At 33.1% G+C, this 230,686-nt stretch carries 200 protein-coding genes, 2 tRNA genes, 1 other RNA gene and 1 pseudogene (1 of these 204 cut by a window edge); 83 read left to right on the top strand and 121 right to left on the bottom strand.

Annotated features, from left to right (window positions below):
• Positions 1 to 125, top strand: the 3' end of a protein-coding gene (locus LG651_RS12965; RefSeq protein ID WP_226696542.1) for a DUF1456 family protein. 157 nt of this gene lie to the left of the window's left edge; only the last 125 of its 282 coding nucleotides appear in the window; the start codon falls outside the window, past its left edge; it ends in the stop codon at positions 123 to 125.
• 39 nt (positions 126 to 164) lie between these two features.
• Here LG651_RS12965 and sucC read toward each other — a convergent pair whose 3' ends face one another.
• On the bottom strand, positions 165 to 1,355 hold the full coding sequence (gene sucC / locus LG651_RS12960; protein WP_044633335.1) for an ADP-forming succinate--CoA ligase subunit beta: 1,191 nt from the start codon (positions 1,353 to 1,355) through the stop codon (positions 165 to 167).
• A 187-nt stretch (positions 1,356 to 1,542) separates the two neighbouring features.
• Between sucC and lysA the strand changes: the two genes are divergently transcribed.
• The 4 genes from lysA to LG651_RS12940 all read left to right on the top strand — a co-directional run bounded on the left by lysA (position 1,543) and on the right by LG651_RS12940 (position 6,673).
• Positions 1,543 to 2,778 carry a diaminopimelate decarboxylase gene (gene lysA / locus LG651_RS12955; protein WP_226696541.1) on the top strand — a complete coding sequence of 412 codons (1,236 nt, stop codon included), beginning with the start codon at positions 1,543 to 1,545 and terminating at the stop codon, positions 2,776 to 2,778.
• Positions 2,779 to 2,920: 142 nt separating this feature from the next.
• Positions 2,921 to 3,853: a sterol desaturase family protein gene (locus tag LG651_RS12950; protein WP_226696540.1), complete on the top strand. Its 933-nt coding sequence runs from the start codon at positions 2,921 to 2,923 to the stop codon at positions 3,851 to 3,853.
• Between the two features lie 540 nt (positions 3,854 to 4,393).
• Entirely contained in the window at positions 4,394 to 5,341 is a 948-nt protein-coding gene (locus LG651_RS12945; protein ID WP_226696539.1) for a nuclear transport factor 2 family protein, read from the top strand.
• 150 nt (positions 5,342 to 5,491) lie between these two features.
• Positions 5,492 to 6,673: a DUF1624 domain-containing protein gene (locus tag LG651_RS12940; RefSeq protein ID WP_226696538.1), complete on the top strand. Its 1,182-nt coding sequence runs from the start codon at positions 5,492 to 5,494 to the stop codon at positions 6,671 to 6,673.
• Between the two features lie 230 nt (positions 6,674 to 6,903).
• On the opposite strand, the gene LG651_RS12935 is transcribed toward LG651_RS12940, so the two are convergent.
• The 11 genes from LG651_RS12935 to LG651_RS12885 form a co-directional block, all read right to left on the bottom strand.
• A complete protein-coding gene (locus LG651_RS12935; protein WP_226696537.1) occupies positions 6,904 to 7,224 on the bottom strand; it encodes an RNA polymerase sigma factor in 321 nt (106 codons plus the stop codon).
• Positions 7,225 to 7,365: 141 nt separating this feature from the next.
• Positions 7,366 to 7,950: a hypothetical protein gene (locus LG651_RS12930; RefSeq protein ID WP_226696536.1), complete on the bottom strand. Its 585-nt coding sequence runs from the start codon at positions 7,948 to 7,950 to the stop codon at positions 7,366 to 7,368.
• A complete protein-coding gene (locus LG651_RS12925) occupies positions 7,934 to 9,340 on the bottom strand; it encodes a M20/M25/M40 family metallo-hydrolase (protein ID WP_226696535.1) in 1,407 nt (468 codons plus the stop codon). Before LG651_RS12925 ends, LG651_RS12930 begins: the two co-directional genes overlap by 17 nt.
• Positions 9,341 to 9,593: 253 nt before the next feature.
• The gene (locus tag LG651_RS12920) at positions 9,594 to 10,451 is read right to left on the bottom strand and encodes a PPK2 family polyphosphate kinase (RefSeq protein WP_226696534.1); all 858 of its coding nucleotides are present in this window, start codon (positions 10,449 to 10,451) and stop codon (positions 9,594 to 9,596) included.
• Between the two features lie 18 nt (positions 10,452 to 10,469).
• A complete protein-coding gene (locus LG651_RS12915) occupies positions 10,470 to 11,633 on the bottom strand; it encodes a sigma-54-dependent transcriptional regulator (protein ID WP_226696533.1) in 1,164 nt (387 codons plus the stop codon).
• Between the two features lies 1 nt (position 11,634).
• Complete coding sequence (locus LG651_RS12910) at positions 11,635 to 12,468, bottom strand: DUF6268 family outer membrane beta-barrel protein (protein ID WP_226696532.1); 834 nt, start codon at positions 12,466 to 12,468, stop codon at positions 11,635 to 11,637.
• Positions 12,469 to 12,529: 61 nt separating this feature from the next.
• Positions 12,530 to 13,435: a mechanosensitive ion channel family protein gene (locus LG651_RS12905; protein ID WP_226696531.1), complete on the bottom strand. Its 906-nt coding sequence runs from the start codon at positions 13,433 to 13,435 to the stop codon at positions 12,530 to 12,532.
• A 1-nt stretch (position 13,436) separates the two neighbouring features.
• Positions 13,437 to 14,741, bottom strand: coding sequence for an ABC transporter permease (locus tag LG651_RS12900; RefSeq protein WP_226696530.1), 1,305 nt, complete (start codon positions 14,739 to 14,741; stop codon positions 13,437 to 13,439).
• A gap of 3 nt (positions 14,742 to 14,744) precedes the next feature.
• Positions 14,745 to 15,674, bottom strand: a complete 930-nt coding sequence (locus LG651_RS12895; protein ID WP_226696529.1) for an ABC transporter ATP-binding protein — start codon at positions 15,672 to 15,674, stop codon at positions 14,745 to 14,747.
• Positions 15,675 to 15,968: 294 nt separating this feature from the next.
• Entirely contained in the window at positions 15,969 to 17,084 is a 1,116-nt protein-coding gene (gene dnaJ / locus LG651_RS12890; RefSeq protein ID WP_226696528.1) for a molecular chaperone DnaJ, read from the bottom strand.
• Positions 17,085 to 17,093: 9 nt separating this feature from the next.
• Positions 17,094 to 17,645: a nucleotide exchange factor GrpE gene (locus LG651_RS12885; RefSeq protein WP_226696527.1), complete on the bottom strand. Its 552-nt coding sequence runs from the start codon at positions 17,643 to 17,645 to the stop codon at positions 17,094 to 17,096.
• A 163-nt stretch (positions 17,646 to 17,808) separates the two neighbouring features.
• Between LG651_RS12885 and LG651_RS12880 the strand changes: the two genes are divergently transcribed.
• A complete protein-coding gene (locus LG651_RS12880; RefSeq protein WP_226696526.1) occupies positions 17,809 to 18,462 on the top strand; it encodes a YceI family protein in 654 nt (217 codons plus the stop codon).
• 123 nt (positions 18,463 to 18,585) lie between these two features.
• Here the strand turns inward: LG651_RS12880 and LG651_RS12875 are convergent, their stop codons facing one another.
• The 10 genes from LG651_RS12875 to LG651_RS12830 all read right to left on the bottom strand — a co-directional run bounded on the left by LG651_RS12875 (position 18,586) and on the right by LG651_RS12830 (position 34,085).
• A complete protein-coding gene (locus tag LG651_RS12875) occupies positions 18,586 to 20,028 on the bottom strand; it encodes an SLC13 family permease (protein WP_226696525.1) in 1,443 nt (480 codons plus the stop codon).
• A gap of 150 nt (positions 20,029 to 20,178) precedes the next feature.
• Entirely contained in the window at positions 20,179 to 22,236 is a 2,058-nt protein-coding gene (locus LG651_RS12870) for an amidohydrolase family protein (RefSeq protein WP_226696524.1), read from the bottom strand.
• Positions 22,237 to 22,265: 29 nt separating this feature from the next.
• Positions 22,266 to 23,387 carry an FG-GAP repeat domain-containing protein gene (locus LG651_RS12865; protein ID WP_226696523.1) on the bottom strand — a complete coding sequence of 374 codons (1,122 nt, stop codon included), beginning with the start codon at positions 23,385 to 23,387 and terminating at the stop codon, positions 22,266 to 22,268.
• A 16-nt stretch (positions 23,388 to 23,403) separates the two neighbouring features.
• Positions 23,404 to 25,407 (bottom strand): amidohydrolase family protein, encoded by a 2,004-nt coding sequence (locus LG651_RS12860; protein WP_226696522.1) that lies wholly within the window; start codon positions 25,405 to 25,407, stop codon positions 23,404 to 23,406.
• 28 nt (positions 25,408 to 25,435) lie between these two features.
• Positions 25,436 to 26,578, bottom strand: coding sequence for a dipeptidase (locus tag LG651_RS12855; RefSeq protein WP_226696521.1), 1,143 nt, complete (start codon positions 26,576 to 26,578; stop codon positions 25,436 to 25,438).
• Positions 26,579 to 26,714: 136 nt separating this feature from the next.
• Complete coding sequence (locus LG651_RS12850) at positions 26,715 to 28,118, bottom strand: RagB/SusD family nutrient uptake outer membrane protein (RefSeq protein WP_226696520.1); 1,404 nt, start codon at positions 28,116 to 28,118, stop codon at positions 26,715 to 26,717.
• A gap of 16 nt (positions 28,119 to 28,134) precedes the next feature.
• On the bottom strand, positions 28,135 to 31,476 hold the full coding sequence (locus LG651_RS12845) for a TonB-dependent receptor (RefSeq protein ID WP_226696519.1): 3,342 nt from the start codon (positions 31,474 to 31,476) through the stop codon (positions 28,135 to 28,137).
• A gap of 117 nt (positions 31,477 to 31,593) precedes the next feature.
• Positions 31,594 to 32,664, bottom strand: coding sequence for a FecR family protein (locus tag LG651_RS12840; protein ID WP_226696518.1), 1,071 nt, complete (start codon positions 32,662 to 32,664; stop codon positions 31,594 to 31,596).
• A 107-nt stretch (positions 32,665 to 32,771) separates the two neighbouring features.
• Complete coding sequence (locus tag LG651_RS12835; protein ID WP_226696517.1) at positions 32,772 to 33,443, bottom strand: RNA polymerase sigma factor; 672 nt, start codon at positions 33,441 to 33,443, stop codon at positions 32,772 to 32,774.
• A gap of 568 nt (positions 33,444 to 34,011) precedes the next feature.
• Positions 34,012 to 34,085: transfer RNA gene (locus LG651_RS12830), tRNA-Arg, on the bottom strand.
• A gap of 255 nt (positions 34,086 to 34,340) precedes the next feature.
• Between LG651_RS12830 and LG651_RS12825 the strand changes: the two genes are divergently transcribed.
• The 13 genes from LG651_RS12825 to LG651_RS12765 all read left to right on the top strand — a co-directional run bounded on the left by LG651_RS12825 (position 34,341) and on the right by LG651_RS12765 (position 48,331).
• On the top strand, positions 34,341 to 35,903 hold the full coding sequence (locus tag LG651_RS12825) for a hypothetical protein (protein ID WP_226696516.1): 1,563 nt from the start codon (positions 34,341 to 34,343) through the stop codon (positions 35,901 to 35,903).
• A gap of 88 nt (positions 35,904 to 35,991) precedes the next feature.
• The gene (locus LG651_RS12820; RefSeq protein ID WP_226696515.1) at positions 35,992 to 37,059 is read left to right on the top strand and encodes a sensor histidine kinase; all 1,068 of its coding nucleotides are present in this window, start codon (positions 35,992 to 35,994) and stop codon (positions 37,057 to 37,059) included.
• Positions 37,056 to 37,742: a LytR/AlgR family response regulator transcription factor gene (locus tag LG651_RS12815; RefSeq protein WP_226696514.1), complete on the top strand. Its 687-nt coding sequence runs from the start codon at positions 37,056 to 37,058 to the stop codon at positions 37,740 to 37,742. The genes LG651_RS12820 and LG651_RS12815 overlap by 4 nt, the downstream gene beginning before the upstream one ends.
• A gap of 75 nt (positions 37,743 to 37,817) precedes the next feature.
• Positions 37,818 to 39,128 (top strand): DUF3500 domain-containing protein, encoded by a 1,311-nt coding sequence (locus tag LG651_RS12810; protein ID WP_226696513.1) that lies wholly within the window; start codon positions 37,818 to 37,820, stop codon positions 39,126 to 39,128.
• Positions 39,129 to 39,745: 617 nt separating this feature from the next.
• Complete coding sequence (locus LG651_RS12805) at positions 39,746 to 40,576, top strand: class I SAM-dependent methyltransferase (RefSeq protein WP_226696512.1); 831 nt, start codon at positions 39,746 to 39,748, stop codon at positions 40,574 to 40,576.
• Positions 40,573 to 40,770 (top strand): hypothetical protein, encoded by a 198-nt coding sequence (locus LG651_RS12800; protein WP_226696511.1) that lies wholly within the window; start codon positions 40,573 to 40,575, stop codon positions 40,768 to 40,770. Before LG651_RS12805 ends, LG651_RS12800 begins: the two co-directional genes overlap by 4 nt.
• A gap of 167 nt (positions 40,771 to 40,937) precedes the next feature.
• Positions 40,938 to 41,180 carry a type II toxin-antitoxin system ParD family antitoxin gene (locus LG651_RS12795; protein ID WP_226696510.1) on the top strand — a complete coding sequence of 81 codons (243 nt, stop codon included), beginning with the start codon at positions 40,938 to 40,940 and terminating at the stop codon, positions 41,178 to 41,180.
• Entirely contained in the window at positions 41,177 to 41,479 is a 303-nt protein-coding gene (locus LG651_RS12790) for a type II toxin-antitoxin system RelE/ParE family toxin (RefSeq protein ID WP_226696509.1), read from the top strand. Before LG651_RS12795 ends, LG651_RS12790 begins: the two co-directional genes overlap by 4 nt.
• A gap of 429 nt (positions 41,480 to 41,908) precedes the next feature.
• The gene (locus LG651_RS12785; RefSeq protein WP_226696508.1) at positions 41,909 to 43,297 is read left to right on the top strand and encodes a T9SS type A sorting domain-containing protein; all 1,389 of its coding nucleotides are present in this window, start codon (positions 41,909 to 41,911) and stop codon (positions 43,295 to 43,297) included.
• Between the two features lie 221 nt (positions 43,298 to 43,518).
• Complete coding sequence (locus LG651_RS12780) at positions 43,519 to 44,103, top strand: hypothetical protein (protein WP_226696507.1); 585 nt, start codon at positions 43,519 to 43,521, stop codon at positions 44,101 to 44,103.
• A gap of 390 nt (positions 44,104 to 44,493) precedes the next feature.
• Positions 44,494 to 45,513 carry an acyltransferase gene (locus LG651_RS12775; RefSeq protein WP_226696506.1) on the top strand — a complete coding sequence of 340 codons (1,020 nt, stop codon included), beginning with the start codon at positions 44,494 to 44,496 and terminating at the stop codon, positions 45,511 to 45,513.
• Between the two features lie 366 nt (positions 45,514 to 45,879).
• Positions 45,880 to 46,869 (top strand): hypothetical protein, encoded by a 990-nt coding sequence (locus LG651_RS12770; protein WP_226696505.1) that lies wholly within the window; start codon positions 45,880 to 45,882, stop codon positions 46,867 to 46,869.
• A gap of 382 nt (positions 46,870 to 47,251) precedes the next feature.
• Positions 47,252 to 48,331, top strand: a complete 1,080-nt coding sequence (locus tag LG651_RS12765) for an acyltransferase (RefSeq protein ID WP_226696504.1) — start codon at positions 47,252 to 47,254, stop codon at positions 48,329 to 48,331.
• Positions 48,332 to 48,438: 107 nt separating this feature from the next.
• On the opposite strand, the gene LG651_RS12760 is transcribed toward LG651_RS12765, so the two are convergent.
• Positions 48,439 to 49,593 carry a THUMP domain-containing class I SAM-dependent RNA methyltransferase gene (locus LG651_RS12760; RefSeq protein WP_226696503.1) on the bottom strand — a complete coding sequence of 385 codons (1,155 nt, stop codon included), beginning with the start codon at positions 49,591 to 49,593 and terminating at the stop codon, positions 48,439 to 48,441.
• A 194-nt stretch (positions 49,594 to 49,787) separates the two neighbouring features.
• Between LG651_RS12760 and LG651_RS12755 the strand changes: the two genes are divergently transcribed.
• Genes LG651_RS12755 through LG651_RS12745 form a run of 3 tightly spaced genes read left to right on the top strand, consistent with a single transcriptional unit; the run spans position 49,788 to position 51,676 of the window.
• Positions 49,788 to 50,519, top strand: a complete 732-nt coding sequence (locus LG651_RS12755; protein ID WP_226696502.1) for a class I SAM-dependent methyltransferase — start codon at positions 49,788 to 49,790, stop codon at positions 50,517 to 50,519.
• An 11-nt stretch (positions 50,520 to 50,530) separates the two neighbouring features.
• The gene (locus LG651_RS12750; protein ID WP_226696501.1) at positions 50,531 to 51,205 is read left to right on the top strand and encodes a ZIP family metal transporter; all 675 of its coding nucleotides are present in this window, start codon (positions 50,531 to 50,533) and stop codon (positions 51,203 to 51,205) included.
• Positions 51,206 to 51,247: 42 nt separating this feature from the next.
• Positions 51,248 to 51,676 (top strand): DUF4268 domain-containing protein, encoded by a 429-nt coding sequence (locus LG651_RS12745; RefSeq protein WP_226539841.1) that lies wholly within the window; start codon positions 51,248 to 51,250, stop codon positions 51,674 to 51,676.
• Here LG651_RS12745 and LG651_RS12740 read toward each other — a convergent pair whose 3' ends face one another.
• Positions 51,677 to 52,057: a Fur family transcriptional regulator gene (locus tag LG651_RS12740; RefSeq protein ID WP_226696500.1), complete on the bottom strand. Its 381-nt coding sequence runs from the start codon at positions 52,055 to 52,057 to the stop codon at positions 51,677 to 51,679. It abuts the gene before it with no gap.
• Between the two features lie 81 nt (positions 52,058 to 52,138).
• On the opposite strand from LG651_RS12740, the gene LG651_RS12735 reads away from it, so the two are divergent.
• The 8 genes from LG651_RS12735 to LG651_RS12700 are packed head-to-tail and all read left to right on the top strand — an operon-like array spanning position 52,139 to position 58,326.
• The gene (locus tag LG651_RS12735; RefSeq protein WP_226696499.1) at positions 52,139 to 52,549 is read left to right on the top strand and encodes a MerC domain-containing protein; all 411 of its coding nucleotides are present in this window, start codon (positions 52,139 to 52,141) and stop codon (positions 52,547 to 52,549) included.
• Positions 52,542 to 53,204 carry a GTP cyclohydrolase I FolE gene (folE, locus tag LG651_RS12730; protein ID WP_226696498.1) on the top strand — a complete coding sequence of 221 codons (663 nt, stop codon included), beginning with the start codon at positions 52,542 to 52,544 and terminating at the stop codon, positions 53,202 to 53,204. The genes LG651_RS12735 and folE overlap by 8 nt, the downstream gene beginning before the upstream one ends.
• Positions 53,205 to 53,224: 20 nt before the next feature.
• Positions 53,225 to 54,442 carry a GTP-binding protein gene (locus LG651_RS12725; RefSeq protein WP_226696497.1) on the top strand — a complete coding sequence of 406 codons (1,218 nt, stop codon included), beginning with the start codon at positions 53,225 to 53,227 and terminating at the stop codon, positions 54,440 to 54,442.
• A 22-nt stretch (positions 54,443 to 54,464) separates the two neighbouring features.
• Positions 54,465 to 54,998: a molybdopterin adenylyltransferase gene (mog, locus tag LG651_RS12720; protein ID WP_226696496.1), complete on the top strand. Its 534-nt coding sequence runs from the start codon at positions 54,465 to 54,467 to the stop codon at positions 54,996 to 54,998.
• Between the two features lie 3 nt (positions 54,999 to 55,001).
• Positions 55,002 to 55,907 (top strand): GTP-binding protein, encoded by a 906-nt coding sequence (locus LG651_RS12715; RefSeq protein ID WP_226696495.1) that lies wholly within the window; start codon positions 55,002 to 55,004, stop codon positions 55,905 to 55,907.
• A gap of 37 nt (positions 55,908 to 55,944) precedes the next feature.
• On the top strand, positions 55,945 to 56,574 hold the full coding sequence (locus LG651_RS12710; RefSeq protein WP_226696494.1) for an ATP-binding cassette domain-containing protein: 630 nt from the start codon (positions 55,945 to 55,947) through the stop codon (positions 56,572 to 56,574).
• Entirely contained in the window at positions 56,571 to 57,899 is a 1,329-nt protein-coding gene (locus tag LG651_RS12705; protein ID WP_226696493.1) for an ABC transporter permease, read from the top strand. Before LG651_RS12710 ends, LG651_RS12705 begins: the two co-directional genes overlap by 4 nt.
• Positions 57,889 to 58,326: a hypothetical protein gene (locus LG651_RS12700; protein ID WP_226696492.1), complete on the top strand. Its 438-nt coding sequence runs from the start codon at positions 57,889 to 57,891 to the stop codon at positions 58,324 to 58,326. The genes LG651_RS12705 and LG651_RS12700 overlap by 11 nt, the downstream gene beginning before the upstream one ends.
• Before the next feature lie 3 nt (positions 58,327 to 58,329).
• Here the strand turns inward: LG651_RS12700 and LG651_RS12695 are convergent, their stop codons facing one another.
• From LG651_RS12695 to LG651_RS12685, 3 genes are read right to left on the bottom strand one after another with little or no spacing between them, the layout of a single operon-like run.
• The gene (locus LG651_RS12695) at positions 58,330 to 58,824 is read right to left on the bottom strand and encodes a GNAT family N-acetyltransferase (protein WP_226696491.1); all 495 of its coding nucleotides are present in this window, start codon (positions 58,822 to 58,824) and stop codon (positions 58,330 to 58,332) included.
• Between the two features lies 1 nt (position 58,825).
• A complete protein-coding gene (gene trhA / locus LG651_RS12690; RefSeq protein ID WP_226696638.1) occupies positions 58,826 to 59,452 on the bottom strand; it encodes a PAQR family membrane homeostasis protein TrhA in 627 nt (208 codons plus the stop codon).
• Positions 59,452 to 60,135 (bottom strand): DUF4294 domain-containing protein, encoded by a 684-nt coding sequence (locus LG651_RS12685; protein ID WP_226696490.1) that lies wholly within the window; start codon positions 60,133 to 60,135, stop codon positions 59,452 to 59,454. The genes trhA and LG651_RS12685 overlap by 1 nt, the downstream gene beginning before the upstream one ends.
• 102 nt (positions 60,136 to 60,237) lie before the next feature.
• Between LG651_RS12685 and LG651_RS12680 the strand changes: the two genes are divergently transcribed.
• From LG651_RS12680 to LG651_RS12650, 7 genes are all read left to right on the top strand, one after another.
• Complete coding sequence (locus LG651_RS12680; protein ID WP_226696489.1) at positions 60,238 to 61,326, top strand: M42 family metallopeptidase; 1,089 nt, start codon at positions 60,238 to 60,240, stop codon at positions 61,324 to 61,326.
• A 114-nt stretch (positions 61,327 to 61,440) separates the two neighbouring features.
• Complete coding sequence (locus LG651_RS12675) at positions 61,441 to 61,998, top strand: NUDIX hydrolase (RefSeq protein ID WP_226696488.1); 558 nt, start codon at positions 61,441 to 61,443, stop codon at positions 61,996 to 61,998.
• Position 61,999: 1 nt separating this feature from the next.
• Positions 62,000 to 62,674, top strand: a complete 675-nt coding sequence (locus LG651_RS12670; RefSeq protein ID WP_226696487.1) for a PrsW family intramembrane metalloprotease — start codon at positions 62,000 to 62,002, stop codon at positions 62,672 to 62,674.
• Positions 62,675 to 62,749: 75 nt separating this feature from the next.
• Entirely contained in the window at positions 62,750 to 63,955 is a 1,206-nt protein-coding gene (locus tag LG651_RS12665) for a multidrug effflux MFS transporter (protein WP_226696486.1), read from the top strand.
• Between the two features lie 54 nt (positions 63,956 to 64,009).
• Positions 64,010 to 64,624, top strand: a complete 615-nt coding sequence (locus LG651_RS12660) for a fumarylacetoacetate hydrolase family protein (RefSeq protein WP_226696485.1) — start codon at positions 64,010 to 64,012, stop codon at positions 64,622 to 64,624.
• Between the two features lie 25 nt (positions 64,625 to 64,649).
• Positions 64,650 to 66,554 (top strand): DUF294 nucleotidyltransferase-like domain-containing protein, encoded by a 1,905-nt coding sequence (locus LG651_RS12655; protein WP_226696484.1) that lies wholly within the window; start codon positions 64,650 to 64,652, stop codon positions 66,552 to 66,554.
• A gap of 9 nt (positions 66,555 to 66,563) precedes the next feature.
• A complete protein-coding gene (locus LG651_RS12650) occupies positions 66,564 to 67,223 on the top strand; it encodes a 3'-5' exonuclease (RefSeq protein ID WP_226696483.1) in 660 nt (219 codons plus the stop codon).
• Here the strand turns inward: LG651_RS12650 and acs are convergent, their stop codons facing one another.
• The 3 genes from acs to LG651_RS12635 form a co-directional block, all read right to left on the bottom strand.
• The gene (gene acs / locus LG651_RS12645) at positions 67,224 to 69,131 is read right to left on the bottom strand and encodes an acetate--CoA ligase (protein WP_226696482.1); all 1,908 of its coding nucleotides are present in this window, start codon (positions 69,129 to 69,131) and stop codon (positions 67,224 to 67,226) included. It abuts the gene before it with no gap.
• A 38-nt stretch (positions 69,132 to 69,169) separates the two neighbouring features.
• Positions 69,170 to 69,526, bottom strand: a complete 357-nt coding sequence (locus LG651_RS12640) for a DUF779 domain-containing protein (RefSeq protein WP_226696481.1) — start codon at positions 69,524 to 69,526, stop codon at positions 69,170 to 69,172.
• A 178-nt stretch (positions 69,527 to 69,704) separates the two neighbouring features.
• The gene (locus tag LG651_RS12635; protein ID WP_226696480.1) at positions 69,705 to 71,201 is read right to left on the bottom strand and encodes an aldehyde dehydrogenase family protein; all 1,497 of its coding nucleotides are present in this window, start codon (positions 71,199 to 71,201) and stop codon (positions 69,705 to 69,707) included.
• A 214-nt stretch (positions 71,202 to 71,415) separates the two neighbouring features.
• On the opposite strand from LG651_RS12635, the gene LG651_RS12630 reads away from it, so the two are divergent.
• Positions 71,416 to 72,333: an AraC family transcriptional regulator gene (locus LG651_RS12630; protein WP_226696479.1), complete on the top strand. Its 918-nt coding sequence runs from the start codon at positions 71,416 to 71,418 to the stop codon at positions 72,331 to 72,333.
• Positions 72,334 to 72,371: 38 nt separating this feature from the next.
• Here LG651_RS12630 and LG651_RS12625 read toward each other — a convergent pair whose 3' ends face one another.
• From LG651_RS12625 to LG651_RS12615, 3 genes are read right to left on the bottom strand one after another with little or no spacing between them, the layout of a single operon-like run.
• Positions 72,372 to 74,093 carry a sodium:solute symporter family protein gene (locus tag LG651_RS12625; protein ID WP_394371671.1) on the bottom strand — a complete coding sequence of 574 codons (1,722 nt, stop codon included), beginning with the start codon at positions 74,091 to 74,093 and terminating at the stop codon, positions 72,372 to 72,374.
• Positions 74,086 to 74,340 carry a DUF4212 domain-containing protein gene (locus LG651_RS12620; RefSeq protein WP_226696478.1) on the bottom strand — a complete coding sequence of 85 codons (255 nt, stop codon included), beginning with the start codon at positions 74,338 to 74,340 and terminating at the stop codon, positions 74,086 to 74,088. The genes LG651_RS12625 and LG651_RS12620 overlap by 8 nt, the downstream gene beginning before the upstream one ends.
• Positions 74,297 to 75,715 (bottom strand): alanine/glycine:cation symporter family protein, encoded by a 1,419-nt coding sequence (locus tag LG651_RS12615; RefSeq protein WP_226696477.1) that lies wholly within the window; start codon positions 75,713 to 75,715, stop codon positions 74,297 to 74,299. Before LG651_RS12615 ends, LG651_RS12620 begins: the two co-directional genes overlap by 44 nt.
• Before the next feature lie 97 nt (positions 75,716 to 75,812).
• Between LG651_RS12615 and LG651_RS12610 the strand changes: the two genes are divergently transcribed.
• A complete protein-coding gene (locus tag LG651_RS12610; protein WP_226696476.1) occupies positions 75,813 to 76,901 on the top strand; it encodes a heparan-alpha-glucosaminide N-acetyltransferase domain-containing protein in 1,089 nt (362 codons plus the stop codon).
• Positions 76,902 to 77,173: 272 nt separating this feature from the next.
• Here LG651_RS12610 and LG651_RS12605 read toward each other — a convergent pair whose 3' ends face one another.
• A complete protein-coding gene (locus tag LG651_RS12605; protein WP_226696475.1) occupies positions 77,174 to 77,671 on the bottom strand; it encodes a CAP domain-containing protein in 498 nt (165 codons plus the stop codon).
• Positions 77,672 to 77,841: 170 nt separating this feature from the next.
• Positions 77,842 to 78,489, bottom strand: coding sequence for a pyridoxamine 5'-phosphate oxidase (pdxH, locus tag LG651_RS12600; protein WP_226696474.1), 648 nt, complete (start codon positions 78,487 to 78,489; stop codon positions 77,842 to 77,844).
• A gap of 89 nt (positions 78,490 to 78,578) precedes the next feature.
• Here pdxH and LG651_RS12595 point away from each other — a divergent pair, with 89 nt between their 5' ends.
• Positions 78,579 to 78,992 (top strand): hypothetical protein, encoded by a 414-nt coding sequence (locus LG651_RS12595; protein WP_226696473.1) that lies wholly within the window; start codon positions 78,579 to 78,581, stop codon positions 78,990 to 78,992.
• A 6-nt stretch (positions 78,993 to 78,998) separates the two neighbouring features.
• Here LG651_RS12595 and LG651_RS12590 read toward each other — a convergent pair whose 3' ends face one another.
• The 5 genes from LG651_RS12590 to pyrR all read right to left on the bottom strand — a co-directional run bounded on the left by LG651_RS12590 (position 78,999) and on the right by pyrR (position 82,335).
• Positions 78,999 to 79,904, bottom strand: coding sequence for a ribonuclease Z (locus tag LG651_RS12590; RefSeq protein ID WP_226696472.1), 906 nt, complete (start codon positions 79,902 to 79,904; stop codon positions 78,999 to 79,001).
• Positions 79,905 to 79,906: 2 nt separating this feature from the next.
• On the bottom strand, positions 79,907 to 80,377 hold the full coding sequence (locus LG651_RS12585) for a DUF3291 domain-containing protein (RefSeq protein ID WP_226696471.1): 471 nt from the start codon (positions 80,375 to 80,377) through the stop codon (positions 79,907 to 79,909).
• Positions 80,378 to 80,379: 2 nt separating this feature from the next.
• Positions 80,380 to 80,712, bottom strand: a complete 333-nt coding sequence (locus LG651_RS12580; protein WP_226696470.1) for a ribonuclease Z — start codon at positions 80,710 to 80,712, stop codon at positions 80,380 to 80,382.
• A gap of 4 nt (positions 80,713 to 80,716) precedes the next feature.
• Positions 80,717 to 81,646 (bottom strand): aspartate carbamoyltransferase catalytic subunit, encoded by a 930-nt coding sequence (locus LG651_RS12575; RefSeq protein ID WP_226696469.1) that lies wholly within the window; start codon positions 81,644 to 81,646, stop codon positions 80,717 to 80,719.
• A 149-nt stretch (positions 81,647 to 81,795) separates the two neighbouring features.
• Positions 81,796 to 82,335 carry a bifunctional pyr operon transcriptional regulator/uracil phosphoribosyltransferase PyrR gene (pyrR, locus tag LG651_RS12570; protein ID WP_226696468.1) on the bottom strand — a complete coding sequence of 180 codons (540 nt, stop codon included), beginning with the start codon at positions 82,333 to 82,335 and terminating at the stop codon, positions 81,796 to 81,798.
• Between the two features lie 344 nt (positions 82,336 to 82,679).
• On the opposite strand from pyrR, the gene LG651_RS12565 reads away from it, so the two are divergent.
• A complete protein-coding gene (locus tag LG651_RS12565; RefSeq protein ID WP_226696467.1) occupies positions 82,680 to 85,478 on the top strand; it encodes a PAS domain S-box protein in 2,799 nt (932 codons plus the stop codon).
• A gap of 1 nt (position 85,479) precedes the next feature.
• On the top strand, positions 85,480 to 85,860 hold the full coding sequence (locus LG651_RS12560) for a response regulator (protein ID WP_226696466.1): 381 nt from the start codon (positions 85,480 to 85,482) through the stop codon (positions 85,858 to 85,860).
• Between the two features lie 89 nt (positions 85,861 to 85,949).
• Here LG651_RS12560 and LG651_RS12555 read toward each other — a convergent pair whose 3' ends face one another.
• Both LG651_RS12555 and rpsA read right to left on the bottom strand, forming a co-directional pair.
• Complete coding sequence (locus LG651_RS12555; RefSeq protein WP_226696465.1) at positions 85,950 to 86,876, bottom strand: hypothetical protein; 927 nt, start codon at positions 86,874 to 86,876, stop codon at positions 85,950 to 85,952.
• 115 nt (positions 86,877 to 86,991) lie between these two features.
• Positions 86,992 to 88,824 (bottom strand): 30S ribosomal protein S1, encoded by a 1,833-nt coding sequence (gene rpsA, locus LG651_RS12550; protein ID WP_226696464.1) that lies wholly within the window; start codon positions 88,822 to 88,824, stop codon positions 86,992 to 86,994.
• 329 nt (positions 88,825 to 89,153) lie between these two features.
• Here rpsA and LG651_RS12545 point away from each other — a divergent pair, with 329 nt between their 5' ends.
• Positions 89,154 to 89,534: a LysM peptidoglycan-binding domain-containing protein gene (locus LG651_RS12545; protein WP_226696463.1), complete on the top strand. Its 381-nt coding sequence runs from the start codon at positions 89,154 to 89,156 to the stop codon at positions 89,532 to 89,534.
• 65 nt (positions 89,535 to 89,599) lie between these two features.
• Here LG651_RS12545 and cmk read toward each other — a convergent pair whose 3' ends face one another.
• From cmk to LG651_RS12520, 5 genes are all read right to left on the bottom strand, one after another.
• Positions 89,600 to 90,289: a (d)CMP kinase gene (gene cmk / locus LG651_RS12540; RefSeq protein ID WP_226696462.1), complete on the bottom strand. Its 690-nt coding sequence runs from the start codon at positions 90,287 to 90,289 to the stop codon at positions 89,600 to 89,602.
• A 37-nt stretch (positions 90,290 to 90,326) separates the two neighbouring features.
• Positions 90,327 to 91,346, bottom strand: coding sequence for a type IX secretion system protein PorQ (gene porQ, locus LG651_RS12535; RefSeq protein WP_226696461.1), 1,020 nt, complete (start codon positions 91,344 to 91,346; stop codon positions 90,327 to 90,329).
• A 75-nt stretch (positions 91,347 to 91,421) separates the two neighbouring features.
• Positions 91,422 to 91,976 (bottom strand): LysM peptidoglycan-binding domain-containing protein, encoded by a 555-nt coding sequence (locus LG651_RS12530; RefSeq protein WP_226696460.1) that lies wholly within the window; start codon positions 91,974 to 91,976, stop codon positions 91,422 to 91,424.
• Positions 91,960 to 94,410 (bottom strand): endopeptidase La, encoded by a 2,451-nt coding sequence (lon, locus tag LG651_RS12525; protein ID WP_226696459.1) that lies wholly within the window; start codon positions 94,408 to 94,410, stop codon positions 91,960 to 91,962. The genes LG651_RS12530 and lon overlap by 17 nt, the downstream gene beginning before the upstream one ends.
• A 174-nt stretch (positions 94,411 to 94,584) precedes the next feature.
• The gene (locus LG651_RS12520) at positions 94,585 to 95,235 is read right to left on the bottom strand and encodes a rhomboid family intramembrane serine protease (protein ID WP_226696458.1); all 651 of its coding nucleotides are present in this window, start codon (positions 95,233 to 95,235) and stop codon (positions 94,585 to 94,587) included.
• A 100-nt stretch (positions 95,236 to 95,335) separates the two neighbouring features.
• On the opposite strand from LG651_RS12520, the gene LG651_RS12515 reads away from it, so the two are divergent.
• Entirely contained in the window at positions 95,336 to 96,220 is an 885-nt protein-coding gene (locus LG651_RS12515; RefSeq protein WP_226696457.1) for a lysophospholipid acyltransferase family protein, read from the top strand.
• 147 nt (positions 96,221 to 96,367) lie between these two features.
• Here the strand turns inward: LG651_RS12515 and glmM are convergent, their stop codons facing one another.
• Positions 96,368 to 97,756, bottom strand: coding sequence for a phosphoglucosamine mutase (gene glmM / locus LG651_RS12510; RefSeq protein ID WP_226696456.1), 1,389 nt, complete (start codon positions 97,754 to 97,756; stop codon positions 96,368 to 96,370).
• 77 nt (positions 97,757 to 97,833) lie between these two features.
• Between glmM and LG651_RS12505 the strand changes: the two genes are divergently transcribed.
• Genes LG651_RS12505 through LG651_RS12495 form a run of 3 tightly spaced genes read left to right on the top strand, consistent with a single transcriptional unit; the run spans position 97,834 to position 100,902 of the window.
• Positions 97,834 to 98,433 (top strand): acyl carrier protein phosphodiesterase, encoded by a 600-nt coding sequence (locus LG651_RS12505; protein ID WP_226696455.1) that lies wholly within the window; start codon positions 97,834 to 97,836, stop codon positions 98,431 to 98,433.
• Positions 98,430 to 100,121 carry a gamma-glutamyltransferase gene (ggt, locus tag LG651_RS12500; protein WP_226696454.1) on the top strand — a complete coding sequence of 564 codons (1,692 nt, stop codon included), beginning with the start codon at positions 98,430 to 98,432 and terminating at the stop codon, positions 100,119 to 100,121. Before LG651_RS12505 ends, ggt begins: the two co-directional genes overlap by 4 nt.
• A gap of 58 nt (positions 100,122 to 100,179) precedes the next feature.
• Entirely contained in the window at positions 100,180 to 100,902 is a 723-nt protein-coding gene (locus LG651_RS12495) for a hypothetical protein (RefSeq protein ID WP_226696453.1), read from the top strand.
• A gap of 3 nt (positions 100,903 to 100,905) precedes the next feature.
• Here LG651_RS12495 and LG651_RS12490 read toward each other — a convergent pair whose 3' ends face one another.
• On the bottom strand, positions 100,906 to 101,430 hold the full coding sequence (locus tag LG651_RS12490) for a hypothetical protein (protein WP_226696452.1): 525 nt from the start codon (positions 101,428 to 101,430) through the stop codon (positions 100,906 to 100,908).
• 97 nt (positions 101,431 to 101,527) lie between these two features.
• On the opposite strand from LG651_RS12490, the gene uvrA reads away from it, so the two are divergent.
• The 9 genes from uvrA (at position 101,528) to LG651_RS12445 (ending at position 112,983) form a co-directional block, all read left to right on the top strand.
• Positions 101,528 to 104,362: an excinuclease ABC subunit UvrA gene (gene uvrA / locus LG651_RS12485; RefSeq protein WP_226696451.1), complete on the top strand. Its 2,835-nt coding sequence runs from the start codon at positions 101,528 to 101,530 to the stop codon at positions 104,360 to 104,362.
• Positions 104,363 to 104,389: 27 nt separating this feature from the next.
• A complete protein-coding gene (locus LG651_RS12480; protein WP_226696450.1) occupies positions 104,390 to 105,079 on the top strand; it encodes an LOG family protein in 690 nt (229 codons plus the stop codon).
• Between the two features lie 167 nt (positions 105,080 to 105,246).
• Positions 105,247 to 107,997, top strand: coding sequence for a gluzincin family metallopeptidase (locus LG651_RS12475; RefSeq protein WP_226696449.1), 2,751 nt, complete (start codon positions 105,247 to 105,249; stop codon positions 107,995 to 107,997).
• A 165-nt stretch (positions 107,998 to 108,162) separates the two neighbouring features.
• Positions 108,163 to 110,574 carry an alpha-ketoacid dehydrogenase subunit alpha/beta gene (locus LG651_RS12470; RefSeq protein ID WP_226696448.1) on the top strand — a complete coding sequence of 804 codons (2,412 nt, stop codon included), beginning with the start codon at positions 108,163 to 108,165 and terminating at the stop codon, positions 110,572 to 110,574.
• A gap of 69 nt (positions 110,575 to 110,643) precedes the next feature.
• On the top strand, positions 110,644 to 110,907 hold the full coding sequence (locus LG651_RS12465) for a DUF202 domain-containing protein (protein WP_226696447.1): 264 nt from the start codon (positions 110,644 to 110,646) through the stop codon (positions 110,905 to 110,907).
• A 3-nt stretch (positions 110,908 to 110,910) separates the two neighbouring features.
• On the top strand, positions 110,911 to 111,384 hold the full coding sequence (locus tag LG651_RS12460) for a hypothetical protein (protein ID WP_226696446.1): 474 nt from the start codon (positions 110,911 to 110,913) through the stop codon (positions 111,382 to 111,384).
• An 89-nt stretch (positions 111,385 to 111,473) separates the two neighbouring features.
• On the top strand, positions 111,474 to 111,902 hold the full coding sequence (locus LG651_RS12455; protein WP_226696445.1) for a MarR family winged helix-turn-helix transcriptional regulator: 429 nt from the start codon (positions 111,474 to 111,476) through the stop codon (positions 111,900 to 111,902).
• Positions 111,899 to 112,324 carry an organic hydroperoxide resistance protein gene (locus LG651_RS12450; RefSeq protein ID WP_226696444.1) on the top strand — a complete coding sequence of 142 codons (426 nt, stop codon included), beginning with the start codon at positions 111,899 to 111,901 and terminating at the stop codon, positions 112,322 to 112,324. The genes LG651_RS12455 and LG651_RS12450 overlap by 4 nt, the downstream gene beginning before the upstream one ends.
• 26 nt (positions 112,325 to 112,350) lie before the next feature.
• Positions 112,351 to 112,983 (top strand): nitroreductase family protein, encoded by a 633-nt coding sequence (locus tag LG651_RS12445; RefSeq protein ID WP_226696443.1) that lies wholly within the window; start codon positions 112,351 to 112,353, stop codon positions 112,981 to 112,983.
• Positions 112,984 to 113,056: 73 nt separating this feature from the next.
• On the opposite strand, the gene LG651_RS12440 is transcribed toward LG651_RS12445, so the two are convergent.
• A complete protein-coding gene (locus LG651_RS12440) occupies positions 113,057 to 113,296 on the bottom strand; it encodes a hypothetical protein (protein WP_226696442.1) in 240 nt (79 codons plus the stop codon).
• 281 nt (positions 113,297 to 113,577) lie between these two features.
• Here LG651_RS12440 and pheT point away from each other — a divergent pair, with 281 nt between their 5' ends.
• The 3 genes from pheT (at position 113,578) to LG651_RS12425 (ending at position 117,185) form a co-directional block, all read left to right on the top strand.
• Positions 113,578 to 116,004 (top strand): phenylalanine--tRNA ligase subunit beta, encoded by a 2,427-nt coding sequence (pheT, locus tag LG651_RS12435; protein WP_226696441.1) that lies wholly within the window; start codon positions 113,578 to 113,580, stop codon positions 116,002 to 116,004.
• Positions 116,005 to 116,010: 6 nt separating this feature from the next.
• Positions 116,011 to 116,859, top strand: a complete 849-nt coding sequence (locus LG651_RS12430) for a phosphatase PAP2 family protein (RefSeq protein ID WP_226696440.1) — start codon at positions 116,011 to 116,013, stop codon at positions 116,857 to 116,859.
• 89 nt (positions 116,860 to 116,948) lie between these two features.
• Entirely contained in the window at positions 116,949 to 117,185 is a 237-nt protein-coding gene (locus LG651_RS12425) for a putative signal transducing protein (protein ID WP_226696439.1), read from the top strand.
• On the opposite strand, the gene LG651_RS12420 is transcribed toward LG651_RS12425, so the two are convergent.
• Positions 117,182 to 118,804, bottom strand: coding sequence for an ABC-F family ATP-binding cassette domain-containing protein (locus LG651_RS12420; RefSeq protein ID WP_226696636.1), 1,623 nt, complete (start codon positions 118,802 to 118,804; stop codon positions 117,182 to 117,184). The two genes, LG651_RS12425 and LG651_RS12420, sit on opposite strands and share 4 nt — an antisense overlap.
• Before the next feature lie 203 nt (positions 118,805 to 119,007).
• Between LG651_RS12420 and LG651_RS12415 the strand changes: the two genes are divergently transcribed.
• Entirely contained in the window at positions 119,008 to 120,423 is a 1,416-nt protein-coding gene (locus LG651_RS12415; protein WP_226696438.1) for a hypothetical protein, read from the top strand.
• A 4-nt stretch (positions 120,424 to 120,427) separates the two neighbouring features.
• Here the strand turns inward: LG651_RS12415 and LG651_RS12410 are convergent, their stop codons facing one another.
• Together LG651_RS12410 and ffs are read right to left on the bottom strand one after the other, a co-directional pair.
• Entirely contained in the window at positions 120,428 to 121,228 is an 801-nt protein-coding gene (locus LG651_RS12410) for an SDR family oxidoreductase (protein WP_226696437.1), read from the bottom strand.
• A 56-nt stretch (positions 121,229 to 121,284) separates the two neighbouring features.
• An RNA gene (ffs, locus tag LG651_RS12405) (signal recognition particle sRNA small type) lies at positions 121,285 to 121,383 on the bottom strand.
• An 87-nt stretch (positions 121,384 to 121,470) separates the two neighbouring features.
• On the opposite strand from ffs, the gene LG651_RS12400 reads away from it, so the two are divergent.
• Together LG651_RS12400 and LG651_RS12395 are read left to right on the top strand one after the other, a co-directional pair.
• Entirely contained in the window at positions 121,471 to 122,502 is a 1,032-nt protein-coding gene (locus tag LG651_RS12400; protein WP_226696436.1) for a glutaminyl-peptide cyclotransferase, read from the top strand.
• Between the two features lie 70 nt (positions 122,503 to 122,572).
• Positions 122,573 to 122,998: a hypothetical protein gene (locus LG651_RS12395; RefSeq protein ID WP_226696435.1), complete on the top strand. Its 426-nt coding sequence runs from the start codon at positions 122,573 to 122,575 to the stop codon at positions 122,996 to 122,998.
• On the opposite strand, the gene LG651_RS12390 is transcribed toward LG651_RS12395, so the two are convergent.
• Genes LG651_RS12390 through LG651_RS12380 form a run of 3 tightly spaced genes read right to left on the bottom strand, consistent with a single transcriptional unit; the run spans position 122,988 to position 126,970 of the window.
• The gene (locus tag LG651_RS12390; protein ID WP_226696434.1) at positions 122,988 to 124,487 is read right to left on the bottom strand and encodes an aminotransferase class V-fold PLP-dependent enzyme; all 1,500 of its coding nucleotides are present in this window, start codon (positions 124,485 to 124,487) and stop codon (positions 122,988 to 122,990) included. The genes LG651_RS12395 and LG651_RS12390 overlap by 11 nt on opposite strands.
• 41 nt (positions 124,488 to 124,528) lie before the next feature.
• Positions 124,529 to 126,508 carry a protein-disulfide reductase DsbD family protein gene (locus tag LG651_RS12385; protein WP_226696433.1) on the bottom strand — a complete coding sequence of 660 codons (1,980 nt, stop codon included), beginning with the start codon at positions 126,506 to 126,508 and terminating at the stop codon, positions 124,529 to 124,531.
• Between the two features lie 12 nt (positions 126,509 to 126,520).
• Positions 126,521 to 126,970, bottom strand: a complete 450-nt coding sequence (locus LG651_RS12380) for a protein-disulfide reductase DsbD domain-containing protein (RefSeq protein ID WP_226696432.1) — start codon at positions 126,968 to 126,970, stop codon at positions 126,521 to 126,523.
• 320 nt (positions 126,971 to 127,290) lie between these two features.
• Here LG651_RS12380 and LG651_RS12375 point away from each other — a divergent pair, with 320 nt between their 5' ends.
• The 3 genes from LG651_RS12375 to LG651_RS12365 all read left to right on the top strand — a co-directional run bounded on the left by LG651_RS12375 (position 127,291) and on the right by LG651_RS12365 (position 129,837).
• Positions 127,291 to 127,869, top strand: coding sequence for a YceI family protein (locus LG651_RS12375; protein ID WP_226696431.1), 579 nt, complete (start codon positions 127,291 to 127,293; stop codon positions 127,867 to 127,869).
• A 25-nt stretch (positions 127,870 to 127,894) separates the two neighbouring features.
• Positions 127,895 to 129,160: an OprO/OprP family phosphate-selective porin gene (locus LG651_RS12370; RefSeq protein ID WP_226696430.1), complete on the top strand. Its 1,266-nt coding sequence runs from the start codon at positions 127,895 to 127,897 to the stop codon at positions 129,158 to 129,160.
• Positions 129,161 to 129,255: 95 nt separating this feature from the next.
• Positions 129,256 to 129,837: a YceI family protein gene (locus tag LG651_RS12365; RefSeq protein WP_226696429.1), complete on the top strand. Its 582-nt coding sequence runs from the start codon at positions 129,256 to 129,258 to the stop codon at positions 129,835 to 129,837.
• Here the strand turns inward: LG651_RS12365 and LG651_RS12360 are convergent, their stop codons facing one another.
• The 34 genes from LG651_RS12360 to mnmE form a co-directional block, all read right to left on the bottom strand.
• Complete coding sequence (locus tag LG651_RS12360; RefSeq protein WP_226696428.1) at positions 129,838 to 130,815, bottom strand: PorP/SprF family type IX secretion system membrane protein; 978 nt, start codon at positions 130,813 to 130,815, stop codon at positions 129,838 to 129,840.
• Between the two features lie 6 nt (positions 130,816 to 130,821).
• Entirely contained in the window at positions 130,822 to 144,702 is a 13,881-nt protein-coding gene (locus tag LG651_RS12355) for a T9SS type B sorting domain-containing protein (protein ID WP_226696427.1), read from the bottom strand.
• Between the two features lie 250 nt (positions 144,703 to 144,952).
• Entirely contained in the window at positions 144,953 to 147,508 is a 2,556-nt protein-coding gene (locus LG651_RS12350) for a PorP/SprF family type IX secretion system membrane protein (RefSeq protein WP_226696426.1), read from the bottom strand.
• Positions 147,509 to 147,521: 13 nt separating this feature from the next.
• Positions 147,522 to 148,955, bottom strand: coding sequence for a T9SS type B sorting domain-containing protein (locus LG651_RS12345; protein WP_226696425.1), 1,434 nt, complete (start codon positions 148,953 to 148,955; stop codon positions 147,522 to 147,524).
• A gap of 139 nt (positions 148,956 to 149,094) precedes the next feature.
• Complete coding sequence (locus LG651_RS12340; RefSeq protein WP_226696424.1) at positions 149,095 to 150,417, bottom strand: hypothetical protein; 1,323 nt, start codon at positions 150,415 to 150,417, stop codon at positions 149,095 to 149,097.
• A gap of 305 nt (positions 150,418 to 150,722) precedes the next feature.
• Entirely contained in the window at positions 150,723 to 151,169 is a 447-nt protein-coding gene (locus LG651_RS12335; protein WP_226696423.1) for a hypothetical protein, read from the bottom strand.
• A gap of 135 nt (positions 151,170 to 151,304) precedes the next feature.
• Positions 151,305 to 151,661, bottom strand: a complete 357-nt coding sequence (locus tag LG651_RS12330) for a hypothetical protein (protein ID WP_226696422.1) — start codon at positions 151,659 to 151,661, stop codon at positions 151,305 to 151,307.
• Positions 151,662 to 151,845: 184 nt separating this feature from the next.
• The gene (locus tag LG651_RS12325) at positions 151,846 to 152,487 is read right to left on the bottom strand and encodes a DUF6266 family protein (protein ID WP_226696421.1); all 642 of its coding nucleotides are present in this window, start codon (positions 152,485 to 152,487) and stop codon (positions 151,846 to 151,848) included.
• Between the two features lie 125 nt (positions 152,488 to 152,612).
• On the bottom strand, positions 152,613 to 153,125 hold the full coding sequence (locus LG651_RS12320) for a DUF6943 family protein (RefSeq protein ID WP_226696420.1): 513 nt from the start codon (positions 153,123 to 153,125) through the stop codon (positions 152,613 to 152,615).
• Positions 153,126 to 153,300: 175 nt separating this feature from the next.
• Complete coding sequence (locus LG651_RS12315) at positions 153,301 to 153,468, bottom strand: hypothetical protein (protein WP_226696419.1); 168 nt, start codon at positions 153,466 to 153,468, stop codon at positions 153,301 to 153,303.
• An 823-nt stretch (positions 153,469 to 154,291) separates the two neighbouring features.
• A complete protein-coding gene (locus LG651_RS12310) occupies positions 154,292 to 154,786 on the bottom strand; it encodes a heavy-metal-associated domain-containing protein (protein WP_215924619.1) in 495 nt (164 codons plus the stop codon).
• A 32-nt stretch (positions 154,787 to 154,818) separates the two neighbouring features.
• The gene (locus tag LG651_RS12305) at positions 154,819 to 156,597 is read right to left on the bottom strand and encodes an efflux RND transporter periplasmic adaptor subunit (RefSeq protein ID WP_226696418.1); all 1,779 of its coding nucleotides are present in this window, start codon (positions 156,595 to 156,597) and stop codon (positions 154,819 to 154,821) included.
• A complete protein-coding gene (locus LG651_RS12300; RefSeq protein ID WP_226696417.1) occupies positions 156,587 to 157,069 on the bottom strand; it encodes a DUF305 domain-containing protein in 483 nt (160 codons plus the stop codon). The genes LG651_RS12305 and LG651_RS12300 overlap by 11 nt, the downstream gene beginning before the upstream one ends.
• Positions 157,070 to 157,081: 12 nt before the next feature.
• Complete coding sequence (locus LG651_RS12295; protein ID WP_226696416.1) at positions 157,082 to 157,813, bottom strand: heavy-metal-associated domain-containing protein; 732 nt, start codon at positions 157,811 to 157,813, stop codon at positions 157,082 to 157,084.
• Between the two features lie 2 nt (positions 157,814 to 157,815).
• Positions 157,816 to 159,051 (bottom strand): TolC family protein, encoded by a 1,236-nt coding sequence (locus tag LG651_RS12290; RefSeq protein WP_226696415.1) that lies wholly within the window; start codon positions 159,049 to 159,051, stop codon positions 157,816 to 157,818.
• Positions 159,048 to 162,755 carry an efflux RND transporter permease subunit gene (locus LG651_RS12285; protein ID WP_226696414.1) on the bottom strand — a complete coding sequence of 1,236 codons (3,708 nt, stop codon included), beginning with the start codon at positions 162,753 to 162,755 and terminating at the stop codon, positions 159,048 to 159,050. The genes LG651_RS12290 and LG651_RS12285 overlap by 4 nt, the downstream gene beginning before the upstream one ends.
• Before the next feature lie 109 nt (positions 162,756 to 162,864).
• Positions 162,865 to 163,278: an HYC_CC_PP family protein gene (locus tag LG651_RS12280; protein WP_226696413.1), complete on the bottom strand. Its 414-nt coding sequence runs from the start codon at positions 163,276 to 163,278 to the stop codon at positions 162,865 to 162,867.
• A 72-nt stretch (positions 163,279 to 163,350) separates the two neighbouring features.
• On the bottom strand, positions 163,351 to 165,300 hold the full coding sequence (locus LG651_RS12275; protein ID WP_226696412.1) for a heavy metal translocating P-type ATPase: 1,950 nt from the start codon (positions 165,298 to 165,300) through the stop codon (positions 163,351 to 163,353).
• Positions 165,297 to 165,659: a DUF3703 domain-containing protein gene (locus tag LG651_RS12270; RefSeq protein WP_013622781.1), complete on the bottom strand. Its 363-nt coding sequence runs from the start codon at positions 165,657 to 165,659 to the stop codon at positions 165,297 to 165,299. Before LG651_RS12270 ends, LG651_RS12275 begins: the two co-directional genes overlap by 4 nt.
• 56 nt (positions 165,660 to 165,715) lie before the next feature.
• The gene (locus LG651_RS12265) at positions 165,716 to 166,129 is read right to left on the bottom strand and encodes a Fur family transcriptional regulator (RefSeq protein ID WP_054851361.1); all 414 of its coding nucleotides are present in this window, start codon (positions 166,127 to 166,129) and stop codon (positions 165,716 to 165,718) included.
• A 2-nt stretch (positions 166,130 to 166,131) separates the two neighbouring features.
• The gene (locus LG651_RS12260) at positions 166,132 to 167,337 is read right to left on the bottom strand and encodes an efflux RND transporter periplasmic adaptor subunit (RefSeq protein ID WP_013622779.1); all 1,206 of its coding nucleotides are present in this window, start codon (positions 167,335 to 167,337) and stop codon (positions 166,132 to 166,134) included.
• Between the two features lie 4 nt (positions 167,338 to 167,341).
• The gene (locus tag LG651_RS12255; RefSeq protein WP_226696411.1) at positions 167,342 to 171,676 is read right to left on the bottom strand and encodes a CusA/CzcA family heavy metal efflux RND transporter; all 4,335 of its coding nucleotides are present in this window, start codon (positions 171,674 to 171,676) and stop codon (positions 167,342 to 167,344) included.
• A gap of 123 nt (positions 171,677 to 171,799) precedes the next feature.
• Positions 171,800 to 172,132, bottom strand: coding sequence for a hypothetical protein (locus LG651_RS12250; RefSeq protein WP_226696410.1), 333 nt, complete (start codon positions 172,130 to 172,132; stop codon positions 171,800 to 171,802).
• Positions 172,133 to 172,258: 126 nt separating this feature from the next.
• Entirely contained in the window at positions 172,259 to 174,370 is a 2,112-nt protein-coding gene (locus LG651_RS12245) for a Piwi domain-containing protein (RefSeq protein WP_226696409.1), read from the bottom strand.
• A 21-nt stretch (positions 174,371 to 174,391) separates the two neighbouring features.
• Positions 174,392 to 175,645 (bottom strand): ApeA N-terminal domain 1-containing protein, encoded by a 1,254-nt coding sequence (locus tag LG651_RS12240; RefSeq protein ID WP_013622775.1) that lies wholly within the window; start codon positions 175,643 to 175,645, stop codon positions 174,392 to 174,394.
• A gap of 15 nt (positions 175,646 to 175,660) precedes the next feature.
• Positions 175,661 to 175,957, bottom strand: coding sequence for a helix-turn-helix domain-containing protein (locus tag LG651_RS12235; RefSeq protein ID WP_038507003.1), 297 nt, complete (start codon positions 175,955 to 175,957; stop codon positions 175,661 to 175,663).
• Positions 175,958 to 176,112: 155 nt separating this feature from the next.
• Positions 176,113 to 177,864, bottom strand: a complete 1,752-nt coding sequence (locus LG651_RS12230; protein WP_226696408.1) for a DUF3987 domain-containing protein — start codon at positions 177,862 to 177,864, stop codon at positions 176,113 to 176,115.
• On the bottom strand, positions 177,861 to 178,769 hold the full coding sequence (locus tag LG651_RS12225) for a BT4734/BF3469 family protein (protein ID WP_226696407.1): 909 nt from the start codon (positions 178,767 to 178,769) through the stop codon (positions 177,861 to 177,863). The genes LG651_RS12230 and LG651_RS12225 overlap by 4 nt, the downstream gene beginning before the upstream one ends.
• Positions 178,756 to 179,052: a helix-turn-helix domain-containing protein gene (locus tag LG651_RS12220; protein WP_013622771.1), complete on the bottom strand. Its 297-nt coding sequence runs from the start codon at positions 179,050 to 179,052 to the stop codon at positions 178,756 to 178,758. The genes LG651_RS12225 and LG651_RS12220 overlap by 14 nt, the downstream gene beginning before the upstream one ends.
• Entirely contained in the window at positions 179,049 to 179,351 is a 303-nt protein-coding gene (locus tag LG651_RS12215; protein ID WP_013622770.1) for a helix-turn-helix domain-containing protein, read from the bottom strand. The genes LG651_RS12220 and LG651_RS12215 overlap by 4 nt, the downstream gene beginning before the upstream one ends.
• A gap of 156 nt (positions 179,352 to 179,507) precedes the next feature.
• A complete protein-coding gene (locus LG651_RS12210; protein ID WP_226696406.1) occupies positions 179,508 to 180,455 on the bottom strand; it encodes a DUF6617 family protein in 948 nt (315 codons plus the stop codon).
• A complete protein-coding gene (locus LG651_RS12205) occupies positions 180,455 to 181,549 on the bottom strand; it encodes a site-specific integrase (protein WP_013622768.1) in 1,095 nt (364 codons plus the stop codon). The genes LG651_RS12210 and LG651_RS12205 overlap by 1 nt, the downstream gene beginning before the upstream one ends.
• Positions 181,550 to 181,556: 7 nt before the next feature.
• Positions 181,557 to 182,009, bottom strand: coding sequence for a helix-turn-helix domain-containing protein (locus LG651_RS12200; protein WP_226696405.1), 453 nt, complete (start codon positions 182,007 to 182,009; stop codon positions 181,557 to 181,559).
• A 130-nt stretch (positions 182,010 to 182,139) separates the two neighbouring features.
• A complete protein-coding gene (gene mnmE, locus LG651_RS12195) occupies positions 182,140 to 183,555 on the bottom strand; it encodes a tRNA uridine-5-carboxymethylaminomethyl(34) synthesis GTPase MnmE (RefSeq protein ID WP_226696404.1) in 1,416 nt (471 codons plus the stop codon).
• 149 nt (positions 183,556 to 183,704) lie between these two features.
• On the opposite strand from mnmE, the gene LG651_RS12190 reads away from it, so the two are divergent.
• On the top strand, positions 183,705 to 184,127 hold the full coding sequence (locus LG651_RS12190) for a hypothetical protein (RefSeq protein WP_226696403.1): 423 nt from the start codon (positions 183,705 to 183,707) through the stop codon (positions 184,125 to 184,127).
• Here the strand turns inward: LG651_RS12190 and LG651_RS12185 are convergent.
• From LG651_RS12185 to LG651_RS12130, 12 genes are all read right to left on the bottom strand, one after another.
• Positions 184,120 to 184,950, bottom strand: coding sequence for a CvfB family protein (locus LG651_RS12185; protein WP_226696402.1), 831 nt, complete (start codon positions 184,948 to 184,950; stop codon positions 184,120 to 184,122). The two genes, LG651_RS12190 and LG651_RS12185, sit on opposite strands and share 8 nt — an antisense overlap.
• 89 nt (positions 184,951 to 185,039) lie before the next feature.
• A complete protein-coding gene (locus tag LG651_RS12180) occupies positions 185,040 to 185,378 on the bottom strand; it encodes a DUF2853 family protein (protein WP_044633494.1) in 339 nt (112 codons plus the stop codon).
• 99 nt (positions 185,379 to 185,477) lie between these two features.
• The gene (menD, locus tag LG651_RS12175; RefSeq protein ID WP_226696401.1) at positions 185,478 to 187,238 is read right to left on the bottom strand and encodes a 2-succinyl-5-enolpyruvyl-6-hydroxy-3-cyclohexene-1-carboxylate synthase; all 1,761 of its coding nucleotides are present in this window, start codon (positions 187,236 to 187,238) and stop codon (positions 185,478 to 185,480) included.
• A gap of 77 nt (positions 187,239 to 187,315) precedes the next feature.
• A complete protein-coding gene (locus LG651_RS12170; RefSeq protein WP_226696400.1) occupies positions 187,316 to 188,059 on the bottom strand; it encodes a hypothetical protein in 744 nt (247 codons plus the stop codon).
• Between the two features lie 13 nt (positions 188,060 to 188,072).
• Positions 188,073 to 188,807, bottom strand: a complete 735-nt coding sequence (locus LG651_RS12165; protein WP_226696399.1) for a LytR/AlgR family response regulator transcription factor — start codon at positions 188,805 to 188,807, stop codon at positions 188,073 to 188,075.
• A gap of 2 nt (positions 188,808 to 188,809) precedes the next feature.
• Positions 188,810 to 189,835, bottom strand: a complete 1,026-nt coding sequence (locus LG651_RS12160) for a sensor histidine kinase (RefSeq protein WP_226696398.1) — start codon at positions 189,833 to 189,835, stop codon at positions 188,810 to 188,812.
• Positions 189,836 to 189,839: 4 nt separating this feature from the next.
• Complete coding sequence (locus tag LG651_RS12155) at positions 189,840 to 191,060, bottom strand: ABC transporter permease (RefSeq protein ID WP_226696397.1); 1,221 nt, start codon at positions 191,058 to 191,060, stop codon at positions 189,840 to 189,842.
• Positions 191,061 to 191,062: 2 nt separating this feature from the next.
• On the bottom strand, positions 191,063 to 191,806 hold the full coding sequence (locus tag LG651_RS12150) for an ABC transporter ATP-binding protein (protein WP_226696396.1): 744 nt from the start codon (positions 191,804 to 191,806) through the stop codon (positions 191,063 to 191,065).
• A 5-nt stretch (positions 191,807 to 191,811) separates the two neighbouring features.
• Positions 191,812 to 193,029: an efflux RND transporter periplasmic adaptor subunit gene (locus LG651_RS12145; protein WP_226696395.1), complete on the bottom strand. Its 1,218-nt coding sequence runs from the start codon at positions 193,027 to 193,029 to the stop codon at positions 191,812 to 191,814.
• A gap of 10 nt (positions 193,030 to 193,039) precedes the next feature.
• Positions 193,040 to 194,362 carry a TolC family protein gene (locus LG651_RS12140; protein ID WP_226696394.1) on the bottom strand — a complete coding sequence of 441 codons (1,323 nt, stop codon included), beginning with the start codon at positions 194,360 to 194,362 and terminating at the stop codon, positions 193,040 to 193,042.
• Between the two features lie 118 nt (positions 194,363 to 194,480).
• A complete protein-coding gene (locus LG651_RS12135) occupies positions 194,481 to 195,599 on the bottom strand; it encodes a chorismate-binding protein (RefSeq protein ID WP_226696393.1) in 1,119 nt (372 codons plus the stop codon).
• 2 nt (positions 195,600 to 195,601) lie between these two features.
• Positions 195,602 to 196,024, bottom strand: coding sequence for a PaaI family thioesterase (locus tag LG651_RS12130; protein ID WP_226544540.1), 423 nt, complete (start codon positions 196,022 to 196,024; stop codon positions 195,602 to 195,604).
• A 77-nt stretch (positions 196,025 to 196,101) separates the two neighbouring features.
• On the opposite strand from LG651_RS12130, the gene LG651_RS12125 reads away from it, so the two are divergent.
• Both LG651_RS12125 and LG651_RS12120 read left to right on the top strand, forming a co-directional pair.
• Complete coding sequence (locus tag LG651_RS12125; RefSeq protein ID WP_226696392.1) at positions 196,102 to 196,683, top strand: GNAT family N-acetyltransferase; 582 nt, start codon at positions 196,102 to 196,104, stop codon at positions 196,681 to 196,683.
• A gap of 131 nt (positions 196,684 to 196,814) precedes the next feature.
• Positions 196,815 to 197,168 (top strand): hypothetical protein, encoded by a 354-nt coding sequence (locus LG651_RS12120; protein ID WP_226696391.1) that lies wholly within the window; start codon positions 196,815 to 196,817, stop codon positions 197,166 to 197,168.
• Here the strand turns inward: LG651_RS12120 and LG651_RS12115 are convergent.
• The 6 genes from LG651_RS12115 to dnaK form a co-directional block, all read right to left on the bottom strand.
• Positions 197,157 to 198,104 (bottom strand): NAD(P)H-dependent flavin oxidoreductase, encoded by a 948-nt coding sequence (locus tag LG651_RS12115; protein WP_226696390.1) that lies wholly within the window; start codon positions 198,102 to 198,104, stop codon positions 197,157 to 197,159. The genes LG651_RS12120 and LG651_RS12115 overlap by 12 nt on opposite strands.
• A gap of 243 nt (positions 198,105 to 198,347) precedes the next feature.
• Positions 198,348 to 198,854 carry a hypothetical protein gene (locus LG651_RS12110; RefSeq protein WP_226696389.1) on the bottom strand — a complete coding sequence of 169 codons (507 nt, stop codon included), beginning with the start codon at positions 198,852 to 198,854 and terminating at the stop codon, positions 198,348 to 198,350.
• Between the two features lie 55 nt (positions 198,855 to 198,909).
• Positions 198,910 to 200,133 carry a class I SAM-dependent rRNA methyltransferase gene (locus LG651_RS12105; protein WP_226696388.1) on the bottom strand — a complete coding sequence of 408 codons (1,224 nt, stop codon included), beginning with the start codon at positions 200,131 to 200,133 and terminating at the stop codon, positions 198,910 to 198,912.
• Between the two features lie 74 nt (positions 200,134 to 200,207).
• Positions 200,208 to 201,128 carry an alpha/beta fold hydrolase family protein gene (locus tag LG651_RS12100; RefSeq protein ID WP_226696387.1) on the bottom strand — a complete coding sequence of 307 codons (921 nt, stop codon included), beginning with the start codon at positions 201,126 to 201,128 and terminating at the stop codon, positions 200,208 to 200,210.
• A 9-nt stretch (positions 201,129 to 201,137) separates the two neighbouring features.
• Positions 201,138 to 201,659 (bottom strand): lipocalin family protein, encoded by a 522-nt coding sequence (locus tag LG651_RS12095; RefSeq protein ID WP_226696386.1) that lies wholly within the window; start codon positions 201,657 to 201,659, stop codon positions 201,138 to 201,140.
• Positions 201,660 to 201,944: 285 nt separating this feature from the next.
• Positions 201,945 to 203,855 (bottom strand): molecular chaperone DnaK, encoded by a 1,911-nt coding sequence (dnaK, locus tag LG651_RS12090; RefSeq protein WP_226696385.1) that lies wholly within the window; start codon positions 203,853 to 203,855, stop codon positions 201,945 to 201,947.
• Positions 203,856 to 204,162: 307 nt separating this feature from the next.
• Between dnaK and LG651_RS12085 the strand changes: the two genes are divergently transcribed.
• The 3 genes from LG651_RS12085 to LG651_RS12075 all read left to right on the top strand — a co-directional run bounded on the left by LG651_RS12085 (position 204,163) and on the right by LG651_RS12075 (position 207,263).
• On the top strand, positions 204,163 to 205,584 hold the full coding sequence (locus tag LG651_RS12085) for an L-serine ammonia-lyase (protein WP_226696384.1): 1,422 nt from the start codon (positions 204,163 to 204,165) through the stop codon (positions 205,582 to 205,584).
• Positions 205,585 to 205,673: 89 nt separating this feature from the next.
• Entirely contained in the window at positions 205,674 to 206,492 is an 819-nt protein-coding gene (gene panB / locus LG651_RS12080) for a 3-methyl-2-oxobutanoate hydroxymethyltransferase (RefSeq protein WP_226696383.1), read from the top strand.
• Between the two features lie 75 nt (positions 206,493 to 206,567).
• Complete coding sequence (locus LG651_RS12075) at positions 206,568 to 207,263, top strand: RluA family pseudouridine synthase (protein WP_226696635.1); 696 nt, start codon at positions 206,568 to 206,570, stop codon at positions 207,261 to 207,263.
• A gap of 329 nt (positions 207,264 to 207,592) precedes the next feature.
• Here the strand turns inward: LG651_RS12075 and LG651_RS12070 are convergent, their stop codons facing one another.
• The 6 genes from LG651_RS12070 to LG651_RS12045 form a co-directional block, all read right to left on the bottom strand.
• The gene (locus tag LG651_RS12070; protein ID WP_226696382.1) at positions 207,593 to 207,907 is read right to left on the bottom strand and encodes a GIY-YIG nuclease family protein; all 315 of its coding nucleotides are present in this window, start codon (positions 207,905 to 207,907) and stop codon (positions 207,593 to 207,595) included.
• Between the two features lie 197 nt (positions 207,908 to 208,104).
• The gene (locus tag LG651_RS12065) at positions 208,105 to 208,905 is read right to left on the bottom strand and encodes a sensor histidine kinase (protein WP_226696381.1); all 801 of its coding nucleotides are present in this window, start codon (positions 208,903 to 208,905) and stop codon (positions 208,105 to 208,107) included.
• Positions 208,906 to 209,126: 221 nt separating this feature from the next.
• Positions 209,127 to 209,834 (bottom strand): hypothetical protein, encoded by a 708-nt coding sequence (locus LG651_RS12060; protein ID WP_226696380.1) that lies wholly within the window; start codon positions 209,832 to 209,834, stop codon positions 209,127 to 209,129.
• Between the two features lie 199 nt (positions 209,835 to 210,033).
• Positions 210,034 to 210,552, bottom strand: coding sequence for a hypothetical protein (locus LG651_RS12055; RefSeq protein ID WP_226696379.1), 519 nt, complete (start codon positions 210,550 to 210,552; stop codon positions 210,034 to 210,036).
• Between the two features lie 68 nt (positions 210,553 to 210,620).
• Entirely contained in the window at positions 210,621 to 211,247 is a 627-nt protein-coding gene (locus LG651_RS12050) for a CPBP family intramembrane glutamic endopeptidase (protein ID WP_226696378.1), read from the bottom strand.
• A 127-nt stretch (positions 211,248 to 211,374) separates the two neighbouring features.
• Positions 211,375 to 211,833, bottom strand: coding sequence for an Lrp/AsnC family transcriptional regulator (locus tag LG651_RS12045; protein ID WP_226696377.1), 459 nt, complete (start codon positions 211,831 to 211,833; stop codon positions 211,375 to 211,377).
• Between the two features lie 285 nt (positions 211,834 to 212,118).
• Here LG651_RS12045 and LG651_RS12040 point away from each other — a divergent pair, with 285 nt between their 5' ends.
• Complete coding sequence (locus LG651_RS12040) at positions 212,119 to 213,327, top strand: aminotransferase class I/II-fold pyridoxal phosphate-dependent enzyme (RefSeq protein WP_226696376.1); 1,209 nt, start codon at positions 212,119 to 212,121, stop codon at positions 213,325 to 213,327.
• On the opposite strand, the gene LG651_RS12035 is transcribed toward LG651_RS12040, so the two are convergent.
• Positions 213,311 to 213,634, bottom strand: coding sequence for a hypothetical protein (locus LG651_RS12035; RefSeq protein WP_226696375.1), 324 nt, complete (start codon positions 213,632 to 213,634; stop codon positions 213,311 to 213,313). The two genes, LG651_RS12040 and LG651_RS12035, sit on opposite strands and share 17 nt — an antisense overlap.
• A 179-nt stretch (positions 213,635 to 213,813) precedes the next feature.
• Between LG651_RS12035 and nhaC the strand changes: the two genes are divergently transcribed.
• The 4 genes from nhaC to LG651_RS12015 all read left to right on the top strand — a co-directional run bounded on the left by nhaC (position 213,814) and on the right by LG651_RS12015 (position 216,686).
• A complete protein-coding gene (nhaC, locus tag LG651_RS12030) occupies positions 213,814 to 215,286 on the top strand; it encodes a Na+/H+ antiporter NhaC (protein ID WP_226696374.1) in 1,473 nt (490 codons plus the stop codon).
• 194 nt (positions 215,287 to 215,480) lie between these two features.
• Positions 215,481 to 216,119: a peroxiredoxin gene (locus tag LG651_RS12025; protein ID WP_226696373.1), complete on the top strand. Its 639-nt coding sequence runs from the start codon at positions 215,481 to 215,483 to the stop codon at positions 216,117 to 216,119.
• Positions 216,120 to 216,133: 14 nt separating this feature from the next.
• A complete protein-coding gene (locus tag LG651_RS12020) occupies positions 216,134 to 216,448 on the top strand; it encodes a thioredoxin family protein (protein ID WP_044633523.1) in 315 nt (104 codons plus the stop codon).
• Positions 216,429 to 216,686 (top strand): DUF6952 family protein, encoded by a 258-nt coding sequence (locus tag LG651_RS12015; RefSeq protein ID WP_226696372.1) that lies wholly within the window; start codon positions 216,429 to 216,431, stop codon positions 216,684 to 216,686. Before LG651_RS12020 ends, LG651_RS12015 begins: the two co-directional genes overlap by 20 nt.
• 302 nt (positions 216,687 to 216,988) lie before the next feature.
• Here the strand turns inward: LG651_RS12015 and LG651_RS12010 are convergent, their stop codons facing one another.
• A complete protein-coding gene (locus LG651_RS12010) occupies positions 216,989 to 217,465 on the bottom strand; it encodes an ankyrin repeat domain-containing protein (RefSeq protein ID WP_226696371.1) in 477 nt (158 codons plus the stop codon).
• Between the two features lie 120 nt (positions 217,466 to 217,585).
• Positions 217,586 to 219,754, bottom strand: coding sequence for a catalase/peroxidase HPI (gene katG / locus LG651_RS12005; protein ID WP_226696370.1), 2,169 nt, complete (start codon positions 219,752 to 219,754; stop codon positions 217,586 to 217,588).
• A 276-nt stretch (positions 219,755 to 220,030) separates the two neighbouring features.
• Between katG and tpx the strand changes: the two genes are divergently transcribed.
• The 6 genes from tpx (at position 220,031) to ribB (ending at position 227,266) form a co-directional block, all read left to right on the top strand.
• Complete coding sequence (gene tpx / locus LG651_RS12000) at positions 220,031 to 220,531, top strand: thiol peroxidase (RefSeq protein WP_226696369.1); 501 nt, start codon at positions 220,031 to 220,033, stop codon at positions 220,529 to 220,531.
• An 8-nt stretch (positions 220,532 to 220,539) separates the two neighbouring features.
• Positions 220,540 to 220,908, top strand: a complete 369-nt coding sequence (locus LG651_RS11995; protein ID WP_226696368.1) for a diacylglycerol kinase family protein — start codon at positions 220,540 to 220,542, stop codon at positions 220,906 to 220,908.
• Positions 220,909 to 221,041: 133 nt separating this feature from the next.
• Positions 221,042 to 223,450, top strand: a complete 2,409-nt coding sequence (locus tag LG651_RS11990) for a DNA translocase FtsK (RefSeq protein ID WP_226696367.1) — start codon at positions 221,042 to 221,044, stop codon at positions 223,448 to 223,450.
• A 13-nt stretch (positions 223,451 to 223,463) separates the two neighbouring features.
• On the top strand, positions 223,464 to 224,099 hold the full coding sequence (locus tag LG651_RS11985; protein WP_226696366.1) for a LolA family protein: 636 nt from the start codon (positions 223,464 to 223,466) through the stop codon (positions 224,097 to 224,099).
• 7 nt (positions 224,100 to 224,106) lie between these two features.
• Entirely contained in the window at positions 224,107 to 226,089 is a 1,983-nt protein-coding gene (locus tag LG651_RS11980; protein ID WP_317197718.1) for an LptF/LptG family permease, read from the top strand.
• Between the two features lie 31 nt (positions 226,090 to 226,120).
• A complete protein-coding gene (gene ribB / locus LG651_RS11975) occupies positions 226,121 to 227,266 on the top strand; it encodes a 3,4-dihydroxy-2-butanone-4-phosphate synthase (protein ID WP_226696365.1) in 1,146 nt (381 codons plus the stop codon).
• 15 nt (positions 227,267 to 227,281) lie between these two features.
• Here ribB and LG651_RS11970 read toward each other — a convergent pair whose 3' ends face one another.
• Both LG651_RS11970 and LG651_RS11965 read right to left on the bottom strand, forming a co-directional pair.
• A complete protein-coding gene (locus LG651_RS11970) occupies positions 227,282 to 228,475 on the bottom strand; it encodes a DegT/DnrJ/EryC1/StrS family aminotransferase (protein WP_226696364.1) in 1,194 nt (397 codons plus the stop codon).
• A gap of 114 nt (positions 228,476 to 228,589) precedes the next feature.
• Complete coding sequence (locus LG651_RS11965; protein ID WP_226696363.1) at positions 228,590 to 229,219, bottom strand: NAD(P)H-dependent oxidoreductase; 630 nt, start codon at positions 229,217 to 229,219, stop codon at positions 228,590 to 228,592.
• Positions 229,220 to 229,401: 182 nt separating this feature from the next.
• Here LG651_RS11965 and LG651_RS11960 point away from each other — a divergent pair.
• Positions 229,402 to 229,486: transfer RNA gene (locus tag LG651_RS11960), tRNA-Ser, on the top strand.
• Positions 229,487 to 229,704: 218 nt separating this feature from the next.
• Here the strand turns inward: LG651_RS11960 and LG651_RS11955 are convergent.
• Entirely contained in the window at positions 229,705 to 230,553 is an 849-nt protein-coding gene (locus LG651_RS11955; protein ID WP_226696362.1) for a hypothetical protein, read from the bottom strand.
• A gap of 6 nt (positions 230,554 to 230,559) precedes the next feature.
• Positions 230,560 to 230,686 (bottom strand): annotated as a pseudogene (locus LG651_RS11950) (bifunctional 4-hydroxy-2-oxoglutarate aldolase/2-dehydro-3-deoxy-phosphogluconate aldolase); the annotation flags it as partial.

The following is a 230,686-nucleotide window of genomic DNA, read 5'->3' as shown; positions in this document are numbered from 1 at the left end:
GCGATCAAATATTACGAAATTTTTTAAACGGTTTGGTTATACATTTAAGAGGCCCAATGCCTAAAAAAGGTGATAAACCGAAACCACAATCTCAAAATAAACCACAAAAAAAGAGCAACAATTAAGTTGCTCTTTTATTTTATTATATAACTAAGAAGTACGTTTTACGATAAAACTTCTTGTACTTTATCTGCAGCTTCTTGGAATTCTGTAGCACTTAGTACCGCTAATCCAGAATTGTCAATTAATTCTTTTGCGATATCTGCATTTGTACCTTGTAAACGTACAATAATTGGCACTTCAATATTCCCCATGTTTTTGTAAGCATCAATAACACCTTGTGCCACACGATCGCAACGTACAATACCTCCAAAAATGTTAATTAAAATAGCTTTTACCGCAGGATCTTTTAATATAATTTTAAAAGCAGCTTCAACACGAGCAGCATCAGCAGTACCACCAACATCTAAAAAGTTTGCTGGCTCTCCACCTGCTTGCTTAATTAAATCCATGGTTCCCATTGCTAAACCAGCTCCGTTTACCATACAACCAACATTTCCATCTAAATCTACGTAGTTTAATCCTACTTCTTTAGCTTCAACTTCAATTGGGTTTTCTTCACGTAAATCTCTTAATGCTTCATAATCTTTATGACGATATAAAGCGTTATCATCTATAGTTACTTTAGCATCAACAGCTAAAATTTTATCATCACTAGTTTTTAAAACTGGGTTAATTTCGAATAAAGAAGAATCAGACTTTACGTAAGCTGTGTATAAAGACATCACGAATTTAGTCATTTCTTTAAATGCTAAACCAGATAAACCTAAGTTAAAGGCTACGCGTCTTGCTTGAAATGGTAACAAACCAACAGCAGGATCTACTTCTTCAGTAAAAATTAAATGTGGTGTTTCTTCGGCAACAGTTTCAATATCCATACCGCCTTCTGTAGAATACATAATCATGTTACGTCCTGTACCACGATTTAATAACACAGACATGTAAAATTCGTCTGGTTCGCTATCCCCTGGATAATATACATCTTCGGCAACTAATACTTGGTGCACACGCTTACCTTCGGCAGAAGTTTGAGGTGTAACTAAGTCCATTCCTATAATTTGTCCAGCAACTGTTTTAACTTCCTCTAAATTTTTAGCAAGTTTTACACCGCCACCTTTACCACGACCACCAGCATGTACTTGTGCTTTAATTACGTGCCAACCTGTTCCGGTTTCTTCTGTTAATTTTTTTGCAGCTTCTACTGCTTCGTCTGCGTTTTGGGCTACAATACCGCGTTGTACTCTCACGCCAAAACCTGCTAGTATATCTTTTCCTTGATACTCGTGTAAATTCATAATGACATTATATAGTTAAAGTATAGCAAATGTAAATAATAGGCTTTACTTACCCAATTTTAATGTTTAAAAATATTCTATAATTTTAATTTGTTAAATAATTAACTTTTTGTTTAATTTTAAAAATTTTCGATGTTTTTTATTTTTAATACCACTTAAAGGAATATATTTGCGCAAAATTAAAGTTATGACCAATACTCAATTACTAAAAGCTGTTGAAGAATTTGGCAGTCCTGTATATGTTTACGACGCCGAAAAAATTGAATTTCAATACAAAAGACTTACCAATGCCTTTAAAAGTGTAAAACACTTAAAAATAAGTTATGCGGTAAAGGCTTTATCAAACATATCCATTTTAAAGCTTTTAAATAGTTTAGGTTCTGGTATAGATACCGTTTCTATTCAAGAAGTACAATTGGGATTAGCTGCTGGTTTTAAACCAGAACAAATTATTTTTACACCAAATGGCGTTTCGTTAAGCGAAATTGAAGAAGCAGCAAAACTTGGAGTTAAAATTAATATAGATAACCTTGCTATTTTAGAGCAATTTGGTACTAAATACCCGAAAACACCGGTTTGTATTCGTATAAACCCTCATGTTATGGCTGGTGGAAACAGTAAAATTTCTGTAGGTCATATCGATTCTAAATTTGGTATTTCAATACACCAAATACCTCATATTTTACGTATTGTAGAAAATACTAAAATGACCATTAACGGTATACATATGCATACGGGAAGTGACATTTTAGATATTGAAGTATTTTTATACGCTAGTGAAATTTTATTTGAAACCGCAAAACAATTTAAAAATCTAGATTTCATAGATTTTGGTTCAGGATTTAAAGTACCTTATAAAGTAGGCGACATTGAAACTAATATTGAAGAGTTAGGTAAAAAACTATCAAAAAGATTTAACGATTTCTGTAAAGAATATGGTAAAGATTTAACTTTAGCCTTCGAACCTGGTAAATTTTTAGTTAGCGAAGCAGGTCACTTTTTAGTAAAAGCAAACGCTGTGAAACAGACTACATCTACCGTTTTTGCACAGGTAGATTCTGGTTTAAATCATTTAATACGCCCTATGTTTTACGGATCGCATCATGATATAAATAATATCTCGAACCCAGAAGGCAGAGAGCGTTTTTATACCGTAGTAGGCTATATTTGTGAAACCGATACCTTTGGTAGCAACCGCAGAATAAACGAAATTAACGAAGGTGATATTTTATGTTTTAAAAACGCAGGTGCTTATTGTTTTTCTATGGCGAGTAACTATAACTCTAGGTTTAGACCAGCCGAGGTACTTTGGTATAACAACCAATTACATTTAATTAGAGAGCGTGAAACTTTTGAAGATTTAACAAGAAATCAAGTAGAAGTAAATTTTACACCAAAAGCAGAAAAAACATTAGCTAAATAAGCTAGCCAACATATAATCTATTTATTAAAGACAGCTTTTATACGTCCTAACGTTAAAAGCGGTCTTTTTTATTTAAAATAAATCTAAATTTAGTCTGTTTAATAATAAAATCATCCTATTTTTGAGCTAAACACAATTTTTAATGGATTTTACAAACCCGCTGGTTTACGGCGTTCCTTGTTTTCTTGGTCTTATTCTTCTAGAGTTATCCTACAGCAAGCACCACAAAGAAAAAAAAGATTTATATAACTATAAAGATTTAGCTGCAAGCCTAAGCATGGGTATTGGCTCTGCAATTATTGCTCCACTAACCAAAACTATTGCAGCTATAGTCCTGTTTAATTTTGTTTACAACGTTTTTAACCCTGAAATTAATGGCGTTCGTACCAATATTATGGGTTACGAATCGTTTGGGTACGCTTGGTATGTATGGTTGCTTTGTCAACTCGCCGACGATTTTAGCTATTATTGGTTTCATCGTCAAAATCATAATGTTCGGGTACTTTGGGCCGCACATATTGTACACCATTCCTCCGATAATTTTAATTTAGGAACTGCCGTAAGAAACGGTTGGTTTACTGTGCTTTACAAACCGTTCTTCTATATGTGGATGCCCGCAGTTGGCTTTCCGCCAGAAATGATTATTGTGTGCTTGGGTATTGAATCTTTATGGCAATTTCAATTACATTCTGTATTTATTCCAAAACTAGGTTTTTTAGAAAAAATATTTAACACCCATACCATGCACCAAGTCCACCACGCCCAAAACTTTGAGTACATGGACAAAAACCACGGCGGATTTTTAAATATTTTCGATAAAATATTTGGCACCTGGAAAGAACTCGACGAAAATATCGATATAAAATATGGCGTTACACATCCGCCAAACTCCTACAACCCACTAGTAATTTTAACCCACGAGTATAAAGATATCTGGAACGACATGAAAAAGTCTAAAAACTGGTATCACAAATTTATGTACGCTTTTGCAGCACCCGGATGGAGTCACGATGGTAGTACACTTACCATAAAGCAACAGCGCAAGTTATTAGCGCAGCAAAAAAAAATAAATTAACACACCTTTTATTTACCTTTTAATAGAGCCTATTATATTAAATTGCCTTACATATTTTAAGTTTAAACGACTTTAATTTGCTAATAATCAATATGTTTAGTATTTTTAAAAAATTCCCTGAGTCTTTTTAATAATAGCTATAATTATAAAAAGACATTTATGATTCACTTAGAGTTTTTCTGTAATACCAAATTAGATTTTACAAGAGCTTCTCATTTTTCCTTTGGTTTACCTTAGTAAATTTTGGCAAAACGGAAAAATTAGAAAGTAAAACCAAATAGATTATTTAGAAAAATCCGATTCAAAAAATATCTTCTTTAAAAGTAACTCCTCCCTGTAACTTTTAATAACAATTTACGCAAAGTTAACAGCATGTAAAAAACATGCTTAAAACAATAATATACGAGCTACTGCCCTATTTAAATTTTATAGGTTTCACGTAATAATATACCTAAACCTGCATGATACAAATTTATTTGAGTTATCATTTCAAAAAGAAAAACCAACTTTAAACTATTATTAACCATAAATTCTATTACGATGAAAAAACTATCATTATTATTTGTATTCGCAATACTTAGTATTCAGCTTTCGGTTGCCCAAAAAAAATCAAACGGAACGGTTTATATTGATCATCCAGCTATAAAAATAGTTGAAGAAATGACTGAAGCTTTCGTTAAAGGAGACACAGCAAAAGTAGCAAGCTATTTGGCTGACGATTTTAAATCGTACAATGGATTAGACACCTCAACAAATCCTGAAGGACAAAATAAAGAATCGTTTTTAAAATCGGTTTTATTTTGGCATAATTCACTAGATTACTTTACAGTTACTCGAACAGAAGGCGCCTATCCTGATGCCATTGAATACAAAAAAAATAACGACAAAGATGTTGTTTGGGTGCAAACTTGGGAGGACATACGTGGCATTCACAAAAAAACAGGTGTAAAAATTGATATGTTCTCTCATAGATTACTTGTTGTTAATAAGGACAATAAAATACAAACAGAAATAGCATATTTTAACGAAAGTGTTTTCGACGAAATTGGGGATAGTTTTGTAAACCGCACCAACGGTACTATTTACAACCACCATGATAACATTAACACGGTAAGAAAAATGGTTTATGCCTTTGAAAAACAAGACTTCGATAAATCCTTATCATATTTTACAGATGATGCTAGATTTTACGATATAAATGCGCCATACGATAAATGGTTTACAAAAGCCGAAACCAAAACCAATTGGGAAAATTTTTTAAAGAAATTTACAATAGTTGGGATTGATATAGTAGGTTATCCCGATTATTTAGAATACGAAATGGGAGAAGGTCGTGATGTTTTATCGTGGTGGAAATTTAACCTTATTAGAAAATCCGACGATAAAAAAATTGAGCTTTTAATGCATTTAAATAATCGATTTGATGCTGATGGTAAAATAACGTCCATGAGCGAATATTACAGCAGTGCTTTACTTTATGCAAAATAAATATTTAATAAAAAACTAAAGGCTGTATAAAAACAAACCTATCTAACCCGAAAACCTAACTTTTATACAGCCTTGTGTTTACAATCGATTAAATAGAACATTTTTTATTACATTTAATCTCAAATTATTACAAACTAACTAATTTATAACATGAGTTTAGCAAAACACACCCGCATAGAATCAATAGATATTTTAAGAGGGGTAGTTATGGTAATTATGGCTTTAGACCATGTTAGAGATTATTTTCATTATGGTTCGTTTTTTTCTAATCCAACAGATTTAGAAACTACAACACCTTTTTTATTCTTTACACGATTTATTACACATTACTGTGCCCCTGTTTTTATTTTTTTAGCTGGAACTTCGGCTTATTTATATGGGGCTAAAAAAACAAAACCTCAGTTATTTAAGTTTTTAATAACGCGTGGGTTTTGGTTAATTATACTTGCTGTTATAGTTAATAATTTTCTTTGGAAATTCGATGTAACTTATAGCTTTATTATACTGCAAGTTATTTGGGCTATTGGTTTGTGCATGATTTTGCTCTCATTCGCCATTTATTTACCTATAAAATACATTTTGGTTATTGGATGCATTTTAGTTGTGGGACATAATGCCTTAGACGGCATAACCATGCAAGGTCATAGCTTTAAAGCTATTTTATGGTACATTTTACATCAGCAGCAATTTCTTAAAATAGGCGATACGTTTTTTGCATTCGCGTATCCCATTATTCCGTGGTTGGGCGTTATTTGCTTGGGGTATTGTTTTGGGCAGTTATATAAAAAAGATTTTAACATAAGCACTAGAAAAAAGTACTTACTAATACTTGGTACTGCTTCAATAATTGCGTTTTTTATAATTCGCGGACTCAATGTTTATGGCGATTTGGCGCCTTGGGAAGTGCAAGATACTACTGCAAAAACCATCATGTCGTTTTTTAAAGTGACTAAATACCCGCCATCTTTATGTTATTTGTTAATTACGCTAGGACCTGCGCTTTTATTTTTGTACGCTATAGAATCGGTTAAAAATAAAATAACCGACTTCTTTTTAGTTTTTGGTCGTGTACCCTTGTTTTACTACTTTTTGCATGTGCTATTAATTCACGTTTTAGCTATTGTTGGTATGCTTATTTTTGGCGGAAACTGGCAGAACATGATATTAACCGCTGATATATTTATGAACGCCAAACTTGCCAATTACGGGTATTCACTTTTTGTGGTGTATTGCGTTTGGGTTGGTGTTATTGCCCTACTCTATTTTCCGAGTAAAACATACATGCTTTATAAAGCGAAAAACAAAGATAAATGGTGGCTAAGCTATTTGTAGAAATCACGCCTTTCCTGAAGTAAAATCAATAATTGATGCTTTAGGTTTTATATTAATAAATTCACTTTCATACAAACACATCAATTTGTGATTTGAATCGATTCATTAAGTTACTAATCAATTAGTTTACAACTAAAAAAGTTCGGTTACTAGCATAACCGAACTTTATATTTCTAACTAACGCCCTAAAGCATACTTTGCTCCTATGGCACAATTTTTAAAAAATTGACTTAGTTTATCGTTTCTTGCTCAACAGTATTGCTCGCGCTTGTATTGGCATGCTTCTGGATAGTTTGCTTATTTCTAAAAGCATCAATAATTTTATTTTTTGCTATGGTGTATAGGTACGATTTTGCCTTTTCTACAGGCACTTTACTACAGTTTTTCCATAGTGTTATGTAGGCCTCTTGCACAGCATCTTCTGCAAGTTGTTTATCATGATAATTAAACACTAAAAAATTAAATATGGCTTTTGAGTGTTTATTAAAAGTAGTATTAAAAGTAAATTCTTCACAAATGGATTGACTTGTGAATGATTTGGTTGAATTCATTTATTTTTTATTAAAGCAAATATGAGTTTGATTTAAACACTTTTATGTTACAAAAAATACAGTGTTTAATATGAAACGGATGTAAACTAAAAAACCCTCTAAAAAAACTTTTTTATTTACAATTTGTAATGAATTGCTTTTCTAATCGTTTACTTTTCCTTGAAAAACACTCACTTTAGAGCTAAATGGATTTCCTGAAGCACGGCGCAACGTAACTAATTGTCCGCAATGCCACATGGCATCAGCAATTGGGCCATTAATTATATTCCAAAACGGAAACCTATCATTATCGTAAACCGAAAGATCTTCAGAAGCTCTTAAAATATCTGAAGCCATTTTTATATTCAGAAGCGCTTGACTTCGCATAGCTTGGTAAGTTTTTAGCTTACTAATATCAACCAATTCATCAGAAGTAATATTTTTTAAAATAAAAACAGAAAGCGATAAAATATGCTCAATGGTTTCTAAACTTGTTCGTCCTGTTTCTGAAGCTTTGTAATTTAAATCTTCGGAGCGTAAACCTTCGCTTGCCCAATAAAACCTAAATCCTAAACCGTCTACTATTCGTGAAGCTACTGAGCCAGCAGTGTATTGTTCGGCTGCTTCTGGTATTTGGTAATAAGGTAATTGTGTATTGCTTTGTGCCAAAATATGTAATGTAAAAAATAAAAAAGCAACTGTAAGGAGTTGCTTTTTTATTAAAATTCGTTTATTTCTTAATTTCACTGGTTTTAGTTATTGGGTTTACCCCGTATTTGTCGAATAAATATACCAATGCTGTCATGGTGGCAGCACCAAGTTCTAATTCGCGTTTGTTAATCGCATCGAAAGTATCGTTACTTGCATGATGATGATCGAAGTATCGTTGGGAATCTGGACGCAAACCACACAATACATTACTTTCGGTTTTTAAAGGACCAACGTCGGCACCACTTCCACCCTTTTCAAAAAAGTGAATTAAGTATGGCTTAAACAAAGCTTGCCAACTTAATACTTGCTCGAATGCCGCATCTGTACAATCGAAACTAAACCCTCGAGGTGTAAAACCTCCAGCATCGCTTTCTAATGCAAAAATGTGATTTTCTCCTTTTTGTTTAGCCACTTCTGCATATTTTTTGCCACCACGTAATCCGTTTTCTTCATTCATAAATAACACGACACGAATGCTGCGTTTTGGTTTTATTCCAGATTCTTTTAATAAACGCAACACATCCATGGATTGTACAACGCCTGCACCATCGTCGTGGGAGCCATCGCCTAAATCCCAAGAATCTAAATGCCCGCCAACAATCATGTATTCGTTAGGGAATTCACTTCCTGTAATTTCACCAATAACATTATAAGACTGCACATCGGCCAACTGTTTACAACTTTGTTTAAAGTAAAATTTAATATCCTTATTTAGTTTAAGCATTGCGCTTAATAATTCGGCATCGTTAGTACTTATAGCTGCAGAAGGTATTCGTTTCTCTACTGGTAAATCGCCGTAAGTCATGCTACCAGTGTGTGGTAAATCGTCTAGCCTTAAATTCATAGAACGTACAATTACACCAATAGCTCCATATTTTGAAGCTTCTAGCGCTCCTTTGTAACGTTGATTAACACAACCGCCATACGCTTGAAAGGTTTGTATAAGTTCGGCTTCCATTGGGCGGTTGTAAAATACAATTTTGCCTTCTACGTTTTCCTTTCCTAAAGCTTCTAATTCTTCGAAGTTTTTTACTTCAACTACATGTGCTTTTAAGCCCAAAGCAGGTGTTGCTACCGAGCCACCTAACGCACAAATATTTACATTATTTGTTTTTCCTGGTTCGCTTTCAATAAATGCAAATTCTTTTGCACCTCGAATCCAGCGCGGAACCATTACGGGTTGCAACCAAACTTTGTCTAATCCTAACTTTTCTAGTTCTTCTTTGGTATAAGCTACGGCTTTTTCTGCGCCTAAAGAACCAGATAAGCGACTGCCTATTTGGTTGGAGAGATGGTTTAACCAATCGTAACTTTTACCGTTAGTTAACGATTGTGTGAATATAGTTCGTAATGCGGCCTCGTCTGCGGTTTGCGAAAAACCAATAATCGATGCTAATAATGCTGCTAAAAGAGTGATTTTTTTCATTGTAACATATTAAGACTTTAAAAATAGTATTTCTGTGAAATTTTAAAAACCCCTTTACCTATAAAATTGTGTTAACAGTTTGTTTGTGTAACACGAACTTGCGCTAACGATTGTAGCGGCATCCTTTATGTAAAATTTTAAACCAGAGAAAATTGCTTTAACGCAAAACTTTGTTTTAACTAACTGGTTTTAATTTTTTAAACCTAAGTTTTACATAAAGATATAGCGGAAAGCGTGTTTAAGCGCCCAAAAACTACTCGCTACTAAGTTGTTTTTTGTAAGCTTCGAGGTTTTCTTTTATATCGTCGTCTAGCTCTGGCTCTACAATATCGGTGTATTTCATGAGCTCGTCGTAAATAGTTTTTGCCACTATGTAACGGGCAGAAGGTTTATCGTCTGCAGGCACAACATACCAAGGCGCATGAGGTTTCGAGGTTTTATTTATAGCGTCCTGATAACAATCTTGATAAGCATCCCAAAGTTTGCGCTCTTTTAAATCGCTTGGTGAAAATTTCCAGTTTTTTTCCTGCTTTTCTAGGCGACGAATAAGTCGGTTTTTTTGCTCTCCTTTTGATAAGTTTAAAAAGAATTTGAAAATGATGGTGCCGTTTTGAGCAATATGCTTTTCGAAATTATTTATTTGCTCGAATCGTTTGTTCCAAAAAGCATCGTTAACATCGTTTACCGAATTTACATCGGGCAAATTCTCGCCTAAAATATATTCTGGATGCACGCGTGTTACTAACACATTTTCGTAGTGTGTGCGGTTAAAAATTCCGAATTTACCCCGTGAAGGCAAGGCAATATAATGCCTCCATAGATAATCGTGGTCGCGCTCTAAATCGGTTGGTACTTTAAAACTTTGCACCTCTACGCCACGAACATTAAACTCTTTAAACACTTCGCGAATTAAGCTATCTTTTCCTGCGGTGTCCATGCCTTGTAAACACACTAAAACCGCATATTTGTTGTGGGCATACATGGTATTTTGCCATTCGCCAAGATCTTTACGAACCTTTTTTAGTTTTTTCTTGGCATCTGGAATAACAACTTTTGAAGCAAAATCTTTTAAATTGATGCGTTTAGTAACCTTGTAATTATCGTGTTCCATTTACATAAAAATTTTGTGTTATTTACTGGCAAATGCCTTGACATCTTGCTCACTTACTTCGTCGCCGCCTAAAATAATTAAACGTTCTACGACGTTTCGTAACTCACGAATATTTCCTGTCCAATCGTAATCTTGAAGCAATTTTATAGCTTTATCTGAAAATGATTTTTTTGCAGTTCCTTGCTCTGAAGCTATTTTAGCCGAAAAGTGCTTTACCAATAACGGAATATCGTCTCGCCTATCGTTTAAAGCTGGTACTTTTATTAAAATTACGGCTAAACGATGATATAAATCTTCGCGGAATTTACCATCTTCAATTTCCTTTTTAAGATTTTTATTTGTAGCAGCTACAACGCGCACATTTACTTTAATATCTTTATCGCTACCTACACGTTGAATGCGGCTTTCTTGCAAGGCTCTTAAAACTTTGGCTTGAGCCGAAAGGCTCATATCGCCGATTTCATCTAAAAAAATGGTTCCGCCATTGGCTGCTTCAAACTTACCAGCTCTATCTTTGTTGGCACTTGTAAAAGCGCCTTTAACATGACCGAATAATTCGCTTTCTATAAGTTCTGATGGAATTGCGGCACAATTTACCTCAATCATTGGGCCTTTTGCACGATCGCTTTTTTGGTGTAACCAGTGCGCTACCAACTCTTTACCAGTACCGTTAGGCCCTGTTACTAATACCCGAGCATCGGTTGGCGCCACCTTATCGATCATGTCTTTTATTTTAGAAATTTCAGGACTCTCTCCTATCATTTCGTATTTCTTGCTTACTTTTTTCTTAAGAATTTTGTTTTCTACAACCAATTCCTTTCTATCTAAAGCATTGCGTACTGTATTTAATAAACGGTTTAAATCGGGTGGTTTCGAAATATAATCGAACGCGCCTAAACGCATGGTATTTACTGCTGTATCTAAATCGCCATGACCCGAAATCATAACAAAAGGGATTTCTGGTTTTATTTTTTTGGTAGCTTCGAGCACTTCAACACCATCCATTTTTGGCATTTTTATATCGCAAAGTACCAAATCGAAATCGTCGCTTTTTATTTTATCGATGCCAGCAAGACCGTCTTCGGCTTCTTCTACTTTGTAAGTATCGTTTTCTTCTGAAAGAATTTTTACTAACACGCGGCGAATTGCTGCTTCATCTTCTATTACTAATATTTTTGGCATTTTAAAATTTATATTTAATTCCTGTTCTTAAGTAGAACGCATTTCTATCGTCTAATTTATAAATTTCCTCTCTATTTTCGTTTCTGAGTACGTTATTTAACCTAAAAGAATATCCAGAATACATATATCCCATAATATGTTCTGTAAAAAAGTATTGGTAACCAGCACCACCAACAATTACGGATAATGATATATGATCTACCTCTTGCTCATTAACTATAGTTGGTCTTTGCAAATGTGCTAAGTAGCCATCGAGACCTACAAAGGACAATAATACATTTTTGTTGTTAATATTGTATTTTAAACTAGATTTTGGAACCCCTAAATTATATTCCCAATATTGGTTTATCTCTCTGGTGTAACTAATAAAAGGCAATGGAAATGGTAATCCTGTGGTAGCATTATAGGTTAAACCCAATACTAAGCGGTAAGGGTGTATTAAACTTGTATCGTCCATTCTGTCTGTTACAAAATAAACACCTCCGTTAATAAAAATATCGTCGTTTGTTATACTTCTAGTTAATGTAGAAGCTATTCTTGGATTAATTTTAAATCCAAAACGCCATTTTTCGTTCCATTTAAATGTGTAACCTAAATTAAAATCAATTATATGAATTGTATTTAACCCCGAAGTTTCGAAAGGATAAGTATCTTCTAAATTTAATATTACTCGGTTATACTCTGCCCCAAAAACTAAATAATCGCTTTCTTTTATTTTTATTGGGTAATTAAATAATGCTCGTAACCTTGTATATTGATCTTCAGATTTCGATTTTGGAATAAACGAGTACTCCAACCTAAATAAATCGGTAAGTTGCGCATTAACTTTAAACACAGCAAAGTATATTAAAATTAGAACGCAAATCGATTTATATCGCATAAAGTAAACGGGGAAATTAAGAATTAGCTTTAAAAACATGAACATCTCTTTGAGGAAAAGGAATGCTAATATTATGTTCTCTAAAAAGTTTGTCTATTTCGAACCTAATATCGCTTTTTGTAAAGCCTGCTTTAAAACTATCTTGTACGGTAAACACTAATTTAAAGTTTAATGAGCTATCTGCAAATTCGGTAAACAATACCGATGGCTCTGGTGCACTTAATACATCGGGATGTGTACTTGCCGCTTGTAATAATAACTTTTTTACAAGCTCTAAATCGCTACCATAGGCAACACCTACAGATACAGACTCACGTGTAATGGCACCATTTTGGGTCCAGTTAAACAAACTTTTTTCTAAATATAAGTGATTGGGTATTACCAAAACACGATTATCTATGGTTACAGCTCGAGTTGTTCGCAATTTAATTTCTTCTATTCTTCCAATTTTTCCATCTAATTCAATAACATCTCCAACATGAACACTTTGATCTATTAAAATAAAAATACCCGAGATTATATCTTGAAACAAGGTTTGCAATGCTAACCCCACACCTATTAATAACGCGGCAGATGCTGCAAAAATTGCCGTAACATTAAAACCTATTGAATCTAAAACTACAAGTAAAACAATAATGTAAATTATCCAACGTGAAAAAGAGAATACGGTATTAAACTTAACTTTATCTTCTTTAGGCATTTTACGCGTTATAAGCTTTTTAAACACCCGTAAAAAATAAGTTGTAACAACAAGAACTATAGAAACCAGTAAAACATATTTTACCCTAAGCACGATAGCATGCGCATCTTCGCCAGTACCATAAGTAAAATCTAAAAGTTTAAACTCTAAAAAGTTTACAAATTTTTCCCAGGCACTACTTTCGGTTATGGTGTCTTCTATTTTTTCTAAATCTTGAATCATATTAATACTTAATCCACTTTATAAGCTCTTTATAACTTGGTTTTTTGCCATACATTAAAATACCAACACGATAAATTTTTGCGGCAAACCAAACAGTAAATAAAAACGTTGCCACTAAAATTAATAAGGATATTAATTGCTGCCAAACAGGAACACCAAAAGGTATACGCATAAGCATAACTACCGGTGACGTTAACGGAATATATGAAAAAACTGTTGAAACAGTGCCATGAGGATCTTCAATAACGGTAAATATACCAATGTAAACAGCCAAAATTAAAGGCATTATAATAGGCAACATAAATTGTTGCGTATCGGTTTCATTATCTACAGCTGCACCAATAGCAGCATACAGCGAACTATACAATAAATAACCGCCAACAAAAAACAACACAAAAGCTACTATTAAATTGGTAATTGGTAAATTATAAAAAGCCTCCAATATATTTTGTACTTGTGCATTAATTTCGGGGGTAGCAACGGCTTGTTCTACCATTTGCTGTTGCGGTGTTTGTACCTCAATACCAAAAACAAGCGACACTATTGTTAACAAAATACTACCTAAAATAAGCCAAATTACAAACTGCGTAATACCTGCTAACGATGTTCCGATTATTTTACCAAGTAAAAGTTGAATTGGTTTTACAGATGAAATAATAACTTCTATTATACGACTTGTTTTTTCTTCAATAACACTTCGCATAATCATATTACCATAAATAATAATAAACATAAACAGCAAATACCCAGCTGCACCGCCAAAAATAAGTTTTACAACACTATCTATTTTTGATGTTTTTTCTCCATCGAAACTTTCTTGTGCCATATTTATTTTTATCTGAGCGGCATTTATGGTATCGACATTTACACCTTTTTCTTTAAGATTTTTTGCGGTTAATGCTTTTTCTAATTTTCCTTCGATATCTGAAACTAAACTCAGCGAGGGAGACTCTTCGGAATAAAATTTAATATAATTTGAAGCTTCCTCTAAATTATTGAAACGCTCAATATGCAGTAAACCACTAGAATTTGCTTCTTTTGTTAAGACTTTAGCGTCGTTTAACGACATGCCTGTTAAAATATTATAGCTTGTTTTCTCTGAATTTTTAAACGTATTATTTAATAAACCAGATTCGTCTAGCACTGTAATAACTCTAACTTTGTCGTTATTTATTTGCGATAAATAGGCAACAACACATACTAAAATTATCATTATAACTGGACTTAAAACAGACATGATAATAAACGCTTTATTTCGTACCTTATTTAAGTATTCGCGCTTTATAATAAGAGGTAAATGATTCATATTTTAGTTATTACTCTTTACAGTTTGAATAAAAATTTCGTTTACACTTGGAATTAATTCTACAAAATGAGACACTTCGGCTTTACTAGTTAAATAGTTTAGCAAATCGTTAGGTTTATCGACATGGTTTAACTTAATATTTAACTTTAATTCGTTGTCTAAGGTTTTAAAATAAGCGGTTGATATAGAAAATTTGTCGGCTATTTCTTGTTCTAACTTAGCATTATTATCTGTTCTTAAACCCACTTCGAAAGTATTGCTTTTGTATTGGCGTTTTACTTCGGTAAGTTTACCATCAAGAATTTTATTCGATTTATTAATTAAGGCAATATCGTCGCATAATTCTTCAACAGATTCCATTCTGTGCGTAGAAAAAATTACAGTAGCTCCTTTTTCTCTGAGGTATAAAATTTCATCCTTTATTAAATTGGCATTAATTGGATCGAACCCCGAAAAAGGCTCATCGAAAATTAACAATTTTGGTTCGTGCAACACGGTTACCACAAATTGAACTTTTTGTGCCATTCCTTTCGATAATTCTTGGATTTTCTTGTTCCACCAATCTCCAATTTCTAACCTATCGAACCAATATTTTAGTCGTTGTTTAGCTTCGGTTTTGGTTAAGCCTTTTAGTTGTGCTAAATACAACGCTTGCTCACCCACTTTCATTGATTTATATAAGCCGCGTTCTTCTGGCAAATAGCCAATATCTTTTATATGTTTTTCTTGAAGTGTTTCGCCATCTAAGAATACCGAGCCAGTATCTGGCATTGTAATTTGATTAATAACGCGAATTAAAGTGGTTTTACCAGCGCCATTAGGACCTAACAAACCAAAAATACTACCTTTTGGTACTGCCAACGATACATTATTTAAAGCTGTAAAACTGCCAAAATTTTTTGAAACGTTATTAACTTCTAATAAGTTAGTCATTTAGTTATTTTATTTACTTAAAACGTGTGTAAATATATTAAATGTTAATAGCATAGCTAATTTAAACGCAAAAGATATTAGCCATTTACTATAAAAACAAAACCCACCCTTAATAAATTAAGGATGGGAAAAAAATTGCTATGAAAAAGAAAAATTATCACTAAATTAATTAGTGATAGCCAAATATACCTATTTTTTTATTACGAAACTCAAAATTCAATCATAACTTTTAACATTTATAATAAAAAAAACCGCAATTTTCTTGCGGTTTTTTAAAATTATATAAAAGTTTCATTAAGAAAACATATCCTTTACTTTTTCAAAAAAAGACTTATCTGAACTTTCTGGCTTTGGCTCGAAATGCTCGTCTGCCAACATGCCTTCGAAAAATTCTTTTTGCTTTTTATTAAGCGTTTTTGGTGTCCATACATTTACATGAACTAATAAATCACCTGATCCGTAACCGTTTATACTTGGAATTCCTTTTCCGCGTAAGCGTAAAATTTTACCCGATTGCACACCAGCATCAATTGGTATACGTACTTTACCAGTAACTGTATTTATTTCTTTTGAAGTTCCTAAAACGGCTTCTGGGAAACTAATGTATAAGTCGTAGTGTAAATTATCGCCTTCACGTTGTAATTTATCGTGTGCTTCTTCTTCTATTACAACAATTAAATCTCCCGAAATACCATTTCCAGGTGCTTCATTTCCTTTACCAGCAACTTTAAGCTGCATTCCATCAACCACACCTGCTGGTATTTTAATAGATACCGTTTCTTCTGATACTTTTAAACCTTGAGCATCGGCATCGGCTGGTTTTTTATCGATAGTTTGTCCAGAACCACCACAAACGTTACATGGAGATGCAGTTTGCATTCTACCTAAAATAGTATTTGCAATTCTGGTAACCTGTCCAGTTCCGTTACAAGTAGAACAAGTTTTATAACTTACACCTGGTGCTTGGATTTTACGTTTTACTTTTATTTTTTTCTCAATGCCATTGGCTATTTCTTCTAGTGTAAGCTTTACACGAATGCGCAAATTACTTCCTTTTACACGACGTTGGCCTCCGCCACCGCCAAAGCCAGAAAAACCACCAAAACCGCCGCCGCCGAAAATGTCGCCAAATTGACTGAATATATCATCCATATTCATGCCGCCGCCGCCGCCGCCAAAGCCACCTTCGAAAGCTTGGTGACCAAATTGGTCGTAACGCGCTTTTTTATCGGCATCGCTTAACACTTCGTATGCCTCGGCTGCTTCTTTAAATTTAGCTTCGGCTTCTTTATTGTCTGGATTTTTATCGGGGTGAAATTCGATTGCTTTTTTACGGTAAGCCTTTTTAATTTCGGCTGCCGATGCACCTTTACTAACTCCTAATATTTCGTAATAATCTCTCTTCGCCATGTTTTTGGTTTATTGTCCTATGACCACTTTTGGGAAACGAATTACTTTTTCGCCTAATTTGTAACCCTTTTCAATAACATCTATTATTTTACCTTTTAAATCGTCGGTTGGCGCAGGAATTTGCGTTACAGCCTCATGATTATCGGCATTAAACGTCTCGCCTTTTTCTACAGCAATAGCTTTTAATCCTTTTTGCTCTAGCGTATTTACCATTTTTTGATAAATTAATAACACCCCTTTTCTTAACTCTTCTGCTTCTTTATCTTCTTCAATATGAGTTAAGGCGCGCTCGAAATCATCTAAAATTGGTAACAAGGTTTTCATAACCCCTTCGCTAGCCGTAGAAAATAACTCAATACGTTCTTTTGATGTTCGTTTTTTATAATTTTCGAATTCTGCAAATAAGCGTAAAAACTTATTTTTTTCTTCCTGCAATTCTTCTTGTAGTTTTTCTTCTACTGTTAATTCTTCAATTTGCTGCTCTTGGCTTTCAACAGTTTCAGTTTCAGCAGTATTCACAGCTTCATTTTCTAAATCTTCGTTTATATCTTTTTTGCTCATTGCTAAACTTATTTTTTATACTAAAATAGGTTCGCAAAAGTACTGCCATTATTATTAAAATGCCATAATGTCATCATATTTTTTAACAAAACTTTTATTTTTAAGATTTCTTAATGAAGAATCCGTTTGGTAATTTTACTGGATAACAAAAATAAACCTAAAAATGAAAAAAAATCTATTAAGTATTTTATGTGTTTCAGTTTTAACGCTAAGCCTTTTTTCGTGTAAAGAAAAAGCAAAAGAAGCAACAACGTCTGAGGCAGAAACTGTTGCCGTTGTAGAAGCAGAAGCAACCAAATACACCGTAAATACAGAAGCCTCGAGCATTGCTTGGAAAGGTTTTAAACCTACAGACGAACATTTTGGAACTATTGGATTAAAAAGCGGTTCAATTAGTACAACAGATGGAACAATTACCGCTGGTAGCTTTGTAATTGATATGGGATCGATTGTTGTATTGGATATTCCTGCTGACGAAAAAGGTAATGCCAAATTAGTTAGCCATTTATCGAATGACGATTTTTTTGATGTTGAAAAATTCCCTACTGCTACTTTCGAGATTACTGGTGTAACCGAAAGCGAAGGTAAAACGTTACTTTCTGGTAACTTAACTTTAAAGGAAGCAACTAATAATGTTACTTTCCCTGTTTCGACAACTACTGAGGGTGATACTATTACTTTAGAAAGTGAAACCTTTACAATAGATAGAACTAAGTGGAATGTACGTTACGGATCTAAATCTCTTTTTGATAATTTAGGTGATAAATTTATTAATGATGATATTGAATTAAAAGTAACGTTAAAAGCTACGAAATAATTTAAATCTTCTTTTTAGTAGGAAGAAGTTATTATCTCGATTAGTGCTTGCAGTAACATATTATAGTGCGTTATAACTAACGACATTGTTACCTCAAGTATTAATCGAGATTTTTTTAAGTTCTTAACTTAAATCCCAAACTAACGGAAGTAAAAAGTACACAAAAACCGACAACAAAATAATGGAGACTATATTTAACCAGATGCCTTTTTTAACCATATCTCCAATTTTTAAATACCCAGAACCAAATACAACAGCATTTGGTGGTGTAGCCACCGGTAGCATAAATGCACATGATGCAGAAATTGTGGCTCCAATTATTAAATAATAAGGATGTACGCCTAAAGTTGAAGCTAAAGAAATAAGAACAGGTAGCAACATAGCCGTTGTTGCGATATTTGATGTAATTTCGGTTAAAAAATTAACCATAGTAATAACTATAACCACCAAAATAACAAATGGAAATGCTTGTAAAGCTATTAATTTTTCTCCGAGCCAAATAGCAAGACCGCTTTCTTCGAAACCTAAAGCTAAAGATAATCCTCCACCAAAAAGCAACACAATACCCCAAGGTAATTTTACGGCATCTTCCCAATGCATTATTTTTTCATCTTTTTTACTTGATGGTATTAAAAACAGAAGGATTGCAAAAGACACACTTATTATAGTATCATCGATTGCAGGAACAAGTTTTTGAAGTAAAAATGAACGTGTTATCCAAGCAAAAGCAGTACAAGTAAAAACAATTAACACCATTTTTTCTTCGTACGTTAATTTACCTAAAGCTTTTAATTGTTTGTTTATTTCTTCACTTCCGCCAGGAAATTCTTTTTGTTTAAACTTAAAAGCTATGGCTGTTAAATATTTCCAGCATAAGAAAATTAAAATTGCTGCTATTGGAAACCCAAATATAAACCATTGAGAAAATGTAATTTCTTGGTTAAATGTGGTCTGTACAACACCTGCCAAAACTAAATTGGTTGGCGAACCTACCAAAGTACCAATACCCCCAATTGAAGCACTATAAGCTATAGCTAACATAAGCGCTTTACCAAAAATTTCGTTTTCGTTTTGTATGGTATTAGGATTATCTTTTAACTGACTAACAATGGCCATACCCATTGGCAAAATCATTACAGAAGCTGCGGTATTAGAAATCCACATAGACAGAAATGCTGTGGCTATCATAAACCCTAAAATGATATTTACGACATTAGTACCCACTATTCTTATAATTGAAAGCGCTATACGTTTATGTAAATTCCATTTTTCGATAGCTATAGCCAAAATAAAACCACCTACATAAAGAAAAATATATTTATGGCCATAAGTAGCTGTTGTTTGTGCTAAAGTTAAACCACCCGATAAAGGAAAAAGCACGATAGGTAATAGTGCCGTTACAGATATTGAAACTGCTTCTGTAATCCACCAAACGGCAACCCAAGCCACAGACGCTAAAACAGCATTTGCTTGTTGATTTAAACCTTCTGGATGAAAAAAGAGAAGAATTGAAAAAAAAGATACTGGACCTAAAATTTGCCCAACGAGACGTTTTGAAATCATCATTTTTTTGTTCTTAAGAAAAAATTAATTTTATATATAAACTTTTTACACGGTGACTAATTCATGATATAAAATAAACTAAAGTTTAATGGTTTATATATACTATACAACTATGCAATCTACACTTAAAATTCGCATCTTCTCATTTATAAATTAATCTTTGGGTTTAAAATCTGCTGCTTTCCATAATGGATTACTGTTATAATACTTTCCATCGGAAACAACTGCAGAAACTGTTCTAATATTTGTAATATTCTCTAAAGGGTTTTTATCTAAAATGGCTATATCTGCATCTTTACCAACTTCTAAACTACCGGTTTGCTCTCCAAGTCCCATAGCTGTTGCTGGATTTATTGTTGCAGTTTTTAAAGCTTCAAAAGCTGACATATTACCATACTTTTGGTATGTTTCAATTTCTAAATACAAACTAAAAACAGGTACAACATTATCGGTTCCTGCCACAATAGGAATTCCTGCTTTGTAAAACTTTCCTAAAATTTCCATGGATTTTATGTAGGTTTCTCTACCTTCTTTAGATTTTTGAGCAGATAATCCCGCTCTAAAACGTTTGCCTTCCCATAATTCTGGCGCTATTCTGTACGCATCTGGCTCAATGGTTTCTAAAGCATTTCCTTTTTCAAGACTTCTAGCAACATCTAGAGCTATAGTAGGATCTAGAACGGTTTTATTCTCAAGAAAAAAATCAATAGCATCATTAATGCGCTCGTCTGTTATGCTATTTAAACTTAAGGTTGGATACACTGCTCGTTTTAAATTTTTAGTAACCTTATCGGAATATAAAACCGTTAATATTCTTGAGCGATGACTAAGCATATCCATACCTAAATTTACCGCTTTTTTAGCATGTCGGGCTTGTATTGGCACATGGCCAGTTACCGTCATACCTCTTTTATGAGCTTCGGTTGCCAATACCTCTACAATTTCTGGAGCTACAGAAGTGTATATTTTTATTTGTTTATAACCGTTAGAATGATAAAGCTCTACAACTTCTTTGGCTTCTTCTACAGATCTGGCTCTTATAATTCCATTTCCTTTTACTCCAGGACCATCTGTCATTCCTGCCAATAAAATTTCTGGACCAACAGCCCCGTTAACAGCAATTTCGTCTCTAAATGCAGTTGCAAATTCTAACTCATTACCGTTATCTCTAATGGTTGTAACTCCACCAGCTAAGTAAGCCGGCCCCCATTGGACTTGGTTGGAGTGTGCGTGCATATCGAATAAACCAGGAATAAGTGTTTTACCAGAAACATCGATTACTTTGGCATTTTCAGGAATTTCTACTTCATCCTTTTTACCTATGGTTTTTATCTTTCCGTTTTCAATAATAACGGTCATGTTTTTTTGAGTAACATCGGTAACAGCATCAACTAAATCGGCGCCTACTAACGCTTTTACCGCCGATAAATCACCGTTTACCTCTTTGGTGTATTGTTGTAGTTGCGCAATTTCTTCTTCTACGTTACCATCAATAAATAATTGCTTAGCATCTTCATAACCCTTTCTAATTAATTCTCTAATTTGAGTATTGGCCTTTACTACAGCTATTAATTTATTAGACTCGTCTGTCCAAATAGTACGTCCTCCCCAATTAATACCTGTAACCACATAACGATTTAAAGGAATTTTTTCGCCTTTAATAACAGCGGTATCCTTCTTTTTAAATGTTATTGTAACCTCGTTTCTTGGTAAAGTTGGTACGGTTTTTAAGTTTTTTTCAAGACAATAGTAATACAGCATCATTTCTGCTCCTGCCGAAATATTGCTGTGTAACGGGAAAAAATCATCTAACTTTTCATGTTCTACAGTGTCGAAAAATTTTTCTTTTACTATAATTTTATCGGCTTTAACCTTAACTGTTAAGTTATTAGTAGTATCTTCTGCACGAATGCGTTTATTCTCGTAAGATATAGGAGTTAAATTAGTGGTTAAAAGCAAATTAGTTTGCACACCTGAAATACGACCTCTTTCGTTCTCGCCTTGTAAAGAGCTAAGTGTAATCGTATCTTTGTTTGCTGAAAGCGTGTAACTTTCTTCTCCAATTAAGGATTGCCTTCTATAAACAAGAAAAGTACCTTCGTCTGTATAATTTTCCCATTTTGTACTTGTTTTTGAAGCGCAACCGGCTAAAAATAACAAAACCGAAAGTTTACTTAATTGCTTTATTTTTTTTGAATACCTAATTATCATATTGTTTTATTGAATATTTTGATGTGTCTTTAAGGAAATTTTGGTGTAAATCTGTTGAAGTAATATTGATTTAACTCATCGGAATTACTTTCAATAATATCTAGTTTACCATCGGCATTTAAATCGGAGGTTAAGATATCGTAAGTGCTAAAAGCTTCATTATTTAACTGAACTTTACTCCAAGTTTGTGCATTGTTTTTATTTACAAACACATTATTAGGTGCAGCAACATTACCTATTATTATGTCGATATTTCCATCTAAATCTAAATCGCCTATAGATAATGAATATGATTTATCGTTACTATCATCGAAAACAACGCTGCGCTTATAATTTCCTTTTTTACTACCAAAATAAATAACGTTTGGCTCGCCAATGTTTGCCGTAATTATGTCAAGATAACCGTCCTTATCTAAATCTACAATTGCAACAGATCGGGTAATATCGTTTCCTGTTCCGTAAGGTATTTTTTCACTAAAATTTAATTGTCCATCATTTAAATACACATAGTTTGGTTGGTCGTCGCGGTTGGCAAGAACCAAATCTAAATGTCCGTCGTTATTCATATCGGCTACTTCCACATCTATAGTTGAATCCTTTTTAGACCCAAAACCAATGCTTTTAGTAAATTTTCCGGTTCCGTCGTTTAAGCAAATTTCGTTTTCCTTACCTCTGTTTGTTATTAAAATATCTAAATCGCCATCGCTATCAATATCTGCAACTACAATGTTTCTGGTTGGCGCATAAGTTTCACCAAAGCTTGCTCCTTTTGTAAAATGCCCTGTGCCATCGTTTATAAAAATATAATTAGGTGCCATATCGTTACCTACGGCAATATCTAAATCGCCATCGTTATCAAAATCGGCTAATTCTGTGGAATAACTTGTTTCTTGCTCGTCCCCTAAAATTCGAGACACGGTAAAAACACCTTTTCCATTGTTTATAAAAATACGATTTTGCCCAGGCCAATGTCTGCCATTTGCAACTAAAATATCCATATCGCCATCGGCATCAATATCTCCTATTCCCATAGAAGCGGTGCGCTCTTTGTAGGTTCCTAGAATTAAACGACCGCTATTAAAAAATTGTAATGATTGGGCCTGTAAATTGCTTACTAATACCGAGAAGCATATAAGTGTTAATATTCTCATTTGTTTAATGTCTTTATTATTTAAAATGTTTTATTCCTAAAGATTCGTAAAGTTCTTTGGCGTAGAAAAGGTTACCATCTTTCATTGTTAACTCTACACGGCGTATGTTACTTATATCATCTAAAGGATTACCATCAATTAAAATTAAATCGGCTTTTTTACCAACTTTAATCGATCCGTAATCTTGAGATGTCTCTGTTAATTCTGCCGATTTTATGGTTGCTAATTGTAATACTTCGGAGTTGGAAATGCCTGCTTTGGCATACATTTCTAATTCTCTGTGATATAAAAACCCTGGTAAACCATCGGTACCCGGAACTATTTGTATGCCTTGTTTATAAAAATCGTTTATTACCTCTAACATTTTATCAAGGCTCTTAGCATATCGCTCTATTTTATATCCCGATTTTGGTAAACCTCCACTATAAAAACCACGTTGATTCATAACCGGTAAACGACTAGCGATTGGCTTATATGTTGGACTAATCTCTCCTACTTGAGACACATACATATCTTCGAAAATAGACACGGTCGGGTCGATTACTATATTTTTTTCTTTTAAAAGATTAACAAAATCGATGTATTCTTTTGATTGTAAACTTAAATGAGCACCATGTTCTGCTGGCATAATATGTCGCAATGGCGTTCTCGTATCGATGGTGTCTGATAAAAAGTTTAAAAACACCATATTGATATGCTGAATCTCGTTATAGCCTTGATTTATAGCTTGTGTTGCCGTCATGTAAGCTGGAATATGCCCACTAACGCGCATCCCTAAATCATGAGACTTATCGGCCAATGGTTTTACCCATTCTGGTTTTATTGAGCTATATAATTTTATTTGTTGATAGCCTAAATCTTTATAAACCTGCACTTCTTTTAAACCTTCTTCTAAAGAACTTACAACATTTCGTTGATTTGCATAAGGCCCAGAACCATCAATAATACCCGCAAATGTTACTATTCTTGGGCCAATAATTTCGTTAGTATTAAATTGCTTACTTAGTTTTTTTAGTTGTTTATTATTTGCTAAATCTCTTACCGAGGTAATTCCGCCAGCAATATGTAAAAGCCCTCTAGAATTGGTATTATGGGTATGCATATCGTACATGCCTGGTAATAAAGTTTTACCAGAACCATCAATAACTTGAGCTTCTTTGTTTAACGTTTTGCTTTTACTAAAAGGATAAATGTTTTTGATAACATTATTTTCAACAACTACATCTTGATTATATAGTAAACCTCCAGATTCTGTAAATACATTTACATTTTGAATAACTAAGGTTTGATTTATTTTATGTGTTAATCGAGTAGCTTCCTGTTTTAAATAATCGATTTCTATACTATCCTGAAGCTTTTTCATGTTTAAACGCTCCGATGTAAAATCGTTTCTAATAACATGTAAGTTACCATCTATTTTACCAATCATTTCGTTAGATTGAAGCCAAATATATTTTGGATTCATATCTAAACCTTTAACCGAAATTAATTGTACAGACTCCCCGTTTTTTAACGTTAAATTGTACTTTTTTAAAAGTGAAGCTTCTCCTTCTGGGTAAAGTTTTACTTTATGATTTTTAGATTCTATAAGGTTTTGGGCTAATATTTCGTAAATAGCTGGTGTGCCATCAAAACGAAAATATAATGAAGAAGCATTGTAACTGGCTTCTCCATCTCCTTTTGCGTTGGACCAAGAAACTGTGCTAGGATTTGATGAAAATTTTTCTTCAATATTTACCTTTCTGTAGTTAACTCCAGAAATAGTTTGAGAAGCTATTACACCATTTTGAAGGGTTATCTTTTCAGAGAATTTAGGGCCTCGACCTCTATCTGTGTATTCGTAAAAATATTCAAAACTATCTTCGTCTATACTCCATTTTTCGTAAACGCCAGCAGGCTTTTCTCTAAAAACAACTTCGTAAGACAATTTTGTATCCGTTTGATTTTTGGAATCGGTACGCTTCTTACAAGCTGTAAACAAACATGCAAATACTAAAGCTAATGATAAAATATGCTTCATATAAAATGAAAAAATTATTTGTTTTTACTTAAGGTTTTAAGGTTTCTTTGTAGAAGCGTAACCAATTTAATCCTAATATTTTTTCAATATCACCAGTACTATAACCACGCTTATCTAAAACTTTGGCTACTTGTAAAAATCTATCTGGTTTATCAAGTTCTGGAATCCATGGTGGCCATTGTACTTTGTACGATGGTTTAAATCGGGATAATCGTGGTACAAACCAATTTTCGTAAGTTGAGCCCGTTGCTTGCAAACCTTGAATAGCAAAATCTGAAGATACGCCTACATGGTCTATACCTCCAACATTTATGGCATGTTCTATATGGTCTACATAAGTTTCTAGAGTAGTTTCTACGCCCAATTTAGGCCCGATCATGTATCCTAAAGAAATAATTCCCATCATTCCGCCTTTATCTGCCATTGCTTTAATTTGCCCATCGGTTTTAGCTCTTGGGTGATTTTTATGCAACGCTTCGCACATAGAATGGTTTATTGAAACTGGTGCGCTACTAAATTCAATACCTTCGTAAGTGGTTTGCTCTCCGCAATGCGATAAATCTATAATAATACCACGCTCGTTCATGTGGTTTACAACCTGAATCCCAAAATCTGATAATCCGCAATTGGTTCTTTCTGTGCTGCCATCTCCAATTAAGTTTCTTGAATTATAGGTTAACTGCATCCAGCGTAAACCGGCATCGTAAAGTTTATCTAGGTTTTTTAAAGATTTACCAATCATTGAAGCATTTTGAAAACCAAGCATAACCGCTGTTTTTCCTTCTTTTTTTGCTTTAATATAATCTTCGGCACCTGTACCTAATAAAAGTTTATCGGAATTTTCTTTTATTATGTTTTGCCAATTGTTTAGGTTATTTATGCACTTAGTTAAGTCTCCAGAATCTACTGAGGCATTAAAACCCGTGTAACCAGATTCGGCTAAAGCTTTAAATGAATCTTGGTTCCAGTTTCTGGAGATAATTAAGCCATCGTTAACTATTGCATTTTTATAAAGTTTTTCTATTTTACTTTTTGTTAACTCTGAAACTATAGGTGCTTTTGAGTTTACATCTACAGTTTCTAAAATAGAAGTGAGTGCATTAGCTGCAAGCCCAGGAAAAAGGGTACCAGCAGATAGTATTTTAACTAAATTTCGTCTATTTCTCTCCAAAATTATAGGGTTTTGTAAGTGTTATTTTCTGCAATAAGGTTACAGAAACCTTAGCCTATTAATAAAATAAGCTTCGTTTTATTAAACACACATTAATAGCAAATACACTATTAATGTGTGTTATTTTTAATTTATATTAATTCCAACCTGGGTTTTGAGTGATGTTCGGGTTTACATCAGTTTCATCTTGTGGAATTGGTAAAATATTGGTATTATCTCCATAAGGGATATAACAAATACTTGCAGTACATTGCGTTCTAACAATATCTTGTTTGTAACGCATTAAATCCCAAAGTCTTTGACCTTCAAAAGCTAATTCTAGTCTTCTTTCGAATAAAATTTCATCAATTAAATCTGTACCAGTTGCTGTAACATCTGGTGCTGTTGGTAACCCTCTTTGGCGCACCATATCTAAATCGTCTTGGGCTCCAGTAATATTTGTTCCAATTTGTGCTCTTGCTTCTGCTCTATTTAAATACATTTCGGCTAGACGAATCACTTTAGTATTGTCGTACCCTAAAACATTTGGATACTTATCTACTCTATACGGTGCATAATCGCCTTGTAAAAAAGCATCTTCTTTAAAAACTTGCATTCTAGCATCGTCTGCATCATATAAAGAAACCACATCGTTAGATGGTAAGTAATCACCATAACCATCTTCTACGTACATACCAGCGATACTGTTACCACCTTGGTTATCGGTTTCAGTCATTGATATTTCGAAAATAGATTCAGAACTATTGTCTTGGCTCCATAATGTTAAATAATTTTCGTTAGTTACTAAACTATAACCAGCATTTATTACATCGGTTGCCATGGCTTCAGCATTTTCCCAATCTTCCATGTATAAATACACTCTAGATAATAAAGCTTTTACTGCGGTAGAAGATAATGTGCTAGAATTACCAGTTCTTGATGTATCGCTCATTAAGCTGATTGCCGTAGTCATATCAGAAATTATTTGTTCGTACACTTCGGCAACAGTATTTCTTTCTGGCTCGTAAGTAGGATCGAAAGTTAAAATTAACGGCACACCTAAATGGCTAGCATCATCTGTATATGTGTAGTGTTGTGCAAAAAACTTTACTAAATCAAAATAAACTAAACCTCTTAAAGCATAAGCCTCGCCTAATAAATGATTGTATGTATCTTGAGAAGCATCTGGTACCGTTATATCTGCATTAATAATATTATTTAACGCATTATTTGCAAAATACATACCTGTCCATAACGCATTTGCTTGTGCATCTGAAACACTTTGAATATGTTCTGCGTAATCTACAATACGGTTAGCTTGCTCATTTTGTTTAACATCGTCTGCCATTACATCTGGAATTAAAAACATGTAACGCCCGTAGTAATATGCTCCAGAAATTTCGTCGTAAACCCCTGTAACAGAAGTTTCAACATCCTCTACATTTGTAATAGCATCAGAATCGGAAACTGCGTTTTGAGGAGAAACTTCTAAAAACGATTCTGAACATGATAGTATAACACCTACCATGATTAACAATAATATTTTATTATATTTTTTCATAAGTCTTTTTTTTAATTTACAGTTTAACATCTATTCCTAATGAAACAGTTTTCATAGCCGGAGTTAATCCGTAGTACGAACCATCAATTGCTTGCTCAGGGTCAATATAAAGCCCTTTATGCTTGGTCCATGTTAAAATGTTTGTACCTCTAGCGTACATTCTAATAGAACTAAGATGTACTAAAGACGTTATTTTTTCTGGGAAGTTGTAAGCTAATGTTAAATCTTTTAAACGGATAAAACTACCATCGTAAACCCAACGGGAAACATTTGCTTGGTTACTACCAGATTGCCCTCCCCAAACAAATTGTGGAAATAATGCATCTGTTTTACCTTCAACCCATCTATTTTCATATAAATAGGTAGCTGTACTTCTTGGAGTTAATCGTCCATCTCCTAAAGATCCACGTGCTCTACTATCAAATAAATCATTACCGTAAGAGTACATAAAATTAGCATCTAAGGTAAATCCTTTATAAGATAAAGATGAGTTAAAACCACCGTAAAATTCTGGTGTTCCGCTTTTACCAATTAAATAACGTTCGGCCTCTCCAATATCGTTTGTAATTGTTGTTTCTGTAGCATCTGTATAATATTGTGGTAAACCATTGGTTTGATCTACACCTGCCCAACCATACATGTAGTAAGATTGAAAATCTTGACCTACTTGGCGTCTGTATGCGCCATCGGTATAATCTTCAACTAATTCTGTAATTTCATTTTTAAGGAAAGTAGTGTTAAAACCTAAACTCCACTTGAGATCTTTTTTAGAAATAATATCGGCATTTAAAGTAATTTCAAGTCCTGAATTTTTCATAGAACCGAAATTTTGAGTTAATTCTGTAAAACCAGTTGTTGGAGAAATAGGCACATCTAAAATTAAATCTGATGATTCACGATTAAAATATTCAACTGTACCATTAATTTTATTGAATAATCCAAAATCTACCCCAACGTTAAAGTTTTCTTGTGTTTCCCATGTTAACTCTGGATTACCTAATTGTGAAGGACTACCTCCTGGTGAACCATCGTAATCTTGCCCATAACCATATAAACCTTGCGATGCGAAATTACCAATACCAGCGTTACCCGTAACACCAAAGGAACTTCTTATTTTTAACAAGTTTAAAAAAGACATATTTTCTAAGAATTTTTCTCTAGAAACATTCCAACTTGCTCCAACAGAATAAAATATTCCGTAGCGATTATCCGATCCAAATCTAGAAGATCCATCACGACGCAAACTACCCGATAAGTAATATTTACGATCGTAATTATAATTAGCTCTAGTAAACATAGAGTTAAACGTGTACTCTGAGTCTGAACCACCAACAGCATATTCTGCAGCCGCACTACCTATATTTCTAACAATGTCATTAGGAAAATCTGTACCAGACCCCCAACTTGTTTCTCTGTAAGTTTGTTGTGCTTCGTAACCAGCTAAAACATTAATGCTATGAATATCATTAAAATCGAATGTGTAATCTACAGTTTGCGTACCGACCCAAGTTTTACTTAAAACAGAACCTTCATAAGCATAACCATTTGTGTTATACCCTGTACCGTAACGACGGTTATAATACTGAGACTCACCAATACTAAACACATCAAAATTCCATTGCGAACGTACAATTAAGTTAGTTAAAGGCGTAACTGTAACCGCAAAATTATCGATAACACGTAATGTTTTTGTTTCCCATAAATCGTCTCCACTTAAACTTCCCACGGGATTACTACCAATAGGAAAATAATTCGCCGAAGCATGTAAAGCATTATATTGTCCTTCTTCATCATAAATAGGAATTAGCGGTGATAATTCTAATGTATTTTTAAAAGGGTTGTTCCAAGAACCTCCATCTGGCGCTGTACTCGATTTGATATCAGATACAGTTAAATTATTAGAAATTGACACATAATCATTAACCTTATAATCAATATTTGCACGCGTGCTATATCTTTTAAAACCATAACCAATAATATAACCTTCTTGATCCATGTAACCAGCAGACATGAAATATTTAACATCATCTGTACCCCCTCTAACACTTACATCGTAGCTTTGCGTAACACCCGTACGTGTAATAGCATCTAGCCAATTTGTATCTGTTGGTTCACCTGTTAAAGGATTTATTTGTTGAATGTATCTAGCATCTAATCGTGCTTGTGCTTCTTCAACAGTATCGCCTTGGTTTACATAACCCTCAATAAACAATTCTGTATATTGTGCTGCATTTAAAGGTTTTAAAATATCTTTTGAAGCTTGAGAGTTAAATCCTGTAAGTGTTTTTAACTCTACTACCGCCTTACCAGATTTTCCTTGCTTTGTTGTAATTAAAATAACACCATTTGCTCCACGAGAACCATAAATAGCTGTAGAAGCGGCATCTTTTAAAACACTTATGCTCTCAATATCATTTGGATTTAAAGAACTAATAACGTTAGAACTGGCACCGTCGTTATCGTTTAAAGCTTGACTTCCTGCAGAAATAGGAATACCATCGATTACGTAAAGCGGAGCACTTGATGCATTTATAGAACCAATACCTCTAATTCTAATTTGAGTATTCGCACCTGGCGCACCATCGGATGACGACGCTTGTAAACCTGCTACATTACCGCGTAGTGATTGTTCGAAAGACGATGTAGGTGCTTGCTCTAACTGCTCTGATTTTACAACTGAAACGGCCCCTGTTATTGACTCTTTGGTTTGTCTACCATAACCTACAATTACGATTTCGTTTAACTCGGCCGTGTTTTCTTTCATGGTCACATTAATTTCTTTTTGTGTACCAACAACAATACTCTGTGTTCCCATACCTACATAGGTAAATTCTAAAACACTATCTACACTTGGTACAGAAATATTATATTTCCCATCAAAATCGGATTGTGCACCAATTTGTGTTCCCTTAACAATAATATTTACACCTGGCAATGGCATACCAGACCCATCTGTTATTGTTCCTGTTATTAAAATTTCTTGATCAGCGTTTGAAACTTTAGCTTCTTTTACTTCGGCGACCGTATTTTTTTTAACAACTACTTGCTTACCGTCAATGCTATAAACAAGCCCTGTATTTATAAAGGCTTTATCTAACACACTATTTACAGAAGCATTTTTTAATTTTAAAGACACTTTTTTAGTTGTTTTCACAACATCGTCTTTATAAAAAAAGATATAATCACTACTACTTTGAATTTTAGTAAATAGCTGTTCTATTGATATACTTTGTACGTCTATATCAATTTTCGATTGGCTTGACACGGTATTCGCATAAACCGATGTAAGTCCGATACTAAGAAATAATAAAAATATTCTCATGAGAGCTAGAATATCTAAACTTGATTTTTTTTTCATACTTTTGAGTTGAGTTAATTAATGTTACTACGTATGTAGCAATGTTGAATTTTAAATAGCTGGAAAATGTTGCCGCATTTTCTAGCTTTTTTAATTTTAGAATTTAGTTTTCTTCATTTATTGCTGTTTTTGATTTATGATTATTTTATTCTTATTTAAAGTATATATCATATCTGTACTAGCTGCAATATTCTGCAACACGCTTTCTATATTTTCATTTAAATCTAAATATCCTGAAAATGTTTCGTTTGCCAGGTCATTATTTAAAATATCAACATCTACGTTATAATATCTAGATACACGCTTTGTAATATATTTTAAACTGTTATTTTTAAATATTAAAATACCATCGCGCCAAGAAAAGTAATTATCTACATTTACTTTTTCAGACATTATGCTTTTCGTGCCTTTATTAAAACTAGCTTTTGTTCCAGGTGTAATTTTCATTTTTTCGGTAAAGTCTGTAGCTGCCAAATTTTCTTTGTAACTAATTTTCACACTACCACTTTTTAATACCGTGTTTGTAAATTTTTCGTCTTTATAACTAGTTACGCAAAATACAGTACCAAGCACCTCTACTTCTTGGTTTTCGGAAAGTACTATAAAAGGTTTGCTTTTATTATGTGCTACATCAAAAATGGCTTCACCTTCTAAATAAACCTCGCGACGCTTCCCATTAAATGCCGCTGGATATACTATTTTAGAACCTGAATTTAACCAAACTATACTTCCATCTGAAAGTTTAATTTTTCCGCGACGCCCATAAGGAACTAACAGCGTATTGTATAGAACTTTATTATTTTTTTGAGTGTTTTGCTGTAATTGCTCTGTATCTCCTAAAACAACGGTTTCACCAGATTTTGAATAGTTTATACCTTTGGAGTCGTCTGTAACATTAACACTTTGGCCTTCAGACAATACTAAAACCACCTCGCCAGTATTGTTAACATTTATATTACCAGATTCATTTACAAACTTCGTTATTGAAGCTTCTGGAGTTGTTTTAAACATAAAAAAACAAGTTCCTAACAAAATAACCGAGCACATAACAACACTGTATGCTATTCGATTTCTACGTTTTTGTTTTGGAATCTCATCTACAGACGCCATTATTTTATTTTTAAGCACAACTTTTTCAAGCTCTGTAATTGGTAATATTTTTATTTTAGATGATTCTTTCTCTTTCATTTTTTAATTTAATAACATTAAATATTTGCTTTTAGCTATATTAGTTGGTCACATTTATTTAAAGTAAGCTAGGGGCTTTTTATAGACAAAAAGACTTCATTATTTTGCTAATAATAAAAATTAAGTTTGCGCAATGCTTTTATAGCTCGATATATTGAAGTTCGAGCTGTTTCAACAGAAATACCCATGATTTCTGAAATTTCTTCATAAGATTTATCTTCGTTAAATCTTAAATACAACACTCTTCGTTGTTTATCTGTTAAGGTTTTTAATGCCTTTGCTAAAGAACTATTTCTATGTGCAGTACGCTCTTCGCTTATTATTTTCTTTTCGCAAGAGTCGGTATGATTTTTTGGAGTAGTATCTAGTTTGGTTTGAAATTCACTGGCTTCAAAAGGCTTGTCTTTTACTTTATATTTTTTATTTATTTTTCGCTTTAAAGACTGTAGCAAATAATATTTAACATTACTAGTAAGCGCCAGGTTTTTCCTGTATTTGTATAAATCTAAAAATAAATCATGAATACAATCCATAACATAACCTCTATCTTTAGAATGATACATGCCGTAGTTAAACAAAACATCGATATACAAATCGTAGAGTTCACCAAGAGCCAACTTATCGCCTTTTATAAGTCGTTTCCATATTTTTAAATCTTCGTTAGTAGAAGTTTTCAAGCTATTTAAACTCGTTTCTTTGGTGTTGGAAAAAACATCTTCATTTACATGTAAATTATTTTCCAAAGCCAAAGCCAACGCTAGTTCTCCATATTCTTGCATAAACTTTAAGTTTTGAGTTAGTTTAAAAGCAGTTTTTACCGCCTTTCAATAATATAAGCAAAAAATAGAAGCTATATAGACAAAATTATTAAATTGATAATCAATTTTGTGTTATTCAAAATTATTGATACATTTTTAACACAAACCAAAAATTTTTAATAGTCAAAAATCAATTATTCACAAAAAAGCCAAATACCAACCGTATAATTAGCCCTACAAAAACGATACGAATTTATTATAAATTGAGTTACTTTTTTTGAAGAAATATCATAATTTAAATCTCTTTAGGTTAAGAAAAACTCCATAAACTCAATTAACCAATCACAGTAAATGTCTGATAAAGCAGGAAAAATATTACTTTTTAACTCTGTAAAAGATACATGGCATTAATTAACGCAGAAATAGAAAAGTATATACAAAAAATACATGTTATGTAAAATATATTGCGGCTTCTTTTTGATTCAGTCATAGATAGTAAATTGTTAATTCACCTTTTATAAGAACACAATCATTAATTTATAGACACTTAAAAACAAAAAAGCCCCAACATAAATGTTAAGGCTTTAAGTGATCGCACTAGGATTCGAACCTAGGACCGCCTGCTTAGAAGGCAGGTGCTCTATCCAGCTGAGCTATGCGACCAGATATTTATAATTTAATTTTCCAGTGCGCAAATATAGAATTAACTACAAATCTAACCAAAAAAAATTCTTAATAATTTAATTCTATATATTTTTAACAAATAACACAAACGAAATCAGTATTTTACAAAATAAAAAACCTGTAAAAGCACATAAAAACGGGGAAATTTAACTGGCTTTATTAGAATTTCACACCACAAAACACTAAAATTTAAAGTCGAAAGTTTTACTTTTATCACATAAAACACGAACTGTAATGCGTTATATCTATTTTGCTTTAACCTTATGCTTTTTAATGCTTTGGAGCTCTTGCCGAAAAGATTTTGAGTTTTCTGCAAGCACAGGAACACTTCAATTTTCTAAAGACACGGTGTATTTAGATACCGTTTTCACAAACATTGGGTCGAGCACTTATAACTTAAAAGTTTATAACAAAAGCGATAACGATATTTTAATTCCTTCGGTTAAATTAGCCTTAGGAGATGCTTCAAACTACAGGTTAAGTGTCGATGGCATTGCGGGAAAATCGTTTGAAAATGTAGAACTCCTTGCAAAGGATAGCTTATTTATTTTTATTGAAACAACCATAGATTATAACGATTTTAGCAACTCCGAAATTTCTTTTTTATATACCGACAAAATTGAATTCGACTCTGGCGCAAATCTTCAAGAAGTCGAACTTGTTACATTGGTTCAAGATGCTATTTTTATTTACCCAGATAGAGATAATACCACCAAAGTTATTGAAACATTAACATTAAATATTGGTGGAGAATTAATTGAAACCGAGTTACAAGGACGCGAATTACTACCAGAAGAGCTCACATTTACAAACCAAAAACCCTACGTTATCTATGGGTTTGCTACCGTGCCGGAAAACCAAACCTTAACCATTGAGGCTGGCTCGCGTGTGCATTTTCATGCAGATTCTGGCATTATTGTGTCTAACAATGCATCGTTACAAATTAATGGTGAATTAAGCTCAGATCAAGAAACTCTTGAAAATGAAGTAATTTTTGAAGGCGACCGTTTAGAACCTCTTTTTGCCGATGTACCAGGACAATGGGGAACCATTTGGCTGTTAGATGGCAGTGTTAACAACAGCATTAATTATTTAACCATAAAAAATGCAACTATTGGCGTATTAAGCGACGGCAACCCAAACACCATTAATAACAAACTTAACATTAGCAACTCGCAAATTTACAATTCCAGTGCCTTTGGTATTTTTGGTAGAAACACCTCTATAGCTGCAGAAAATTTGGTTATAAATAATAGCGGACAATCATCGTTTGCTGGAACCATTGGCGGAAAATACAATTTTACACATGCCACATTAGTTAATTATTGGAATAATGGTTTTAGGCAATATCCAGCAGTTTTACTAAATAATTTTATTTTAGATGAAGACAACAATGCTACACTCGCTAATTTAACCGAAGCCAATTTTAATAATTGCATAATTTATGGCAACGATAACACCGAGTTTCAGCTAGAAGAAATTGAGGACGACGCTATCGATTTCAATTTTAAATTCACCAATTGTTTAATCCGTTTTAACGATACTAGCAATAATTTTACTGGGGATAATTATAATTTTGATAATACCGAATTATACGAAAACATTATTTTTAATCGTGAGCCAGATTTTAAAGATACTGCTACCAACCAGTTTATTATTGGCGCAGATTCTCAGGCTATTAATCAAGGCGCTGCCCTATTTGCAAACCAAGTACCTTTCGATATTTTAAATGAAGATAGAACTGCTTCCCCAGATATAGGCGCTTATCAGCATACAACATTTACCGAAGGCGATTAAATTTAATACCTCTACTTATTGTTTTAATACATCATATTTTATAACTTTCTGACTATCAAACTATTTTTTTAAGCAAGCTATTGAATAAATGCAGCATAGCACCATTATGAAAAATGAAAAATTACTAGTTAACATTTTAATAGGATTTGGTTTACTTACTATTCCTGTTTTTACATCGCCAGAAATAGTAAAAGGATGGGCTATGTTTACATTTGCTCCATTTTTAAGAAATTTTATAAGCTATTTTTTACTAACCTTATTTTTCTTTTTTAGCTACTACTTTATTATTCCTAAATTTTATATTCCTAAGCACTGGGTATATTTATTTTTAACCGGATTAATGTGTTATTTTTTGGTTCTGCAAATTCCAAAATTTATAATTCACAACGAATTAATAGCTGGACTACAAAAACCACCGCACCCACCTCGACACATGCAAAACCCCGACTTTCAATACATAAAAAATCACCCTGTTTTAAGGCATTTAGTCTCTAAAGACAGCCATTTAATGCAATTTCTTGGTGTGTTTTTTTTATCTGCGTTTTTAAGAGTTAGCGAACAAGCCAATAAAATAAAAAACGAAAAGCTTAAAGCAGAAATAGCGTATTTAAAAGCGCAAATAAACCCACATTTTTTATTTAATACTTTAAACAGTTTATATGCGTTAGTATTAACAAAGTCCGACGATGCTCCAAGTGCCATTTTAAAACTATCTGAACTAATGCGTTATGCCACAACAGAAAGTGGTAACAATTTTGTAAATTTAGATAAAGACGTACAAATAATAAATGCATTTATAGATTTACAAAGACTTAGATTAACCAATAAAACAAAAATTACGACACACTTTACTGGGGATTTTAAAAACTATAAAGTTTCGCCATTTATTTTAATTTGTTTAGTAGAAAATGCCTTTAAATATGGCTCAGATACCGAAAATAGCTCAGAAATTACGATAAGCCTTACATTAAATAAAAATAATTTAAATTTAGAAGTTAAAAACAATATTGTAAACCCCAACATACCTTTTACTACCAAAAAAGGAATTAGTAACACAAAAAGCCAATTAAACCTTTTTTACCCAAATAAGCACAAACTAGTAATCGCTAAACAAGACCAAACTTATAAAGTAAATTTAGACTTAAACCTAGCATGATAAAAGCTGTTGCCATTGACGATGAACCACTCGCTCTCACAATTATTGAAGAATATTGTAAGGCCATTGACTATATAAAGTTGGTAAAAACATTTACCAACCCTAACAAGGCAAAAAAATATTTAAATAATTTTCCTGTAGATGTTATTTTTCTAGACATAAAAATGCCTAATGTAAATGGCATAAACTTTTACAAAGCTTTAAACCAAAATGTTCATGTTATTTTCACCACAGCCTTTAGCGAGTTTGCTGTTGAAGGTTTTAATGTTAACGCAACAGATTATTTACTAAAACCATTTTCTAAAGACCGATTTATTGAAGCCATTAATCGTGTTAAAAATAATAAAGAGGATGATGAAAATTGCGAGCACAAATACCTTAAAATTAGAGCAGACTACAAACTAAACAGAATAAAGCTATCTGACATACAATATATTGAAGCCATGAACGACTATGTGAAAATTCACCTAGAATCAAACAAGAATATCGTGGCCCGATCTACCATGACCAACGTTTTAAAAAAAATACATTGTAAACATTTTATACGTATTCATAAATCGTACATTATTTCGGCAACCCGAATTAAATCTGTAGAAAAAGATAAAATTACATTAGATTTTATTGAACTTCCCATTGGTAATAAATACAAAAATCAATTGGAAGAATTAAACGACTTATTTTAACCGCAAAATAACCAAGGTTAATCGCAAATTATTTCATTTCACTTTAAGCATTACTATTTTCATAAAAAAATATTTATGCTTTCAAATCTAAGAACAACAAAATCATTTTTATCCATAATATTTCTAGGCTTATTCATAGCTTGCGGAAATAACGACAACAGTACATCAACAGACGATGATGATGACACCTCTGCTGCATGTGAAACAGATGGTGAAGTAGACCAAAGTACAGACACCGAAATTGAAGCTATGCGAGAAGCAATGGTTAATTTTAGAGCTTCCTTATCTTCTACTCTTTTAAATGAAGCTGATAATTGCCTAGACAATGAACGCTTTTACCTGTGGCACAATACACCAAATACCAGTGGCACAAACAGAGATGGTATAATTTACGACGATTTAACCGATGCGCAGCTTACAGCTTTTAAAGAAATACTACAGTTATTTTTAAGTACAGAAGGTTACGAAAAAGTATATGAAATTACAGAATTAGCCGAAGGTTGGCTAGAAGATAGCAGTAATATGGACGCTTGGTCTCCAGGCTACTACTCTATCGATATGTTTGGCGACCCAGAAACTAGCGGTTCTTGGGGATTTCAATTAGATGGCCACCATTGTGCTATAAACTTTTTAGTACATGGCGATAACGTATCTATGGTTCCTGCTTTTATGGGTGGCGAGCCTGCCGAAGAAACCTACAATGGTACAGATTACAACATTTTTGAAAACGAAAAAGCTTTAGCTATTGCACTTTACAACGGCATGACAGATACCGAACTTTCTTCGGCATTAATTAGCACAACCGACAGAGATTTAAGAGTTGGCGCTGCAGATATGTCTGGCGATCCAGACCCATACCGTGGTACATACGATTATTCTGGCTTTACAACAGGCTTAAAATATTCAGATATGTCTACTGATACGCAAGCCAATGTAATTGCCTTAATGAAAGAACATGTTTACAACCTTACCGACACCTTTGCAGATGATTGGTGGACCGATATCTCTGCAAATTTAGACGACACCTATTTTGTTTTTGTTTACGACGAAGCACCATCAACAACCTCACAGTTTTACTACCGTGTTTACAACCCTTATTTATGGGCAGAATTTAACACCGAAGATGTTACTGGTGCCAACGCAAATACTATTGCAGATTATAACCACGTGCATGCCATAACCCGAATACCTAACAACCCAACCACAGATAATGGAGGAGATTACGGCATATTTGCACAACTAATTAATAATGGTGGTCCTAGAACATTGCTAGAGCATTATGCCTTGTCTAATCACCATAACCTGAGTACCATTAAATTTGATTACACAGTTGAAGGCTTATTACCTGAGCGTTATAATCATGGACACTCTCACAGCCATGGTTAAATTCATTTTATTTACAAATTTTAAAAATTTGTTTTAGTTTGAATTGTAAAACGAGTAACGTAAAAGTTACTCGTTTTTTTACTTAATTATTAATGCAAATTAATTACTTTAATAATTAGCTCATTAAAGTTTAGGTTGCGCGCTCACAGAACAAAATTTTATAAAAGTAAATACTATGTAACAAACTACCATTGCTGGTATTTATGCTTGTGAAGATAATGCCAGCCCATTTCGAGCCGTATCTACAGGAACTATTGCGGGTGCTGCTGCAAATAATGCTTTAATTAATGAAGCTTTTTAAAATACCTTACAGGCTTTAAAAATAAGCACATCTAAGTTTTTATTATAAACTCGAACTCTCTAATAATTATTTTGGAATTTCTATATTTGTAATCTGATTTACTTATCAACATAGTATCTGTGTCTTTCTAAAAAAGACAATCTCAATTAAATGAGAAATTAACGCATCAAAATCTTCTATTTTTTTGTTGCGCAGATAATTATATTCGGTTATTTAAACAAATTTCACACTAAAAACAATTGATTACAAATCGATTGCATTATCCACTTACCATGTTTTCAACATATCAATAAGTAATAAAATAGAACGACAAAAAATGAAAAACAAACAATTAATAAGTCGAAATATAGAATTATTTTATACCAAAGTATCAGAAGAAACCAGATTGGATAAAGGCATGGGAGTATTCGAATTTGAAAGAATTAAATCACTAATAGAAAAATATATTCAATCCTCACCGCTAAAAATAATTGATATTGGAGGAGGCACAGGAAAATATTCAGAATGGCTTGCAAAAAAAGGACATCAAGTTCATTTAGTCGAACCCGTTCGCAAACATATAATATTAGCCGAAAAAAGAGCAAATAGGTTAAAAAATAAATTTTCGGTTCAACTAGGGGAATCTCGAAAATTAGAATTTAAAAATAATTTTGCCGACTTAATAATACTTCATGGACCACTTTATCACCTTCAAAATAAAGAAGATAGATATTTAACCATTAAAGAAGCTAAACGGGTACTAAAAAACGACGGAATAATATTAGGATTTGCAATTAATTATACTGCATCAACTTTAGTTGGTCTTTTAAATGGGCTAATTCATAAAAATTCGTTTTTTAAAATGTGCAAAGAAGAATTAACAACAGGAATACACAACCAACCAATCGATTTTCCCTGGCTTTTAGCAGAAGCATATTATCATAAACCCGAGCAATTAAAAAATGAATTTACAACTCAAGGATTAATCCACATGAATACTTATGCCGTTGAAGGAATGGCTTGGTTAGACAAAGATTACTTTAAAAATATGATGAATAGTGAAAAGAAAAAAACATTGTTAGAACTTATTAAAATTACAGAAAACGACAGCTATCTTTTACCTTTTAGCCCACATATGATGATTGCCGTTCAAAAAAAAATTAAATGATGAAAATTAAAGATGTGTATTACAAAGCACTAATTGAAAATAACGGTCGATTAAATGAAATTGACCTTGGAGAAAAGCTTGGACTTAATCAAGAAGAAACACAGCAAATAATTGTGCAACTTCTATCCGAACATAAAATTGAATATTTGGAAAATAGATCTTGCAATTATAAACCAATAAAACGAAAAAAATAGTAAATCGCTAAAAAATAAGTATATATACCTATTTGCATTTTAACACAAAAAATCGAACTTGCTTATCGTCTGATATAAATCATTAAAACAGACGTTAAATCAATAAATTGTGTGCAATTTGGCTACGTTACCAAGATTTGGTAAATTTGAGTAAAATTATAGTCAAAATGGGAAAAAACACATCAATATCACTTGGAAATCATTTTGAAGATTTTATCAGAGAAGAAGTAAATTCTGGCAGATATGGTTCGGTTAGCGAAGTAATTCGTTCTGCATTACGCCTATTAGAGCGTGAAGAAAAAAAAGAAAGAGAACTGATTAAAGCTCTTGAAGTTGGAGAAAATAGTGAATTTGTTGAAAATTTTGACCCAAAACAACATCTGAAAGAATTACATCGCAAACACTTATGAGTCAAAACAAATATCGCATAAGTAAACAAGCGATTAAGGATTTAGATAAAATTTGGATTTATACTCTTAACAAATGGTCTAAAGAACAAGCAGACAGATATTACGATTTAATAATAGCAGAAATTGAATTTATTGCGGACAATTATCTTACAGGAAAATCTGCAGAACAAACTCGAAAAAACTATCGAGTTACGAATATTAAATCTCATCTGATTTTTTACAGAAAAGTTGAAAATGATATTGTAGAAATCGTTAGAATTTTACATCAGAGAATGGATATTAAAAAACGACTGAAATAAAAACTTCCCACACCAAAGTATCTAAAAAATTGCTTTTTTGTGCTTAACCAATGTTAGTTGCTTTGTTTGCTAGCTTCTAATTTTCCTTCGCTAAATCCTCGCACACAAACACGCAACTACTCATAGCCTAGACCGATAACCACAAAAAAACCAGTTTATTAAACTTAGTCTTCTTACTACCTTCGTACATCACATATTTTACCAAAAACGATTCTATTTTCGCGTGGTTTGCTTTATTTTAATAACAAATTACTAAAAAAACAAGCACATATACGAATTTGCATTTTAAAGAGAAAAAGGCGAACTTGGTTATTGTTTGATATATGCCATAAAATTGACTTTAAATTATTAAAGTTGTAACACATTTTGAGAAAACATCGAAAATAACATAAATCCTCTATTATTAAGAAAATTTTGGCCAATACAATTATGATAAAAACATTTTACTTCTTATTCCTAATTTCCTTTTCTCTCTACTCCCAAACCCAAATTGGAGACCCAATTAATATTAATGCAGAGCATATTGAAACATCCTCTGATGGAAATAAAATAGCCATATTAGAGGACATTAATGGCACCGTAAATGTTAAAACCTATATCTATAATAATTCGGAATGGACAACAAACTCTGAGAACGATATTTCTAATTTAGATATGGGTGTAGATAATAGTTCTTTAAGCATGTCCAAGGATGGTAATATTTTAGCTGTAGGTTCATCTAATAGAAATTTCAATAGCCCAGATCCCAATTTAATGAATATTGGTATTGTAAGAGTTTATGAAAACATAAATGATCTGTGGGTTCAAGTAGGGAATGATCTTACAACTGGTAATGAGCTAGACGGTTTTGGTAATAGTAGTAGAGGGAATGGTATAGATTTATCAGAAGATGGTTCTATTATTGCAATCGGAGCTTTAGACTATTATGCGAATGGTGAATTTGGAGATGACTACGGACTTGTTAAAGTATTTTCTAATAATCAAGGAACTTGGGAACAAATGGGAAATGACATAATTGGTGAGCTTGATTCGCATACTGGACAAGCAGTTTCTTTATCCAATGATGGTTTTGTTTTGGCTGTTGGAGCGAGTAAACACCAAAATTTTAAAGGTCAGATAAAAGTCTATAATTTCCAGAATGATAATTGGATTCAAATTGGAAATGCAATTAACGGTGAAGCTGAAGGTGACTTACTAGGAACAACTGTTAGTCTTTCAGGTAACGGCAATAAACTAGCCTTAAGTGTACCAAACTCTGGTAATTACACATTGGGTTATGCAAAAGTATTTGAGAATATTAATGATAATTGGACACAAATAGGTCAGACTGTTGGTGGTGATGGAACATATTATCGGTTTGGTTTAAGATTATCTTATTCTTCAGATGGTTCAATATTAGCATTAAGTTCTGTCGACAATACAACAATTTATCAAGTTACAGGAAATACTATCAATCAATTTAATACTGTTATAAATAGTAATTCCTCGCCAATGAACATATCTTCAGATGGCACCAAGTTGATTGTTCAAAATTCTTCAGAAGTACTTGTTTATGACATCACAGCAATTCCTCTATCAACAGAAGAATTCACAAATCAAAAAGTATCTTTTTACCCAAATCCTGCCGATGATATGGTAAATATTACTTTAGAAAATAATGATATTTTAAAGCAAGCTACTATTTTTAATATTTACGGTAAAAGTATGTTATCTTCTCAAAATAATTTAATAAATACAAGTTTACTACCTTCTGGAATGTACATCGTTGAAATCGACACTTTATTTGGGAAGTCATTTAAAAAACTAATTATTAAATAAGAAACAAATTGAAATAAAAATGTGTGTTCAAACCATACAATATTAATTACTTACCTCGTAACTATTTTTAGCGAAGGCACCATTAGAAAATCACTAAAAAATAAGTATATAAACCTATTTGCTTTTTAACAGAAAAAATGCAACTTGCTTAGAGTTTGATATCATTTAATTCAACATGCGCTATATCAAAAAAGTTGCCACACATTTAACCAAAAACATTTATGAAACAAAAAATTATTTTTTACACAATAACATTACTATGCATTCTTAATGTTAATGCCCAAGTCAGGCAAAGTGATTATAACCTTTTGCAAGCTAAAGAATTTAGTAAAGACATTTCTTTGTTCAAAGCAAAGACCTTTTTAACTCATAATGTTTTAACAACATCTGAAACATCATTACAATTTGAAGCAATTCCTTTAGCAGCGGCAAGTTCAGGAGAGTTAACAACCTTGTTATACAAATGTGAATCACAAAATAAAGAAGGGCTGGTTTTAGGTTTTTATGGAAATTATTGGAATGACGCAGGAGTTATTTTTCAAGGCTATGGCTTCAAAAATTTGCCCAAAGAACAAGCCCATGAATTTTTAACAAAGATTGAAACGGAAATTGAAAAAAACCAAAAATTTCTTAAAAATAATGATGACAACAATAATATCGTATTCGAATATGACGATTTAAAAGTAATGATTTGGACAACTTCTGGTGGCTATTTGATAAGAGTATATTGGAATGACTTTGACTCTACTTGGGAAAAGACCTCTTTTGAAAGATCAAAAAGAAGATTTGAAAGAAAAATTAAATAAAAAAGTGGAGTCGGTACCGACAATAGCTCATTGCGGCTGAATTCTTAATCAGAATTCATTGCAATTTGCTATCTCAATTAAGGCGGAAAATACTTTAGGATATTCCACAACGAGCCATACACAAAACCAATAAGCACAAAAAAACCAACTAATTAAACTAAGCCTTCGTACTACCTTAGTACATCACATATTTTACCAAACACGATTTCTTATTTGGCCTGGTTTATTTTATTTTAATAATAAATCACTAAAAAATAAGTATATATACCTATTTGCTTTTTAATAGAAAAAGGCGACCTTGCTTATCGTCTGATATAAGTCATTAAAACGGACGTTATATCAATAAAGTTAGGCAATATTAGAAAAGACGAATCGAAAGTAGATAAAATTATGAAAGATAGAATAACTTATTATGACTTGCTAAGAGGATTAGCAATAATTGGAGTAGTAGCAATACACTCATCAGGTATAGGATATACTTTTAATGATACAAGTATAGGTTTTAATATTACTGTTTTATGGAGACAGATGATTAATTTTTCTGTACCTATGTTTATTGCCATTTCTGGATTTTTCCTCGCAAATAAAGATGTAGAGTCCAAGGAATCTTACTTGAGATTTATCAAAAAACAAGTCCCAAGAGTATTGATACCATATTTATTATGGAGTGTATTGTATCTTTGGATAGCATATCTGAGAGGAGACTCTCTCTTAAGATTGACTTATCGTCTATTTACATTTACTTCCTCATTCCCATTCTACTTTATAATACTGATAATTGAGTATTATTTACTTTTACCTATATTGCAAAAATTGGCAACAGTAAGGGGACTGGTAATATCTGCCTTGATTAGTGGAATAAGTTGCTATTTAATTTTTTACTTAAGATACTACACGGAAATTAGATTACCAATTTTTGTATATGGTTCAGCACCTAGTTGGTTGATATTTTTTGTACTCGGTATTTACTTAAGAAATAATACTATAAAGATGAATAATAAAGCATTGATTCTTTTAGTTATTGCTGGATTAACCCTTTCTTTAGTAGAAACATATACATTGTATCATAAATTTAATGATATTAGCAATAGTGTTACAGCGGTTAAAATTAGTTCATTTATTTATTCAACTTCCATAATTTTATTTACTTTTAAAAATGCAGATAGAAATCTTAACAAAACAAAACTGTTGACATATATTGGAGAACTGTCTTTTGGAATTTTCCTTTCTCATATGTTCTTTTTGATTGAATTAAAACCTATAATAAATAATTTATTGCCTATTCTAAAAGAGAGCGCAATACTTTACCAATTTTCTTTAATTGGTTTAACATTAAGCTGTTGTTTAGTTTTCGCATTGATTACAAGAAAAATAAATAAAGTGAAAGCTGTAAAATATTTGGGGCAATAACATTACTTAACAATAAATAATACATAATACGGGGTAATTTGGTAAATTTGAGGATTAAAACATTATATAAACTAAGTAGCGGTTTGATAGCGAAGTTCTTTGAAATATCGCACTACGCATATTCGAGCCTATAAGTGAACCAACTACCCAACTAATTAAACATAGCCTTCTTACTCCCCTCATACATCACATATTTTACCAAACGCGATTCTTATTTGGCCTGGTTTGTTTTATTCTAATAACAAATCAATAAAAAATACGGGTATTTACGTATTTATTTTTTAACAGAAAAAGTTGAACTTGCTTATCGTCTGATATAAGTCATTAAAACGGACGTTATATCAATAAAGTTAGGCAACATAAAAAATGACGCGTAAAAAAATAATAGTTCCTTCAAGATTAACTTTTCAGAACTCAATAGATTTTGTGAAAAATTTGCGCGTTTTAGAACCACGTAAAGAAATTAATTTCGACTTCACAAATTTAGTAACAATTGACCCTTTTTCATTACTTCTCGTTTCAAGCGAAATTCAGAGATGTAGGAGTCGACTGAAAGAATCAAAATTCTTGGCAACTAATTTTGAACATTGTTCTTACGCTGCTCATATGGGATTTTTTCAAGCTTTTGGAATGAATTTCGGTAAAAAACCAGGTGAAGCCAAAGGCAGTTCGACTTATATCCCAATTAATATTTACAATACACAAGAAATTAAAAAAGACGCTCGAGATTTAATGATTAATCCCGCTGAATTGTTAGAATCGAAAGCAAAGGAGATTTCTAACATTTTAACACGTAGTGAAAGTGGAGATTTAAATGAAGTTTTGACTTATTGTTTACGTGAGATATTTAGAAATGTAATAGAACATAGTCATTCTGAACAATTTGGATTTTGTGCTCAATATCGACCTTCATTAAATAGAGTTTCCTTTTCTATTATAGACAGAGGAATTGGACTTAAGGAATCTTTAGAAAACAATCCAACTCTAAATTTAAATAATGATGAAGATGCAATTAGAGCAGCTTTAAAACCAGCTACTTCAGGAAAGGTTTATAAAGGTCAGAAAAACAAACCAAAAGGAGAATGGGCTAATTCTGGATATGGTTTATTTATGACAAGTAATATTTGTAAAAGAGGTGGTGGTTTTTTTATTGCTAGCGGAGATTATGGATATTACACATCTGAAAATAAAGAAAGAATATTGGAAACACCTTTTAAAGGAACTGCTTTGAATTTAGCACTTGACACAAATCGAATAAAAAACTTGTACACTATGTTAAGAGAAATAGATAACAATGATATAAAATCGAAAAGCAAACCATCAAAATCCTCAATGGGCTTAATGAATAAAAAATAATACGTTGCCTAACACCGTATATAATTTATTGCTAGTTCTAGCCTACTTACGAAAATCCTCGCGGATTTTCTATCCAGTTTTTATTTGCTAAATTAGATGCTTAAACCACGCAACAAACCATATACAACCACGATAAGCAACACAAACTAATCCTAATTAAACTAAGCCTTCGTACTACCTTCGTACATTACATATTCTACCAAACTCAATTCTATTTTCGCGTGGTTTGTTTTATTTTAATAACAAAAGACTAAAAAATACGGGTATTTACGTATTTACTATTTTTAAAAAAAAGTCTAACTTGCTGAATACCTGACTTAAGTGATAAAAACAGACGTTACATCGATAAAGCTAGGAAACATTAAACAGCATAACTATTAAAATGAAGAAAAAAAGAAAATCAAATATTGAGCTTTTAAGAATAGTATTGATGTTAATGATTATTAGCCACCATATTATTGTTCATGGATTAGGATTAAAAAATATTACTTCGGAAGATTTTATTAATACTAAATTGACATACATAGAAATTTTATTGAATAGTTTTTTTGTAATGGGAGTCAATGGTTTCGTTTTTATTTCTGGATACTTTGGCATAAAGTTCAAAATTAAAAGAATACTATCCATTATAGTTCAAGCTATAAGTTATTCAGTGATTCTTTATTTAGGGTTATGCCTTATTAACAAAGTTGATTTTGATTTTTTTTCGCTCAGTAAGGCGTTTTTCCCTATTTCAAGAAATATTTGGTGGTTCATTACCACTTATATTGGTTTGTATTTTATAGCTCCTTTTCTTAATTCTGGAATGAAAAACTTGAAAAAGACTGAGTTGATATATATATTAGTCGGATTATTCATATTAAACTGTTTTTCAAGTTTTGCTTTCGGAGGTATTTCAAAAAGCGGATATCATTTATTCAATTTTATATTCTTGTATTTAATAGGTAGATTTATTAGACAGACTGAGATAAATATTAAACACCCTAAATTAATATTTTTATCCTGCTCATTCACAATTAGTCTTTTAGGGTTTATTTTTATTGGTATCAATAAAACACCCTTTGTTTGGCGTCTCTTCTATTACAATAATCCAATTCTTATATTATCAGCAATTTCTTTATTTTTTGTGTTTTTTAATTTTAAGATTGGTTACAATAAACAGATTAATATTATTGCTCAATTAGTTCTTGGTGTTTATATGATTCATGATTTTCCAAATGTTCGTAATTTTATCGCTAGCATTGTTAATTTCTTTGAAAAAAATTATAATCTAGCACTATTGCCATTATTACTATTGACTTTAATTTTATCTATATTTATTATTAGTAGTTTGATTGAATACATACGATTCTATCTGTATAATTCATTTTATAACAAAATAAATGATTCGTTGGAAATAGACCAATTAAAATCTAAATTAATAACGTTTGCAAACAATGTACATAAAACATTTGTCGCATAATGTTAATTTTATGCCTTTTCATTTAATATAAATTGTAAAGGTTTGATAAGCCTTAAGCTCGAAATCACCTACTTTGCATATACTCAACGATAAGCACCAAAAACCAACTAATTAAATTTAGCCTTCTTACTACCTTCGTACATTACATATTTTACCAAACGCGATTCTAATTTAGCGTTGTACAGTTGTATTTTTCGCGAAGGGCGTAAACCAACATGTTTTAGAGCATTTAAATTACTGGTAATAAACCAAGCATCGGTGCCTGGGTAACTTTGTTTAAGGGTATCGCCTATGTTTTTGTAAAACAATTCCATATCAATATTTAAACGTTCGCCGTAGGGCGGGTTAAACACCATGTGTAGTTTTTCGTTTCCGCCTTTTTGGGTTTTAAAGAAATCTTCGTGTTTTACGGTAATAAAATCGTCTAATTGGGCATTTTCTGCATTTATTTGTGCTTTTTTAACAGCACTTGGTGCTTTATCGTAACCTATTATTTTATGATGAAAATCGCGTGTTTTTTTAAGCAACGATTCTTCAATTTTTTCAAATAACTCCACATCCCAATCTGGCCAACGCTCAAAAGCAAATTCTTTGCGCATTAGGTTTGGTGGTATGTTACAGGCAATCATAGCAGCTTCAATTAACATGGTGCCCGAGCCACACATGGGGTCCATAAAATCGCATTGCCCATCCCAACCAGACAGCATAATTAATCCTGCTGCCAACACTTCGTTTATAGGCGCAATGTTTGTAGCGGTTTTATAACCACGTTTATGTAGGGAATCGCCAGAGGTATCTAACGAAATATTACAGTGGTTTTTACTAATGTGTACGTTTATTTTAACGTCGGGAAACTTTAAATCTACACTTGGCCGCTCGCCGGTAGTTTCACGAAACTTATCTACAATTGCATCTTTTGTTTTTTGTGCTATAAACAAGGAATGTGAAAACAAATCGGAGTGTATGGTAGCATCTACAGCCAAGGTACCGTTGGATTTTAGGTATTGGCTCCAATCCATGGCGTAAATGTTTTTATATAAATCGGTTTCGTTTTTTACTTTAAATGAATGTATGGGCTTTAAAATTTTTATAGCGGTACGCAACGCTAAGTTTGCCTTGTACATAAAGCCTTTATCGCCTACAAACGAAACCATTCGCACTCCTTTGTTTATGTTTTGCGCGCCTAACTGTATAAGTTCGTTTTCTAATATATCTTCGAAGCCAAAAAGGGTTTTGGCTATCATTTTAAAGTTTTCTTCCATAGTTTATATAAAATACATTGCAAAAATAATGTAATTTTGCCCGAAACATAAAGTTTACTGATAATTAGGTTAAGGATTGCAGTGGCATCCTTTTTATTTGGGTTGGTGTAATGCGATAGCAATTACAACGAACTAAATAAAAAGATATAACGGAAAGCCTGACCGCGCCTAAGCGTGGTAACCTCCAAAAAATTATGACAAAACAAACTACTAAATGGTTTACTTCGTGGTTTAACACCCCGTTTTACCACACGCTTTACAAAGATAGAGATACTACAGAGGCCGAGGTTTTTATGAATAACCTTACCAATTACCTTAATTTACCCGAAAACGGACGAATTTTAGATTTGGCGTGCGGCAAAGGCAGGCACTCTAAATACTTAAACAGTATTGGTTACAATGTTACGGGTGCCGATTTAAGCGAAAATAGTATTGCTTTTGCTAAACAGTTTGAAAATAGTAGCCTACATTTTAAAGTGCATGATATGTGCCAACCTTTTGGCGAAACTTTTGATGCTGTTTTTAACTTGTTTACTAGTTTTGGATATTTTGAAAACGATGAGGACAACCTTAAAACCTTAAAAGCCATTAAAACCAACCTTAACGAAACGGGGTTTGGGGTTATCGATTTTATGAATAGCGATTTTGTTATTGATAATTTAGTACCCGAAGAGGTTAAAACCGTTGATGATATTACATTTTATTTAAAGCGTTTTGTTGATAATGGCTATATTATTAAGGATATTAGTTTTACACACGAAGGCGAAAACTACAATTTTCAAGAGCGTGTGCGTGGGTTTACTTTAAAAGATTTTGAAGCGTTGTTTGAAGCGGCCAATATTTTTTTACTAGATACTTTTGGCGATTATAAATTACATAAGTTTGATGCCAAACAATCGGAACGTTTAATTATGATATTTAAATAATTTTTTATTAAATGATTAAGTTTCTCTTACCTGTTTTTGCTGTTATTTTAGGTATTGTTTTGGCTTTTTTTACTAAAAGCCAAAAGTCTTGGAACAACAAATTACTATTATCGTTTAGTGGTGCTTTTTTACTGGCATTAACTTTATTTGAATTACTTCCAGAAGTTTACCATCACTTAAACACGAAATTTACTGGCCTTTTAATAATGGGCGGTATTTTACTTCAAATTGTTTTAGAGCTTTTCTCTAAAGGTGCAGAGCATGGGCATGTTCATGTAAATAAAAACGACAGTACATTCCCGTGGTTATTATTTATTAGTTTATGTATTCATAGTTTTTTAGAAGGCTTCCCTATACACGACCACAACACGATGGTACTTGGGGTTTTGGTGCATAAAATTCCTATTGCTACTATGCTTACACTGTTTTTAATACAATCGCATTTTAGTAAAACACAGCGTATTTTGTTTTTAGTATTTTTTGGACTAATGACGCCGTTGGGCACTTTAATATCGAACACCGCAAACTTAAATCACGACACGGTAAGCGCTATAAACGCCATTGTTATTGGTATATTTTTACATATTAGTACTACTATATTGTTTGAAAGTGGCGACGGACATAAATTTAATTTATCGAAATTTGTAGCCATTATTTTAGGGGTTACAGTAGCCTATTTTATATAAGTTACCGCTTTCGCGGAAAATACCGAAAAAGAGAATTTTTAAATGTTTAGTAAAGAAGAATCGCGAAAATTACGTCAAGACTTTTGGATTAGCTTTGGAAAATCTTTTCCGAGGAAATGGATTTTGTACGATACAAAACTGAAAGGCTTTAGTTTTAAATTTCATTTTGATACTAAAAAAGCATTAGTAGCGCTTGATGTTGAAGACGATTTGGAATTTAGAATTAAATATTGGGAAAAATTAGTTGCCTTAAAAAGTATTTTACACGACGATTATTTACCTAATGCCATTTACGAAGAAGAATATTTTCTTGAAAACCATAAAGAAATTTCTAGAATTTACGTGCCTTTAGAGGAAAAGGTTTCTATACACAACAAAAACACCTGGCAACAGGTTATGGAGTTTTTTAATGAAAACATGAGCTTATTCGAAGCCTTTTTTGAAGAATATAAAGAGGTTATTGAAGGCTAACTAATTACAACAAGCTTCACATTTTCCTTGAATTAATACTTGAGCGCCTGCTACTTCCCTATTGGGTAGGTTTGGTATTGTAATATCTACATTTAAACAATCTATTTTTCCGCAATCGGTACATTGAAAATGTGGATGCACATCGGTATGCTTGTGTTCGCTACAACCTTTACAGGGCGCATACCATTTTATACCGTTAACTCCTAAAAAGGAATGTAAAACGCCATCGTCTTCTAGCCTATCTAAAACCCGATACACTGTGGTTTTATTTATTTTATCGCTAAACCTTTCAACCAAATCTATTACAGAAATAGCTTTGTTTTCTGCATTAAAAGCGTCTAAAACTAAACTAACCGATTGTGTTTTGCGTACAACTCCCATATCACAAATTTAATATAAGTTAGTTGCAATAACAAACATTATAAGTATATTTGCAACTTAGTTGCATTAATATAAATTTAAATGAACATTTCTATTAAAAAACCCGATACGTTGGGTGCTTTAGCAAGCTCTATTTGCTTAATACATTGCATAGCTACCCCGTTTTTATTTATGGCCCAAACTACTGTTGCCGCTTGTTGCGCTTCAAAGGCAGTACCTACTTGGTGGCACGCCATCGATTTTATTTTTATAGTTATTTCGTTTTTTGCGGTGTATCGTTCTACTCAAACATCAACTAATAACAGTATAAAAATTGGGCTTTGGGTGTCTTGGAGCCTACTTTTTATCTTAATAATAAATGAAAAAATAGAATGGTTAGCAATACCTGAAATGGTTATGTACATAGTTGCTATTTCGTTGGTTATTTTACACGTGTATAATTTGAATTATTGCCAATGCAAAACCGATAAATGCTGTACAAAAAATGAATAAAGATTTAATTGAAAACATTGGAGATAACCATATCTCTACAAACATAGAAACGCCTTTACTACCAAATGCTTTTGATAAAAGTGATGATGAGAAAATTGAAAACATAAAGCATCACTTTGCAAAAATAATGGAAGAATTAGGTTTAGATTTAACTGACGATAGCTTATCTGGAACGCCATACCGCTTTGCAAAAATGTACGTTAAAGAGTTGTTTTATGGCTTAAACCCAAAAAACAAACCTAAACTATCGGTTTTTGAAAACAAATACAAGTATAAAAAAATGCTTGTAGAACAAAACATAACTATCGATTCGTCCTGCGAGCATCACTTTTTACCAATTACTGGGCATGCGCATATTGCTTACATCCCTAAAGATAAAGTTATTGGCTTATCTAAAATTAACAGATTGGTAGATTATTACGCCCACCGTCCGCAAGTACAAGAGCGTTTATCGCTTCAAATTTTAAAAGACCTGCAAGCGGTTTTAAACACCAAAGATGTTATTGTAATGATTTCTGCAAAACACCTGTGCGTATCATCACGAGGCATTAAAGACAAAGATAGTTTTACCACAACTATTGAATATGATGGCGAGTTTAACAACGAACTACAACGAAACGAGTTTTTCGGTATTGTTAATAATTCATCAACATAAATTAAGTAGCTAATTTTAAAATGAAAAAACTACCCGTTACAGTATTAAGCGGTTTTCTTGGGGCAGGAAAAACCACTTTATTAAATCATATTCTACATAACAAACAAGGCTTAAAAGTGGCTGTTATTGTTAACGATATGAGCGAAGTTAACATTGATGCGCAATTTATTGAAAACGAAAACACCCTTTCTAGAACCGAAGAAAAGTTAGTAGAAATGAGCAATGGCTGCATTTGCTGTACACTTCGTGAAGACCTTATGGTAGAAGTTGAAAAATTAGCTTCACAAAATAAGTTCGATTATTTACTTATAGAAAGCACAGGTATTAGCGAACCCATTCCGGTTGCCCAAACGTTTACCTTTGAAAGCGAAGATGGAAACATTGATTTAAGTCGTTTTAGCTACATTGACACTATGGTAACCGTAGTTGATGCTTTTAATTTTTTAAAGGATTTTTCTAGTCCAGATTATTTAGCATCAAGAGAACTTACAAATATTGAAGGCGATAACCGCACCATTGTTAATTTACTTACCGATCAAATTGAATTTGCTAATGTTATTATTTTAAACAAAATAGATCTAGTTGATAACAAAGATTTAGAAGAACTTAAAGCTATAATAACCTCGTTAAATCCTGAAGCAAAAATAATTACATCGACGCAATCTGAAGTAAATTTAAATGAAGTTATAAATACCGGATTATTTAATTATGAAAAAGCTGAAGCTTCGGCAGGTTGGATAAAAGAATTAGAAAACGAACACACTCCTGAAACCGAAGAATATGGTATTGGTTCGTTTGTATTTAGAAGTAAAAAACCATTTCATCCGGAGCGCTTTTTAACCTATTTAAACACAGATTTCCCGCAAAATGTTATTCGTAGCAAAGGGTTATTTTGGCTAGCATCTCGACCTAATCAAGCTCTAATATGGAGTTCGGCAGGTGGTTCTTGTAAAGCCGATAATGCGGGCGTTTGGTGGGCTTCTATGTCTTTATCAGAACGTGCCAATTACGCTGCTTTTGTAGAAAATCAACTGGTGATAGAATCTAATTGGGATGCTAATTTTGGAGATCGAAAAATAGAACTCGTTTTTATTGGGCAGTATCTCGACAAAGAAAACATGATAGCTCAACTCAATAAATGTTTACTAACCGATAACGAAGTAAACCTTTGGAAAAACAACCTATTTCCTAATACAGATTCTTGGCCAATTGAAAATTTCGCGCCAACAAATGCTTAACTTTGCGTATTAAACAGCAACTATGCAATCTATTAAAATAGGAATAATAACCGTCAGCGATAGAGCCAGTAATGGTGTTTATGAAGATTTAAGCGGAAAAGCCATTATTAATACGCTAAACGATTATTTAACTTCAAACTGGCAAGACGTTTATAAAATTATTCCTGATGAACAAGATGTTATTGAGCAAACCATTATTGACATGGTTGATAACGAAAATTGTTGTTTAGTGGTAACCACAGGTGGCACAGGACCCGCAAAACGCGACGTTACCCCAGAAGCTACCGAAGCTGTTTGCGACCGTATGATGCCCGGTTTTGGTGAATTGATGCGCGCCGAATCTTTAAAATATGTGCCAACGGCCATTTTATCTAGGCAAACTGCCGGACTTAGAGGCAGCAGTTTAATTATAAATTTACCCGGTAAACCAAAATCTATTCGCGAATGTTTAGATGCTGTTTTTCCCGCTGTGCCTTATTGCATCGACCTTATGCAAGGGCCTTATTTAGAGTGTAACGAAAACGTTATTAAACCATTTAGACCTAAAAACAAATAAACCATGGAAGCTGTAATTACCATAGTTGGATTTTTAGGAGCTGGTAAAACCACACTTTTAAAGTATTTAATTGAAAATTTTCAAGCTAAAAACTGGCAACCTTTTGTAATTTTAAACGATTACGAAAACGCCAATATGGATGTACAACAGTTTAGAGAACAGCTTAACTTAAACACTATAAAACCTTTAAGCGGCAGCTGTATTTGTTGCAGTGGCATTGTAGAGCTGCGCGATACTGTAAACCGAATTCCCGAACGAAAAAATGGGGTTACATTAATTGAAGCTAACGGCACATCAGATGCGTGTTCGCTTATGGAATTTTTAGGCGTTGGGCTAAACGAACGCTTTTTACCACCCATTCAACTCTCTGTGGTCGATGTGAAAAACTGGCAAAAACGAGGCGAACATAACGAATTAGAAGCAAATCAAATTCAAGTGTCTTCCCTCCTAGTTTTAACACATTTAGATCAGGTTGATGCACACCGAAAAAACACCGTTATTCAAGATTTAAAACAACTAAATCCATCAGCACAAATTATAGATTTTAATGCCTTAGATGTGTTGTTATTGCCCAAATTATTACCATCTAAAAACAATGCCGAAAAACTCGATCATTTAAAAGCGCATTGGGCATCTTGTTCTGTAGATTTACCTAACTTGCCTTCGGAGCAAATTATAAAAAACATATGCGACCACTTGCCAAAAAGTATTTTACGTGTTAAAGGTTGTACAAAGCTTGCTAATAACAATAACTACACTTATTTTGAGCGCAAACCCGATGGTTCTGTTAATATTAGGCCGTTTAAAGGTGTTCCTATTACAGGTGCAAAATTACTAACTATTGGTCCTGGTAGTAAACCAGAAGTTTTAAATGAGGCGATTGTGTCGCAATTAAATGGAATAAAATAATACCTTATTTAGTTTTAAAGATTTTTTTGAATTAACAATGATACAAACCCAAAATCTTACGTTTAAATATAAAAACCAGAAAACCGCTATTGGCTTTCCTGATATTCATTTAAAAGAAAACGAACATCTTTTAATACTAGGAAAATCTGGTATTGGTAAAACCACGCTTTTGCATCTTTTAGCCGGTTTATTAAAACCAGAAACTGGAAATGTTACTATAAACAACACCAATATTAACACATTATCGAGCAGTAAACTCGATAAATTTAGAGGCGAAAATGTTGGTTTAGTATTTCAGCAAAAACACGCCATACAATCTTTAAGTGTTATAGAGAATTTACAAGCACGCTTATTCTTCAGCAATAAAAAAGAAAATCAAAACAAACTAAACGACCTTTTAGAGCAACTTAATTTAACGGCTTGTAAAAACAACAAAATAAACCAGATAAGCGAAGGCCAGCTTCAGCGTTTAGGCATTGCGCTTTCTGTGGTACACAATCCGCAAGTTATTTTAGCCGATGAGCCCACATCGAGTTTAGATGATGAAAACTGTGAGGCTGTAATTAACTTGTTAAAACAGCAAGCCGAAAAAAACAAGGCGCATTTAATTGTAATTACACACGACCAGCGCATAAAGTCCTTTTTTGAAAATACCATGACGCTATGAACATCTGGAAAATTAGCATAAAAAACCTAAAGTCGAAATCGTTCTACACGGTTTTAAGTATTATTATTTTAGCACTAAGCATTACACTACTACTTGGTATTCAGCAAATAAAATCTTCATTTGAATACCAAATGGAAAACAATTTAGGTGATATAGATTTGGTAATTGGCGCAAAAGGAAGTCCGTTGCAACTCGTTTTGGCGTCCATTCTTCATTTAGATAATCCTACGGGAAATATAAAGTACACTGAAGCTAAAAAATTAGCAAAAAACCGATTAATTAAAACGGCAGTTCCTATTTCTTACGGCGATAATTACAAAGGGTATCGCATTGTTGGTACGACCGATGAATTCTATAATTTTTATAACGCCGAATTAGAAAAAGGGCAATTTACAAAAGAAGCTTTTCAAGTTGTTATTGGCGCAACTTTAGCCAAAAACCTAAATTTAAAACTAGGCGATAATTTTAAAAGTTCGCACGGTTTGGTGGATAATACTATTGATGTACATGACGATAAGTTAATTGTTGTTGGTATTTTAAAACCCACGCAAAAAGTAATAGATTGTTTAATTGTAACAAATTTAGAAACGGTTTGGGATGTTCATGATCATGATGACGAAGAACATACAGACTCGCATGAATCGGAACATAACGACTCTGAAGCTCATGAAGCACATGAACATGACAATGAGCATCATGAACACGATGGGCACGATGAGCACGATCATGAAACTACGGATGAAGCTCACCACGACCACGAAAATCATTATGACGAAGACAAAGAAATCACCTCATTGTTAGTACAATTTAGAAGCCCAGTAGCACTTTTAAATTTCCCCAGAAAAGTAAACGAAAGCAGTAATTTACAAGCGGCGATTCCTAAATATGAGTTAGATAGATTATACGAATTTACAAGCATTGGGTTTAAAACCATTACTTGGATAGCCTATTTAATACTTATTATATCTGGCATTACCATTTTTGTAAATCTTTATAAAATGGTAAAAGAACGCGCTTTCGATTTAGCCATTTTAAGAACTTACGGCGCAAGTAACTTGCAATTAATTAAAATGATTGCTTACGAAGGTTTTACCGTTGCAATAATTGCATTTTTAGCAGGTTTCTTATTTGTAAAGGTTGGTTTAACCTTAGTTTTAAAAACGGCCAGATTAGGTTTTAAACAAAATATTATTAAAACTTTAACCTTTGAAGATGGCATGCAAGTTGCAATATTAGTTTTTATAATGGTAACTTTGTCCATTGCTTTGGCGATTTACCCAATTTTAAAAATGAATATTTCAACTATTTTAAGCAATGAAAAATAAAATATTAATAGCCTTATTTTTAATAACATCTGCGACTTCCTTTGGGCAAAAACTAATTACTTGGGAAGATTTATCGGAAGTAAAATTTGTAGAGAAGTTTTTCCCAATTTACGATGATGTGTTTTTAGTTCCAGAATTTTCTGAATCTATAAAGGCTTTAGAAGGAAAACGTATTACAATTACAGGCTACTTTTTACATATTTCCCCAAAGGATAAATTATACATGCTATCCAAAGGCCCAATGTCATCTTGTTTTTTCTGCGGTGTTGGCGGTCCGGAAACAGCTATAGAAATGCAATTTGAAGACCGACAAAATTTAAAAACCGACGATATTGTCTCTGTAACTGGTAAATTAACATTAAACGCAGACGATGTAGAACACTTTAATTATATTTTAAGCGAATGTGAAGTTAAACTTCTCGATTAAAAATTAAGCAAGCCTTTTTAACATTTCGTAATCGTCCATTACAAAACCGCTGCCTATATCTATTAGTAATTTTTTTGTAGTTATAAATCCTATGCTTTTATAAGCTTTTATTGATTGGGAATTATACTTATTAACTGTAAGTCTAATTTTTAAAAGCCCCATTTTTAGTGCTTCTGCTTCAACAAAAGCGATAGCTTGCTTACCAAAACCTTTTCCGCGAAAGCGTTTTAAAACATATAGTTTGCTTAAAAAAAGTGAGTTTTGTTCTGGTTTTATCGCCAAATATCCCAAGGCTTCATTAGCCGACTTTATTATAAAATAAATATAACCAGATTCTATCTGCATTTGTATAGCTTCAGCAGATTGGTACTTCTTCAACATATATGCCACCTGATCCTCGCCTATTATTGGTGTATAATGTACTTGCCAAATGGTTTTTGCTAAAACTTCAATCGTTTCAAAATCAATTATGCTTTCAGCTTTAAAAAATTTAATCATTTTAAAGAATATAAAAATAAGTCATAATAAAATGAAATACAGCACCTGCCAAAACAAACACATGCCAAATTACATGATTAAATGGTATTTTCTCGATGGCATAAAACACAATACCGCCTGTGTAAGCAACACCTCCGGCAAATAAAAACCAAATGCCTTTATCGCCAATTTGTTGAGATAATACAGTAAAATCGCAAACCACAAGCCACCCCATTACCAAATACAACAGCGTTGAAAACACTTCGAACTTCCCTGTAAAAAACAGTTTTAAAATAACACCAAAGGCAGCTATAGCCCAAACCAAATAAAATAATAACCAACCTTTACTTTCGGATAATGCAATTAGGCAAACCGGTGTGTAAGTTCCAGCTATTAAAAAGTAAATACTTATGTGATCTAGAATTCTAAAATAATGTTTACGCTTTTCACTTACAATAGCGTGATAACAGGTGGAAGCTGTAAAAAGAATGACTATAGAAACCCCATAAACCACAACACTAAACAAAGTCCAAAATGGTTTATTTATATCGCGTTGTATTAATAAAACCAGAGCAATTAAACCAAAAACAGCCCCCATAGCATGAGAAATAGCGTTTAGTTTTTCTTCAAAAGGCGATTGAATGCGCATTATTTTTCCTGAGGTTCTTTGGCGTTTAGCCATTTATCGGTGAGATCATAAAAATCGAAATCTAAAGCCGATTTTTGGGGTTCCAAACGACCACTTTGAAAGTTACGTTGTAAAATATCTTCAATTAAATAATCTTCTTTTTCATTTAATGGGTCGAACTCCTTTTTTAAAGAAATATCGAACATACTCGCCGTTGTGTTATACCAAAAGGCACGCCAACCGCTTCGTAAATCTTTTACTAAATCGAAGGCCGTAATGCCGGTTTGCCTATGAATGAGTTTCACTAAAATTTGGCCTTCGGTACGCGAAAATTTCTTGAGTTCTTCAGAAAACTCATTTTCAATATATTTTTGAATGTATTTTGTGTATTTTTTTTTCTGACTTGTTTTTTTTATTGTCGCTAAACGCGCACTCATTGAATCTAATCGTTCTGCAGCTAGCTTAGCATAGGGATAAACTTTTATTGTTTTTCGGCGTAAAATCAAATATCGAATACGTTCTTCTCTGCTATCAAATCGTAACTTATGCAAAAGCATGACCTCATCTAAATTTATAGATGTTTGCGGTACCGAGTCGCCTTTAATAATCAGGTATTTTTCCGAAGTAGAATCTGGCTTAAATTCATGCATTTGAGCAAAGCCTAAAAACGGAAATATTAATATTATGTACTTTAAACGGTTCATCTGTAAAATACTGAGCATTCTCTATGCCAAAATTACTAATTTACATACTGCAAAACATTTTTTTTCTATTTATATTATTATTTTAGTGCAAAACTTTTATATATGTCACAAAACAGTATTCTAAATACAAAATCGATAGAATTCCTTGAAAAATACTTAAATAATGCTGCCCCAACTGGTTACGAATGGGAAGGGCAAAAATTATGGATGGATTACCTAAAACCTTATGTAGATGAATTTATTACAGACACTTACGGAACTGCTGTTGGTGTAATAAATCCAGATGCTAAATATAAAGTAGTTATTGAAGGACACGCCGATGAAATTTCATGGTATGTAAATTATATTTCTGATAACGGACTTATTTATGTTATTAGAAATGGCGGAAGCGACCACCAAATTGCACCAAGTAAAGTGGTTAACATCCACACGAAAAACGGTATTGTAAAAGGTGTTTTTGGATGGCCAGCAATACATACCAGAAACCGTGCTAAAGAGGAAGCACCAAAACTAGACAATATTTTTATAGATTGTGGTTGTAAAAACAAAGAAGAAGTTGAAAAACTTGGTGTACATGTCGGGTGTGTAATTACCTATCCAGATGAATTTCACATTTTAAACGATAACAAATTTGTTTGTAGAGCTATTGATAATCGTATGGGTGGTTTTATGATTGCTGAGGTTGCTCGTTTACTTAAAGAAAATAAAAAAGAATTGCCTTTTGGGTTATACATTACCAATTCGGTGCAAGAAGAAATTGGTTTACGTGGTGCAGAAATGATTACACAAACCATTAAACCAAATGTGGCCATTGTTACCGATGTTACTCACGATACCACAACGCCAATGATTGAAATGAAAAAAGAAGGCCATTTAGAACTTGGACTAGGCCCTGTTGTGGCTTATGCGCCTGCGGTACAACAAAAACTGCGCGATTTAATTATTGATACTGCTGAAGCTAAGAAAATTCCATTTCAACGTTCGGCCTTATCTAGAGCTACAGGAACCGACACTGATGCCTTTGCTTACAGTAACGGTGGCGTAGCTTCTGCATTAATATCTTTACCTCTACGCTACATGCACACCACTGTTGAAATGGTGCACCGCGAAGATGTAGAAAATGTAATTAAACTTATTTACGAATCGTTATTAAAAATTAACGACGGCGATACGTTTAGTTATTTTGAATAATATTAATTCCCGCGAAAGCGGGAATCTTTTTTTAGTTAAACCGGTCGTTTAAATTCAATAAAAAAAATCTCAACACTAGAATATTTTAAAATCGCATTGTGCAATACCAAAACTATGGACGAATTAATAGACATTGTAGATAAAAACGGTATACCTACTGGAGAAACAGCATTAAAGTCTGTAATACACGCCGAAGGTTTATTACACAATACAGCACACTTATGGTTATACACTAAAACTGGCGACATTTTATTATCGCAACGCTCTGCAAAAAAGCTTATTTGCCCGTTACTTTGGGACGTTTCTGTAGCAGGACATATCGATGCTGGAGAAACCGCAGAAGAAGCTTGTTTAAGAGAAACGTGTGAAGAAATTGGTTTAAAACTTAATGAAACTGATTTAGAAAAAATAGGCGCTTTCAAGTGTTTTCAATCCTACGATTATGGTGTACATGATAACGAATTTCATAATACATTTATAGCCGAGTTAAAAGTTCCAATAACAAAATTAACACCTCAAGAAGATGAAGTTGAAGCTTTAAAATTAGTATCGCTACCCCATTTTGAAAATATAATTAACAGCCTTGATGTTGAAAACAATAACCATTTAGTAGCGAGCAATAAGGATTATTACCTTATTATTTTAAATAAAATAAAAGCTAAACTTAGTTAAAATGGCTTTATTACTTTTAGCTATAGCGCCAATTTTTATCATAATAATTTACATTTACACGCGCGATTTATACGAAAAAGAGCCTAAAAAACTTTTAGCAATTAGTTTTCTTCTTGGTGCCATTGTAAGCATAATTATTACAAGTATACTTTACTATTTTCTCAATATTTATTTACCTTTAACTAACGGATTAAGTATAACGCAACAATTTATTCAAGCCTTTTTTGTTGTTGGTTTAACCGAAGAGTTTAGTAAATATATTATTGTGCGCTACTACGCCCAAAAGAAAGCAGATTTTAACGAACCTTTCGATGGCATTGTTTACGCTGTAATGGTATCTATGGGTTTCGCCGCGACCGAAAATATTTTTTATGTTCTCGAAGGCGGTTTTCAAACAGCTATTTTAAGAGCTTTTACAGCGGTGCCAGCTCACGCGACATTCGGCATTTTAATGGGATATTTTATGGGTAAAGCCAAATTCTCTAAAAATAGAATCGTATTAAACCTGTCTGGTCTGTTATTGGCTGTTATTTTTCATGGCGCCTACGATTTCTTCCTATTTATAGATTTTATTCCTGGTATATGGGTTGGTGCTTTTATTTCACTTTTTATAGGTATTGTGTTATCTAGAAAAGCTATAAAAAAACACCAAAACAATTCTACCTTTAAACCTTAAAAAATTAAATAATAACATTTTGTTAATTAATTATAAAAAGCCTTTACTGCTCATTAATTAGCTTAATTTTGCACTATGCAAAAACCTCAAAAATTTAAATTTGAATTTGTTGCACTCATGGCATCGCTTATGTCGATTGTTGCACTTTCAATAGATGCCTTATTACCTGCAATACCCGAAATAGGAAAAACACTTAACTCGTTAGACCCAAGCAAAAATCAATTACTAATAACCATGATTTTTTTAGGTATTGGTTGCGGACAATTAGTTCTCGGACCTTTATCGGATAGTTTTGGGCGCAAACCTATTGTTTATGTTGGTTTTTTCATTTTTATTATTGCCAGCATTTTTTGCTTAACCACAGAAAGTTTTACCGTTATGATTTTTGGTAGAACTTTACAAGGTTTTGGTTTAGCGTCCGCACGAACCATTAGTATTTCAATGGTTCGCGACCAATTTGAAGGCGACTACATGGCAAAAATTATATCTATAATAGTTATGTTTTTTTTGCTCGTGCCCGTAATTGCGCCAACTTTAGGTCAGTTTTTATTTCATATGTTTAATTGGGAAGCTATTTTCTATTTTAATTTAGTTTTTGGATTTTTAATTATGCTCTGGTTTTGGTTTAGGCAACCTGAAACATTAACCAAAACTAACCGCATTAAATTTTCGCCTAACTTATACGTAAACGGCACTAAAAAGTTTTTTAAAAGTAGCGATGCCGTTGCTTACACCTTTATTTCGGGTTTTATTACGGGGTCGTTTATGGTGTATTTAAGTACTTCACAACAGATATTTCAAGAACAATATAAACTGGCCGAAATGTTTCCTTATATTTTTGCTAGTTTAGCTATTTCTATAGGTTTAGCCACATTTTTAAACAGTCGCTTAGTAGAACGTTTTGGCATGTTTAACATCGCTTATAAAGCCTGTATTGCTTATGCTACAGTTTCCTTATTGTTTGTTATTTTATTTTGGAGTGGTAAAAACCCAAGTATCTATATTTTAGTGCCATTTTTTGCCATGCAATTTTTTGCTGTAGGTTTTCTTTTTGGAAATTTACGTGCATTAGCTATGCAACCTCTTGGTCATATTGCTGGTATCGGTGCTGCAATAAACGGATTTCTATCTACTGTTTTGGCTGTTCCCATTGCAAATTTTATTGGCACTTACGTAAACACTTCGGTTTTACCATTATTCATTGGGTTTTCATTTTTTGGTATTTTATCTCTGGTCGTTTTTTTAATTTTAAAACGAAAAAGAGCCGTACAAAATGCTTAAATTATGTGGTTATATTTAGTATTTTTATAGCCTAATTTATAAACTAAAAATAAAATGAAACTAATAGGAATTGGTAAAAACTATGTAAACGATAAATCGGAAATTGAAGCCATAAAAACAGGTTTTCAAACCATATTTATTAAAGCAAATTCTACTATAGTTACCAATAACAACGACATTACTTTCCCTGCTATTACAGAACAACTTGCTTACGAAGTAGAGCTAGTTGCAAAAATTGGTAAACAAGGAAAAAACATTGCTTTAGAAGATGCTGAATCTTACATTTCTGAAATTGCTGTTGGTATAGATTTTACAGCTAAAGATGTGTTAGCTAAAAGTAGAGAAAAAAAAGGCCCATGGGCTTTAGCAAAAGGATTTGATGGCGCTTCGCCAATTTCGAACTTTAAACCGATAAGTGATTTTCCAGATTTAAACAATATCAATTTCGGATTAAAAATTAATGGAGAAGATCGTCAAATTGGTAACACCGATTTAATGATTTACAATTTCAGCGAAATTATTTCATTTGTATCTCAATACATGACTTTAGAACCTGGAGATTTAATTTTTACTGGTACTCCAGCTTCTGGTGTTGGCTTAAATGTAAAAGGCGATCACTTACAAGCTTCAATTGAAGGCGAGTTATTACTCGATTTTAAATTAGTTTAAAAGCTCTTTTACTAACTATTATTAAATGAAAAATTCCATTGCAGAACGTGTCGCCGATTTCTTAAATAGGTATCCTCCTTTTAACATGATTTCTTCTAAAGATTTATTACAAATCGCCAAAGAAGTAAACATTATATACCTTGAAAAGGGCGACACGGTCTACAATCAAGACGATGGTTTTAATCATCATTTTTTTATTGTTAGAGATGGGGCTATAAACTTACACTACACGTTAAATGATGCAGATAAAAACCTAAACATTAACGATGTTGGCGATGTTTTTGGTGTAAGACCTTTAATTGCTAAAGAAAATTACAAACATACGGCTACCGCCAACGAGGAATCTATTGTTTATGGCATACCTATCGATCTTTTTCAATCCATTACTTACAACAACTCCCAAGTAAGCAAATATTTAGTAACCGCTTTTGCAACAAACGCTTACGATCCATATACCACCGAAGAAAACTCTAAAGTATTTGGAGATTATTTACCTAATACTGCAAACGATGTTGCTAATTTCCAAACAGCAGATTACACAAAAAATCCAGTTACCTGCAATACAAAAACCTCTTTAAGAGATGCAGCCATAAAAATGAGCACCTTAAAAATAGGCTGTATTATTGTTGTAGATGATGAAAAAAAACCATTGGGTATAATTACAAATAGTGATATTAAGAATAAAATTGCAACGGGTAAATTCCCTATTGAAACCGAGGTAACAAACATAATGTCCAGTCCTGTATTTACGGGAAAAAAAGGACTAACAATTGCCGACGCTCAATTACAAATGATAAAAAATGGCATTGGACACTTGTGTATAACTCACGATGGCACAACCAATACCAAAATTACAGGAATATTAACCAACCACGACATTTTAGTCGCTTTAGGAAATAGCCCTAGTGTTATATTAAAAGAAATAAAACGTGCAAACCGCACAAAAAAGCTTAGAACTGCACGCCTAAAGGCCAATACCTTACTTAAAAGTTACCTAGAACAAAATATTCCATTATCGCATATTGTTAAAATTATGGCGCAAATAAACGACGCTATAAGCTTTAAAGTTGTTGAGATTGCAGTAAACAGAATGCCTACGCCTCCACCAACCTCTTTTGCTTGGTTAGCATTAGGAAGTCAAGGCAGACACGAGCAACTATTATTTACAGATCAAGATAATGCGCTTATTTTTGAAGATGTTACAACTGATAAATATGAAGACACTAAAAATTACTTTTTAGAACTCTCTAAAAGAATTACAGAAAGACTACATAAAATAGGTTTTGAATATTGTGAAGCCGATATGATGGCTAGTAATCCAGAATGGTGTAAATCTGCGAGTGAATGGCAAACTCAATTTAAAAACTGGATTCTTCAACCCGATGAAAAGGCCGTTTTGTTATCTTCTATATTTTTCGATTACAACTATATTTATGGTAATGAATACTTGGTTGAAAATTTAACGGAAACCATTTTTAATACTATTGATAATACTTCTCAATTTTTTAAATTTTTAGGTCGAGACGCCATTAAAAGTCCTTCGCCTCTTGGGTTTTTCAAAAAATTCGTTGTTGAACAAAACGGAGAACAAAAAGATCTGTTTAACATAAAAAACAGAGCTTTAATGCCTTTAATAGATTCTGCAAGATTGCTGGTATTAATAAACAAAATTAAAGGTATTAATAATACCGCAGAGCGCTATGAAAAAATGGCCGAACTCGAGCCAGAAAACAAAGCATTGTACAACTCTTGTGCTTATGCATTTAAGGCGCTTTCAAAATTTAAAGCGAAACAAGGGATTCTTCATAAAAATTCGGGTAAATTTATAGCACTAGAAAGCTTAACAAAAGAAGAAAAGTTAAAGTTACGCCGCTGTTTCAAACCTATAAACGAAATACAGGAAACACTTAAGTATAAATTTGATTTATAAGTATACCATATGTTTAATTGGTTTAAAAGCAAGAAAAAATATTATCCAGATTTTTGGTTAGAGTATCTAAACCACTTCAAATCTAAAAAGCGAACAACTATTAAAGAAACTCGTTTTGTTGCCTTTGATACCGAAACTACCGGATTCGACAGAAAAGAAGATCGTATATTATCTATTGGTGCTGTTTCAATTACAAAAAAAACAGTTCAAGTAAACCAAAGCCTAGAACTTTATATAGAACAAGATATTTTTAAACCTGAAACCGTTAAAATTCATGGTATTTTAAAACATGGATCATTAGAAAAAATATCTGAAATTGAAGCAATTAAACAATTTTTAGCTTATATAAAAGATTCTGATTTAGTAGCCCATCATGCTGGTTTTGATAAAAATATGGTAAATGAAATGCTTTTAAGACATAATTTGGGTAAACTAAAAAATAAATTTATTGATACTGGGCACCTTTACAACAAATCGAAACACATTATTTACAGAGAAAATTTAAAAGAACATTATAGTTTAGATGATTTGTGTGAAGAATTAAATGTACCAAAAACAGATAGGCACACCGCCACTGGCGATGCGCTTATTACTGCTATTATTTTCTTAAAAATTTTATCGCGCTTAGATAAACGAAAAAATTTGGAGTGGGATTATTTGCTTAAATAATTACAAAACCTCGTCCATAATACCTTGTACAATTTCTGGATTTAGCAAAGTACTTGTATCACCAAGATTACTGGTATCTTTACAGGCAATTTTTCTTAAAATACGACGCATAATTTTTCCACTTCTTGTTTTAGGTAAACCAGCGGTAAACTGTATCTTATCAAGTTTTGCAATTGGGCCAACTTGTTCGGTAATTAATTGGTTTATTTCTTTACGCAAATTATCATGGTTTCTGCTTTCGCCAGTTTCTTTTAAAGTTACATAACCATACAATGCATTTCCTTTTATATCGTGAGGAAAACCAACAATAGCACTTTCGGCAACTGCAGGGTGTTCGTTAATAGCATCTTCAATAGGTGCAGTTCCTAAGTTATGGCCAGAAACAATTATAACATCGTCTACTCTACCTGTAATTCTGTAATACCCAACCTCATCGCGTAAAGCGCCATCACCTGTAAAATATTTATTTTCAAACGCCGAAAAATAGGTATCTTTATATCGCTGATGATTTCCCCAAATAGTTCGTGCCATACTGGGCCAAGGAAATTTTATACATAAACGACCATCTACTTGGTTTCCTTTTATTTCTTTTCCGTTTTCGTCCATTAAAGCAGGCTGAATACCAATAAAAGGCAAAGTCGCATACGTTGGTTTTGTTGGTGTTGCAAAAGCTATTGGCGTAATCATGATACCTCCTGTTTCGGTTTGCCACCACGTATCTACAATTGGGGCTTTCTTTTTACCTACATTATCGTCGTACCAATGCCACGCTTCTTCATTTATAGGTTCGCCAACAGTTCCTAGAACTTTAAGCGATGATAAATCGTGTTTTTCTAAATGCTCAACACCTTCTTTTGCCAAAGCTCGAATGGCTGTTGGTGCGGTATAAAACTGATTAACTTTATGTTTTTCTACAATTTCCCAAAAACGACCAAAATCTGGATAACTTGGTACGCCTTCAAACATAATTGTTGTTGCTCCGTTACACAATGGACCGTAAACTATGTAACTATGCCCGGTAATCCAACCTATATCGGCAGTACACCAATACACATCTTTTTCTCGGTACTGAAACACATTTTTAAACGTATATGCGGTGTAAACCATGTAACCTGCCGTGGTGTGCACCATACCTTTTGGTTTTCCTGTAGAACCCGAAGTATAAAGAATAAACAACGGATCTTCGGCATTCATTATTTCTGGTTCACAATCGTGATAGGCTTCATCTAAAAGCGGTTGCAACCAATAATCTCGACCGCTCTTCATATTAACATTAGCATCAATTCTTTTCGCAACCAATACACTTTCTATCGTATCGCAATCTTCTAAAGCTTCATCTACAATGCCTTTTAAATCGATGGTTTTCGATCCTCTAAACGAACCATCACTGGTTATTACCATTTTACATTCAGAATCTTTTATTCTGGTGGCTAAAGCCGATGCTGAAAATCCTGCAAAAACAACAGAGTGTATGGCACCAATTCTAGCACAAGCTAAAACCGAAATGGCCAATTCTGGAATCATTGGTAAATAAATACAAACACGATCGCCTTTTTTAATGCCTTTTTCTTTTAACACATTGGCAAAACGACAAACACGATCGTGAAGTTGTTTATACGTAATATGTTCGGCTGATTCTTTTGGATCGTTAGGCTCAAAAATTATAGCGGTTTTATTGCCACGTGTGTACAAATGCCTATCGATGCAGTTTTCGGTAATGTTTAATTGTGCACCTTCAAACCATTTTACTTCTGGTTTTGTAAAATCCCAACTTAAAACGTTGTCCCATTTTTTACGCCACATAAAATGCTCTTCGGCAATCTCTTCCCAGAAAACTTCTGGATTTCTTACAGATTTTCTATAAACTTGATAGTATTCTTCTAAGTGTTTTATGTGGTAATTACTCATGTATTATTTAGTTTTTAATTTAGCTAAAAATAAGCTTTCTATTTTTTATTAAAAAATGTTTCTTCTTCTGGTGATAAAAGTCTTGATCGTATAATAAAACGTAATCCTAAAGGAATTTCTAACGAAAAACTCGCGCCTCTACCTTCTGTAATATCTATAGTTAAATGGGTGTGTTTCCAATATTCAAATTGGTCTTGATTCATGTAAAAATTAACATTATTAACGACACCTAAAAAAACATCGCTTTCGTCTAAATACATATCGTCTTTTTCAAATAACATAGGCGCAGAACCGTCGCAACAACCTCCACTTTGGTGAAAAATTAATTCACCATGTTTTTGTTTTAATTGTTCTACAATTTTTGCGGCTTCTTGGGTAATAGCAATACGTTCCATTTTTTTAAATTAAAGAAGATTTTTTTTAATACAACTCGTTTTTTCTGTTTTTAATAAATAATTAAGATTTTATGCATTACATTATTCATTGAAATTGAAAACTTTTTGAAAAATCAACAAAAAAAGGCTGATGTTTTTATTCAGCCTTTTTTAGCATTCTTCAATAAAAACAATTTTCTTAAAAGAATCCTAGTTTGTTTTTATCGTAAGAAATAAGCATGTTTTTTGTTTGTCTGTAATGATCCATCATCATGTGATGATTTTCTCTACCAAATCCAGATTTTTTATACCCGCCAAAAGGTGCATGTGCAGGATACGCATGGTAACAATTAACCCAAACACGACCAGCTTTTATTGCCCTAGGAATTTGATAAAGTTGATGTGCATCGCGTGTCCAAACACCAGCACCTAAACCATATAATGTATCGTTTGCAATTTCTAATGCTTCGGCTTCATCTTTAAACTTAGCAACACAAACTACCGGACCAAAAATTTCTTCTTGGAACACACGCATTTTATTGTGGCCTTCTAAAATCGTTGGTTTTATAAAATACCCATTCGCCAAATCGCCTTCTTTATTTGCTTCACCACCGCACAATACTTTTGCGCCTTCTTCTTCTCCTATTTTTATATAAGATTGAATTTTTTCATATTGATCGTTCGATGCCTGAGCGCCAACCATACAACTTGTGTCGTACGGATTGTTTTGCACTATGGCTTTTGTGCGTTCTAAAACACGTTCCATAAATTTATCGTAAATAGCTTCCTGAACTAAAATTCGTGACGGACATGTACATACTTCACCTTGATTGAAGGCAAATAATACGGCGCCTTCTATGGCTTTATCTAAAAATGCATCATCGGCATCCATAACACTATTAAAGAAAATGTTTGGCGATTTACCGCCTAACTCCATAGTTACCGGGTTTAAATTTTTCGACGCATATTGCATAATTAATTGCCCTGTTGTGGTTTCTCCAGTAAAAGCCACTTTATCTACTCTAGAGCTTGATGCTATAGGTTTTCCGGCCTCTGGACCAAAACCATGAATAATATTAATAACTCCAGGAGGAAATACATCGGCAATTTTTTCCATTAACAAGGTCGCCGACGACGGTGTTTGTTCTGCAGGTTTTAACACCACACAATTACCTGTTGCTAAAGCTGGCGGCAGTTTCCAAGACAACATTAATAGCGGGAAATTCCACGGAATAATTTGCCCAACAACACCTAAAGGTTCCTTAATATTCATAGACAAGGTATTTGCATCTAGCTCGGTCGCGCTACCTTCTTCTGCACGAATACAGGCTGCAAAATAACGCCAATGGTCTACAGCCAACGGAATATCGGCATTTAAGGTTTCACGAATTGGTTTTCCGTTGTCGCAAGTTTCCACTAAGGCAAATTCTTCTAAATTAGCTTCAATAATATCGGCAACCTTATTTAAAAGGGCTGCACGCTCGGTTACCGAGGTGTTTCCCCAAGCTTCTTTTGCTTTGTTTGCGGCATCTAAAGCTAATTCAACATCTTCTTTTTGCGATCTTGGGTATTTTGCTATTAGTGATTTATCAATTGGCGACGTATTTTCGAAATACGCACCGCCAATGGGATCTACAAACTTTCCGTTTATAAAATTGCCATAGGTGGTTTTAAATTTTGGCTTAGAATAACTCATTTCTCTTATTTATTTTAATTAAACTTCATTTATAATTACACTCATATTTGTTAATATTTTTAACATTTAATGATTTTAGCTCTATTATTTTAGTTAATATGTAATTTCTATAAAGGTATTTTATTAAATTGTGAAATATTTGAACAAAATTATTAATGAATTGAACATATCTATCATTTAAAAAAATTAGAATCTATATTTTGTAATATTGTTTATGAACCAACTATTGAACCACCACATTAGCAACCGAAAAATAACCACGCTTGTAGAAAATAAAACCACATACAACGCTGATTATGCAGAGTTAAATATTTATGAAACCCATAAGTATGCCGAAAAAGTATCGTTAACGTTTGACTTTCCTGTAATTGCTAGTATGCTAACCGGAAAAAAGGTAATGCATTTAGAAAACATGCCATCGTTTGATTTTTTCCCTGGTGAATCGGTTGTTATGCCCACGAATAAAGAAATGGTAATAGATTTTCCGGTGGCGAATCTAAAAAAACCAACACAATGTTTGGCTCTAGGAATTGATAGTACAAAAATTGACGAAGTTGTAGATAAATTTAATAACCACGTTGCTATTGAACGTGAAAACAACAACTGGAAACTTAGTAATAATGCCTCTCATTTAATAAACAACACCGATGTTAACCATCTTGTAGAACGCTTAGTTTATACGTTTACAAAAAACACAAGTTCTAAAGATGTTTTATTAGACTTAATGATTCAGGAACTTATTGTGCGTTTATTACAAACCAAAGCGAAAGCGTTTTTACTTAACGATACCGATGGCGTTTTTAACGACACACGCATTGGATATGTTATTAAATACATAAAACAAAATTTAACCAATAAAGATATAACTGTTGATTTGCTAGCTAAGAAAGCCTGTATGAGCGCCTCACATTTTCACAAAAAATTTAAAAACACACTTGGTGTTTCGCCTATAGATTATATAAATTCTGAAAAAATTAAATTTTCGAAAAAGCTTATTAAAGAAACTAAAAACTTACGCATTTCTGAAATTGCGTACAAATCTGGTTTTAATAACACGAGTTATTTTAACAGACAGTTTAAAAAGATGGAGTTGATGACACCTCAACAATTTAAAGCATCTGTTGCAAAATAACAGATGCTTTTAAGTTTTAAAATGAAGCTTAATTAATGTTAATGATTAACAGCCTCTCCTGCTCCACTTGGTATTCTAATATTTTCAACAATATCTTGTACATCTTTTGGTGGTGCTTTTGTAAACTTCATAACCACAATAGATACAATAAAATTTAGCATCATAGCTACGGTTCCAAAGCCTTCGGGCGAAATACCAAACCACCAATTGGTTTTAGTTCCGCCACCAAACCAACCAAATTTAAATTTGGTCATATAAAAAAGCATGGACAAAATACCTACAACCATTCCAGCAATAGCGCCTTCTTTATTCATTTTCTTATAAAAAATCCCTAAAATAATAGCCGGAAAAAATGAGGCTGCTGCCAAACCAAAGGCTAATGCTACTGTAGCCGCAACAAACCCTGGTGGATTAATACCAAAATACCCTGCTACGCACACTGCAACAACTGCCGATAATCGTGCTGCTACTAACTCTCCTTTTTCTGAGATTTTTGGATTAATCATCTTTTTAATTAAATCGTGAGATACCGATGCAGAAATTACCAACAATAAACCTGCTGCGGTAGATAAAGCAGCAGCCAAGGCACCTGCAGCTACCAAAGCAATAACCCAATTAGGTAACTGTGCAATTTCTGGGTTGGCTAACACCATAATATCTCTATCTACAACCAATTCGTTTTTCGTTTCGTTGGCTACATATTGCACAAGGCCATCGTTATTTTTATCTGTAAAGCTTATTAATCCAGTAGTTTCCCATTTTTTAAACCACTCTGGCATTTTATTGTATGGTTTATTAGATACGGTTTCTATCATATTTGTTCTTGCAAACACAGAAACCGCCGGAGCTGCAGTATATAGAATTACGATAAGCAATAAGGCTAAACCAGCCGATTTTCTGGCGTCTTTAACCCGTTTTACAGTAAAAAACCTAACAATTACATGCGGTAAACCTGCGGTACCTACCATTAATGCTAAAGTTATGGCGAATACATCAACGAGCGATTTAGAGCCTTCGGTATATTCGGCAAAGCCTAAATCTGTACTTAATCCGTCTAATTTATCTAACAAATAGGTTCCAGAGCCATCTGCTATAGTACTTCCAAAGCCTAATTGTGGAATAGGATTCCCCGTCATTTGTATAGATATAAAAATAGCAGGAACCATAAAAGCAAAAATAAGCACGCAATATTGTGCAACCTGAGTGTATGTTATTCCTTTCATGCCACCTAAAACGGCATAAAACAATACGATTATCATCCCAATAATTACACCTGTATTAATATCAACCTCAAGAAAACGAGAAAATACCAAACCCACACCGCGCATTTGTCCTGCAACATAAGTAAACGATACCAAAAGCGCACAAATAACCCCAACAAAACGGGCGGTTTTAGAGTAATAACGATCGCCAATAAAATCAGGAACTGTAAATTTTCCAAATTTTCGCAAGTAAGGTGCTAAGAGTAAAGCTAAAAGCACGTAGCCTCCTGTCCACCCCATTAAATACACAGAGCCATCGTAACCCGCAAAAGAAATAATTCCAGCCATGGAAATAAAGGAAGCTGCACTCATCCAATCGGCTGCCGTTGCCATACCATTGGCCAATGGTGAAACACCACCACCGGCAACATAAAACTCTTTTGTTGAACCTGCTCTAGACCAAATAGCTATACCTATATAAAGCGCAAAGGTTATGCCTACCAAAATATAAGTCCAATTTTGAACTCCAATACCTTCTGCAAATAAGAAACTATTCATCATAGCCGTATTTTTTATCAAGTTTATTCATAAGGCGAACGTAAACAAATATCAATATTACAAATACGTACATTGACCCTTGTTGTGCAAACCAAAACCCAAGTTTAAATCCGCCTAAACGAATTTGGTTGAGTTCATCTTTAAATAAAATTCCTGCGCCATAAGACACCAGAAACCATATGGCTAATAAAATAATGAGATACCTAATGTTTTCTTTCCAATAGGCTTTTGCTTTTTGTTTTGTCATGATTATTTAGTTGTTGTTGGTTAATGGTATTAATGTAGCGTTTAAACTCCTTAACTACTTTTGGAGCAAGTACAATAGTCGCTAACATGGTTGGTATAGCCATGAGCGCAAAAACACCATCGATTAAATTTAACATGGTGGCAAACGGTGTTGTTGCTGCTAAAATTATACTTAAAATATAAATGTAATTATAAAAATGTTTTTTGTTGGCTCCAATTAAAAACGATAAGCATTTAGTGCCATAATAAGCGTAGGAAAACAATGAAGATACACTAAACACCAAAACGCAAATCATGAGCAAATATTTACCGTAAACAGGAATAGCAAAATCGAAAGCATTGGCCGTTAAACTAACGCCATTACTTTCTGTAGTTTCCCAAACTCCTGTTACTAAAATAGCCAAAGCAGTTAAAGTACACACAATTAAAGTGTCTATTGCAGGCCCAAGCATAGCGACTAAACCTTCTCGAATAGGTTCGCTTGTTTTTACCGCGCCATGTGCTAATGGTGCAGTGCCTATACCGGCTTCGTTAGAGAAAGCTCCACGACGAATACCTAACAGAATTAATCCACCTAAAACTCCTCCATAAAACGCATCGCCATTATAATTTTTTCCTGAAAAGGCATTTTCAAAAATCATAATGAAATATTTCGGCACTTCTTGGTAATTCGATATTAAAATAAAAAGCACAAGTGCAAAATAAAGTATTACCATACTCGGTACCATTTTAGATGCTGCATTACTAATTCGCTTTAAACCTCCCAGAATTATTAAGGATGTAAAAACTACTAAAATTATAGCTAAAATTAAATTTGATTTTAAATCTACTTCAACGCCATTTGGAGTTAAAACAATATCGTTTATAGCTTGTGTTAGCTGATTTACATTCACTACAGGTAATACGCCTAACATTCCGAAAAGAGAAAACATAACAGCCAAAGGTTTCCAGTTTTTCCCTAAACCTTCTGTAATAAAATACATGGGTCCACCTTGAACAGTTCCGTTAGAGTCTTTTCCTCTGTACATTACAGCTAAAGTACAAGTGAAAAATTTGGTAGACATCCCAACAATAGCACTTACCCACATCCAAAACATGGCTCCTGGTCCGCCCACAGAAATAGCGACTGCAACGCCTGCAATATTCCCCATCCCAATTGTTGATGCCAATGCAGTTGTTAATGCTTTAAAATGACTAATTTCTCCAACATCCTCAGGGTTGTCATATTTACCTCTCAATACTTGAATGGCATGACCTAAATATCGAAAGGGCAAAAATTTTGAAAGAATAATTAAATACAAACCACCACCAATTAGTAAAATTACCAATGGTAAACCCCAGGCATAGTTAGAAAATGCTCTTATAATTTCGGACATGTAATGAATCTAAATTCTTAAAAAAGGTATTTTGTTGTACCAATATAAAGTTTTTAATTTTTAAAAAGTATATTTAGAGTTAATAAACTAACTAACTTTGCAAACTACTCGATTATATTTTATTGATGCTGTGAGGGCATTTGCTATTTTAATGATGCTTCAAGGGCATTTTATAGACACATTATTACAACCCACATTTAGAAATCCCGAAAACATTTATTTTAATACTTGGAGCTATTTTAGAGGCATAACAGCCCCCGTATTTTTTACTATTTCGGGTTTGGTATTTGCCTATTTACTACTTCGAGCCTACCAGAAGGGCGATGATAAACCACGCATTAAAAAAGGACTTTTTAGAGGGTTGCTTTTAATTGTAATTGGTTATAGCTTAAGAGTAAATATTTTAAATTGGCTTAATGGTAGTTTTAATTCATACGTGTTAGTTGTTGATGTTTTACAGTGTATTGGCTTGTCGCTAATACTACTTGTAATTTTTCACGTTTTATTAAAAAAATTTCAATTTTTATACGGCAGTGTTTTACTGCTATTGGGCATATTCATTTTTGTTACAGAACCATTGTATAGAAGTTTAGAAATGAATAATGTTCCTCTTATTTTCTCTAACTACTTATCAAAATCTAACGGGTCGGTTTTTACTATGCTTCCTTGGTTTGGCTATGCAGCCTTTGGAGCTTTTCTTTCTATAATGTTTTTTAATTATGCTCATAAAAACAATTTTAAAATAAGTGCTTTATTAGCCTTTTTTATCTCTGGTTTATCCCTGATTTACTTATCCAGTTATGCCCTGCTAAAACTAAGTTATTTTACAGGAATAGATATTTTTAAACAAAGTGCGAATTACAATTATTTATTTACTCGACTTGGTAACGTTTTCATACTTTTTGCTGTGTTCTATGCTTTTGAGAATTACTTAAAACAATCGCTAATTACCAACATAGGTAAAAAAACATTGTCGATATACGTTATTCATTTTATTTTACTCTACGGAAGCTTTACGGGCTATGGAATAAAGCGTTACTTAAACAAATCACTAGATCCTATTGAAGCTGTAATTGGGGCTCTAATTTTTATTGTAGTAGTGTGTTTTATTGCATTTTATTACGTTAAAACCAACACCTTTATTTATACTTTAATACGAAAATTAGTAGACAGACTAAAACATTAACAGTAATTTACTGCAAAATCACGCTAGAGTATAAACAATAAAACAAAAAGTGAGCACTAAATTAAGAGTAAAACTAACTAAATAAGTTGTTTATATTATTTAAACTTCTACTAGCTTAAAAAACCCTCTCATACAAATAATGAGAGGGTTTTAATCCCAAAGCTAAATTTGTAATAACTTAAAAAGCTATTAACTAAAATAACCCTTCAATTTCATAATTGCTAAAAATCAGTCAATTAAAAAGGTTATGTTTTAATATTGCAAAGGCACTATTATTTTTTTATAAATATGTTTGTAAAATACCAACGACCGTCTGCGTTGGTTTCGGCAGATACATCGAAGTCTGTAAAATCTCCTTCTAAGTTTTCTTTATGAGATTCGCTATTTAACCAAGCTCTTACAACAGCCGCCGCCGAACTGTACCCGTAGGCTACGTTTTCAGTCACTTTTGTAGCTCCGGCATGTTGTTTTAAGTAATTACTGCGGGTATAAAAATTGGCATGAGAAACCACATCATTAACAACCATATAATCGGTATGGCTATATGCCACAGATTTGATAAGATCCATTTCGCTCAAAGTAGCCAGTCCTAAAGAAGCGCGATGGTCGTTAATTAAATTTAATATTTCTATTTCAATATCTTTAGCATCGAGAGTAGTTTGGGGCAACTCTAATGATGCATTTTCGGTATCCATGCTATCTGTTGTACAAGACGACAAGCTAATCGCAGCTATAAACACCAAAACCAGTAGTTTGTTAAACAATTTCATTTGTAGGTTAAGTTTTGTAGGTTTGGGATTATAAAATTACAAGCCTTCTACAAAACAAAACGTTAACGAATTGTTAAAATCGACAAGAAACATGTATTTTATCGATTTTTATTGCAATTAATCGTTAAAATACATCGAAAACAAAAAATACGTAGTATTTCAGCGACTATTTAAGGTGATAATCGATTTTTTAACCAGTTGTAATTAGGCTGCAACTTATAATTCACTCTGTCGTGCAACCTGTTTGGGCGACCTTGCCAAAATTCAATTTCCGTAGGTTTTACTATATAACCACCCCAATGCTGCGGTCTGGAAATTTCTTTACCTTCATATTCTTTTTCTAAGTTTTCTAATTTTTTTTCAAGGTAATTTCTACTTTCTATTTCCTCACTTTGATTAGAAACTATAGCTCCTAACTTACTGCCTCGAGGTCGCGATTCGAAGTAACCGTCACTCAAATTTTCTGGTATTTTTTCCGCTTTTCCTTTAATTATTATTTGACGCTCTGCACCATGCCAGAAAAAAGACAAACAAACATTGGGATTTTTAGAAATGGCCTTCCCTTTTTCGCTGTTATAATTAGTATAAAAAATAAAACCTTCGAAAGTATATTTTTTTAAAAGCACTACTCTATTTTTAGGATACCCATCTAAACCAATAGTTGAAAGCGTCATGGCATTAGTTTCATCCTCTACAAAAAAGGAATCGACTTCATGAAACCATCGTTGAAATAATTCCATGGGATTTTCTGGTGTATCTGATAATAATAAAGCCCCTTTTTCGTATGATTTTCTGTAATCGCTTAAATCTTTATTCATACCACAAAATAAATAAAATTATAAGAATAAAGCATTTTTATTTATTGAACAGAATTTCTATTTTTACGGCTCCCTAAGAAAATCATATTATGAAATTTATAGATTCCTCCACCTACAAAGAGTTGAATCCAGAAAAACTTGTTTTACCTTTCGGTGAATTTTATTTAACTGATAAATTTGTTGTTGCAGAAATTTATGACGGAGAGCATGTAGATTGGGATAAAATTGAACTTCTTTTTATTAAAATTGCACCATTCTATAAGAATACCTCTAAACTAGCATACATTTCACATAGAATAAACGACTATTCTGTAAATCCGCAAATTTGGTCGCAATGGGAAGATACATTCGATTTTATCGTAGCGAGTGCCATTGTTATTTACAATAGCACTACATTAATGAATGCTTCTATTGAAAAGTATTTTGCTAACAAAAGTTTGAAGCGTTGCCGAAGTTTAGAAGAAGGTATAAACTGGGTTAATAATTTAAAAGAGTTTAATTAGTAAAACTTAAAAATTAAACACTTTACCATCTCTGGCGAGTTTCACCTTATTAAATACTGTTTTTGCTTCATTTTTAAACACCGACAAATCATCATATCTGGTGGAATAGTGCCCTAAAATTAACGTTTTTACATGAGCTAATTTGGCTATAGTTGCCGCTTGTTTTGCTGTAGCGTGTTTGGTTTTTTCGGCATAATGTGCATGTTTTTCTAGAAACGTAGACTCGTGATACAAAACACTTACGTTTTTTATTACAGGTACAATGTCTTCTTTGTACTTGGTATCGCTACAAAAAGCATAACTTTTTGGATTTTCGGCAGGAAAAGTTACAGTTTTATTGTCTATAAGTACTCCGTCTTCATTCTTAACATCGAACCCTTGTTTTAATTTACGATAATATGCCACATCTATATTGGCTTCATTTACGGCATCAATATTTAATTTACGTTCGCCTGCTTTTTCTTTAAATAAATACCCATTGGTATAAATACGATGATCTAAAGGAATTGTATGCACTTCAACTTTATTATCTTCAAAAATTAATTCTGATTTAGTTGAAGTTAACTCATGAAAATACAGCTTATAATTGGTCCAAGAATCCGATAACTTTAACTGTAATGTAATGGCTTCTTTTATACCTTTGGGGCCGTAAATATGCAAATCGGCCTCTCGGGTTAATAATCTAAATGTAGAAATTAAGCCAACTAAACCAAAAAAATGATCGCCGTGTAAATGCGAAATAAAAATATATTTTATTCTGTTAAATTTTAATTTGTGCTTACGTAATTGCACTTGGGTACCCTCGCCACAATCAATTAAAAACATATGATTGTTTATTTCTAACACCTGAGATGTAGTATTATTTAAAGTTCGTGGTGTGGCACTGTAACAGCCTAAAATGGTTAACCTCATAATTATTTTAGAGGTTTATAATTAATAAAATCGGTAGCAGAAAATTTATCTTTAAAAGTAAAGGCATAAGGCGAACAGCCATTTTGGTTTAAATAATCTAATTTATGTTTGGCTTCTTTTAAACTTGGAATATGTCCTTTAGGAATATACCAAAACGCCATATGATCGATTTTAATCTTTGAAAACCATTCCTTTTTTCGTTTAAAAATCTCGACGTGTCCAGATTTATAAGTATACTTAAACAATGCTTCTAAATTTTCCCAAACAGAAATGTTTACAATAACCGAATCATCTTGAAAAACTTGCGCAACTTCATCTTTATCTTCGTCTTGTAAACGCCAAATAAACCCATTACTTTTATCGGCAATGGCATTTATTCTATCTACATTATTTACAAAATCTTGCATAATAGGATGATCCATTGGCGCTAAACGTTTGGCTATATTTACTTGCGCGAGATAAAATTGTTGCATGCTTAAAACCCTAAATCGCGTTCCATTTCCTCCATTTCAATTATATCGTAGGCTTCTTGAAGTGTTGGTACAATTATTATTTCGTCGGGTGTTTTATCCACATCAATTCCCTGATTTACTATAACAAAGGAGTGTTTCGCTCCACGATGCTTATTAGAAAGCTGTAAAAACTCAATTATTTGCTCTAACGGAATTGGTTTTAAAGTGTTTAAATTAACAATTATGTTATTGTTTTTAAACTTAGGATATAGTGTTTCTATTTTTTTAACCAATTCTATAACCGAAGCATTTTCTTGGGTTATTAAGGTTGTATTCTCATTTTTATCTATAATCATTGTCTTATTGTTTAATTTTTGAAGCTAACAAATAAATTACTGCCATCCTAATGGCAACTCCATTTTGTACTTGGTCTAAAATTATAGATTGACTAGAATCGGCCACATCGCTAGTAATTTCTACACCACGATTTATTGGCCCTGGGTGCATAATGGTTATCTCTTTATTTAAACTATCTAACAACGCTTTATTTACTCCAAATTGTTGTGTGTATTCTCTTGTTGTTGGAAAATAACTAATATCCATACGCTCGTTTTGTACACGAAGCATATTGGCAACATCGCACCAATTTAAAGCTTTTCGTAGATTGGTTTCTACTTTAACACCTAATTTATCGATGTATTTTGGAATTAACGTTTTTGGTCCGCAAACCATTACTTCGGCGCCCTGCAATTGCAGAGCAAATATGTTTGAAAGCGCTACTCTACTATGTAAAATATCGCCAACAATAACCACTTTTTTTCCTTTTACCTCACCTAGTTTTTCGCGAATAGAATACGAATCTAATAGAGCTTGAGTTGGGTGCTCATGAGCACCGTCGCCTGCATTTACTATACTTGCATTTACGTGTTTAGATAAAAACACACCCGCACCAGGATTAGGATGACGCATAACAACCATATCGACTTTCATCGATAAAATATTGTTTACCGTATCTATTAAGGTTTCTCCTTTTTTTACAGATGATTGTGCTGATGAAAAGTTTATTACATCGGCCGATAATCGTTTCTGAGCCAACTCGAACGATAGTTTGGTTCGTGTAGAATTTTCAAAAAACAAATTAGCAATGGTAATATCACGAAGCGAAGGGACTTTTTTAATGGGCCTATTTATCACTTCTTTAAAATGATCGGCAGTTTCAAAAATAAGTTTAATATCTTCTTTATTCAGATATTTTATTCCTAATAAGTGGTTTACACTTAATTCGCTCATGTTTTAGTTAAAAGTTGATAAGTTAAAATTTAAAAGTTGCTACTGCTTACCTTAAACCAAACTTTAGTTAATCATTTTTGTTTACTAGATTAGATTTCGCACTACTTAATAAAAAACTACAAGTAACGAGTTTCTATCTTCACCTTTGTTTATTTTTCAATTAAGTAAACCGAATCTTCTTGATCTCGTTCTTTCCAATTTACTCTAACCTTCTCTTCGTTTATAACATCTACTTGTCTTCCTCTGTAATTGGGTTGAATTGGTAAATGCCTACTAAAACGCCTATCGATTAATGTTAACAATTCTATTTCGTTTGGTCTGCCAAAAGATTGAATTGCAGTTAACGCCGCTCGAATGCTACGGCCAGTGTATAATACATCGTCAATAAACACAATGTTTTTATCTTCAACTATAAAATTAATTTTGGTTTTATTAGCCTCCAACGGTTTATCGCCTCGACGAAAATCGTCTCTAAAAAAAGTAATATCTAAATAACCTAATTGAATATTTTTGATTTTGTAATCTTCGGTTAAAATTTTTGCTAATCTATCGGCCAAAAAAACCCCTCTTGGTTGTATACCAATTAAAACAGTATCTTGAAATTTGTGGTGTTTTTCAATAAGTTGACAAGCCAATCGATGAAGAATGATGTTTACCTCTTTTTCGTTAAGTAAAACTTTTTGACTCATAAATTTCTTTACAAAATTCTATATTAAGCAAAGGTAACGTAAAAAAAAATAGCTCGCAATTTACTAAATAGTAAAATACAAAAAGAAGTGTTACTGAGCTACACCCTAACTAATAGTACTACATTTATATTTTATTTACTAATAAGGTTATCAACAAACAAGAGTTCAAAATTTATAACTTGATATTTAGCGGAATGTCTCTAGCTAATTCAAATAAATTAAAGCGACAACGAAATACATATTTTTAAAACCTCAAAAATAAAAAACAACATAATTTTCTCACAAACTAAGTAAGAGTATATTTTTTTTATATATTTGAGAATGGTTAACGGCAATAACACCAAATGATTACCCCATTTCTAATTTTATTTTTACAGTGCTTTTTAGTTTCAAGCATATTATGTTTTATTTTTTGGTTTAGAAAAAAGCTAGGATTAGCATTTTTATTTACTGCTATTGGTGTTTTTCAATTCCTTCAAATTTTTTTAGCTGATACTTTTTATATTAATTTATTTCCGGGCATTGTAGTTTCTCCTGGCACTTTTATTCTATTTTATGCTACACTTTTTTCTTTACTTTTAGTTTATCAGGTAGAAAATATTAAAAAAGCGCGCTCTTTAATCTATGCCATTTTAGTTGCCAATATATTTCTTGCCATATTTCAATATTCATTAAAATTATATTTTATAGACGACACCATTTTTATTAATAAAAATCATCTGCCTTACACTAGTTTAACTAACTCTAGAATTACTATAACAGGGACTATTTTATTTGCTATAGACTCCATATTTATTTTTATTTTATATGAGTTGTTCTCAAATATTTTTAGGCATTTATTTTTTAGAGTGCTTGTTTCCATGGCTCTGGTTCTTATTTTAGACAATTTACTCTTTAAAATTTTTGGTTTAAATGTAGCTTTTACCGACTTTAAATTTAACTTTTTGCTCCCACCTATACTATCAGCTTTATTTTATAGTATCTTTTTTTCTATTTATATATATTTTTTCGAGAACTATAATCCTCGTAAAACAGGGGTGATTTCCAGCGATATTTATACTAAAATGTTCGATATCTCAAACGTTTTAAGCGAACAACAAGATTTAACCGAAAAAAACTTATTATTCGAATCTCAATTAAACGAATATTCAAAACAGATTGAATTAGCTTCTAAAATTGCCAAATTAGCCTATTGGGAATTCGACCTAACAACTAATCATTTCATTTTAAACAATCTTTTTATAAAGCTTTTAAAGTTATCTCCAAGCTCATCCCTAGACCAATATAAATTAACATTAAACGAGTATCTAGAGAAATTTATACCCGAAAACCACAGGCACATAATTTCTGAAGGCATTAAAAATATTTTATTCGAAAAAAAATCGAATTACAGTTACATTACAGAACACCCTATTATTTTTGGAGACGGCAGTAGGGGTACTATTTCTGTTACTATTTTTATAGAAAAAAACACCGCTGGAGATTTTAAAAAAGTATACGGTGTAAGTCAAGATATAACCCATTTAAAAAACATACAAAAGAGTTTAGAATCTTCAGAAAAACGCTTTAAAGCCTTAGTAGAAAATGCGGTAGATGCGGTAACCATTATTAATAAAGACGGTAAACCTATTTACGCTTCTCCCGCCATGTCTGGTATTTTAGGCTACAGTAATAAAGAAATACTTTATTTAAGTTTAAGTGAAAATGTGCACCCTGATGATCTCGACAAAGTTAAAAATGCATTTAATTTAAGCCTAAACAAACCAGGGATTGAAATTGCAAAACCACTTTCGAAATGGAAACGAAAAGATGGAAAATGGGTATGGCTAAAAGGTGTATTTAAAAACATGATACACGACCCTTCGATTAATGGCATTATTGATAATTTTAGTGAGGTAACAGATGTTGTTGCCTATCAAAACGAATTAAAAAACCAATCGAGCCTGTTGGAGTTATTACTTGAAATTTCAACTGAATACATAAATGTTCCAACAGAAAGCGTAAATCAATCTATAGATAAAGCCTTAAAGGATTTAGGTAAGTTTGTTAATGCAGATCGTGCTTATATTTTTAGTTACGACTTTACAAATAAAGTATCGAATAACACACACGAATGGGTAGCAAATGGGATTATGCCCGAAATAAATAACTTGCAAAATATTCCAGTAGAAGCTTTAGGAGATTGGGTGGAAACACACAAAAAAGGAATGCACATTTATATTGAAGATGTAAGGGCTTTAAAAAATAAAAACGTGCAAGACATACTAGATGCACAAGGAATAAAAAGTTTGTTAACTATTCCTATTATGGATAATGGCCACTGCATTGGTTTTATAGGTTTTGATTCGGTTAAAACAACACATCAATATTCTGAAAAAGAAATTTTACTTCTCACGTTATTTGCTGAAATGATATGTAATTTCACTAATAAAATTACCAAAAAAGAAGAGCTAGACAAACTGGTTAAAACTACAACTAAACAAAACCAAAAGCTTCTCGATTTTTCGTTCATGATTTCCCATAACATACGTGCGTATGTGGCAAATATTATTGGGCTTACTTCCATTATTTACGAAAATGATAAAGACAATGAGTTTACACAAATGCTGGACGAAAGCGTTACAAAGCTTGATTATACTATAAAAAATATTAATGATTTGCTTATATTTCAGAATGAGAATAACGTTTTAGAGTTAAAGCGATGCAGCATAAATGAATCAATTAAAAATGTATTATCTCAACTAAATAATATAATAAAGCAAAATAATATTGAAATTGAATTAAACATTGAAGACTCGCAAGACATACAAGCCATTCCTGCTTATTTAGAAAGTATTTTTCATAATTTAATTACTAACGCGATAAATTATGGAATTAACGAAACGAATAAAAAAATCGCTATAAAATCGAAAACATTTCCTAATTTTATTTTGCTCACCATTGAAGATTTTGGAGCAGGAATAGATTTAGAGGATAATGAAGACAAACTATTTAATCTAGGATCCAGATTCCATGAAAATAGTAAGGGTCTTGGCCTAGGTTTATTTACAACCAAAAGTTATATAGAAACCTTAGGCGGATCTATTACTGTTAAGAGCACCCCAGGTAAAGGCACCATATTTATTTTAAACTTTCCTTTATAGCATGAAAAATATTTTACTTATTGATGACGACTTAATATACTTAAAATTAACTACTCATGTTTTAAATAAAAATTCGGATAACTTATTTAAAGTTTACATTGCAACAAGTGCGCAAAATGGTTTAGACATTATTAAAGAAAAAAACATCGACTTTATTTTTTTAGATATTAATATGCCAGTTACTTCGGGCTGGGAGTTTCTTGATTTGTTATCGCCTAAAATTAAACAGAACAATTGGCCTACTATATTTATAACCTCTTCAACAGTTGACCCTAACGAAAAGAAAAAAGCTAAAGAGCACAACTTAGTTCATGGCTTTATTGAAAAACCTATCTCTAACGATACGGTTTTAAAATTTAAACAAGATTTTTTTAAAAATTAAATTTTACCTAGGCTCTATTTTACATGCTTTAAATAGAAAATTTCATCAATTAATTTAAAGCCCCGCATTTCTGCGGGGCTTTAAATTAATTATTTCAAAACTTTCATCACTTTCTTAAATTGTTTCAAAGTAGTTTTATCCTTGGCATTAGCTTTAAACATTGCTAAAAGGTTATTGTCTTCTGCTCGATAAACATTATTAAGTGTAAAACTGCTAACTTTGGTTGTTTGGGTTTCATTTATTTTTATTAGAGGTTGCCCTAATCCTGTTGGATTAGATTGTGTAAAATCAGTACTTCTTGATGTTTTTACTATCGGACGGTTAATTAAATAAAAAGGTTTTAAGTACATTACATTTCGTCTGCCTTCCATAATAGCCTGATCAATTTCCTCTTTAGAAACTATACTGTAATTATAATTGTAATTTTCACCAATATTTTCTATTAGCTCGTCAGTGACTAAATCTTTGTCTAATAAAAGGGTGTTAACTTTGATGTTTTCCTTGAATATCTCAATGGCGTTTTGCCCATTTTCTTTTATTTTACTGAAGCTAAACACTGTTTCCAAGTCCTTTTGCAGCCAATATAAACCTTGTTTATAATCGGCCATAGTTAATTTCTCCCCATAATTACCGAATTTTTTAAAATGAGTAAACGTCTTTTTATTAAGTAAGCCTATGCAAAAACAACCTGCTGGTACATTTGCTTGATATAATCGTTCAGAAAACATTAAGTAAGCGTATTTGTCTCTTTTAGTTTCGTCCTTATCATATTCCCTTAATTCGTCTTTTGAAACAAATATAATCTCATCTGAATAGTGCCAATACTTTTGCATAGCCTCTTTTAAATCTGCCTTCATTCGTTGATATAATGGGTCGTCATAATCATGTAATACAACTAATAAGGGTAATGTTTTAATTAGTTCTGCTTCTGGTTTCCTTTTTTTAGTTATTCCATATTGAGCATGCGCTGAAATAAGCATCAAAAATGCGATGAAAGTTAAGTGAAGTTTTCTCATTTTAAATTTGTAAATATAATTCGTTTCAAAGATAGAATTATTTTTACTGGTTTCGGTTTTATATAAAAAAGCCTCGCAAATTGCGAGGCTTCTTTATTTTATAAAATTTGGTAAATTAAGCTTTACCGTCCATTTTATCTTTTAATGCTTGTAAAGCATCGTTTGCATCACCTAAAGTTGGTTTAGCTTCTGCAGCTGCAGCTTCGGCTTTTCTTACCGCTTGCTTTACAATTTTAGCTTCTTCAGCTTTAAATACAGCTGTATGAGATGCTACAACACGTTTAAATTCTTTGTTAAATTCAATGATTTTAAACTCTGCGCTTTCACCTTTTTTAAGTTTGCTTCCATCTTCTTTCTCTAAGTGACGAGAAGGAATAAATGCAACGATATCTTCGTTAAACTCAACAGTTGCTCCTTTGTCTACTAATTCAGAAATTTCAGCTGTGTGAACAGATTCTAAAGCGAATTCAGTTTCGTACTTATCCCAAGGGTTTTCAGTTGTTTGTTTGTGACCTAAACTTAATTTACGTCCTTCAACATCTAACTCAAGAACTACAACATCTAATTTATCACCTACAGAACAGAATTCTGATGGGTGCTTAATTTTCTTAGTCCAAGATAAATCAGAGATATAAATTAAACCATCAATACCTTCTTCTAATTCAACAAAAACACCAAAGTTTGTAAAGTTACGTACAACACCTGTATGCTTAGAACCTAATGGGTATTTAGTTGTAATATCTGTCCATGGGTCTGGGTGTAATTGCTTAATACCTAAAGACATTTTACGCTCTTCTCTATCTAATGTTAAGATAACTGCTTCAACTTCGTCACCAACAGCTACGAAATCTTGAGCAGAACGTAAGTGTGTAGACCAAGACATTTCAGAAACGTGAATTAATCCTTCAACACCATCTGCAACTTCAATAAATGCACCGTAATCTGCAATTACAACAACTTTACCTTTTACTTTATCGCCAACAGCAACAGTATCAGCTAAAGCTTCCCAAGGGTGTTTGCTTAATTGTTTTAAACCTAATTGGATTCTTGATTTATCTTCATCAAAATCAAGGATTACAACGTTAAGTTTTTGATCTAATTCTACGATTTCGTTAGGGTGGTTAATACGAGACCAAGAAAGATCTGTAATATGTACTAAACCATCTACACCACCAAGGTCGATAAATACACCGTAAGAAGTAATGTTTTTAACAACACCTTCTAATACTTGACCTTTTTCTAACTGACCAATAATTTCTTTCTTTTGCTCTTCAATATCAGCCTCAATAAGTGCTTTATGAGAAACAACAACGTTTTTAAATTCGTGGTTAATTTTAACAACCTTGAATTCCATTGTTTTATTTACGTATTGGTCGTAGTCTCTAATTGGTTTAACATCAATTTGAGAACCTGGTAAGAATGCTTCGATACCGAATACATCTACAATCATACCACCTTTAGTTCTACATTTAACAAAACCATTAACGATTTCACCTGTTTCGTGTGCTTTATTAACTCTATCCCAAGCTTTAATTACACGAGCCTTACGGTGAGATAATACTAATTGTCCTGTAGCATCTTCACGTACATCAATTAATACTTCTACTTTATCACCAACAGCTAAGTTAGGGTTGTAACGAAATTCGTTTAAAGAAATTACACCTTCAGATTTTGCGTTAATGTCAATAATTGCATCGCGATCTGTAATGTGAATTACTGTACCTTCAACAACTTCATCATCTAAAGTGTCTACAAAGTTTTCAGCAACTAACTTTTCGAATTCTTTTAATTGTTGATCATCAACCTCATCAATACCTTCTTGGTAATTGTGCCAGTTAAATTCTTTTAAGAATTTTTCAGGGTTTGCTTGAGCTTCAGATACAACTGGAGTTTCTTCTTTTTTTGCTTCAGTAGATTCTACTTGAGCTTCTTGTGCTTTTTCAGCCATTTAATTAATTTTTGCAAGTTTGCTTTAATTTTTAAAGTATAACTTACATTTTGTATTCTGCATGCTACGGAAGATTTAAGCGACTGACAAACAGAAGTGTTATTACTTATTTTATATCTAATTTCCTTTTATCTTTTCCGTTGATTCGCTAAAAGGAGTGCAAAAATACAAACATTAAACTTAATTACCTAATTATGAGACGTTAAATTAAATGTGACTTTTTCTAGTTTTTTGTATCTTAATATTGAAGAGAAACTTAATTTTTATTTAAGTTATTCTTTTTAAAAATTCATTATATTTAAACTTAAATTAATTAAAAATCTTACAAAATGGCAGTAAAACAAAAATATCAAGCAGTATTAGATTTAGGGGAAGAATTAAGCATTAAAAACGGAGACGTATCTGTTGAAGGTGATGTTTTAAAAATTAAAGGAACCGCTAATACGCAATACGAAAAAAACTTACTTTGGGATAAAATTAAAGAAATTGGCGGGCAAGAGCCATCTGATATCATGGCAAACATTACTGTTGAAGACGAAAGCGTTTACCACAGACATACTGTAAAAAGTGGTGAAACTTTAGGTAAAATTGCTAAGCAATATTATGGAGACGCTATGAAATACAAAGCTATTTTTGAAGCTAACACATCTATTTTAAGTAATCCGGATGTTATTCACCCAGACCAAGAATTGGTTATTCCTAACTTATAATAAAGTTTTATATTACTAAAAAAGCGAACCTAATTGGTTCGCTTTTTTTATGTTTATTAACGCTTTTAATTTGAAATTTTTTGATTTACTAACTTTAAAATTTCTTCAAACTGCTCTTTTAATGTCATGTTTGAGTTATCGAACTCTATAGCTTCATCGGCTTTTACTAATGGAGAATCTTTTCTGTTAGAATCGATATAATCGCGCTCTTGTACATTTTTTAAAACTGCTTCATATTCAATTTTATCTCCGCGTTCAATAAGTTCGTCGTATCGTCTTTGCGCTCTGGTTTCTGCCGAGGCTGTCATAAATAACTTTAACTCTGCATCTGGAAATACAACGGTTCCAATATCGCGACCATCCATAACAACACCTTTGTCTTTTCCCATGTTTTGTTGCTGTTCTACTAACTTTTTTCGAACTTGAGACACCGCTGCTACTTGGCTAACAAAACTTGAAACTTCTAGTGTTCTTATTTGTTTTTCAACATTTTCATTGTTTAAATATACTTCTGCAAAACCTTTATCTTCATTAAACTTAAAGCTAATTGTAATTTTAGGTAAATTGCTAATTAAAGCTTCGGTGTTAAATATTTCTTTATTTATTAAACCGTTTTGCATTGCATAATAAGTTACCGCACGGTACATAGCGCCTGTATCTACATACACATACCCTAAATGTTTTGCTAGTTGTTTTGCAACTGTACTTTTTCCGGTAGATGAAAACCCGTCTATTGCTATTGTTATTTTTTTCATATTGAATAATAGTAAGGCAAAAATACAATAAGATATTTTATTGTAAATCTATTTGAAGACCAAAAAAGTTAGCGTTCGCCGCTCCGGTATATTTAGCGTGTGTATAGTTAAAACGCATTCTATTCATTTTCAAACCAAAACCTACTGCAATACCCGAAAAGTTACGTTGTTCCACAACACGAAGCTCTTCGCCTCTCCTAAAATTATATCCCAAACGAATATTAAATCCACCTTCTGGAAAAATTTCGGCACCTACAATAGTATGGCGAATAACCTCGGCTAAAAACCCAACTTTTTCTTCGGTTTCATTCCCGTTTAAATCGCTTGATGTTCTGGAAGGATTGGAAAAAGCAATAGGCCATTGTTGCAAATTCTCGAAAGTAACATGCCAACGAATAGGCACATTTTCTAGTTTTTGAGATAACCCTAAGGCCACCTCAAACGGCAAAGATTCTTGCAAACCTGCATAAGTAGTAATTTGCGTACCTAAATTTCTAACCACAAGTGCCGCATTAAAATCTAAAGTATGATCGATGTAAATTACGCCTAAATCTACTGCTGCTCCAAAAGAGGTATATTCTTCGAGTTTAGAGGTAATTAATTTTAAATTACCGCCAAAATAAAAATCGGAATAACCAATTTGGGTAGCATAACCTAAAGACAATGCTGTTTCGCCTCCCGAAAAGGTTCCTGTAGAGTTACCATCTTCGTCGTAACCATCAAATGTACCATAATTAATATAAGTTACACCAGCATGAAATGTTTGTGTTCGCCTATCTACTGTGTAAGCATAAGCGGCAGTACCATAACCAATATCGCCTAAATAACTCACGTAATTTAAAGACAATTGATTATCCATATCGGCATTAATAGTTGCCGGATTATAAAGCGCTTGGGTAACATCGTAATCTACATTTGTTAACACCTTGCCTCCTAAAGCCGCCTGACGCGGTGCAGAAATTAAATTTAAAAATTGATAGGTATGCTCGCCTCCTATTTGAGAATAAGACGCCGCACAAACAACTAACAAACAATGTAGAACTACTTTTTTAAGCATACTGAAGTCGCAAAGTAACTAAAACTATACTAAAACGTTGTTATGCTTTTTTTATTTTTTTGAAGACTACTAAAACTAATTTAACTTTAACTTTTGACCAACAAGAATATTATTGTCCTTTAAATTATTTAAGCGTTTTAGCTCTTTTACACTAACACCAGAGTTAACCGAAATACGATATAATGTTTCTCCTGGTTTAACAACCCAAACATCACTTTTAATATTTTTTTCAGGTGATAACTTGGGGGTTTCAACTTGGTTTTGTTGCTCAAAATTACGAACTCGTAGTTTTTGCCCCGGTTGTACCAATGTTGTTTTTAATTGGTTTGCAACTTTTATTTCTTGCAAGCTTAATCCGTATTGGTTTGCAATATCTAACAACTTCTCACCAGACGCTACAACATGATAATTCAAGCTTTCTAAAGAAAAATCTTTGTTTTTTAATTTCGCATCAACAATAGAATCTTGACCTTTTGAACCTACTAAAGTAAACTCACCTGTTGCTAAATTAAGTCGCGCTGGTTTTCCGTTTAAAAGAACATCTTTATAGGATGTTCTTGTTTGTGCTTGTAAACAAACACAAACAAGAACAAAAACTATAAAAACATTAAACTTACAATTTTTTCGCATTTTGCACCTTTTGATTTGTCAATGCTAATTTAATAACATCGCTCATATCTGTAACGTAATGAAAGGTTAAGCCTTTTAAATACTCTGGTTTAATTTCTTCAATATCTCTGCGGTTGTCTTCACAAAGTAAAATTTCTTTTATTCTGGCGCGTTTAGCAGCTAGAATTTTTTCTTTTATTCCTCCTACTGGTAAAACTTTTCCGCGAAGCGTAATTTCACCAGTCATAGCTATACTTTTTTTAACCTTACGTTGCGTATACAAAGATACTAAAGATGTTAACATGGTAACACCGGCACTTGGGCCATCTTTTGGTGTTGCTCCTTCAGGTACGTGAATATGCACATTATATTTCCCAAAAACTTCTGGATCTATACCAAACTCTTCGGCATTTGCTTTAATGTATTCCATAGCAATGGTAGACGACTCTTTCATTACCTTACCTAAATTCCCGGTAATAGTTAATGCGCCTTTTCCTTTTGATAGAATAGACTCAATAAATAAAATATCGCCACCAACTCGTGTCCATGCTAAACCTGTTACAACACCAGCTACATTATTATTTTCATATTTATCGCGCTCTAATTTTGGGCCACCTAAAACTTCAATAACGTCTTCGTTTGTAACTTTTACGTTATAATCTTCTTCCATTGCAATATTTTTAGCCGCGAAACGCACCATTTTTGCTATTTGTTTATCCAGACCACGAACACCAGATTCTCGCGTATATCCTTCAACTATTTTTTCTAGTTGGGCTTTACCTATTTTTAAATCTTTAGTGGTTAAACCATGCTCTTTTAATTGTTTTGGTAATAAATGACGCTTGGCTATTTCTACCTTTTCTTCAATAGTATAACCGGTTACATTTATAATTTCCATACGGTCTAACAACGCCGGTTGAATAGTTGATAAACTGTTTGAAGTTGCGATAAACATAACTTTAGAAAGGTCGTAACCCATTTCTAAAAAATTATCGTAAAACTCACTATTTTGTTCAGGATCTAAAACTTCTAACATGGCAGAAGATGGATCGCCTTGATGTGAATTTGATAATTTATCTATCTCATCTAACACAAAAACTGGGTTTGATGTTCCTGCCTTTTTTAAACTTTGAATAATACGCCCTGGCATGGCACCAATATAGGTTTTTCTGTGTCCGCGAATTTCGGCTTCATCGCGTAAACCACCAAGTGAAATACGCACATATTCACGCCCTAAAGCTTCTGCTATAGATTTTCCTAAAGAAGTTTTACCAACTCCTGGAGGACCATAAAGACACAATATTGGTGATTTCATATCGTTTCGCAGTTTTAAAACCGCTAAATATTCAATTATTCTTCGCTTTACATCTTCTAAACCAAAATGATCGCGATCTAGAATTTTCATAGCGCGTTTTAAGTCGAATTTATCTTTACTAAACTCATTCCAAGGTAAATCTAAAAACAGCTCTAAGTAATTTCTTTGGATGGAATATTCGGCTACTTGAGGGTTCATACGTTGTAGCTTAGCAATTTCTTTATCAAAATGCTTCCCTACTTTTTCGTCCCATTGCTTATCTTTTGCCTTGGCTTTCATCTCATCAATTTCTTGATCGTGGCTAACACCTCCCAATTCTTCTTGAATGGTTTTCATTTGCTGATGCAAGAAATATTCGCGCTGTTGCTGGTTCATATCCATCTGAACCTTAGATTGAATGTCATTTTTCAATTCTAATTTTTGAAACTCAACATTCATGTATTTTAAAGTCGCTAAAGCACGTAACTTTAAATCATTCATTTCTAACAAATTTTGTTTTTCATCTACAGTTAAATTCATGTTAGATGATACAAAGTTTACCAAAAACGAATTACTTTCAATATTTTTTATGGCGAATGAAGCCTCACTAGGAATGTTAGGACTTTCTTTTATAATTTCTAAAGCTAAGTCTTTAATAGAATCTATTATTGCCGTAAATTCCTTGTTCTTTACAGCTGGTTTAGCTTCAGGTAAATCACGAATGGTAGCATTCATGTATGGTTCTTCGGTTAAAACCTCGGCTACTTTAAATCGTTTTTTACCTTGAATAATTACTGTAACATTACCATCTGGCATTTTTAAAACACGTAGTATTCTGGCAACAGTACCAGTTTCGTGAATTTCTTTTGCTGATGGGTTTTCAACAGATTCATCCTTTTGAGCTACAACACCAATAACTTTTCCGCCTTTATTGGCATCGTTTATTAATTTTATAGATTTATCGCGTCCTGCAGTAATTGGAATTACCACTCCTGGAAATAATACCGTATTTCTTAACGATAAAATTGGTAAAGTTTCAGGTAATTCCTCGTTGTTTATAGCTTCTTCATCTTCGGGCGTCATTAAAGGAATTAATTCTGAATTTTCATCGAATTCCTGAAGTGACAAACTGTCAAGGGTTGTAAATTTAGATTTTTTCATATACACATAATAGGTCAATCTGTCATTAAAACTAAACTGAACTTATTTTTTTTTCTTATCAAACAATTAAACACACTGAATTACAAGTAGTTGAAAGCACTACACATTCAGTTACACAATTATAAAATCAATTGCTATGCCATTTTCAAGAATAACGCATAAAACTTATATCGATTACATCTTCCCCGTTTTCTTCAATACAAATAAAATTATAATCGGAATTGCAAGTAGAACAACCATTAGCCAATTAGTACTAAAAAGCCATGGCGATAAAATTAAAGTAATTAAATAACCACCAACTGCGCCTCCAAAATGCGCATCGTGACCAATGTTTCCTAATTGTTTTTTCATGCCGTAAATGGAATAAAGCAAATAACCTACACCAAAAATATAAGCAGGAATAGGTATGGGCACAAAAAACAAGTTCAAGCTCATTCCTGGTTGCAATAAAATTGCAGAATAAATAATACCAGAAACCGCACCACTGGCTCCAACGGCACTATAATTATATTCGTTTTTATGAAAATAAACCGACAACAAACTTCCAAGTAATAAACTCCCGAAATACACGATTAAAAATTTCACATTACCTAAATACCCCAAAACAACATCGGCAAAAAAGTAAAGCGACAACATATTAAACAACAAATGTTGCACATTAGCATGTAAAAACCCAGAACTAACTAAACGTAGTTTCTCTCCACGATTAATTGGCCCAACTTGAAGTTTATAAGTATCAAAAAAGCTGTAATCGTTAAAACCTTTATATGAAATTAACGCATTTGCACCTATTAAAATGGCCGTAATTAAATCTATATCACCCATACATTTTTGTGGTTTAACTATTTAAATTTTGGTAAATAACAAGCACAAATCAAATAAAAAAATTGCTGTACTTTTGCATTCACAAATCTAAAACTAATTCATGCATTTTTTAGCATATATTCTTATTTATCCGTTTTTATGGCTAACTTCTATTTTACCATTTAAACTACTTTATGCCCTTTCTGACGGATTATACATTTTACTTTTTCGTGTTTTTGGCTATAGAAAAAAAGTCGTTTCTTCTAATTTAAAACTTGTGTTTCCTGAAAAAACAGAAAAAGAAATTAAAAGAATTACCAAGGTGTTTTATCATCATTTGTGTGATATGATTGTAGAATCGATAAAATCTCTATCCGTTTCTGAAGCCGAAATGAAAAAGAGATTTAAGTTTACAAATGTTGAAGTAGTTCAAAATATAGAAGCTCAAAACCGTAGTATGATTTTAATGTGTGCCCACTACGGAAGTTGGGAATGGATTTTTATACTACAGACCTATGTGAAATCTCGTGGAAATGCCGTTTACAAGCAACTTGCGAATAAGTATTTTGATAAGCTAGTAAAACGTATTCGAGCAAAATATAACAGCTACCTTATAACAACAAAAGAAATTATACCTACTTTACTCGAAGAAAAAAAGCAAGATATTGTATCGATTAATGGTTTTGTGTCAGACCAATCGCCGAGAAGAGATAAAGCTTACCATTGGCAAGATTTTATGGGTATTAACGTTCCTGTGCATACGGGTGCAGAAATGCTAGCTAAAAAACTAGACATGGCTGTTGTTTTTTTTAGAGTAAAAAAAGTAAAACGTGGTTTTTATGAATGTACTTTTGAAACCATTACAGAAACCCCTAAAGATTTTAAAGATTACGAAATAACCGACATTTTCTTAAAACTAGTTGAAAACCAAATTAATGAAGCTCCCGAATATTATTTATGGACTCATAAACGCTGGAAACACAGAAATAAAAAAGAGGCTGTCTAAAAAGTCACATGCTTATCAATCTGAACTAGTTTCAGATTTTAATGTGTTTTGAAAATTAATTATTTAAGATTCTGAAATAAATTCAGAACGACAGATTTTAAACTTTTTAGACGACCTATACCTTATATTTTAAACTATAGGGTTATTTTAAGCTTCAGCTATTTTACCCAGTTCTTTTATAAATTTATCGGCTAAACCATCGGCAATTTCTTGTGTTTTGGCTTCGGTATAAATTCTAATAATAGGTTCGGTGTTACTTTTACGTAAATGCACCCAATTATCTGGAAAATCAATTTTCACACCATCAATCGTGGTAAGCTGCTCATGTTTATACCGGTTTTCTATTTCTTTTAAAATAGCATCAACATTTAATTCTGGCGTTAATTCTATTTTCTTTTTACTCATAAAATAACTTGGATATGTTTTTTTAAGCGCACTAACCGACATTTTCTTCTCTGCTAACAGACTTAAAAATAAAGCAACCCCAACTAAGGCATCTCTACCGTAATGCGCATCTGGATAAATAATACCACCATTACCTTCGCCACCTATAACTACTTTATTTTTCTTCATAAGTTGCACTACATTTACCTCGCCAACTGCGCTAGCTTCATAAGTCCCGCCATGTTTTTCGGTTACATCGCGCAAGGCTCTGGTAGAACTCATGTTACTTACGGTATTTCCAGGTGTGTGACTCAAAACATAATCCGCACAAGCCACTAATGTATATTCTTCGCCAAACATTTCTCCATTTTCATCCATAAAGGCTAATCTGTCCACATCTGGGTCTACAACAATTCCAAAATCGGCATTGTGTTTTTTTACAGCTTCAGACAAATCGGTTAAATGTTCTTTTAAAGGTTCAGGATTATGCGGAAAATGCCCGTTCGGTTCGCAATATAATTTTATAACATTTACACCTAAACGCTCTAAAAGTAAAGGAATAGCAATGCCTCCAGTAGAATTTACACCATCAAAAACAACTGTAAAATTTGCCTCCTCTATTGCTTTCACGTTTACTAAATCTAAATCTAGCACTTCAATAATATGCAAATCTATGTAGGCCTTATTTTTAGTAATTACCCCTAAACTATCCACATCGGCAAAATCTATAGAATTGCTTTCTGCTATTTCTAAAATTTCTGCACCCGATTTAGCATCAACAAACTCGCCCTTACTATTTAATAACTTTAAAGCATTCCATTGCTTTGGGTTATGGCTTGCTGTTAAAATTATACCACCATCGGCGTGTTCCATAGGTACAGCAACCTCAACTGTTGGTGTTGTAGAAAGTCCAACATCAACCACATCTATCCCAAGGCCAATTAATGTATTCATTACTAAATTTTGAATCATTTTTCCAGAAATTCTAGCGTCACGACCAACAACCACTTTGTAGTTATCTTTTTGGCGTTGTTGTTTCACCCAAACCCCATAGGCCGAAGCGAATTTCACAGCATCAATTGGTGTTAAATTATCTCCAACTTGTCCTCCAATAGTTCCTCTAATACCTGAAATAGATTTTATTAATGTCATAAATATTTTAATTAGTTGTTCACAAATATAGTATTTCAAAAGCGGAAACTTTACTAAGGAATTTGTAAATTTCCAAAATGAATTACTTGGCTCATATTTATCTTTCTGGAGAAAACCAACTCGTTACTATTGGTAATTTTATAGCCGACGGTATTAAAGGCAAAAGTTATAAAAAATACCAACGCGACCTTAAAATTGGAATTCTATTGCACCGACACATCGATACATTTACAGATGCGCATCCAGTGGTTAGACAAAGTACCAAAAGGCTTCATAAAAAATATGGGCACTATTCTGGGATTATTGTAGATATTTTATACGATCACTTTTTAGCCAAAAACTGGGCCAACTACGCTAAACAACCTTTAGCAAATTATGTAGACAACTTTTACAATTCCCTAAAAGCGCACCATAATATTTTGCCAAGTCATATACAAAAAATGATGCCTCATATGATTTCTGACAATTGGCTGCTAAGTTACGCCAGTATTGAAGGAATTTCTCTTGTACTAAATGGCATGAATAAACGCACTCAAAATCGTTCGGGAATGAACGAAGCTGTAAAAGAACTTGAGGAGTTTTATGAAGATTTTGAAACTGAGTTCACTACTTTTTTTGAAGATTTACGTCAATCATCTAAAGAAAAGTTAATCGAATTAAACCAAACCATTATATGAAGTATTTTATTTGCCTTTTTACAATTATTACAATTTACTCTTGCAAAGAAACCATTCCTTTTAAAACGTCTACAAGGGGCTTGGTTGCTAAAAATGCAATGGTAGTAACGGCACGCGTTGAAGCTTCAAAAATTGGAAGTGATATTTTAAAACAAGGCGGTAATGCTTTTGATGCCATGGTTGCCACAGAACTCGCGCTTGCTGTAGCTTACCCATACGCAGGAAATCTAGGTGGTGGAGGATTTATGGTATACAGAAAAGCTAACGGTGATATTGGCGCACTCGACTACCGTGAAAAAGCACCGCTTGCTGCTACAAAAAACATGTATTTAGATAGTTTGGGTAATATAATTCCAGAAAAAAGCACCCTTGGAGCTATGGCAGTTGGTGTACCAGGTACAGTTGCAGGTGTTTTTGAAGTACATAGAAAACTTGGCTCGCTACCTATTGAAACCATTTTACAGCCTGTAATTGATTTAGCTAAAAATGGCGTAATTGTTACCCACAAACAAGAAATTCGAATTAAAAAATATCAACCTTTATTTAAAAGAGCAAATAAAGATTCTATAATTTTAGATAAGCCTTGGAAACAAAACGATACCATAAAATATCCGGAATTAGCCCAAACCCTGGAGCGTATAATGATTGGTGGTCGTGATGAGTTTTACAAAGATGATACTGCCAAAACTTTAGCCAAATTTATTCAAGATAATGGCGGAATTATTACCGAAGAAGACTTAGCGCTGTACGAAGCCAAATGGCGTAAACCAATTACCTTTAACTACGACGATTTAAAAGTAATTTCTATTGCACCACCTTCAAGTGGTGGTGTGTGTTTGGCACAAATAATGAAAATGATTGAACCATTTAACCTACGCGAATACGGCCATAACTCGCTAAAAACAATGCAAGTAATTACCGAAGCCGAAAGACGTACTTACGCCGACAGAAGTCATTACTTAGGCGATCCAGATTTTGTTAATATCCCGATAGATTCATTAATAGACGAATCGTACTTAAATAACAGAATGTCTAACTTTTCATTTAAAAAAGCGACTTTATCGAATGATGTATCTTATGGCAACATTGAAGTTATGGAGAGTGATGAAACCACCCACTATTCTATTGTAGATCAATTTGGAAATGCTGTAGCTGTTACAACAACAATTAATGGCGCCTATGGTTCGAAATTATACTGCCAAGAATTAGGTTTCTTTTTAAACAATGAAATGGACGATTTTAGTAGTAAACCTGGTGAACCAAACATGTTTGGTTTAATTGGAGCCGAAGCCAATAGTATTGCTCCGCAAAAACGTATGCTTAGCGCCATGACACCTACAATTGTTGAAAAAAATGGCGAATTATATATGGTTGTTGGTACACCTGGTGGTTCTACTATTATAACATCGGTATTACAAACTATTTTAAATGTACATGAATTTGGCATGACTATGCAGGAGGCTGTTAACGCGCCAAGGTTTCATCACCAATGGTTACCAGACGAAATTAGACTTGAAAAAAATGGTTTTAATGAACCTTTAAAAAGTCAACTAGAAAGTTTAGGATATTCAATTAACGAAAATCGCTCTCCTATTTTAGGTAAAGTTGATGCTATTTTGGTTTTAAACGATAAAACTTACGAGGCTGGTGCAGATTATCGAGGTGACGATACAGCCGTCGGATTTTAATCTCATTTTTTTTACTTAAAATTATCGTTTAATACTTTAGAGCAGATTTAATTATTTAATGTCTAAAAAAATAAAAAAAACATTTAAAATAGTAGTTGGGGTAATCGTTTTTTTAACCTTACCTAGTTTATTGTTTTTTGGTTTTTTGTTCTTTAAATACAATGAAGATTTGCCCGCTGGAAAACAAGGAAAACAAGCCGATGCCTTGGCAACAAAAATGCTTAAAACCTTAAACTACCAAGCCTATAAAAATACCGATTATATTGAGTGGACTTTTAAAAAAAGACACCACTTTAACTGGGATAAAAAAAATAATATATGTGATGTATTTTGGCGCAACAATAAAGTTATTTTAAACTTTAATAATTTAAGCAAGAGTAAAGCTTATACAAACAACATACCGCAATCTGGAGAAAATGCCACCAAACTTATAAAAAAAGCAACCACTCTGTTTAACAACGACTCTTTTTGGCTTGTGGCACCATTTAAAGTGTTCGACGATGGTGTTGAACGACGCTTGGTAAAGACTGAAACTAATGGTGACGCCTTGTTAGTATCTTATACTTCCGGTGGCAGCACTCCGGGAGATTCTTACCTATGGATTTTTGATGAAAACGGTAAACCAAAAGCCTTTAAAATTTGGGCTTCGATATTACCAATTAAAGGTTTAGAAGCTTCTTGGAGCGATTGGAAAACCACTGAAACAGGCGCAGAATTACCAACGTTTCACAAATTATTAGTTTTGGGCCTGGAGCTAGACGATATTCGTACTTTTAATTAAAACTTATTTACTTTTTTGACCAACAAACTTATGGCTATCCGATTTAAAAAGCACATTAAAACTAGTTAAACTGCCGTAAATTCTAGTTAAATATTGCTGTAAATCTATTTTTTGTTGCGCATCTAAATCGCTAGAATTTATACGCTGTTCCATAACTCGCAAACGATCTCTTACCATGGTAATTTTATGAAAAAACTTATCAATAGGCAGCTCGTATGGCTTCAAGTTTTCATCAGCTGGTTGTAAAATTAAAGTTCCACCTTTGTACTTATCTGCAATAGGCACAACTTCGCTAGCATCGCTCCATTTTTTTAAAATTTTAACCAAACTAGTTTCTACATCATAAAAACTAACGGTATCAACTTCATCTTGAGCCGCTTCAATAACCTCAAAATCACTATCCAAATCAATAGTTTCCAATCCATTTTCAATAAAAGTAACCCAGTAATGTTGCGAGGTAACATTAGTAACTACACCTTTACCAAATTCGGCATGATTTATCCTAGATCCAATTCCTAATAATTTCATTTATATAATTTTTAGTTGTTTACAAGTATAAGAAATACAACCTAAAACTTCACAAGAAATTAACAACTAAAGTTGTAAATTAGCAGTTTTGTAATTTATGAGCAATTTCGAAGAATTTATTGAAGTAAAAGGAGCACGAGTACACAATCTTAAAAATATAGATGTGTCTATTCCACGTGAAAAACTTGTAGTTATTACAGGTTTATCGGGTAGTGGAAAATCGTCTCTAGCTTTCGATACTATTTATGCTGAAGGACAACGCCGTTACATTGAAACCTTTTCGGCTTATGCCAGACAATTTTTAGGTGGTTTAGAACGACCAGATGTTGATAAAATTGATGGCCTCTCACCTGTTATTGCCATAGAACAAAAAACAACGAGTAAATCGCCACGATCTACCGTTGGAACTATTACAGAAATATACGATTTTTTACGACTACTTTTTGCTCGTGCCAGTGATGCTTATAGCTACAACACCGGCGAAAAAATGATTAGCTACAGCGACGAGCAAATTAAAGAACTCATTATAAAAGATTTTAATGGTAAACGCATTAATATTTTAGCTCCTGTAATTCGATCTAGAAAAGGGCATTACCGTGAATTGTTCGAGCAAATTGCCAAACAAGGTTTTGTAAAAGTTAGAACTGATGGTAATATTGTCGATATTACTCGTGGCATGAAGCTCGATAGGTACAAAACTCACGATATTGAAATTGTTATTGACAGATTAAAGGTTGATGATTCCGTAGATAACGACAAAAGACTTACCGAAACCATAAACACAGCCATGTATCATGGCGACGATGTACTTTTAGTAATAGATCAAGACACGCAAGAAGCACGTTATTTTAGTAGAAACTTAATGTGCCCTACTTCTGGAATTTCATACCCAAACCCAGAACCTAATAATTTCTCGTTTAACTCACCAAAAGGTGCATGTAGTAACTGTAATGGTATTGGTACTTTATATCAAGTTAATGAAAATAAAATTGTTCCAGATCCAACGTTATCAATTAATAATGGGGCTTTAGCTCCACATGGCGCCGAAAAAAAGAGCTGGATTTTTAAGCAGTTTGAAACTATTGCACAACGCTTCGATTTTAAGTTAACCGATGCTTACAAGGATATTCCTGAAGAAGCGAAACAAATGATTTTATACGGTGGTAACGAAAAATTTTCTGTTGAAAGCAAAACACTTGGTGTTACCCGAGATTATAAAATAGATTTTGAAGGCGTTGCTAATTTTATTGAAAACCAATACAAAACAGCCGAATCTACTTCACTAAAACGTTGGGCTAAAGAGTACATGGATAAAGTTGAATGTCCTGTTTGTGAAGGCTCTCGGTTAAAAAAAGAATCGCTTTACTTTAAGCTAAACGGTAAAAATATTGCCGAATTAGCAAATACCGATATTGTTGATTTAGCAGATTGGTTTAATGATTTAGACAAACATCTTTCTAAAAAACAATTAAAAATTGCTGAAGAAGTTGTAAAAGAAATAAAAGCTCGATTACAGTTTTTATTAGATGTAGGTTTAAACTATTTATCACTAAACCGAAGTAGCAAAACCTTATCTGGTGGTGAAGCACAACGTATTCGTTTGGCAACACAAATTGGATCGCAATTAGTTGGAGTTTTATATATTTTAGATGAACCAAGTATAGGTTTACACCAACGCGATAATGAAAAACTCATTAATTCATTAGTGTCATTACGCGACATAGGTAACTCTGTTTTAGTAGTAGAACATGATAAAGACATGATTGAGCGTGCCGATTTTGTAGTAGATATTGGCCCTAAAGCAGGAAAACACGGAGGCGAAATTATTAGTTTAGGAACTCCGAAAGAACTAAAAACACATCATACACTAACAGCCGATTACTTAAATGGCTCTTTAGAGATCGAAGTTCCTAAAAAACGACGTGAAGGCAACGGTAATTTCTTAGAACTAAAAGGTTGCACTGGCAACAACTTAAAAAATGTATCTGTTAAATTTCCGTTAGGAAAAATGATTGGTGTTACCGGCGTTTCTGGTAGCGGAAAATCAACTTTAATAAACGAAACCCTCTACCCTATTTTAAATGCGTATTACTTTAATGGGGTAAAAAAACCTATGCCTTACAAAAGCATTAAAGGTTTGGAACATATCGATAAGGTTATTGATATTAACCAATCGCCAATTGGAAGAACACCACGAAGTAATCCAGCAACTTATACGGGTACCTTTAGTGAAATACGTGCGCTTTTTGCAAAAACACCCGAAGCCATGATTCGTGGTTACAAACCTGGTCGTTTTAGTTTTAATGTTAAAGGCGGACGATGCGAAACTTGCCAAGGTGGTGGCTTACGCGTTATAGAAATGAATTTTTTACCAGACGTTTACGTTGAATGCGAAACTTGCCAAGGCAAGCGCTTTAATCGCGAAACACTTGAAATTCGCTACAAAGGCAAAAATATTAGTGATGTATTAAGCATGACTATTAACGAAGCTGTAGATTTCTTTGAACACATACCTAAAATCTTTAAAAAATTAAAAACAATTAAAGATGTTGGTTTGGGCTATATTACATTGGGCCAACAAAGCACCACTTTATCTGGTGGTGAAGCACAACGTATTAAATTAGCTACAGAACTCTCTAAACGCGATACTGGAAATACCTTTTATATTTTAGATGAACCAACCACCGGACTTCATTTTGAAGATATTCGCGTATTAATGCAAGTTTTAAATAAATTAGCAGACAAAGGAAACACGGTCTTAATTATTGAACACAATTTAGATGTTATTAAAACCGTTGACCATATTATTGATATTGGCTACGAAGGTGGTAAAGGCGGTGGACAAGTAGTGGTTGAAGGAACTCCAGAAGAGGTTGCAAAACACCCCAAAAGTTACACCGCAAAATTTTTAAAGAAAGAATTAAACTATTAATTAATATACAATAGATTAAAAAATATTATGAGAAAAGAACAACACCATAAAGGTTGGAATGAAATAAAAACAAACGATTCTTGGGCCATTTTTAAAATTATGGGAGAGTTTGTAAACGGTTACGAAAAACTTAGTAAAATAGGACCTTGTGTTTCTATCTTTGGTTCTGCTAGAACTAAACCAGACCATAAATACTATAAACTAGCAGAGAGCGTAGCCAACAAAATAGTCGAAGCTGGTTATGGCGTAATTACTGGCGGTGGACCAGGAATTATGGAAGCTGGTAACAAAGGCGCACATTTAGGCGGTGGTACATCGGTTGGATTAAATATTGATTTACCTTTCGAGCAACACGACAATCCTTATATAGATTCTGATAAAAATTTAGATTTCGATTACTTTTTTGTACGTAAAGTAATGTTTGTAAAATATTCTCAAGGTTTTGTTGTTATGCCTGGTGGTTTTGGAACTTTAGATGAATTGTTTGAAGCCATTACGCTTATTCAAACTCATAAAATCGGAAAGTTCCCCATTATTTTAGTGGGCACCGAATTTTGGGAAGGCCTTATGGACTGGATTAAAAAAACACTTTTAGACAGTTTTGGTAACATTAGCGCAAAAGATCTTGATTTAATTCATTTAGTTGATACCGAAGATGAAGTCATTTCTATTTTAGATAACTTTTACAAAGAGTCCGGTTTAAGTCCTAATTTTTAATTATTAACATTTTATAAAAACAAAACAGCACCCTAATTTTGCTATATTGCAATGCCTTAAATAATGTATTCACTTTTAATCGTTTTTATAAGTTGAAAATTCACCTATTTATTAGTTTTATTCTCTCATCGTTATATTTTTCGGCGTTTGGCCAAAATAAAATCGATTTGACGGCTAGTTTCAACTTACAGGAAAAACAAATTAAAATTTCGCAAACCATTACGTATTTCAACACATCTCCAACCGTGTTAGATACAATTTACTTAAGTAATTGGGCGAACAGTTTTTCATCTAAAAAAACCCCATTGGCTAAACGTATTGCCGAAGAATACAAAAACGATTTTCATTTAGCAAAAAACGAAGACCGCGGATATTCTATAATAACATCCATACAGCAAAATAATACCAATGTATTTTTTACGGAGTTAAAAAACCAGCCTGATATTGTAAAAGTAGCACTTAGCAATCCTTTAAAACCAAACGAAGCTTATCACCTAAAACTGGAGTATTTAGTACAAATTCCTAACGCCAAATTTACCAGTTACGGTATTACTAACCAAGGTGATTTTAATTTAAAGTATTGGTACATTACACCGGCTATTTATAATACCGATTGGCAATATTACAGTAATAAAAATTTAAACGATTTGTTTATACCCAAAGCCGATTTAAATTTTAGCATTACTATTCCGAAAGGCTACACTTTAACTTCAGAACTAGACACGAGTAAAATTGAAGAAACGAGTAAAGGACAAAATATAATTCTTGAAGGGAAAAATCGCATTAATTCAAAACTATTTATTTCTCAAAAATCATCATTCAACACCATACAAGATGGAAATGTAGCTTTGGTTTCTAACCTTCCCGATAAAAACCTAGAGGTTATTGAGAAAGTTTTAATTACCGAAAAAATCATCAAATTTTTAACTAGAAAATTTGGAGAATATCCACATAAAAGACTTTTAATTTCCGATATAGACTATAACAAAGACCCGCTTTATGGGTTAAATTTTCTACCTAATTTTTTGCGTGCTTACCCAAACAGCTTCGAGTACGAAATAAAACTTCTTAAGGTTGCTATTCGTAATTATTTAGAAAACATTTTATTAATAAACCCTCGAAAAGAACAGTGGTTACTAGATGGTATTCAAACCTACTATTTAATAACTTATGTTGAAGAGTTTTACCCCGACATGAAGTTTTTAGGCAATTTTGCAAATATTTGGGGCATTCGTACTTTTCATGCTGCCGATATGTATTTTAACGACAAATACAACACGGCCTTTATGCTTATGGCACGTACCAATAGAGACCAACCTTTAAGCATGCAAAAAGACTCTCTTTTAAAATTTAACAGCAACATTGCCAATAAATACAAAGCAGGATTAGGACTAAAATATTTAGATGATTTTGTAAACGGCGATATTGTTGAAAATAGTATTGAAAATTTCATTAATAACAACAAACTAGAACCAATAACTGCAAAGGATTTTGAGGACTTTATAAAATCAAAAACCAACAAAAATATCGATTGGTTTTTTACCGACTATTTAACTACCAGAAAAAAGTTAGACTTTAAAATTAAAAAGGTTTCAAAAACAGAAGATTCAATTACCGTTAGCATAAAAAATAAACGCGATAATAGTATGCCTGTGTCGCTTTACAGTGTTAAAAACGATTCTATAATTTCTAAAATTTGGGTAGAAAATATAGAGGACACAAAAACCTTAACCATACCGCGTAACGAGGCAAACAAATTGGTTTTAAATTACAATAATACAATTCCCGAAGTAAATGTTCGTGATAATTGGAAATCGCTAAAAGGTCTAAGCAACAAACCCTTACAATTTAGACTTTTTCAAGATGTTGAAGACCCCTATTACAGTCAGGTGTTTTTTATGCCTATTGTAGAATTCGACAATATTTACGACGGCTTCACCTTAGGTTTAAAAGCTTATAATAAAACCGTTTTACGTAAACTATTCAATTATAAAATTCAGCCTCAGTACGCATTTAAATCTAAATCTTTAACAGGTTCAGTATCGCTATCAAAAACACATTATTTACAAAATAGCAACTTATATTACATAAATTATGGTGTTGGTAGTAGTTATACCTCTTATGCCGAAGATTTATTTGCACGCAAAATAACACCATCTTTATCCTTTGGATTTAGGGAGAACGACGATTTCCGATCGAACAAACGCAAGTTACTTCAATTTAGATATATTGATATTCATCGGGATAAAGTTGATACTAATTTACAATCATCAGAAGAGCCAAATTATAGTGTTTTTAATGCCCGATTTACACATTCCAACGATAATTTAATTAACTACAATCGCTGGTATGCCGATTTTCAATTAGGGGCAAAATTTAGTAAGCTCTCTTTTAATTATGAATACCGAAAACTTTTTGAGAGTAACAGGCAATTAAACATTCGCTTTTTTGCAGGTACATTTTTAAAAAACAAAACCGATTTATCATCAATCTATTTTAGTTTTGCTTTAGATAGACCAACCGATTATTTATTCGATTATTCCTATCTAGGCCGCTCGGAACAATCGGGAATTTTTAGTCAGCAGTATATCGATGCCGAAGGCGGTTTTAAATCGAAACTAAACACGCCTTTTGCCAACCAATGGATTACAACCTTTAATACAAGCACCACACTTTGGAACTACATTTTAGCCTATGGTGATGTTGGCTTGGTTAAAAGCAAATACAACACTTCTAAATTTGTTTACGACTCTGGTATTCGTGTTAATTTAGTTACCGATTATTTCGAAATATACTTTCCTATATACTCAAACCTTGGTTGGGAAATTAGTCAGCCGCATTATGCCGAAAAAATACGCTTCAAAATCACGTTAGCACCACAAGCGCTATTAGGTTTATTTAGACGTCGTTGGTTCTAGATAAATTAAAAAATATTCATCAAATTAAATATTTGTTAAAAATAATTCAACAAAAACCAACAATCATTTAATTTTTTACGAAATTCACAAGATATCAGATTAGCTTTTAATTGCTAAATAGTTCTAATTTCCTTACTTTTGCAAAACCTTAAAAGCATTTACCGCATGCAAACCATACCAGATATACAAAACAATATTTCTTTTGATGATTTTAAAACTGAAGTTCTTTCTGATTACAAAATAGCCGTAGAAAGTCGCGAATGTAGTTTACTTGGTCGAAGAGAAGTACTTACAGGAAAGGCTAAATTTGGAATTTTTGGAGACGGTAAAGAAGTACCTCAACTTGCTATGGCTAAAGCATTTGCTAAAGGCGATTGGCGTTCGGGTTATTACCGAGACCAGACCTTTATGATGGCTATTGGAGAATTTACTAAAGAACATTTTTTTGCTGGTTTATACGCCGATACCAATATAAAACATGAACCCATGTCGGCAGGTCGCCAAATGGGCGGTCATTTTGTTACACATAGTTTAGACGATAACGGTAACTGGAAAGATTTAACAAACCAATATAACTCTAGTGCAGATATTTCACCAACAGCAGCTCAAATGCCGCGTTTACTTGGTTTAGCTCAAGCCTCTAAAATTTTCAGACATGTTGAAGGCATTAATACTACAAAATTTTCTATCAAAGGAAACGAAGTAGCTTGGGGAACTATAGGTAATGCAAGTACCAGCGAAGGTTTATTTTTTGAAACTATAAATGCAGCCGGTGTGCTGCAAGTGCCAATGGTAATTAGTATTTGGGATGACGAATATGGTATTTCTGTCCACGCTAAACACCAAACAACAAAAGAAAATATTTCTGAAGTTTTAAAAGGATTTCAACGAGATAAAGATAATAACGGATTTGAAATTTTAAGAGTAAAAGGTTGGGATTATCCTAACTTAGTAGCCACTTACCAAGAAGCAGGTGCCATTGCTCGCGAAGAACATGTACCAGTAATTATACATGTTACAGAAGTTACCCAACCGCAAGGGCATTCAACATCTGGTTCTCACGAACGCTATAAAAGTCCAGAACGATTAGCTTGGGAAAAAGATCATGACTGCAATTTAAAAATGCGTGAATGGATTCTTGAAAGTGGTATTGCCACAGAAGAAGATTTAGTAAAAATTGAACGTAATGCAAAACGTGAGGTTAGAGAGGCTAAAAAAAATACTTGGAATACCTTTTTAAAACCAATAGCTAAAGAACAGCAAGAGCTTATAGCACAATTAAAATCTATAGAAACAAAAAGTGCCAATGGCGTTTTTATAGCTAAACTAAAACAAAGTTTAGAAGCTATAGATGAGCCAACCAGAAAAGATATTTTATCGCATGCTAGAAAAACGTTAAGATATCTTTTAAATGAAAACTTCGAAGAAAAACAAAAACTACAAAGTTGGATAAATAATATTTTTGATAATGTTCAACCTAAATTTAGCTCTCATGTTTTTTCTGAAACAGAACGCGCTAATACACGTATAAAAGAAATAAAGCCAACATACAACGACGAAGCAGAACTTGTTGATGGACGTATTATTTTACGTGATAATTTTGAAGCAATATTTCAAAATATACCTGAAGCTTTAGTTTTTGGTGAAGATTCTGGTAATATTGGAGACGTAAACCAAGGTTTAGAAGGTTTACAAGAAAAATTTGGCGATTTAAGAGTAGCCGATGTAGGTATTAGAGAAGCTACAATTATTGGCCAAGGTATTGGTATGGCATTACGCGGGTTAAGGCCCATTGCCGAAATTCAATACTTAGACTATATTCTTTATGCCATCCAAATTATAAGCGACGATTTGGCTACAACACACTACCGTACTGTTGGAAAACAAAAAGCGCCTTTAATTATAAGAACCAGAGGCCACAGGCTAGAAGGTATTTGGCATTCAGGTTCTCCTATGGGCGGTATTTTGCATTTAACACGCGGCGTTAATGTATTAGTACCTCGAAACATGACTAAAGCTGCTGGTTTTTATAACACCTTACTTCAAGGTAACGATCCTGCTATAGTTATAGAATGTTTAAACGGTTACCGTTTAAAAGAAAAAATGCCCAACAATTTAGGAACACTAAAAACTCCTATAGGCGTTGTAGAAACTATAAAAGAAGGAGCAGATATTACAGTAGTATCATATGGCTCAACATTACGTATTGTTGAGCAAGTTTCAAAAGAACTAATAGCTGTTGGAATTGATATTGAGATTATAGATGTACAATCGCTTCTTCCATTCGATTTAAATCATGACATTGTTAAAAGTGTTGAAAAAACAAACCGATTAATAATTATTGATGAAGATGTTCCAGGAGGAGCTTCAGCCTATATACTAAACGAAGTTTTAAATAATCAAAATGCTTATCAATACCTAGATAGTGCACCTAAAACTTTAACAGCAAAAGAGCATCGTCCTGCTTATGGTAACGATGGCGATTATTTCTCTAAACCTTCAGCTGAAGATATTTTTGAAGCCATATATGCCATAATGCATGAGAGCAATCCTAAAGATTATCCTAAACTAAGATAAACACAGTTTTAATATTTTAAACCATCGTTTCGCGATGGTTTTTTTTATATTTATATACAATTAAAAATTATGAAAACAGAATCGCCTTTAATAACTAGAGATTGGTTAGCTATAGAACGCACTAAACTAGCCAACGAACGCACGTTTTTAGCTTATTTTAGAACGTCTATTGTGTTTTTAGGTACTGGAATTACACTAATAAAACTTCAATTTTTTTCTGAAATGAAACCATTTGGCGCCATTTTACTTGCCATAGCTCCAATTATTTTAATTATTGGTATTGTAAGACTTATAAGTGTAAAACGTACCATAAAAAAACATTACCAAGCTTAATACATGAAAGCCGCCACAGTAAAAGAGATTAAAACAGAGCTAAATCAATTATCTACATCAGAATTACAAGAATTATGCCTACGGTTATCGCGCTTTAAAATAGAAAATAAAGAGTTACTTACCTATTTACTTTTTGAGTCTCATAACGAAGCTTCTTATATAGAAAGCATAAAAGCTTATATAGACAATGAATTTAACAACATAAACACCAAGAGTATTTTTTACATAAAAAAGAGCATTCGTAAAATTTTAAAAAACGTAAAAAAATATATTCGATATTCACAAAACAAGGCTACAGAAGCAGAACTACTACTCTATTTTTGCAAAAAATTAAAATATTTTACACCAAGCATATCTAAAAGTACGCAATTACAAAATATGTACAATAGGCAACTTGAACAAGCCAAAAAACGCATAAATACACTACATGAAGATTTGCAATACGATTTTAATTTAATTATTGAAGAGCTGCTGTAATTAATAAAATAAGAAACATTTAACTTAGTTTCACAATAGATTAACACAATTAAATTGTGCGCAATTTAATTGTGTGTTAATTTCGCATTATGAAATCAGATAAGTTAAAATTAAATCAGCAATTATGCTTTCCTATTTATTTATTAGCTAAAGATATTGTAAGCCTTTACAAACCTTTATTGCAAGCTATAAATTTAACTTACCCACAGTATTTAGTTATGTTAATACTCTGGGAAAACGACGCGCTATCTTTAAAATCTATTGGAGAGAGATTAAGTTTAGATAGCGGTACATTAACCCCATTAATAAAGCGTTTACTATCCAAAGAATTGGTAATAAAAAAACGCAGTGAGGAAGATGAACGCATTGTAAATATTTCATTAACCGAAAAAGGAAAAGCTTTAAAAACCGAAGCACAATGTATACCAGAAGAGCTAATGTCTATTATGAATTTAAGCAACGAAGAGCTTGAAAACTTTAGAGAAACAATAAAAAAAATACTAAATAAAAGAAAATGAAAACAATTTATACCATTGGCGCAACAGCCACCGGAGGAAGAAACGGACGAGTAACTAGCGAGAACAATATTTTAGATATAGAAGTAAGACACCCGAAAGCACTTGGTGGTGCTAACAACGATTATGCAAACCCTGAAATGTTATTTGCCGCTGGTTACGCTGCTTGTTTTGATAGCGCATTAAACCTAGTAATAAATAAAGGCAAGATAAAAACCGGTACAACCGAAGTAAAAGCAAACATAAGTATTGGGCAATTAGATAATGGTGGCTTTGGTTTAGCGGCCGAATTATTTATAAATATCCCTGGTGTTAGTAATGACCAAGCCCAAAAGTTAGCAGAACAAGCGCATCAAGTATGTCCATACTCTAATGCAACTAGAAATAACATTGAAGTTAAGCTAACAGTTACTAACAACGATTAAAAAAAGAAAAATTTAAAACAAAAAAAATGAGTTTATTAGAAGATTTAAATTGGAGACATGCCGTAAAAGCATATAATCCAGAGAAAAAAGTAAGTCAAGAAAATATAGATAAAATTGTTGAAGCTGCTCGTTTAGCTCCAACATCTTCAGGGCTTCAACCTTTTAAAGTCTTGGTTGTTTCCAATCAAGATTTAAAAGAAAAATTAGTTAAAGGCGCTTTAAACCCAGAATGCATGCGCGATTGTTCGCATGTTATTGTTTTTGCTGCTTGGAATAGGTATACTGAAGAGCGCATAGACAAGGTTTACAACTTTACTACAGACGAAAGAGGCTTACCTCGAGGACGATTCAGCAGTTATACAGACAAGCTTAAAGCTTTATATTTAAATCAACCTGCGGAAGAAAATTTTGCACACATAGCTAGACAAACCTACATTGCTTTAGGTTTAGCTTTAGCCCAAGCTGCAGAATTAAAGGTAGACACAACACCGGCTGAAGGTTTTAGTAATGCCGTTGTAGATGAAGTTTTAGAGCTTGATAAACTAGGTTTAAAAAGTGTATCGTTAATGTATGTTGGTGTTGCAGACAACGAAAACGACTGGATAGCACACATGAAAAAAGTACGTATACCAACTAATGAGTTTTTAGTTGAATATTAATAAATAGAGCACTAAAAAAAAACCAGCCTTAATAATTTTAAAGCTGGTTTTTTTAATGATTTCTTATGAAGAATTAATTTCCGTACTTAGATAACTTTTCACTATAAGTTTTAACTTTCGCCTTACCTTCTGTAACTGTTGTTTTTAACTTAGATAATTTAGCCTCTGCGTTGGCAATTTTAGCTTCTTTAGCCTTAATTTCTTCAGCAGATAATTTCCCACTTTTTTTAAGCGTTTCTAATTTTGCCTTGGCAGCATCAATTTTTTCGCGTCCGTTAGATATTGTTTGTTCTTTGGCTTCAAAACGTTGCAACTACTTACTTAACACTTATTTTCATAATCCTTTAGTCTAATTTTTAAACGCGCTTATACTTTAAAAATTTTAGCTTTTTCAATCCTCATTTCTTTTCAAAATTCACATTGTGTAATATTCTGTTTATATGCTTCAAACATTAAAGCCAACTTAAAGAGACGAGTGATTATTTTTTATTAAACAATATTAACTCATAATAAATTAAAAATTATAGAATTCAATTATTTGAATGCTTCTTTCAATAGTTTTATATTTGCGTCCTTATTTAAGATGTATACTTTATGAAGATTTCATACAATTGGCTAAAACAATTTTTAAACATTGATTGGACTGCAGAAAAAACTGGTGAATTATTAACCGATTTAGGTTTAGAAGTTGAAGGTATTAATGCCTATCAATCTGTAAAAGGAGGACTTGAAGGTGTTGTTATTGGAGAAGTTTTAACTTGTGAAAAACACCCAAATGCCGATAAATTAAATATTACAACTGTAAATATTGGTGCCGATACACCTGTACAAATTGTTTGTGGTGCACCAAATGTTGCCGCCGGACAAAAAGTACCCGTGGCTACTATTGGTACAACTTTATATACTGATGAAGGTGAAGCGTGGACCATTAAAAAAGGAAAAATAAGAGGAGAAGAAAGCTTTGGTATGATTTGCGCCGAAGACGAATTAGGCTTAGGCAAATCGCATGACGGAATCATGGTTTTAAACAATGATTTAATTCCAGGAACACCTGCTGCCGAAATATTTGAAATTGAAAACGATCAAGTTTTCGAAATTGGTTTAACACCAAACCGTGCAGATGCTATGAGCCACTGGGGGGTTGCGCGAGATTTAAAAGCGGGATTACTTCAAAAAGATGTTAGTTTAGAACTTATAACACCATCTATTAGTGCGTTTCATGTAGATAATAGAACGTTGAAAATCGATGTTGAAGTTTTAAATAATGAATTAGCGCCACGCTATTGCGGTGTAACAATTTCTGGATTAAAAATAAAAGAATCTCCAAAGTGGTTACAACACCGTTTAAAGTCTATTGGCTTAGCTCCCATAAACAATGTGGTTGATGCCACAAACTACGTTTTACATGAACTAGGGCAACCTTTACATGCATTTGATGCTGCAAAAATAGCAGGTAATAAAGTTGAAGTAAAAACATTACCAACAGGAACAAAATTCGTTACTCTAGATGGAGTTGAAAGAACGCTTCATGAGGATGATTTAATGATATGTGATGCCGAAAAACCTATGTGTATTGCCGGTGTTTTTGGCGGATTAGATTCTGGCGTTACAGAGCACACAACTAGTATTTTTTTAGAAAGCGCTTACTTTAACCCTGTTAGCGTTCGAAAGACTGCTAAACGCCATGGTTTAAACACCGATGCCTCATTTAGGTTCGAGCGCGGTATAGATGCAAACACCACACAATATGCCTTAAAACGCGCTGCGCTTTTAATTAAAGAATTGGCTGGGGGAGAAATTACCTGCGATGCCCTAGATTTTTATCCTAAAAAAATTCAAGATTTTGAAGTAAGGCTTAGTTTTGACAATGTAACGAAATTAATTGGTGAAGAAATTTCAAAAGAAACCATAAAACGTATATTATCCTCTTTAGAAATTAAAGTAAATAATGTTACCGAAGCTGGTTTAGGTTTAACTGTTCCTGCTTACAGAAACGATGTACAGCGTGAAGCTGATATTATTGAAGAAATTTTACGTGTATATGGCTATAATAATGTTGGTAATTCAAAAAAACTAAATGCATCTATTGCTAGTACAACAAGGTTTGAAGATTACAAAATACAAAATGTAGTTGGTACGCAATTAGCCTCTAAAGGCTATTATGAAATTATGACCAACTCGCTTACCACGCCAGAATACGTGAGTCTAATCGATCAACTTAAGGAAGAACACAATATTACAATGCTTAACCCGCTAAGCAACGATTTATCTGTATTACGCCAATCAATGCTGTTTTCTGGTTTAGAAGCTATTTCGTTTAATATTAATCGAAAACGTGCCGACTTAAAACTTTTTGAATTTGGTAAAACCTATCATGATTTTAATGGCACTCGCGAAGAACAAAAACATTTAGCTATTTATGTTACAGGTAATCAATCGCACGAAAGTTGGTTGTCATCTAACAGAAAAAGTGAATTTTTCTACTTAAAAGGTACTATTGCTACTATTTTAACACGCTTAGGTATATCAAAATTTAACGAATCTGGAACTAAAAACGAATTATTAAGTGAAGGATTAAGCTTAGGTTTAGGTAAAAACAAATTTGTAGATTTTGGTTTGGTTAAAAAATCTGTTTTAAAACATTTTGATATTTCTCAAGATGTATTGTATGCCGATTTTAATTGGGAAACTATTTTAGACTTTGTAAAACACAACAAAATAGTGTATCAACCTATTACTAAATTCCCAGAAGTAAAGCGCGATTTTGCATTGTTATTGGACGATAGTGTTACTTTTGATTCGGTTAACACCATTGCTAAAAAAACCGAAAAACAGCTTCTTAAAAGTGTAAATTTATTTGATGTGTACCAAGGTAAAAACTTACCCGCCGGTAAAAAAAGTTATGCCGTTAGCTTTACATTACAAGATGACAAAAAGACTTTAACCGATAAGCAAATAGACAAAATAATGAACAAGCTTAAGCAAAACTTTGAGAACCAATTAGGTGCCGAACTTAGATAGTTTTAAATGAAAAAGTATTTTATTTTTATAGCTGTTTGTTTTATTTCTCTATCGAACTACGTAAATGCGCAAAATAAACTTTATGAAATAGACCAAGATTCGTCTTCGGTTTGGAGTTTATTTAAATATGACGTTAATACCACATGGCACGGTGTAAAACATGCATTTACAAAACCAGTAACATGGAAAGGTAAAGATTTTGCAAAGCTTGGTAGTTTAGTTGCTGGAACCGCTGTTTTATCTTTAGCAGATGAAAACGTTAACGAATTTGCACAAAGACAAGTATCAGACTTTCCTGGTGTCGTTCGAGATTTTGGCTGGTATTTTGGTAGCCCACAAAATTACTTTATGGCCAATGCTGGTTTATACGGTTTTGGGTTATTAACAAAAAACGAAAAAGTAAGATATACTAGTGTTTTAATTATTTCGTCATCGGTTACTACTGGTTTTTTACAATCGTTGGCAAAAAATGCCTTTGGTAGAGCACGACCAGGTACGGATTTAGGACCATATAACTTCAAGCCTTTTTCAAGTGAAGGAGGACAACATTCTTTTCCTTCTGGGCATACTGTTTTATCGATCACTATGGCTCATGCCATTGCTAAACAATTTAAAAATCCGTGGGTAAAATCTGGAATATATACCATAGGGGCAATTCCACCTATTTCAAGGTTAATTGACAATGCCCATTGGCTAACAGATATTGCTTTTAGTACGGTAGTAAGCATTATTGTAGTAGATAGTATAGATGCATTTTTAAAGAAAAATAACGCTCACGGGCTGCATAGGGACAGCTCCATTTCCTGGAATTTTACGTTTAGTGGTAATAAAATTGGCTTAATAGGCTCCTTTTAAGTTATTAACAGGTGTTAATTATTTAAAAAAGGTTTTATCGTAAGTATTTTTTTACTATATTTATGTGCAACCACATAAAACTAAACATCATGTCAAACTACATTAAAGTCTACTCTGGAAATTTTATTGACGTACAACGCATTTTTAACGAACTAGAAAAAGAAAACATTTGTGCAGTAATTAAAGACGAATCGGAATCTGGAAGATTAGCCGGTTTTGGTTCTTCAATTTTAGGTTTTCAAGAAATTCATGTTCATAAAGATGAACTCGACCGCGCCGTTTTAACTGTTCAAGAATACGCTTCAGAAGAAGAATACCAAGCCTAATTGACTTGGTACATCTTATCTCGTAGTTCTTTTATCTTTTTATCTTGCATATACTCATCGAACGTGGTATACCTATCAATAACACCATTTGGTGTTAATTCAATAACACGGTTGGCCACCGTTTGTGCAAACTCATGATCGTGTGTAGTAAACAAAATTGTGCCTTTAAAGTTTTTTAGCGAGTTATTAAAGGCTGTTATACTTTCTAAATCTAAATGGTTTGTTGGTTCGTCTAGCATTAAAACGTTTGCTCTAACCATCATCATTCTACTTAACATACAACGTACTTTTTCTCCACCGGAAAGTACATTCGATTTTTTTAGTGCTTCTTCTCCACTAAAAATCATTTTACCTAAAAAGCCACGAATATAAACTTCTTCTCGTTCTTCTTCGGTTTTTGCCCACTGGCGTAACCAATCGACTAAACTTAAATCGTTTTCAAAATATTCACTGTTATCTAACGGTAAATATGACTGTGTAGTTGTTACACCCCAAGTAAATTTCCCAGAATCGGCTTTTTCTTTATCGTTTATAATTTGATAAAATGCTGTGGTTGCTCTAGAATCTCTAGAAAACACCACTACTTTATCTCCTTTTTGAAGGTTTAAATCTATATTTTTAAATAGTAATTCACCATCAATTGAAGCTTCTAAACCTTCAATATTTAAAATTTGATCTCCTGCTTCGCGCTCACGTTCAAAAATGATAGCTGGATAACGGCGACTAGTTGGCCTTATATCTTCAATATTAAGCTTATCAATCATCTTTTTTCTACTGGTTGCTTGTTTACTTTTTGCAACGTTAGCAGAAAAACGACGAATAAATTCTTCTAACTCTTTCTTTTTCTCTTCGGCTTTTTTGTTTTGCTGTGCACGTTGGCGCGCTGCTAATTGAGACGACTCGTACCAAAACGTATAGTTACCAGAGTAATGATTTATTTTTCCAAAATCGATATCAGAAATATGTGTACAAACAGCATCTAAAAAGTGACGGTCGTGCGATACAACAATAACACAGTTATCATAATTTGCTAAAAAGTGTTCTAACCACGAAATCGTTTCATAATCTAAATCGTTTGTTGGCTCATCCATAATTAACACATCCGGATTACCAAATAAGGCTTGTGCCAATAAAACACGTACTTTTTGCTTACCATCTAAATCGCTCATTAAGGTATAATGAAATTCTTCTTTAATACCCAAATTCGATAACATGGCGGCGGCATCGCTATCGGCATTCCAACCATTCATTTCTTCAAACTCTACTTGAAGCTCCCCTATTCTATCAGCATTCTCATCAGAATAATCGGCATAAAGCGCATCAATTTCAGTTTTAATTTTAAAGAGAGGTTTGTTCCCCATTAAAACCGTTTCTAATACGGTATGCTCATCATATAAATTATGGTTTTGTTCTAAAACCGACATACGCTTACCAGATTCTAAATGCACTTGTCCGGCAGTAGCTTCCATTTTTCCCGAAAGTATTTTTAAAAAGGTTGATTTACCAGAACCGTTAGCTCCAATAATACCATAGCAATTTCCGGTGGTAAATGTTGTATTTACCTCGTCGAACAAAATACGCTTTCCAAATTGAACTGAAAGATTAGAAACAGATAACATATAAAATATTTTTTTTGCAAAAGTAGAAAAATGTATTGGTTTGTTGAAACTTACTTTAGTCATTTTTTCCAGTATTTACCGCCAAAGTTCAAGCGTTTAATTAGCTAATATTTAACAACGCATTAACAAGACTTTTTAATTACAAAGTATATTTTTGTTTGATGTTAATTCTTTTACATAAAAATTACTCTCAAGTCAGATATATGAAGGGGTTTCTCTCTATTATACTTTTAAGTTTAACTTTTTTAAGCTGTAAAAACGATACAAAAAACGCTAATTACGCTTATTTAGGTGGAGAAATTATTAACCCAACTACAAACTTTATTGTTCTAGAAAAAGATGATGAGTTAATTGATACTGTTAAACTAGATGGTAGAAACCGATTTATTTATAAAATTGAAAACCTAAACCCAGGATTTTATTCGTTTACTCATGGTGGAGAGTTTCAAATGATTTTATTAGAACCTAAAGACAGTTTATTATTAAGATTAAACACTATAGAGTTTGATGAATCGTTAGTTTTCTCTGGTATTGGTGCTAAAAAAAACAATTACTTTATAAACGACTTTTTAGAGCATGAAAGTCAAGAAAAATACATATTTAAAATTTGCCAGCTAAAACCAAAAAACTACATAAAACATATTGATTCGATAAACGCTATAAAAACGAAACGTTTAGAACAGTTTAAGAAAAAAAATAAGCCGTCTAAATTATTTACTAAAATAGCACAAGCTAATATAGATTTTGATTACTACTCGCATAAAGAAATGTACCCATTTATACATTATGGCCGCGACAAAGTTGCTATATTAAACACATTGCCGGAAAATTTTTACAGCTACAGAAAAAACATAAATTACAACGATGAGTTTTTTAGTAAATATCATAACTACAAAGCATTTTTAAGAAAAAACATGAGCAATATGGCTTTACAAGCTCATGCTAAACATAGTAAGGGAAAACCCTTTAGACATAAAGATCTTTGTTATAATTTAACCCGTTTAAACATTATAGATAGTTTAGTAAGCAACACCACCATAAAGGACGAGTTATTATATCATTTTGCTATAGATTATCTTTCTAAAAACCAAAATATTGAAGATAACGAAACCTTGCTAAAATCGTATTTAGAAAAAAGTAATGACGACAAAGGTAAAGTTATCATGGAACGCATTATTGCATCTATTAACCGATTGAAAACGGGCGAAAAAATGCCAGAATTTATTGTAACCGATTATACTGCAAATAATCACAATATTTCGTCCATAATTAAAAACAACACTGTAATTTGTTTTTGGTCGCAATCGTACTACAAACATTTTAACGATAGCTACAAAAGAATAAATGAGCTTAAATTAAAATATCCCGAAATTAATTTTATTAGGATTAATATTGATGATTACAATTTACAACGCTCTAAAAACATTCTCGCGAATCATAATTACATATCAAACAGCGAATATAAATTGGAAAATCCTGTTTCTACAAAAGAAAATTTAGCAATTTATCCTGTTACAAAAACCTTTATTGTTGATAAAAACACAACAATTGTAAGTAGCAATTCGAACTTATTTTCATTAAGGTTTGAAAAAGAGTTGTTAGGCCTTATTAATAGGTAATTCTTTATAGTTTATAATGCTTAATTAAAAGCTTTTCGTAAGCTTTATCTGGAAGTAAAAATTTAAGTACTATTGAAAATTTCTGCATAAAGGCTCCCACTTTATAATGAATTTTTGGAGACTTATTTTCTATTATTTTTTTAACAGCTTTTGCAACCTCAATTGGGTCATCGCTATTATCTACATCATCATCAATATCTTGTAAAACCGAGGGGTATAATTTATAAGGCGAAGTTTTTAAAGCTGGAGCATGATAACGACCCGCAGCAATATTTGTAGCAAAATCACCTGGTGCTAAATTCGTCATTTTAATATTAAAGTCTTTTAGTTCTATTCTAAAAGCTTCTGTAATTAATGAAAACGCTCCTTTACTGGCACTATAAACACCCCTGTATGGCAAGCCCATATAACCAGCAATAGATGTAACATTAATAATTAAACCCGAATTCTGCTTTCGCATTTGTGGTAAAACCGATTTAATTACATTTATTGGACCAAAAAAATTAGTATCGAAATTATTTCGTATTTCAGCTTCAGGTATTTCTTCTATTGGCCCCGTAATGCCAACACCTGCATTATTAATTAAAACATCAATTTTATTTTCTTTTTCAATTACTTGGGCTATACAACTATTAATCGTACTCACACTTTTAACATCTAGCTGTAAAATAGGAAACTTACTTTTTTTGTATTTTTCTGGGCTTCTACTGGTTCCGTAAACCACATAATTATTTTCTAATAAAAACTCGCCAATGGCTTTTCCAATTCCAGAAGAACCACCTGTAATTAAAACAACTTTAGACATTTAATAAAAATTTATAGCTTAAAGATAAGAAAGAAATACTTACAATTGGGCATAAAAAAAGGCAAGCTACCTACATCACACCGCTACGACCATTTACCTTTGCTTCGTTCCCGACCTGGAGGATTCAACAGGAGCTGGTTGTGTAGGACTTGCCGGCTGCAAATATACAATCTTTTAAAAATATCACAATGATTTTTTTAACCGATTTTAAATAAATATCTTGCTTAAAATTTAAGGAAAACATGACACGCTTCAATTACCTAACAATCATATTTTTATCGCTTGTTTTAACATCTTGCGGATCAAAATCTAATAATAAAAAAAGCTATTTTTCAATAGAAACTAATGCTAAAAAAGGCAATATTTCTAATAACGAAACGCTAAAACTGTCAATTTCAAACAAAAAAAACATTAAAATTGATTCGGTTAGTTATACTCTAGATGGTAAGATAATTAATGAATCTACAGATTTAAATAATTTTAAATTAGGAAAACAAACTGTTGAAGCTACCGTTTATTTTAATAGCGAAAAACAAACCACAACAACACCTATTACCATATTAAATAGTGAACTTCCTAAAGTTTACACGTATAAAATTGTAAACGAGTATCCGCACGACATAACGTCTTATACGCAAGGTTTAGAGTTTTTTAATGATACACTTTATGAAAGCACAGGGCAATACAAAGAATCGAAACTACGCAAAGTCGATTATAAAACAGGTGAAGTTATAAAGAATATAAACTTAGCTAACGAATATTTTGGTGAAGGCCTAACCATATTAAACAATAAAGTGTACCAACTTACCTGGCAAAAAGGCACTGGTTTTGTTTATAATGTTGATACTTTTGAAAAACTAAGCAGCTTTAAATACGGAAATAGTAAAGAAGGTTGGGGTTTATGCAACAACGATACTACTTTATATAAAAGTGATGGAAGCGAAAAAATTTGGTTACTAAACCCAGAAACCCTTGCTGAAGAAAGTTTTATACAAGTATACACCAACAAAGGAAAAATTGTAGGTATTAATGAAATGGAATGGATAAACGGAAAAATTTATGCCAATCGTTACCAAAAAGATGGTGTTGCCATTATTAATCCTGTAAACGGTGCTATTGAAGCTGTTATTGACTTTTCTCCGTTAAAAAAACTAGTAACCCAACACCAAGGTTTAGATGTTTTAAACGGTATTGCCTATAACCCTAAAACCAATACTATTTTTGTAACTGGAAAACGTTGGGATAAATTATTTGAAGTTGAAATTATAGAATAGATAAAACAGAATAACTTAACTCATGCTTCAAACCAGACATTGCAATTTATGCGAGCATAGTAAAAGGAGTTTGAAACATGGAATAACTTGTAGGTTAACTAATAAAAAGCCGGATTTTATAGAATTTTGCCCGAATATAAAATTTACTGAAGCTTTTAATGATTCCTATAAATCCTTAAATAGTAACATAAAAATAGCTCGAAAAGGTAATATAGTAGCCTACATAAAATTTGTACTATTAATTATTATCGGTCTATTTGTAATTTTAAAAAGTTACTATTTATTAATTGAAGCAAACACACGAGATTATTCCAGATCTGGTTATCATTATTTTAAGTTAGCTATTTTAGTTCTATTTTTGGGTTCTGCATTTGTAAAACTGGCATTTATAAGTCTTTCGAATTATACAAAACCACTTAGAGAGCTAAAGTTTGAAAAGAAAGAAATAGATATAATTCTTAGAAAATATAATAAATATAACAGCACTAAACTTTAAACCAATTTTCGGTAATTTTTTGTTCAGTATTTAAACTACTGTTGTGTATATACTCGTTTTTAGTAGCGTTATAAGTATAATCTTCTCCCCAAATATTATAATTTTCGGCAACTTGTTTAATAGCATCGCAAATAAACTCAATTTCGGCATTGGTCATGGTTGGGTGTACAGACATTCTAATCCAACCTGGGCGTTCAATTAAACAACCTTCTAATATTTTTTGCTCAATAGCTTTCGATGTGTTTTGATCTACATGCAACAAATAATGCCCGTAAGTTCCAGCACAAGAACAACCACCGCGCGTTTGCACTCCAAAACGATCGTTTAAAAGCTTCACTATCAAATTAAAATGTACGTCTTCAATATAAAAGGAAAATACACCTAAACGTTCTTGATGGTTTGGTGCTAAAATTTTTAAGTTTTCAATTTTTGATAGCCTTTCAAACACCAAACTATTAATTTCATGCTCTCTAGCTAAAATGTTTTCAACCCCCATTTGCTCTTTTAATTGAATTGAAAGCGCAATTTTTATAGCTTGTAAAAACCCCGGTGTACCGCCATCTTCTCGCGTTTCAATATCATCAATATAATCATGATCGCCCCACGGGTTGGTATAATTTACTGTACCGCCTCCCGGATTATCAGGCACCAAATTTTTGTATAATTTCTTATTGAATATTAATACGCCTGAAGTACCTGGGCCGCCTAAAAATTTATGAGGCGAAAACGTAACAGCATCTAAATATTCATCATCATTTTCAGGATGCATATTAATGTTAACATAAGGTGCAGAACATGCAAAATCTACAAAACACAACCCGTTATTTTGGTGCATTATTTTGGCCACTTCATGATAATTTGTTTGAATACCAGTAACATTAGAGCAAGCCGTAATAGCTGCTATTTTAATTGGTGTATTTTGATGCTCAACTAATAATTTTTCAAGATTATCTATGCAAGGTAAACCTTCGTCGTTACAAGGTATTACTTTAACTCTAGCAATGGTTTCTAGCCAACTTGTTTGGTTGGAATGATGCTCCATATGCGACACAAAAATAATAGGACGTTTTTCTTCTGGGACTTCGGTATTATCTTTTAAATTTTCATTTAATTTTATACCTAAAATACGCTGAAACTTGTTGATTGCTCCCGTCATTCCGGTACCAACTGTAATTAAAACATCGTCTTTTGATGCGTTAACGTGTTTCTTAATTATGTTTCGAGCATCATGATAAGCCAAAGTCATGGTAGAACCCGTTATTGAAGTTTCGGTGTGTGTATTTGCAACAAACGGCCCAATATCATTCACCAATTTATCTTCTATGGGGCGATACAGTCTTCCGCTTGCGGTCCAATCGGCATAAATAATTTTTTTTCTTCCGTAAGGCGAATCAAAATAGGAATCAACACCAACAACATGTTCTCTAAATTTTGAGAAATACTGTTCTAAACTCAATGTTTCGGCTTTTTTATCTTTTTTTAAAAACATAATAGATTCATCAATAAAAATCTTTTAGATAAAATTATATATTATTTATCTGATTTCGAACTAAATACATTTAGCCCCGTTTGCAGCCAATTTTTATAAGCTTCAACATCTGGTGTATAGCCTACCGGATCGACTAAATTTTTCTCATCATGATCCATAAGCACATAGAACGGTTGTGAGTTTGCCTTATATTTTATAGTTTGTAACTCACTCCACTTTTGTCCAATATACTTTAATTGTTTTCCTGGACGTAATTTAGATTCGGTAACCTCATTGGCTTCTAACGGACGTTTATCATCTACATACAACGAAATTAAAACTACATCGTTTTTAAGTATGTTTAAAACCTCTGGTTTAGGCCATACATTTTGTTCCATTTTTCTGCAATTTACACAAGCCCAACCTGTAAAATCTATCATAACAGGTTTACCGATTTGTTTTGCATAAGCCAAACCTTTATCATAATCATTAAAGGCTAAAATATCGTGCGGTGCCAATAAGTGAGCGCCATCTGGTAACTCACTATGAGCTGCGGCCATAGCTCCACCTCCTACTTTGGTATAACCTACACCATAAGGCGATTCGCTATACTCCAACGGCGGCGGAAACGCACTAATTAAATTTAAAGGTGCGCCCCATAAACCAGGAATCATATAAATGGTAAATGATAAAACGACTAAACCAAGCCCCAATCTGCCAACAGAAATATGAGTTAATGGCGAATCGTGAGGTAATTGAATTTTACCAAAAAGATAAAAAGCTAAAGTACCAAAAATAGCAATCCAAATAGCTAAAAACACTTCTCGTTCTAATAAATGAGCTTGTAAAACTAAATCCGCTTGCGACAAAAACTTAAAGGCTAAGGCTAACTCTAAAAATCCTAAAACAACTTTTACAGAATTTAACCAGCCACCAGACTTTGGTAATGAGTTTAACCAACCTGGAAAAGCTGCAAATAATGCAAATGGTAAGGCAATTGCCAATGAAAAACCAAGCATACCAATAATTGGCGCCAAACCTCCTTTTGATGCTGCTTCAACTAACAATGTACCAACTATTGGTCCGGTACATGAAAATGACACAATTGCCAAAGCCAACGCCATAAAAAAGATACCAACTAAACCGCCCTTATCTGCTTGCGAATCTACTTTATTTGCCCATGAATTAGGCAACATAATTTCGAATGCACCTAAAAATGAAACTGCAAATATTACAAGTAGTAAAAAGAAAATAACATTAAACCAAACGTTTGTTGCTAAGGCATTTAATGCATCGGCTCCAAAAATTCCAGTTACGGCTGTACCTAATAATACATAAATTACAATGATGCAAATACCATAAATAATAGCATTTTTAACACCAACGGCTTTGTTTTTACTTTGTTTGGTAAAGAAACTCACGGTCATGGGAATCATTGGAAACACACATGGTGTAAGTAAAGCTGCAAAACCAGATAAAAAAGCAACAAAGAAAATGGTCCAAAGCCCTTTTTTAGATTCAGGATTGTTATTTGCTGTTTCTGTATCGGTATTAATTTCTACCACAGAAGCTGAATTACTTGCAGGTAAAGTTTTATTTAATTTAAAAACCAAATCAACTTCGGTTGGCGGTAAACAACGGGTGTCATCGCAAACCATAAATTCAACAAACCCTTCAATAGTTTCAACCGACTCCTTTACCTCTATTTTTTGTTTAAAAGTAACCGTGTTTTCGAAAAACTTAATTTTCATTTCAAAAACAGGATCATCAATGGTGTGTCCTTCTTCTTCTGAAGTATTCCCAATTATTTGAATAGCTTCTTCCCCGTCATCATAAATAAATGATGTTGGAATTGGGCCATTTTCAGGAACGTTTTGTGAGTATAAATGCCAGCCACTCTCTATGGTAGCTTTCGACACTAAGATATATTCTTTATCTGATAATTTTTCAACAGAAGTACTCCATTTAACAGGCTCTAAAACTTGTGAAAATAAAGTAGATGAAAAAATGAGCGCTGTAAAGGCAAGTAAAATTTTCTTCATTATTAAAACAAACTATTTAATGTTAAAAATTAAATCTACTTCCGTTGGAGGTAAGCATCGACGGTCATTACAAGCCATAAATTCTACAGTCGCATTTATTTTAAATGGTGCTATCGATTTTAGTTTAACACGTTGTTTAAAGTCTGCTTTTGTCTCGAAAAATTTTATTTCCATATCAAAAATTTTATCGTGAATGGTATGACCTTTTTCTTCTGAAGTATTTCCTTTTTTTAAATAATTTTTTGAACTATTAAATGTAAAAGTTGTAGCAATTGGACCTCCTTCTGGCACGTTTTGAGAATATAAATGCCAACCAGCATCAATAGTGGCTGTTGCTATTAATTCGTATTCCGAATCTGATATTTTTTTAACATTTGTAGACCATTTTACGGGTTCTAAAATTTGAGAAAATCCGTTAAATCCAATTAAAATTAATAACGCTAATATTAGTTTATGTTTCATGTTAAGGGCTTAAATATACTTCAATATAAAATTTTTGCTTTAAATACACTTTTTAATACCCATAATATTCTTATTGAGTATAAATTTTCAAAAAAATAAAGGATTGCAAATGCGGTAAAATTAATGTTTTTACCTCATATAAAACGTTATAATTTCCTTAAAACAATTTAAATGAATATCGTTTAATTTTTGAGATAATTTAATTTAATACTGTTTTTTATTAAACCTCTCTCTTAGAATTGTTTTTTTCAAATATGACAAATGTCATAATTAATCTTTCGGTTAATACTGACCTTTGGAGTAAATAAAAACAATACGATATGACCTATTTAGCACCCTTAAAAATAAAATACAAAGTTTGTGTTTTATTTGCGTTTGTTTCCAGCATTATGTTCTCGCAAGAGTACCAATTAGCTAGTGAATCTACCCTTAGTGTTTATGGTACTTCTAGCCTTCACGATTGGCATATTACTACAACTTCGTATACCGGCAACATTAGTTTTTCCAGTGTAAATTCTGGTGAAATTAAAACTTGTAACGTTTCTGTTCCCACAGAAACTTTAAAAAGTGGCAAATCTGCAATGGATAAAAACACTTATAAAGCACTACAAACTAAAAAGTATAAAAATATAAGTTTTACACTTACTAAAGCGGATAACGTTGTAGCAAAGTCCGAAGGAAATTTTAATGTAGAAGCAACTGGCTATTTAACCATAGCTGGAACTAAAAAAATGATAACTCTAAATTTAAACCTAAGCACCTCAACTAATAAAGTAAAACTAACTGGTGAAAAAACGTTTAAAATGAGTGAATTTAATATTGAACCTCCCACAGCTTTATTTGGTACAGTAACTACAGGCGATGAAATTACCATAAAATTTAATTCAATTTTTAAATAAAAAACAACCTTAAAATTATATAATCATGATAACAAAATTTAAAACATCAATCACATTATTAGTTGTGCTGCTTAGTTTTAGTTTATTTGCACAAAACAGACAATTAGATAATTACAGACAACCAGATAAAAACGGTGTAAATGTGTTTGAAGCTCCTAAAGACAGCGATTCAACCTTTGATGGCGTTAAAGTTCGAGTTGGAGGTTCATCTACATTACAATTTCAAGCTATAGACCAAGAAAATTCTGGTGATACTGAACTCGCTGAAATTGGCTATAACTTTAATTTAGCTACGGCTAACTTAGATTTGGATGTAGCTTTATACGACGGTGTTAGAATGCATTTAAGAACTTATTTATCTTCAAGACACCACACAGAACCTTACGTAAAAGGCGGATATTTTCAAATAGACAAACTAGACTTTATTAGTGAAGGTTTTTTAGAAGGTTTTATGAAGAATGCAACTATTAAAATTGGACATATGGAAACCAATTACGGTGATGCGCACTTTAGACGAACCGATAATGCACAAGCTATTTTTAATCCTTTTGTTGGAAACTTAATTATGGATGCGTTTACAACAGAGGTAGGTGCCGAATTATATTACAACACTAACAAAGGTTTATTTGCCATGGTTGGTTTTACAAACGGTAAATTAAACCAATCTGTAAAAGCATCTGATGGTGATACTGGTGGTGCCTCATTTGTTGCTAAATTAGGATACGATAAGCAATTAAACGAAGATTTAAGATTTAGATTAACAGGATCTGTTTACAACACAGGTTATGTTCCCAATTCCTATTTATATGCCGCAGATAGAGGTGGATCTCGATATTATAGCGTTTTACAAGATGCCGATGCAACAAGCGATAATTTTAGATCTGGACGTTATAACCCTGCATTTGGTAACAAAATCTCTGCTATAATGATTAACCCTTTTGTAAAATATAAAGGTTTAGAGTTCTTTGGTACGTTTGAAACCTCAAGCGGAAACGCAATAGGTTCTGAGGAAAGAACGGCAACACAATTAGCTGGAGAATTGATTTATAGATTTGGTAAAAACGAAAACCTATTTGTTGGTGCGCGATATAATACTGTCAATGCAGACGATACGAGTGGTGAAGATATAACCATTAACAGGACTCAACTTGGTGCCGGTTGGTTTATGACGAAAAACATTTTAATTAAAGCTGAATATGTAAACCAAACTTACGACGGTTTTACCGCTGGAAGCCTTTACGACGATGCTAAATTTAGTGGATTAATGTTAGAGGCTGTAATAAGTTTTTAAATTGAATTAGTTTTCAATAAAACCTTAATATTAAAATATTTAAATCTTAAAAGCTATTTTAATATTAAGGTTTTTAATTTTTTATTCTTAAAATTATGAAAGTTATTATCCTATTAATTACAGTCATTCTTCAATTAAGTTTATCAAACAATTTTAAAAATAATACGACTATAAAAATTAACCCTGAAAGTACTTTGGTTATAAAAGGTAAAACAAATGTTAGTCAATTTTACTGTAACTATAACATCGCGAAATTAAATCATGACATTTCAGTAGATTTTTCTGCAATAGATAATCAAAAAATGACATTTAATAAAGCTGAATTAAAACTAAACAATACTTTTTTCGATTGCGGAAACCAAATAATGAATAAGGATTTTAGAACACTTTTAAAATCGAAAACTTACCCTAATATTTACATTAATCTGCTCGAAGTTGAAAAACAATCTGATAACAAATTATTAGTACAGCTTGCAATAGAATTGGCCGGTATTAGTAAACAATTTAAAATTCCTGTAATTATTGAAAAAACCTGCAACAACAATGTTCGAGTAAAAGGCAATATTGAAATTGATATTTTACAATACAATTTGGAACCTCCAAAAAAATTACTTGGTATGGTAAAAGTAGATAATACTATTAATGTTTTATTTAATTTATCGCTATCAACACTGTAATTACTTATGCACTGCACTCTGCACACATGGACAATTACTAATGCCTTGTAAAAAGTCTAAACCAATAGTAACCACATGAGTTCCCGAGTTATAACTCGCTAAATCGTTTATAGTAACTTGGTAGGCATAACCAAAATATAATACCGATTTTTTAAACCCAAGCATAGGCCCAATATTAAGAGGTTTTAAAAACTGATCGTTTAAATAACGGTAAGATATACCGCCCCAAATATAATCTTCGTTACGATTGTATTTTCTAACTTTAAAATTAATATCGGTACTCGAACGGCGGTCGCTGGCAAAAAATTGGTAAAACACAGATGGCTCAAACTCCAACCCACTCTTTTTAGGTCCAGCAATAGTATAACCAGAATACACTTGAAAATTTAAAAGCAAATTAGGTTCGAGCTCAGTAATTTCGTCTTCAATATCTTTACTTAAAATATTATTAGCATTAAAACTTAAAAAGAAGCCTTTTAATCTAAACAATGCACCAACATCGAAATTATTATTTCCTCTACGTCTATCATCTGTTAAAGCCGGTAATCCTGTTGGATTTTGGTTATCTGCATTTATTTTTTCTACCGCAATTCTAAAACTATTAAAATTATACGAAAGCCCTAAAGATAAATACATTTTACTGTAGTAATCTAAAGTTAAATGGTGAGCAAACGAGAATTTAGCCCCTGTTTGCAACGTATAGCCATTTTTATCGTTATAAAACGAGAGTCCTAAACCTGTACGATTTGAAATTCTAAAATCGCCATAAACAGATTGGTTATCGGGAGCATCTTTTATGCCTACCCATTGTGTTAAGGCATTGGCTCTAATTTTTAAATTATCACCAATACCTGCATAAGTTGGTGAAACTACAAAGTTATTATCGGCTAAGTACTGTGTAAAAACCGGTAAATTCATTTCTTGTGCATAGCCTTTTACTAAGACTATAAAAAGTAAATATGCTATTAATTTTTTCATAATCTTTTATCTGTATAAAGTAAAATGTCCAACAAAACTTCTGTTATCTCTACTATCATTAAGCTTTACAACATACCAATAATCTCCTGTTGGCAGTGGCTTACCTTTGTAATTACCATCCCATGAATCGTTTGCGGCAAGAGTTGCTACTTTTCGCCCGTATCTATCAAAAATATCGAAAGTAATATTAGGGTACTGTCCAACACATCCTGGTCCCCAAGTATCTAAATCGTTATCATTATTCGGGGTAAAGTAATTAGGAATGCAGACATCTATAAACTCAAAATAAGCCGTTGTAGTTGCCACACAACCATTACTATCGGTTACGGTTACTGTATAATCCCCAGAAGCATATATAAAATAAGCATTATCGCTTCCTTGGCTATCTCCATTTAAAGTAAACTCATAATTTCCAGAACCACCAGTTGCAGTGGCTACAATTTCGTTCATATCACCTTGAGCAAGTGAAACCGCTAATGGGTTATAGTTTTCAATTTCGAAATCTATAATCTCTTCACAGGTGTTTGAATGTCTTACTGTAATAAAATGTGTTCCTGATGCTAAATCTGTAAATACATTTTCGGTTTGATAGCTACCGCCATCTAATGAATAATCTATTTCTGATAAATCTATTTCTGTATCATCTACATTTACCATAACCATGTTACTTGTAGCATCTATACCATTTGTACAATACTCAATTTCAAGGTCGGCTATAATTTCTACAGATTCTGGGAATGTTATATTCCATTCTGATTCACATCCATTAGAATCGATAACGTATACAATATGATCTCCTCCAGATAATCCTGTAAAATCAAACTGTGTTTGTGTTGCGGTTCCTGTAAAATAACTTCCGTTTACATCATCTAGTGTAACGCTATATGGCATTTCGCCTCCAGCAATCTCGATACTAAACTCTCCGTCTTGATCTCCTGTACACGCTTCTGGATAAATGGAATCTGGTACAATACTTATAGATACAAAGTCTGGCTCGGTAACAGTAAAGTCATACAATACAAAGCACCCTAACTCATCTTGTACTATGGCTTGATAAGTCCCTGGTGATAAATCTGTAAAAATTGGCGTATCGAAGAACTGATCTAATCTTGGTGAAATTGCATATTTTATTTGCCCTGTGCCTCCTGAGGCTATAATCTCTAACATACCATCATTATCGCCTGCACAAAGCACATTGGTTACATCAAAAACTGCGGTTAATGGCTCGTCAGGTTCAGTAATTTCAACTAACGAACTAGTTTCTAAACAGTCTCCACTATTTACTCGTACCTGATAAATCCCTGCTGGTAATTCTGTAAATATACCTGGACTATCTTGGGTTACTGGTGTTATTGCATTTCCTGTGCTATCTTCTAAAGTATAAATATAATTACCTAAACCACCTTGCGCTGTTGCTATTATAACTCCTGTTTGGTCGCCATAACAATTAATAGTGGCGTTTTCTGCATCTATTTCAATTTCTAAATCTGGTAAAGGATCTATTGTTATTTCGTTAGAAACATTCGAGGTACATGCATTAGCATCGCGCACATAATACTGATAAGTTCCTGGGGTTACAGCAAATGTAGTTGATGATGCAAATGTGCCTAAAATAATTGCAAAATCTGATGTTTCACTGTATTCATAACTTCCTGTTCCGCCTGTTGCACTTAATGTTAACGTGGCGTCGGTGGTACATGTTTGTGTAGTTGTTGTTACTAAACTTGCCATAACTTCATCTGGCTGTGTTATGGTTATATCTGCTGATGTGCCTACACAATTATAACCATCGGTTACAGTTACATTGTAAGTTCCCGCTACTAAACCTTCGAAAATCGGAGAGGTCTGTGGTCCTGAACTACTAACTGTTGGTGACAACATATTTAATGTGTAACTATAATTACTACCTTGACCTCCAATGGCTGATACGGTAATTCTGCCATCTGAATCTCCATAACAATCTAGTGTAGTTGCATCTGGTATAGCAGTTACTACAATTGGATCTGGATTTTCTAAAACAACATTCACCGAAGCAATACAGCCCGAAGCATCTCTTACACTAACTACATAATCGTTAGCTATTAAATCTTCAAAAGTGGTTTCACTTCCGTAAGGCACTATTATGGTTCCTGTTAAAGTTTCTAACTGATATTCATAATCTAACCAACCTCCTGAAGCTACTACAGAAATTGAACCGTCGTTATTTCCAGAAATACAAGTTATTTCAGTATGTGTTTCAGTAATTGTTAATGCCTCTGTTGGTGCATCAATTGTAAAGTTTTGCGAAACTGTACAATAAGGCGTATTCGTTAAATTAGCAGTTATTGTGTACGTACCAGATGCCAATCCGCTAATTGTTGTTGGACCTGCATTTGCAACAGTTCCTGCAGTTACAGTTGCTCCAGTACTATCGAAAACTGTGTAACTAAACGCTCCAGATTCATCTGTAGGCGTTGGCACTCTATCTATAAATGTAACATCTACACTTCCATCGGCATCGCTAAAACAAGTTACGTTAACAACCGAATCTATTTCTAAAGTAAAAGTATTAGGGTCGTTTACATAATGTATAGTTTCTAGAGTACAATTAGTATCTAAGTTTACAACAGTTATAGAATAATTACCAATTGGTAAACCTGTAAACACGCCTGTTGTATTTGTTTGATTATAAACACCACCATATACTCCAGAAGCATCAATATCTTGAACTGTAAACTCTAAATTTGTTGGTGCTGGCCCTGTTGAGTTAACAGTTACAGTAATATCTTCATCGTTAGTACAAGTAATTGCATTATCAACAGTTACATCTATACTTTCTAAAGATGTAAAAGGAGAAATTGTAGCTGTAGTACTTCCTACACAACCATTATCGTCGTATACATTAATAGTGTAAGTACCACCTGAGAAATCAGATTCAGTATAAGAAGCATTAGCTCCATATTGTACAACATTACCTGATTTTATGAATTCGTAAATTGTATAGTTTGAAGACCCTCCGGTTACATTCGTTACAGTTATTGAAGCATAATTAACCGCATTTACACCTGTGTTACAAGCATACTCCACAACTGTTGGCGCCGCTACCATTATGGTATTAGGTTCGTTAACCACTACATTTGCAGTTTCAACACAACCTCTACCTGAGTTAACTTGTACTGTATAAGTTCCCGCAGTTAAACCTGTAAATACATTTGATGTTTGAGCAGACACAACAATTGGTGCTGTGATTTCATAGGTATAAATAGGATTATTATTACTTGCTGGTAAATCTACAGTAATAGTACCATCGCTACCACCATTACAACTTACATCGGTAGATGCAGCAGTAAAGGTTACTGGAGTTGCTGCTTCTACTGTAACAGACGCACTATTTGTACACATAGTAACATCATCTGTAACTGTAATAGTATAGGTTCCTGATGGCACACCAGAAAATACGTTTCCACTCAAACTTATAGTCGCTGGACTTGGACTAATTGAATAACTATAGGTTCCTGAACCACCAGTTGCATTTACAGTAATTACACCATCATCATCAGTACAAGAAGGTACTGTTGTTAATTCTGGAGTAACACCTAGGGCATTATAAATTTCTATGGTGTTTGTACTTGTAGCTGTACACCCATAGGCATCTTTTACAGTAACAGTATAAGTTCCTGGCGCATTTACTGTAAAAGTATCGCTTGTTTGATAAGAATTTCCTCCATCAATACTATATTCAAAAGGAGCTATTCCTGTTGTATTTGAAACTGTAAATGTATACGGATCTCCTGTTAAGTTACATTGATTTGATGCAAAACTTGGTAAAGTAACCGTTGGCAATGGATCTGTTGTAATAGTAACATCAATCATTGCCGGACAATTATTTACATCTAATACATAAACATCCCAATTTGTATTTACAGAAGGATCTAAAATAGCTGAGTCACTATTCGTATAATCTCCAGCTACAGGAGTAGTTCCATCTTCTACAAAAGCATAAGTATATGGCGATGTACCTCCCGTTGCTGTTACTGTTACTTGAGCACCTGTATTACAATTAGCATTTATATTACTTGTTTCTGCTAACGAAACTGTTGTTGGTTCTGATACTGTTACAGATGACGTTGCTGTACAACCTGTAGCTTCATCTGTAATATCAATGGTATGTGTTCCGGTTGGCAAGCCTGTTAATACAATATCATTTGCTGTTTGAGCTGTAATTACGGTTGTTCCTCCATCTAAAGAATAACTATAAGTACTGCTAAAGTTTGAAACTGTAAAAGTAACTTCTCCATCGGTACTTCCGTTACAACTTACATCTGATACTAATAAGCCAGAAACAGTAATATTTGTAACAGGATTAACTGTGTATGATTCTTGATAAGTACAACCATTGGCATCGGTTACTTCAAACAAATAGGTATCTGGTAAAAGACCTGTATATGTTCCTGTAGAATCACCAGTTGTATTAGATGTTGCACTTGCAGGCTCTAAAATAGCATAACTTACAGGCATTACTCCTCCTGTTGTTGTAAGTGTTACATCACTTGTAGTATTAATACATGTAATATCGGTTGAAGAAAAGTTCAAATCCGTTGGTGGATCTAATGTGGGTACATTCTGAGTTTCAGTTGCACTTAAACAGCCATTACTATCCATTACCACAATAAATACATCACCTGGTGTGTTGGTAGTATAAATATTGTTTGATGAAAATGATGTACCTCCATCAAAGCTGTAAGTATATGGCGATGTACCTCCACTAGCCGTTACGGTAATAGTAGCTGCTTGAGATGCATTTGAAGCATCACAAGTTAAACCTTGAGTTAAAGTAGGACTAGCTGCTACTATTGTTGGCTCAGTTAATGTAACTGAAACTGGCGCTGACACACAAGATTTACTGTCTCTTACAACAACACTATAGGTGTTTGGTGCTAAACCAGTAAATACATTAGAAGTTAGAAACGTTGAACCGCCATCAATACTATATTCATATGGTCCTTCGGTACCAGAAGCCGTTACTGTAATAGTTCCATCACTTCCACCATTACAACGTATATCTGTATGAATTTCTGTTGCTACTGGTGTCCCTAATGGCTCTACTGTTATTATATTAGATGTAGCTTGACAAGACTGACTATTTGTAACTCTAAATTCGTAAGTACCAGATGTTGTAACGGTATAAGTATCACTAGCTATAACCGCGAAAACGCCACCATTTATACTTACTTCATAGGTATATGGGCCTACACCAGTGCCTCCACTTGGTGTTAAAACTATAGTCCCGTCTGGTGTTATAGTACAGTCTAAATCTTTGGTTAAATCTGCATTCAATTGTAATTGAGGTTCTACCGTATATGTAGTAGACACAATACAGCCATTGTCATCTTGAATACTTAAAGTATATGTTCCAGGCGTATTTAATGTAAAGTTTGGATCGTTTTGGTAAGCACCACCAATACTATAGGTTGCATTACCATTATAAGTTGTTCCTGTGATTGTTATTGGCAATGGACTACCAACATAACATTGTGTTGCTAAATTATCAATAGTTGGTTCTGCATCTATTGGTAAATAAATGGTATCGAATTGTTCACAACCATAAGCATCACGAATGTAAATATCATAAGTTTCATCTCCCGCTAAATTAAAAGCATTAGATGTTCCCCAGCCTGATGGATCTGGAGTATTTCCTGTAACAACCGCCTGATATTCGTAAGGTGATGTTCCATTTTGACCAACAGCAATTATTGTTCCTAAATTATTACAATTTGCATTTTCTGAAACTGATGCTGAAACCGATAATAATATAGCTGATTCTGTTATATTAAATTCTGTAGTTACAACACCGCAACCAGCATTAGTGGCTCCTGCATCTTCTGTAATTACAATAATATAATTTCCAAAATCTAAAGGCCCTAAATTAGTCACCGAAATAGTACCATTCGCTGGCACACTTGCAGATCCTGAAATTCCAGTTGGATTTAACGATAATGATTCTCTAATATCATAAGTTACATCCGTTGGTACTCCATAACTACTCAAAATATCAAAACTTACATTTCCATCGGCACTTCCTGTACATGTAATATTATTTGGTACAACATTACTTGTTGTTAAAGTAGAATTGGTTGGAATAGGAATATCTGCTTGTTCGTAATAATAACACATAGTAGCTTCATCATACACTACAAACGTATAAGTTGCTCCAGGTACTAAGTTGTAAAAAGTTGTTTGTCCAGGTGAATCTTCATCTTGCCATGGCGCGGTTGTTGGCGAAGTATATACCATACCACTCCCTGTATAAATCGCAAAATGGAATGGTCCTGACCCAGTTAATGGTGTTCCAATAGCTACAGTAGCAGAACCCCCTGTGGAACAATCTGCTGGAGGCGCACTTACAGAAATATCTAAATCGTCTGGAGGAGAAGCAACAAGTATATCTTGAACTATTGCAGTACATCCATTTGTATCTGTTATAATAACTTCATATAATCCAAAGTCTACTACTTCAAAAACTACTGAAGATCCGGTTTGATTGGCAATAGCATTATCGTAGCCATTTACACCAGTTACATGATAAGTATAATTTGGTGTTCCGCCTGAAACCGAGTTAATTGTAATAGTTCCTAAAGAAACACCCCCTGCCCCACAAGTAATAGGTGTAACGGTATAAGACAAACTAACTGGCGCTGGCTCAGTAATAGTAATGGTGTCAGTATCGGTACATCCCTTAGAATCGGTAACGGTAATAGTATAATTACCTGCAGCTAAACCAGCTGTTTGTGTTCCATAATCTGTTCCGGTGGTATTATTAAATACATTAATTACGTAAGGTGGTGTTCCTAAAGTATTATCTACTGTAACACTAATAGCCGCATTAGATTCACCACTACATGTAATTGCTGCTGTTTGTACTACTGAAGTTATACTTGGATTTACTGGAGTAGTAACTATTACTTCATTAGTTTCTACCTCACATCCTGCCGAATCAGTAATTCTAAACATATAAGTACCTGCAGTTGTAGTAGTATAAGTAAACGAGGAACCCGAAAGTGTAGGTGTAAATGCTGTATACGTTGAACCACTATCTGTAGATACTTCAAAAGTTGAATATGAAGTTGATCCACCAGAAATATCTACATCAATTGTTGCGTCAGTTGGTGCAGCACATGTAATATCTTTTGTTAATAAAGCGTTTGCTTGTAATTGCGGATTAACTACTAAAGTTTGTGATGCTGTACAACCATTTCCATCTTGTATTGTAAAAGTATATGTTCCTGGTGCAGTTATTGTAAATGTTGGACTTGTTTGAAAGCCAGAGCCCATACTATACATTGCCGTACCTACTGATACAGTTCCGGTTAAGTTAATGGTTAAATCGTTACCAACATAACATTGTGGAGTTATCGGGTCTAAAGTTGGTTGAGCATCTGCTGTAATTGTAACTGTTGTAAAAGTAATACAATCATTGTTGTCTTTTACATAAACATCCCAAGTTAAATCTGTGGCAGAATTAGTATCTACTGTTACCACGTTATTACTAGAGTAAGATGCTAATGCTGGTGCCGATGCTCCAGAAATAACTGCTGCATATGTATAATTTGGTGTTCCTCCTGAAGCTGATACCGTAATTTGAGATGTATCATCATCACAATAAACATTTGTGGTTGTCGCCGATAAAGTTAGAGCATTGGCTGGTTGTGAAACAGTTACGGAAGCTGTATCTGTACATCCGGTTGCTTCATCAGTCACCTCAATTGTATAAGTACCTGCCGCTAACCCTGTTAAAGGTATTGAATTTGCGGTTTGTCCTGTAATAACAGTTGTACCACCATCTAGTGTGTAGCTGTAAGAACCTCCAAAATTAGATATGCTGAATGTAACTGCTCCAGTTGAGTCTCCAAAACAAGCCACGTCGGTATTTAAATTTGCTGTTGCAACAATATTTGTTACCGGTAAAACAGTAAATGATTCTTCGTAGTAACAATTATTTTCGTCAGTTACTCTAAATATATAGGTGTCTGGAGCTAAACCTGTAAAAGTACCTGTTGAAGCTCCTGTTGTATTTGAAGTTGCACTTGCAGGAGCTTGTATAGAGTAAGTTAATACACCAACTCCATCTGTTGCTGTTAATGTAACATCGCTTGTTGTAGCTAAACATGTTACTGTTGTTGCAGAAAATACAATATCTGAAGGTGGATTTAATGCTGTCACCGTAACACTATCGCTAAACACACAGCCATTAGCATCTCTAACAGAATAAGTTATGGTTTGATCGCTACCATTATCATTAATAGTTAAGGTATTAGTTGCTGAATAGTTAGATCCATTAAAACTATATAAATATGGTGAAGTTCCTGTAGTTGGAACATTAATAGTTATTTGAGCAGATTCAAAAGTATTTGAAACATTACATGAAAACTCAGTAACAGTATGCGTTGTTGTTAGTGTTACTGGTGCTATTAATGTTACAGAACCGTCATAAATACAACCATTAGCATCTCTTACTTGATAAGCATATGTTCCTTCTGATAAATTTTCGTATAATGAGGTTGTTGTAAAACCTGCTGAATCAAAATTATATTCATATGGTGCAGTTCCACTTGATGCTACAATTTGCACAGAACCATTAGAATCACCATTACATAAAGGATTAACTGTTGTTTCTGTAGCTGTAGGATTTGTTATTGGATTAATAACCACTGAAGCTTCTGCTACACAATTCTCGGCATCTGTAATTCTGAAATAATATGATCCATCTGCAGAGACAGAGTAAGTAAATGGACTTGCAGACGGCGTTGGTGTAATTGCTGTATAAGTTGTTCCGTCTGTAGAAACTTCATAACTAACATAAGGTGTGTAACCTCCAGTATAACTAATCTCTATTTCTGCATCTGGAGACGTTGTACAATCTAATCCTTTAGTTACAGCTGCATTTAATTGTAACTCTGGTTCAATTGTTTCTGTATCTAAAGCGAAAGTACAACCGTTAGAATCTCTAACAATTATATCGTAATTACCAGGTGTTAAATTACTAAATACATTATTAGATGTAAATGCACCACCATTTATATTATACTCATAAGGCGATAAACCTCCTGAAGTATTTACCTCTAGCGTAACACCCGTTCCAGCACTATAACAATATCCCGTTGTAACATTTATTGTAGCTGTTGGCCCTGTTGGATCTGTGATATTTACCGGTGTTGTAGTTGTACAACCTTGTGCGTCTGTAACTCTTACTACATAATTCCCTGCAACTACATTGGCTAAAACACCATTTGCTGGGAATGTAGCTACTAAATTTAATGTAGAATCTTCTAATAATTCATAAGAATATGCTGCTGTACCTCCTGTAGAACTGGCTTCAAGTGTTGCTCCATCTAAACAAGTTGGTGGTGTAACATCTACGTTTAACGTTATTGGTGCAGGTTCTGAAATTTCTGGAGTAAATGAAAATTCACAAGTGTCTGCTGCGGCATCATATCTAATTTGTAAATCATAAACTGCTGCAGACAAACCTGTTATTGTATGTGGAGATGTAGTTTCTGTTACCCAAGTTGCTCCACCATCTACGGAATATTGATATCCATTTGTGGCATCAAAATTTTCAACAGCTATTGTTATTTCACCATCTGATGCTCCAGAACACGAAACATCTTTAACCCCTGTTATATCTGCTGTAAAGGCATTCCCAGAGTCTACTACAAAAGGAAAATCCACTTCTGTAACACAGCTAACTGGAAGTTGGAATACATTAATATCATCAATAGCAATATCATTACCATTGATTCCAAAAATATTTGTTCTAACAACAAAATCTAATTCTGTATTATTTCCTGGATTTAATTCTATATTATACTCATTCCATTGGTTATTTTCTGGAATATTACCCGTTGTAATTGATGATACAATATTTCCAGTTGTAGGGTCTAAAACAGCCAATAACAAATCTGGTTCGATACGATTTCTATTCGCGCGAATTACATTTGCTACAAATAAATTTACACGAATTGGCTGATTAGGTATTACATCTGTAATTCGTTTTTTATAAAAATTATCATCTAAAGAAATTCCCGCTGTAGTTGAAGGATCTCCTATATTTACTAATAAATATCTTCCAAAAGTAGACCTATTTCCCGAAGTATGGTCTACAGGATTCCACCATGCTCCAAACGGACTTTCAATATTATAAGTAACGGAATATTCGCCATCATTTACAGAAATAGCAGCTCTACCATCTCCAGGTCTTACTTGCGATTCAAAAATATAAAAATCAACTCCGGGAGACTCGACATTTGTTTCTCCATAACCAAAATCCTCGGTTAATAAATTACTAAAAGTTGGTACATCTTCTAATTTATACTCTACGGTTATAACATGCGACCCTTCTGAAACATCTAAAAATGTTTTAGGATCGGTAGTATTTGTATTTTCTACACCATCAAGATAGTATGTATAGCTAAACGTATTGTTATCTTCATTATTTACTGTAACGGTAGCGTTTGCAGAACCATCACAATTAAAGTCTGGATCACCTACAGTTATTGTTGGAGCTACTGGTTCAGAATCTAAAACAACATCCGGCATGGCATAAATACAACCATTGGAATCTCTTATATATAATGTGTAAGTCCCAGGATTTACATACGCTTCGTTTGTAGTAACCCATGTTGCCTGATTATCAAAGCTATACTCATAAGGAGGTGTTCCTCCTTGTGGATTAGTAATCCTTACTGCGCCTTCTCCCGAAGGTCCGCAACCTGCCAACTCTGATACGCCACTTGATGCTGTTAACGCACTATCTGGCTGTGTTATCGTTATATCTCGAGTATCACTTAAACATTCTGCTCCATTTAAAGTGTATCTAACAATGGTTGAATATGTACCTGAACTTAAGTTTGAAAAAGTAGAAGAATTGCTATACGTAACGCCATTATCAATACTATAATCTACAGTAAAGCCATTGGCGTCGGCAACGTTAAAATTAATTTCACCCGTATTATCATTGTAGCACAATATGTTAGTTGAAGAGACTGTATGAGTTGGCACCTCAATGTCTTCAACTGTAATTGAAGTTTCGGCCGAACAATTATTATAATCTACAACTCTAATGTTGTAAGTTCCAGCACTTGTTACCGTATATGTTGGTGTTCCTTGAAAAACAGTTGTACTATTAATAAAATATGAATATGGAGGTGTTCCGCCAACCGGATAAATAGTTATTTCTCCGTCGGTACAAGTTAAAGGAGTTGTTAAAGCTGCCGTTACCGTTAATTCTGGTGGATTTATAATTTCGATATCTTCGGAGTAGGTACAACCATCTTCAGTAGATACATTAACAGTGTATGTTCCTGGACTTAAATTACTAAACGTATAATTATTATCATTTATTGGCCCAACGCTATTTACTAGCGTAGCCCCTTGATAAACAGAAAAGAAATACTGTGGGCGCACATCGTTTGCCGCTAAAACTACACTTCCTAATTCACCATAACACAATGGCTGATTAATAATAGTTGAAACAGTAAAATCGCGTTCACGCACTTGAACGTCTGGTACAGAAAAAATACATGGATTTGGAGACACACCAATTTGACGAATAAACACCTCGTATAAACCAGCTGTGGTAACTGTAAACACATTACTTTCTTGGTAATTCGTACCATCAATACTATACTCATAACCAGTTGGCACTCCACCTACCCTAATTTCACCTGAAGTAGTACAATATATATCACTAGCTGTTACAGTAGGATTTAAAATGTTAGTGTAAACATTAAAATAAAACTGATTAAAACAGCCGCCATCGTAATTTAATGTTAAGCGATATTGTCCGTCGGTATCAATAGTAAAATCTGGTCCTGTTGTAACTTGATTCCAAGTACATGAGGCATCTTCGTTGGCACAATCTTGATTTGCTACTGCTGTACAGCTACTCTCGTCTAACTTTTCCCAAATAATTGAAGTGGTATCTGTAATTCCTGTTTCAATTAATCTAGTATCGTTTGCGCCACATAAATAAAAGTTTGGCAAATCTTTACCATCGTTGGGACAAACTACAACCTCATCGGCAAATGGAATTAAAGGGTTGGTTACTCCTGCCCCAAATGTAATAACTTCGAAAACTTGATCGATTGATTGGCAAGGGGCTGTTGCTGTATTATGCACATAATAAGTTCCTGTTTGTGTTACTGTTAAGGTTTGTTCTGTGCCAATTACTGGAGTACCCGACGGACTAGTTGACCAAGAGTAGGAATCGTAACCTGCTCCTGCTGTTAAAGTTGTGCTCGCTCCACAAAGAATAACCTCTTCCTCGAAAGTACAATTAATATCGGCTAAAAAGTTTGTTGCTCCAGGGGTTAATAAACAGCCGGTATTGGTTGCAAAACTAGGATCGTCTGAAATAGTAAACTCTGTATTTATAGTACCTTGATAAGTTGAAAAAGCTTGGTTACTAATAATATTTGAACATGCATCGTTTAATAAACTACATGATGAAACTACTGTAACCATAAACCTAATTTCGGTAACGGGGTCGTTTTCTTCAACAACAGACTCGTCGACTTCAAAAATAATTTCTCTTGTGGATGCATCGTAACTTTGCACAGTTACACCTGGTGGTAAAACCCCTAAATCTGTTGGGTAATTAAAAATTACATTTTCAGGAAGAATATCACGAATAATCAAGTTAGTAGCATTATCGTTACCTGTGTTTTGAAAACCAATGGTATAATAAAGCTCGTCTCCTAAACTTACTTCTTGATCTCTAATATCGTTTCCAAATTCGTCTTCAACTATTTTCGTTAAAACAATATTTGGAGCGATAATTTCTATGGCAAACGCACTAAAATAATAATAATAAATATCTTGATTACTTCCCAAACTAATGGTGGCACTTGTGGCGTCATTTGCTATTACAGAGTTCCCTGCATTTGGTATACTAATAATTCCGGCATCGAAACCTAAGGTATTAGACCCATTTGGATTTCTGGCCGTAAATAATTCGGGAGTATTTGTTACTGGGTCTATGTAGGAAACAGTACTATTAAAAAAGTTATTGCCGGGCCTTATAACTGTACCTGCACTATTTGTAGCATCAATTGTATTACCATTAAGTCTTAAATAATCCCCTGAATATCTCCTATCTCCTTCAATGGTACTAAATGCAAATTCGGCTCGAACTGGTCCCGTAGGAATTGTTCTAAAACCTGAAACTGGAAAGGTTTCACTGATTGTACTTGTAATTCTAGTAAAACCATCGAACGAAGTAATATATTTACTTGGTAGCAAAGGATCTTGGTAAACAACAAAAAGTGACCAACCTGCAGAAAGTCCTTCAGAATTGGGTTTACGTCCTACTAACGAAGATATATTAGCCACAGCATAAGTTCCTTCAGGATTTGCCAGAGCCGAAACCATGCTAGTAACGTCGTGGTAATATACATATGTATTAGAATTGTTGTTATTCGATGCATTTTGGTAATACACTTCAGTACCTGTGATATCGACATAACTACCGCCAGGAACTTTAAACTTAATATCCGAAATGGGGTCGTCTCCATTTACAACTGCACTCCAGTATAAACCCGCATAAACCACTTGGTAACATGTAACATCGTCTGGAACGTCTAAATCGGCACTACTGGAATTAAAAGTTGAAGAATCTCCATCAATATCTACATGAACGGCCGCATTAATTCTATCGTTTGAATCGTTTCCATTATAAGGATTTGTTGGATGTATTCCAACATTACTATTACCAATAAGAAGAATATCTCCTTTAATAGCTTGATCGTAGCGAGGAGAAAACGGTACTAAATTTTGCCCAAACATTACATTTAAGCAAAACAAGGCAAATAGCATTACCAAAAAATTCTTAAAAAAGTAATTCTTTTTCATAAGCAGGAGCATTTTATATGGTTTTTGCTTGGGTACAAAAAACCAAGTATTTGGGCTTAAAACCACAAAAAGAACGCTAATTCTTACTTCACATTCTCGTTGTCTTGATTATATACACTTTATAACTATGTAAATATCGCATTTTTTTATAATAAAAAGTAAATAAGATCAGATTTTTTTTCTCTTTAACGAATAAATTTAACAATTTAGCCGTAAAAACCTTACAAAAAGAAGTATTTTACCTACAAGATTAGTTTTGAATATTTACAATTGAAGATTTACTTAAATATAAAGTAGATTTATTGTTTTGCATTGCAGATCTTGCCGACGCCAAATCATTAAACACTTTAGTATAAATGTAATATTTACTACTGTTAACATCGTAAAAGAAATCGACGTTAGAATCACCGAATTGCAATACTTTTCTAACAAAATCGTCTCTCTTATTTGTATCAGAATGTACCGCTAAAACTAAATAATACCCGGCTTCAACATTAGCAACTCGATTAATAATTAAAATATTATTCGGGATTACTTCACCAAAATCAGATTCGCTTATTGTAGGTGTTTGCTCTGTAACTGTTGTATTTTCTTTTAATGCTTTTAATGCACCTCTATCTTTATTATAACGTTCCTGTTCGTTATCGAAAGCAGCTCGTTTAATTCTGCGTTTTCTTTCAAAATCAGTATCTTCCTTAATTTGAACTAACTGATTTAACAAGATTTGCCTAGTTTTTAAAATTTCTGCCTGTTGCGATTTTAATTTTTCTATCTCGCTAGCATAATACGTATTTACTTCATCTTTTGCTTTTCTCGTATTTTTAAGTCTTGTTTTATACAAAGATTCTAATTTAGTAATACGGCTACTTTGAGACTTTAATACATCATCAATTTCTGACTTAATGGCTTCTAGTTTAGCATTTTCGGCCGATGTACTCTTGAATGGTTTAGGCTGTTTATAAATACCTTTTTCACTTAAATCGTTTTCTTCTTTTAAATCGGCTAAGTCCTGCTTTCTGCTTGCCACAGCATCTTTTAAACGATTTATTAAATTTTGTTGATCGATTCGAGCATTCACTGTTAATTCGGTTAAACGCTTCATTTCCAGCGACTCCTTATCTTTGGAAGCAGGAATTAAAACACCATCGAGCATCACTGTATCTAATGCTTTTTCGGCCTCTTCAGCTAAACGTTTCTTTTCTGCTTCGGCTTTTGCTTTAGCTTCTGCTGCTAAGCGTTCTTGCTCTAATTTTGCGGCTGCTTCAGCTTCGGCTTGTTTTTTAGCCTCTTCAGCTAAACGGTTCTTCTCTGCTTCGGCTTTTGCTTTAGCTTCTGCTGCTAAGCGTTCTTCCTCTAATTTTGCTGCTGCTTCAGCTTCAGCTTGTTTTTTAGCCTCTTCAGCTAAACGGTTCTTCTCTGCTTCGGCTTTTGCATTAGCTTCTGCTGCCAAGCGTTCTTGCTCTAATTTTGCTGCTGCTTCAGCTTCGGCTTGTTTTTTAGCTTCTTCAGCTAAACGTTTCTTTTCCGCTTCAGCTTTTGCATTTGCTTCTGCTGCCAAGCGTTCTTGCTCTAATTTTGCCGCTGCTTCAGCTTCAGCTTGTTTTTTAGCCTCTTCAGCTAAACGGTTCTTTTCTGCTTCGGCTTTTGCATTAGTTTCTGCTGCCACGCGTTCTTCCTCTAATTTTGCCGCTGCTTCAGCTTCGGCTTGTTTTTTAGCTTCTTCCGCTAAACGGTTATTCTCTGCTTCGGCGTTGATTTTAGTTTCCTTACTTGTATCTGCTTCAGGTTTAGCTTTAACCACCGGCTTTTTAGAAGTTGTTTTACGCCTTGGTGAATATCTTTTTTTATTTCTATTAGAATTTAACAACCCTTGTTCATCTTCATCGCCGCTATAAATAAAACGTTTATTGTTATTATTAAATTTATAAGCCAATGTGATTTCATGAGAACTACCAAAATTATTTAATTCGCCTATGGCTTTTTCATAATTATATTCTAATCCTATATTATTTGTAACATTAAACCCAATGCCGCCAGACGCTCCATAAAAAGTATTATAACCAACTTGTGCCCAAATACCTTTTGGAACCGTAAGCATTACAACTCCTGAAAGAATTGTTTGATCCTTTTTAAACTCTGAACGTACAAAACCAGTAAATTTACTTTCGTCGAAAAAACCACGACTATCTGCATAACCGGTGTACATAATATGACCTTGAATGGATTGCTCTGGATTGTCTTCTAACATCTGCGATGTTGTAAAATTATAAGCAACAATATTGTTTAAAGACACTCCAAAATCGAAAAACATAGTCCCGTAATTAATACCAGGATTTATGGTTATTAAAGTATTTGACGGTATATTTTGCAAAGAAGGATCTTGATAATTTGTAACCACATCTCCACTATTCACTCCACTTTTATAGGCTGCTAAATTAAGACCAAAAGTTAAATTTTGATCACGATTTATAACTGCGTTATAAGCTATGTTAGCAACCCCACCAAACGTAGTTAATATTCCGTAATTTTGCTGAAACAAACCTAAGCCGGCTCCTAAATTTTCTTTAAAACGCCCAGAATAACTAAATAAATATGTTTGTGGTGCATTTTCGAAACCCACCCACTCACGCTTATTGGTAAAACTAACATATTTATTTTGCTCTCGAACAAAACTAAAGGTTGGGTTAATAGCGTATTTATTAAAACGCAAAGAATTTCGTACAGGTAATTGTAATGCCACTACTCCATCTTGCTCTTGAGCACTAATTTGCTGTAGGAACAAAATAAATAAGATTAAACATGGCATTAGTTTTTTCATACTATTTTAGTACTGTAATAGACCCTTTTTTGGTTTGATTATTTTCGGGTTTTATGATGTAATAATACACGGAATTTATACTTGTTAAATCCATTGTTTCTTGAGGCCAATTGTTTAAATAATTATTGGTTTGCAGCACCACTTCACCACGAGATGACATAATAACAACAACTGTATTTGAACCACTTACATATTTTTTTGGAATAACCCAAGTATCGTTTACGCCATCGTTATTGGGGCTAATTACATTTGGTATATTTTCTACATCTGGGAATGGTTCGGTAACAGAAAATGTAAGCGTATTTGAAGTTTCACAACCATTTGTTTGAGTTATAACCGCTTGATAATCTCCTGCTTGATTCACTACTAATGAGCTAGTGGTTTCTCCAGATATTATAACGTCATTCAAAATCCATTGAAACATTGGTGCATCGGCATCTGTAGAAATATTTACAGTAACTGATTCTCCATTTGACAAAGAAAATTCATCTTCTACATTTAAACTACTTGTAAAAGTCATAGTATCTAAATCTATTGAAGCCGTTGTACTACAACCACCTAAATCAATATTTACCGTGTAAAATCCAGAAATATTTGTATTATATGTTTGATTTGTGGCATTTTCAATAAGTTCTCCATCTTTATACCATTGATATGAATTAGCGCTAATGGCACTTAAAATTGTTTCGCCGTCACTTGCACAATAAGGGTTACCGCGACTCGACGTTATTTCGGAATCGTTTCCAGAAGCCGATTCGCTTATAACCACTCGGTTAGAGTAAGAGTTTGAAGTACAAGTACCATAATTAGTTTCTGCATAATAGGTTCCAGCTTCGGTAACTTCGTATGTTAATCCGGTATGTACGATTACTGACGTGGTTGCTGAAACTAACTTATACCAATTAAAATTTAAGGATGGATATTGTAATGGAGAGTCGTTATCGTCGTTACCTGGATTATCAATAGTTAATAAATAACTTCCTCCAGCACAAAATATCCCTGTGGGAATTAAATTATTGATTGAAAATGGTGTGTCTTGAATTTTGTAGTACGCTGCAAAAGCAACTGATGGCGTACTTGACGCAATTGGCGCTGTACTTTTTACTCTTACCTTGTAGGCTTCGCCCGAAACTGTTTCTGGAAATGCAAAAGTTATTGTAGCAGGAGAGCTTGTAATTTCACCTTCTGCCGAAGAATAAACCGTTGTTGGGTTGGTAAAATCGCCAGTTGGGTCGGACAATTCTATAAAAAACTGATTAGAGACTAGTAATGCCGTATCGGGTGAAAATGAAAAAGTAACCTGATACTCATTAAACGACTCACTTGCACAAGCTTGCGTAAATCCTAAAGTAGGCTTACCAATTATAACTTGCCCGTGTAATTGAGATAAACCCAAAATAAAAAACAGTATAAAAGTAATATTTAAGAGTTTCATTTCAATCACTTTTAAAAAACCGTACTTCGACCTTTTAATCCATTTTTTTTAATCTGGTTCGTATTAATATAATTGAATTGTAATTACAATTGAAATACTGGAAAGGTATAAATTCGAAACACTATTTTTAATTAAAACTTTAATCGCGGTCTAAATCAGAGTCAATATTTGTAGCCATAATTTTATTAATTCGTAGTCTAAAATCTGGTTTCTTTTCATTTTTCGAATCGATAAAAGTCTCAGAATCATCACCTTCAGAATACACATTAAAAAAAGCTCTGTTACCGTACCAGTTTTCTAAATCTTCGTTATTACTATTATTTTCAATGAAAATATTACCATTACAATTATTAAAATACATTTCGGAAAATTTAATTTTATCTAAACTTTCTTGATTAATTCTTATGGTATTTTGAAAAATAACAGCAGGATTAAAACCTGAAATAACACTTTTATTTAAATCTAACGAAGTATTTTCTCCAACATATACGGCTTCATTTACCAATCCTTTTTGTATATCTGCCTTAATATCATCGCTTTCGGTTACAAAAGTTAGGTTTTTGGCCGCCACGAAAGTATTTTTCTTTGAAAAATCGACCTCTTGAATATTATTATAAGATTTAACCTGTAAACTACGAGCCACCTCACTATTTGATATAAATGGCGAACGAATTGCAACAGAATTTTCTATTATGGCTTGAGCTCCAAAATTAAATTTATAATCATTACCCGAAGCTCTGTAGGAAACCATTTTCTTTAAATGAGGTGCACCACCCCAAGCTTTAAAAGAATCGCCAGCACAATAACTCGCCATAACGTTCTCGAAAATTGTTTCGCTTCCAACACCTGCTAATAACAAACCATTAGTATACCCAATATTTCTCAACCTGTTTCCAGCATATTCTATGCGAACGTAACGCAAAATACCTGAGTTATCGTCAACAATATTTCCACCAAAATTGGCACTAGCATACGAGGCTGGGTCTAAATTACTATAATATTGAGCCACCGAGCCGTTTCCAAACTTATTCGATGGTGCATTTCCTAAAATAGTAATGCCACCCCAATCGCCTGGTCGCTTCGATATTTTTTCTGAAGTAAATACAATAGGATCTGTTTCGTAACCATCTGCAATAATTTTAGAACCTCGAGTAATAGTTAAGGAAGCTTTAGTTTCGAAATCACCAATAATTACTGTTCCTGGCTCGATAGTAAGAGTAGCTCCATCTTTTACAAAAACATTACCTACTAATAAATAAATATCGCGTTTATTTAATTTCGTGTCTTCGGTAATATCTCCGGTTAAAATTTTATTGGGCTCACCATAATCTTTTGTGGCAGATTTGAACTCCGTCCAATAATTAAGCCAATTTGTTGGACCAAAAATTCCTTTTTCTTGTTGTGCAAACATATTACCTGCAAAAAACAGGCATATCCATAACACTTTAGTAATGTTATTCATAGTCATAATTTTAGTTATTAGTAGCTTTGGGGAGCTAAGTAATTTGGTTTACCAAAAATAGAATAAAATCCACGAAAAACCAATTTTATCGTTAAAATACATTATTTTTTAATTTTATTTATATTTTTTATCGACGAAATGCACAAATTAAGTGTTTTTACTTTTTTAATTGCCAAAAAATAATAAGAGCTATTATTTGATTGCCATCACGCAAATTGCTAAACACATATAAATGTGATATTTATGAACATCTAAAAACCATGACAGGATTACCAATTATATTTTGAATAAACTTAAATGGAATACTAGCGAAACTCGCTGTAAGTATGCAACGATTTAATTATTTCTTCATAAAATAAAATAGCCGCAATTAAATTTTGGGTATCGGAATAAGGCAAAAATGTATTTTGAAACTCCTTATTACTCTCCATATACTTATCTGTTTCTTCAAATTGAGCATCGAGCATTTTACGGTTATCACTTGTATTAGGGATGCCTAGCGTAGTCATTGTTACTCCTGGCTTTGTTGCAAAAGCAATATAAGGCAATGTTTTAACTAAGCTTTCTATACGCTCAACATATAAGGAGAGTAATTCACCTTTCTGCATAGATTGTAATTCAGATTTGTTGTGGTATTTTTTTATTGCTACCGACTGACTAATTATGCTTTTTGCTTCTTTATTTTTTTGTGCAAAGGCAGTATTTACAGTGAAAAATATACTAAAAACAAGGAATATAACTTTGGTTTTCATTACATAGACTTTAGGGTTCTTTCGCAAATTTATGCAATTTAACGCAAAAAACAAGCGTTTTGTCGATTTATTTTAATAAAAATCGCCTATATCATTCATAATCACCATTTAAAACGAAATCTGAGCAAAAAAAGATTAATTAAACAAATAACTATTATTCATCTTAAAACAGCGTTCTTCTCCTAAAAATAATGGATTACCATGTTTCTCAGACCAAAAGCCTTCTAAAATATCCTTACTTAAGCATTTGTAAACAACAACACCTTTATATATATTATTTTGTTCATCAGCATAGTTAAAGTTAATTACCAAAATATTATTTTTAAAAAAGCCAGTTCCTTTTTGTTCTTGCTCCTTACCAATAACCCAACGAGCCAAAACACGATTATTCTCATCTAAATTTAAAGTTAATGTGCCTTTATACTCGGTCTTTTCGGCATTTTGGTTATTACCTATTACAGAGAATTCACCAATTAAATCTTCTATATTCATTACTTCCCGATACAATATTTAACTATCCTTATATCTATTAGCGTTAAGCCGTTTGGGCAACAAATAGGATACAAAAAACACATAAAAAGAGTAAATAAAGAGTAAACATCAATAAATAAAGCAACAAATATAGCATAAAAAAAACCGCTCGATTAGAGCGGTTTCCAAATAAAAACACCAAGCATTAATTAGCTGTACCAGAGCCTAAATAAATACTGTTTGATACTTGACTACCATCAGCAGTAATAAACGCCATAAATAGCTCTACCGTATCACCTGCATAAGTTGTAGGGATTGAAACAATTTGAGAACCTACTGTTCTGTCTGCTCCATTAAGTAAAGAAATAGATTCCTTTTTTGATGGATTGTAAACCAATAACATTGCCTTGTCAGTAGCATTTGCGTTACCTTCAGCAGAGTTATCATCCCACCCAAAAGTTACTTCTCCAGCAGTTGCTAAATCAGTCGTCGGGTTTAACGCACCAGATAAACCTCCGCGACTTACTAAAGCGTTTGGATAGTCAACAACAAAGTTTGGTTCTGTACCTGTAATCGCATTATTCAACACATACGACATTGCAGCATTAAATTCTGTTTTCTTAACAGCTAATCCTTTATACCCTAACTTAATAAAAGGCTTTACAGCCTGTAAAAATTCTAAAGTGGCAGTAAACTTCGTTCTTTGGTTTACTTGACCAACAGTTCTTGGATTGGCTACACTTGAGGGTTTAATTCTAATGTAATCAATTCCTTTCCAGCTTCCACCGATAACGTTTCCAACCTTACCTGAAAGCCCTCCTAAAATACCTTGGGAAATTTTACCCATAACATAAATAATTTAAATGAAACTTGTTTTTCTTCGGACTTGGTACGGACTTAACACGAAGTTGTACCTTCCGATTGAATATATAGCAAATTTTATGCTATTCGTTAGATATGGATTTTGTTGCTTTAGATTGCTTCTTTTTGCATTTTAGAAAATAAACTTTGAATGTATGATACTTTCAAATCTGCCATTTTTGAAATGACTTTTTGAAGTTCGGCTTCTTTTTTACTAATTACTGACACAATATTAATATGCTTTTGCAATTGAAATTCATTATTTATTAATGATGTAAAACTATTTTTTAGAGTATTTCTGCAATCATCTATTGAAATAAACGGAATAACACTTCCTTTTAAATAGTAAGCGTAAAAACCGCCTATTTGTAACATCATAGATAAGTGAAAAAGTGTGTGTTTTACCTCTTCTGTTGTAGTAGTGACAACGAAACAGTTAGCACAGGATTTTAAGAGTGGTTTTCCGCTGTTTAGCCCTTTGTTTAGTATAAAAAAATGAGGGTTTGAGTAAGTTTTTCCTGCTCGATGTGTTTTCAGTTTAAAAGTTGACATAGCTATCCAATTTAAAATTGCTTCGCTACGCTTCGCGCCATTATTTTTTTTGAAAAGAAAAAAGATAGCCATAGTTGTTGTGGCGTGGGTAAGGCTGTCAAGGTTTTTGGATAAAAGTTTTTTGAGTTGAATGTCTAAATCAAAAGAAAAAGGGTCTTGAAAAAAGTTTTATTCAAAACCCGTAGGGCTTGACCTTTATAGCCTTGTGCGGTTGGCAGAGGTAGCCACATATATTTGCTACCTTTTTTTATTTTAATCCTATAAATGCAAATATTACTATTATTATCAATATAACTATTGTGAAAAATTTTGTAGAATAAGAATCGTCTCCTTCAGGATTTTCGATTTTATTACCGTTTTCATCTATATCGTGAGGAAAGAATAAATCAAATAATGATTCAATCAGTTTTTTCATACATTAAATATAACTTTTCTGGGGAATTAACACTTAAAAAAATAGGTTGCATTTTGTTATTGAGTGTTGGATGAAGCGTTTGTATGGGTAGCGTTTTAAATAGTTGTTTGATAAAACAGCATTTAAACAAGCTACTTATACAGGACTTTTAGACAATAGCTTATTGCTTTTTTGAGGCACGATAAAAAGTAATGTGCTATGGCGTAATACTACATATTATAAACCTATTTTTTTATAACCGCTGACTTGGGTGGTGGGGAAAAGTGGTCTTTAATATTTGTTAACGAAATGAAACAAACAAAGACTTGAGGTAAGGAATACTTGGACTTAACGATGGTTTTGTGCAGATGAATGAGATAACTTATATACTAACCTACTTTAAATTACTACTGATTCAATATAGTGCCAAATGTGGTTTTATATTCCAATGTGAGCGTTGGAATAGCGGATATTTTACATAATAGCAGTTATAGCGACGAAAATATAATAACACGCCGTAGGCAACCTCTGAAAGGATTTTTGCTCCTATAACTTCTATTATGTAACATAGCTTGGGATTGGTTTTGTGGCGGAATAGTTGTTTTGAACGTTGGCAATAGCTCTTTGCTTTTTTATTGTACCAATTTATTAAAATGGATACTTTTAAATAAAAAAAGAAATGTGCTATTATAGCGCTGGCTACAAGTATTATGACATAAAACCAATTATGTATTGGCGTGCGGAACAACACAAAAGACAGAGGATTTTGAGGTACGAAAAAACTGGGTTTTGGGTTGTGGGGAATAAAAAAAGAGCCTTCCGAAAAAGACTCTTTCATTATTGCTTAATGGTCGTGATTTGAATGGTCATCACTTTTTTCTTCACCAGATTGATTCATCATCATTTCGTGGTCGTATTTACAGCAACCTGGTAAACCATCATATGCTTCTTCATCACCTGCAATTTTTTCGGTATCATATCCTGAAGCTGCGATTGCTTTATGGATTGCCATTGCATCGGTTTTTGTATCATCAAAAGACACGTCAATCTTCTTTTTATCGACATCCCAATTAGCACTTGCTACGCCTTCAACACCGTTAGCTGCTTCTTCGATAGTGTTTTTACACATTCCGCAATTTCCTCTTACACCAAAAGACAGGTCTGTGATTGCCATATCTTTTGACATTTCAGTAGTTGTGGTTTCTGTTTCTTTTTTGGTTTCGTTTTTACAACTTGTAAAACCTAATGCTGCTATTACAGCTACACTTAAAATTACTTTTTTACTCACGTCGATTACATTTTTGTTTTTGTGTTCGTGATTTTTCTTTGAAAAATTCATTGTTTCAAATTTAATTGTTATTACTTGATTTTTTATTCTATTACTTGTTTTACTTCACCACAGGTTAGCATTGCTTCGCCAAAGTATGGATTGATTACTTTTTCTTCTTTACTCAACCAATATGCACCATTGTTGTTATCTGACATTGGACAAAATTCTACATAGACCTTTTCATTGATACCAAATAGTTGAACAGCATTGATTAGATGTGATGATAAATGTTTGAAATGGTCTCTTTGTGATTTTATATCGGATGTTTCAGAAATTGAGGTTGCAGAAGATTTTATTTCGCTTTCTAATGACATCCAATGGTTATGCGCCTTATTATCTGACAACAATTTCATATCTACTTTGTTCAATTTATTTAATAAAGTTGTTGCGTTTGCTGAAGTACTTTTTGAATCTTCTTTTACTAAAGCATCTTTTAAATTGATATACGCATTGAAAACAGCTTTTAACTGCTCTTGAAATTTCGCTGACACTTTCAAACGCTCATTCATATTAGTGTGGTCACTTTCTTTGTTAGAAGCATTGTTATCCATACCTAAATGACCTTCGTGTCCCGTCATTACTTTACCACCTTCTTTATTCATCATAGACTTTTTGCCTTGTAATTGTGCAGCTGCATCAACCGTAAATGTTCCGTTAGTCACTATTTCATTTCCAGCAAATATACCTTCTACAACTTCATATTCATTACCAATTTGATTGCCTAATTTAATTTCAACCATTTCAAAAATAGGTTGGTCTGGATTTGTTTTGAGGTACACTACAGAACGTTCACCTGTCCACATAACAGCAGATGCAGGAATTGTTAATACTTCGTCATTTTTAGCTGTATTGCCTTCAATATTTGCGGTTACAAACATTCCTGGTTTAAAAACATCATCCTTATTATTTAGTACCACACGCAAGGTTACAGTTCTTGTTTTGTTGTTTAAAACTGGGTCTATAAAATCTACTTTACCTTTAAACTCTTTATTAGGATAAGCATTGGTTGTTATCATCACTTCCTGTCCTTTTTTAAAGCGGTCAATCTGATTTTCATACACATCAAAATTTCCCCAAACCGTGTTTAGATTAGCAATTTTAAGTAAGGGTTGTCCTTGTTTAATGTAATCGCCTTGCTCTACCAATTTTTCTGTGACAGTTCCTGAAACGGTTGCATACACAGGAAAGTTTTCTTTTACTTTTCCTGTTTCTTCAATCTGATTGATTTGATTGTCAGAGAGCTTCCATAATTTCAGTTTATTACGGACTGCTTTGTATAAAGCAGGTTGTGATTCTTTTAAAGATGCTGCAGTAATTAATTCTTGTTGCGCGGCATAGAGTTCTGGCGAATAAATGGTTGCCAATAATTGACTTTTACGAACTTCTTCGCCTGTAAAACTCACATTCAAACGTTCAATTCTTCCAGCGAAATAACTTACCTGTACTGCATTGGCTTCTTCGTTTTCAGCAATTTTACCAGATAATTTGATAGTATTGCCTTCAACATTGCCTTTACCAACAATAGATGTTTGAATATTAGCTAAAGCCATTGCGTTTTCAGTCAATTTGAATTGGTCTGCTAATAAACCATCACTTCCACCATCAGCAGGAATTAAATCCATACCACAAATAGGACAATCGCCTGATTCTGGTTGCATAATTTGTGGATGCATAGAACACGTCCATAGTTGATTAGTTTCTGCAACCGCATCGTGATTATGTTCTGTATCTTTTTTTGATGAACCACCAAAAAGCAACCAACCCAATAACACACCTACTACGAGTATGCCAATATATATGACTATTTTATTATTTTTCATTCTCTAATCGTTTTATCATTGCTTTCATTTCTTCTATTTCTTTACGTTGTGCTTTTATAATGTCTTCTGCTAATTTCTTAACTTCTGGGTCTTGAATATCTGCTCTTTCACTTGTTAAAATAGCGATAGAATGATGTGGTATCATTGCTTTCATCCAAAGGACATCATCAATAATTGGTGCTTGTGTTCTTACCAACCCTAATGCACCTACAAACAGTATAAAACTACCTGCAAGTATTGCGATATTCTTCTTTTTATCATTATACATTTTTCGCATAAAAAACCACATTATTACTGCCATTGTTGAAATTCCTAAACACGTCATATAGAATCGTGTTAAACTAAACCATACGTGGTCTATGGAATAGGTGTTTAAATACATCGTTATGTACATTGCTACAAATGAGCAAGCCAACATTATAAAGAAGGTTTTGTAATTTCCTTTGTTTGAGTGTTCTTTTGGATTTTTCATAATTAATTTATTTTAAAAAATTAACATTAAACTTGCCATAACTATCATTATGGCATTCTCGATAAAAGTAGCTTCTGTCATTGGTAACTTCAGGGCTGTACCTAAACAGGCACATCTGATAGCTTTTTTATCTAAAAGGGTTTTTGTGACTCCTATTGTAGTTAGCCCTAAAACCACAAGTGTTACTATTAAAGCAATGTTCACTTCAAATCGCATTAAGAACATTAAACCTAAAGCTGTTTCAATAAATGGATAAACTTTCCCATAAAAAGGAACACGTTTAGCTAAAGGGTCGTACATACGAAAGGATTCTGGAAAACCTTTTAAATCGAGCATTTTAAAGAAGCTAAATACGATGTAAAACAACCCCATAAAGTCAAGCATAAACGCGTTCCATCTCCAATCTTTATAATGTAATAATATACTTGCTGTTGCGATATAAAAGATGATAAGCAAGAGTGGTTTTAATTGTTGTAACTTGCTTTTTTCTTCTTCCATTGGCATTGCCGACATACTTGAAGATGCAAACACATTCTTCTCATTCTTTTCAGATAAAGTATACTTTTCTGGTAATGCTTTTTGTAGTATATCAGTTGAAATATGTTTATTCATTTTCACTTCTGCCTCACCTTTTTCAAGATTAACAGACACCTCTGATACGTGGTCTATTTCACTTAAATATTTCTCGACGGAAGCCTTACAGTTGTTACAGGTCATTCCTGATATTTTATATGTATGTTTCATTATTACTGTGTTAAATAATTAATAATCGTTGATTGAACATAATAAGTTCTAATTGACTCTATTTGATTGATTTGAAACTTTAGTTGCAACTCTTGAATATCCAAAACATCATTAAAATCAATCGTTCCTGTTTCATAGCTTTTGATTAAAATGTCTTCTGCATCTTTGGCTTGCTGTAGGTTTTTGGTTTGGGTAGCATAACTTATTCTTGCAGAAATGCGTTCGTTATTCGCTTTGTCTAAAAGCGTTTCCAAAGCATTTAAACGTTCCTGTTTTTGGGCAGTAATTTCTTGTTGTTGCAACTCATTTTGCTTGGTTTGGGATTTATATTTCTTATTGAAAATTGGGATAGATACCGAAACCATTGGCATTACAATATCCTTTCCGTTATCACTAAAATCCATATTAGGTCTTTCAGCAACATTGATATAATCTAATCCAAAACCAATCATTGGACTGCTTTCTTTTTGATTTAATAATTCTGATTGCTCTATGGATTGATAGAGCTTATCATATTTTAGTAATTCAGGATGTAATGCTAAATTTTCAGAAGTAATATCAAAGTCTTCTGAAGGTATCATTAAACTATCTACCACATTCACGGTAACATCGTTATCTCTATTCAATAGATTATTGAAGTTAGTTTGTTCTGCTAAAAATTGTTGTTGCAATACATCTTTTAATTGTTGCATTTCGTTTTGGCGCATTTGCAATCGCAACACATCTACTGCGGATGCTTTACCAACCTCAACAGAAGTTAATGCCAACGTCTCATAAGTTTCTAATAGTTTAATGTTTTCAGTTAAGACCTCTTGCTTTGCTTTGTTAGCATATAGATTGTAGTAAGATTGCGATACCGAAGCCATTAGTTTTCGCTTTGCGATAACAATGTCCTCGTATTTAGCATCTGCCAATGAACTTACATAGTTTTCTCTCGATGTAATGGTTCCGAACCACGGTAACATTTGTTTAGCAGATACTTTAAAGCGTTGTGCACCTGTTCTGGTTTCCGGTTCACTTACAAAGTAACCAACACCAAATTCGGTATTAGGAATGGTATTGACTTCGTTTACTTTTTCGGAAGCTCTTTTGTATTGTAACTCAAACTTTTGAATTTCTGGATTGTTTGTTAAGGCTTCATCTATGAGTACTTCTAATTGTTGTGCATTTCCTTTGAGAACAAAGAATAACGAACAAAGAATAAAGACTGTTTTTATGTGTGATTTTATGTGTTTCATTTTACAGTTCTTTTAAGTTGAAATTCGGCTTTCCAGCTATATAATACTGGAACAACAAATAAGGTTATTAAGGCTATAAGCATTCCACCAAAACTTGGTATTGCCATAGGTATCATTATATCGCTTCCTCGACCTGTAGAGGTTAATACTGGTAATAATGCCAAAATTGTAGTAGCTGTAGTCATTAAACACGGTCTGATTCGTTTTTCTCCTGCTTCAACAACTGATGCTCTAATTTCCTTTTTATTATCTGGTGTGTTTCTATCGAAAGTTTGGGTTAAATAGGTTGCCATTACTACACCATCATCGGTTGCTATACCGAAGAGTGCAATAAACCCAACCCAAACTGCAACACTTAAATTGATTGGGTGCATTTGGAATAAATCGCGTAGGTTTTCACCAAAGAAATTGAAGTTTAAAAACCAACCTTGACCATAGAGCCAAATCATTATAAAACCACCTGCAAACGCTACTGCGATACCTGTGAATACCATTAGTGATGTCCCTACAGAACGGAATTGGAAATACAGAATTAAGAAAATGATGGCCAATGCTAAAGGCACAACAACCGACAAAGTTTTTTCTGCTCTTAATTGATTTTCGTAAGTTCCTGTGAATGCATAGTTGATTCCTTTTGGTACAATTAGCTCACCAGAATCTATCTTTTCTTGGATTAGTACTTGTGCATTTTCAACAACGCTTACTTCAGCAAAACCATCCATTTTATCAAATAAGACATAGCCAACTAAAAAGGTGTCTTCACTTTTAATGACTTGTGGACCTTGTTCGTATCTTATAGTTGCCAATTCGCTTAATGGCATAGGACTACCTTTTTCAACTGGCACATAAATCTGTTGTAAGTCGGTTGGGTTTGCTCGTAATTCTCTTGGGTATCGTACTCGTACACCATATCGCTCACGACCTTCTACCGTTTGCGTTAATACCATACCGCCAACTGCTACTTTTAATACATCTTGAACATCTTGTATCGAAATGCCATAACGTGCAATTTTCTCTCTATCAATATCAATTAACAAATAGGGTTTACCAACAATACGGTCTGCAAAAACAGCTTCTTTTTTAACACCTTCAGCTTCCTTGATGATGTTTTCTAATTGCACTCCAAACGCTTCTATTTGCTTTAAGTCTTGACCTTTAACTTTAATTCCCATTGGTGCTCGCATTCCTGTTTGAAGCATTACCAATCGGGTTTCAATAGGTTGTAGTTTTGGTGCAGATGTAACACCTGGTAACTTTGTAACTCTTACGATTTCATTCCAAATATCGTCTGGTGATTCAATTTTTGGTCGCCAATTACGATAGTACTCGCCATCATCATCTTCAATTAATTGAGACCTTTTTATAGTGCTAAAAATGATGTTTTCGGAATTATTAGGATTAGAAACCAAACGACCATCCTTCAATTCAAAGAAGCCATCATCATTTATTTTGTAGCGTTGGCGTACTCCGTTTTCATTCAGCATATATTCTGGTTTATACTGAATCATATTCTCGTACATTGATAGTGGTGCTGGGTCTAAAGCTGATTCTGTTCTTCCTGCCTTACCAACTACGGTTTCAATCTCTGGAATACTGGCGACAGCCATATCCAATTGCTGTAAAACACGCTTGTTTTCTTCTACGCCAGAATGAGGCATCGAGGTTGGCATTAGTAGAAATGAGCCTTCATTTAATGAGGGCATAAACTCTTTGCCTGTATTTTTCATAATGAAAAAACCTGCAATGACAATAGCTGTTGGGACAGACAAAAAGAGCAACTTATTATCTAAACACCACCTTAAAATACGTGTGTAATATTTGATAAATAATGAGAAAACACCTAATAAACCAAAGCAAATAACACTCACAAAAATGAGATTCCAAAAAATGCTTTTATCAACGCCTAACGGTCTCCAATATTCGGCTAACAAGAACACAATAGCTGATACAGAAATGATAATATTAATAAGGTTAGCTTGCTTGTCTTTTATCTTACTTTGAAGATTGAGAAGTGCTGTAATCCCAAACGCAATTAAAATTAATCCTATCCAATATCCATAGACTATGGCTACGATTCCAAATGCTATTAAAACACCATTTAAAACATATTTAAAAGTGCTTTTAATGTTTTTCTTTCTGAATAAAAATGCAGTAAACGGTGGAATTAAAAATAATGCTACGATTATAGAAGCTGTTAGTGCAAAAGTTTTTGTGAAGGCTAATGGTCTGAATAGTTTTCCTTCCGCACCAATCATAGTAAATACAGGAATGAAACTGATAATAGTTGTCATAACTGCGGTTACGATTGCGCCAGACACTTCAGCTGTTGCGTTATAAACTACCGTATTAATGGATTGAGTTCCATCATCTTCATCTAAATGCCGAATAATATTTTCTGATAGTATGACACCAACATCGACCATTGTACCGATAGCAATAGCAATACCTGATAAAGCGACAATGTTGGCATCTACACCAAAGAGTTTCATTGCAATAAATACCATTAAAACTGCAACAGGTAATAGTCCAGAAATTAATACGGAAGCTCGTAGATTAAACACCATAATAATTATTACTAAAATGGTAATCAATATTTCAAGAGTTAAGGCTTCGTTAAGTGTGCCTAATGTTTCTTGTATCAATTCTGTTCTGTCATAAAAAGGCACTATGGTTACTTGTGAGGTTCTACCATTCGCTAATACTTTCGAAGGTAAACCTGCGCTTAACTCGTTAATTTTCTCTTTTACATTATTAATGACTTCCATTGGATTTGCGCCATAACGAGCCACCACAACAGCACCAACAACCTCTGCACCTTCTTTATCTAATAAACCACGTCTTGTTGCAGGACCTAATGAAACTTTACCAATATCCTTTATCCTAATTGAAGTATAATCTTCTGAAGTGACTACTGCATTTTCGATGTCTGAAATGGATTTCACATAACCCAAACCACGAACTAAATATTCGGCTTGGTTAATTTCCAAAGTCTGTGCACCAATATCCTTATTACTTTCCTTAACCGCTTTTACAACGTGATGCAATCCAATATTATACTGACGCATTAGTTCTGGATTTACGTCTACTTGATACTCCTGAACATAGCCACCAATAGAAGCAACCTCTGAAACACCACTTGCAGAGGACAACGCATACTTTACATAGTAATCCTGAATACTGCGTAACTCTTGCAAATCCCAACCACCAGTTACATTTCCGTTTTTGTCACGACCTTCTAAAGTGTACCAAAATATTTGTCCTAATCCTGTTGCATCTGGACCCAAAGCAGGATTAACACCTTCGGGCAATAAACCACTTGGTAAGGAATTAAGTTTTTCGAGAATACGACTTCTACTCCAGTAAAATTCTATGTCTTCTTCAAAAATGATATAGATACTTGAAAAACCGAACATAGAGGAACTACGAATGGTTTTTACACCTGGAATACCGAGTAAAGATGTTGTGAGTGGATAGGTGATTTGGTCTTCTATATCTTGTGGTGAGCGACCATCCCATTTAGTAAAAACGATTTGTTGGTTTTCGCCTATATCTGGTATGGCATCTACAGCAACAGGATTGCTTGGTAAGAAACCTGTATCCCAATTAAAAGGTGCATTAACCGTTCCCCATCCTACAAAAAGGACGAGTAGCAGAACTGCTACGAGTTTGTTTTCTATTAAAAATTTGATGCTTTTATTGAGCATTGGCTTTGATTATTAAACAGTTAGACATTGGTGTTACGACAACACCGAATACAGCAAATTATCCTTACAACATTGCTGTCATAGGATAAAAGAGTCTATTGTTTAAAAATCAAATTAAATAAGTCTCGTCAATCTTGAAGATTTGTTTTATGACGAGTGGTGGTTTGTATTCTTCAAAAGAAGATACATTGTTATCTAAACCTTCAAAAAGGTTAATATAAGTGTAAACAAATGAAGCGACGAATACTTGTTGCTCAAACGTGATTTTGTCAACTTGCAATTGTAATTCGTCTTGACCTTCAATTGCTAATTGTTCATCATCACAACAATTTTTCTTGGTAATAGAACATCCTTCGGTTGAAGGCTTTTCCATTTCCATTCCGCACCCTTTGGCCTTATGAAAAATAGCAGTTTCTACTAAAGTATCTCCGCAATAATGCATATTCACAGTAAATGACATTGTAGAGAATAACACTACAAAAGCCATTACTAAAGACATTATTTTATGGAAAATTTGCTTCATATCTAATTGCAAATGTATAAAAATTTTACAACTATTGATTTTGTTTAACAGAAGTTTAATTGACTAATCTGCTTAATCCCAACTCATTCGTTGTAATCTAACTGCATTTAAAATTGCTAATAATGCTACTCCTACATCTGCAAAAACTGCTTCCCACATTGTAGCTAAACCACCTGCTCCTAAAATTAAGACAATAACTTTAACACCAAATGCTAAAATGATATTCTGCCAAACAATTTTACGTGTAGAACGACTTATTTTAATGGCTCTTACTACTTTTGAAGGTTGGTCTGTTTGAATGATAACATCTGCTGTTTCAATAGCTACATCGCTCCCTAAACCACCCATTGCAATACCAACGTTACTTGCTGCTAAAACTGGTGCGTCATTAATACCATCACCTATAAAAGCTACTTTGTTTACAGGATTTTTCTTTAAAATTTCAACTTCGTTTAATTTATCTTCTGGTAGCAAACCACCTTTAGCATTTTCGATGTTCAACTCTTTAGCGACTTGTTGCGTAATGGAATCTTTATCACCGGAAAGCATCATAATATTTTTAATGCCTACTTTATGTAAATTAGTAATTGTTTCTTTTGCATCTTCCTTTAATTCATCTGCTATTACTACAAAACCTGCAAATTGATTATCGATTGCTACCAACACTATCGATTCTACAATAGATTCCGTTTCCGTTGGAACATTAATATTATTCGCAGTCATTAAGGCTTTATTACCTACTAAAACTGTTTTACCATTTACAATGCCTTTTAAACCTTTACCTGCAACTTCAGAAACGTCTTGTGCTTCAAAATCTTCACCTTCAGCTTTGTACTCTAAAATGGCTTTAGCAATTGGATGCGTGGATTGTTCTTCCATCGCCATTAAGTATTGCATAAATTCGGTTTCATTCCAACCAATTGCTTTTACTTCTTTGATTTTAAAAACACCTTTGGTAACGGTTCCTGTTTTGTCCATTACCAAAGTATTTATCTTGGTCATTGCATCTAAAAATGAAGCACCTTTAAATAAGATTCCATTTTTTGAAGCTGCTCCCAATCCACCGAAATATCCTAATGGAATTGAAATCACTAACGCACAAGGACAAGATATTACCAAGAAAATTAATGCTCTGTATAACCAATCTCTAAACACATAATCATCTACAAAAAAGTAAGGTATAAAAGTAACACCAATAGCTAAAAACACTACAATTGGTGTGTAGATACGAGCAAACTGTCTGATGAATAATTCTGTTTTAGATTTACGTGCTGTTGCATTTTGAACCAAGTCTAATATTCTCGCAATAGAACTGTCTTCAAACTTATTGGTTACCTCAACTTCAATAACGCTTTCCAAATTAATACTACCTGCGTAAACCTTTGCTTCTTTTTGAATGGAATCTGGTTTGCTTTCTCCTGTTAACGCAGCTGTATTTAAAGATGCTTTTTCGGATAATAAAATGCCATCCAATGGAATTTTTTCACCTACACGAATTTGAATTTTCTCTCCAATATTGACAACTTCAGGCGAAACACTTTTATAATCTCCCTCACGAAATACATTGGCTTCTTTAGGTCTAACATCTAATAATGCTTTTATATTTCCTTTTGCACGATTTACAGCAGCACTTTGAAATAATTCGCCTACTGCATAAAATAGCATTACTGCAACACCTTCGGGATATTCACCAATAACAAATGCACCAATGGTTGCTATAGACATTAAAAAGAACTCTGTAAAAACATCACCTTTTTTAATACTAATCCAACCCTCTTTTACAACAGGAAACCCTACAGGAAGATATGCAATACCATACCAAGCAATACGAATCCAATCCTTAAAGAATGAAACATCAAAATAATCTAAACCTATACCAATGATAAGCATTGTAAAACTTATTATTGCAGGCACGTAGGTTTTGAATGCACTTCCATTACCGTGATTATGACCATCATTATGCGTGTGTTGCACTTCTGAATTTGGTTTTAAATCTCTTAAATTGACTTTCTTTTTTTTCATTTAATATCTAATAATTTTTCAATGTCATTGGGAATAGGCATTCGTTTTAATGGTGGCACGTTTGCTCCACCAGTATTACCAAGTGGAACGTGATTTATAAATGATTTCCAGCCACCCACAAGCAACCTAATTATTTGACCTATTACTTCTTTCGTATCTTTTTGTCTAAATCCAAACTTTAGCATAAGCCAATGTGAATAGGTATGTTCTATAGGATAAGATTGTCCTATTATATGACTACGTTCTAAATGATACCAAGCATTACCAAACTGCTTATTTTCTAAACAGAAACTGTATTGTTTTAATTCTTGGTTATACGCCTGTTTTAGATGTTTAGGTATTTTAGTATTAAACTTCATATCCTCTAATTTTGGATAAATGTACTTTAATAGTAAGTGCAATGGAAGTGCAATAATTAGACACTACACTTATCGCAAATACCTTTTACCACCAAATTTACATTCTCTGACACAAAACCATCTGGCACTTTTATTTGAGGTATTTTATGTTCTGTTAAGCAAATGGTTTCATTGCAATTATTACAATGGAAATGTAAGTGCAAATCGGTTTCAATTTCACAATTACATCCCTTTTCACATAATGCATATTTTGTAATCCCTGTACCATCGTCTATTTGATGCACAATAGCCTTTTCTTCAAAGGTTTTAATAGTTCTGTATAAAGTGGTTCTGTCTGCTTTTGAGAAAGCATTTTCAATATCACTTAAAGTAACAGCGACCTCTTTTTCTGTAAGAAACTTATATATAAGCAAACGCATTGCTGTAACACGAATATTTTTTGACTCTAATACTTGTTCTATTGTTTCCATAATTAATGTGCGTGTTCTGCTTCTCCTTTTTTCATTTCTGCGTTAAGATAATAAGCATTGTTATAAGCAAATTTTGTATTACTTTCTATGTTTTCAGTAAATTGAACCGATACCCAATCACCATCTTTAGTGCCTAACACAACTTCGATAGGTTTAAAGCTCCAATCGTCATTTTCTTTTTCTACTGAAAACACATAATATCTTTCGCCTTCTTTTATAATTGCACTTTCTGGTAAAGCTTTTGTTTGGGTATTATCTACTTGAATTTTACCTTGAATATACATACCAGGAATTAAGTTACCTTTTTTGTTTTCTATTTCTGCGTGAACGTGGACTGCTTTTGGGTTGTCCTCAAAGGTTTTGCTTACGGAATAGATTTCTGCGATAAGCTCTGCATCTGGTATGGATTGTACCGTAAAGTTAACTTTCTGACCTTTCTGTACTTTATAAACATCTTTTTCAAAAACCATTAAATCGGCGTGAACGTGATGCGTATTTACAATTTCAAATAATTCGGTTTGTGGCTCTACATATTGACCTGTTTTTACTTCAACTTTTTGCACAAAGCCTTCTATTGGACTTCGCAATGCTATGCGCTGTGCAATTGTTCCATTGCGAACTGATGTAGTGTTAACGTTGAGTATTCTTAATTGCGCTTCTAAACCATTAACCATTGCTTTTGATGCTTGATATTCTGCTTCTGCTTTCTGGAAATTAGCACCAGAACCAACACCAGCATCGTATAATTTTTGTTGACGTTCATAATTTTTCTTTGCAAGCTCGCTATTGCTATAAGCGTTTAAATAATCCGTTTGCGCTTGTATGATATTTGGGTGCGATAGATAAGCCACAACTTGACCTTTATTAACCTTATCACCTTCAATCACTTCAATTGAAACGACATTTGCACCAACAACAGTAGTAATAGCTGCTTCGTTTTGTGGTGGTACTTCTAACGTTCCGTTTGCTTCTACATAGCCGCTCATATTACGTAATGCTAACGTATCTATTTTCATTTTCAATGCATCGAATTGCTGTTGTGAAAGCATTACTTCGTCTTCATCGTGATGCTCTTCGTTAACTTCTGTTTTTTCTTCCTCATCGTGGGAATGACCATCATTCTCGTTATGATTTTCTTTATTTCCGCAAGCTGAAACAAATATGGCTAACACCATTACGGTAAGGATTTTATATATTTTGTTTTTCATTGTCTTATTTATTAAAATATTGTAATTGAAATGTGCTTTCTAAATAGTTTACTAATGCAGTCTGTGCTTCCAGTTCCGATTGAATTGCTTCTTTTATCAACTGCGTAAATGCAGTATAATCAATTTCGCCTTCTCTATATGCCAGTAATGCACCTGTTTTTTGCTCTTTTGTTAATGGTAAAACTTGGTCTTTGTAAAACTCCCAAGATGTTTTCCATTTCATATAATTTTCTTTAGCCTGAACAAACCTTGATTGTACTTCCTGTTTTTTGAACGCTACATTGGTTTCCGCTATTTCTTTATCAATTCTGGCACTTCTAACTTGTGCTTTGCTAGAACCTGATAAAAACGGAACTGAAATTCCTGCTTGATAGGTGTAAAATCCTGAATTGCCATTTACTTTTTGTAAACCACCTTGAAGATTGAACTTTGGCAAATTATCTGCTTTTGCAGCTTTATATTTAGCTTCCGCTTCATCTACAATGTTCTGCGACATACTGTACAATGGATGACTTTCAATACTGAATGTTTCCATATCACTATCTATCGCTACCTCAAATTCATCTGAAACTGTAAAAATTTCTTCTGATACCAACCACAAATTGAATTGCTGTAAGGCAATAAGATAATTACTATAGGCTTGCGCTTTTTTATTCTGAATTTGAAACGCTTGATTTTTTGCTGCCGAATATTCTAATTTAGAAATAGCTTCGACTTCATAATTTAAAGCTACTGCTTGCTCGAATTTGGAATAAATGGAATCCAATTCCTTATACAAATCATAGTTTTGTTTCATTTGATAGCAATTAGACCAAGCTTTTTTAACTTCCAATTCTAATTCCAACTCGGAAAGTTGAAAGGCTTTTTGTTCCAATTGAATGCGTTGTTCTTGTAGCTTCTTTTTAGAACCAATGCCAAATACATCGATATTTGATTGACCAATACCAATGGTTGTATAGATGCCATTTCCATTATCAATTTCTTCTCCACCTGTAAAAATTTGAGTCGTTCCGAAATCATAGGCAGTCGATTTTAATTGTTCTTGTTTTGTAATTTCCAACTGCTTTTGCTTCAATAATGGATAATTACTTTTTGCGAGTTTAACAGCTTCCTGTAATGAAATTTCGGGAATTGTATCATTCAACTCTTGTGCATTACTTTGTGGTGAAAAGCCAAATAGTAATAATACAACTGCTGTTGCTGTTACTAACTTTTTATTTGGCTTAAACGTAAAAGATTTGTTTTCTACCCAATGATATAAAATTGGTAAAACAAATAAGGTAAGCAAAGTTGAAGTTAATAATCCACCAATAACAACCGTTGCCAATGGACGTTGTACTTCTGCACCAGCTGATGATGAAATAGCCATTGGTAGAAAGCCTAATACATCTGTAAAAGCAGTTAGCATAATAGGTCTGATTCTTCGTTTAGTACCTTCAACTATTCTATCCTTTAGATTGGTTACACCTTCTTCTTTTAATTCGTTGAGTCCGCTTATCATTACCAAACCATTTAAAACTGCAACACCAAACAGCACAATAAAACCAACACCTGCCGAAATACTAAATGGCATATCACGTAACCACAACGCCACAACACCACCAATAGTTGCCATTGGAATAGCTATGTAAATCATTAAGGTCTGTGGTAAAGATTTTAATGCAAAATATATTAGTATAAATATGAGTAACAATGCAATAGGCACAACGGTTTGTAATCGGTTGCTAGCACGTTCTAAATTTTCAAATGCACCACCATAACGAATAAAATAACCTGATGGTAATTCTAATTGTGCATCTAATTTTGATTTAATTTCAGTTACTAACGATTTTACATCACGTCCTCTAACATTAACACCTACATAGGTTCTTCTATTGGTGTTATCTCTACTGATTTGCATTGGTCCTGCTTTATAGCTTACATCTGCAATTTCACGTAAAGGAATTTGAGCACCCGAAGGTAAATTGATATACAGGTTTTGAACATCTGAAATATCCTTACGGTTTTGATCGCTTAATCGTACTACTAAATCGAAGCGTTTTTCACCTTCAAAAATTACACCTGCTGTACCACCTGCAAATGCAGATTGTACGGTTTGATTAAGCGTATTTATTTGAAGACCATATTGCGCCAATTTATTCCTGTTGTAATTGATTGTCATTTGTGGCAAACCTATTGTGGCTTCCGCTTTCATATCACCAATACCTTCAGTACCTGCGATAATTTTAGATATTTCTTCGGCTTTTTGAGATAGAATATCAATGTCTTCACCATAAAGTTTTATAGCAACATCTTCACGAACACCTTCTAATAACTCGTTAAAACGCATTTCAATAGGTTGTGTAAACTCATAATTAACACCAGGAACCATTTCAACTGCTTCTTTCATTGCTTCAATCAATTCATCTTTTGATTCTATAGTAGTCCATTCACTTTTAGGTTTCAGAATTACAAAAACATCGGCAATATCCATAGGCATCGGGTCGGTTGGAATTTCGGCAACACCAATACGACTCACAATTTTATCAACTTCTGGAAATTTTGCTTTTACTATTTGTTCTATTTTGGTAGTAGTTTCAATAGTTTCTGTAAGTGAACTACCTGGTTTTAAAATAGCGTGAAATGCAATATCACCTTCATCGAGTTGCGGAATGAACTCGCCACCCATTCTTGAAAACATAAAAACGGTTATTCCGAACAACACAACTGCAATACCAATTACCCATTTCCCTTTTCGCAAGGCTCTAACCAATAAAAGTTGGTATTTATCTTCAACCCAATGCACAAATCTATCTCCATAAGATTTTTTATCGTTTTTAGGTGCTCTTAATATTAAAGCTGACATCATTGGCACATAGGTTAAACAAAGTACCATTGCACCAATCATAGCAAAAATAAAGGTCAAAGCCATTGGTTTAAACATCTTTCCTTCAATACCTTGTAAGGCTAAAATGGGTAGAAAAACGATAAGGATAATCAACTGACCGAAGAAGGCAGCATTCATCATCTTTTTTGAAGCATTAGAAGCAACTTTATCTCTTTCTTTAGATGTAAGTTGTTTCTTTTTCAAAACTTGTGATGCTATAAGAAAAACAGTGCTTTCAACAATAATTACAGCACCATCTACAATGATTCCGAAATCAATTGCTCCTAAACTCATTAGGTTTACCCAAACATCAAAAACATTCATTAAAATAAAAGCAAATAATAAGGATAATGGAATAGTAGAGGCAACTATTAAACCTCCTCGCCAATTACCTAATAAAAAGACCAACACAAAAATGACGATTAATGCACCTTCAATAAGGTTAGTTGTTACTGTAGAAGTTGTTTCGCCAATTAATTTACTTCGGTCTAATAATGGTTCAATAATTACGCCTTCTGGTAACGACTTTTCAATTTGAGTCATTCGCTCTTTTACATTGGCAATAACATCATTGGAATTAGCTCCTTTTAGCATCATTACCAATCCACCTACAACTTCTCCTTCACCATCTTGGGTTAATGCACCGTAACGAATTGCAGAGCCAAATTGTACCGTAGCAATATCGCCAATAGTGACAGGTATATTATTAATATTCTTGACAGTGATTTTTTTAATGTCCTCTAAACTTCTCACCAAGCCTTCACCACGAATAAAATTGGCTTGATGGTTCTTTTCAATATATGCACCTCCTGTATTTTGATTATTGGCTTCAAGTGCATTAAACACATCTGTAATGGTAAGGCCAATAGCATTTAAATCGTTTGGGTCAACCGCTACTTCGTATTGTTTTATTTTTCCACCAATAGCGTTTACTTCTACCACACCAGGAACCATTGCCATTTGACGCTGTACAATCCAGTCTTGCATTGAGCGTAAATCTGCAATGTTGTATTTGTCTTTAAACTCTGGTGCAACTTTTAGTGTGTATTGGTAAATCTCTCCTAAACCTGTTGAAATAGGACCCATTGTAGGTTCGCCAAATCCAGCAGGTATTTGCTCTTTGACTTTGTTTAGTTTTTCGGCTACTAATTGGCGAGGTAGATATGTTCCCATATCATCATCAAATACAATAGTAACCACAGATAAGCCAAAACGAGAAATTGACCTTATTTCCTGAACATCAGGAAGATTGCTCATTGCCACTTCAATTGGATAAGTAACAATTTGCTCAATATCTTCAGTACCTAAATTGGGGGATTGTGTTATAACCTGTACTTGGTTATTGGTAATATCTGGAACAGCATCTATTGGCACTTTGGTCATACTCCAAATACCTGTTCCGATTATGGTAAGCGTAAGCAAACCAATAATGAATTTGTTATTGATTGAAAAATCAATGATTTTATTAATCATAGAAAATGTATTAATTCAGTTAAACTATTCGATACAATTCTGATATAAGAAAATAGAATTACACAAAATGAAATGAACCCTTTAGGCTCAAAATTGGATATAGCTATCCATTAAAAAACTGAATTATACTTTAGGTGGCTGGAAAAGTGATTCCAAATATCTGGAAGTGAAGTTTACTTTATGTAAATTATATTGTTTTTTCTCTTCAAACTTTAATCGATTGGTTAAAGCCAAATTATTGTTCGCAATAATTAATACCAAAGGGTGACAACATTGATTATGGGAATGGACTGGTGTATTCTCCTTATCTGGGTTATGATGATGCTCTTCATTTTTAGCATCGCTCTCAATGTAATCTTCAACTACATATTCAAAGAAAGAGTCTCCATAAACTTTATGGTCTTGATAATGGGTAATTACATTTGAAATTTCTTTAATTGGACCACAAAAGTCCATATCTATGCTTATCCCTTGAAAAAAGAATAAAATAGACATTGATATGGAAACAAATATTTTCATATAATTTATACAAATATACAAATTATTGAATGCAATGGTGTTGCAAATAAATTGATTGGTAAATTACAAAAACCATAGAGCATCTTTAGCATCGTCTGGAACGCCATTATTAAAACGCGGTGCTATTTGTGCTACCATTTCAGGATATTTAATTGTGATTGGTACATTTTGTTGTCGAAGTGATTTCCAATACAATCTGCTAAACTGATATACTTGTGTTAATAGTTCTAACACTACGTCTGCATCTTCAAAAGCATCTTCATATGGACTGCTTACCTTAATTTTTATTGGAAACGGATAACCATCTGTATCTGCATATCTCTGTGAATTAGGGTAACGCGCATTATTAAACAGTAGGAATTGATTTTCGCTAATACGTATGTATGTGCCACTTACAGGCATTAACTTTTTGTTCCAATTAAGGTCGTAAGCAATAATATCTTCTGCTTCTGTTTTATTGATATTTAGAATGTAAAGCGGAATTTTTAACCCTAATGTATGCATCCCTCTAATAATTGGTTTTAGTTCCTCGTAACTCATTTCCTTATAGAAGTGAATGACTACTTTATCTGCTTCTGCAACCGATGTAAAATCTCTAATGGCTTTACATATACTTCCTGCCAATAGGTCTGTTTCGCTTTGGTCAAAATATTCGAACTTTCTAAATAAGCCATTGTTTTGAAAACTAAAGGCACTTGCTATATACCGCCTGTTTTCGCCTTGATTGGTAAATGCACCAACACCAATTACTAATTCTTTTTTATCGGTTACTGCAAGTTTCCAAGGTGCACCACCTAATTTAGCGTGAATAGCCAATGCCATATTTTGTAATGAAAATTGGAAGTTGTATTGATTCTCGATATTGACCACCATTTTTTCATAATCTACCACTTGTGTAACAATGCCTTCATTTAAAAACAGTTCTTTGATTTGAATATAGATTTCGCGGTCTTCGGGATTTTGTGTGAACTTATCGAAAGGACTTAAATAAAAAGCTGCGTAAAGCACATTATCGTGGTCGAAGGTTAAACTCTCTAACTTTTCAACTATTTCTGGTATTGGGTCGTTTTCGTTGGTAAATTCAATGAAGTGTTCTTTGGATGATGATGCTTTAATGTTCACATAGGCTTCTAATCCTTTATAATAATTCTTTTCTGTATTTACACCTTCCTTTAAATTTTGATAGAAAGACAATACCGAATCTTTATGAGAAGTATGGCAAATGAAAAATATCTTGATATTTTGATTGTTTGGACGTCTGTAAGGGTTTAGGATATTCATTGCCTTTTTAGGCACTAAATGGGTTTTCTTGTTACCGTATTGGTCTTTACCAAATTCCAATAAACCTACTTGTGGGTCGATATGGTTGATACGATTGAGTGGCACATCTATAAACGTATCAGTTTTAAATGGAAATATGACTTTAAAATCTTCTTTAAACAGATAGTTGGTTGCAAAATTATTAATAAGTGCTACGTACTTTTGATATTTATTAATTGGTCTTATAGGTTCCTCAATAGGTATATCTAATGCTCGTGCTAATGACAAATTAAAAATTGGGTATGCTTGGTCAAACTGAATAGCATTGTAAAATTCTTGTTTTTCCTCTGTATCGAGGTCCATTTGGTAATTGAACGTTTTTTGACCATATACACAACGTTTTATTAACTCTGAATCCTCTATATCCTTAACCGATGTTGTAAGGACTTTTGAAGTACCATCGTATGATACAATTAACTCTGGTAAGTCTGTGAGTTTTGCAAACTGTATCTTAAATGAAAATTTATAGTAGAGGTTATAGTCTGCTGTATTCCCTTTTTTTGAAGGCATCCACACTTGTACATCACCAACGAAGTTTTTTACTACTATATAGTCTTTCGATTTAAAATAGCTTCTTAATTTATGTTTAAGGAATTGCTTATAAATTCTTAATTCTCTACCATCTACTAAATTTAGCTTAATGCTTGGTGCATCTGGTATTTCTGTTGTAAATGTTGTAAATATTTGGTCTTTGTTAGATAAGTCTGCATCTGGAAACACCTCTTTTATCTGCCTTGAAAATTTAGATTTATGGATAGGATGACTACCTTCAATATCCTCTAAAGTTAAATAAATAGTAGGCGCACTATTAGGCCATTTAAAGTTTAGTATGTTGGTTTTGAGGTGTTCTTGCATAAATGAAATTATATTGTAATTTTACATAGAAGGTTGAACTTTATTATTGTTATCAACTAATAAATCTTTGTTTAGTAGTCTATTTACAGACTGCATATCTTGGTATGTAGATTTAGCACGCTCTATTATTTTTTCAATAATTTTATCAGAAACTTCCATTTGTTTCACCAAGCCTAAACCAACCAAATAATCTAATAAAAAGGATATATACAATAGTTCAAACTGTGAAAAAATATTGTTTTTTGTTTTAGTGCGATGTATTAAATAATCTCGATGACGAACAATCTTTGATACATATGTTTTAATATCATCTTCTGGAATATTAGTTATATCGACTAATAATTGCTTTTGTTCTAATAAATCTTTGGCAAAAGATGAGTTCTTAATCTTATTACCAAATTTCAAACTATAAGCTTCGAAAGCTGTATAGGAATTTGTAAATCGCCTACTATGGCTCGTTTTAACCGAGAGTAAATTTTCGATAATAATATCAGCACAATAACCTATGCCTTCATTGTTATACCAATGCTTAATTATATTGGACAAATCATCTTTAATAGTATCATAGTCAAGCGCTATAAAACCAGATATGTTTTCTTTGTTGAAATCATCCTTGTAATATAACGAAGCCCAATTACCACAGCTTAAACATTTAAAATTAAAAGCTTTAAATTGTACAGACTTACCGTATAAAAAATGAAATAATTTTTGAAATGAATTATATAAATCTATACTCTCAAGAATACTCAATTTTTTTTCTGATTTAAAATCGACATATCCAACATTGTCCATTCTAAAAAAGTTGTGGTTAGAAGTATATGATGTTGATTTTGTGATTTTAATAGATAAGTCTTCAGTAATATTCGTATTGTGGACTACGTCATCCTCTTTTTCAAGTTTGTCTTCTAAAGAATTATACCAATGCATTTTTCTAACCCAACTCACTATTGCTAAATTGTCAATTTGAAATTCATTAATTTTCAAACCTATAGGTTCAATTAAATGATATGCACAAGCAAACGTATATTTAGGCTTATAAGTTTTAGTCTCTACTATTCCATTGCTACTGTTTTTAATCTTGCAGTTTACAAAAGTTAAATAGCCTAAACCTGTAAAAACCCCATAAATTAACTCTATTTGATAGGCAGGTAATCTTTCTGACAAATTGGTCGTTATGTGTACTTCATCATTAATTAACTCTAATACACAAAAGCACTTATTATCCTCTGCAGATTTAAACCATACCTCGCCATAATATTTATTCTCTTTAAACATAAATTACTTTAAATCCTAACCCTTTTTTACAATCTTACTAATTTTTTCTTCAGCTATTTTGAGGATTTCCGTACGCTCCTTTTCATTTTTGAGCATTAGTACAATTTGTTCGGACATCCATAGCTTAATTAATTCGTTTTCGTCTTCTTTTAATGTTTTGGCAAAAGCAACTACTTGTTCGCGTCTTGCCATCCGATTTCCTCGTTCTATTTTACTTAAATAGGCAACATCCATATTTAGGTTTGCAGCCATTTCCCTTAATAGCAAATTGCGTTTTTCACGCAATGAACGTATGTACTCTCCAAACTCCATAATAGAATTATTTAGACTTGTCAAATTTTGTCTAATTTAACAAAAGGAAACCAAAGGAAAGTAAAAAGATATAAACAGTTATTAACAGGTAATGAGGATATTAAGGATTTGAGGAAGTCAATTTAATCATATCCTTAAATCCTTAAAATCCTTAACTATGTCTTTGCAGGATTTGAATAGTTGTTGTGTGCTTCTCTGTATATTAAACCTGCATCAACAAATTTGGTAATATAGCCTTCTGCGGTTTTGTGTGGGATGCTTTGTTTTGTGGCTAAATCTAAATACTCTTGTCTGCTAAATTGCTTTGGCAAACTTTCTAAAAAGCGTTCTTTTCTATTTAAGCGTTTTGTTGCTTTTTGCTCTATTGGTAAATCATTAAATACTTTACTACTGTGTTTTACTAAAATTGAAATTATGGTTAGTGCATTTTCAAAATCTATATCCTCACATTCTTTAGTTGCGTTTACATCACCATCCTCCATAATTCGGAATGCTGTGAATAGCATCATTATCCTAAACGCAATTAAGCCTAATCGCCTTATTGTTGCGATGTACTCTTCGGGTTGTAGGTTGATGTATTTGGTCTGTAAGGATTCAAAGAACGTATTGAATTGCTGTTGTTGGGTTGTGGTTAATCGTATTTCAATCTCTGGGTTGTTTTTTAGCGTTTTGTACAATTCTAAAAACTCACTACCTAATTGGTTATAGTAATCATCTAAACCTAACTTATTACTATTTTGAAATACATTTTTCCAAGTTGGTTTTATATTCATATAGTAAAACATAAAGCGACTAAATAGCCCATTTTCTGCATTGGGTATTAAGGTTGCCACTTGTTTAGGTGTGCCTGATAATACTGTTGACAAGCACGGTTTCTCAATATCTACATATTCTCTATCTGTTCTACGATAATAGCTTATGGTTTCGTGATGAAATGCTTTACGAAATCCATCGGAATAATTGCCATAATCACTTTTAAAGGCTTGTGCTAATGTATCGCCTTCGGTTTCAAAAATTAAACCTCTGCCTTTATTATCAGAAATTAATTGATATACGCCTGTTACACTATTGTTAGCAGGAATGAACAGCATTCGCTCTGGCGGTTTACTCGGTTTTTCCAAGTTTTCATCTTTGCCTTTATTCATATTATAAGTAGCAGTTTCTGCTTGAAATTGCTGCTTTAATACTTTGGCTTGTTCTCGTTTTAATTTATGAACAGGCTCTACCAAATTTTTAATTTGGTTAAGTCTTCCTTTACCTGCAGATGCAGGTGCGGTTACAAATAAATATAAGTTGCTGAATACTCTACGTTGGTCATAGATACCAAAGAGTTTAGGAAAACACGCACTAAATGCTGTTAATGCACCTAACAATAAAATGTCCTTTTCTTCTTGTCCATTAGCAGGATTTACAACTTGTTGTAAAAACTGTGGCAAATTCTCATATACCGTTTCTGGTATTGTAGGCATTGATTGGTTGGCTGTATCGACAACAGTTGCAACGTTTGTTGCAACTTCGTTGTTATACTGTTGTTTAGTCGGTTTGATACCTGACTGATGTGCATAGTGATAAAAGGTAGCAATTGTAATTCCGTGTCCTTTTGCGTTTGAGCATTTATCGAATTGTGCATCACACTCTTTAGCATCGTAACCTGGATAATTTTTACTTATTCGGTGGAAATAATCTCTACCTATTTCTCCATATTCTTCGGCTAAAGCAAAGCCTAAATCTCGCCAAGTGGCATAACTTCCTGTTATGTCTGTACCTGATTGCTCGATTGCTGAAATGTAGGATTCAATGTCGTTATCAGCAACTGCAACAACATTAGTTGTTGCGGTGTTGCTTTTTGGTTTTGTTGGCTCTTTAGGAACTTCTAACCAATCTTTTGGGTTAAATATTTTAGTCATAATGCTTGATGTCTTTTATGTAGAAAGACTGTTGGGTCGTATGGTAAAAAACACGCTCTGGAAACGTCTTTACCTGACTGGTCAACCTCAATGTTATAATTGTGTTTAATATAATTTGCAACTGCTGTGAAATATTCTGAATGTGTTACTTCTGAAACATCTATTCTAATAATCCATTTTAAACCATCGCCAGATGGTGATATGAATAGCATTTCGGTTTCAAAATATTCATCATTTAAGAGTTGCGTTCTTAACTCTTGTAGATTCTCTAAATGGTCAAAATCAATGGTTAATAAATTAGAATGCTTTAGCAAATTATTATCGCTTCGTTTTTCAAATGTTCCTGAAAGTGTTACGTAATCAAATCGATTCGCTTTAAATTTACGTGCTTCTTTTACATTGGTAATTGCTCTTAATTCTTCAGTAATTTTTTTGTATTTATTACTTGTGATTAATGCAAATACTTGATGCAATCGCAAGGTTTCCGAAGGAAACACATTGCGAACAGGTGCTTTAAAAAAGCTACAGTTGGCATACCAGGTGTCGTCTGGTTCATTCAACCATTCCAATTTGTCTTTTTCCTTGACATCTAAATTAAGATGTAACTCTTGATTTATCTTCTGGTACAAATCTTCTTCATCGGTTATTCTAAAATGATATTGTGCAAAATCGAATACATCACCTTTAAAGGCTTCTAATTCTGTATCTCGATGTGTTGCTATAATACCATCAATATGAATCCGTAAGGTTTCTTTACCACCATTAAAAGGGTTTCGAGTTATCCCACAGTCCCTTCCTTTTACAGAAAGGACTGTTTGATTAGGATAATACTGTCTCAACACATAGGCATAGATTTTTAAACCATAATGTGTTTTGTCTAAAATTGCTTCTCTACTTATTTCCATCTTGCTTGAAATTATGGTTGTAGTAGTTGTCTTGAAGCAATTGCTCTATGTCAGCAACTTTATAGTAAAATTTACCTTTTACTTTGCTGTAAGGCAAAGTGCCATTGGTTCTTAAAGTTTGTAGCGTTCGCTTACTTATATGTAAGGTCTGCAATACATCTTGATTGTCTATCCACGTATCTTTTAATACTTCTGCTCTCGATTGTCGTAACAATTCGATACGTGCTTTAATGTCCTTTATTTCTTGAGAGAGCGTTAAGAGTAAATCGATTATTTCAGTCATAACTTCACCGCTCCTTTCTTAATAAGGTAATCGGCAGCTTGCTGTTCGATTTCGTCTCTTGAGTTCATACGGTTACGCAGTAACCAATGGTCTAACTCTTCTCTTTGGAAATAAATCTTTTTACCATTCGGTTTATAATGTGGAATGGTTCCCGTACTTGTGAGTTTATACAAGTGCGATTGGGATAATTCTAAATACTTGCAAGTTTCATTAAAGTTTAATACTTGCTTTTGCATTGTTTGTTGCTCTAATAAGAGTTTTTCAATGCGGTCTAACTTTTCGATGATATTTGTGTCCATCGTTTATTTTGTTTTAAATAAATGAGGACATCTGGCCAAATGTCATTCTTGGTTTTCAAGAACAGGACAAAGGTTGAAAATTGGCTTCCCGATTTTAGTAAGAGTGTAAAACAAGGGTAAGACAACAGTAAGGTTTCTTACTATTCTTACTGTTTTTTATTGCAGTTGTTGGATGATTTTATCTATTTCTTCCTTTTCTTTTGGGTTGTGAATTTTGTTTTTGTGAAGATTATTCGCCTTTAATAGCGTACCTGTTTTAGTAATAAATTTTCCAGAACGTTCTATTGAGGTAGGATTGAAACCATTAAAAAATGGTTTAAGTTTTGTTACAAGGTAACTAAACTGTGTAGTTTCGCATTGAAGATAAATTTGCGATTCTGTATTTGCAAAATCTTTTGCTAATAACAATTGGTGCAAATGTTCAACAGTTGTGCGGTTATCTAACAAATCGATTTTTAGATTTACTTGTTTAAGTACAGTTAGCAAAGTTGAAGTGTCATTACTTTTATATCCAAAAGAAGTCTTGGGTGTTGCTTTCGTTTTTGATGTTTTTTTGGTAGCAACTTTTTTAGTGGTGTTCTTTTCTATTAAGCTAACATCAAAAGTTTCATCATTAAAGTATTTTTCTGCAATTTCAGAAATTGAGAATTTTGTATTTTCCGAAAATTGTCCGTATTGCTCTTGTAGTTCAGCATACAACCTTATTACAGATACTTTTAAGTAGTTTATGATATAATTGTCATCATTATTTAAATCTGTTGTTATACCTCTTTTATTGATATAAGTTGCAATGTCATTTAAGTACTTATCAAATTTATTAAGTAGAATGGTATAGCTGTATTTATTTTCTGGTGTAGTTGCATTTTTCGGAAATTCCTTTACAAATGATGCTACTGTATTTTCTGTTTCATTAATTATTAGCTTTTGATAGCATTCTTTTTTCGCATTTAAAGGCTTTTTAAAGTTTACTTTAAAAACTGCGTTATTAGCTTTTTGGTTCAATTTAAAATCAGACAATAAGTATTTAAAATCCTTTTCCTGTCTATTATCTCTATGTAAGCCATTGGTTATAGAAACCAAACTTGAAAATATACTTCCTTTCATTATAAATCCAGTTGAATACGGTTAGCAGCTTCTTTCTTTTTATCGTCAATTACTTTGGCATATATCTGTGTAGTTCGTAACTCTTTATGACCTAATAATTTTGATACAGTATATATGTCTGTACCCAAAGTTAATTGTAAGGTAGCGTAGGTATGACGCGCACAATGAAACGTAATAGTTTTAGTAATACCTGCCTTCATCATCCATTGTTGTAATTTTAAATTAGACCAGGCACTATAATGTAAGCCATCAAATACTTTATCGTCTGGATTACCTTTTTCTCCTAATAGATTTCTTGCTTGGTCTGATATTGGTAAGGTTTCGACACCTTTAGTTTTCTTTTGTCTAAATCGGATATAATATCCCATTTCTTTTGAGTGCTGGATTTCTGACCATATCAGTTTTTCAATATCTGACCAACGTAATCCGGTTAAAGCTGAAAAAATAAAAGCATTCTTTAAGATAGGCAGTTCACATTCTGTATTAACTGCTTTTTGTAATTCATCAAGCGTTAAAAATTCTCGTTGAGGTTCTCCTTGTTTAAAATACTCTACACCATTTGCAGGATTTACTTTTAAAATTCCATCCTTGACAGCCTGTTTTAATGCCGCTGAAAATTTACCATAATACGAATATTTTGAATTTTGAGACAATTGCTTACCTGCTCTACCTATTGCTTCTTTATCTAAATACTCTTTGAAACGCTCAACAAACGATTTGTCTATATCTTGAAAACTAACATCTGTTGGACAAAACTTTTTTAAATGTTTTAGCATACTATTCCAATTACCATAATTGCCAGAGCTTGTATTTTTCTTTTCTGCTAAAGCTGTGATATAAGTAATAAAACTACCTTTTAGCTTTTCAATATCTTGAAAGCCATAAATACCATTTTGAATTTCTATTTGTCGCTGTGCACATATAGTTTCAGCCAATTGTTTGGTTTTCTTATTAACCTCTCTTTCAGTTTTGGTTTTAGGATTAGGTGTAAGGTATAAGCGTAAGTATTCTGTTTTACGTTTGCCTTTATGATAGTAATCTAAATACAGACTTATTTTGTCGTTCTTCTTGCGTTGTCTTAATGTTACTTTCATAATGGAATTAATTAAAAAGGTTTTCTATTTGCCATCTGGCCACAATACGCTTTCTACCAAAAGGAACTGCTTTTAAACGTCCTTGTTGAATCATTCTTTGAATGGTCCATCTACTCACGCCAATCAGTTGTGAGGCTTCTGTTACGCTTAAAAAATCTTTGTTATTTACAGCATTAGGATTGCGAACTTCAACAACTTGTTTTTGCTGTTGCATATCTTCAGTAAGAGTAGCTTGAATTTTTTCTTGACGTTTGCGTGCCTTATAAGCTCTTTTTGCACAAGTATCGCCACAGTATTTAGTAACTGTTGTACGTGCTGTAAATGCATTACCGCAATGCTTACAAGTTTTAGGAATGAATAAATTACTGCTCATAAATGGTGCTTTATGTAGCGTAATGGTGCAACGTGGTGCGTTATGGTGCATCATTTCGCCAATATCTTCGCCAACAGAAATGGGCAACAATTCTATATTTCAGGCAACAGATATACAACAAATTTAATCAAAAAAGAGCAAATAAACAACAAATAAAAGAAGATAAAACACTATAAAGTCAACAATAATAAAGGATTAACAAATAAAAGAAAGTAAGTTACTTCCCAATACAAAAATTAGCAAAAATATTACCAAGTAAATCATCACTAGTTATCTCTCCAGTAATTTCACCAAAGTGATATAATGCCTGACGAATATCAATAGCCATTAAATCGCCCGACAACCCTGTTTCTAAACCATATTTTACTTTTTGAATTTCTTCAAAAGCCTTTAAAAGCGAATCGTAATGCCTAGTGTTGGTAACAATAGTTTCGTTGTTTTTTAATGCTCCCGTATTAACAAAATTTAATAGTTGGGTTTTTAAATTTTCTACACCTTCGCCACTTTTTGCAGATATCGATAAATATTGCGAACCTTCAACTTTGCTCAAAATACTATTTAAACTTTGTTTTTTATCTTCAGTTAATTTATCAATTTTGTTGGCGATAATTAGTAGTGGTTTTAACGGATATTTATTTTTGATTTTTTCAATTTCAACTACAATGTTTTCAGATTTCTTATCATCGCTTGAAATAACATCAGCATCGAATAAATAAACAACAACTTGTGCCTGTTCTATCTTCTCGAAGGTTTTTTTAATTCCAATACTTTCCACCACATCTTTGGTATCGCGAATACCTGCCGTATCTATAAATCGAAAACCAATGCCGTTTATCACCAATTCATCCTCAATCGTGTCACGTGTGGTTCCAGCAATATCGCTAACTATGGCGCGTTCTTCGTTTAAAAGTGCGTTTAACAGTGTTGATTTACCAACGTTTGGCTCGCCTACAATGGCTACCGGTATTCCGTTTTTAATCACGTTTCCTACTGCAAAACTGTCTATTAATCGTTTTAAAACAAACGAAATTCGCTCTACTAAATCTTTAAATTGGGTTCTATCGGCAAATTCTACATCTTCTTCTGCAAAATCGAGTTCGAGTTCTATTAACGAAGCAAAATTGAGTAATTCTTCGCGTAGTTTTGCTATTTCGCTAGAAAATCCACCGCGCATTTGTTGCATGGCAATTTGGTGCGATGCTTCGTTATCACTGGCTATTAAATCGGCAACTGCTTCAGCTTGACTTAAATCTAATTTACCATTTAAAAAAGCGCGCAGCGTAAATTCTCCCGGGTTTGCCATACGGCAACCTTTGCGTAAAAATAATTGAATAATTTCCTGCTGAATGTACACCGAACCATGACAAGACACCTCAACCACATCTTCACCCGTATAAGAATTCGGATTTTTAAAAATGGACACTAAAACTTGGTCGATAACTCGAGTTCCTTCTACAATATGCCCTAAGTGAATTGTATGCGTTTTTTGATTAACTAATTTTTTATTATTAGTAACCGACTTAAAATTGGCCGATGCTAAAGCGATAGCATCCTTTCCAGACAAACGTATTATGGCCACTGCACCAGCACCTGAAGCCGTTGCTAATGCTACTATGGTATCATTATAAATCATTTGGCAAAAATAGAAAAAATAAGCCTTTCAAAATTTCAATTGAAAAAAAATTAAAATCACTAACAAACTCATTGTGACCTATTTAAAAATAATGTGTCATAAAATGACAAATTAATTAATACCATTAATAACCTCAATTTTTAGTAGTAATGAGAATTACAGATTCAGATTTAAGAAAACACATTTTAAAATCGATTAAAAATGAATTGGGCTATATGCATTTTATAAATCATATTGCCATAATAGAATTTAATGAAGGGGTCCATGTTGAGCTAAACAATACCAAATCTATATTCAACGAACTTAAATCTTATTTTGGTACAAAAGAACCTTTTGGTGTTATAGCAAACCGAGTAAATTCCTATTCGGTTAAACTATTAGATATTCCTGCTTTAAGGGAACAAGTTACTAACTTAAAAGCTTATGCCGTAGTTGGTCATGACCCCGCAGGAATAATGAATGCTGCTATTGAAAGTAACTTTTGCCTTTCGAATGATATTGGTTACGACAATATTTACGAAGCTATTTTTAACGTTAATAGCAAAGTGAAAAATCTTAATTTGGCTATTTAACTAAATAAATTCCGTTTGGCTTTATTTCTATTTGCCTTTGTTTGTAAAGTGTTCCTAAGGCTTTTTTAAAGCTTTTTTTACTCATTTGAAGTTGCTCTTTAATATCTTCTGGACTAGACTTATCGTTTAAATTTAAATATCCATTATTATCTTGAAGTTCCTGCAAAATTCGATCTGCGTTTGGCTCTATATTTCTATAACCTATTTGGCCCAAAACAATATCTAATTTATTTCCAGGGCGTATTTTTTTAACAACTCCTTTTAACTTATCTCCTACGCTTATATCTTTAAAAATAGTATCTTTAAAAATTAATCCGTGGTGTTTATTGTTTACTATAACATTCATCCCTATTTCTGATGGGTGCGACACAATCAAATCGACTTCATCAAATTCTTTAACGGTTAAATGTTTATTATCTAAAAATCTATTTGTTTTACTAGATGCAACCAACCTATTAGTCCTTTCATCTAAATAGCAATGTATTAAATACCAACCTCCTGGTTTCATTTTAAAGGCCTGCTCTTTAAACGGGCAAAATAATTCTTTCACTAAGCCCCAATCTAAAAAGGCACCATATTCTGTAACTTGGCTACAACGTAATAAGGCAAAATTATCACGGGTAACGTAAGGTTTATCGGTTGTTGCAACCGGACGCTCCTCGTTATCTAAATACACAAAAACATCAATCTTGTCCCAAATTTTAAATTCTGCTGGTACATACCTGTTTGGCAATAATACTTCTTCATCATTCGCATCAATTAAATAAATGCCATGATCTGTTTCGCGAAGTATTTCTAGTGTATTTATTTTTCCTAATTCCATGCCACAAAGGTAGTGATATTAGCTTTTTATAAAATAAAAAAGCGCTACAATATTGTAACGCCTTTTTTTAATTTTATTTCTTATTTATTCTAGTAAATAGATTCTTTACCAAAATGTTTAGTTAATAAGTAATACACAACAGCTCTGTATTTAGTTCTGTTAGACTTACCATATTGCTCTATTACGCTAGCAATTGCACCATCTAAATCGTCGCTTTCGCTAAGACCTAGTTTTTTAATTAAAAAATTGTTTTTTACTGTAGCTAACTCAGATGCATCTGATCCTGATACAGTTGAAGCATCTGCATTATAGATTGATGGACCGCAACCAATGGTTACTTTTTTTAATAAATCCATATCTGCCTCTACTCCACATTTTTCTTTTAAATCTACTGCGTATTTTGCAATAAGTTCGTCACGTTTACTCATGATGTTATTTGTGTTTAAAATTGATTAATAATTTAACTAATATCTCCCTTTAAAGATACTATTTTTTAGACACTACACATGGTAAAATAGTCACATTTTTTAGCTTATATATTTAAAATAGTTTAAAAGCACCTCGTCGTTTAATTGTTTTGGGGTAAATATTTCTAGCAATTTGGGCTGATTTTCTTCACTGTAAAAATTATTTAAAGCTTCAACTAAACTATTATCATCTGAAGCTGACGAATACGTAAAACCATACATTTTACATAAATGCTCTGCATTTAAATTATGGTTAGTTTCAAAATAAGTATTAAAATTTTCGGTGTTTTTATGGCCTGGTAATATTCTAAAAATACCTCCACCAGCATTATTCACTACAATAATTCTAAAATTATTAGGTATATAATTGTTCCATAGCGCATTACTATCGTAAAAAAAGCTTAAATCGCCTGTAATAAAAACCGTTGGTTGGCTGTTTGCTACGGCACACCCAATAGCTGTAGATGTACTTCCATCGATACCGCTTGTACCTCTATTACAGAACACTTTTATTGATTTATTTATATTAAATAATTGCGTGTAGCGAATTGCAGAACTATTACTTACTTGCAGTATAGAATGCTTTGGAATAGATTTTAAAACTTTTTGAAATACTGTAAAATCTGAAAATGGTATTTCTGCTAAATAATCTTTATGTTTTTTTAAACGATGTTTTTTTACAGCTGTTAACAATGGTAAATAATCGCTTTTTACATAATGTTTTACTTTTGGTAAAAATATATTAAAAAACACATTTGGCTGAAGTTTTATATGATTGTTTAAGCTGAAAAAGGTATCGTTCGCCATTTTTGCATCAATATGCCAATGTTGCTTAGGTTTATACTTTCGTAAGAATTGTTTTATTTTTTTTGAAACTATTAAACCTCCAAATGTTACTAATATATCTGGTTGCAGTTTTTTTAACTCCTCGTCATTTAAAGGCGCAATAATTTGATCTATTCTAGAAAAAAAACTTTTATGATGTAGGTTTGATGTGGTTTCGGTAAACACTACAATACTATCATCTTTCGATATTTCTTCTAACCACTGCTCATCAGTTTCGTCCGGATAATTTACACCCACTAAAATCATTTTTTTTGTAGCATTGTTCCAATCCTCTAAACACGACTGTACAACGTAATCTTCAACCTTTGCTGGTTTTAAAACGGGTTCAATAACTTTTGGTGTTACACTAAGCGTATCAACAATATCGTACAAAGGTTCATCAAAAGGGATATTGATGTGCACAGGTCCTTTTTTTGTGATTGCTGAGTTTAAAGCTACATTAATTTCTTCTTCGTTATACTGTTGTATATCTTTTTGTAACCCTAAAAAACGCTCAAATTTATTTTCCAAATTTTTAATTATTGGAATATCCTCATGCTCTGGAATATTATGTTCGTCTTTTAAATCTAGCTTTAAATTTGCTGAATATAGTATATGATTCTCAAAAACGTTTTTTTGATTTATAGTTTGCCCATCGCCTATGCCAACCAAATGTTTTGGTCTGTCTGCCGACAAAACCACTAAAGGAATATTACTATAAAAAGCTTCGGCTACAGCCGGATAATAATTTAAAACCGCACTACCCGATGTACACACAATAGCTGTAGGCTCTTGCAACTGCTGTGCTATACCTAAAGCAAAAAAGGCAGCAGCACGCTCGTCTACAATGCTGTAACATGTAAAAAATTCGTCGTGCGTAAACCCAATTGTTAAAGGAGCATTTCGGCTTCCTGGGGAAATTACTATGTGTTTAATATTTTTTGCCTTACAAAGCTGTACTACAGTTTGCGCTAGTGGAATTTTTGGGTATTTCATTTAGCTATTTATATAGAAATACAAAGCTAAGGATTATTAAGTGTATTTTAAATGAATTATTTTTATTGATATTTCTATCATTTCATTTCGGCTTCAAGCTCCACGATAATCGTTTTTGTTTTACTTAATAATGTTTTGGAGTTTTCTAGCTGTATTTGAGTTTCTAACAACCTATCTATTACACTGTTTTGATACTTTTTACTGCTTAATAAACCGGAGTAGTTCGATGGGTTACCATAGGTTTTAATGTGCTTATATTTTTCGTTTTCTGGAAGTATTTCGGATAATGACACATATTCTTCTAAAATAGGTTTTAATTTCTCCGAAATAATAGCTTCAATTACCTTTTCTTGATTTTTAAATTTTTCGATTTTATGATAATACAACGACAGTAAATCTTTTAGCTTAACGTTACTTATTTGCTCTAATTTACTGGTTGTTAATACTGAATTTAGCGTACTTTCTAATAACTGCACCTCAACGTGGGCAATGTTTGTGATGGTATCTTTAGCTCCTTGACTTAATTCTGATTCGTTTTTACCAACATATTTTAAGGTGTTTTCCAAATATGCAACCATTTCAGAATCAATAGCTATTTTTCGTTTTAATAAACGCAAATTAGCACTTAATTCTTCATTTAAATTAACTTCTATTTTATGGGTTAATATTTGGCTTTTTCTTATATCATTTAAATCGTTAATTTTCCAAGCAATGGTTACACCAATTACGATTAGCACAATTTCACCTAACGCATAAATTAAATACGATTTAAACTTACCTAAATTAATTAAGTTTCTTCTAAACTTACGAAGTAGTTTCATAACTAGGTTTTATTTAAAGCGAATTACGATCTAGAAATTCTATAAACTTATTTTTATATTGTTCTGAGATGGTAATTCGTTGTTTATTTATTATTATTTGGCTTCGTTCTATAACATCTATATTATTTAATGCCACAATAAACGACCGATGTACACGCATAAATTTGGTTTCTGGTAATTCTTTTTCTAGCGCCTTTAAGCTTAGTAACGTTAAAATGGGTTTTGGTGTATCTTTTAACCAAATTTTAATATAATCTTTTAAACCTTCAAAATACAACACCTCTGCCAACCTAATACGAAGCTGTTTGTACTCCGATTTTACGAATATAAACTCTTTTTCGTTTAAAGATTTACTGGTTTGGTTTTCTTTATTTTTAACTAAATTAAACCATTGCTGCGCTTTATTTGCAGCGGTTAAAAATTCGGCATAATCAAAGGGTTTTAATAAATAATCAATGGCATCTACTTTAAAACCTTCAAGCGCATATTCGTTAAAGGCTGTTGTAAAAATAACACGAGTGCCTTTTGGCAACATTTTCGAAAATTCCACCCCTGTTAAATCGGGCATTTGTATGTCTAGAAACAATAAATCTACCAGGTTTTCTTTTATAAAATCCATAGCTTCAATGGCATTACTAAACTTTCCTTTTAACTTTAAAAAAGGCGTTTTTTCAACATAACTTTCAACCAGATTTAGCGCCATTGGCTCATCATCAACTACAATACAAGATATTTTTAAAACACTCATTTTTAACTAGTTTCTATTTTTAAAGTAACCGAGAAAATATTATTTTCTAAAGTATTATTAAATTCAAATTTGTTAGGATATAATAATTGTAAACGTTTTTCTAAATTTTGTAAACCTATACCAGAACCGCTTTTATCGCTTGTTTGTTTCGGGTAATTATTATTATTTATTTTGAAAATTACTGCTGTATTTTCACAAATCATTTCGATGTTAATATGGCTTAAATTACTTGCCGAAACGCCATGTTTAAAAGCATTTTCAATTAATGAAATAAAAAGTAAAGGCGCTATTTTAATGCCTGTTTCTGCAGAAGGAAATGCGTAATTCACCTTTGTTTTATCGGATAAACGAAGCTTCATTAACTCGATATATTTTTGTAAAAATTCTATTTCTTTCGATAATAAAACCTTATCTACATTAGTTTCGTACAGCATATAACGCATTAACTTACTTAAGCTATGAATAGAACTTTTTGCTTCAGCCGGAGAAATATCAACTAGTGCGTAAATGTTGTTTAATGAATTAAAAAAGAAATGTGGCTGTAACTGATAATGTAGATGTTGTAATTCCGATTGTAACTTAAAGTTAGCTGCTTCTTTACGTTCGGCTTCTGTTTTTACCCAGCGTTTTGTTGTTTTTATAGCTATTGAAAATAATAATGGTGCTAAAAACGAAAGCATTTGCACATAAATCACCATTTTTAACGGTGGCGCATTACCGTTTTTATTTCTAAGTATATCAGTAAAAAAAGCTGTTTCAATTTGTTCTTTTAATGTTACAAAAATGGCAATCATTAAAATGTTTATTAACACAAATAAAACAGTCTCTTTTTTAAACAAAAACCTATCGATAAGCACAAAATAATTGATATAAAAAATAACCGCATAAAAACATAAAGGCACCCAAAAATGTGCTATAATTCTATTTATTTCTTGCTCTTGCCCATAAGAAAGTATATAGGGCAAACTTATTAATATAAGCCATGTTAAAACATGAGAGAATAGCGTTAATTTTTTATTATGCTTCATAATTTTATTCGTATCGCAACGCGGTTATAGGGTCTAAACTAGCTGCCTTTCTTGCAGGATACCAGCCAAAAAATATGCCCGTTACTGCACAAACAGCAAAAGAAACAACTATAGAATATAGCGCTACACTTGTTGGCCAATTTAAGAAATTTTCTATGAAAACCGTAGCTCCTAAACCTAAAGCCACACCTAAAACACCTCCTGTTACACTTATTAAAATGGCTTCAATTAAAAACTGCATTAAAATATCTGAACCTTTACCTCCCACAGCCATACGTAAACCAATTTCTTTGGTACGTTCTTTAACCGAAACGTACATAATATTCATAATACCAATACCTCCAATTAAAAGTGATATTCCTGCAACGGCAACTAATAATACGGTTAACATTTCGCTGGTTGAACTAAATGTTGAAATTAATTCTTCCATAGAACGCACGTTAAAATCATCATCTTCATTATCTGCCAACTTATGCTGAGTTCTTAAAATTTCAGTAACTTGAGTTACAGCATCTGGCGCTTGCTCTTCGCTTGCTGCCGAAGCCATTATTTGGTTTAAATAATCTATAGCTAAAATACGTTTTTGAACAGTGGTGTATGGTGCAATAACAACATCATCTTGATCTTGCCCAAAGGTATTCTCTCCTTTTTCTGATAAAACACCAATAACTTTAAATGGAATATTACCAAAACGAATGGTAGCACCAACAGGATCTGTACCATCTGGAAAAACATTATCGACCACAGTTTGCCCTAACAATACCACTTTTGAAGCCGATTTAACTTCGGCATCTGTAAACATACTTCCGCTTTGTAAATCTAAAACCTTAATATTTAAATACTCAGGATTTACACCATAAATGGTAGATGGCCAGTTGTTCGATCCATTAATTACTTGTCCGCTACCATTTACCATTGGTGTCGTATAGGTTAATAAATCGGCTTGTTCTTTTATAGCATAATAATCGTCTAGAGTTAAGGTTTCCATGGCACTGGCTTCCTGCCTAACACCACCACGTGTATCTTCACCAGGACGAATATTAATCATATTCGAGCCCATGCTAGAAATTGTAGTTCGAATACTTTCTTTAGAGCCTTCACCAATAGCCAACATAGCTATAACAGATGCCACACCAATTATAATACCAAGCATGGTGAGTAATGTTCTCATTTTATTAAGAACAATAGCTTTAAATGCAATTTTTACTAAGTTTAAAATTCTCATAACTAATGATTTTCCTGTGGTAATTTTGCTAATTGTTCTGCTGCCGATTGTACTTTATGGTTTTTATAATCTTGAATAATATCGCCATCTTTTAACACAATAGTTCTATTACTAAATGTGGCTATATCTGGCTCATGGGTAACAAACGTAATAGTTATACCTTGTTTATTTAATTCTTGAAAAAGTGCCATTATTTCGTACGATGTTCGGGTATCTAAGTTACCTGTGGCTTCATCGGCAAGAATCATTACCGGATTATTTACCAAAGATCTTGCTATAGCAACACGTTGTTGTTGACCTCCTGAAAGTTGCGAAGGGGTATGATGCAATCGTTCACCTAAACCAACCATCTCTAAAGCTTTAATTGCGCGCTCCCTTCGCTCTTCAGAAGTTACTTTACTGTTATACAATAAGGGCAATTCTACGTTTTCAATAGCTGTTGTTCTTGCCAACAAGTTATACGATTGAAAAATAAACCCTATTTTTTCATTTCGAATGGTAGCGAGTTCGTTTTTACTTAAATCTTTCATTTTAACGCCATCAATCTCGTAAGTTCCAGATGTTGGCTGATCTAAACAACCTAAAATATTTAGCATAGTACTTTTACCAGAACCACTGGATCCCATAATGGTTACAAACTCCCCTTCTGTAATGCTATAAGAAATACCTTTTAAAGCATGCACAGTTTCCGATCCCATGGTAAACTCGCGCTTAAGGTTTTCTATTTTTATAATTTCTTTTGCCATGATTTTTATTTTTTTGCACCTGGCGGTTTTGGCATAAACGGACTCTCGCCTGAACCACCACCTTGTAGACCATTTATTGCGTTAGGATTTGAACTTTTTAAGCTATAAACTAATTTATCACCTTCATTTAATCCTTCTAAAACTTGTACATTAACCCCATCGCTAGCGCCTAATTTTACTGGTTTTGGTGTAATAGATTTGTCGTTATTTAAAACCCAAAGTACTGTAGCATCATTATTTGCCTCTGGTTTCCCGTTTGGTGGTGTTATATTTTCCTGTTGCATATATTGCATCATTACATCGGGTTCTGGCTTAAAGTTGATAGCTTTAGCTTCGGCCGTTAATACATCGTTTAATTCTAAAGTGTAAATAGAAACAGTTGCTGTTAACCCTGGTTTTAATTTTAAATCGGGATTATCGGCTTTAATTACAACGGTATAGGTTATTACGTTTGATGTTTCGGTATAATCTAAACGCACTTGAGTTACTTCTCCTTCAAACGTTTCGCCTATAAAAGCATCAACAGTAAACGTTACACGTTGTCCTTCTTTTACATTACCAATATCGGCTTCATCCACATCGGCTTCTACTTGCATTTCTTTTAAATCTTGAGCAATGGTAAATAATGTTGGCGTACTGTAACTTGCCGCAACGGTTTGTCCTTCGTCTATATCTCGCGATAAAACCACACCATTTATTGGTGAATAAATATTGGCATATTCTAAATTTGTTTGTGCTGTTTTTAATTCTGATAAACGCTGAGAAACCGTTCCTTTTGCAATTTGATAATCGTAATTAGCATCATCAAAATCTGATTTGCTTATAACTTGATTATCGTATAACGTTTTTTGCCTTTTATAAATAGTTTCTGTATAACTTTTTTGACTAACAGCATTATTATAACTGGCTTGTGCTTGTACTACTGCCGCTTTTAAATTTGTTTTATCTAACTCTGCAATTAGCTGACCTGCTTTTACTTCGCTATTATAATCTACATAAATTTTTTCCACAACACCAGATACCTGTGTACCAACATCAACTTGTGTTATAGGTTCTATGGTTCCTGTTGATGTTACTACAGTGGTAACATCTCCTTTTTTAGCTGCTATAATTTTAACTTCTACAACTGCATCCTGACTAGGCTTAAAAATATTGTAAAGTACTAATGCAATAATGGCAGTAATTATTCCTGCTATAATTAGTTTTTTGTTTTTATTTTTCATGATGTTGATATTAAAGTGTTATCGCGTTTCCTTGATAATATTGTAATAATTGATTGTAAAGAATATTTAAATATTTAGCTTGTAAATAGTTTAATTGTGCGTTGGTAAAAGCGTTTTGGCTTACTACTAAATCTGTGGTACTTAAAGCGCCTAAATCGTATTTTTTTTGAGCCAGTTTATACGATTCCTCTGCCGCTTTATTAGCTGCTTTTGCTGCTTCTAATTGTTCTTGAGACGACAGCGCATTTTGGTAAGCGGTTGCTACATTTTTATAAATTTCTTTTTGAAGACTAACAACTTCGAGTTTAGATTGATCGATTGCTATTTTTGCCTTTTGCACTTCGGCTTTTGTTTGAAATCCGTTAAAAATGGGAATAGTTAACGATAAACCTACGGTTTGATTAAAATTACCATTTAATTGGTTTGAAAAATTCATGTCCTGAGAACTTGTATAACCAGTGCCTAAACTACTTGTTAAAGCCAATGTTGGTAAATAATCGCCTTTGGCAATATCTAAGTCTTTTTCGGTAACATCGACATCCAATTGCACAGCTTCGTATTCTGGCAACATACCTAACGCCGCTTCGTAAACAGCTATTTTATTTGGTAAAATAGGCGCTGTATAAATGTCATTATTTGGCGTTACAATATCGAATTCTACTTCGGGCTCCAACTCTAATAATTGTTTTAAAACAATAACTTGCTGCTCGTAATTATTTTTAGCTTCAATTAAATCGTATCGGTTTGTTGCTTCTTGCGAAATAGCATCTGTATAATCTTGCATAGCAATACTTCCGGCATCTAATCTGGCTTTCGCTTGTTCGGCTTCTTTAGTTGAAGCTTCTAATGTTTTTTCTGCTACAACAATACCTTCTTTGGCATACAACGCTTGTAAATAAGCTTCGGCTACGCTTAATTTAATACTGTTTTTAGCTTCTTCAACATATAAACTGTTTTGGTCTGCTAATAAAGTGTTCTGCTTAATTCTATTTTTAATTTGATTGCCTTGAAACAAATTAACCGATGCATTTACACCAAAACTAGTGGTGTTAATTTGCTGATCGACAAACTCGCTGGTAATTGGGTCGATAGATTGCCCATTTCTAAAAGCCTGAGATGCACTTCCGTTTACAACTGGCAAACGACTATCTTTAGATTGCTGAAGCGTTACATTGGCAGTTTCTGCAGAATATTCAATATTTTTTATACTAATATTATGTTCTACAGCATACTCCAAACACTCTTGGAACGTCCATTGCTTAACTTGGCTTTCTTGAGCAAAAACGCCCAAGCTGCTAAGTGCAAAAAAACAGATGTATATAAATGGTTTCATTTTTAAAGTATTTAATTTTACACTTCAAAATTGAAACAATTACGTGTTATATTATAAGGTAATGGAAGTTCTGGGTGATTGTCTCGACGGAAATCAACTTTCTATCGACGGCAATTTTTTAGGAAAGCACATTTTTAATAACTTTCGATTTAAAAACCGTTTCTTGCCATTCGTTTTCTGGCACCGAAGTTTCGGTAATTCCGCCACCAACATAAACTATTGCGTTGTTATTTTGTATTTGCATACAACGTAAATTTACGTATAGTTGCGTACTTTTTTTTGGAATGGCGTAAGCTCTATTTTCAATATTTCTTCTGCCAGAACGTGGCTTTGCGATGGTTTCAAAATTTAATTCGCCTAAAAAACCGGTGTAAAACTCACGGTTGTAATTTTCGTTTTCTAAAATAAACGTTTTGGTTTCAGCTTTTGGCAAACCGCAAACTGCAGGTGTTGGGTGTATACTTTCTATAATATTTTTTAACGGAATTTCTGGTTTTAAGCGTGCATTAATCATGGTTTTTAAATGCAGTAAATTTCCAGCTTTTACCGTTTCTACATCCGATAATTTATATGTTGAAACCCATGGTTTTAATTGTTCTACAATAAAATCGGTTACAAATTGCTGCTCTTCTTTTTCCTTATCTTGCCAAACTACTTTGCTTACACGTTTGTATTCTTGTGTGCCTGCCAATGCCATAATTGAAAAATTTGCGCCTTCAACTTTCATTAGTGTTTCTGGCGTAGCGCCCAACCACAACCCTACTTTTGGGTGAAACCAACAATAGGCAAACGCCGATTTATATTTATGTACTAAACGCTTAAAAATTAATAATGGATTCGGTTCGTCCAGTTGTATAGCTTCAGCTCTGGATACCACCACTTTTTTAAATGCACCGTTTTTAATAGCTCTTACGCTTTTTTCTACTAATTTTATATGATGATTTTCTTCGGAAGTATTGCTGCTATCCATAGAATTTTCAACTGAATTTAAATCTGGAAAATCGGTTTCGCTTTCGAAATATTCTGAAACTTCCGTTGGAATTAACACCGATTCATTTATATTTTCAAACGGTGAAAATACAAAACCTTTCTCTGTAAAATTTGATGTAAAATGTAATTTATCATCCTTTTGAAGCATGCCAAAAACTGAAGCTTCATTAGGTTTTCTATATACTACAAAAGGTAAATTATTTTGGTATTGGGTTTCAATACGCTTAAAAAATTCGTTTGAGGTCATCTTTATTTTTTAGGCAACGAAATGGTAGATAATTTACATACCGATATTAAATTATCGGCTTCATCTGTTACTCTAATATCTAACAATTGGGTCGTTCTTCCTTTATGAATAAACGTGGCTTTGGCGTAAACAAAACCTTCCTTTACACTTTTTAAATGGTTGGCTGTAATTTCTAAACCACGAACAAATAAATTTTTAGTATCTACAAACACGTGTGTTGCAAAACTACCAACACTTTCGGCTAAAGCTGCTGTTGCTCCACCATGCAAAACACCATCTGGCTGGTGCACTCTAGAATTTACGGGCATTCTGGCAACTAAAAAATCTTCGCCATAATCTATCATTTCAATATTCAACGTTTCCATTAATGTATTTTTACAAGCCAAATTTGCTTGTTTTAAAACTTCTTCTTTAGATAATTGCATAGAATACCGTAATTTTATTTAAGATTACAAAAGTACAAAACACCTAAGTAAAACTTTCAGAATTCATTCTTAAAAAAATGGAAAAACTAAGCGTACCAACTCTAGAAAACAATCGTGTAAAATTATTGCCTTTAACCTTAAGTAATTATACCGAACTAATTGCTATTGCTAAAGAAGATAAGTTGGTGCAATATTCGCCATCTATTATTAATACGCCTAAGGATTTAAAGGAATATGTAGAAGCGACCATTGAACAACAGGAGAAAAACAATACCATTCCTTTTATTATTTTTGATAAAAAAAAGAACGCTTTTGCTGGTTCTACACGTTTAGGTAATATAAATTGGAAAAATAAAGTGATTTATTTAGGTTGGACTTGGATTGGGCGCGATTTTCAAGGTACAGGATTAAACACAAATATGAAGTTTTTAATGTTAGAATACGCTTTTGAAACTTTAAAATTTGATAAAGTTGTTTTTACTGTTGACGAACGAAATATACGCTCAAGAAAAGCCGTTGAAAAACTTGGTGCTACTTTAGAAGGTTTATTAAGAAAAGATGTACTTATGCCAGATGGCTTTAAACGAAATACTTGCGTGTATGGTATTTTAAATGAAGAATGGTCAACAATAAAAGGAAATCTAGTTAAGAACTTATAAAACAAAAAAACACATTTTGAAAACTCTTAGAGTACTGATTTATAATTAATTAACAATTTAGCTATGGATTTAAAAAATAATCGCTACTTTTAAAAAAAAATATCCTAAGAGCTTCAAATATCATATAAACATTGAAGATTTTTTTAATTACCCTTTTCTTGTTTACCTACACTCATTTTAGTTATTCTCAGCAAATAAGCAACGACCAAATAAAGCATACTGGGGCTGGCTTTGTTATTTCTGGCCTTACGTATACAACTATATACGCAACTACAAAAAATAAAAAGTTAGCATTTTACCTTAGTTTTGGCTCTTCACTGCTTGCAGGTTTTGCAAAAGAATATGCAGATAGCCGTGAGTTCAATTCAAAACTTGATACAGGTGAAGCATTAGCGACTGGCGTTGGCGGCTTAGTTGCTAGCACTAGCTTTAGTTTATTTATTGGTAAAAAGAAAAAAACAAAGGACGTCGCTTTAGTTAATTAGTTTTTTTACAATCTCACTAACTGGTAAAATTTCTGTAGTATGTTCAATACTTGGGCCTGCTACCCAAACCGTTTTATAAGTGGCTTTAGTAGCTGCATTTTCGGTAGCTTTCATACCAATTGAAAACCGAATCATTTTTACCCATTTTTTTAGTTTTCGGTTTTTGTTTAGTAAATTTTCAATCCAAGTGGCTTTTGTGCCTATTTTTTTAACGTAAGGTGTATTTATAACCGTACAAGGTGTTCCTGAAATTCGTTCGGTCATAACAATATCATCAGCGCCATAATCTACACATGCTTGTTTGTACTCGTCGGTAACGCCAGCTTCAACAGACGCAATAAACGGACTTCCAACAGAAACACCGTCGGCGCCGTAAGCCAACATAATATCTAAATCTTCTTTTACACCAACACCCCCGGCAGAAATTATAGGAATACTACAATTGTTTTTTAACTGTTTTATTAATTCTCCTGGTGATATATTTCCTCTATGACCACCAGCTTCATTGTTTACGGCAATAATTGCATCGGCTCCTAAAGCTTCAACTTTTTGGGCAAATTTTAAATCGGTAACATCACACAACACTTTTATGCCTACTTCGTGTGCTTTTTCTATAGTTTCTTTAGGGTTTCCTAGAGATGTTATTATAAAATCGCAACCTATTTCGCAAATTGCATTAAGTTGGTCACGATATTTTATATTCGATTTATTTACAATTAAATTAAAACCAAACGCACCTCCCTTTGGCTTTGCAGCTTTTAATTCGCGCAAAGCAGCTTTAAGTTCATCTATAGTTCTGTAATTTAAAGCTGGAATACAACCTGCAATTCCACAATCCATCGCTTCTTTAACCATTTTTACATTAGACACCAAAAACATGGGTGCCATAATTATAGGATGATTAATTTTTAATAAAGAGGTAAGCTTTGTAGACATAATATTTAGTTTTTATTGGTAGACAAATATAATAAATATTATGCATGCATAGTTTTTTAGTATCTTAAATTTTTTAGGAGGAAAATTGTTTCATTTTACAGTCAGTATCGATTTAAAGTAAGCAAAGTTTTCGGTTTAGCACTGAATATAACAGCTCCAAATGGATTTGGAAGCCAATGTCGAAGAAAGTCCAAGAGTAATAGAATCCGTAGTAATTACCGTTTTAAATTTTTTAAACAGTTTTTAATCCAAAAACCATTCATTAAAGCAATTGATTCCGTTTCGATTGTTTACTATTTCGATTTTATTTGTACTTGTATTAGCTCTCCATATTCTTCTAATATTTTGAATTTTTAAACTATCGGTTTTGTCTACAATAGCAATCAGGTTTTCATCATTGTTTTCATTTATTTGACAATATCCAATCGTAATTAATTCAGGCTTATCTAAATTAGGTATTATTAAGGTATCCAAAATTTTAAAAATTCTTTTCTCATTTTTTGGATCAGAAGTTATGTTATTCAAAATTATCAGATTATTTTTTTTGTCCCTTAAATGAAGAATTCCGTGTTTAGGCTCAGAATTATTTCCGTAAATAGTAGTGTCACTTATTTTAGAATAATCAGAAAGTTTATCTATTTCATTGAAGTTCATAAATTCCATTCCTAGAATAGAATGATTCTCTTTGCCCGTTTTATTACAACAACTAAATAAAATTAGAGAAGCAAAAATAAATAGTAATCTTTTCATAATGAATTATTTATAAACTAATATTTTACTCTCAAAAACCGTTCCGATTAATTGTTTAAAATTTATAATATCCACATTTTAAATAAGCACCTTCAGGAAAACCAATAGGATGATCGGTATCGTGATAGGTTTTTAATATATTTTTATAGGTTCTGTTCGATGTATTTAAAGCCTCAGCATTAATGCTAAAAAACACATCGGCAGTAACTCGCGATGAGCACGAAGCTAATACCAAAAGTCCATTTTTACTGGTAAGTTTCACACCTAACTCAGCTAATTGCGCATATTTTTTTTGTGCCAAAGCTATTTCTGAAGCTTGTTTTGCAAAACTTGGCGGATCAATAACTACAACATCAAAAGTAACGCGGTTTTTTATAAGTTTATTTAACTCATAGAAAGCATCACCTGCAATGGTTTTATGCTGACCTGTATAGTCGTTTAGTTTACCGTTTTCAACAGCAATTTCAAGCGCTTGCTTACTAATATCTAAACTGGTTACTTCTTTTGCATTATTTGCTAAAGCATGTACCGAAAACCCTCCGGCATAACTAAAAACATCTAAAACAGTTTTACCTGTGCTCCACTCGCCTACTTGTTTTCTGTTGGCTCTATGATCTAAAAAATAACCGGTTTTATGCCCTTTTATAACGTTTGCCGAAAAATTAACCCCATGCTCTACAAATTTTACAACTTCATTTTCTAATGTGCCATAAATAACTTCGCCATCTGTAAAATGGTGCGCTTTTGAGTTTTGCAGACTTCTACTTAAACGTAATACTACTGTTGCTGCTTTTGAGGTTTGTTGCAAGTCTTGAAAAATAGATTCTAAATAAGGCAGCCAAATTTCAGAGTATAATTTTATTACTAAAACCGAAGCATATACATCGGCAATTAAACCAGGAAAACCATCATTTTCCCCAAAAATTAATCTGTAACTATTCGTATTCGTTTTTAACAACGAGGCTCGTTTTTTAAAGGCTTGTTGTATTTTGTTTTTAAAAAAAGCCGCATTAATTTCTGCCTTTTCCACGCCACTATGCAACATTTTAATACGAATGGGCGAATTGGCATCGTACAAACCTAAACCTATAACTCGGTTTTTATTTTTACTAAAAACTATAGCTAAATCGCCAGTTTTAGCATCGTCGTTAATTTTGGTAATGTTATTTGAAAACACCCAGGGATGACCTTTTAACACAAATTGTTCGCCTTTAGCATTAAGCTTTACCGCCAATCGTTTAGATGAATGTTTTGATTTTATTTTTTCTGAAAATGACATTGAAAACCGTTAAGACTGCGAAAGTACGAAAGATATAAAAGAATGCTTCTGTTTAAAATTGAAGAATTATAACCCTAATTTCCTTTTTGCATCCAAGAAACTAATTCTTCAGGATTAACAATAGACCACGAATGCGGATGGCGTTCGCCATTAGCGCGATATCCTTTGTTTTCCGTTTCAATTAATTCTACATCAATTCCTTTAAATTCAGACTTTAAGATATTACTTAGTTGCTTTAAATAATAGGCATTTAAATCTTCGTAATTGTTTTGTCTTTGTTCTTTCCACCACTGTAAATCGGGTTCGGTATAAAAACGCAATTTTGTATTTTTTAATGCTGAAAGATTTGAAATATTTTTTGTTTGAAATGTAAAAGGTGATTGCTTCTCGTAAACTGCTAAACTATCCTTAGGGTTTCCAAACTCAGCATCGAACAATTGCTTTAAAAACTGAGATTCTTCAACCGAAACTTCGGCGGTATTCAGTTTTAAATTCTTTTCTGCAGTGTTGTATAAAGCCAATAAATCCAAAGGTGAATCAACTACGAAAACACCATCGGGTTGTATACTTTTATTGTTTTTTATAAGATGATTACTAATTAATAAAGCCATGTTACCTCCACTTGAAAAACCACCGAAATAAATAGTTTTAGTAACTAAACTTTGCTTTTTAATTATATTTTGAAGCATCAAAGTTATTTCTTCCTTTTCTTTTTCAGAAAGGAATAGTTTTCTATTTAAATTTAAAGCTAAAACCGAAAAGCCATTTTTCGTAGCTATATCTGCTATTTTAAATTCTGTAAGCGTATTTTCTGCATCGCATGGAAAACAAGGAAACAACACCAAAAGTCCTTTTTCGTTAGGCGATTTTACCAATTGAAAACCATCAGACTTAATTAATTCAGCAGATTGCTCTAAATGCGTTTCGTATCCAGCTTTCTTTTTACAAGAAAACGCTAAAATCAATAATATAACTGTTAAAAAACCCCTACTCATAAAATAATTTTACTGTTTAATAAAACTAACCTCCAAATCGAATTCTGACTCGTAAGTTATTCCATCTTCAGTGATAGTTTCGGTTTCTTGTGCTGTTAAAACCAAACTTGTATTGGTTAACTCTGAAATAGTTAAAACCGTGGTTTCTCCGTTTTCAACAATAGTTAAAACATTGCCATCTTTACTCCAAGTACCACTTCCTAAAAACTCCTGATCATCAATACGTTCGCTCATTGTTTGAAACAAATAAGTTATCGATATTTCAAGACCAAAGGAACCTTCTGTGGTGTAATTATTCGGGTTTTCGGAAAAAGTTAAACTAAAATCCACATCGTAACCTTCGCCTGTTATTGGCGCTGTAATGTTTTGATCTAAAACCTCGAAAGTGGCTGTTCCTGTTGTTTCAATATTTTGGGCAACCCAAGTACCAACTAAATCATCAATATCTTGATTAGAACCGTTTTCAGAATCTCCAGAACAAGACCATAAAAACGAAGATAAAACAACGAATAAAACAACAATTTTTCTCATAAAATAAACCCTGTTTGTTAGGCACGCTAAACTATTGATTTTTATTGTTTTTTAGAAATAAGAAGACAAAAAAACGCAACCAAATTAATGATTGCGCTTTTTAAATCAAGCTTTAAGCTTATTATTTTTGAGATGCTGAAACGAGTTCAGCATGACAGTGTATTTTATTTATACGAAATACCTGTACTTTGACTCTAACTTAAAGATTTTGCTTATACGATTCCGAAACGAGTTCGGAATAAGCGATTCACACACTTTTTACCTTAGTAAAAAGCGGCTCTCTGCTTACTTTACTTCTTCGAAGTCTACGTCTTCTACATCGCTACCTTCGTTAGCATCGCCACCGGCGCTTGCATCTGGTCCTGGTTGCGCGCCTCCAGCTTGTTGTGCTTCGGCTTGTGCTTTGTACATTTCTTCGCTAGCTACTTTCCAAGCTTCGTTAATTTTATCTAAAGCTGGTGTAATAACTGCTAAATCTTTGCTTTCGTAAGCTTTCTTAAGTTCTTCTAAAGCTTCTTCAATTGGCTTTTTCTTATCATCAGATAATTTATCACCAAACTCTTCTAATTGCTTTTCTGTTTGGAAAATCATAGAATCTGCTTCATTTAGCTTTTGTGCCGTTTCTGCAGCAGCTTTATCCGCTTCAGCATTAGCTTCAGCATCAGCTTTCATTTTCTCGATTTCTTCCTCAGTTAATCCAGAAGACGCTTCAATTCTAATATCTTGTTTTTTACCAGTCGCTTTATCTTCAGCAGATACTTTAATAATACCGTTTGCATCAATATCGAAAGTTACTTCAATTTGTGGTGTACCACGACGTGCTGGTGGAATACCATCTAAGTGAAAACGTCCAATAGTTTTATTATCGGCAGCCATAGCTCTTTCACCTTGTAATACGTGAATTTCTACAGAAGGCTGATTATCGGCCGCTGTTGAGAATACTTGCGATTTTTTGGTAGGAATAGTTGTATTTGCCTCGATTAACTTAGTAAATACATTACCCATAGTTTCAATACCAAGAGATAAAGGTGTTACATCTAAAAGTAATACATCTTTAACATCTCCTGTTAATACACCACCTTGTATACCAGCACCTAAAGATACAACCTCATCTGGGTTAACACCTTTACTTGGCGCTTTACCAAAGAATTTTTCTACGGCTGCTTGTACCGCAGGAATACGTGTAGAACCACCTACTAAAATTACCTCATCAATATCAGATTTCGATAAACCTGCTGCTTTAAGTGCAGACTCACAAGGCTCGATAGTACGTTTTACTAAATCGTCAATTAATTGCTCGAATTTACTACGTGTTAACGTGCGCACTAAGTGCTTTGGTCCGCTAGCAGTAGCCGTAATATATGGTAAGTTAATTTCTGTTTGTGCAGACGATGATAATTCAATCTTCGCTTTTTCAGCAGCTTCTTTTAAACGTTGTAAAGACATTGGATCTTTACGTAAATCCATGTTTTCTTCAGCTTGAAACTCATCGGCTAACCAGTTAATAATTTTTTCATCAACATCGTCACCACCTAAGTGAGTATCACCATCTGTAGATAATACTTCAAAAACGCCATCACCTAATTCTAAAATAGAAACGTCATGTGTACCACCACCAAAATCAAATACTACAATTTTTTGGTCCGATCCTTTTTTATCTAAACCGTAAGCTAAAGCTGCAGCCGTAGGTTCGTTAATAATACGCTCTACTTTTAAACCAGCAATTTCACCAGCTTCTTTAGTAGCTTGACGTTGGCTATCGTTAAAATAAGCAGGTACTGTAATTACCGCACGACTTACATCGGCACCTAAGTAATCTTCAGCTGTTTTTTTCATTTTTTGTAGCACCATCGCACTTAATTCTTGTGGTGTATATAAACGACCATCAATATCTACACGAGGTGTATCGTTATCTCCCTTTACAACTTTGTAAGGTACACGTTCTGCTTCGTTTTTAGACTCAGAGTATTTATTACCCATAAAACGTTTAATAGAATAAACCGTTTTTGTAGGGTTAGTTACCGCTTGTCTTTTTGCAGGGTCACCAACTTTAATTTCGCCTCCTTCAACAAAAGCAATTACAGATGGTGTTGTTCTTTTTCCTTCTGCATTAGGTATTACAACAGGCTCGTTACCTTCCATTACCGAAACGCAAGAGTTTGTTGTTCCTAAATCAATTCCAATAATTTTACTCATAATGTTTATTTGTGTTTTATATATTTCCGATTTAACGGAAAACATTTATTCATTTTTAATTTCGGTTAATATTAGTCAATCATTATGCCAACCAAAAAATACTGACACACTGTCATATTTAGCTATTTAAAACTGCTATTTGGGCGTTACCCCGCATTGGGCGGGGTCAGGCTATCCGTTACAAGTCCTCGCTACGCTGTGGGCTTTCCACTACTATCCTTAACGCGGGCTTCATAATTAACATTAAATAATATTGTACGCCTTTAAAATCCGTATATATTTGTTATTACAATTAAGGTGTTATTTTATGGAATGTATCTCTGTTTTCGATATGCTTAAAATTGGCATTGGCCCTTCTAGTTCGCACACGTTAGGTCCTTGGCGTGCTGCCGAACGTTGGATTAACAAACTAAAAGAAAAAAACACATTTCAGAACGTAGATAAAATTACCGTAAACCTTTACGGTTCGTTATCACTTACCGGTAAAGGTCATGCCACAGATTATGCTGTTATGCTCGGGTTAAGTGGTAAAGATCCGGTAACCATTCCACCAGAAAACATTCATACTATTGTAAATAGCATTAAAGAAACCAAGACTATAAATTTTGGCAACGAAAAAGTATTGTCTTTTAACCCTGAAATCGATATTATTTTTAATAAAGAGTTTCTACCCTTTCATGCCAATGGCATGAGTTTTACAGCGCATATTAATGGTAAAAAACAAACCAAAAAATACTATTCAATAGGTGGTGGGTTTGTGGTAAAGAAAAAACGCAAAAACGCAAAAAAGAATATTGAAATAAAATGCAGCTTTCCTTACCCAATAGATAAAGGTACAGAACTCCTCAATTTTTGTAAATTATTAAAAATGTCAGTTTCTCAAGTGGTTTTAGAAAACGAAAAATCGCTTAAACCAGAAAAAGATATAGATAAAGAGCTACAAGATATTTGGCATGTTATGCTAGAATGCATGTACACGGGTTGCCACACCGAAGGCACATTACCTGGCGGGTTAAACGTAAGGCGTCGTGCGTTCGATATGCATAAAAATCTTATCGGCACTAAACCATATACTAATGGCACAGAATGGATTTACACCATTCGAGACACAAAAGTAAAGTTCAGACAAATTTTTAAATGGGTAAGTTGTTTTGCTTTGGCTGTTAACGAAGTTAATGCATCGCTTGGTCGTGTGGTTACCGCACCTACAAACGGAAGCGCAGGCGTAATTCCTGCCGTTTTAATGTATTATTTAGTTATAGAAAACCACGACGGAAATTTTGAAGACATTAAAAAGTTCCTATTAGTTGCAGGCGAAATTGGTAGCATATTTAAAAAAGGTGCAACTATTAGTGCCGCCATGGGTGGTTGTCAAGCCGAAATTGGCGTATCGTCTGCTATGGCTGCAGGAGCACTTTGCGAACTTTTAGGTGGCTCACCAGAGCAAGTTTTAATTGCTGCCGAAATTGCAATGGAACATCATTTAGGTTTAACCTGCGATCCTATTGGTGGTTTGGTACAAATACCATGTATTGAGCGCAATGCTATGGGCGCTATAAAAGCTATAAATGCTGCAGAACTTGCACTAGATACCTCGCCAGAAAACATAAAAGTGCCTTTAGATAAAGTGGTTTCTACCATGTGGGAAACCGCCAAAGACATGAACACTAAATATAAAGAAACCAGCGAAGGTGGTTTAGCTGTTGGTGTTAACTTAACCGATTGCTAATATTTTAATAAACCCATATTAAAATTTAAAATTCAAAAAAGTTTCAGCTATTAATTTATTACTTTAGCATCTCCAAAAAATAATACAAAATGTCTACAGCTAAAAAAGAATATAAACGCATTACCGTAAAAACATTGGTTGATATGAAAGCCAATGGCGAAAAAATTTCTATGCTAACTGCTTACGATTATACCATGGCCAAAATTGTAGATGGCGCAGGTATAGATGTTATTTTGGTTGGTGATTCGGCTAGTAATGTTATGGCAGGCCATGAAACCACTTTGCCTATTACATTAGACCAAATGATTTACCATGCATCTTCTGTTGTAAGAGCTGTAAATCGTAGTTTAGTGGTTGTAGATTTACCTTTTGGAAGCTACCAAAGCGACCCTAAAGAAGCGTTGCGTTCTGCGATTAGAATTATGAAAGAAAGCGGCGGGCATGCCGTAAAGCTTGAAGGCGGAAAGGAAATAAAAGACTCTATAAAACGTATTTTGAATGCAGGAATTCCTGTTATGGGGCATTTAGGTTTAACACCACAATCTATTTATAAATTTGGGACTTATACCGTACGAGCCAAAGAAGAAGCTGAAGCTGAAAAATTAATTGAAGATGCTAAAATGCTAGAACGTATTGGCTGTTTTGGTGTGGTTTTAGAAAAGATTCCTTCCAATTTGGCTAAAAAAGTGGCAGAAAGTATTAGCATTCCTGTAATTGGTATTGGTGCTGGTCCAGATGTTGATGGTCAAGTTTTAGTATTGCATGATATGATTGGAATGACACATGAATTTAATCCGCGTTTTTTACGTCGCTATTTAAATTTATTTGATGATATGACGGATGCCATCGCACAATATGTTGATGACGTTAAAACTAGAGATTTCCCTAACGATAGCGAGAAGTATTAGTTCGTTATTACTTGTTAGTTGTTAGTTGTTAGTTGTTAGTTGTTAGTTGTTAGCGACAATATTTCTTTATTTGTGATAAAAAAAACACTTTCGAATAAAAATAACCTAAAGGTACTTTACGAAGATAATCATGTTATTATTGTAAATAAGCGTGCTGGCGATATTGTTCAGGGAGATAAAACTGGCGATAAACCACTTAGTGATGTTGTAAAAGAATATATTGCTGAAAAGTATAACAAACCTGGAAATGTTTATTTGGGGGTTGTACATAGGTTAGACCGACCAACCACTGGCATTGTTGTTTTTGCCAGAACAAGCAAAGCTTTACCACGCCTTAATAAGTTGTTTGCCCAAAAAGATGCTAAAAAAACATATTGGGCTGTAGTTAAAAACGAACCGCCAAAATCAAAAGACACTTTAATACATTGGTTGAAAAAGAATCCTAAAAACAATAAATCTTACCCACATAATAAAGAAGTTAAAGATAGTAAAAAAGCCATTTTACATTACGAGCTTATAAAAAAGTTAAACTCTTATTTTCTGCTTGAAATAAACTTAGAAACTGGTCGTCATCACCAAATACGAACACAATTAGCTTCAATTGGATGCCCTATTAAAGGGGATTTAAAATATGGTTTTGATAGAAGTAATAAAGATGCTAGTATTCATTTACACGCACGCTATTTAGCCTTTGAACATCCTGTAAAAAAAGAACCTTTATTTATTGAGGCACCATTACCTAATGATGCACTTTGGGAGGCTTGTTTGTAATCTTTAATATTTTAAATTGCAACCAGACTAGAAAACTAAACGTAATGTCGCACTGAGCGCAGTCGAAGTGCTTTTTATTTCTGAAACAATATAAATTACTTCATTGGGTTTCGACTGCGCTCAACCTGACACTTGAACTTAACAACTTTAAACTAAACGCAATGTCTCACTGAGCGTAGTCGAAGTGCTTTTTTACCTAACAATTATATAAATTACTTCTAGTGGGTTTCGACTGCGCTCAACCTGACATTTGAATTTTACAACATTAAACTAAACGCAATGTCTCACTGAGTGTAGTCGAAGTGTTTATATACTTTAAAGCATTACACCTAATCACCTTTATACTTAAAATGAGTAGCATTTCTACATTCAGATAAAATTTGCAACATATCAAAATCACCTTTTATTAATGCTTCTTTTTTTAACCTTGACCATTTTTTGATTTTCTTTTCAAAATAAATTGCCTGAAGAACATCATTAAAAGATTCAGAAAAAACAATTTCTAGAGGTCTTCTTTTATAAGTATAACAATCTCTTTTTATACCATTTTGATGTTCTAAAAATCTTCTTTCTAAATTATTAGTTATACCAGTGTAGTATGAACTATCAGAACATTTAAGTATGTAAACTTGGTACGAAAACATATTCTCTTTATTTGTTATATAGATATTAGTAATTAGGGTTTCGACTGCGCTCAACCTGACAACCGAACTTAACAACTTTAAACAAACGTAATGTCTCACTGAGCGCAGTCGAAGTGCTTTTATAACTAACAATTATATAAATTACTTCTAGTGGATTTCGGCTGCACTAAACCAAACAGCATCATAAATAAACAACATTAATCAAACGGATAATTAATAACCATTTTAACGCCTTCGTTAGGTTGAGAAGTAATATTTAAGTTGGCATTAACAAGGTTCGCTCTACTCTTCATATTCAATAGCCCCGCTCCCTTTTTAACTGTATTTACTCCAAAACCTATTCCATCATCTTCAGCAGTTATGGCTAAACACTCTTTGGTATAATTAAGAGTAACAGTTAAATTTTCGGCTTCAGAATATTTAACTGAGTTAGATAAAAATTCTTGTAAAATTCTAAAAATAATTATTTCGTGCTTTCTGTTTTTAAACTCAATTTTATCACCAAATACTTTTAATTCCGCGGAAGCGAACTTCATCTTTTTTAAACGCTTTAACTCGTTACTGATAGATTTTTCGAAACCAACATTTAAAATAACCTCATTATTTAAAGTTCTAGATAGCTGTCTTACTTCATGTAAGCTTTGACTTAATGCTTCGGTAGTATCTTTAAACTTATCTTTTAACTCATCACCAACCTGCATTTTTAAAATACTTAGTTGCATATTAGCAAACGACAATAATTGCCCGACATTATCGTGCAATTCCCAACCAACATTTTTTAATGTTTGCTCTTGAGTTTCGGTTTGGGCTTGGGCAATTTCTTCCTCAAATTCTTGCTGCTGCTTTATTTTATCAAGCAGTAACTTATTTTTACGCTTTTGAAAAACCACAAAAAACACAATAACCAAAGAGGTAATAATAACCAAAACACCTACCATATACATAAGTAAATAACGCTCGGAAGCAGTACTAGCTATACGTTCTGTGGTTTGCATCATAATAAAGTAAAATTTAAATACTTAAAAATATTAGTCATCATACAAATTTGTCTTTTTAAAAATACATAATTACAATAGGACGTGGCGGTATAACAATAAAAAAATGAAAATAAGTTATAATAATCAACCTAAAAAGCAGAAAAAATTCACGTTTTTATTAAGCTCCTAACAAAATTTATAATGTTGTAATGATTTTGTAAAAAAGGCTTTTTTTTCTATTGCTAGTCTATGATATCTGGCTTGCAGTATATTATTGCAAAACTAAAAGTAAGGTACATACATAAATTTGCAAACAAGTAAATTTCCCATTTTAAGAAAATAAAATCCCAATCTCTGTTGGAATTATAAATATCATAAAAAACTATTGGCGTAACGATTAACCACCATATAAAAATAGCCGAACTTATGTAAAAATTTAAAGACTTATTAAAGGTTAAAATTCTATCGCTTTGCAAAACCTCGAAAAAATAAAAAATTGTACATAAAAATATAATAAAAGCCCCTATAACGTCTATTATTGGAAAATATCGCTTAAAAAAATCGCCCCAATGTGTTAATACATAAACAACTGAAAATAGAAAAAATATAATCCCAGAATATTTAATAATTGCTTTTAATTGTTTGCTTTTAATAATTTTATAAAAATAAAACGCAAAGAATATAATTGCACCTATTTTCCAAAATATTGTAGACCACCAATAGTTACTAACCAATACAGTTCCTTCTAAAAAACTAAAAAAACCATCGTTACGTACGTAGTAAACATATGTACTTATAAAATCACAAACAGAAAGGTATACCAAAAACCATAGAAAATATTTAGCTACTGTAGATTTATACTTTTTATAAAATAACAAACCTATTATAGCGGATAAAAACTCCACTGATAATGAAATAGTTAGGTAATGTTCTAATAAAAAATCTTTCATTTAATTCACGTAAATAGGCATATTGCCTACCAATTGGCTTTAATAAGCATAGGGAATAAAACATGGTTATAGTTGAAAAAGAAAAACAACTTAGCATGAAGCTTTTTTAACAAGGTTTATATCCCAACAGCTAAATTAGTTTCTTTAAAGTATTTTATTTCGCAGTAAATAAACACTTAAAAAAGGTCATATCTATTCTTTAATTTGGATATCCATTATTTCCTCCTGATGCATTATTTAAAGGCGGAACAGGAATATCGCCATCTGTAGGTGGCAAGATTATATTTAAACTACTCGCTTTAAAAACTTTTTTGGGACCTGTAGGCACAATAAACATAGTGTTCCTATTTTTTTTTGATGGTTTAGAATCTTTACCGTAGTTCCCTAAATACACACGAACACCTGTCATGGTATAACCCAAAGTATCTGATTCTGCCTGAGCATAAGCTAAATACTGGTTAATCTCATCTAAAGACCACCACACCGACCGTGTTTTTTTTCTGGAACCATCCACCTCTAAAACAACATCTATTTCTGTTATATTATTATTTGCCCAATTATCGCTTAATTTAGTAGCTTCTGCAACCGATATGGTATCTTTCGGTGCTTTAGGCATTGTATTTTCAGGGGTACCAACAACGCATTGTTTGGGGCAAAAAAAATAGGTTAAAATTGCACCTATTATTAAACCCAAAATGAGGTAAAATATTTTTTTCATAACGTTATCGTTTTAATTGTATGCTCGCTAAAAGTAATAAAAACTTTTAAAATGTATATTATTTTTCACTACGTAGGAAACCCCAACATTTCCCCTAACCCAACAGTAAACAACCAACACCCGTAAATGGCATGCTCGACAGACACTAAAACTGTAGATTTCGTTTTTACAAAAGTTATTGCAAACAACAATCCGCCAATAAAGGTAAACAACAATACCAAAGCATTTTTAAAAAAAATATGACCTAAACTAAACACCAAGGCATTAATAAAAATTAAACCTTTTGTATTACTAACTAAATCGGAATATCGCACATGGAAAAACGTACGATACAATAACTCTTGCGGGTAAACCGAAAACAAGCTATAAACGAATAAAATAACAAGCCACATTTTTGGTTTGTTTAAAACGACTTGAAATAATAACGATTTGTTAGTTATATAAACGAAAAACGTTGTTAAAACAGCAATAACAAAAAACTTTAATAGGGTTACTTTCCAGAACTTATACCAATTAAGATGCTTGTTAATTGTAAATTCTTGATTTTCAATTTTTAATAACATATAAATTACATAAGCAAAACCAACAACCCCCAAACCTAATTTTACATAAACAGCATATGGAAAAATAAAACTTACAGGAAGTAAAATAAAAATAATAAAAAACTCGCAAGTTTTATAGAGTTTAGACTTCATAATTTACAATTTACAACTTGTTTAAGTTACAACTTAAAATTCAATATGTAGGGCTCTTGGTTATAATGAACACGATATTTTGTAATACTCGCATTTATTACTTCAATATTTTGTTCTTTTAAATCTTTTAAAACCGAATAACTGTAGAGTGCTTAACTTCATTAATAACAAACATACTGCGTGTACTTCCAATATGGCTAATAGTAGTAAGTTTAGTTACCATAAATACTCTAAACGCCTCCATATCTTTAACTAAAACCTTAAGTAAATAATCGTAATCGCCACTTAAATGATAACACTCCAAAATTTCTGGAATTTTAGCAACTTCCTGTTCAAATTTCATGACATAATCTTGAGTATGTTGCACCAATTTAACATGACAAAACACCACAAAATTTTTATCAACTTTTTTCTTATTTATTAAAGCCACATAACCATTAATAAAACCAGCGCGTTCCATTTTTTTTATGCGCTCGTAAACCGCAGTAACCGATAAATTAAGTTTTAAAGACAGTTCTTTATTAGTTTGTTTACTATCGGTTTGTAGTAGCTCAAGTAGTTTTTTGTCTGTTTTGTCAAAAATCATAAGTGATAATTATTCTAAAAAAAATCAAAATCGATATTTGATTAGATAAATTTATTAAAAATACGCAAAAATACCGATTTATTTTCCAAAATAAATAACAAATATTGATTATTAAACTAAATAGCCTGAATTTTGATTACATTTTTAGTTTAACTTCAAGGTTTATGTTATTCTGATTAATTTCAGGATAACATAACACGAAGTTTTTTTTACCATTATATAGTTTACCAATACAGTATTTGTATCAAAAACGAATCAGCTTCAATAAGACAAAAAACAACTCGCATGACTTTTAAACCCGCAAATAACATACAGGACTTACAATATTTTGGTGAATTTGGAGGAGTAAACCCTTCTATATCCGATTCATCAACCTACACCTTTTTATCGGCTAAAACGATGTTCGACACGTTTGAAGGTAACGCAGATGGCTGTTATTTATATTCGAGGCACTCATCACCTTCAAATTTATATCTAGGCGAAGCTTTAGCTGCTATGGAAAGCACCGAAACGGCACACGTTACTGCATCGGGAATGGGAGCGATAACAGCAGTATTAATGCAGCTTTGTGCTGCTGGAGACCATATAATTTCTAGTAGAACTATTTATGGCGGCACTTACGCCTTTTTAAAAAACTTTACGCCAAAATTAAATATTGAAACTTCGTTTGTAAATATTACCAATCTAAAAACGGTTGAAGCTGCTATTACTCCAAAAACAAAGGTGTTATATTGCGAATCGGTTAGTAATCCCTTATTAGAAGTTGCAGATATAAAAGCCTTATCGGAAATTGCAAAAAAGCACAACTTAAAACTTGTAGTAGACAATACTTTTTCTCCCCTTTCCATATCCCCCAGCATTTTAGGAGCCGACGTTGTATTGCATAGTTTAACAAAATTTATAAATGGTACTAGCGATACTGTTGGTGGCGTAATTTGCGGCTCTCAAGAATTTATAAATGCTTTAAGAAATGTAAACGATGGAGCAGCTATGTTGTTAGGAAGCACAATGGATAGTTTACGAGCAGCCTCTGTATTAAAAAACTTGCGTACACTGCATATTAGAATACAACAACATAGTAAAAATACATTGTATTTAGCTGAAAAATTTGAATCTGATGGCTTAAAAACGGTATATCCAGGATTAAAATCACACCCTTCCCACGAGCTATTTAAAAACATGATGAACAAACAATATGGTTTTGGAGGAATGTTAACCATTGACGTTGGCTCCTTGGAAATGGCGAATAAACTCATGGAACTCATGCAGCAAAAAAACTTGGGATATTTAGCCGTAAGTTTAGGGTTTTATAAAACCTTGTTTAGTGCTCCTGGCACATCTACCTCATCGGAAATACCTGAAACAGAACAAAAAGAAATGGGTTTAAGTGATGGTTTAATACGATTTTCAATTGGATTAGATGCAGATATCGAGCGAACCTACACCATGATGAAAGCTTGCATGCGTGAACTAAAAATTAATCTAAAAGATTAATTTTATCGGTTAATTCTACAATATCGTTTTGTAGTTTCATTTTCATTTGTTTCACCTCAGAAAGCTGATCGGTCTTTAAATTTAACGTTAGTTTTTCTTCTAAAAAACTTAAAAAATCAAGCATTTTTAAATTCGACTTTAAATGGTTTTTGTAAAGCGTTAATAACTTATTAGATTGTACCTCAATTTCGTTGATTGTGTTTCTTTCTTTTAAAAAGTCATTCAGACCTAATGACATATCATCTTTCTCTTCCAAACCAAATGCATTTATACCACAAATTACCTGAGATTTTTCAGGCAAAGGCATATAAGCATAATTTAAAACAGAACTCAGAAAAACCTTTAACACATTAAATTTAAATTGATTATTGATAAAACTTAGACACAAAAACTTACAAATTGTCACTCTTAGCACTAAATTGTAACACCTTAATATTTGTAAAAAAAATAAGTTTATCGTAACATTACATTTGTAAACACTACCAAATGCAAGAAAACGACAACATTTCAGAGCTTAAAACCGACAAACAAACTATTATAGAAAACTCCGAATTAAACATTTGGGAGGCGTTAATACCCGTAATTATATTAATGGGATTATTAGCTTATAATATCTTTTTTGCCGATGGTGAAATGTTAGGCGGTTACTCAAATCAATTAATATTAGTAATTGCTGCATTGGTAGCTGTGGGTGTTGGTTTATTCAATAAAGTAAGTTTAATGCTAATGCTAAAAGAAGTCTGGGAAAACCTAAAAAGTGTTTTCATCCCAATTCTGCTTTTATTATTAGTTGGGGCTTTGGCAGGCACATGGTTAATAAGCGGCGTTATTCCCGCAATGGTTTATTATGGTCTAGATTTTTTAAGTCCATCTATATTTCTACCCGCTTGTGTAATAATATGTGCCTTAATTTCTATTTCAACAGGAAGCTCATGGACCACCTCCGCCACTGTTGGTATTGCACTAGTTGGCATTGGTAATGCCTTAGGAATTCATTCCGGAATGATTGCTGGAGCCGTAATTTCTGGTGCTTATTTTGGAGATAAAATGTCTCCATTAAGCGACACCACAAATCTTGCCCCAGCCGTGGCAGGAACCGATTTGTTTACGCACATTCGATACATGACTTTTACCACTGTACCTACCATTATTGTAACTTTAATTGTTTTTGCAATTTTAAGTGCAACAGCCGATGTTTCTGGAGATGCCGACGTGAGCAACCTATTAAACACAATAGACAGTACCTTTAACATTACACCATGGTTATTTTTAGTCCCTGTAATCGTTATTGCACTTATTTTACTCAAAATTAAACCGTTAATAGCGTTAACCTCTGGAGTTATTATTGCTGCCATTTTTGCTTTCATATTTCAACCAGATATCCTATCAAACTTAAATGACACAAAATTAAATGCGGTAGTTAAATCTATTTTAACCAACACGCAAATTGCAACCGATAATGAAAAACTAAGCGAACTCTTTTCAGCTGGCGGAATGAATGGTATGCTCTGGACCATCTATTTAATTATAAGTGCCATGATTTTTGGAGGTGTAATGGATGGCATTGGTGCTTTAGCTAGAATTACTAAAGTTTTACTATCTATAGCCTCTTCTATTTTCGGAATTTTTGCAAGTACCGTATTTAGCTGTTTAGGTTTAAACACGATAGCTTCCGATCAATATTTAGCCATTGTAATTCCGGGCAAAATGTTTAAAAAAGCATTTGAAGATAAAGGCTTAGCACCCGAAAATTTAAGTAGAACTCTCGAAGATTCTGGAACCGTAACCTCTGTACTAATTCCATGGAACACCTGTGGTGCTTACCAAAGTGGCGTTTTAGGCGTTGGTGTTGGCGAATATTTTGCTTATGCTATATTTAATTGGTTAAGTCCGTTTACAACCTTATTATTTGCTGCACTAAAAATTAAAATTAGAGAAATAAACAATTCAAATAAATAACCATTTAACACTAATATTGCTAAATTTATAATTTTATAAGTCAAAAATTTAATACTTAATAAATTAAGACTCCTGTTTTTAATAGCATTTTTAAAACCTATTGCAACATAAAATTTTATAATTATAATTTATTTTTAATAGACACTTCTTCGCCTAGATTTGCAGCAAGAAATTAATTAAAAATACAATATATTATGTCTTTAGTAGGAAAAAAATTCCCAGATTTAAATGTAGACGCCATGAACGAAATGGGCGACACTTTTAAACTAAATGTTTTAGAAGAAGCTGTAAACAACAAGAAAAAAGTAGTATTATTTTGGTACCCAAAAGACTTCACTTTTGTTTGTCCAACAGAATTACACGCATTTCAAGCGGCTTTACCAGAATTTGAAAAACGTAACACAATTGTTATTGGTGCTTCTTGCGATACTCCAGAAGTACATTTTGCTTGGTTAAACACAGCGAAAGATAACGGTGGTATTGAAGGTGTAACTTACCCAATTTTAGCAGATAGCAACAGAAACTTATCTAGCATTTTAGGTATTTTAGATATTACAAACGAGACTTTTGATGAAGCAACTAACACAGTGCAAGTTGAAGGCGACAATGTAACCTACAGAGCTACTTATATTATTGACGAAGATGGTTTAGTACAACACGAAAGTATAAACAACATGCCTTTAGGTAGAAATGTTGGTGAATACTTAAGATTAGTTGATGCCTTAACTCACGTACAAGAAAAAGGTGAAGTTTGTCCTGCTAACTGGGAAGAAGGTAAAGAAGCTATGAATGCTAACCGTAATGGTGTTGCTGAATACCTTGCTGCTAACTAAAAAAAACAATAATCATGATTAAAGAATTAGATCAAGATAATTTACCAGACTTAGTTTCAGGAAACGATACAGTAATCGTGCAGTATTCTGCCACTTGGTGTGGAAACTGTAGAATTATGAAACCAAAGTTTAAAAAACTTGCTACAGAAAACGAAAATGTAACTTTCGTTATTGCTGATGCTGAAAAATTTCCAGAATCTAGAAAACTTGCTACCGTTGATAATTTACCAACTTTTGCAACGTTTAAAGGAGGTTCTTTTGTAAACCAAGTGCAGACCAATAAGTTTGACGTTCTAAAAGATTTAGTTAATGAAGTTACCAGTAATTAAGCAATTAACGCAGTTTATTGAAGAGAACGACGAAGATTACGTATTAGAAACCATTGATACGCTAGAAAATTTAACCGAAGTTTCCTCACTAAAAGATGAAGAATTAGACGTTATAGGCGAACTAATATCTAATATGTACGGCGCCATTGAAGTTAACAAAATGATTAAAGATGGTACGCCAAAAAAAGAAGCGCTGAACACGTTTATGTCTCGTGTTCTAGGTTCAATTGATAAATAAAAACAGTACTTTAAATTGTTAAAGCCACTTAAATTTAAAATTTAAGTGGCTTTTTTTATATGCTTAATTAAAGCTAATAAAAGGTTATGTTTTATTTTAATCAAGTAACATAGTTGTATTTTAATAAGGAATAAAAAAGGAATGCATCACTAAAACCAATGAAATAAAACTCATAGAATAATATTGTATTCATTTTTAAACGCTCAATTTACAAACAAAAAAAAGTCGCTTAATAATTTTTTAAGCGACCTTTATTAATAACAAACACAATAGTATTTTAAAACATATCATTAACAACAAAACTATTCATCGGACAGAAGATCTATAATTGGTGTAAATTTCTTTTCTTGGGCATACTGCAACGCTGTTTTTCCTTCGTTATCAACAATGGTTTTATCTGCATTATTTTTAAGTAAAATTTTCACCACATCGTATTGATTATACATGGCAGCGAAAATTAAGGCCGTTGCTCCATTAGAGTTTTTAGCATTTATATTAGCACCTTGCTCCAATAAATAATTCACCAAATTTACACTACCTTTAAAAGATACGCCAATTAAGGCAGTATTTCCAGAAGCATCGGTATCGTTTAAATTTGCATTTTTTTCAACTAAAACTTTTACAATGTCTTCTTTATCGAAATATGATGCTAAAATTAAAGGTGTAAATTCTCGAGCATCTTTTGCGTTTACCAATTCAGGATTTCGTTGTATTAGTTGATAAATAGCAGGAATATTTCCACTTTGTATAGCTCCAAAAAAACTATTTTTATCATCCATATCATTCCAAATTTATAAAATTAGGCTGTTTAAAAAATTACATTTTCGCCAATCTGAACTCAACACAGAATGACAGCTTTTGCACTTTTTAAACAGCCTAACTACATTTTTAATAAAAATTTATATATCAAATCTATTGGCATTCATAACTTTGGTCCATGCCGCAACAAAATCGTTAACAAATTTTTCTTTATTATCGTCCTGCGCATATACCTCGGCATAAGCACGAAGGATAGCATTAGAACCAAATACTAAATCTACACGTGTAGCCGTATACTTTTGCTCACCAGTTTTACGATTTACAATATTATAAGTACCATCTCCATTTGATTTCCAATCGTAAATCATATCTGTTAAATTGATAAAAAAGTCGGGGGTTAAAGCACCTACGTTTTCTGTGAATACACCATGATTTGAACCACCGTAATTAGTACCCATAGCACGCATACCACCTATTAAAACAGTCATTTCTGGAGCTGTTAAGCCCATTAATTGAGCTCTATCGAGCATCATTTCTTCAGGACTTACTACGTAGTCGGCTTTTTGCCAGTTTCTAAATGCATCAGCAAAAGGCTCTAAAGATTCAAAAGATTCTACATCGGTCATTTCTTGAGAGGCATCACCTCTACCTGGCGCAAACGGAACACTAATATCCATTCCAGCATTTTTAATAGCTTTTTCTACACCAACGTTTCCTGCTAATACTATTGTATCTGCAACACTAATATTAAATTCTTTAGCAATTGGCTCTAAAACAGAAAGTACTTTTTGTAATTTTTCTGGCTCGTTCCCAACCCAACTTTTTTGAGGCTCTAAACGAATACGCGCGCCGTTTGTTCCTCCCCTAAAATCGGACCCTCTAAAAGTTCTAGCACTATCCCAAGCTGTAGTCACTAACTCAGACACACTTAAATCTGTGGCCTCAATTTTAGCCTTTACCGCATCAACATCATAATCATAATTTCCTTTTGGCACCGGATCCTGCCATATTAAATCTTCTTGTGGTATATCTGGACCAAACCAACGGTCTTTTGGCCCCATGTCACGATGGGTTAATTTAAACCAAGCACGAGCAAAAGCATCAGAAAAGGCATCAAAATCGTTCATGAATTTCAATGAAATTTCTCTGTAAATAGGATCCATTTTCATGGCCATATCTGCATCTGTCATCATTGGGTTATGTCTCGTAGTTAAATCTTCTACATCAACTGGCTTATCTTCTTCTTTAATATTTACAGGTTCCCATTGATCGGCCCCAGCAGGACTTTTTCTCGATTCCCATTCGTGATTAAATAACATCTCGAAAAATCCATTGTCCCATTTTGTTGGGTTTGTTGTCCACGCACCTTCCAATCCACTGGTTACCGTATATCTTCCTTTCCCCGATTTTGTTGGATTTGCCCATCCTAAACCTTGAGCTTCTACATCTGCAGCTTCAGGTTCTGGACCTAATAAACTAGCATCGCCATTACCATGCGTTTTACCAACGGTATGCCCACCTGCAGTTAATGCCACAGTTTCTTCATCGTTCATAGCCATACGCTTAAAAGTTTCGCGCACCTGTTCTGCAGTTTTCAAAGGGTCTTGTTTACCGTTAACCCCTTCTGGATTTACATAAATTAACCCCATTTGTACAGCTGCCAATGGATTTTCCATTGTTTCTGGAGCATCAACATTTTCGTAGCGCTCGTCACTTGGTGCTAACCATTCCTTTTCTGCTCCCCAATACACATCTTTTTCTGGGTGCCAAATATCTTCACGTCCAAAGGCAAAACCGTAAATTTTTAAGCCCATACTTTCGTAAGCCATGGTTCCAGCCAAAATAATAAGGTCTGCCCAACTTACTTTATTACCATATTTTTTCTTGATTGGCCAAAGTAATCGTTTAGCTTTATCTAAACTCACGTTATCTGGCCACGAATTTAAAGGTGCAAAACGAATATTTCCAGCACCTCCTCCGCCTCTACCATCGGCTAAACGGTAAGATCCTGCACTGTGCCACGCCATTCTAATCATTAATCCACCATAGTGACCCCAATCTGCAGGCCACCAATCTTGGCTATCTGTCATAAAATCATGAAGGTCTTTTTTTAAAGCATCTACATCAAGTTTTTTAAGTTCTTCTTGATAGTTAAAATCTTTTCCTAACGGATTCGTTTTGGCATCATGCTGATGCAAAATATCTAAATTTAAACTATTTGGCCACCATTCGGTCACCGTTTTTTCAACAGCTGTATTCGAGCCATGCATAAAAGGGCATTTTCCTGAACCATTGCTTAAGTCTTTCATTGTATTTATTATTAATTAGGTTATTAATCAATTTTTAATTTAGTCAAATGTATCGTTTAATAATGTTTTTAAATATTATAATCAATTTCTATAAATTATATTTATATCAATAAAATTTATGATTAAATATCAAACCATAATTATTTCTTATAAAAATAAGAAAAATTAAACCTTTAAACAAAATGAAAGTGTTACATTAATGCTAAAATTTTAGCAACATTTTACGAGTTTAACGTTATAAATATGCTTACTTTTATAAAAAATTAAATAAAAACTATGGCAACAGTAACCTTAAAAGGAAACGCATTAAACACTATTGGAGAACTTCCAAAAACTGGAGATAAAGCACCAGACTTTTTGTTAACGGCAACAGATTTATCTACTAAATCTTTAACTGACTTTAGTGGAAGCAGAGTTGTTTTAAACATTTTCCCAAGTGTAGATACCGGAACATGTGCACAATCTGTTAGACAATTTAACACCGAAGCAAGCGAATTAGAAAACACAAAAGTACTTTGTATTTCTAAAGATTTACCTTTTGCACAAGATCGCTTTTGTGGTGCCGAAGGTTTAGACAATGTTATTAATTTATCTGACTTTAAAACTGGAAGTTTTGGTAAAGATTACGGCGTTACATTTGTTGATGGGCCTTTAGAAGGGCTTTTATCTAGAAGTGTGGTTGTACTTAACGAAGCTGGCGAGGTAATTTATACCGAGCAAGTAAGTGAAACCGTTGATGAACCTAACTATAAAGCTGCACTAGAAGTACTTTACTAAAACACTTAATGCAAAAAAAAGAGCCTTTTATAATAAATCGCTTAAAAAGTGTAGGTTATGCATTTAAAGGCATGATGCTACTACTAAAAACCGAAGCTAGTATAAAAATTCAATTTGCAATTGGTATACTAGTTACGGTTTTTGGTTTTTACCTAAACATTTCTGCGTACGAATGGATTGTGCAAACTTTAGCCATTGCTCTTGTTATGAGTGCCGAAGGCATGAATACTGCCATTGAAGAAATTGCTAATTTTATACATCCAGAACACCATACTAAAATAGGCTTAATTAAAGATATAGCTGCCGGAGCTGTTTTTATAGCATCGGTTTTTGCTGTAATTATTGGGCTAATTATTTACATCCCAAAACTTCTTTAAAAACAACAATTATACTGCAAAAGGCCACTAAACATGCTTTACAAAGTGCTTTCGCAATTTTGGAATGCAATTTTTCAAAATAAAGTTTCGTTAACGTTAGTAATTTGTATTTTTGCTCAAACAAAAACCATTAATGGCTAAGCGTAAACCCAAAACTAAAAAAGCACCTAGTAAAAAAATAAAACTACCTAGTTTTAAACTATCAAACCAACAAAAACTGGTATTAGGTAGCTTTTTGGTTATTTTTGGTATTATACTCTGCATCGCCTTTATCTCATTTTTCTTTACAGGAGAGGCCGACCAAAGTCATCTTTCAAATTTTACAGATAGAAATACAGAAACCAAAAACTGGTTGAGCAAAACCGGAGCTTGGTTAAGCGATTTTTTTATTCAGCGTGGATTTGGCGTTGCATCATTTATATTTTCTGGATTAATTTTCTTGTCTGGAATTTATGTTTTAATGAATTTAAATACAGCCAAATTACGTAAACATTGGTTTTGGGGAACTTTAATTGTTATTTGGCTATCAATTTTATTCGGCTTTTTTAAAACCCAAACCGATATTCTTGGAGGTACAGTTGGTTTTGAACTTAACTCATTTTTACAAGATTATATTGGAAAAATAGGAACGTCACTCCTCCTCTTATTTGGACTAATAACCTATTTAGCTATACGTTTTAAAGTCACTTTCGAGAGCATTTCAAATTTGTTTAAATCGGCTAAAAAAGATTTAAAAGATGAATTTGCCGATGCTAACAAAGACACCATAATTCCGGTTGATAATAATTTGTCTGATGAAGCTGAAGCTTTTAAAGAAGCTTTCGAAGTTAATTTGGGCAATAAACCAGAGCCTAAACCTGAGCCAACTCCAGAACCTATTAAAGTTGTAAAAACCGAGCCTGTTTCGGCACCTTTAGAAGTGAATGTTGCAGAAGCTGAAGATGAGGAAGACATTGAACTGGAAATGGAAGTTAAAACAGTTGTTGATGAAGATGCCGAAAGAAACAATTTAGCTAACAAATTAGTTGAAGATTTTGGCGAATTCGACCCTACTTTAGAGCTATCGAAATACCAATTTCCACCACTCGATTTATTAAAAAAATACGACACCGAAGGCATTACCATAAATCAAGAAGAACTTGAAGCCAATAAAAACCGTATTGTAGAAACACTTAGCAACTACAAAATAGGTATTGCTAGTATAAAAGCCACTATAGGCCCAACAGTTACACTTTACGAAATTGTTCCTGAAGCTGGTATTAGAATTTCAAAAATTAAAAACTTAGAAGACGACATTGCGCTTTCGCTTTCTGCTCTTGGTATTCGTATAATTGCCCCAATTCCAGGAAAAGGAACTATTGGTATTGAGGTGCCAAACACAAATGCTACCATAGTTTCTATGCGCTCGGTTATTGCGGCTAAAAAGTTTCAAGGTTCCGACATGCATTTACCCATTGCTCTTGGTAAAACCATTAGTAACGAAACTTTTGTAGTCGATCTAGCTAAAATGCCTCACTTGCTTATGGCGGGTGCTACAGGACAAGGTAAATCTGTTGGACTTAATGCTATTTTAACCTCGTTACTTTACAAAAAACATCCTGCCGAAGTTAAATTTATTCTAGTCGATCCTAAAAAAGTAGAATTAACGCTTTTTAATAAAATTGAACGTCATTACTTAGCGAAACTACCCGATAGCGAAGAAGCCATTATTACCGATAACACCAAGGTTATAAACACCTTAAATTCGCTTTGTATTGAAATGGACAATCGTTACGAATTGCTAAAAAATGCGATGTGCCGTAACATTGTTGAGTATAATAAAAAGTTTAAAGACAGAAAATTAAACCCTAACGATGGGCATCAATTTTTACCCTACATTGTTTTAGTGGTCGATGAGTTTGCCGATTTAATAATGACTGCGGGTAAAGAAGTTGAAACACCAATCGCTCGTTTAGCTCAGTTAGCACGTGCCATTGGAATTCACTTAATTATTGCAACGCAACGTCCTTCGGTTAACGTTATTACCGGTATTATTAAGGCAAATTTCCCTGCTCGAATTGCATTTAGGGTAACCTCAAAAATAGATTCACGTACCATTTTAGATGGCTCTGGAGCCGACCAACTTATTGGTCGCGGAGATATGCTTTACACGCAAGGTAACGATTTAATTCGTGTACAATGTGCTTTTGTTGACACTCCTGAAGTTGAAAAAATAACCGACTATATTGGAGCTCAAAAAGCCTATCCTGATGCTTATTTACTTCCAGAATATGTAGGAGAAGAAAGTGGCACAAGTCTTGATATAGACATTGCAGATCGCGATAAATTGTTTAAAGACGCGGCCATTGTAATTGTTACAGCACAACAAGGTTCTGCCTCGTTATTACAACGAAAATTAAAATTGGGATACAACAGAGCTGGCCGAATCATTGATCAACTGGAAGCGGCGGGCATTGTAGGTCCGTTTGAAGGCAGTAAAGCACGCCAGGTATTAATACCCGATTTAATTGCATTAGATCAACACTTAGAAAACGAAATTTAATTAATAAACAACAATGAAAAAATTTATAACATTAGCCTTACTTACACTTTCAATTTCGGTATTTGCCCAAAATAAAGGCAAAGCACTATTAAACGAAGTTTCAGAAAAAGTAAAAAGTTATAATAACATAGCCATAGACTTTAAATATACTCTTGAAAACACCTCCGAAAACGTAAAACAAGAAACCAAAGGAGATGTTATTATGCAAGGTGAAAAATACCGTTTAAACATATTAGGTGTAACCAGACTATTTGATGGAAACAAACTATACAGCATAAGTCCTGAGGATGAAGAAGTAACCATTTCTGCAGAAACTGACGATGATGGTAGCGCCATTACACCAAGTAAAATGCTATCTTTTTACGAAGAAGGCTATACTTATAAGCTCGATATTGAACAAAATATTAATGGCCGCAAAATTCAATATGTAAAATTAACCCCTATTGATTCGAATTCTGAAATTAAAACAATTCATTTAGGTATAGATGCGAAAACTAAAAATATTTATAATTTAATTCAAGTTGGAAAAAACGGCACAAAAACAACACTTACGGTAAATTCCTTTAAAACAAACACACCATTATCAAAAACCTTATTTACCTTTGATGCTAGCAAATACAGTGATTATTATATCAATAATTTAGACTAGGTTTTTAGTGAAAATTTTAGACCGTTACATACTAACCACGTACCTCCGTACATTTTTCAGCGTGTTTACTATACTCATGCTGATTTTTATATTACAAACTGTTTGGCTTTATATTAGAGAGTTAGCTGGTAAAGACATGGACATTGTTATAATTGGCAAATTTCTGCTTTATGCACTTCCAAAATTAATTCCATTAGTTGTTCCACTTACCATTTTGTTAGCTTCAATTATGGTTTTTGGTAGTTTTGCCGAAAATTATGAGTTTGCTGCCATGAAATCTACAGGTATTTCGTTACAACGTGCAATGTCTGGCCTAAGCGTATTTATTGTAATACTTGGCATTACAACATTTTTATTTGCAAATAACGCCATACCTTGGGCAGAATTAAACTTTTACAATTTACGCCGAAACATTGCTAAATTAAAGCCTTCTATGGCTATTGCCGAAGGACAATTCAATCCTATTGAGTCAACACCATACAATATAAAAGTTAAATCGAAATATGGTGATCGCGATCAATTTTTAAACGATGTTGTTATTCATGTAAAAGGCTCTAAAAATGAAAATTCCACAACCATAATTTCGAAGGAAGGTGAACTAGCAAGCGAAAAAGATTCTAATGTTTTAAAATTAATACTAACAGACGGTTATTATTACAGCGATATTTCTCCAGAAAAAAGAAAAGACCGCGAAAAAAAACCATTTGCAAAAACCAAGTTCGAAACTAAAATTATAAACATAGACTTATCAGAATTAAACAATGTAGATATTGACGAAAAATCGCAAACCGATAAATACAGTATGCTTAATGTTTCTGGTTTATATCAATCTATAGATTCACTTGGAGAGAAAGCAAAACGCGACTACGAAATATTCGCAAAAAATTTACACCAGAGGTCCAGCTTATTATTGCCTAAAAATATAGCAGCTCCTAATAGTAAAACAAAAGCTCCAGATTCAACCTATTTAGGAAACCTGTTAGATATTTATAACACGAAGAAAAAACTTCAACTCATTGAAAACACAATGCGTACCCTATCAAGTCCGCAACAAATAATTAAATCTAAAGAAACGAACCTAAAAGTTCAAAACGAAATTTACAATCGTCACATTATTTCGTTGCACGAAAAGTATGCCTTAGGTTTTGCCTGTATTATTCTGTTTTTTGTTGGTGCACCTTTAGGCGCCCTTATTCGTAAAGGGGGAATAGGATTACCAATGGTAATAGCCATTTTGCTATTTTTAACCTATCACTTTATTGGTATTTTTGCCACAAACAGTGCAAAAAAAGGTGGTTTTAACCCTGTTTTAGCTCCTTGGTTTTCAACCTTAATAATGCTTCCTTTAGGCATTTTTCTAACCAAACGAGCCACAGCCGATAAAGGTTTATTTGATTTTGATAGTATTTTAGACCCGCTGAAAAAAATCTTCAGAATAAAACAGAAAAACACACATGATTATAAGTTTTTAAATTCTAAAAAAAATCATGAGCTTATAGACATCATTAACAATTATGAAGATTTAGGTCACGACGAAACGTGCCGACATGAAGCCTATAAAGTGTTAACTTCAAGGGGCAACGATTTAAATGATTTAACCGAAAATGGCTTAATAATTAATAATAGCTACAAAGCTTCAGAAGACCTAATAAACAAATCGTACATGCCACATGCTAAATTTGCAATCAGTCTGTTTATAGTTGGTGTGGTACTTTTAGTGCTTCATTTTGTATTTAAAAATAATAAGTTACCGTCGGTAGCAATGGCTTCCATTCAGTTAAGTATTATGTCTCTTATCCTATTTGTAGTTTATTATTTAAAATCCTTAAAAGATTTATTTTCGTTTTACAGCTTCATTAATAAACCACGTAAAAAACCGGCACTTATTTTAGTAATATTAGGCTTTCCGTTATACTTTATTTCTCACCTATTGTTTAAAGAAAAAGTAAAAGAAGACTTAAAGTTAAATTATTTAAAATCTTTAAAATAAGTAATATCTTTGCAACATGTTAGCAGAAACTATGACACAAAAAAAAGCTTCAAAATTTAAGTTACATTCTATTCAAGAAGCTATTGATGACATTAAAAATGGCAAAGTAATTATAGTTGTGGATGATGAAAATCGTGAAAACGAAGGCGATTTTGTAGCGGCAGCCGAAACCGTTACACCGCAAATAATAAACTTTATGGCCACCCATGGTCGTGGTTTAATTTGTGCTCCTTTAACCGAAACGCGTTGTAAAGAGTTAGAACTTAACATGATGGTTAACAATAACACCGACCCAATGGAAACGGCTTTTACCGTTTCTGTAGATTTGAGAGGTGGTGGCGTAACTACAGGAATTTCTGCAAGTGATAGAGCAAAAACCATAGAAGCTTTAATTAATAAAAACACCAAACCTTTTGAATTAGCACGTCCAGGACACATCTTTCCTTTGGTAGCAAAAGAAGGTGGCGTACTAAGAAGAACAGGCCATACCGAGGCGGCTATCGATTTTGCTAGATTAGCAGGATTACAACCCGCTGGTGTTATTGTTGAAATTATGAATGAAGATGGTAGTATGGCACGACTACCTGAACTTATGGATGTGGCTAAAAAACTAGATTTAAAAATAGTTTCTATTGAAGATTTAGTGGCTTACAGAATGCAACACGACTCCCTAATTGAAAAAAAGGAAGATTTCCAGATTGAAACGCGTTTTGGTAGTTTTAGGCTTCGTGCTTACCAACAAACTACAAACAACCAAGTTCATATTGCATTAACAAAAGGAACTTGGAATGAAAATGAAGAAGTACTTACCCGAATAAACTCTAACCCAACAAATAACGATGTTTTAGGAGCCATTACGAGTAACGTTGACGCACAATTAAACAATATGTTCGAGGTTATAAACAACGAAGGCAAAGGGGCCATACTGTTTATAAACCAAGAATCGCAGTCGATGAATATTTTAAAGCGCTTGCAAACTTTAAAAGCCCAACAAACACCTAACCAAATTACTAATGCTCCAAAAATTAGTATGGACGCTAGAGATTTTGGTATTGGTGCACAAATACTTCACGATTTAAATATTCACAAGCTAAAACTATTATCAAATAGCCAACAAACCAAACGTGTTGGTTTAATTGGCTATGGTTTAGAGATTGTTGAGTATGTAAATTACTAGTTTTTATACAAGCTATTATAAAACGGAATCAATAATTTGAGCCATTTTTTGAGCTCTAGCGTTAACCTCGTCTTCGGTCCAAGATAATTTAATTAGACAAGAAATATTTCGCCCTATAAAATGATCTGACTTTTGGAACGTAGCAGTTTCTAGGTACTGTAATCCTGTTTTTACTTCTTGGGTAATTGGGAAAAGGGATTTTAAATTTTTTAAATGATCCCATTTACGAATGTAATGCCAGTTGTTATCGTAATAATTCCAACAGGCATCGATACCACCGTTTTTAAAACCATGAATTACTTTTCTAGACGCTTCTAAATCGGGTAAAAAGAAGTTGAAAAAAGCACCACTTTCTTCGCCACCAGATGGAACGGTTCGTAAAGTAACTTGTGGCAAAGCGCCAACAACGTCTTGAAATATTTTAAGATATTTACGCTGAATTTCTAAAAACTCTGGTAAACGCTTTACTTGTGCTAAACCAACTGCAGCATGAAGTTCTGAAATTCGAAAATTATAACCTAAAAACGGATGCGTTTCTGCTCCGCGATCGTTTCCAACATGATCGTGACCATGATCGCTATAATGATCGGCGTTGGTATAAAAGGTTTCATTATTTGTAATTACTGCCCCACCTTCGCCGCAGGTTATGGTTTTTACAAAATCGAACGAGAAACAACCTAAATCTCCAATACTTCCGAGTGGTTTATTATTGTAAGTTCCACCAATTGCTTGACAAGCATCTTCGACTAACAATAAATTATTTTTTTGAGCGATATTTTGTAACGCTTCCATATTGCCCATACTACCACACATTTGCACCACCATAATGGCTTTTGTTTTTGGTGTAATGGCTTCCTGTACTGCTTCTGGATTTAAACATAGTGTATCGTCGATATCAACTAATACTGGAATGGCACCAAGCAACATGATAGCTTCGAAACTGGCTACAAAGGTAAATGTTGGCATAATTACTTCATCGCCCGCTCCCACGCCCGCGCTTGCCAGTGCAACGCTTACTGCTGCGGTTCCGCTAGAGACTAGTTGCACATGTTTGGATTGAAATGCTTTTGATAATTCGGTTTCTAGTTCTTTGGCTTTCCAGTGGCCTTTTCGCATGCCATCGAAACCGTAGCGCATAAGTACGCCATTATCTAGTACGTCGTTTACTTGTTGTTTTTCTAATTCTCCAAATAGTTCAAATCCTGGCATAATATTTTTATTTTGTTGATAGCTGCGTTAGGGATTGAGGCTTTGTTGGAGCTACTCGCAGAGAGCGACTGCCGAAAGCCCGACCCCGAAGTTTCGGGGTAACGCCCAAATATTTTAAATTTCTATTACTGTTTCGTTTATTGGTTTGCGTACTTTTTTAAGGCTTGCAAATAAATCGTCTTGATCGCGTATGCCTACGGGAAGTAGTAAAACCGATTTTAAGCCTCTTTGCGATAGGCCTAAAACACTATCGTATACTTCTGGCAGGAAGCCTTCCATTGGGCAAGCATCGACCTGAATACTGGCACAAACGGTCATTAAATTACCGAGTGCTATATAGGCTTGATTTTTGGACCATTGCTGGCGCTCTGCTTCCGTCATTTTCTCGATGGTTGCAACAAGTCCGTCTTGATATGGCTTTAATATGTGGTCTGGTGTATTACGGACTTGTTTTATATTTTCGTAATAATTTATAACGTCTTGTGCCGTTATTTTTTCTTGTATGCAAATTACTAAAAGGTGTGACGCCTCGACCACTTGTTTTTGATTGAAAGCACTTTTAACTAGTTGTTCTCGCAATTTTTTATTTTCTACAACAACCATTGATATAGTTTGTAAACCATAGGAGGTTGCCGTTAAATTGAAGGCTTGTTTTAAAATATCAAGCTGTTCTGGCGATATTGTTTTTGTGGTATCGAATTTTTTTGTGGCATAACGCCAGTTTAATTGCTTAAGAATATCCATACATTATTTTATAGCTTAGCAAAAATAACATTTGATTAATTCATTTTACTAAAAATGCGATAAAATTGCCGACATATCGCGAAAAAAATATTTTTAAAAAAAAGTGCTATTTTATTTGAAAGAGTTAAAAAAGGACTTTATATTTGCACCCGCATTAAGGAAATACCTTATGAGGCACTCAAGGAGAAATGGCAGAGTGGTCGAATGCGGCAGTCTTGAAAACTGTTGAGGGTCACACCTCCGGGGGTTCGAATCCCTCTTTCTCCGCAAAAACCTTTACATTACTGTAAAGGTTTTTTTTATTTTAAAGATGTTTTAAACTTATTTTGAATAGATAGACTCAAATAAAACTTTTAAAATTACTTATGTTGTTTATGGTTTTATTGATAAAGATGATATTATTTGCCTATCTTTTCTGTAAATAAAAAGAGCTACAATTTAAATTGTAGCTCTTTTTATTTTAAAGGTTATTTTAAACCTCTTTATTACTTTTTATCGGTACTTGACGGTTTATGCGTTTTTAGCCATTCCTGTCCTTCTTTAGTTAAGAAAAAATCCATCCACATATAATTCATTCTTTTGTTTTCTTCTACTTTTACCCAATGGCTCGAACCTATTGGAATATGTAATAACGCAAATTCTTTTAATTGAACCGAGGCATCGTCTGCAAACACAGTAATATCGTTATCGGTTAAACCTAAAAATAACTGATCTAACATAGGATGCTTATGCGCTCCTACTTCATCTGGTCCCATAGCTTCAACAGTACCCAAAGATACTCTTGGAACAATATCGGCAGGTAAAACCGTTCGACTAGTTGTATTAGGACTTTTTATTTTTTCGGTATAAGGTTCGCAATCAATAAAACGTGTATAAAATAATTTGTATTTGTTTTCGGCAGGAAAACTAGCTAAGTCTAATTTGTCTTGACTTGATAATGTTTTAGTAAACTTTACAAAATGTAAAGTTTCGCCGTTAGGCACGTTAATTTCAACTTTGCTAAGATTGTCCATTGGAATTGCAATGGACTCTGGATTTACAGTCTTTACAATAGTATCAGCTTTTATAACAGCATTACCTTTTAAAAATAAGAACATCGTAACATTTTCTTGCGTAAAGTTTACTGTTTGATTGGTAGGTCCAACAAATGCAAAATGTTCAATTTTGGTTTCTGCAATTTCATTAATTAACAAATCTTCGGAAAATACTTGTTCTCCTTCAGGAATGTTCATATTAAGATTTTGAACTACAATATCTGGTGATGAATTGCAACACAAAACTACAACTGCACAAATAGCAACTAATAGTTTAGAAATGATAGACGACGTTTTCATAATTAATTATTTTCTTAAGTCTTTAATAATGCTTAATGCACTAGCCACTTTTTTAGTTAGTGTATCGAAATCTTGGTTAGCTACAATTTCTTTTGAAATTAATTGCGACCCCATACCTACACATGTTACTCCT

This window comes from Neotamlana sargassicola (assembly GCF_020523965.1).
GTDB classification, from domain to species: domain Bacteria; phylum Bacteroidota; class Bacteroidia; order Flavobacteriales; family Flavobacteriaceae; genus Neotamlana; species Neotamlana sargassicola.
Note: the sequence above shows the minus strand (reverse complement) of the source record. Positions and strands in the feature narration are given on the sequence as shown.

Bases quoted from the DNA above. Each gene is read 5' to 3' on its own strand.
- LG651_RS12905 (WP_226696531.1), bottom strand. From the start codon at position 13,435: ATGATTCAAGATTTAGAAAAAATAGAAGACACCATAACCGAAAGTAGT.
- LG651_RS12115 (WP_226696390.1), bottom strand. From the start codon at position 198,104: ATGTCTACAAAGCTTACCTCTTTATTAAAAATTAATCATCCTATAATT.
- LG651_RS12950 (WP_226696540.1), top strand. From the start codon at position 2,921: ATGGATTTTACAAACCCGCTGGTTTACGGCGTTCCTTGTTTTCTTGGT.
- mnmE (WP_226696404.1), bottom strand. From the start codon at position 183,555: ATGATTTATAATGATACCATAGTAGCATTAGCAACGGCTTCAGGTGCT.
- LG651_RS12295 (WP_226696416.1), bottom strand. From the start codon at position 157,813: ATGAAACATACATATAAAATATCAGGAATGACCTGTAACAACTGTAAG.
- LG651_RS12445 (WP_226696443.1), top strand. From the start codon at position 112,351: ATGAGTTTATTAGAAGATTTAAATTGGAGACATGCCGTAAAAGCATAT.
- LG651_RS12420 (WP_226696636.1), bottom strand. From the start codon at position 118,804: ATGTTATCTGTTTCTAATCTTTCAGTTCAATTTGGAAAGCGTATTTTG.
- LG651_RS12325 (WP_226696421.1), bottom strand. From the start codon at position 152,487: ATGGGTAAAATTTCCCAAGGTATTTTAGGAGGGCTTTCAGGTAAGGTT.
- cmk (WP_226696462.1), bottom strand. From the start codon at position 90,289: ATGAAAAAAATAACAATAGCAATAGACGGGTTTTCATCTACCGGAAAA.
- LG651_RS12170 (WP_226696400.1), bottom strand. From the start codon at position 188,059: ATGAAACTACTTCGTAAGTTTAGAAGAAACTTAATTAATTTAGGTAAG.
- LG651_RS12350 (WP_226696426.1), bottom strand. From the start codon at position 147,508: ATGCCATGTTTAATCTTATTTATTTTGTTCCTACAGCAAATTAGTGCT.
- LG651_RS12050 (WP_226696378.1), bottom strand. From the start codon at position 211,247: ATGAAGTCTAAACTCTATAAAACTTGCGAGTTTTTTATTATTTTTATT.
- LG651_RS12225 (WP_226696407.1), bottom strand. From the start codon at position 178,769: ATGGAAATAAGTAGAGAAGCAATTTTAGACAAAACACATTATGGTTTA.
- uvrA (WP_226696451.1), top strand. From the start codon at position 101,528: ATGAGCAATTTCGAAGAATTTATTGAAGTAAAAGGAGCACGAGTACAC.
- LG651_RS12580 (WP_226696470.1), bottom strand. From the start codon at position 80,712: ATGATTATAGATAAAAATGAGAATACAACCTTAATAACCCAAGAAAAT.
- LG651_RS12205 (WP_013622768.1), bottom strand. From the start codon at position 181,549: ATGAAAGTAACATTAAGACAACGCAAGAAGAACGACAAAATAAGTCTG.
- LG651_RS12595 (WP_226696473.1), top strand. From the start codon at position 78,579: ATGAAATTTATAGATTCCTCCACCTACAAAGAGTTGAATCCAGAAAAA.
- LG651_RS12290 (WP_226696415.1), bottom strand. From the start codon at position 159,051: ATGAAACACATAAAATCACACATAAAAACAGTCTTTATTCTTTGTTCG.
- LG651_RS12065 (WP_226696381.1), bottom strand. From the start codon at position 208,905: ATGATGCAAACCACAGAACGTATAGCTAGTACTGCTTCCGAGCGTTAT.
- LG651_RS12010 (WP_226696371.1), bottom strand. From the start codon at position 217,465: ATGGATGATAAAAATAGTTTTTTTGGAGCTATACAAAGTGGAAATATT.
- LG651_RS12240 (WP_013622775.1), bottom strand. From the start codon at position 175,645: ATGTTTAAAGAGAATAAATATTATGGCGAGGTATGGTTTAAATCTGCA.
- LG651_RS12210 (WP_226696406.1), bottom strand. From the start codon at position 180,455: ATGAAAGGAAGTATATTTTCAAGTTTGGTTTCTATAACCAATGGCTTA.
- LG651_RS12710 (WP_226696494.1), top strand. From the start codon at position 55,945: ATGATACAAACCCAAAATCTTACGTTTAAATATAAAAACCAGAAAACC.
- LG651_RS12740 (WP_226696500.1), bottom strand. From the start codon at position 52,057: ATGGGAGTTGTACGCAAAACACAATCGGTTAGTTTAGTTTTAGACGCT.
- LG651_RS12505 (WP_226696455.1), top strand. From the start codon at position 97,834: ATGAATTACTTGGCTCATATTTATCTTTCTGGAGAAAACCAACTCGTT.
- LG651_RS12770 (WP_226696505.1), top strand. From the start codon at position 45,880: ATGACGCGTAAAAAAATAATAGTTCCTTCAAGATTAACTTTTCAGAAC.
- LG651_RS12925 (WP_226696535.1), bottom strand. From the start codon at position 9,340: ATGAAAAAAATCACTCTTTTAGCAGCATTATTAGCATCGATTATTGGT.
- pdxH (WP_226696474.1), bottom strand. From the start codon at position 78,489: ATGAATAAAGATTTAAGCGATTACAGAAAATCATACGAAAAAGGGGCT.
- LG651_RS12450 (WP_226696444.1), top strand. From the start codon at position 111,899: ATGAAAACAATTTATACCATTGGCGCAACAGCCACCGGAGGAAGAAAC.
- ribB (WP_226696365.1), top strand. From the start codon at position 226,121: ATGACACAAAAAAAAGCTTCAAAATTTAAGTTACATTCTATTCAAGAA.
- LG651_RS12695 (WP_226696491.1), bottom strand. From the start codon at position 58,824: ATGATTAAATTTTTTAAAGCTGAAAGCATAATTGATTTTGAAACGATT.
- LG651_RS12670 (WP_226696487.1), top strand. From the start codon at position 62,000: ATGGCTTTATTACTTTTAGCTATAGCGCCAATTTTTATCATAATAATT.
- LG651_RS12835 (WP_226696517.1), bottom strand. From the start codon at position 33,443: ATGCAAGAATATGGAGAACTAGCGTTGGCTTTGGCTTTGGAAAATAAT.
- LG651_RS12820 (WP_226696515.1), top strand. From the start codon at position 35,992: ATGCAGCATAGCACCATTATGAAAAATGAAAAATTACTAGTTAACATT.
- LG651_RS12040 (WP_226696376.1), top strand. From the start codon at position 212,119: ATGACTTTTAAACCCGCAAATAACATACAGGACTTACAATATTTTGGT.
- LG651_RS12635 (WP_226696480.1), bottom strand. From the start codon at position 71,201: ATGAGTTATTCTAAGCCAAAATTTAAAACCACCTATGGCAATTTTATA.
- sucC (WP_044633335.1), bottom strand. From the start codon at position 1,355: ATGAATTTACACGAGTATCAAGGAAAAGATATACTAGCAGGTTTTGGC.
- LG651_RS12515 (WP_226696457.1), top strand. From the start codon at position 95,336: ATGCATTTTTTAGCATATATTCTTATTTATCCGTTTTTATGGCTAACT.
- LG651_RS12640 (WP_226696481.1), bottom strand. From the start codon at position 69,526: ATGGAACGTATTGCTATTACCCAAGAAGCCGCAAAAATTGTAGAACAA.
- LG651_RS12725 (WP_226696497.1), top strand. From the start codon at position 53,225: ATGAAAAAACTACCCGTTACAGTATTAAGCGGTTTTCTTGGGGCAGGA.
- LG651_RS12280 (WP_226696413.1), bottom strand. From the start codon at position 163,278: ATGAAGCAAATTTTCCATAAAATAATGTCTTTAGTAATGGCTTTTGTA.
- LG651_RS12875 (WP_226696525.1), bottom strand. From the start codon at position 20,028: ATGATGATTTCAAAACGTCTCGTTGGGCAAATTTTAGGTCCAGTATCT.
- LG651_RS12845 (WP_226696519.1), bottom strand. From the start codon at position 31,476: ATGAAAAAAAAATCAAGTTTAGATATTCTAGCTCTCATGAGAATATTT.
- LG651_RS12520 (WP_226696458.1), bottom strand. From the start codon at position 95,235: ATGGGTGATATAGATTTAATTACGGCCATTTTAATAGGTGCAAATGCG.
- LG651_RS12035 (WP_226696375.1), bottom strand. From the start codon at position 213,634: ATGCCTTTGCCTGAAAAATCTCAGGTAATTTGTGGTATAAATGCATTT.
- LG651_RS12655 (WP_226696484.1), top strand. From the start codon at position 64,650: ATGAAAAATTCCATTGCAGAACGTGTCGCCGATTTCTTAAATAGGTAT.
- LG651_RS12025 (WP_226696373.1), top strand. From the start codon at position 215,481: ATGTCTTTAGTAGGAAAAAAATTCCCAGATTTAAATGTAGACGCCATG.
- LG651_RS12410 (WP_226696437.1), bottom strand. From the start codon at position 121,228: ATGTCTAAAGTTGTTTTAATTACAGGTGGTTCTTCTGGAATTGGAAAA.
- LG651_RS12125 (WP_226696392.1), top strand. From the start codon at position 196,102: ATGGAAAAACTAAGCGTACCAACTCTAGAAAACAATCGTGTAAAATTA.
- LG651_RS12490 (WP_226696452.1), bottom strand. From the start codon at position 101,430: ATGAAATTATTAGGAATTGGATCTAGGATAAATCATGCCGAATTTGGT.
- rpsA (WP_226696464.1), bottom strand. From the start codon at position 88,824: ATGGCTGAAAAAGCACAAGAAGCTCAAGTAGAATCTACTGAAGCAAAA.
- lysA (WP_226696541.1), top strand. From the start codon at position 1,543: ATGACCAATACTCAATTACTAAAAGCTGTTGAAGAATTTGGCAGTCCT.
- LG651_RS12400 (WP_226696436.1), top strand. From the start codon at position 121,471: ATGACACGCTTCAATTACCTAACAATCATATTTTTATCGCTTGTTTTA.
- mog (WP_226696496.1), top strand. From the start codon at position 54,465: ATGCAATCTATTAAAATAGGAATAATAACCGTCAGCGATAGAGCCAGT.
- LG651_RS12565 (WP_226696467.1), top strand. From the start codon at position 82,680: ATGATTACCCCATTTCTAATTTTATTTTTACAGTGCTTTTTAGTTTCA.
- LG651_RS12715 (WP_226696495.1), top strand. From the start codon at position 55,002: ATGGAAGCTGTAATTACCATAGTTGGATTTTTAGGAGCTGGTAAAACC.
- LG651_RS12470 (WP_226696448.1), top strand. From the start codon at position 108,163: ATGCAAACCATACCAGATATACAAAACAATATTTCTTTTGATGATTTT.
- LG651_RS12495 (WP_226696453.1), top strand. From the start codon at position 100,180: ATGTCTAAAAAAATAAAAAAAACATTTAAAATAGTAGTTGGGGTAATC.
- LG651_RS12885 (WP_226696527.1), bottom strand. From the start codon at position 17,645: ATGAGCAAAAAAGATATAAACGAAGATTTAGAAAATGAAGCTGTGAAT.
- LG651_RS12380 (WP_226696432.1), bottom strand. From the start codon at position 126,970: ATGAAACATAAACTAATATTAGCGTTATTAATTTTAATTGGATTTAAC.
- LG651_RS12780 (WP_226696507.1), top strand. From the start codon at position 43,519: ATGAAACAAAAAATTATTTTTTACACAATAACATTACTATGCATTCTT.
- LG651_RS12920 (WP_226696534.1), bottom strand. From the start codon at position 10,451: ATGGAACACGATAATTACAAGGTTACTAAACGCATCAATTTAAAAGAT.
- LG651_RS12360 (WP_226696428.1), bottom strand. From the start codon at position 130,815: ATGAAAAAATTAATAGCATATTTACTTTTTATAGTCTTAGTAAAAGGC.
- pheT (WP_226696441.1), top strand. From the start codon at position 113,578: ATGAAGATTTCATACAATTGGCTAAAACAATTTTTAAACATTGATTGG.
- LG651_RS12810 (WP_226696513.1), top strand. From the start codon at position 37,818: ATGCTTTCAAATCTAAGAACAACAAAATCATTTTTATCCATAATATTT.
- LG651_RS12265 (WP_054851361.1), bottom strand. From the start codon at position 166,129: ATGGAAACAATAGAACAAGTATTAGAGTCAAAAAATATTCGTGTTACA.
- LG651_RS12070 (WP_226696382.1), bottom strand. From the start codon at position 207,907: ATGTTTTCGTACCAAGTTTACATACTTAAATGTTCTGATAGTTCATAC.
- pyrR (WP_226696468.1), bottom strand. From the start codon at position 82,335: ATGAGTCAAAAAGTTTTACTTAACGAAAAAGAGGTAAACATCATTCTT.
- LG651_RS12825 (WP_226696516.1), top strand. From the start codon at position 34,341: ATGCGTTATATCTATTTTGCTTTAACCTTATGCTTTTTAATGCTTTGG.
- LG651_RS12385 (WP_226696433.1), bottom strand. From the start codon at position 126,508: ATGAAGAAAATTTTACTTGCCTTTACAGCGCTCATTTTTTCATCTACT.
- LG651_RS12675 (WP_226696488.1), top strand. From the start codon at position 61,441: ATGGACGAATTAATAGACATTGTAGATAAAAACGGTATACCTACTGGA.
- panB (WP_226696383.1), top strand. From the start codon at position 205,674: ATGTCTACAGCTAAAAAAGAATATAAACGCATTACCGTAAAAACATTG.
- porQ (WP_226696461.1), bottom strand. From the start codon at position 91,346: ATGCTTAAAAAAGTAGTTCTACATTGTTTGTTAGTTGTTTGTGCGGCG.
- LG651_RS12850 (WP_226696520.1), bottom strand. From the start codon at position 28,118: ATGAAAAAATATAATAAAATATTATTGTTAATCATGGTAGGTGTTATA.
- LG651_RS12135 (WP_226696393.1), bottom strand. From the start codon at position 195,599: ATGACCTCAAACGAATTTTTTAAGCGTATTGAAACCCAATACCAAAAT.
- LG651_RS12345 (WP_226696425.1), bottom strand. From the start codon at position 148,955: ATGAAACTCTTAAATATTACTTTTATACTGTTTTTTATTTTGGGTTTA.
- katG (WP_226696370.1), bottom strand. From the start codon at position 219,754: ATGAAAGACTTAAGCAATGGTTCAGGAAAATGCCCTTTTATGCATGGC.
- LG651_RS12620 (WP_226696478.1), bottom strand. From the start codon at position 74,340: ATGACAAAACAAAAAGCAAAAGCCTATTGGAAAGAAAACATTAGGTAT.
- LG651_RS12160 (WP_226696398.1), bottom strand. From the start codon at position 189,835: ATGAAGCATAATAAAAAATTAACGCTATTCTCTCATGTTTTAACATGG.
- LG651_RS12460 (WP_226696446.1), top strand. From the start codon at position 110,911: ATGAAAGCCGCCACAGTAAAAGAGATTAAAACAGAGCTAAATCAATTA.
- LG651_RS12555 (WP_226696465.1), bottom strand. From the start codon at position 86,876: ATGAGAAAACTTCACTTAACTTTCATCGCATTTTTGATGCTTATTTCA.
- LG651_RS12355 (WP_226696427.1), bottom strand. From the start codon at position 144,702: ATGAAAAAGAATTACTTTTTTAAGAATTTTTTGGTAATGCTATTTGCC.
- LG651_RS12145 (WP_226696395.1), bottom strand. From the start codon at position 193,029: ATGAAAAATAAAAACAAAAAACTAATTATAGCAGGAATAATTACTGCC.
- LG651_RS12020 (WP_044633523.1), top strand. From the start codon at position 216,134: ATGATTAAAGAATTAGATCAAGATAATTTACCAGACTTAGTTTCAGGA.
- LG651_RS12155 (WP_226696397.1), bottom strand. From the start codon at position 191,060: ATGAGAATTTTAAACTTAGTAAAAATTGCATTTAAAGCTATTGTTCTT.
- folE (WP_226696498.1), top strand. From the start codon at position 52,542: ATGAATAAAGATTTAATTGAAAACATTGGAGATAACCATATCTCTACA.
- LG651_RS12615 (WP_226696477.1), bottom strand. From the start codon at position 75,715: ATGTCCGAAATTATAAGAGCATTTTCTAACTATGCCTGGGGTTTACCA.
- LG651_RS12625 (WP_394371671.1), bottom strand. From the start codon at position 74,093: ATGAATAGTTTCTTATTTGCAGAAGGTATTGGAGTTCAAAATTGGACT.
- LG651_RS12085 (WP_226696384.1), top strand. From the start codon at position 204,163: ATGGAATGTATCTCTGTTTTCGATATGCTTAAAATTGGCATTGGCCCT.
- dnaJ (WP_226696528.1), bottom strand. From the start codon at position 17,084: ATGGCGAAGAGAGATTATTACGAAATATTAGGAGTTAGTAAAGGTGCA.
- LG651_RS12800 (WP_226696511.1), top strand. From the start codon at position 40,573: ATGATGAAAATTAAAGATGTGTATTACAAAGCACTAATTGAAAATAAC.
- LG651_RS12860 (WP_226696522.1), bottom strand. From the start codon at position 25,407: ATGAAGCATATTTTATCATTAGCTTTAGTATTTGCATGTTTGTTTACA.
- LG651_RS12480 (WP_226696450.1), top strand. From the start codon at position 104,390: ATGAGAAAAGAACAACACCATAAAGGTTGGAATGAAATAAAAACAAAC.
- LG651_RS12605 (WP_226696475.1), bottom strand. From the start codon at position 77,671: ATGAAATTGTTTAACAAACTACTGGTTTTGGTGTTTATAGCTGCGATT.
- LG651_RS12320 (WP_226696420.1), bottom strand. From the start codon at position 153,125: ATGGCTATCTTTTTTCTTTTCAAAAAAAATAATGGCGCGAAGCGTAGC.
- nhaC (WP_226696374.1), top strand. From the start codon at position 213,814: ATGCAAGAAAACGACAACATTTCAGAGCTTAAAACCGACAAACAAACT.
- LG651_RS12330 (WP_226696422.1), bottom strand. From the start codon at position 151,661: ATGAATATAGAAGATTTAATTGGTGAATTCTCTGTAATAGGTAATAAC.
- LG651_RS12230 (WP_226696408.1), bottom strand. From the start codon at position 177,864: ATGACTAAAATATTTAACCCAAAAGATTGGTTAGAAGTTCCTAAAGAG.
- LG651_RS12840 (WP_226696518.1), bottom strand. From the start codon at position 32,664: ATGAAAGAGAAAGAATCATCTAAAATAAAAATATTACCAATTACAGAG.
- LG651_RS12425 (WP_226696439.1), top strand. From the start codon at position 116,949: ATGTCAAACTACATTAAAGTCTACTCTGGAAATTTTATTGACGTACAA.
- LG651_RS12260 (WP_013622779.1), bottom strand. From the start codon at position 167,337: ATGAAAAACAAAATATATAAAATCCTTACCGTAATGGTGTTAGCCATA.
- LG651_RS12110 (WP_226696389.1), bottom strand. From the start codon at position 198,854: ATGAAAAGATTACTATTTATTTTTGCTTCTCTAATTTTATTTAGTTGT.
- LG651_RS12310 (WP_215924619.1), bottom strand. From the start codon at position 154,786: ATGAATTTTTCAAAGAAAAATCACGAACACAAAAACAAAAATGTAATC.
- LG651_RS12335 (WP_226696423.1), bottom strand. From the start codon at position 151,169: ATGAAAACCAAAGTTATATTCCTTGTTTTTAGTATATTTTTCACTGTA.
- LG651_RS12235 (WP_038507003.1), bottom strand. From the start codon at position 175,957: ATGGAGTTTGGAGAGTACATACGTTCATTGCGTGAAAAACGCAATTTG.
- LG651_RS12370 (WP_226696430.1), top strand. From the start codon at position 127,895: ATGATAACAAAATTTAAAACATCAATCACATTATTAGTTGTGCTGCTT.
- LG651_RS12765 (WP_226696504.1), top strand. From the start codon at position 47,252: ATGAAGAAAAAAAGAAAATCAAATATTGAGCTTTTAAGAATAGTATTG.
- LG651_RS12680 (WP_226696489.1), top strand. From the start codon at position 60,238: ATGTCACAAAACAGTATTCTAAATACAAAATCGATAGAATTCCTTGAA.
- LG651_RS12665 (WP_226696486.1), top strand. From the start codon at position 62,750: ATGCAAAAACCTCAAAAATTTAAATTTGAATTTGTTGCACTCATGGCA.
- LG651_RS12915 (WP_226696533.1), bottom strand. From the start codon at position 11,633: ATGCCAAAAATATTAGTAATAGAAGATGAAGCAGCAATTCGCCGCGTG.
- LG651_RS12105 (WP_226696388.1), bottom strand. From the start codon at position 200,133: ATGTCATTTTCAGAAAAAATAAAATCAAAACATTCATCTAAACGATTG.
- LG651_RS12755 (WP_226696502.1), top strand. From the start codon at position 49,788: ATGACAAAACAAACTACTAAATGGTTTACTTCGTGGTTTAACACCCCG.
- dnaK (WP_226696385.1), bottom strand. From the start codon at position 203,855: ATGAGTAAAATTATTGGAATTGATTTAGGAACAACAAACTCTTGCGTT.
- menD (WP_226696401.1), bottom strand. From the start codon at position 187,238: ATGAAATACCCAAAAATTCCACTAGCGCAAACTGTAGTACAGCTTTGT.
- LG651_RS11970 (WP_226696364.1), bottom strand. From the start codon at position 228,475: ATGCCAGGATTTGAACTATTTGGAGAATTAGAAAAACAACAAGTAAAC.
- LG651_RS12185 (WP_226696402.1), bottom strand. From the start codon at position 184,950: ATGGAATTAGGAAAAATAAATACACTAGAAATACTTCGCGAAACAGAT.
- LG651_RS12660 (WP_226696485.1), top strand. From the start codon at position 64,010: ATGAAACTAATAGGAATTGGTAAAAACTATGTAAACGATAAATCGGAA.
- LG651_RS12790 (WP_226696509.1), top strand. From the start codon at position 41,177: ATGAGTCAAAACAAATATCGCATAAGTAAACAAGCGATTAAGGATTTA.
- LG651_RS12285 (WP_226696414.1), bottom strand. From the start codon at position 162,755: ATGCTCAATAAAAGCATCAAATTTTTAATAGAAAACAAACTCGTAGCA.
- LG651_RS12560 (WP_226696466.1), top strand. From the start codon at position 85,480: ATGAAAAATATTTTACTTATTGATGACGACTTAATATACTTAAAATTA.
- LG651_RS12760 (WP_226696503.1), bottom strand. From the start codon at position 49,593: ATGGAAGAAAACTTTAAAATGATAGCCAAAACCCTTTTTGGCTTCGAA.
- LG651_RS12750 (WP_226696501.1), top strand. From the start codon at position 50,531: ATGATTAAGTTTCTCTTACCTGTTTTTGCTGTTATTTTAGGTATTGTT.
- LG651_RS12865 (WP_226696523.1), bottom strand. From the start codon at position 23,387: ATGAGAATATTAACACTTATATGCTTCTCGGTATTAGTAAGCAATTTA.
- LG651_RS11995 (WP_226696368.1), top strand. From the start codon at position 220,540: ATGCAAAAAAAAGAGCCTTTTATAATAAATCGCTTAAAAAGTGTAGGT.
- LG651_RS12190 (WP_226696403.1), top strand. From the start codon at position 183,705: ATGAGAATTACAGATTCAGATTTAAGAAAACACATTTTAAAATCGATT.
- acs (WP_226696482.1), bottom strand. From the start codon at position 69,131: ATGAGTAATTACCACATAAAACACTTAGAAGAATACTATCAAGTTTAT.
- LG651_RS12060 (WP_226696380.1), bottom strand. From the start codon at position 209,834: ATGAAAGATTTTTTATTAGAACATTACCTAACTATTTCATTATCAGTG.
- LG651_RS12900 (WP_226696530.1), bottom strand. From the start codon at position 14,741: ATGAATCATTTACCTCTTATTATAAAGCGCGAATACTTAAATAAGGTA.
- LG651_RS12785 (WP_226696508.1), top strand. From the start codon at position 41,909: ATGATAAAAACATTTTACTTCTTATTCCTAATTTCCTTTTCTCTCTAC.
- LG651_RS12150 (WP_226696396.1), bottom strand. From the start codon at position 191,806: ATGGCAAAAGAAATTATAAAAATAGAAAACCTTAAGCGCGAGTTTACC.
- LG651_RS12805 (WP_226696512.1), top strand. From the start codon at position 39,746: ATGAAAAACAAACAATTAATAAGTCGAAATATAGAATTATTTTATACC.
- LG651_RS12870 (WP_226696524.1), bottom strand. From the start codon at position 22,236: ATGATAATTAGGTATTCAAAAAAAATAAAGCAATTAAGTAAACTTTCG.
- LG651_RS12255 (WP_226696411.1), bottom strand. From the start codon at position 171,676: ATGATTAATAAAATCATTGATTTTTCAATCAATAACAAATTCATTATT.
- LG651_RS12650 (WP_226696483.1), top strand. From the start codon at position 66,564: ATGTTTAATTGGTTTAAAAGCAAGAAAAAATATTATCCAGATTTTTGG.
- LG651_RS11955 (WP_226696362.1), bottom strand. From the start codon at position 230,553: ATGAAAACGTCGTCTATCATTTCTAAACTATTAGTTGCTATTTGTGCA.
- trhA (WP_226696638.1), bottom strand. From the start codon at position 59,452: ATGCGCATTCAATCGCCTTTTGAAGAAAAACTAAACGCTATTTCTCAT.
- LG651_RS12585 (WP_226696471.1), bottom strand. From the start codon at position 80,377: ATGCAACAATTTTATCTCGCGCAAGTAAATATAGCCAAACGTTTAGCG.
- LG651_RS12275 (WP_226696412.1), bottom strand. From the start codon at position 165,300: ATGAAAAAAAAGAAAGTCAATTTAAGAGATTTAAAACCAAATTCAGAA.
- LG651_RS12415 (WP_226696438.1), top strand. From the start codon at position 119,008: ATGAAGGGGTTTCTCTCTATTATACTTTTAAGTTTAACTTTTTTAAGC.
- LG651_RS12685 (WP_226696490.1), bottom strand. From the start codon at position 60,135: ATGAACCGTTTAAAGTACATAATATTAATATTTCCGTTTTTAGGCTTT.
- LG651_RS12455 (WP_226696445.1), top strand. From the start codon at position 111,474: ATGAAATCAGATAAGTTAAAATTAAATCAGCAATTATGCTTTCCTATT.
- LG651_RS12880 (WP_226696526.1), top strand. From the start codon at position 17,809: ATGAAAAAAAATCTATTAAGTATTTTATGTGTTTCAGTTTTAACGCTA.
- LG651_RS11985 (WP_226696366.1), top strand. From the start codon at position 223,464: ATGAAAAAATTTATAACATTAGCCTTACTTACACTTTCAATTTCGGTA.
- LG651_RS12745 (WP_226539841.1), top strand. From the start codon at position 51,248: ATGTTTAGTAAAGAAGAATCGCGAAAATTACGTCAAGACTTTTGGATT.
- ggt (WP_226696454.1), top strand. From the start codon at position 98,430: ATGAAGTATTTTATTTGCCTTTTTACAATTATTACAATTTACTCTTGC.
- LG651_RS12575 (WP_226696469.1), bottom strand. From the start codon at position 81,646: ATGAGCGAATTAAGTGTAAACCACTTATTAGGAATAAAATATCTGAAT.
- LG651_RS12705 (WP_226696493.1), top strand. From the start codon at position 56,571: ATGAACATCTGGAAAATTAGCATAAAAAACCTAAAGTCGAAATCGTTC.
- LG651_RS12340 (WP_226696424.1), bottom strand. From the start codon at position 150,417: ATGAATAACATTACTAAAGTGTTATGGATATGCCTGTTTTTTGCAGGT.
- LG651_RS12315 (WP_226696419.1), bottom strand. From the start codon at position 153,468: ATGAAAAAACTGATTGAATCATTATTTGATTTATTCTTTCCTCACGAT.
- LG651_RS12300 (WP_226696417.1), bottom strand. From the start codon at position 157,069: ATGAAAAATCCAAAAGAACACTCAAACAAAGGAAATTACAAAACCTTC.
- LG651_RS12545 (WP_226696463.1), top strand. From the start codon at position 89,154: ATGGCAGTAAAACAAAAATATCAAGCAGTATTAGATTTAGGGGAAGAA.
- LG651_RS12815 (WP_226696514.1), top strand. From the start codon at position 37,056: ATGATAAAAGCTGTTGCCATTGACGATGAACCACTCGCTCTCACAATT.
- LG651_RS12305 (WP_226696418.1), bottom strand. From the start codon at position 156,597: ATGAAAAATAATAAAATAGTCATATATATTGGCATACTCGTAGTAGGT.
- LG651_RS12245 (WP_226696409.1), bottom strand. From the start codon at position 174,370: ATGCAAGAACACCTCAAAACCAACATACTAAACTTTAAATGGCCTAAT.
- LG651_RS12630 (WP_226696479.1), top strand. From the start codon at position 71,416: ATGAACCAACTATTGAACCACCACATTAGCAACCGAAAAATAACCACG.
- LG651_RS12095 (WP_226696386.1), bottom strand. From the start codon at position 201,659: ATGAGAAAAATTGTTGTTTTATTCGTTGTTTTATCTTCGTTTTTATGG.
- tpx (WP_226696369.1), top strand. From the start codon at position 220,031: ATGGCAACAGTAACCTTAAAAGGAAACGCATTAAACACTATTGGAGAA.
- LG651_RS12945 (WP_226696539.1), top strand. From the start codon at position 4,394: ATGAAAAAACTATCATTATTATTTGTATTCGCAATACTTAGTATTCAG.
- LG651_RS12140 (WP_226696394.1), bottom strand. From the start codon at position 194,362: ATGAAACCATTTATATACATCTGTTTTTTTGCACTTAGCAGCTTGGGC.
- LG651_RS12270 (WP_013622781.1), bottom strand. From the start codon at position 165,659: ATGAAGTTTAATACTAAAATACCTAAACATCTAAAACAGGCGTATAAC.
- LG651_RS12390 (WP_226696434.1), bottom strand. From the start codon at position 124,487: ATGTTTTTAAAAAAAGATAAAAAAGCCGAAACATTGAGTTTAGAACAG.
- LG651_RS12365 (WP_226696429.1), top strand. From the start codon at position 129,256: ATGAAAGTTATTATCCTATTAATTACAGTCATTCTTCAATTAAGTTTA.
- LG651_RS12215 (WP_013622770.1), bottom strand. From the start codon at position 179,351: ATGGACACAAATATCATCGAAAAGTTAGACCGCATTGAAAAACTCTTA.
- LG651_RS12015 (WP_226696372.1), top strand. From the start codon at position 216,429: ATGAAGTTACCAGTAATTAAGCAATTAACGCAGTTTATTGAAGAGAAC.
- LG651_RS12590 (WP_226696472.1), bottom strand. From the start codon at position 79,904: ATGAGGTTAACCATTTTAGGCTGTTACAGTGCCACACCACGAACTTTA.
- LG651_RS12180 (WP_044633494.1), bottom strand. From the start codon at position 185,378: ATGAGTAAACGTGACGAACTTATTGCAAAATACGCAGTAGATTTAAAA.
- LG651_RS12430 (WP_226696440.1), top strand. From the start codon at position 116,011: ATGAAAAAGTATTTTATTTTTATAGCTGTTTGTTTTATTTCTCTATCG.
- LG651_RS12055 (WP_226696379.1), bottom strand. From the start codon at position 210,552: ATGAAAAAAATATTTTACCTCATTTTGGGTTTAATAATAGGTGCAATT.
- LG651_RS12940 (WP_226696538.1), top strand. From the start codon at position 5,492: ATGAGTTTAGCAAAACACACCCGCATAGAATCAATAGATATTTTAAGA.
- LG651_RS12795 (WP_226696510.1), top strand. From the start codon at position 40,938: ATGGGAAAAAACACATCAATATCACTTGGAAATCATTTTGAAGATTTT.
- LG651_RS12045 (WP_226696377.1), bottom strand. From the start codon at position 211,833: ATGATTTTTGACAAAACAGACAAAAAACTACTTGAGCTACTACAAACC.
- LG651_RS12220 (WP_013622771.1), bottom strand. From the start codon at position 179,052: ATGACTGAAATAATCGATTTACTCTTAACGCTCTCTCAAGAAATAAAG.
- LG651_RS12935 (WP_226696537.1), bottom strand. From the start codon at position 7,224: ATGAATTCAACCAAATCATTCACAAGTCAATCCATTTGTGAAGAATTT.
- LG651_RS11965 (WP_226696363.1), bottom strand. From the start codon at position 229,219: ATGGATATTCTTAAGCAATTAAACTGGCGTTATGCCACAAAAAAATTC.
- LG651_RS12165 (WP_226696399.1), bottom strand. From the start codon at position 188,807: ATGAGTGTTTTAAAAATATCTTGTATTGTAGTTGATGATGAGCCAATG.
- LG651_RS12700 (WP_226696492.1), top strand. From the start codon at position 57,889: ATGAAAAATAAAATATTAATAGCCTTATTTTTAATAACATCTGCGACT.
- lon (WP_226696459.1), bottom strand. From the start codon at position 94,410: ATGAAAAAATCTAAATTTACAACCCTTGACAGTTTGTCACTTCAGGAA.
- LG651_RS12530 (WP_226696460.1), bottom strand. From the start codon at position 91,976: ATGCGAAAAAATTGTAAGTTTAATGTTTTTATAGTTTTTGTTCTTGTT.
- glmM (WP_226696456.1), bottom strand. From the start codon at position 97,756: ATGACATTAATAAAATCTATTTCAGGTATTAGAGGAACTATTGGAGGA.
- LG651_RS12100 (WP_226696387.1), bottom strand. From the start codon at position 201,128: ATGAGTAGGGGTTTTTTAACAGTTATATTATTGATTTTAGCGTTTTCT.
- LG651_RS12130 (WP_226544540.1), bottom strand. From the start codon at position 196,024: ATGCAATTATCTAAAGAAGAAGTTTTAAAACAAGCAAATTTGGCTTGT.
- LG651_RS12775 (WP_226696506.1), top strand. From the start codon at position 44,494: ATGAAAGATAGAATAACTTATTATGACTTGCTAAGAGGATTAGCAATA.
- LG651_RS12375 (WP_226696431.1), top strand. From the start codon at position 127,291: ATGACCTATTTAGCACCCTTAAAAATAAAATACAAAGTTTGTGTTTTA.
- LG651_RS12465 (WP_226696447.1), top strand. From the start codon at position 110,644: ATGAAAACAGAATCGCCTTTAATAACTAGAGATTGGTTAGCTATAGAA.
- LG651_RS12250 (WP_226696410.1), bottom strand. From the start codon at position 172,132: ATGGACTTTTGTGGTCCAATTAAAGAAATTTCAAATGTAATTACCCAT.
- LG651_RS12735 (WP_226696499.1), top strand. From the start codon at position 52,139: ATGAACATTTCTATTAAAAAACCCGATACGTTGGGTGCTTTAGCAAGC.
- LG651_RS12895 (WP_226696529.1), bottom strand. From the start codon at position 15,674: ATGACTAACTTATTAGAAGTTAATAACGTTTCAAAAAATTTTGGCAGT.
- LG651_RS11990 (WP_226696367.1), top strand. From the start codon at position 221,042: ATGGCTAAGCGTAAACCCAAAACTAAAAAAGCACCTAGTAAAAAAATA.